205 protein-coding genes, 6 tRNA genes, 3 rRNA genes and 1 other RNA gene (2 of these 215 running past the window's edge) are annotated in these 230686 nt (G+C 50.5%); 97 read left to right on the forward strand and 118 right to left on the reverse strand.

From position 1 onward, the window contains the following. Positions 1 to 1053 carry the 3' portion of a multifunctional CCA addition/repair protein gene (locus tag OH773_RS18350; RefSeq protein WP_270140749.1) on the forward strand. Its footprint begins 195 nt before the window's first position, so the window shows 1053 of its 1248 coding nt (coding positions 196-1248); the start codon falls outside the window, past its left edge; its stop codon occupies positions 1051 to 1053. On the opposite strand, the gene ptsP is transcribed toward OH773_RS18350, so the two are convergent. From ptsP to folB, 7 genes are all read right to left on the reverse strand, one after another. Beyond that, positions 1046 to 3529 (reverse strand): phosphoenolpyruvate--protein phosphotransferase, encoded by a 2484-nt coding sequence (gene ptsP, locus OH773_RS18355; protein ID WP_270140750.1) that lies wholly within the window; start codon positions 3527 to 3529, stop codon positions 1046 to 1048. The two genes, OH773_RS18350 and ptsP, sit on opposite strands and share 8 nt — an antisense overlap. Then, the gene (locus OH773_RS18360; protein WP_270140751.1) at positions 3523 to 6129 is read right to left on the reverse strand and encodes a glycoside hydrolase family 38 C-terminal domain-containing protein; all 2607 of its coding nucleotides are present in this window, start codon (positions 6127 to 6129) and stop codon (positions 3523 to 3525) included. Before OH773_RS18360 ends, ptsP begins: the two co-directional genes overlap by 7 nt. A gap of 136 nt (positions 6130 to 6265) precedes the next feature. Further along, positions 6266 to 7393 carry a PTS fructose transporter subunit IIC gene (locus OH773_RS18365; protein WP_270140752.1) on the reverse strand — a complete coding sequence of 376 codons (1128 nt, stop codon included), beginning with the start codon at positions 7391 to 7393 and terminating at the stop codon, positions 6266 to 6268. Continuing rightward, positions 7386 to 7700 carry a PTS fructose transporter subunit IIB gene (locus OH773_RS18370; protein WP_183273217.1) on the reverse strand — a complete coding sequence of 105 codons (315 nt, stop codon included), beginning with the start codon at positions 7698 to 7700 and terminating at the stop codon, positions 7386 to 7388. Before OH773_RS18370 ends, OH773_RS18365 begins: the two co-directional genes overlap by 8 nt. Further along, positions 7682 to 8182, reverse strand: coding sequence for a hypothetical protein (locus OH773_RS18375; RefSeq protein ID WP_270140753.1), 501 nt, complete (start codon positions 8180 to 8182; stop codon positions 7682 to 7684). Before OH773_RS18375 ends, OH773_RS18370 begins: the two co-directional genes overlap by 19 nt. Positions 8183 to 8330: 148 nt before the next feature. Further along, a complete protein-coding gene (gene bacA, locus OH773_RS18380; RefSeq protein ID WP_270140754.1) occupies positions 8331 to 9155 on the reverse strand; it encodes an undecaprenyl-diphosphate phosphatase in 825 nt (274 codons plus the stop codon). 106 nt (positions 9156 to 9261) lie between these two features. After that, positions 9262 to 9630, reverse strand: coding sequence for a bifunctional dihydroneopterin aldolase/7,8-dihydroneopterin epimerase (gene folB / locus OH773_RS18385; protein WP_270140755.1), 369 nt, complete (start codon positions 9628 to 9630; stop codon positions 9262 to 9264). Between the two features lie 107 nt (positions 9631 to 9737). Between folB and plsY the strand changes: the two genes are divergently transcribed. Continuing rightward, positions 9738 to 10355 carry a glycerol-3-phosphate 1-O-acyltransferase PlsY gene (gene plsY / locus OH773_RS18390; protein ID WP_183273221.1) on the forward strand — a complete coding sequence of 206 codons (618 nt, stop codon included), beginning with the start codon at positions 9738 to 9740 and terminating at the stop codon, positions 10353 to 10355. Positions 10356 to 10388: 33 nt separating this feature from the next. Here plsY and tsaD read toward each other — a convergent pair whose 3' ends face one another. Then, a complete protein-coding gene (gene tsaD, locus OH773_RS18395) occupies positions 10389 to 11402 on the reverse strand; it encodes a tRNA (adenosine(37)-N6)-threonylcarbamoyltransferase complex transferase subunit TsaD (RefSeq protein ID WP_270140757.1) in 1014 nt (337 codons plus the stop codon). A 247-nt stretch (positions 11403 to 11649) separates the two neighbouring features. Here tsaD and rpsU point away from each other — a divergent pair, with 247 nt between their 5' ends. The 3 genes from rpsU (at position 11650) to rpoD (ending at position 15769) form a co-directional block, all read left to right on the forward strand. Next, positions 11650 to 11865 (forward strand): 30S ribosomal protein S21, encoded by a 216-nt coding sequence (rpsU, locus tag OH773_RS18400; RefSeq protein WP_001144069.1) that lies wholly within the window; start codon positions 11650 to 11652, stop codon positions 11863 to 11865. 165 nt (positions 11866 to 12030) lie between these two features. Then, on the forward strand, positions 12031 to 13776 hold the full coding sequence (gene dnaG, locus OH773_RS18405; RefSeq protein WP_270140760.1) for a DNA primase: 1746 nt from the start codon (positions 12031 to 12033) through the stop codon (positions 13774 to 13776). A 154-nt stretch (positions 13777 to 13930) separates the two neighbouring features. Next, a complete protein-coding gene (gene rpoD, locus OH773_RS18410; RefSeq protein ID WP_270140762.1) occupies positions 13931 to 15769 on the forward strand; it encodes an RNA polymerase sigma factor RpoD in 1839 nt (612 codons plus the stop codon). Between the two features lie 49 nt (positions 15770 to 15818). On the opposite strand, the gene mug is transcribed toward rpoD, so the two are convergent. Further along, complete coding sequence (gene mug, locus OH773_RS18415) at positions 15819 to 16307, reverse strand: G/U mismatch-specific DNA glycosylase (RefSeq protein ID WP_270140764.1); 489 nt, start codon at positions 16305 to 16307, stop codon at positions 15819 to 15821. Positions 16308 to 16454: 147 nt separating this feature from the next. Here mug and OH773_RS18420 point away from each other — a divergent pair. Further along, positions 16455 to 16530 (forward strand) — tRNA-Ile (locus OH773_RS18420). A gap of 72 nt (positions 16531 to 16602) precedes the next feature. Here OH773_RS18420 and OH773_RS18425 read toward each other — a convergent pair. Further along, positions 16603 to 17517: a LysR family transcriptional regulator gene (locus OH773_RS18425; RefSeq protein WP_270140766.1), complete on the reverse strand. Its 915-nt coding sequence runs from the start codon at positions 17515 to 17517 to the stop codon at positions 16603 to 16605. Between the two features lie 151 nt (positions 17518 to 17668). Here OH773_RS18425 and speB point away from each other — a divergent pair, with 151 nt between their 5' ends. The 4 genes from speB (at position 17669) to betA (ending at position 23625) form a co-directional block, all read left to right on the forward strand. Beyond that, positions 17669 to 18646, forward strand: coding sequence for an agmatinase (gene speB / locus OH773_RS18430; protein WP_270140768.1), 978 nt, complete (start codon positions 17669 to 17671; stop codon positions 18644 to 18646). 90 nt (positions 18647 to 18736) lie between these two features. Further along, positions 18737 to 20248: an aldehyde dehydrogenase family protein gene (locus OH773_RS18435; protein WP_270140770.1), complete on the forward strand. Its 1512-nt coding sequence runs from the start codon at positions 18737 to 18739 to the stop codon at positions 20246 to 20248. Positions 20249 to 20391: 143 nt separating this feature from the next. Then, on the forward strand, positions 20392 to 21900 hold the full coding sequence (locus tag OH773_RS18440; protein WP_270140772.1) for a purine-cytosine permease family protein: 1509 nt from the start codon (positions 20392 to 20394) through the stop codon (positions 21898 to 21900). Between the two features lie 36 nt (positions 21901 to 21936). Then, positions 21937 to 23625, forward strand: coding sequence for a choline dehydrogenase (gene betA / locus OH773_RS18445; protein WP_270140774.1), 1689 nt, complete (start codon positions 21937 to 21939; stop codon positions 23623 to 23625). A 78-nt stretch (positions 23626 to 23703) separates the two neighbouring features. Here betA and OH773_RS18450 read toward each other — a convergent pair whose 3' ends face one another. The 5 genes from OH773_RS18450 to uxaC (OH773_RS18470) all read right to left on the reverse strand — a co-directional run bounded on the left by OH773_RS18450 (position 23704) and on the right by uxaC (OH773_RS18470) (position 30185). Then, positions 23704 to 25251 carry an MFS transporter gene (locus OH773_RS18450; RefSeq protein WP_270140776.1) on the reverse strand — a complete coding sequence of 516 codons (1548 nt, stop codon included), beginning with the start codon at positions 25249 to 25251 and terminating at the stop codon, positions 23704 to 23706. 173 nt (positions 25252 to 25424) lie between these two features. Beyond that, positions 25425 to 26447, reverse strand: coding sequence for a Gfo/Idh/MocA family protein (locus tag OH773_RS18455; protein ID WP_270140779.1), 1023 nt, complete (start codon positions 26445 to 26447; stop codon positions 25425 to 25427). Positions 26448 to 26460: 13 nt separating this feature from the next. Further along, the gene (locus tag OH773_RS18460; protein WP_270140781.1) at positions 26461 to 27525 is read right to left on the reverse strand and encodes a Gfo/Idh/MocA family protein; all 1065 of its coding nucleotides are present in this window, start codon (positions 27523 to 27525) and stop codon (positions 26461 to 26463) included. Continuing rightward, positions 27525 to 28706 (reverse strand): Gfo/Idh/MocA family protein, encoded by a 1182-nt coding sequence (locus OH773_RS18465; protein ID WP_270140783.1) that lies wholly within the window; start codon positions 28704 to 28706, stop codon positions 27525 to 27527. The genes OH773_RS18460 and OH773_RS18465 overlap by 1 nt, the downstream gene beginning before the upstream one ends. Before the next feature lie 72 nt (positions 28707 to 28778). After that, the gene (gene uxaC / locus OH773_RS18470) at positions 28779 to 30185 is read right to left on the reverse strand and encodes a glucuronate isomerase (RefSeq protein WP_270140785.1); all 1407 of its coding nucleotides are present in this window, start codon (positions 30183 to 30185) and stop codon (positions 28779 to 28781) included. Between the two features lie 320 nt (positions 30186 to 30505). Between uxaC (OH773_RS18470) and uxuA the strand changes: the two genes are divergently transcribed. The 4 genes from uxuA to nepI all read left to right on the forward strand — a co-directional run bounded on the left by uxuA (position 30506) and on the right by nepI (position 35337). Further along, positions 30506 to 31570: a mannonate dehydratase gene (gene uxuA / locus OH773_RS18475; RefSeq protein WP_270140787.1), complete on the forward strand. Its 1065-nt coding sequence runs from the start codon at positions 30506 to 30508 to the stop codon at positions 31568 to 31570. Between the two features lie 105 nt (positions 31571 to 31675). Further along, entirely contained in the window at positions 31676 to 33127 is a 1452-nt protein-coding gene (locus OH773_RS18480; protein WP_270140790.1) for a mannitol dehydrogenase family protein, read from the forward strand. Between the two features lie 209 nt (positions 33128 to 33336). Beyond that, on the forward strand, positions 33337 to 34059 hold the full coding sequence (locus tag OH773_RS18485; protein ID WP_270140792.1) for a DUF2461 domain-containing protein: 723 nt from the start codon (positions 33337 to 33339) through the stop codon (positions 34057 to 34059). A gap of 93 nt (positions 34060 to 34152) precedes the next feature. Continuing rightward, positions 34153 to 35337, forward strand: coding sequence for a purine ribonucleoside efflux pump NepI (gene nepI, locus OH773_RS18490; RefSeq protein WP_270140794.1), 1185 nt, complete (start codon positions 34153 to 34155; stop codon positions 35335 to 35337). A gap of 1 nt (position 35338) precedes the next feature. On the opposite strand, the gene tauD is transcribed toward nepI, so the two are convergent. From tauD to OH773_RS18545, 11 genes are all read right to left on the reverse strand, one after another. Further along, positions 35339 to 36187 (reverse strand): taurine dioxygenase, encoded by an 849-nt coding sequence (gene tauD / locus OH773_RS18495; RefSeq protein WP_270140796.1) that lies wholly within the window; start codon positions 36185 to 36187, stop codon positions 35339 to 35341. Further along, positions 36184 to 37011, reverse strand: a complete 828-nt coding sequence (gene tauC, locus OH773_RS18500) for a taurine ABC transporter permease TauC (protein WP_270140798.1) — start codon at positions 37009 to 37011, stop codon at positions 36184 to 36186. The genes tauD and tauC overlap by 4 nt, the downstream gene beginning before the upstream one ends. Further along, positions 37008 to 37775 carry a taurine ABC transporter ATP-binding subunit gene (gene tauB, locus OH773_RS18505; protein ID WP_270140800.1) on the reverse strand — a complete coding sequence of 256 codons (768 nt, stop codon included), beginning with the start codon at positions 37773 to 37775 and terminating at the stop codon, positions 37008 to 37010. The genes tauC and tauB overlap by 4 nt, the downstream gene beginning before the upstream one ends. A gap of 10 nt (positions 37776 to 37785) precedes the next feature. After that, on the reverse strand, positions 37786 to 38757 hold the full coding sequence (gene tauA / locus OH773_RS18510; protein WP_270140803.1) for a taurine ABC transporter substrate-binding protein: 972 nt from the start codon (positions 38755 to 38757) through the stop codon (positions 37786 to 37788). A 269-nt stretch (positions 38758 to 39026) separates the two neighbouring features. Further along, positions 39027 to 39500: a VOC family protein gene (locus OH773_RS18515; RefSeq protein WP_270140805.1), complete on the reverse strand. Its 474-nt coding sequence runs from the start codon at positions 39498 to 39500 to the stop codon at positions 39027 to 39029. A gap of 131 nt (positions 39501 to 39631) precedes the next feature. Beyond that, positions 39632 to 39747, reverse strand: a 5S ribosomal RNA gene (rrf, locus tag OH773_RS18520). A 110-nt stretch (positions 39748 to 39857) separates the two neighbouring features. Beyond that, positions 39858 to 42766: ribosomal RNA gene (locus OH773_RS18525) — 23S ribosomal RNA — on the reverse strand. A gap of 218 nt (positions 42767 to 42984) precedes the next feature. Then, positions 42985 to 43060 (reverse strand) — tRNA-Glu (locus OH773_RS18530). Between the two features lie 86 nt (positions 43061 to 43146). Further along, positions 43147 to 44686: ribosomal RNA gene (locus OH773_RS18535) — 16S ribosomal RNA — on the reverse strand. Together the 16S, 23S and 5S rRNA genes with 1 tRNA gene alongside form the textbook arrangement of a ribosomal RNA operon. A gap of 1119 nt (positions 44687 to 45805) precedes the next feature. After that, complete coding sequence (locus OH773_RS18540; RefSeq protein WP_270140807.1) at positions 45806 to 46132, reverse strand: helix-turn-helix domain-containing protein; 327 nt, start codon at positions 46130 to 46132, stop codon at positions 45806 to 45808. A gap of 83 nt (positions 46133 to 46215) precedes the next feature. Then, a complete protein-coding gene (locus tag OH773_RS18545) occupies positions 46216 to 46527 on the reverse strand; it encodes a helix-turn-helix domain-containing protein (protein WP_270140809.1) in 312 nt (103 codons plus the stop codon). A 99-nt stretch (positions 46528 to 46626) separates the two neighbouring features. Between OH773_RS18545 and OH773_RS18550 the strand changes: the two genes are divergently transcribed. From OH773_RS18550 to dndE, 5 genes are all read left to right on the forward strand, one after another. Continuing rightward, positions 46627 to 46878: a helix-turn-helix domain-containing protein gene (locus OH773_RS18550; RefSeq protein ID WP_270140811.1), complete on the forward strand. Its 252-nt coding sequence runs from the start codon at positions 46627 to 46629 to the stop codon at positions 46876 to 46878. A 212-nt stretch (positions 46879 to 47090) separates the two neighbouring features. Beyond that, positions 47091 to 48176 carry a DNA sulfur modification protein DndB gene (dndB, locus tag OH773_RS18555; RefSeq protein WP_270140813.1) on the forward strand — a complete coding sequence of 362 codons (1086 nt, stop codon included), beginning with the start codon at positions 47091 to 47093 and terminating at the stop codon, positions 48174 to 48176. Next, a complete protein-coding gene (gene dndC, locus OH773_RS18560; RefSeq protein WP_270140815.1) occupies positions 48173 to 49807 on the forward strand; it encodes a DNA phosphorothioation system sulfurtransferase DndC in 1635 nt (544 codons plus the stop codon). The genes dndB and dndC overlap by 4 nt, the downstream gene beginning before the upstream one ends. Then, positions 49797 to 51797, forward strand: a complete 2001-nt coding sequence (gene dndD / locus OH773_RS18565) for a DNA sulfur modification protein DndD (RefSeq protein WP_270140817.1) — start codon at positions 49797 to 49799, stop codon at positions 51795 to 51797. The genes dndC and dndD overlap by 11 nt, the downstream gene beginning before the upstream one ends. Next, positions 51797 to 52153, forward strand: a complete 357-nt coding sequence (dndE, locus tag OH773_RS18570; RefSeq protein WP_270145948.1) for a DNA sulfur modification protein DndE — start codon at positions 51797 to 51799, stop codon at positions 52151 to 52153. Before dndD ends, dndE begins: the two co-directional genes overlap by 1 nt. A gap of 30 nt (positions 52154 to 52183) precedes the next feature. Here dndE and OH773_RS18575 read toward each other — a convergent pair whose 3' ends face one another. From OH773_RS18575 to OH773_RS18600, 6 genes are all read right to left on the reverse strand, one after another. Further along, on the reverse strand, positions 52184 to 53887 hold the full coding sequence (locus OH773_RS18575) for an AIPR family protein (protein WP_270140819.1): 1704 nt from the start codon (positions 53885 to 53887) through the stop codon (positions 52184 to 52186). Between the two features lie 9 nt (positions 53888 to 53896). Further along, positions 53897 to 58984 (reverse strand): DNA phosphorothioation-dependent restriction protein DptH, encoded by a 5088-nt coding sequence (dptH, locus tag OH773_RS18580; RefSeq protein ID WP_270140821.1) that lies wholly within the window; start codon positions 58982 to 58984, stop codon positions 53897 to 53899. Further along, positions 58965 to 60287: a DNA phosphorothioation-dependent restriction protein DptG gene (gene dptG, locus OH773_RS18585; RefSeq protein WP_270140823.1), complete on the reverse strand. Its 1323-nt coding sequence runs from the start codon at positions 60285 to 60287 to the stop codon at positions 58965 to 58967. Before dptG ends, dptH begins: the two co-directional genes overlap by 20 nt. A gap of 4 nt (positions 60288 to 60291) precedes the next feature. Next, complete coding sequence (gene dptF / locus OH773_RS18590; RefSeq protein ID WP_270145950.1) at positions 60292 to 61941, reverse strand: DNA phosphorothioation-dependent restriction protein DptF; 1650 nt, start codon at positions 61939 to 61941, stop codon at positions 60292 to 60294. A 138-nt stretch (positions 61942 to 62079) separates the two neighbouring features. After that, positions 62080 to 63333: a tyrosine-type recombinase/integrase gene (locus OH773_RS18595; RefSeq protein ID WP_270140825.1), complete on the reverse strand. Its 1254-nt coding sequence runs from the start codon at positions 63331 to 63333 to the stop codon at positions 62080 to 62082. A gap of 186 nt (positions 63334 to 63519) precedes the next feature. Beyond that, a tRNA-Leu gene (locus OH773_RS18600) sits at positions 63520 to 63604 on the reverse strand. 260 nt (positions 63605 to 63864) lie between these two features. On the opposite strand from OH773_RS18600, the gene OH773_RS18605 reads away from it, so the two are divergent. The 3 genes from OH773_RS18605 to sstT all read left to right on the forward strand — a co-directional run bounded on the left by OH773_RS18605 (position 63865) and on the right by sstT (position 67647). Then, positions 63865 to 64863 (forward strand): Gfo/Idh/MocA family protein, encoded by a 999-nt coding sequence (locus OH773_RS18605; RefSeq protein WP_270140827.1) that lies wholly within the window; start codon positions 63865 to 63867, stop codon positions 64861 to 64863. Between the two features lie 277 nt (positions 64864 to 65140). Then, positions 65141 to 66109 carry a TerC family protein gene (locus tag OH773_RS18610; RefSeq protein ID WP_270140829.1) on the forward strand — a complete coding sequence of 323 codons (969 nt, stop codon included), beginning with the start codon at positions 65141 to 65143 and terminating at the stop codon, positions 66107 to 66109. A gap of 293 nt (positions 66110 to 66402) precedes the next feature. Continuing rightward, entirely contained in the window at positions 66403 to 67647 is a 1245-nt protein-coding gene (gene sstT, locus OH773_RS18615; protein WP_270140831.1) for a serine/threonine transporter SstT, read from the forward strand. 35 nt (positions 67648 to 67682) lie between these two features. Here the strand turns inward: sstT and OH773_RS18620 are convergent, their stop codons facing one another. The 3 genes from OH773_RS18620 to uxaC (OH773_RS18630) form a co-directional block, all read right to left on the reverse strand. Beyond that, positions 67683 to 68225 (reverse strand): YgjV family protein, encoded by a 543-nt coding sequence (locus OH773_RS18620; RefSeq protein WP_270140833.1) that lies wholly within the window; start codon positions 68223 to 68225, stop codon positions 67683 to 67685. An 88-nt stretch (positions 68226 to 68313) separates the two neighbouring features. Beyond that, positions 68314 to 69801 (reverse strand): UxaA family hydrolase, encoded by a 1488-nt coding sequence (locus tag OH773_RS18625; protein ID WP_270140835.1) that lies wholly within the window; start codon positions 69799 to 69801, stop codon positions 68314 to 68316. An 18-nt stretch (positions 69802 to 69819) separates the two neighbouring features. Further along, complete coding sequence (uxaC, locus tag OH773_RS18630; protein ID WP_270140837.1) at positions 69820 to 71229, reverse strand: glucuronate isomerase; 1410 nt, start codon at positions 71227 to 71229, stop codon at positions 69820 to 69822. A gap of 491 nt (positions 71230 to 71720) precedes the next feature. Between uxaC (OH773_RS18630) and OH773_RS18635 the strand changes: the two genes are divergently transcribed. The 11 genes from OH773_RS18635 to OH773_RS18685 all read left to right on the forward strand — a co-directional run bounded on the left by OH773_RS18635 (position 71721) and on the right by OH773_RS18685 (position 79117). Then, positions 71721 to 73016 carry an MFS transporter gene (locus OH773_RS18635; protein WP_270140839.1) on the forward strand — a complete coding sequence of 432 codons (1296 nt, stop codon included), beginning with the start codon at positions 71721 to 71723 and terminating at the stop codon, positions 73014 to 73016. 126 nt (positions 73017 to 73142) lie between these two features. Then, complete coding sequence (gene exuR / locus OH773_RS18640; RefSeq protein WP_270140841.1) at positions 73143 to 73919, forward strand: transcriptional regulator ExuR; 777 nt, start codon at positions 73143 to 73145, stop codon at positions 73917 to 73919. A gap of 336 nt (positions 73920 to 74255) precedes the next feature. Then, on the forward strand, positions 74256 to 74918 hold the full coding sequence (gene yqjA / locus OH773_RS18645; protein ID WP_183272654.1) for a DedA family general envelope maintenance protein YqjA: 663 nt from the start codon (positions 74256 to 74258) through the stop codon (positions 74916 to 74918). An 11-nt stretch (positions 74919 to 74929) separates the two neighbouring features. After that, positions 74930 to 75307 (forward strand): EnvZ/OmpR regulon moderator MzrA, encoded by a 378-nt coding sequence (gene mzrA / locus OH773_RS18650; protein ID WP_270140844.1) that lies wholly within the window; start codon positions 74930 to 74932, stop codon positions 75305 to 75307. 168 nt (positions 75308 to 75475) lie between these two features. Next, entirely contained in the window at positions 75476 to 75844 is a 369-nt protein-coding gene (locus tag OH773_RS18655; protein WP_270140846.1) for a DUF1090 domain-containing protein, read from the forward strand. A gap of 49 nt (positions 75845 to 75893) precedes the next feature. After that, entirely contained in the window at positions 75894 to 76199 is a 306-nt protein-coding gene (locus OH773_RS18660; RefSeq protein ID WP_270140849.1) for a DUF883 family protein, read from the forward strand. Positions 76200 to 76201: 2 nt separating this feature from the next. Next, a complete protein-coding gene (locus tag OH773_RS18665) occupies positions 76202 to 76594 on the forward strand; it encodes a phage holin family protein (RefSeq protein ID WP_270140851.1) in 393 nt (130 codons plus the stop codon). Between the two features lie 2 nt (positions 76595 to 76596). Continuing rightward, positions 76597 to 76887: a YqjK-like family protein gene (locus tag OH773_RS18670; RefSeq protein WP_270140853.1), complete on the forward strand. Its 291-nt coding sequence runs from the start codon at positions 76597 to 76599 to the stop codon at positions 76885 to 76887. Positions 76888 to 77180: 293 nt separating this feature from the next. Beyond that, positions 77181 to 77573, forward strand: a complete 393-nt coding sequence (locus OH773_RS18675) for a DoxX family protein (protein ID WP_183272649.1) — start codon at positions 77181 to 77183, stop codon at positions 77571 to 77573. Positions 77574 to 77654: 81 nt separating this feature from the next. After that, positions 77655 to 78647: a glutathione S-transferase family protein gene (locus OH773_RS18680; RefSeq protein WP_270140856.1), complete on the forward strand. Its 993-nt coding sequence runs from the start codon at positions 77655 to 77657 to the stop codon at positions 78645 to 78647. An 86-nt stretch (positions 78648 to 78733) separates the two neighbouring features. Continuing rightward, the gene (locus OH773_RS18685) at positions 78734 to 79117 is read left to right on the forward strand and encodes a DUF805 domain-containing protein (RefSeq protein WP_270140860.1); all 384 of its coding nucleotides are present in this window, start codon (positions 78734 to 78736) and stop codon (positions 79115 to 79117) included. A gap of 47 nt (positions 79118 to 79164) precedes the next feature. Here OH773_RS18685 and OH773_RS18690 read toward each other — a convergent pair whose 3' ends face one another. Continuing rightward, positions 79165 to 80055 carry a LysR family transcriptional regulator gene (locus OH773_RS18690; RefSeq protein WP_183272646.1) on the reverse strand — a complete coding sequence of 297 codons (891 nt, stop codon included), beginning with the start codon at positions 80053 to 80055 and terminating at the stop codon, positions 79165 to 79167. Between the two features lie 106 nt (positions 80056 to 80161). On the opposite strand from OH773_RS18690, the gene OH773_RS18695 reads away from it, so the two are divergent. Continuing rightward, on the forward strand, positions 80162 to 80863 hold the full coding sequence (locus OH773_RS18695; protein WP_270140863.1) for a pirin family protein: 702 nt from the start codon (positions 80162 to 80164) through the stop codon (positions 80861 to 80863). A 33-nt stretch (positions 80864 to 80896) separates the two neighbouring features. Further along, entirely contained in the window at positions 80897 to 81079 is a 183-nt protein-coding gene (locus tag OH773_RS18700; protein ID WP_442865621.1) for a hypothetical protein, read from the forward strand. 12 nt (positions 81080 to 81091) lie between these two features. Here the strand turns inward: OH773_RS18700 and OH773_RS18705 are convergent, their stop codons facing one another. From OH773_RS18705 to OH773_RS18740, 8 genes are all read right to left on the reverse strand, one after another. Next, positions 81092 to 82399, reverse strand: coding sequence for an L-cysteine desulfidase family protein (locus OH773_RS18705; protein ID WP_270140865.1), 1308 nt, complete (start codon positions 82397 to 82399; stop codon positions 81092 to 81094). Positions 82400 to 82444: 45 nt separating this feature from the next. Next, positions 82445 to 83767, reverse strand: coding sequence for a hypothetical protein (locus OH773_RS18710; RefSeq protein ID WP_270140867.1), 1323 nt, complete (start codon positions 83765 to 83767; stop codon positions 82445 to 82447). A gap of 509 nt (positions 83768 to 84276) precedes the next feature. Further along, entirely contained in the window at positions 84277 to 85374 is a 1098-nt protein-coding gene (locus OH773_RS18715) for an AAA family ATPase (protein ID WP_270140870.1), read from the reverse strand. 192 nt (positions 85375 to 85566) lie between these two features. Continuing rightward, positions 85567 to 85945: RNase P RNA component class A (gene rnpB / locus OH773_RS18720), an RNA gene on the reverse strand. 41 nt (positions 85946 to 85986) lie between these two features. Beyond that, entirely contained in the window at positions 85987 to 87132 is a 1146-nt protein-coding gene (gene garK / locus OH773_RS18725; RefSeq protein WP_270140872.1) for a glycerate 2-kinase, read from the reverse strand. A gap of 59 nt (positions 87133 to 87191) precedes the next feature. Then, on the reverse strand, positions 87192 to 88082 hold the full coding sequence (gene garR, locus OH773_RS18730) for a 2-hydroxy-3-oxopropionate reductase (protein WP_270140874.1): 891 nt from the start codon (positions 88080 to 88082) through the stop codon (positions 87192 to 87194). Between the two features lie 34 nt (positions 88083 to 88116). Continuing rightward, a complete protein-coding gene (gene garL / locus OH773_RS18735; protein ID WP_270140876.1) occupies positions 88117 to 88887 on the reverse strand; it encodes a 2-dehydro-3-deoxyglucarate aldolase in 771 nt (256 codons plus the stop codon). A 26-nt stretch (positions 88888 to 88913) separates the two neighbouring features. After that, entirely contained in the window at positions 88914 to 90245 is a 1332-nt protein-coding gene (locus tag OH773_RS18740; RefSeq protein WP_270140878.1) for an MFS transporter, read from the reverse strand. A 425-nt stretch (positions 90246 to 90670) separates the two neighbouring features. On the opposite strand from OH773_RS18740, the gene garD reads away from it, so the two are divergent. Then, entirely contained in the window at positions 90671 to 92242 is a 1572-nt protein-coding gene (garD, locus tag OH773_RS18745) for a galactarate dehydratase (protein WP_270140880.1), read from the forward strand. Between the two features lie 105 nt (positions 92243 to 92347). Here garD and OH773_RS18750 read toward each other — a convergent pair whose 3' ends face one another. After that, entirely contained in the window at positions 92348 to 93277 is a 930-nt protein-coding gene (locus OH773_RS18750) for a LysR family transcriptional regulator (protein WP_270140882.1), read from the reverse strand. Positions 93278 to 93399: 122 nt separating this feature from the next. On the opposite strand from OH773_RS18750, the gene OH773_RS18755 reads away from it, so the two are divergent. Continuing rightward, on the forward strand, positions 93400 to 94794 hold the full coding sequence (locus OH773_RS18755; protein WP_270140885.1) for an MFS transporter: 1395 nt from the start codon (positions 93400 to 93402) through the stop codon (positions 94792 to 94794). Positions 94795 to 94840: 46 nt separating this feature from the next. Here OH773_RS18755 and OH773_RS18760 read toward each other — a convergent pair whose 3' ends face one another. Further along, on the reverse strand, positions 94841 to 95650 hold the full coding sequence (locus OH773_RS18760; RefSeq protein WP_270140887.1) for a DeoR family transcriptional regulator: 810 nt from the start codon (positions 95648 to 95650) through the stop codon (positions 94841 to 94843). Positions 95651 to 95890: 240 nt separating this feature from the next. Here OH773_RS18760 and kbaZ point away from each other — a divergent pair, with 240 nt between their 5' ends. The 8 genes from kbaZ (at position 95891) to kbaY (ending at position 103283) form a co-directional block, all read left to right on the forward strand. Further along, a complete protein-coding gene (gene kbaZ, locus OH773_RS18765) occupies positions 95891 to 97183 on the forward strand; it encodes a tagatose-bisphosphate aldolase subunit KbaZ (protein WP_270140889.1) in 1293 nt (430 codons plus the stop codon). Between the two features lie 26 nt (positions 97184 to 97209). Beyond that, positions 97210 to 97683 (forward strand): PTS N-acetylgalactosamine transporter subunit IIB, encoded by a 474-nt coding sequence (agaV, locus tag OH773_RS18770; protein ID WP_183272632.1) that lies wholly within the window; start codon positions 97210 to 97212, stop codon positions 97681 to 97683. A gap of 10 nt (positions 97684 to 97693) precedes the next feature. Next, positions 97694 to 98476 (forward strand): PTS N-acetylgalactosamine transporter subunit IIC, encoded by a 783-nt coding sequence (gene agaW / locus OH773_RS18775; protein ID WP_183272631.1) that lies wholly within the window; start codon positions 97694 to 97696, stop codon positions 98474 to 98476. Continuing rightward, positions 98466 to 99341, forward strand: coding sequence for a PTS N-acetylgalactosamine transporter subunit IID (agaE, locus tag OH773_RS18780; protein ID WP_270140893.1), 876 nt, complete (start codon positions 98466 to 98468; stop codon positions 99339 to 99341). Before agaW ends, agaE begins: the two co-directional genes overlap by 11 nt. A gap of 29 nt (positions 99342 to 99370) precedes the next feature. Then, positions 99371 to 99805 carry a PTS galactosamine/N-acetylgalactosamine transporter subunit IIA gene (gene agaF / locus OH773_RS18785; RefSeq protein ID WP_183272629.1) on the forward strand — a complete coding sequence of 145 codons (435 nt, stop codon included), beginning with the start codon at positions 99371 to 99373 and terminating at the stop codon, positions 99803 to 99805. Further along, entirely contained in the window at positions 99802 to 100935 is a 1134-nt protein-coding gene (nagA, locus tag OH773_RS18790) for an N-acetylglucosamine-6-phosphate deacetylase (protein ID WP_270140897.1), read from the forward strand. The genes agaF and nagA overlap by 4 nt, the downstream gene beginning before the upstream one ends. 302 nt (positions 100936 to 101237) lie before the next feature. After that, positions 101238 to 102392 (forward strand): SIS domain-containing protein, encoded by a 1155-nt coding sequence (locus OH773_RS18795; protein WP_270140900.1) that lies wholly within the window; start codon positions 101238 to 101240, stop codon positions 102390 to 102392. Positions 102393 to 102404: 12 nt separating this feature from the next. After that, entirely contained in the window at positions 102405 to 103283 is an 879-nt protein-coding gene (gene kbaY / locus OH773_RS18800) for a tagatose-bisphosphate aldolase subunit KbaY (protein WP_270140902.1), read from the forward strand. Between the two features lie 74 nt (positions 103284 to 103357). Here kbaY and OH773_RS18805 read toward each other — a convergent pair whose 3' ends face one another. Beyond that, the gene (locus OH773_RS18805; protein ID WP_270140904.1) at positions 103358 to 104002 is read right to left on the reverse strand and encodes a hypothetical protein; all 645 of its coding nucleotides are present in this window, start codon (positions 104000 to 104002) and stop codon (positions 103358 to 103360) included. A gap of 112 nt (positions 104003 to 104114) precedes the next feature. Beyond that, positions 104115 to 104981, reverse strand: a complete 867-nt coding sequence (gene rsmI / locus OH773_RS18810; protein ID WP_183272623.1) for a 16S rRNA (cytidine(1402)-2'-O)-methyltransferase — start codon at positions 104979 to 104981, stop codon at positions 104115 to 104117. A 62-nt stretch (positions 104982 to 105043) separates the two neighbouring features. Between rsmI and OH773_RS18815 the strand changes: the two genes are divergently transcribed. Genes OH773_RS18815 through dolP form a run of 4 tightly spaced genes read left to right on the forward strand, consistent with a single transcriptional unit; the run spans position 105044 to position 108667 of the window. Further along, the gene (locus tag OH773_RS18815; RefSeq protein WP_270140908.1) at positions 105044 to 107119 is read left to right on the forward strand and encodes a penicillin-binding protein activator; all 2076 of its coding nucleotides are present in this window, start codon (positions 105044 to 105046) and stop codon (positions 107117 to 107119) included. After that, positions 107077 to 107472, forward strand: coding sequence for a YraN family protein (locus OH773_RS18820; protein WP_270140910.1), 396 nt, complete (start codon positions 107077 to 107079; stop codon positions 107470 to 107472). Before OH773_RS18815 ends, OH773_RS18820 begins: the two co-directional genes overlap by 43 nt. A gap of 19 nt (positions 107473 to 107491) precedes the next feature. Next, on the forward strand, positions 107492 to 108082 hold the full coding sequence (gene diaA / locus OH773_RS18825; protein WP_183272620.1) for a DnaA initiator-associating protein DiaA: 591 nt from the start codon (positions 107492 to 107494) through the stop codon (positions 108080 to 108082). Positions 108083 to 108091: 9 nt separating this feature from the next. Further along, complete coding sequence (dolP, locus tag OH773_RS18830; protein ID WP_183272619.1) at positions 108092 to 108667, forward strand: division/outer membrane stress-associated lipid-binding lipoprotein; 576 nt, start codon at positions 108092 to 108094, stop codon at positions 108665 to 108667. Between the two features lie 155 nt (positions 108668 to 108822). Here the strand turns inward: dolP and OH773_RS18835 are convergent, their stop codons facing one another. From OH773_RS18835 to OH773_RS18880, 10 genes are all read right to left on the reverse strand, one after another. Continuing rightward, entirely contained in the window at positions 108823 to 110733 is a 1911-nt protein-coding gene (locus OH773_RS18835; RefSeq protein ID WP_270140913.1) for a BglG family transcription antiterminator, read from the reverse strand. Between the two features lie 48 nt (positions 110734 to 110781). Next, entirely contained in the window at positions 110782 to 111888 is a 1107-nt protein-coding gene (locus OH773_RS18840; protein ID WP_442865622.1) for a lactonase family protein, read from the reverse strand. 81 nt (positions 111889 to 111969) lie between these two features. After that, complete coding sequence (dagF, locus tag OH773_RS18845) at positions 111970 to 112710, reverse strand: 2-dehydro-3-deoxy-phosphogluconate aldolase (RefSeq protein WP_270140915.1); 741 nt, start codon at positions 112708 to 112710, stop codon at positions 111970 to 111972. Next, on the reverse strand, positions 112707 to 113825 hold the full coding sequence (locus tag OH773_RS18850) for a DgaE family pyridoxal phosphate-dependent ammonia lyase (protein WP_270140917.1): 1119 nt from the start codon (positions 113823 to 113825) through the stop codon (positions 112707 to 112709). Before OH773_RS18850 ends, dagF begins: the two co-directional genes overlap by 4 nt. Next, positions 113809 to 114942 carry an amidohydrolase/deacetylase family metallohydrolase gene (locus OH773_RS18855; RefSeq protein ID WP_270140919.1) on the reverse strand — a complete coding sequence of 378 codons (1134 nt, stop codon included), beginning with the start codon at positions 114940 to 114942 and terminating at the stop codon, positions 113809 to 113811. The genes OH773_RS18850 and OH773_RS18855 overlap by 17 nt, the downstream gene beginning before the upstream one ends. A 13-nt stretch (positions 114943 to 114955) precedes the next feature. After that, the gene (locus tag OH773_RS18860; RefSeq protein WP_183272613.1) at positions 114956 to 115597 is read right to left on the reverse strand and encodes a DUF4310 family protein; all 642 of its coding nucleotides are present in this window, start codon (positions 115595 to 115597) and stop codon (positions 114956 to 114958) included. 13 nt (positions 115598 to 115610) lie between these two features. Then, positions 115611 to 116387 carry a DUF4311 domain-containing protein gene (locus tag OH773_RS18865; RefSeq protein WP_270140921.1) on the reverse strand — a complete coding sequence of 259 codons (777 nt, stop codon included), beginning with the start codon at positions 116385 to 116387 and terminating at the stop codon, positions 115611 to 115613. A gap of 24 nt (positions 116388 to 116411) precedes the next feature. After that, on the reverse strand, positions 116412 to 116708 hold the full coding sequence (locus OH773_RS18870) for a DUF4312 family protein (protein ID WP_270145954.1): 297 nt from the start codon (positions 116706 to 116708) through the stop codon (positions 116412 to 116414). 2 nt (positions 116709 to 116710) lie between these two features. Continuing rightward, positions 116711 to 117073, reverse strand: a complete 363-nt coding sequence (locus OH773_RS18875; protein ID WP_270140922.1) for an SFCGS family glycine-rich protein — start codon at positions 117071 to 117073, stop codon at positions 116711 to 116713. Positions 117074 to 117090: 17 nt separating this feature from the next. Next, entirely contained in the window at positions 117091 to 117408 is a 318-nt protein-coding gene (locus OH773_RS18880) for a glycine dehydrogenase (RefSeq protein ID WP_270140923.1), read from the reverse strand. Between the two features lie 1053 nt (positions 117409 to 118461). Here OH773_RS18880 and OH773_RS18885 point away from each other — a divergent pair. The 5 genes from OH773_RS18885 to OH773_RS18900 all read left to right on the forward strand — a co-directional run bounded on the left by OH773_RS18885 (position 118462) and on the right by OH773_RS18900 (position 126104). Then, complete coding sequence (locus tag OH773_RS18885) at positions 118462 to 121770, forward strand: autotransporter outer membrane beta-barrel domain-containing protein (protein WP_270140925.1); 3309 nt, start codon at positions 118462 to 118464, stop codon at positions 121768 to 121770. A gap of 399 nt (positions 121771 to 122169) precedes the next feature. Then, positions 122170 to 124218, forward strand: a complete 2049-nt coding sequence (gene tssI, locus OH773_RS18890; protein WP_442865623.1) for a type VI secretion system tip protein TssI/VgrG — start codon at positions 122170 to 122172, stop codon at positions 124216 to 124218. A gap of 18 nt (positions 124219 to 124236) precedes the next feature. Beyond that, positions 124237 to 124473 (forward strand): hypothetical protein, encoded by a 237-nt coding sequence (locus OH773_RS22465; RefSeq protein WP_442865624.1) that lies wholly within the window; start codon positions 124237 to 124239, stop codon positions 124471 to 124473. Next, entirely contained in the window at positions 124470 to 125189 is a 720-nt protein-coding gene (locus tag OH773_RS18895; RefSeq protein WP_270140927.1) for a hypothetical protein, read from the forward strand. Before OH773_RS22465 ends, OH773_RS18895 begins: the two co-directional genes overlap by 4 nt. A gap of 111 nt (positions 125190 to 125300) precedes the next feature. Continuing rightward, positions 125301 to 126104 carry a hypothetical protein gene (locus OH773_RS18900; protein WP_270140929.1) on the forward strand — a complete coding sequence of 268 codons (804 nt, stop codon included), beginning with the start codon at positions 125301 to 125303 and terminating at the stop codon, positions 126102 to 126104. 123 nt (positions 126105 to 126227) lie between these two features. Here OH773_RS18900 and OH773_RS18905 read toward each other — a convergent pair whose 3' ends face one another. The 3 genes from OH773_RS18905 to pmbA all read right to left on the reverse strand — a co-directional run bounded on the left by OH773_RS18905 (position 126228) and on the right by pmbA (position 128708). Next, positions 126228 to 126812 carry a hypothetical protein gene (locus OH773_RS18905; RefSeq protein WP_270140931.1) on the reverse strand — a complete coding sequence of 195 codons (585 nt, stop codon included), beginning with the start codon at positions 126810 to 126812 and terminating at the stop codon, positions 126228 to 126230. A 63-nt stretch (positions 126813 to 126875) separates the two neighbouring features. Further along, positions 126876 to 127262 (reverse strand): cytochrome b562, encoded by a 387-nt coding sequence (cybC, locus tag OH773_RS18910; protein ID WP_183272595.1) that lies wholly within the window; start codon positions 127260 to 127262, stop codon positions 126876 to 126878. A gap of 93 nt (positions 127263 to 127355) precedes the next feature. Further along, positions 127356 to 128708, reverse strand: a complete 1353-nt coding sequence (gene pmbA / locus OH773_RS18915) for a metalloprotease PmbA (RefSeq protein ID WP_270140934.1) — start codon at positions 128706 to 128708, stop codon at positions 127356 to 127358. Positions 128709 to 128806: 98 nt separating this feature from the next. Between pmbA and yjgA the strand changes: the two genes are divergently transcribed. Further along, the gene (gene yjgA / locus OH773_RS18920; RefSeq protein WP_183272593.1) at positions 128807 to 129358 is read left to right on the forward strand and encodes a ribosome biogenesis factor YjgA; all 552 of its coding nucleotides are present in this window, start codon (positions 128807 to 128809) and stop codon (positions 129356 to 129358) included. A gap of 155 nt (positions 129359 to 129513) precedes the next feature. Here the strand turns inward: yjgA and mpl are convergent, their stop codons facing one another. After that, positions 129514 to 130884: a UDP-N-acetylmuramate:L-alanyl-gamma-D-glutamyl-meso-diaminopimelate ligase gene (mpl, locus tag OH773_RS18925; RefSeq protein ID WP_270140936.1), complete on the reverse strand. Its 1371-nt coding sequence runs from the start codon at positions 130882 to 130884 to the stop codon at positions 129514 to 129516. Positions 130885 to 131059: 175 nt separating this feature from the next. Here mpl and fbp point away from each other — a divergent pair, with 175 nt between their 5' ends. Beyond that, positions 131060 to 132058: a class 1 fructose-bisphosphatase gene (gene fbp / locus OH773_RS18930; RefSeq protein ID WP_183272591.1), complete on the forward strand. Its 999-nt coding sequence runs from the start codon at positions 131060 to 131062 to the stop codon at positions 132056 to 132058. A gap of 101 nt (positions 132059 to 132159) precedes the next feature. Here the strand turns inward: fbp and OH773_RS18935 are convergent, their stop codons facing one another. From OH773_RS18935 to ytfQ, 5 genes are all read right to left on the reverse strand, one after another. Continuing rightward, positions 132160 to 133713 carry a methyl-accepting chemotaxis protein gene (locus OH773_RS18935; RefSeq protein WP_270140938.1) on the reverse strand — a complete coding sequence of 518 codons (1554 nt, stop codon included), beginning with the start codon at positions 133711 to 133713 and terminating at the stop codon, positions 132160 to 132162. Between the two features lie 60 nt (positions 133714 to 133773). Continuing rightward, complete coding sequence (gene yjfF, locus OH773_RS18940; RefSeq protein ID WP_183272589.1) at positions 133774 to 134775, reverse strand: galactofuranose ABC transporter, permease protein YjfF; 1002 nt, start codon at positions 134773 to 134775, stop codon at positions 133774 to 133776. Then, entirely contained in the window at positions 134762 to 135793 is a 1032-nt protein-coding gene (gene ytfT / locus OH773_RS18945) for a galactofuranose ABC transporter, ATP-binding protein YtfT (protein WP_270140941.1), read from the reverse strand. The genes yjfF and ytfT overlap by 14 nt, the downstream gene beginning before the upstream one ends. Before the next feature lie 10 nt (positions 135794 to 135803). After that, the gene (gene ytfR, locus OH773_RS18950) at positions 135804 to 137306 is read right to left on the reverse strand and encodes a galactofuranose ABC transporter, ATP-binding protein YtfR (protein ID WP_270140943.1); all 1503 of its coding nucleotides are present in this window, start codon (positions 137304 to 137306) and stop codon (positions 135804 to 135806) included. Positions 137307 to 137420: 114 nt separating this feature from the next. Then, the gene (gene ytfQ / locus OH773_RS18955; RefSeq protein WP_183272586.1) at positions 137421 to 138377 is read right to left on the reverse strand and encodes a galactofuranose ABC transporter, galactofuranose-binding protein YtfQ; all 957 of its coding nucleotides are present in this window, start codon (positions 138375 to 138377) and stop codon (positions 137421 to 137423) included. A 285-nt stretch (positions 138378 to 138662) separates the two neighbouring features. On the opposite strand from ytfQ, the gene ppa reads away from it, so the two are divergent. Continuing rightward, complete coding sequence (gene ppa, locus OH773_RS18960) at positions 138663 to 139190, forward strand: inorganic diphosphatase (RefSeq protein WP_110510886.1); 528 nt, start codon at positions 138663 to 138665, stop codon at positions 139188 to 139190. A 58-nt stretch (positions 139191 to 139248) separates the two neighbouring features. On the opposite strand, the gene OH773_RS18965 is transcribed toward ppa, so the two are convergent. Genes OH773_RS18965 through tamA form a run of 3 tightly spaced genes read right to left on the reverse strand, consistent with a single transcriptional unit; the run spans position 139249 to position 145102 of the window. After that, entirely contained in the window at positions 139249 to 139593 is a 345-nt protein-coding gene (locus OH773_RS18965) for a gamma-glutamylcyclotransferase family protein (RefSeq protein ID WP_270140947.1), read from the reverse strand. Positions 139594 to 139595: 2 nt separating this feature from the next. After that, a complete protein-coding gene (gene tamB, locus OH773_RS18970; RefSeq protein ID WP_270140949.1) occupies positions 139596 to 143372 on the reverse strand; it encodes an autotransporter assembly complex protein TamB in 3777 nt (1258 codons plus the stop codon). Then, positions 143369 to 145102 (reverse strand): autotransporter assembly complex protein TamA, encoded by a 1734-nt coding sequence (tamA, locus tag OH773_RS18975; RefSeq protein ID WP_270140951.1) that lies wholly within the window; start codon positions 145100 to 145102, stop codon positions 143369 to 143371. The genes tamB and tamA overlap by 4 nt, the downstream gene beginning before the upstream one ends. 225 nt (positions 145103 to 145327) lie before the next feature. Here tamA and msrA point away from each other — a divergent pair, with 225 nt between their 5' ends. The 5 genes from msrA (at position 145328) to OH773_RS19000 (ending at position 152619) form a co-directional block, all read left to right on the forward strand. Beyond that, entirely contained in the window at positions 145328 to 145966 is a 639-nt protein-coding gene (msrA, locus tag OH773_RS18980; RefSeq protein ID WP_270140953.1) for a peptide-methionine (S)-S-oxide reductase MsrA, read from the forward strand. A gap of 768 nt (positions 145967 to 146734) precedes the next feature. Then, positions 146735 to 148699, forward strand: coding sequence for a protease modulator HflK (gene hflK / locus OH773_RS18985; RefSeq protein ID WP_270140955.1), 1965 nt, complete (start codon positions 146735 to 146737; stop codon positions 148697 to 148699). Beyond that, positions 148696 to 149679, forward strand: coding sequence for a protease modulator HflC (gene hflC, locus OH773_RS18990; protein WP_270140957.1), 984 nt, complete (start codon positions 148696 to 148698; stop codon positions 149677 to 149679). Before hflK (OH773_RS18985) ends, hflC (OH773_RS18990) begins: the two co-directional genes overlap by 4 nt. Then, positions 149672 to 150724 carry a protease modulator HflK gene (gene hflK / locus OH773_RS18995; RefSeq protein ID WP_270140959.1) on the forward strand — a complete coding sequence of 351 codons (1053 nt, stop codon included), beginning with the start codon at positions 149672 to 149674 and terminating at the stop codon, positions 150722 to 150724. Before hflC (OH773_RS18990) ends, hflK (OH773_RS18995) begins: the two co-directional genes overlap by 8 nt. Beyond that, positions 150721 to 152619: a heavy metal translocating P-type ATPase gene (locus OH773_RS19000; protein ID WP_270140961.1), complete on the forward strand. Its 1899-nt coding sequence runs from the start codon at positions 150721 to 150723 to the stop codon at positions 152617 to 152619. The genes hflK (OH773_RS18995) and OH773_RS19000 overlap by 4 nt, the downstream gene beginning before the upstream one ends. An 81-nt stretch (positions 152620 to 152700) precedes the next feature. Here OH773_RS19000 and ydfZ read toward each other — a convergent pair whose 3' ends face one another. Continuing rightward, on the reverse strand, positions 152701 to 152904 hold the full coding sequence (ydfZ, locus tag OH773_RS19005) for a putative selenium delivery protein YdfZ (protein WP_139878030.1): 204 nt from the start codon (positions 152902 to 152904) through the stop codon (positions 152701 to 152703). A 246-nt stretch (positions 152905 to 153150) separates the two neighbouring features. On the opposite strand from ydfZ, the gene OH773_RS19010 reads away from it, so the two are divergent. The 3 genes from OH773_RS19010 (at position 153151) to OH773_RS19020 (ending at position 155651) form a co-directional block, all read left to right on the forward strand. Beyond that, entirely contained in the window at positions 153151 to 153633 is a 483-nt protein-coding gene (locus OH773_RS19010) for a glutathione peroxidase (RefSeq protein ID WP_270140963.1), read from the forward strand. Positions 153634 to 153739: 106 nt separating this feature from the next. Next, positions 153740 to 154678, forward strand: coding sequence for a L,D-transpeptidase (ldtA, locus tag OH773_RS19015; protein WP_270140965.1), 939 nt, complete (start codon positions 153740 to 153742; stop codon positions 154676 to 154678). A 118-nt stretch (positions 154679 to 154796) separates the two neighbouring features. Then, a complete protein-coding gene (locus tag OH773_RS19020; protein ID WP_270140967.1) occupies positions 154797 to 155651 on the forward strand; it encodes a 5'-methylthioadenosine/S-adenosylhomocysteine nucleosidase in 855 nt (284 codons plus the stop codon). A 342-nt stretch (positions 155652 to 155993) separates the two neighbouring features. Here OH773_RS19020 and OH773_RS19025 read toward each other — a convergent pair whose 3' ends face one another. Both OH773_RS19025 and OH773_RS19030 read right to left on the reverse strand, forming a co-directional pair. Then, positions 155994 to 156776: a hypothetical protein gene (locus tag OH773_RS19025; RefSeq protein WP_270140969.1), complete on the reverse strand. Its 783-nt coding sequence runs from the start codon at positions 156774 to 156776 to the stop codon at positions 155994 to 155996. Between the two features lie 388 nt (positions 156777 to 157164). Then, a complete protein-coding gene (locus OH773_RS19030) occupies positions 157165 to 157521 on the reverse strand; it encodes a hypothetical protein (protein WP_270140971.1) in 357 nt (118 codons plus the stop codon). A 465-nt stretch (positions 157522 to 157986) separates the two neighbouring features. Between OH773_RS19030 and OH773_RS19035 the strand changes: the two genes are divergently transcribed. Further along, positions 157987 to 159324, forward strand: a complete 1338-nt coding sequence (locus OH773_RS19035) for a hemolysin family protein (RefSeq protein ID WP_270140974.1) — start codon at positions 157987 to 157989, stop codon at positions 159322 to 159324. Between the two features lie 34 nt (positions 159325 to 159358). Here OH773_RS19035 and OH773_RS19040 read toward each other — a convergent pair whose 3' ends face one another. After that, positions 159359 to 160264, reverse strand: coding sequence for a carbamate kinase (locus OH773_RS19040; protein WP_270140976.1), 906 nt, complete (start codon positions 160262 to 160264; stop codon positions 159359 to 159361). A 327-nt stretch (positions 160265 to 160591) separates the two neighbouring features. Here OH773_RS19040 and OH773_RS19045 point away from each other — a divergent pair, with 327 nt between their 5' ends. The 5 genes from OH773_RS19045 to allS are packed head-to-tail and all read left to right on the forward strand — an operon-like array spanning position 160592 to position 166581. Beyond that, the gene (locus tag OH773_RS19045) at positions 160592 to 161815 is read left to right on the forward strand and encodes an MFS transporter (protein WP_270140978.1); all 1224 of its coding nucleotides are present in this window, start codon (positions 160592 to 160594) and stop codon (positions 161813 to 161815) included. A gap of 15 nt (positions 161816 to 161830) precedes the next feature. Then, positions 161831 to 163498, forward strand: a complete 1668-nt coding sequence (gene fdrA, locus OH773_RS19050) for an acyl-CoA synthetase FdrA (RefSeq protein ID WP_270140980.1) — start codon at positions 161831 to 161833, stop codon at positions 163496 to 163498. Positions 163499 to 163511: 13 nt separating this feature from the next. Further along, positions 163512 to 164774: a DUF1116 domain-containing protein gene (locus OH773_RS19055; RefSeq protein WP_270140982.1), complete on the forward strand. Its 1263-nt coding sequence runs from the start codon at positions 163512 to 163514 to the stop codon at positions 164772 to 164774. A 45-nt stretch (positions 164775 to 164819) separates the two neighbouring features. Then, a complete protein-coding gene (locus OH773_RS19060; RefSeq protein WP_270140984.1) occupies positions 164820 to 165638 on the forward strand; it encodes a DUF2877 domain-containing protein in 819 nt (272 codons plus the stop codon). A 4-nt stretch (positions 165639 to 165642) separates the two neighbouring features. Next, the gene (allS, locus tag OH773_RS19065) at positions 165643 to 166581 is read left to right on the forward strand and encodes an HTH-type transcriptional activator AllS (protein ID WP_270140986.1); all 939 of its coding nucleotides are present in this window, start codon (positions 165643 to 165645) and stop codon (positions 166579 to 166581) included. Between the two features lie 190 nt (positions 166582 to 166771). On the opposite strand, the gene OH773_RS19070 is transcribed toward allS, so the two are convergent. Further along, positions 166772 to 166978, reverse strand: a complete 207-nt coding sequence (locus tag OH773_RS19070) for a DUF1107 domain-containing protein (protein WP_121266826.1) — start codon at positions 166976 to 166978, stop codon at positions 166772 to 166774. A gap of 338 nt (positions 166979 to 167316) precedes the next feature. On the opposite strand from OH773_RS19070, the gene OH773_RS19075 reads away from it, so the two are divergent. Continuing rightward, positions 167317 to 167874: a YtfJ family protein gene (locus OH773_RS19075; protein ID WP_270140990.1), complete on the forward strand. Its 558-nt coding sequence runs from the start codon at positions 167317 to 167319 to the stop codon at positions 167872 to 167874. Here the strand turns inward: OH773_RS19075 and cysQ are convergent. After that, positions 167864 to 168604, reverse strand: a complete 741-nt coding sequence (gene cysQ / locus OH773_RS19080) for a 3'(2'),5'-bisphosphate nucleotidase CysQ (protein ID WP_270140992.1) — start codon at positions 168602 to 168604, stop codon at positions 167864 to 167866. The genes OH773_RS19075 and cysQ overlap by 11 nt on opposite strands. Before the next feature lie 202 nt (positions 168605 to 168806). On the opposite strand from cysQ, the gene OH773_RS19085 reads away from it, so the two are divergent. Then, positions 168807 to 170738, forward strand: a complete 1932-nt coding sequence (locus OH773_RS19085; protein WP_270140994.1) for a bifunctional 2',3'-cyclic-nucleotide 2'-phosphodiesterase/3'-nucleotidase — start codon at positions 168807 to 168809, stop codon at positions 170736 to 170738. 4 nt (positions 170739 to 170742) lie between these two features. Here OH773_RS19085 and OH773_RS19090 read toward each other — a convergent pair whose 3' ends face one another. Beyond that, on the reverse strand, positions 170743 to 171138 hold the full coding sequence (locus OH773_RS19090) for a winged helix-turn-helix transcriptional regulator (RefSeq protein WP_442865625.1): 396 nt from the start codon (positions 171136 to 171138) through the stop codon (positions 170743 to 170745). Positions 171139 to 171228: 90 nt separating this feature from the next. Between OH773_RS19090 and OH773_RS19095 the strand changes: the two genes are divergently transcribed. From OH773_RS19095 to ytfE, 4 genes are all read left to right on the forward strand, one after another. After that, a complete protein-coding gene (locus OH773_RS19095) occupies positions 171229 to 172077 on the forward strand; it encodes an SDR family oxidoreductase (RefSeq protein WP_270140996.1) in 849 nt (282 codons plus the stop codon). A 65-nt stretch (positions 172078 to 172142) separates the two neighbouring features. Then, positions 172143 to 172967 carry an AraC family transcriptional regulator gene (locus OH773_RS19100; protein WP_270140998.1) on the forward strand — a complete coding sequence of 275 codons (825 nt, stop codon included), beginning with the start codon at positions 172143 to 172145 and terminating at the stop codon, positions 172965 to 172967. Positions 172968 to 173044: 77 nt separating this feature from the next. Continuing rightward, positions 173045 to 174019, forward strand: coding sequence for a DMT family transporter (locus tag OH773_RS19105; protein WP_270145958.1), 975 nt, complete (start codon positions 173045 to 173047; stop codon positions 174017 to 174019). Positions 174020 to 174103: 84 nt separating this feature from the next. After that, the gene (ytfE, locus tag OH773_RS19110) at positions 174104 to 174766 is read left to right on the forward strand and encodes an iron-sulfur cluster repair protein YtfE (protein WP_270141001.1); all 663 of its coding nucleotides are present in this window, start codon (positions 174104 to 174106) and stop codon (positions 174764 to 174766) included. A 41-nt stretch (positions 174767 to 174807) separates the two neighbouring features. On the opposite strand, the gene cycA is transcribed toward ytfE, so the two are convergent. Both cycA and fklB read right to left on the reverse strand, forming a co-directional pair. Beyond that, the gene (gene cycA, locus OH773_RS19115) at positions 174808 to 176220 is read right to left on the reverse strand and encodes a D-serine/D-alanine/glycine transporter (protein ID WP_270141003.1); all 1413 of its coding nucleotides are present in this window, start codon (positions 176218 to 176220) and stop codon (positions 174808 to 174810) included. 295 nt (positions 176221 to 176515) lie between these two features. Next, the gene (gene fklB, locus OH773_RS19120; RefSeq protein WP_183272561.1) at positions 176516 to 177136 is read right to left on the reverse strand and encodes an FKBP-type peptidyl-prolyl cis-trans isomerase; all 621 of its coding nucleotides are present in this window, start codon (positions 177134 to 177136) and stop codon (positions 176516 to 176518) included. A gap of 261 nt (positions 177137 to 177397) precedes the next feature. Here fklB and OH773_RS19125 point away from each other — a divergent pair, with 261 nt between their 5' ends. After that, on the forward strand, positions 177398 to 178003 hold the full coding sequence (locus OH773_RS19125; RefSeq protein WP_270141006.1) for an OapA family protein: 606 nt from the start codon (positions 177398 to 177400) through the stop codon (positions 178001 to 178003). Between the two features lie 70 nt (positions 178004 to 178073). Here OH773_RS19125 and rplI read toward each other — a convergent pair whose 3' ends face one another. Genes rplI through rpsF form a run of 4 tightly spaced genes read right to left on the reverse strand, consistent with a single transcriptional unit; the run spans position 178074 to position 179519 of the window. Beyond that, a complete protein-coding gene (gene rplI / locus OH773_RS19130; RefSeq protein WP_064515713.1) occupies positions 178074 to 178526 on the reverse strand; it encodes a 50S ribosomal protein L9 in 453 nt (150 codons plus the stop codon). A gap of 41 nt (positions 178527 to 178567) precedes the next feature. Next, positions 178568 to 178795, reverse strand: coding sequence for a 30S ribosomal protein S18 (gene rpsR, locus OH773_RS19135; RefSeq protein ID WP_000135199.1), 228 nt, complete (start codon positions 178793 to 178795; stop codon positions 178568 to 178570). A gap of 4 nt (positions 178796 to 178799) precedes the next feature. After that, complete coding sequence (gene priB / locus OH773_RS19140; protein WP_183272559.1) at positions 178800 to 179117, reverse strand: primosomal replication protein N; 318 nt, start codon at positions 179115 to 179117, stop codon at positions 178800 to 178802. Positions 179118 to 179123: 6 nt separating this feature from the next. Beyond that, on the reverse strand, positions 179124 to 179519 hold the full coding sequence (rpsF, locus tag OH773_RS19145) for a 30S ribosomal protein S6 (RefSeq protein ID WP_183272558.1): 396 nt from the start codon (positions 179517 to 179519) through the stop codon (positions 179124 to 179126). Positions 179520 to 179879: 360 nt separating this feature from the next. Here rpsF and OH773_RS19150 point away from each other — a divergent pair, with 360 nt between their 5' ends. Then, positions 179880 to 180155: a DUF1471 domain-containing protein gene (locus OH773_RS19150; RefSeq protein ID WP_270141010.1), complete on the forward strand. Its 276-nt coding sequence runs from the start codon at positions 179880 to 179882 to the stop codon at positions 180153 to 180155. 234 nt (positions 180156 to 180389) lie between these two features. Here the strand turns inward: OH773_RS19150 and OH773_RS19155 are convergent, their stop codons facing one another. Genes OH773_RS19155 through ulaA form a run of 6 tightly spaced genes read right to left on the reverse strand, consistent with a single transcriptional unit; the run spans position 180390 to position 184798 of the window. Next, positions 180390 to 181076, reverse strand: coding sequence for an L-ribulose-5-phosphate 4-epimerase (locus OH773_RS19155; protein ID WP_270141012.1), 687 nt, complete (start codon positions 181074 to 181076; stop codon positions 180390 to 180392). Continuing rightward, entirely contained in the window at positions 181063 to 181929 is an 867-nt protein-coding gene (locus OH773_RS19160) for an L-ribulose-5-phosphate 3-epimerase (RefSeq protein WP_270141014.1), read from the reverse strand. Before OH773_RS19160 ends, OH773_RS19155 begins: the two co-directional genes overlap by 14 nt. Positions 181930 to 181938: 9 nt before the next feature. Beyond that, on the reverse strand, positions 181939 to 182595 hold the full coding sequence (locus OH773_RS19165; protein ID WP_270141016.1) for a 3-keto-L-gulonate-6-phosphate decarboxylase UlaD: 657 nt from the start codon (positions 182593 to 182595) through the stop codon (positions 181939 to 181941). Positions 182596 to 182605: 10 nt separating this feature from the next. Then, complete coding sequence (ulaC, locus tag OH773_RS19170; RefSeq protein ID WP_270141018.1) at positions 182606 to 183073, reverse strand: PTS ascorbate transporter subunit IIA; 468 nt, start codon at positions 183071 to 183073, stop codon at positions 182606 to 182608. A 9-nt stretch (positions 183074 to 183082) separates the two neighbouring features. Then, positions 183083 to 183388 carry a PTS ascorbate transporter subunit IIB gene (gene ulaB, locus OH773_RS19175; protein ID WP_270141020.1) on the reverse strand — a complete coding sequence of 102 codons (306 nt, stop codon included), beginning with the start codon at positions 183386 to 183388 and terminating at the stop codon, positions 183083 to 183085. Between the two features lie 12 nt (positions 183389 to 183400). Next, complete coding sequence (gene ulaA / locus OH773_RS19180; RefSeq protein ID WP_270141022.1) at positions 183401 to 184798, reverse strand: PTS ascorbate transporter subunit IIC; 1398 nt, start codon at positions 184796 to 184798, stop codon at positions 183401 to 183403. A gap of 381 nt (positions 184799 to 185179) precedes the next feature. Between ulaA and ulaG the strand changes: the two genes are divergently transcribed. Both ulaG and ulaR read left to right on the forward strand, forming a co-directional pair. After that, the gene (ulaG, locus tag OH773_RS19185; protein ID WP_270141024.1) at positions 185180 to 186244 is read left to right on the forward strand and encodes an L-ascorbate 6-phosphate lactonase; all 1065 of its coding nucleotides are present in this window, start codon (positions 185180 to 185182) and stop codon (positions 186242 to 186244) included. A gap of 99 nt (positions 186245 to 186343) precedes the next feature. Further along, positions 186344 to 187099: an HTH-type transcriptional regulator UlaR gene (gene ulaR, locus OH773_RS19190; RefSeq protein WP_270141026.1), complete on the forward strand. Its 756-nt coding sequence runs from the start codon at positions 186344 to 186346 to the stop codon at positions 187097 to 187099. Here the strand turns inward: ulaR and yjfP are convergent, their stop codons facing one another. Continuing rightward, entirely contained in the window at positions 187100 to 187825 is a 726-nt protein-coding gene (yjfP, locus tag OH773_RS19195) for an esterase (protein ID WP_270141028.1), read from the reverse strand. 194 nt (positions 187826 to 188019) lie between these two features. Between yjfP and bsmA the strand changes: the two genes are divergently transcribed. Beyond that, positions 188020 to 188349 carry a biofilm peroxide resistance protein BsmA gene (gene bsmA, locus OH773_RS19200; protein WP_270141030.1) on the forward strand — a complete coding sequence of 110 codons (330 nt, stop codon included), beginning with the start codon at positions 188020 to 188022 and terminating at the stop codon, positions 188347 to 188349. Positions 188350 to 188504: 155 nt separating this feature from the next. Next, a complete protein-coding gene (locus OH773_RS19205; RefSeq protein WP_064540730.1) occupies positions 188505 to 188780 on the forward strand; it encodes a DUF1471 domain-containing protein in 276 nt (91 codons plus the stop codon). Between the two features lie 50 nt (positions 188781 to 188830). Here OH773_RS19205 and OH773_RS19210 read toward each other — a convergent pair whose 3' ends face one another. From OH773_RS19210 to nnr, 15 genes are all read right to left on the reverse strand, one after another. Further along, positions 188831 to 190465, reverse strand: coding sequence for an isovaleryl-CoA dehydrogenase (locus OH773_RS19210; protein ID WP_270141034.1), 1635 nt, complete (start codon positions 190463 to 190465; stop codon positions 188831 to 188833). A gap of 102 nt (positions 190466 to 190567) precedes the next feature. Further along, the gene (gene rlmB / locus OH773_RS19215; protein WP_034492799.1) at positions 190568 to 191299 is read right to left on the reverse strand and encodes a 23S rRNA (guanosine(2251)-2'-O)-methyltransferase RlmB; all 732 of its coding nucleotides are present in this window, start codon (positions 191297 to 191299) and stop codon (positions 190568 to 190570) included. 252 nt (positions 191300 to 191551) lie between these two features. Further along, positions 191552 to 194005 carry a ribonuclease R gene (gene rnr, locus OH773_RS19220; RefSeq protein WP_270141039.1) on the reverse strand — a complete coding sequence of 818 codons (2454 nt, stop codon included), beginning with the start codon at positions 194003 to 194005 and terminating at the stop codon, positions 191552 to 191554. A gap of 39 nt (positions 194006 to 194044) precedes the next feature. Continuing rightward, complete coding sequence (gene nsrR, locus OH773_RS19225; protein ID WP_270141041.1) at positions 194045 to 194470, reverse strand: nitric oxide-sensing transcriptional repressor NsrR; 426 nt, start codon at positions 194468 to 194470, stop codon at positions 194045 to 194047. Positions 194471 to 194633: 163 nt separating this feature from the next. After that, positions 194634 to 195932, reverse strand: coding sequence for an adenylosuccinate synthase (locus OH773_RS19230; protein WP_183272543.1), 1299 nt, complete (start codon positions 195930 to 195932; stop codon positions 194634 to 194636). Between the two features lie 102 nt (positions 195933 to 196034). Continuing rightward, positions 196035 to 196232, reverse strand: coding sequence for a DUF2065 domain-containing protein (locus OH773_RS19235; protein WP_183272542.1), 198 nt, complete (start codon positions 196230 to 196232; stop codon positions 196035 to 196037). A gap of 63 nt (positions 196233 to 196295) precedes the next feature. Continuing rightward, the gene (hflC, locus tag OH773_RS19240; protein ID WP_270141045.1) at positions 196296 to 197300 is read right to left on the reverse strand and encodes a protease modulator HflC; all 1005 of its coding nucleotides are present in this window, start codon (positions 197298 to 197300) and stop codon (positions 196296 to 196298) included. A gap of 2 nt (positions 197301 to 197302) precedes the next feature. Continuing rightward, complete coding sequence (gene hflK, locus OH773_RS19245) at positions 197303 to 198565, reverse strand: FtsH protease activity modulator HflK (protein WP_183272540.1); 1263 nt, start codon at positions 198563 to 198565, stop codon at positions 197303 to 197305. Between the two features lie 74 nt (positions 198566 to 198639). Next, positions 198640 to 199920: a ribosome rescue GTPase HflX gene (hflX, locus tag OH773_RS19250; protein ID WP_183272539.1), complete on the reverse strand. Its 1281-nt coding sequence runs from the start codon at positions 199918 to 199920 to the stop codon at positions 198640 to 198642. A gap of 76 nt (positions 199921 to 199996) precedes the next feature. Continuing rightward, positions 199997 to 200305 (reverse strand): RNA chaperone Hfq, encoded by a 309-nt coding sequence (gene hfq, locus OH773_RS19255; protein WP_034461169.1) that lies wholly within the window; start codon positions 200303 to 200305, stop codon positions 199997 to 199999. Between the two features lie 102 nt (positions 200306 to 200407). Continuing rightward, positions 200408 to 201355, reverse strand: a complete 948-nt coding sequence (gene miaA, locus OH773_RS19260; RefSeq protein ID WP_270141049.1) for a tRNA (adenosine(37)-N6)-dimethylallyltransferase MiaA — start codon at positions 201353 to 201355, stop codon at positions 200408 to 200410. After that, on the reverse strand, positions 201348 to 203243 hold the full coding sequence (gene mutL / locus OH773_RS19265) for a DNA mismatch repair endonuclease MutL (RefSeq protein WP_270141051.1): 1896 nt from the start codon (positions 203241 to 203243) through the stop codon (positions 201348 to 201350). Before mutL ends, miaA begins: the two co-directional genes overlap by 8 nt. A 9-nt stretch (positions 203244 to 203252) precedes the next feature. Next, positions 203253 to 204590, reverse strand: coding sequence for an N-acetylmuramoyl-L-alanine amidase AmiB (gene amiB, locus OH773_RS19270; protein WP_270141053.1), 1338 nt, complete (start codon positions 204588 to 204590; stop codon positions 203253 to 203255). A 13-nt stretch (positions 204591 to 204603) separates the two neighbouring features. Then, positions 204604 to 205065 (reverse strand): tRNA (adenosine(37)-N6)-threonylcarbamoyltransferase complex ATPase subunit type 1 TsaE, encoded by a 462-nt coding sequence (gene tsaE, locus OH773_RS19275; RefSeq protein ID WP_183272535.1) that lies wholly within the window; start codon positions 205063 to 205065, stop codon positions 204604 to 204606. Continuing rightward, entirely contained in the window at positions 205058 to 206584 is a 1527-nt protein-coding gene (gene nnr / locus OH773_RS19280; RefSeq protein ID WP_270141056.1) for a bifunctional ADP-dependent NAD(P)H-hydrate dehydratase/NAD(P)H-hydrate epimerase, read from the reverse strand. The genes tsaE and nnr overlap by 8 nt, the downstream gene beginning before the upstream one ends. On the opposite strand from nnr, the gene queG reads away from it, so the two are divergent. Next, complete coding sequence (gene queG, locus OH773_RS19285; RefSeq protein WP_270141058.1) at positions 206583 to 207722, forward strand: tRNA epoxyqueuosine(34) reductase QueG; 1140 nt, start codon at positions 206583 to 206585, stop codon at positions 207720 to 207722. The two genes, nnr and queG, sit on opposite strands and share 2 nt — an antisense overlap. A 270-nt stretch (positions 207723 to 207992) precedes the next feature. Here queG and OH773_RS19290 read toward each other — a convergent pair. The 4 genes from OH773_RS19290 to orn form a co-directional block, all read right to left on the reverse strand. Continuing rightward, positions 207993 to 208068: transfer RNA gene (locus OH773_RS19290), tRNA-Gly, on the reverse strand. A 37-nt stretch (positions 208069 to 208105) separates the two neighbouring features. Further along, positions 208106 to 208181 (reverse strand) — tRNA-Gly (locus tag OH773_RS19295). 67 nt (positions 208182 to 208248) lie between these two features. Beyond that, positions 208249 to 208324 (reverse strand) — tRNA-Gly (locus tag OH773_RS19300). Positions 208325 to 208496: 172 nt separating this feature from the next. Further along, entirely contained in the window at positions 208497 to 209042 is a 546-nt protein-coding gene (gene orn / locus OH773_RS19305) for an oligoribonuclease (RefSeq protein WP_270141060.1), read from the reverse strand. A gap of 113 nt (positions 209043 to 209155) precedes the next feature. Here orn and rsgA point away from each other — a divergent pair, with 113 nt between their 5' ends. The 3 genes from rsgA to mscM all read left to right on the forward strand — a co-directional run bounded on the left by rsgA (position 209156) and on the right by mscM (position 214777). Continuing rightward, complete coding sequence (gene rsgA / locus OH773_RS19310) at positions 209156 to 210211, forward strand: small ribosomal subunit biogenesis GTPase RsgA (protein WP_270141062.1); 1056 nt, start codon at positions 209156 to 209158, stop codon at positions 210209 to 210211. Between the two features lie 204 nt (positions 210212 to 210415). After that, complete coding sequence (gene asd, locus OH773_RS19315) at positions 210416 to 211381, forward strand: archaetidylserine decarboxylase (protein ID WP_270141064.1); 966 nt, start codon at positions 210416 to 210418, stop codon at positions 211379 to 211381. A gap of 57 nt (positions 211382 to 211438) precedes the next feature. Next, entirely contained in the window at positions 211439 to 214777 is a 3339-nt protein-coding gene (mscM, locus tag OH773_RS19320; protein ID WP_270141066.1) for a miniconductance mechanosensitive channel MscM, read from the forward strand. A 127-nt stretch (positions 214778 to 214904) separates the two neighbouring features. Here the strand turns inward: mscM and epmA are convergent, their stop codons facing one another. Further along, positions 214905 to 215882: an elongation factor P--(R)-beta-lysine ligase gene (epmA, locus tag OH773_RS19325; protein ID WP_270141068.1), complete on the reverse strand. Its 978-nt coding sequence runs from the start codon at positions 215880 to 215882 to the stop codon at positions 214905 to 214907. Between the two features lie 328 nt (positions 215883 to 216210). On the opposite strand from epmA, the gene frdA reads away from it, so the two are divergent. From frdA to OH773_RS19355, 6 genes are all read left to right on the forward strand, one after another. Next, positions 216211 to 218004 carry a fumarate reductase (quinol) flavoprotein subunit gene (frdA, locus tag OH773_RS19330; RefSeq protein ID WP_270141071.1) on the forward strand — a complete coding sequence of 598 codons (1794 nt, stop codon included), beginning with the start codon at positions 216211 to 216213 and terminating at the stop codon, positions 218002 to 218004. 4 nt (positions 218005 to 218008) lie between these two features. After that, positions 218009 to 218734 carry a succinate dehydrogenase/fumarate reductase iron-sulfur subunit gene (locus OH773_RS19335; protein WP_373925643.1) on the forward strand — a complete coding sequence of 242 codons (726 nt, stop codon included), beginning with the start codon at positions 218009 to 218011 and terminating at the stop codon, positions 218732 to 218734. A 10-nt stretch (positions 218735 to 218744) separates the two neighbouring features. Further along, positions 218745 to 219140: a fumarate reductase subunit FrdC gene (gene frdC, locus OH773_RS19340; protein WP_183272525.1), complete on the forward strand. Its 396-nt coding sequence runs from the start codon at positions 218745 to 218747 to the stop codon at positions 219138 to 219140. Positions 219141 to 219149: 9 nt separating this feature from the next. Next, entirely contained in the window at positions 219150 to 219509 is a 360-nt protein-coding gene (frdD, locus tag OH773_RS19345; protein WP_064540797.1) for a fumarate reductase subunit FrdD, read from the forward strand. 89 nt (positions 219510 to 219598) lie between these two features. Then, on the forward strand, positions 219599 to 220750 hold the full coding sequence (ampC, locus tag OH773_RS19350; protein WP_270141076.1) for a CMY2/MIR/ACT/EC family class C beta-lactamase: 1152 nt from the start codon (positions 219599 to 219601) through the stop codon (positions 220748 to 220750). Positions 220751 to 220849: 99 nt separating this feature from the next. Beyond that, positions 220850 to 221383 carry a lipocalin family protein gene (locus OH773_RS19355; RefSeq protein ID WP_270141078.1) on the forward strand — a complete coding sequence of 178 codons (534 nt, stop codon included), beginning with the start codon at positions 220850 to 220852 and terminating at the stop codon, positions 221381 to 221383. Here the strand turns inward: OH773_RS19355 and sugE are convergent. Next, on the reverse strand, positions 221380 to 221697 hold the full coding sequence (gene sugE / locus OH773_RS19360; RefSeq protein ID WP_270141080.1) for a quaternary ammonium compound efflux SMR transporter SugE: 318 nt from the start codon (positions 221695 to 221697) through the stop codon (positions 221380 to 221382). The genes OH773_RS19355 and sugE overlap by 4 nt on opposite strands. A gap of 373 nt (positions 221698 to 222070) precedes the next feature. Between sugE and OH773_RS19365 the strand changes: the two genes are divergently transcribed. Beyond that, entirely contained in the window at positions 222071 to 222586 is a 516-nt protein-coding gene (locus OH773_RS19365) for a helix-turn-helix transcriptional regulator (RefSeq protein WP_270141083.1), read from the forward strand. Positions 222587 to 222633: 47 nt separating this feature from the next. Here OH773_RS19365 and ecnB read toward each other — a convergent pair whose 3' ends face one another. The 3 genes from ecnB to efp all read right to left on the reverse strand — a co-directional run bounded on the left by ecnB (position 222634) and on the right by efp (position 223645). Next, complete coding sequence (ecnB, locus tag OH773_RS19370) at positions 222634 to 222780, reverse strand: lipoprotein toxin entericidin B (protein ID WP_034492730.1); 147 nt, start codon at positions 222778 to 222780, stop codon at positions 222634 to 222636. A gap of 102 nt (positions 222781 to 222882) precedes the next feature. Next, positions 222883 to 223017, reverse strand: coding sequence for an entericidin A/B family lipoprotein (locus OH773_RS19375; RefSeq protein WP_183272520.1), 135 nt, complete (start codon positions 223015 to 223017; stop codon positions 222883 to 222885). Positions 223018 to 223078: 61 nt separating this feature from the next. Continuing rightward, positions 223079 to 223645 (reverse strand): elongation factor P, encoded by a 567-nt coding sequence (gene efp, locus OH773_RS19380; RefSeq protein ID WP_034461125.1) that lies wholly within the window; start codon positions 223643 to 223645, stop codon positions 223079 to 223081. Between the two features lie 40 nt (positions 223646 to 223685). Here efp and epmB point away from each other — a divergent pair, with 40 nt between their 5' ends. Further along, positions 223686 to 224714: an EF-P beta-lysylation protein EpmB gene (gene epmB, locus OH773_RS19385; RefSeq protein WP_270141088.1), complete on the forward strand. Its 1029-nt coding sequence runs from the start codon at positions 223686 to 223688 to the stop codon at positions 224712 to 224714. A 136-nt stretch (positions 224715 to 224850) separates the two neighbouring features. On the opposite strand, the gene OH773_RS19390 is transcribed toward epmB, so the two are convergent. From OH773_RS19390 to OH773_RS19405, 4 genes are all read right to left on the reverse strand, one after another. Continuing rightward, complete coding sequence (locus tag OH773_RS19390) at positions 224851 to 225204, reverse strand: DUF4156 domain-containing protein (protein WP_183272518.1); 354 nt, start codon at positions 225202 to 225204, stop codon at positions 224851 to 224853. Positions 225205 to 225361: 157 nt separating this feature from the next. Then, on the reverse strand, positions 225362 to 227005 hold the full coding sequence (gene groL / locus OH773_RS19395) for a chaperonin GroEL (protein ID WP_183272517.1): 1644 nt from the start codon (positions 227003 to 227005) through the stop codon (positions 225362 to 225364). Between the two features lie 48 nt (positions 227006 to 227053). Beyond that, the gene (locus OH773_RS19400) at positions 227054 to 227347 is read right to left on the reverse strand and encodes a co-chaperone GroES (protein WP_034461121.1); all 294 of its coding nucleotides are present in this window, start codon (positions 227345 to 227347) and stop codon (positions 227054 to 227056) included. Positions 227348 to 227485: 138 nt separating this feature from the next. Next, positions 227486 to 227971, reverse strand: coding sequence for an FxsA family protein (locus tag OH773_RS19405; RefSeq protein ID WP_183272516.1), 486 nt, complete (start codon positions 227969 to 227971; stop codon positions 227486 to 227488). A gap of 352 nt (positions 227972 to 228323) precedes the next feature. Here OH773_RS19405 and aspA point away from each other — a divergent pair, with 352 nt between their 5' ends. Together aspA and OH773_RS19415 are read left to right on the forward strand one after the other, a co-directional pair. Next, positions 228324 to 229760, forward strand: a complete 1437-nt coding sequence (aspA, locus tag OH773_RS19410; protein ID WP_270141091.1) for an aspartate ammonia-lyase — start codon at positions 228324 to 228326, stop codon at positions 229758 to 229760. Positions 229761 to 229872: 112 nt separating this feature from the next. Further along, positions 229873 to 230686, forward strand: partial view of an anaerobic C4-dicarboxylate transporter gene (locus OH773_RS19415; RefSeq protein WP_270141093.1) — the 5' portion only. 488 nt of this gene lie beyond the right edge of the window; the window shows 814 of its 1302 coding nt (coding positions 1-814); the start codon lies at positions 229873 to 229875; its stop codon lies off the right edge, out of view.

Genomic DNA, 230686 nt, shown 5'->3' on the forward strand with positions numbered 1-230686 from the left:
AAATCAGGCCAGGGATATACAGGTTTTACCTGCTATGCCGCGCCTGATGTCACGCTTGAGCAGGACTTGCTGCGCCGCGATTTAACCATCAACGCGATTGCCCAGGACGAACACGGCGAGTTTATCGACCCGTATCATGGGCGTGCTGATATCGAAAAACGGCTGCTGCGCCATGTTTCTCCAGCTTTCAATGAAGACCCGCTGCGTATTTTACGCGTCGCGCGTTTTGCTGCGCGTTACGCCCATCTCAATTTTCAAATTGCTCCTGAAACACTTTCACTGATGACCGCAATGGCGGCCAACGGTGAACTGGCGCATCTCACGCCAGAACGCGTGTGGAAAGAGACAGAAAACGCCCTCACCAGCCGCAATCCTCAAGTTTATTTCGATGTCTTACGCAAATGTGGGGCGCTGGCTGTGCTCTTCCCGGAAATCGACGCACTGTTTGGTGTCCCGGCTCCAGAAAAATGGCACCCGGAAATCGACACTGGTATTCACGTGCTGATGACGCTGTCGATTGCCGCACAGCTTAGCCCGGATGTTGACGTCCGTTTTGCCACGCTCTGTCACGATTTAGGTAAAGGATTGACGCCAAAAGAGTTCTGGCCGCGCCACCATGGACATGGTCCGGCAGGGGTAAAACTGGTTGAGCAATTGTGCCAGCGGATACGTGTGCCAAATGAGATCCGTGACCTTGCCAAACTGGTTGCCGAATACCACGACCTGATTCACACGTTCCCGATTCTACAGCCGAAGACCATCGTCAAATTATTCGACAGTATCGATGCCTGGCGCAAACCGCAGCGCGTTGAACAGGTGGCGTTGACCAGCGAGGCGGATGCTCGCGGGCGTACCGGTTTTGAAGCCAGTGATTATCCTCAGGGCAGACTGCTTCGTGCCGCCTGGGTTGCGGCACAGAGTGTCACCAACAAAGAAGTTATTGATGCTGGATTTAGCGGCCCGGCGATTCGCGATGAGCTAAATCGCCGTCGTATTGCCGCCGTAGAAGCGTGGAAGAAAGCCGCAGGGCTGGTGACACCTCCCGCTAAATAACAGACAAAGAGTGCTTTAACAAAGCTGTGATTGCCGCAGAGTCCGCTAATGTGTGCAGTTGTTCGCGGAACTCGCTGTGCATGAGTTTGCGGGCCAGGCGCGAGAAGATCTTCATGTGATCATCCTGTTCCCGCTCATTGACCGTCAGCATAATGACCAGTTGCACCTCCACGCCTTCTCCCCAACAAAGCGGTGTTGTCAGGCGTAAAAGTGAAATACTGCTATGCAACACATGCGGTGATTTACAGTGTGGAATCGCCACTGAAAAACCCAGGGCGGTAGAGAATACCGCCTCGCGCTCCCAGATAGCTTTTTCCACCCACGCACCCGATATCACCCGCTGCTGCACTTCAAGGTTGTCGGTCAGTAATTTGATGGCCTCCTCTTTGCTGCTCACACTTTTATCCAGTAACAGCAAATCCGCATCCAGAACCGGTTTTTGCATTTGTACTCGCATGAAATGCTCTACATGCGCTGACACGTCTTCACTGCTTTCGCTGAAAATAGTCGTTTCAAGTAACTGCTGGCATTGCTGAATATTCAGTGACATCAGCGCTTCCTTGCATGAAGTGATTGTCCCTGCTGCCATACTCAACTGCGTTAACCCCATGCCCACGAGCAGCGGCAACATTTGCTTATCTGCCGCCATTTCCCCACACAGACTGATAGCCAGCCCTGCCGCCTGCGCACGCTGGGTTATATCGCGCATTAACGCTAAAAACGTCGGGTTACGGTAATCATACAGATGCCGGACATAAGGATTACCACGATCACAGGCGAGGAAATACTGCGCCAGGTCGTTACTGCCGATAGAGACAAAATCGAGGTACTTCGCCGCTTTTTCGAGAAGATAGAGGGTAGATGGCACTTCAACCATGATCCCAAGATGCCATTCGCCGACGAGCACCTCTTCTTGTTGCAAGGTGTCTGCAATCTGATGGAATTGGCGGTGCAACCACTGGATTTCTTCAAGTGTTGCCACCATCGGCACCATGATATTCAGCGGCCCGACTGCGCTCGCTCTAAGTAATGCGCGCACTTGAGTAGTGAAAATATCGTGAAATTGCGGATACATGCGCACTGCCCGATAGCCCAGGAAAGGGTTTTCCTCTTTAGGTAAGTTGAGAAATTCACAGGGTTTATCGCCGCCAATATCCAACGTTCTAATCGTGACTTTTTTCCCCGCAGCACATCGCAATACCTCACTGTATGCCTGATATTGCTCTTCTTCATCGGGAGCCTGACTGCGTTCACAGAACAGCATTTCGGTACGGAACAGTCCGATACCATCGGCCCCCTGAGCAAACACGCCTTGGGCTTCATCCGCCAGCGCAATGTTTGCCAGAACGCTGACGGGAGTTCCATCCGCAGTCAAAACCTGCAGCCCACGCAGCGGCGCACTACGGGCAGAAATCCGCTGCTGTTTTTCGCTTTCCATTCGATACCAGCTTTCCATCGCCGCATTGGGATTTGCCACCAGCACACCGTAACGACTGTCGAGAATCAACATGCTGGCTGTGCGCATCTTCGAGTCGCATTGAGTGACGCCACACAGCAAGGGAATGCCAAACGAGCGCGCAAGAATAACGGTATGTGAAGTTTCTCCGCCCTCGCCCATCACAATGCCTTTTAAATGCGGATTGCGCAGCCGCAGGAACTGCCCCGGCGTCAGCGTTCCGCTACTGATCACAATACTGTCCTGGGTAAGTGATAATTCAGGCTCAGGTGACCAGCCTGATAGATGAGTCGCGATGCTCTGGCAAAGATCGCGTATATCGATAACCCGCTCCCGCAGATACTGACTGCTGCTTTTGAGCAACGGTTCACTTAATGCTTGGGAGGTTAGTGCAACCGCCTGCAATGCGTTGCGTGCCGCGGTATGCGAGAGCAAACATCTTTTAAAGGCGGGATCACTCAACAATTTCAGTTGCGCCGCCAACACCGATGCAGCCCCAGCATCGGCATCACCGAAGTTTTTTTGCGTCAACGTCCAGGCATCTTGCAATTGTTGCTGCTGGTGAACCGCGTCAGATGCAGGTTCGAGGCGGGATAGTTCGAAAAGATCGACCGTATCAATAAGCACCGGAATGCCACGTCCGATCCCCTTACTGACGCCATTACCCCGCACATAATCAGGATTTGCATGCTCAATAAAGACCGGCAACGGCTGAGTACAGCTGCCCGTTGAGTGAGCCAGCGGTTCGTCGCAATCTTCAAATTCATTGCGTATAAACGCGAGCAGAAGATCAAAGGCAGCCTGCTGATCGCGGCCTTCAATCAGAAACTGGCACTGGTCGCCATGAGTGATATCCGCACCAATCATCCCCAGCACACTTTTCGCGTCGGCCTGGGTCTTTTTACTCAAATTGATCAGTGTGATCGATGCGCTAAATGCTTGAGCACGTTGCTCAATTTCACTGGCTGGTCGTGCGTGAATGCCGTTGGGCAAAGTACAGGTAAAGTCGAGTGTTAACATGTTTTCTCGCCTCCAGAATGGATAACGCATGTCGCAGGCGCACACGTCTGCACCCATTCTTGATGGGTTTGCAATGCCGTTTCAGCCAGCGTTACTGCCGTGACCTCGCCGTTTGCCGTGATTTTCCCATGCTCTACAGTCCGTGCTGTCGGGTTCCAGGCTCGAACCACCAGTGCATCACTATGCTGGGCTTTTTTCAGGGTGCTGAAATGCAGCTCAGTATCCCAACTCAATACGCTGAAATGAGGGGGGAAGACTCGTCCATGGGGATTAGTACGAAAGCGTGACCAGCCCGTCTCAAGCCACGCATGAAGGTTGCCGCGTGCGCGTTCAACATCACGCCAGAACGCGCTATCCGCGCCGTTATTCATTGCCAGGAGGCTGAGTTTAAAGTGATGAACGCCCTGAATTTGAGAATCTGGTGATGGCAATACCATTCCTGATGCCCGCCCAGGACGATAAGGCATGTTGGCCTGCCCAAGCCAACCGACACTGCGCAGCAATGTCACCGCCATCACATCCTGCATGTTTTCAGGGATTTGATATTCGCGCAGCCCTTCGGTTAGCACGCACAGGCCACGTTTTTCGTCATACATCATGACCTGACTTTGCATCGGGTAAAGTGCAACCGGCGCTTCGGTCCATTGTTCGTCCTGCCAGACCGCCATTTCTGGAGGCATATTCTGGCGCTCAATCAGACCAAATGGCTGATCGGCAAAGTGAATATGTTGTTGTACGTTGGTCGGCAGCAAAACCTGTAAACGGTGGTCACGAACCGTGTTGTTGACGCTAATTGCTACGTCAAACCAGGTGTCAGAGTGCGCAAGCGTGATGGTCATCGTGATCTCAAGCTCACTATTGGCGCGGCGCGCATTGCGCGCCTCCAGATCCTCAGGCACTGCCATTTGCCAGTTCAATGTCAAACTGCATTGCAGTACTCCTTGCTGTCCCGTCACTGAAGTCAGGAAATCATCACTATTGATAAGCCAGTCATTAAACGGCGGCGAATAGTTGTAGTTGTCCCCCGCATCCCCACCATCCACCAATTGCAAAACATGATGATAGGTCTGTTGGTTACGCTTGTCGGTTAAGGTCAGGATCCCTTGTTTATCCGCTTCCAGCATCAGCCACGGGTTTTCCAGTTTCACCACCGATTCAACCTGCTGATCACACTCCGCGCGGACGCCCTCTTGCAGATACAAGGTTTGATAGCCACACGCCGGGATATCCGCAACCTCCAGCAACAAACGACATTTACGATACCAGGTGGTTTCGGTGCTATTTGACAGCTCCTGCACGATTATCGACATATCCTGGCGGCCTTCTTCGATAATCTGCCAACGGCATTCATTGCCCGCGCTATCGACCACGCGGAAATCTTGCTCAGGTGTGAAAATGGTTAGCTCGACCAGGCCCGCGCTTATATGCGGGCGCGCGTTGAAAATAATGATCTTCTTGCCATCAAGCTGGGCAGTAATTCCCTCAGCCAACATCTTCATATTCAGATCGATAAGCTGGTGCGCCATCTCCAGCCCCGATTCAAGGCGGTTTTTGACCATCGCATTCACGCGATCGGAGTTGCATCCGCCAATGCTGTCATGAGCGTGAGATTTCATCGCTTCGCGCCAGATGTTGTCCACGGCGTATTGTGGATACGGCAGACCCAGACGCCAGTTGACGGCGAGCAACGGTTCCAGATGCTGGCTCAGAGTCTGCTCAAGGCGAGCATTGAGTTGCTTAATGTCGACGCGAGTTGAGAAAATCCCGCGATGGATACGCATGTATTTCGGGCTGAGCAGCTCGCCCTGATAAATCGGCAGAGTCACATTGGTATTTTCCAGCGCCTGGAAAAACTGGCTGAAACTGCTGCGGACAAAACGATATTCATCCTGCTGTTGATTGAGTTGGTCGAGCATCTGCGGAACACGATATTCAAACGGTGACTGGTCATTTCCATTGGGGAGCAGTACGTTCTCGGTGAGCGAAAAACGCGTCTGTTTTTCCAGAATCGGCTGCAGCGCTGTCAAGCCTGCGGATGGTGAATCAGGCAGCCATTTCGCACAGCCATAACCCCAGGGGAGCACGGCGGTTGTCACTTTACTGCCGTCCGCTGCCTGCCAGCTAAATTCACTGAATGGCACGTTGTGTTCGCTCCAGCCGCGCCAGATAACGGCATGGTCGATAGCAAATTGCTGCAAGAACATCGGCAGCTGCGCACTTTGACCAAAAGAATCAGGGACATAACCCACTGGCATAGCGTCACCAAAACGCTGGCAATCCGCCTGTCCGAGCAGCAAGTTGCGGGTTATCGACTCCGCTCCGACCACCAGAAAATCGCTCTGCGTATACCAGGGGCCAATGACAATTCGCCCCTGCTCGATTAACTGCCGCAGACGGGTTTCCTGGTGGGGCGCCACACTTAAATAATCTTCGATTACCACCGTTTGCCCATCAAGTACAAAAGGCCCTAAGGTGTTATCGTCCTCAAGACGCTGCAATAAATCATCCATAAAATAATAGAGCACAGCTTTTGAATCATTCTCAGTGAAATACCACTCGCGATCCCAATGAGTGTGTTGAACCAGATGAACCGTTTTCATATATCGACCTCATCACGACGACCACTTTATATTAAGTAAAATCATCATGGGTTTATTTAAAATGCAGAAAGCCCTGAGACTCACCAGCCCCATTTATATTTGTAACCACTCACTCAATGTGCCATTTAATAAATGGCTAGCGACTCACTTTAAATTTCGGTGCCGCCGCACTCTCTTTTTCTACTTTGTTGCCAGAAAGTGTCGACTGACTGAAAACCAGCAACGACCCCAAAGCCACAATCGCTGAACCCACCGCAATAGATAGAACGTAAACTGGCCAACCATCGACGGCCAACCAACCGTAGAAACCGGAAATCGGCGCATGGTTTACCGCACCTAAGCCCACCGCCATCGCCGCACCTGTTGCAGTACCTACCACGTTGATAATGATGATTTTTGGATTTGCTAAGGCAAAGGGAATCGCCCCTTCAGAAACGCCAATCAAGCCCATTAATGTTGACGCTTTACCCGCTTCTTGCAGAGACTCAGGGAAGCGATGCTTCCAGATAAGTGTGGCGACGCCAAGGCCTATCGGCGGGATAATTATCGCCACTTGCGCCGCAGTATTTGGGTCGTATATGCCCGAAGCCAGCAGCGCCATCGCGGTTGTCACCGCAGCTTTATTTACCGGGCCACCAAGGTCGAAGCCCACCATGCCACCCACAACCGCTGCCAGAATGATTTTGTTAGTACCGGACATCGTCAGCAACCACGCTTCCATGCCGCGATTAAGTGCTGCAAGCGGTGTACCAATAACAAACGCCATGATGATACAAGTCAGCAGCGTCCCACCGACGGGCAGGATGAAAATCGGCCCTGCTGAGGCTAGCGAGCGCGGCAGTTTAATTTTTGCCGTCAGTAAGCGAACCACATAACCCGCAACAAAACCCGCCGCCAGTGCGCCCAGAAACCCTGTCCCCAGGTTACTCGCCAGCAGCCCGCCGACCATCCCTGGCGCAATCCCCGGTTTGTTGGCGATAGCGAAGCTGATGTAACCTGCCACAATCGGCAGCATTAATGACAGCGCCAACCCGCCAAATCCATCGAACTTATGCAGCATTTGCACCACCAGGCTTGCGGCCTGTTCATGACTGGCATCCCAAATGTTATCAATGCCATACATCGAAGCACCAATACGGGCAATCCCCATAATCACCGCTCCGGCGATAACAAAGGGCAGCATGTAGGAGACGCCCGTCATGATGGCGTTTTTCACTTCCGTACCCGTGGAGGATTTCGGCCCGCCACCCTGAAATTTAGCCATGATTGATCTCCTGCTCGATGGCTTCAAAGACGGCTTCACCAAACTTAATCGGGTCTGCCACGCTGCATTCCAGCTTCAGCATGCCATCGAATCGTTCTTTGTTGTTGATGGCAACATCCGCGGCAATGATAACCCCATCAGCACGTGCCAAATCGTCAGCAGTTATTTCGTTTTCCACCCCCATACTTCCCTGGGTTTCGACTTTAATTTCGTGTCCACGACTTTTGCCCGTGATTTCCAGTGCTTCAGCGGCCATAAAGGTATGGGCGACGCCCGTTGGGCATGCAGCTACACAAACGATATACATAGTGGCTTCTCTCTCAGGTCGGATTTGGACAATAAAAAAAGCACAATGGCGATGAAGCGCATTGTGCTTTTTAAGCAATAAAACAACATGTTGGGTAAATCTGAGTTCGCATCTGACTCGCCGCTCAAACGATGGCAAACCAGCAACTGGTGAACACTACGGGTAGCATAACTAAACGCCAGTTCATGGCGATGTTGCGCCACCAGACGAACCTGAACAGCGGTGTCTACGGCGTTGGAAACGTGTGGAATAAGTAGAGGCTTCGATGTGATAAACAGGCTCTGACTTGCGCAGCCCCATAAACGCGACCATCCGCCAGAAATGTCATCTTCGTTATTTTCCTGCGGGCATCCGTCATCCGCACTCAGCGACTGAAGCGAGTTGAAACAGCACAATCCACTCAGCAATGACTTCACGCTGCTGAATTTCCCCAGCAGGCAGTAGAAGCAGTAGCTGATTAATCGGTGGACTATGTCGCGCATATTTCCTCCAGGAATGAACGAATGATAATAGTCATTAACCTGATGAGTGAATGTGATTATTCGCACAATTCCTGGCATTCTAATTAACCCAATAGCGGAAATAAAAAAGCCACTCATTTCGAGTGGCTTTTATTATTAGTGGCTAATATTAGAAGAAAACGAAATACACCACTGCCGCGACCGCAAAACGATAAATTGCGAACGGAATAAAGGAAATGCGTTTGATGATATGTAAGAAAGTTTTAATCGCGACCAGTGCAACAATAAACGCGGTAATAAAACCAACGGCAAACATGGGCAAGTCTGCCATGGTCAGGAAGCCGATGCTCTTATACACATCCAGCACGGTTGCACCCATCATCATTGGCACAGCCAGCAAGAACGAGAACTCAGAGGCGGCGTAACGACTTACGCCCATGAGCATCCCACCTGAAATCGTGGCTCCAGATCGAGAAAAGCCCGGCCACAGTGCCAGACACTGGAAACAGCCAATCGCAAATGCCTGGCGATAAGTCATGTCGTCGACACCCACCGCACGTGGTTCTTTCGGCTTCAACAGCTCTGCGGCAATCAGTAACACACCGCCAACCACCAGCGCATACATCACGTTTATCGGATTAAAGAGTGACTTGATGGTGTCGTGGAAAATCAGCCCCAGAACAACGGCAGGCACCATACCCAGCAGAATATGGATAAGCGTCAAACGTCCTTTGCCTTCCCCTTCATGAGGAAGAGGCTTGCGGCCAAAGTGAATTCCGATAAGCCCAAACAGGCGGCGCCAGAACATCACCACAACAGCTAAGATTGAACCGAGCTGAATAACCACTTCAAATGTTTTCGCCGTGTCACCTTCAAATCCCAGAAGATGGCCGACAATAATCATATGTCCGGTGGACGAGACAGGTAAAAACTCCGTTAACCCCTCAACAACACCCAGAATCGCGGCTATCGCCAGCGAGTGTAGATCGCTCATCAATAAATCCTCTAACCCCTAAAACGAACACAAAAAAAGCGGCGACTGCCGCGAAAAGATGACAGTTATGACCAGGTTACACATATTTGGTTTAACAAATATGAAATTAATTATTCGCTTTCAGATTACTGCCACGCTCAATGATAACCCCAACATTAGTCGCTTGCGCAACAGCACCGGGCTTGCTCACTTTTAAACGCACCCAGGGTGAGTTAAAACGGGCTAATAATAGCTGTGCCACCTCTTCGGCGACGCGTTCTACCAGTGCAAAACGCCCGCCAGAGACATGGTTTATCACCGCTTCGCTGACATCAGCATAACTTAAACAGTCATTAACATCGTCGCTACTGGCGGCCTGGCGGTTATCCCATGCCATTTCGATATCGAATACCAGCTTCTGGGAAATCGTTTGCTCCCAGTCATAAACACCAATTGTTGTGATTACAGTAAGTTGCTCTATAAATACAATATCCATCACGCCCCGCCCGGTTTTTAGTCACGCCAGATACCACTTCTGGCGAAATATGCGTATTATCCACAGATGCAGAGAATACAACGACACTTTCAAAATGGAACAGCGTTATGAGTGCAATCGCGCCTGGCATGATCCTGCTTGCGTATCTTTGCGGCTCAATTTCTAGCGCCATCCTGGTCTGCCGAATCGCCGGTCTTCCTGACCCGCGAGAGAATGGTTCCGGTAATCCAGGTGCGACCAATGTCTTGCGACTTGGCGGTAAAGGTGCAGCCGTAGCGGTACTGATTTTTGATGTTCTCAAAGGAATGCTACCCGTCTGGGCGGCTTACGCACTCGGCGTGACGCCATTCTGGCTAGGGCTTATCGCCATCGCCGCCTGCATTGGTCATATCTGGCCTGTTTTCTTCAATTTCCATGGTGGCAAAGGCGTTGCGACGGCCTTTGGTGCTATTGCCCCTATCGGCTGGGACTTAACCGGCGTCATGGCTGGAACCTGGCTTCTGAGCGTTTTACTGAGCGGCTACTCATCACTGGGTGCGATAATCAGTGCACTGATTGCCCCGTTTTACGTCTGGTGGTTCAGACCGGAATTCACTTTCCCGGTCGCGATGCTTTCCTGTCTGATTTTGATGCGCCATCATGACAACATCCAACGTTTGTGGCGCGGCCAGGAAACAAAAATCTGGAAGAAGCTTCGCAGAAATAAAGATAAAAAAAAGGAGTGATTGCTCACTCCTTCTTAGCTGTTCACTGAGCAATTACGCCGCAGGTAACTCAGCCAACGGCCAGCGTGGGCGCACAGTTACGCTCAACTCCCCAGCGGTTCCCGCTTTTAATCGAATCATACCTGCGTAAGCAATCATCGCACCGTTATCGGTACAGAATTCAGGGCGCGCGTAGAAGACTTCTCCACGACGCTTAGCCATTATCTCAGCCATTCGCGCTCGCAACGTGCGGTTTGCACTCACGCCACCCGCCATCACCAGACGTTTAAAACCGGTTTGATCCAACGCGCGCTTGCACTTAATTGCCAGCGTATCAACAACAGCGTCTTCAAATGCTCGGGCAATATCAGCACGAGTTTGAGGATCAGCATCATTGCCACGAATGGTGTTAGCCGCGAAGGTTTTCAGGCCAGAGAAACTGAAATCAAGGCCGGGACGATCGGTCATCGGACGCGGGAAAGTAAAGCGCCCTTCAGTGCCTTCAGATGCCATTTTTGACAGCATTGGGCCACCAGGATAATCCAGCCCCAACAATTTGGCCGTCTTATCAAAGGCTTCACCTGCGGCGTCATCAATAGACTCACCCAATAGCTCGTACTGCCCAATTCCCGTCACGCTGATAAGTTGTGTGTGACCACCGGAAACCAGCAGCGCCACAAACGGGAACTCTGGCGGGTTTTCTTCCAGCATCGGTGCCAATAAATGCCCTTCCATATGATGAACGGGCACAGCAGGCACATCCCAGGCAAACGCCAACGAGCGGCCAATTGTGGCCCCCACTAACAGGGCACCAACCAGTCCTGGGCCTGCCGTATAGGCGACGCCATCAATATCTTTGGCGGTTAATCCTGCTTCTTTAAGAGCAGCCTGAATCAATGGTACGGTTTTGCGTACATGGTCGCGGGAGGCAAGCTCCGGTACCACACCGCCGTAGTCAGCGTGTAATTTCACCTGACTATACAATTGATTAGCTAATAACCCTTTTTCATCGTCATAAATGGCGATGCCAGTTTCATCACAGGAAGTCTCTATACCCAGTACGCGCATGGCTTTCTCTACCTCAAAGTCTTGCGGCGAAGTTTAAGCCTCTGAGCGCTTATTGTAAAACTCTGCTCACCTATTGCGCGCAGGTGGTGTATAATCCGCACCCCTGGAAGATTCCGGCCTTAAAAGCCAGGTTTCTGGTTGTCCGGTGCTTTACAAAGCAGCAGTAGTTGCAGTAAAATTCCGCACCATTTTGAAATAGCTGACGCCTAAGTCAGCGGCAAACCGAATTTATCAAAGGTGAGAGTTAATGCCGGTAATTAAAGTACGTGAAAACGAGCCATTCGACGTAGCACTGCGTCGCTTCAAGCGTTCTTGTGAGAAAGCAGGTGTTCTGGCGGAAGTTCGTCGTCGTGAGTTCTATGAAAAACCGACTACCGAACGTAAACGCGCTAAAGCTTCTGCTGTGAAACGTCACGCGAAGAAACTGGCTCGCGAAAACGCACGCCGCACTCGTCTGTACTAATTTTCTGGAGGTTCAACCCTCCAAAACAGACCAGTAGTAGTTGTAAAGGCCGTGCTTCCGAAAGGAATGCGCGGCTTATTTTCGTTCATGAACTGACATACTTCTGCTCTTTCATCGCGCTGTTATATCGCAAGACTGAAAGAAAGCGAGTACCAAACGGGGCCTATGGCTGGACGAATTCCACGTGTTTTCATCAATGACTTGCTGGCTCGCACCGACATCATCGATCTGATCGATGCGCGTGTTAAGCTAAAAAAGCAGGGCAAGAACTATCATGCGTGCTGTCCGTTCCATAACGAAAAAACCCCCTCTTTCACCGTAAACGGTGAAAAACAGTTTTACCATTGCTTCGGCTGTGGGGCACATGGCAACGCCATCGATTTTTTAATGAACTATGACAAGCTTGAATTTGTCGAAAGCGTTGAAGAACTGTCGGCAATGCACAATCTTGAAGTGCCTTACGAAGCAGGTAGCGGACCGAGCCAGATTGAACGTCATCAACGGCAAAGTCTGTATCAATTGATGGACGGCCTGAACGCCTTTTATCAGCAATCCTTGACTCAACAATCAGCAGAACCTGCTCGCCAGTATCTGGCACAGCGCGGTTTAAGTACTGAAGTTATTCAGCATTTCGCCATCGGCTATGCCCCTCCCGGCTGGGACAACGTGTTAAAGCGTTTTGGTGGCAATAGCGAAAACCGTCAGGCACTGACGGACGCAGGCATGCTGGTAACGAACGATCAGGGGCGCAGTTACGACCGCTTCCGCGAAAGGGTGATGTTCCCCATCCGCGACAAGCGTGGCCGGGTAATTGGTTTTGGTGGCCGTGTGCTGGGCGATGCCCTGCCAAAGTACCTGAACTCCCCGGAAACCGATATTTTCCATAAAGGCCGCCAGCTCTATGGCCTGTATGAAGCCCAACAGAGCCAGCCTGAACCCTCGCGTTTGCTGGTTGTGGAAGGCTACATGGATGTAGTGGCGTTGGCACAATACGGCATTTCATACGCCGTTGCCTCACTGGGCACCTCAACCACCGCTGACCACATCCAACTGTTGTTCCGGGTTACTGATACCGTTGTCTGTTGTTATGACGGGGATCGCGCAGGACGAGACGCCGCATGGCGCGCGCTGGAAACTGCACTACCTTATATGACAGACGGGCGCCAGTTACGCTTTATGTTCCTGCCTGACGGAGAAGACCCCGACACGCTGGTGCGTAAAGAAGGCAAAGAAGCATTTGAAGCGCGCATGGAACAAGCCCTGCCGCTTTCTACGTTTCTTTTTAACAGCCTGATGCCACAGGTCGATTTAAGTTCTCCTGATGGCCGTGCACGGTTGAGTACCCTTGCATTACCCCTGATTACTCAGGTACCTGGTGAAACTTTACGTATTTATCTGCGCCAAGAACTGGGTAACAAACTGGGCATTCTGGACGATAGCCAGCTTGAAAAGCTGATGCCTAAGCTTGCGGAAAACAGTACACCGCGCCCAGCTCCTCAGCTAAAACGCACAACCATGCGTATACTGATAGGACTACTGGTGCAAAATCCAGAGTTGGCACCGAGTGTGCCACCGCTTAACGGTCTGGAGCAGGCAAAGTTACCAGGGTTGAAACTCTTTATCGACCTGGTGAATACCTGTCTGGCGCAACCGGGTTTAACCACCGGGCAGCTTTTAGAGCTATATCGCGGCACAAATGAAGCCGCCACCCTTGAAAAACTCTCTTCATGGGACGATATAGCAGATAAGGACATTGCAGAAAAAACGTTCAACGATGCACTGGAACATATGTTTGATTCAGTACTGGAGTTGAGGTTTGAAGAATTGATGGCACGTTCCAGAACAACCGGGCTAACGCCTGCAGAACGTGAGGAAGTCCGTGTGATAACAGAATCACGCGCGAAAAAGTAAATATTCGCGGCTTAACTGCCGAACATTAGTCGGGTCAAACCCGAACGCCGCAAGGATGGGCAGCGGCAATAAAATAAGTCAGCCCTCGTTACGTTATTGTTGGCGGTTTCGCCGACCGACACCAACCCTAATACTGAAGTGTGGATACCGTCTTATGGAGCAAAACCCGCAGTCACAGCTTAAACTTCTTGTCCAACGTGGTAAGGAGCAAGGCTATCTGACCTATGCTGAGGTCAATGACCATCTGCCGGAAGATATCGTCGACTCCGATCAGATCGAAGACATCATCCAAATGATCAATGACATGGGCATTCAGGTGATGGAAGAAGCACCTGACGCCGATGACCTGTTGCTTGCTGAAAACTCAAACAACACAGACGAAGATGCGGAAGAAGCTGCCGCTCAAGTACTGTCCAGCGTAGAATCTGAAATCGGGCGTACAACTGACCCGGTTCGCATGTACATGCGTGAAATGGGTACCGTTGAGCTGTTAACCCGTGAGGGTGAAATCGATATCGCTAAGCGTATCGAAGACGGTATCAACCAGGTTCAGTGTTCCGTTGCCGAATATCCGGAAGCGATCACTTATCTGCTTGAACAGTACGACCGTGTTGAAGCAGAAGAAGCACGCCTGTCTGATTTGATCACAGGTTTTGTTGACCCGAACGCAGAAGAAGATCTTGCCCCAACCGCCACTCACATTGGTTCTGAGCTGACCAGCGAAGAAAACAGTGATGATGACGACGAGGAAGAAGATGAAGACGACGCGGACGATGACAACAGCATCGACCCAGAACTCGCTCGTGAGAAATTTGGCGAACTGCGCACGCAGTACGAAAGAACTCGCGATACGATCAAAGCGAAAGGCCGTGCACACGCAGATTCTGCTGCTGAAATTCAGCAACTGTCTGAAGTCTTCAAACAGTTCCGCCTGGTACCGAAGCAATTCGATTACCTGGTAAACAGCATGCGCGTCATGATGGACCGCGTTCGTACGCAAGAACGTCTCATCATGAGAATGTGTGTTGAACAGTGCAAAATGCCGAAGAAAAACTTCATCACACTGTTCACCGGCAACGAAACCAGCGAAACCTGGTTCAATGCCGCCATTGCAATGAACAAGCCATGGTCTGAAAAACTGCATGACGTCGCAGACGACGTGCATCGTAGCTTGCAGAAACTGCAACAAATTGAAGAAGAAACCGGCCTGACCATCGAGCAGGTTAAAGACATCAACCGTCGTATGTCCATCGGTGAAGCGAAAGCTCGTCGTGCGAAGAAAGAGATGGTTGAAGCAAACTTACGTCTGGTTATTTCTATCGCTAAGAAATATACCAACCGCGGTCTGCAGTTCCTGGATTTGATTCAGGAAGGTAACATCGGCCTGATGAAAGCCGTTGATAAGTTTGAATACCGCCGTGGTTATAAGTTCTCAACTTATGCAACCTGGTGGATCCGTCAGGCTATCACTCGCTCCATCGCTGACCAGGCGCGCACCATCCGTATTCCGGTGCATATGATTGAGACGATTAACAAACTCAACCGTATTTCGCGTCAGATGTTGCAAGAGATGGGCCGTGAGCCAACGCCAGAAGAATTGGCTGAACGTATGCTGATGCCGGAAGACAAAATCCGTAAAGTGCTGAAAATCGCTAAAGAACCAATCTCCATGGAAACGCCAATCGGCGACGATGAAGATTCGCATCTGGGTGATTTCATCGAGGATACCACCCTCGAGCTGCCGCTGGATTCTGCCACTTCCGAGAGCCTGCGTAATGCCACGCATGACGTGTTGGCTGGTCTGACTGCTCGTGAAGCAAAAGTTCTGCGTATGCGTTTTGGTATCGACATGAATACCGACCATACGCTGGAAGAAGTGGGTAAACAGTTCGACGTTACCCGCGAACGTATCCGTCAGATCGAAGCGAAGGCACTGCGCAAACTGCGCCACCCAAGCCGTTCTGAAGTTCTGCGTAGCTTCCTGGACGACTAAGTTTTATCAGCATCGACAAGAACCCCGGCTCGCCGGGGTTTTTTTTCATCTATTTCAATGCCAAAAACAGCTCGCGGTAACTCGCAACAAGTTGTTCCAGAGTGGCACGATTCAACCCGCTGGGATTGGGCAAAACCCACACTTCGGTTTCCCCCAACTTCATCTCCTGCCGTCCCCACGGTGGATTTCTCAGCCCAAACGCACTGCTGAACGCTTGTTTCCCTAGAATCGCTAACGCTCGCGGCTGATAACGCAAGACTTTCTCTTTTAGCACTTCCCCACCGTCCCGCAGCTCATCACGCATCAACTCACTGGCCGCTACGGTCGGACGTGCAACCAGAGCCGTAATACCGCAGCCATAGTCCTGTAATTGCTGCCACTGCTCTGGTGCCAACTGATGCTCGGTAAAACCAGCCTGATGGATCACCTTCCAGAAACGATTACTGGCGTTAGCAAAAGGATAACCTTTATGGGATGAGGACAAACCGGGATTGATACCACAAAACACCACCTGCAGGTTGGGTACTAAGAGTTCCATAAGCGTTGTCAGTCTAATAAAGTGATTAACCATGGTTATCGCAAAATCTACCTGCAATTACAACAAACTAGAACTGTGCATAAAAGCATCATATGGTTTTATGGCTGTAGACCTGCATCCCCTGATTACCGTATAATCCTGCGCCACGGCCCCTTAGCTCAGTGGTTAGAGCAGGCGACTCATAATCGCTTGGTCGCTGGTTCAAGTCCAGCAGGGGCCACCAAACATATCAAGGACCTGGATAAGAAATTATCCAGGTCCTTTTTGTTTTGCTTCAATCTGGATAACACACTGCTTATCGGGCTAAGCCGGGACTGCAGTGACTCATCAACGCTTCCATAAATACGCGAAGAACGGCCGGTTGTGTTGCCGTGCGTTTGGTGACTGAAGAGAACGGCCATTTAGAGCCAAATTGTTTCGGCACAATCTGGCGCATCTGACCGGAATCAACCCATTGGCGGGCGTAATGTAATGGAAGGAAACCGATGTACGCCCCGGTCAGGATCAGAATGGCCTGCGCCTCGATATTGTCTACGGTCGCCGCCGCACTTCCTGATTTGAGCAATTGCAGATCGCGTTGTTGCAGAAAGCCACGCGCCACGATTTGACTGTCACGGACCGCTGCGATCAGGTCATCGCCCTCTGCCTGGTTTTTGAATAGCGGATGGTAGCAACTGCAGAACAAACCATCTTCTTCATCGTATACCGGCTTGTAATCCAGGCCTGCCACCTCGAACGGAAAATGTCCTATGGCGACGTGCAACCGTCCATCCAGTACGCGTTCCTCCAACTCAGCAGGCGTACCAATATAGATATCTAACTGCACATCGTGTCCATGCGAGACGAACTGTCGCAAAGTGCGTGACAGTATGCTGCCGCTATCGGTAACGGTGTTGTCGATGACGCCCAGATAAAGCCTGCCAGAGATATGCCGCTTCAGTGATGAGGTATCCATACAAAATGTATCGACTGCCAATAATAACCGTTGTGCTGCCTCGTAAGTCGCCGCGCCATGTTCAGTAAGCCGAAAGCCACTTCGTCCGCGTTCACATAATTTGACCCCTAGCCGTGTTTCAAGGCTGGTCATCTGTTCACTGATCGTGGACTGACTGAGATTCAGGGCGGCCTGAGCGGCCGAAAAGCCCTTGCACTTCACAATTGTCATGAAAATTCTCAGCAGCTTCAGGTCAATATTGTGCAGTTGATTCACTTCTTTTTCCTCTTACGCTTTGCTTCGGAAATGGCGATATGAACATCTGATATTTTCTATTTTTATACTGCGAATTGTTGACCATAGTCATTGTTAAGGCAAATAAACCAGAGCCTGGCCTTGACCAGAAATCCACAGATGGGGAGTGAAAATGGGGAACAATAACTATGAGTCTGGACGATTAAACTTGCCGTTTGTCGGGCATTGTACGTTTGCAAAATCGCCGGTGTGCCTCAACTGGGAAGAGATTGATGCCGACGTGGCAATTCTGGGTGCCCCTAATGATATGGGAACCCAATGGCGTGCAGGTGCTCGCTTTGGACCACGCGGTATTCGCGAGGCATCGACGCTGTTTTCATTTGGTCATGCTGGGGCTTATGACCATGAAGATGATGCGCTCTACCTGACACAAGATCAGGTACGCATGGTCGATGTGGGCGATGCAGACATTGTGCATACCGATATGGTCAGTAGTAACGCCAACATCGAACTAGCAGTACGCAAAATTCTTGATTCCGGTGCCATGCCGGTGGTGTTGGGGGGCGACCATTCTATCCACGCGCCAGTCATCAAGGCGTATGCAGGACGAGGACCGATTCACATCGTTCACTTCGACGCCCACCTCGATTTTGTCGACGAGCGCCACGGTGTTCGCTACGGACACGGCAGCCCGCTACGACGTGCGTCAGAAATGGACCATATCGCTGGCATGACGCAGCTTGGTATCAGGAATGTCTCCTCATCCAACCGCAGCGACTATGACGCCGCCCGTGCAGCAGGTTCAAACATCTTGTCAGTACGTGACGTACGCCGGCTTGGCACCGAGGCTGTGCTGGCGCAGATACCTGAGGGCTGTAACTACTATCTCACCATCGATATAGACGGTTTCGACCCGTCTATCGCGCCAGGCACCGGCACGCCGAGCCACGGTGGTTTCCAGTACTACGAGGTACTGGAAATTATTCAGGCACTGGCCAAACGCAGTGGTGGAAACATTATCGGCATGGATTTGGTCGAAGTGGCCCCTGCGTACGATCCCACCGGTGTGACCTCTATTCTGGCCGCCCAATTGCTGATGAACAGCATTGGTTTCATTTTCTACGAGCGTAAGCAAGCCCTGTCTCGCTGAACATAACCCGGGTGGTTCCGCCACCCACATGACCCTACATCCAAAACCCGGAAGCCAAAATCCGGGTAATAAAAAAGAGAGAATGATCAAATGGATGCAACCGTAAGACACTATCTCAACCAATACGGTATTTCCGAGGCGACACAACGCTTCCTGGCTAAACCGCAGAAGATGTTTATCGGTGGCCAGTGGGTTGATGGAAGCACAGGGGAAGTAAGTGCCGTTATTGAGCCGTCCACACAAGGCACACTAACCTCTGTTCCCCTGGCGAGCACCGCCGATCTCGACCGCGCCGTGGCCGCCGCACGCCACCAGTTCGACCACGGTGAATGGCGTCGCCTGAAGCCGCTGGAACGCGAGCGCCTGATGCACCGCCTGGCTGACCTGATAGAAGCCAACGCTGATGAACTGGCTGAGATCGAATCTATTGATATGGGAAAATCGGTGTCACAGGCACGTGATGTCGATATTCAGGGCACCATCGACACCTTCCGCTATTTCGCAGGCTGGGCTTCTAAGCTGCATGGCCGCACCGTCGAGCCATCCCTGCCTGGCAATTATCTGGCGTATACCCGCAAAGAACCGATTGGTGTCGTTGCCGCGATTGTTCCGTGGAATTTCCCACTGCAAACCATGGCATGGAAACTGGCGGCCGCACTGGCGGTAGGTTGTACTGCGGTGATTAAACCTGCTGAGCTGACATCGTTATCGACGCTGCGTTTTGCTGAATTAGTCCAGGAAGCCGGTATTCCTGACGGCGTGGTCAATATCATTACCGGACACGGCAATGTGATTGGCGCGGCCATGGCCACCCATCCGGGGATCGACAAAGTCACCTTTACCGGCTCCACGCCTGTTGGCCGTAAAGTCGGGCATACAGCCGTTGAGAACATCAAGCGCGTCACCCTGGAACTGGGAGGCAAGTCCCCTGTACTGGTACTGGAAGATGCAGATATTCCTGCTGCAGCTCAGGCTGTCGCCAACGGTGTGTTCTTTAACTCCGGCCAGGTGTGTGATGCCGGTACCCGCGCCTATATTCACCGCAGTATCTATGATCGCTTCCTGACCGCACTTGCCGACTACACCTCGACGCTGAAAGTGGCTCCAGGGCTGGATCGGGAGTGCTTCATCAGTCCGCTGGTTTCGGCCAGACAGAAGGACTCTGTACTGTCCTACATTGATGCTGGCGTGCGCGAAGGTGCAAAACTTTACTATGGTGGCAAGCCTCATAAAGGAGAGGGTTTCTTCGTTGAGCCAACCATCTTTGCTCACTGTCGCAACGATATGCGGATTGTTCAGGAAGAGATCTTTGGCCCGGTGCTGGTAACCGCCCCGTTCGATACCGTCGAGGAAGCCGTTGAGCTCGCCAATGATTCTCCGTTTGGCCTGGCGGCCGCAATTTATTCGAACGACCTCGCCCGTGTACACACGCTGATTCCTCAGCTACGAGCAGGCTCAGTGTATGTCAACGCACACAGCACAATCGACCCGGCACTGCCGTTTGGTGGTTTCAAGGATTCTGGTTTTGGTAAAGATCTGGGTCCTGAGCAGCTCGACTACCTGATGGAAACAAAAACGGTGTGGATCACCCTACCTTCGTAATCCCACTCGCCTGTCACTTCCGAATCAACCCGCAGTTGTTCGGAAGTGACCAGACAACACGCAGCACACTGAACTAACGAGCCGGCCATCGCCTGGCTTAACGAATTCTTATTGCTTCACCCTTATTGCTCATGGGGTACATCATGCAAACAGAATCAACAGCAGTTAAAGGGAGCAGCAACGAGCAAAGCACCATCGAAGGACGCTCAATAGACTTTGTGCCAGAACATGAACGCACTGACAAACTCTCCAGTCAGGGGCCTTTCTGGTTCGTCGGCAACTTTACTTTTTTTACCATGACCATCGGCTTTGTCGGGCCGAGCGTCGGGCTTGATTCAATATGGACCACTGTTGCCGGTACGCTGGGCATCATGTTTGGCACGCTGTTTATGGCCTTCCATGGATCACAAGGACCGCATCTGGGGCTTCCGCAGATGATCCAGTCGCGCGCCCAGTTTGGCTATCGTGGCGTGGTGCTGGTATTGATCGCGACCCTGTTTGTGTTCGCTGGCTTTAATATCGTCAACCTGGTGTTGATGATGCAGGGGCTAAAAACGCTGTTCAGTTGGGATCCGATGCAAGTTGCGTTGGCCGTGACTTTGCCAGCCACGATCCTTGCCATTCTCGGCCACGACTGGATGCACAAAACCTTCAAATGGTCACTGTACCTGTCGCTGCCTTTATATGGTCTGGTCACTCTGGCGGTACTGATGGGCTGGGTTCAGGATGCTCCCGTGCTCGAAAGTGCTGTTCCGGAAACACCGTTAGGCTTCAACTTGACGGGATTTATTGCCCAGTTCGCCGCGGCAGCCAGTTACAACATTGCCTATGCACCGTATGTTTCTGATTATTCTCGCTATCTTCCGAAAAATACCTCGAGCGGCAAGCTGATCACGGCCGTATTTTTGGGTGCATCGCTGTCGGGTGCATGGATGATTTCGGTAGGAGGCTGGCTGGCGTCCCATCTGCACACAACAGATGTGCTGGTGGCCCTTAATGCGGTCGGTGCAGGTTTTTCTCCTCATCTGGGTACCGTGGTGGTGGCCATTACTATCCTGGCCTTCCTGCCCGTTATCGCGATGAACATTTACAGTGCCAAACTCACCGCGATTACCAGTATCGACTCTTTCAGGAAGGTAGAACCGACCGCCAAAGCCCGTATCGTGGCCATCATCTTCGTGGTGTGCTTACAGCTCGGTGTGGCGATGAGCATCTACAACTCAGGCTCTGGCCTGTCAGTGCTCAACATCTATCTGGTCGTGATGCTGTACTTCCTGGTGCCCTGGACTGCGGTCAATCTCACGGACTATTTCTTCGTGCGTAGAGGCCGTTACGCCATCCCACATTTCTTCTTACCACACGGCAACATTTACGGTCGCTGGGGCACCCGAGGGTTGCTCTCCTATCTGGTGGGTTTCATGGCGATGGTCCCGTTCTTCTGCATCTTTGATGGGAGTCGCGAGGTGTTTGTCGGCCCGCTAGCGCAGGCGATGGGCAGTGTGGATCTGGCCTGGCTGGTGGGACTTATCGTTTCAAGCATCGTCTACTACCTGTCATGTCGTTCGCTGAATCTTCATCACGAAGAAGCGGTTATCGCGCATATCGAAATCAATATGCCGGAATACACCACCGGGAATAAAAGGCGCGCCTGAGACGGTTGTCCAGAATAAAAATGGAGCAAGAATATTATGTCTACCAAACAATATGACTACATCATCGTGGGTGCCGGATCGGCAGGTTGTGTGCTGGCAAATCGTCTGACCGAAGACCCGAAGGTCAGCGTGCTGGTGGTCGAGTATGGCGGTAGTGATAAAAGCGTCATCATTCAGATGCCCAGCGCATTCTCGATACCGATGAACACCAAAAAGTACAACTGGCACTATGAAACCGAACCCGAACCACATCTGGATGGCCGCCGCCTGCACTGCCCGCGCGGCAAAGTGCTTGGCGGTTCATCGTCGATCAACGGTCTGGTTTACATTCGTGGCCATGCCTACGACTTCGATGAATGGGAGTCGTTAGGTGCCAAAAACTGGGGCTATCGCAACTGTCTGCCCTATTTCCGCAAAGCGGAAAACTTCAAGTTTGGCGGTGATGACTATCGTGGTTCAGAAGGCCCACTGAGCACCAACAACGGCAATAATATGCAAAACCCACTGTATGGTGCCTGGATTGAAGCCGGTGCACAGGCGGGCTACATCAAAACCGAAGATACCAACGGATACATGCAGGAAGGTTTTGGTGCGATGCATATGACGGTTAAGAATGGTGTGCGCTGGTCAACGGCGAATGCCTATTTACGGCCAGCAATGGAGCGCCCAAATCTGACCGTCGTCACTCATGCGATGACCCGTAAACTGGTGCTCGAAGGCAAGCGTGTAGTGGGCGTTGAGTATGAACAAAATGGGGAAGTACACACCGTACGCTGTACACGAGAGGTGTTGGTGTCTTCTGGCCCTATCGGCTCCCCTCACCTGTTGCAGCGTTCAGGCATCGGCCCTGCCGAAGTATTGCGTAAAGCCGGGATTGAGGTGAAACACGACTTGCCCGGTGTCGGTGAAAACTTGCAGGATCACTCCGAGATTTACATTCAATTCGAATGTAAGGAACCGGTGTCGCTCAATAGCAAAATGGGGCTGTTCTCTAAGGCGCTGATTGGCCTGCGCTGGTTGCTATTCAAAGATGGTTTGGGCGCGAGCAACCATTTTGAAGCCGGTGGATTTATCCGCTCAGGGAAAGGGTTGCGCTGGCCGGATATCCAGTTCCATTTTTTACCTGCGGCGATGCGCTATGACGGTGATAAACCGTTTAAAGGGCACGGTTTTATGGTGCTCACAGGCCCGAATAAGCCCAAAAGCCGGGGTTATGTGCGCGTGCGCTCAGCCGATCCGTATCAACATCCAGAAATCCGTTTTAACTATCTTGAGCGCGAAGAAGACCGCGAAGGCTTCCGCCGTTGTGTGCGCCTGACGCGTGAGATAATAGGCCAGCAAGCGATGGACAGCTTCCGTGGGGTGGAACTGGCCCCCGGCCCTAATGTGAAAACAGACGAAGAAATTGATGCGTTTGTGCGTGCCAACATGGAGAGCACGATGCATCCGTGTGGTTCTTGCAGGATGGGTGAAGACGACCTGTCGGTGGTCGATTCCGAGTTGCGTGTACATGGCCTGCAAGGTGTGCGAGTGATTGATTCATCGGTGTTTCCAACAGAGCCGAACGGCAACCTGAATGCACCGACGATCATGCTGGCAGAACGCGCGGCTGACCTGGTTCGTGGTCGAACGCTGCTGACGCCGTCCGATGCGCAGGTAGGTCTTGCCGATAACTGGGAAATTCAACAACGCACCAGCATCCCTCGTCGCGACGTTGCCGTCTAGTCTGCCTGTTTCGATAATGTTTGGGTTCCCGGTCTTGGTTCTGACCGAGGAACCCAAGGGTATTTCCCAACTTACCGCTTAACGAATGGCTGCCGGTGCAGCCCCATTGAGAGGGTTATCGGTTGGTTTGGTGATCCAGACTTTATCGTAGGCATAACCTGTCAGATCTTTGATCACCTGACGCGTTTCGGTATTACAGTCACACGCCTGTCCGCCCTGTTTCCGACGATCGATCTCTTTGATCAGGACTTCATGGGTGTGTTGAGTCAGTTTGAATTTGAACGTCATCCAGAAGCTGACCGCCAACAGAATCGCCGTCGCAAAGACCATCAGGCCAATAATGGCATCCAGGGCGCTTTCGGGCTGGCTTCCCATGCCTTTGACAAATCCGCTGAACTCCAGCACCACGCCAACGATCATGATGGCCAACGCGACTGTACTTTTGCGCATTAACACCATGACTCCGGCGAAAATGCCTTCCCTACGCTGACGCGTGACCATCTCATCAACATCGGGAATGAAGCTATAGATGTTCCACGGGATGTAGTACAGCCCGGCTCTCGCAAGTCCAAGAACCACAAAGACTGCGGAGAACACCACGGTAGGTACGTTGATGCCGCTCATATAGACGAAGAATAAGAAGGCCAGTACAGCAAAGATACAGCTATAGGAAATACGCAGTGCCCCTGATGGCGTCATATTGAATTTATTCATGAGCATCATAAAGCCGAAAGTACCCGGAATAGAGACAAAGGCGGCGATACTCAATAACCCGGATACCGTGGCCGTATCTTTACTCAACGCGTATACCACAAAGTAGGTGAATACTGAGTTAAAGACATCGAGGGCAGTAAACGAGAATATATAAATAGTAATATGCTGGCGAAATGCTTTTATTTTGAATGAAGACAGGAGATCGATAAGCAGATATTTAAGATGATTCATCAATCCTGATTTTCGGTTAGAATCAGTGGTGTGATGATATTCTTCCTCGACATCTTTTGCTTCCCATGTGCAGGCCCAGGTAATTAATACCGCGATAAAATAAATAACAGCAAAAATGCCCCCGGTGAGAGTATAAGTTAACGCGTTATCTTTACCTGTAAATTGCATGATGATACCAGGCACCGATACCGCGAGGAATCCACCTAACGCTGAGCACATCATACGCACGCCCGCCAGGCGAGTACGTTCATCGAAACGCTTGGTCATTTCCGCAGCCAGCGTCTCCCATGGCACCAGTACCATGGCTGATAACAGCTCAATGGACAGATAGGTGCCAAGGTAGTACCAGTAATTCATGTCGGCAACCCAGACCAATGAATACAGGAACATTAGCGGTGCACCAAGCAATAAGAAGAAACGGCGGCGACCGAATTTTCTGCCAAGCCAGGTATTACCGAAATTATCGGTGATATACCCCATAATCGGACTTAATACTGCGTCAATAACCCTGGCAATGGCAAAAATGGATCCTGCCTCCAGTACGGTCAGACCACAGTAGGTGGTGTAAAAAAAGAGTAACCAGGTGCCGATGACGGCAAATGCGCCGCCACCAAAAAGATCCGTTACGCCGTAGCCAATCGCCACGCCATAACCGACTCTACGTTCAGTTGGTATAGCCATATTTTTATTCTCGTACTTGTAGGGTTTATTGTCTTTTCCATCCAGAAATAATAATGACTCCGTTTAAACCCATGAAGGATTTAAACCGGCCATATTAATTATGACAAGTGGAATAGACTTTTATTTATGGCACACCGAAATGTGCCGTATTTAATTAAAATGGGACAGTGTTATTATTGGGTAAGAGTTATCCATTGTCGTAATTGTGATGATCGATAAATAGTCTCCACAAGCTTTAATGATTGAGCGGCATCATTTATACCGATATAGGGTGCATGGCCGCCGTCACGAATAGCGTCATAAAACTGACGAACGGCTTGAATATGCCCCATTCCCCAATAGCTTTTATTACTTCCATCAGAGGCTTCGTCACTCGTCACCAGCACCCGTTGACTGTCGGTAATACGCCAGAGCGAATTATCCTGCAATTGCCAGCGGCCATGTTCGCAATGGACCTCCAGTTGCAACGGAACATCGCGGGTGTGGTTATTACAGGCATAAAACAGGCCGCGAGCGCCATCGGTAAACTCGAAGGCCGCCATTGCGGTATCTTCGTTATCGATCGTTTTATCCAGCAGTGAACAATCCACTACCCCCTTCAGACGAGACACCCCGCCGCCCAACCATTGCAGCAGATCCAGTGTGTGAATCGCCTGATTGATCAACAAACTGCCACCTTCGGTTGCATACCGGCCACGCCATGCACTGTTGGTATAATACGACGGTGTACGGCACCAGGTGAGCTGAGCGCTAATACTGAGCACACGGCCAAGCGTGCCTACGTCAAGCAATTGACGCAACGCCAGGCTTGTGGGGTTGAGTCGGTTTTGATAACAGACCCCCACCCTCCCGATGGCCCGATTTTCCGCCTGCTTGATCTCTTCCACTTCGCTCATGTTCATAGCGACCGGTTTTTCGCAGAACACCTGTTTTCCTGCCGCTAACGCGGCAAGGATCATCGGTTTATGCAGGTAATGCGGTGTGCAGATATGGACGACATCAATCGCCTCATCGCACAGCATTTGCTGATAGTCCTGGTAAAAATCACAACCGTAAAGTGCAGCCAACGCAGTGCCTTTGTCGCAGTCAATATCCACGACAGCTCGCAATACGACGTTGGGAGTCTGCCGCAGGGCATCAACGTGGCAGATATGGATTGCGCCACAGCCGATAATGGCAGCGTTGAGTGTTCTCATCATGACCTCCGGATCAGCTGGCGTTCGCCATCATTTGCGCCTTAATGCACAATTCAGCAGCTTTGAAGGCCATCTCCTGACTCATGGCGTTCTCGGTGCGATTTAAGCAGTCTTTAATCAGCTCCCCGAAGTAAGGGAATCCAACTTGACCGGCCACTGGGTAACGATGCTCCCCGTCTTTATTCACCAGATAAACCACGTCCTGTTCGCCACGGGTTAAATCGATGTATTTACGAATTTCGATATACCCTTCAGTGCCCAGTAGCGTCAGACGCCCATCACCCCAGGTTGGCAGGCCATCAGGGGTGAACCAGTCGCAGCGGAAATACCCCGTCGCGCCATTTTCCCCAACCAACATAGCCTCGCCGAAATCTTCAAACTCTGGATGCTGCGGGTGATTCACGTTGCGGGCCAGGCTTGCGACAATACGTGCATCTTTGTTGCCGGTATAGAACAGGAACTGTTCAATCTGATGGCTGCCGATATCGCAAAGAATGCCGCCAAAATAGCGTCGCTGATAGAACCAGTCCGGTCGGCCTGTTCCTTCACGGTGCGGCCCGGTGCCCAGCGTCTGGATAACTTTGCCAATGGCCCCCTGCTCGACCAGTTGCCCGGCAAATACCGCACTCTCAACATGCAGACGTTCACTGTAATAAACTGCGAATTTACGCCCGGTTTTCGCCACCATCGCTTTCGCATCGTCCAGTTGCTCAAGAGTGGTGAGAGGGGCTTTATCCGTAAAATAATCCTTGCCCGCTTCCATCACCTTTAGCCCCAACTGGCAGCGCTCGGAAGGGATGCCCGCTCCGGCAATCAGGATCACTTGTGGATCGTTGAGCAAGGTTTCCAGAGACTCCGCCACCTGAACCTGAGGATACTGCTGTACGAATTTCTCTACCTTCGCCGGGTCCTTATCCCACACCCATTTCAGCGTAGCGCCAGCTTCAATCAATCCATTGCACATACCATAGATATGTCCGTGGTCGAGAGCGGCGGCGGCAAAAACAAATTCTCCCGGTTCAACAACCGGCTGAGGTTTGCCTGTCGGCGCGTAATTCATACCATCGTTTCTGTTCATTATTCAGTCTCTGTTTCCAGGTTTTTACCCAACGGGATCGCACCCACTTCACTGAAATTCTCAACGGAAGCGGATTTTTCGTAAAAGTGCGGGGCACGGGCCATCAGACCGCCTGTGCGGTAAAACTCGTCGGTGCTTTCAATTGGCAAAGACACCACCGAGCGGGTGATGGCTGACTTATAAATTGCAGTAATGAGCTCCAGTGAACGCTTGCCCTGTAGGCCATCCACCAGCGGAGGGGTTTGTTGTTCAATGGCGCTTAAGACGTTATCAATCTGGCCTGTGTGCAGCGTCCATTCCAGTTTCGGTGTACTACGAATCAGCGTTTCGAGGTGGGATTCGCAGTCGGTGTTGCGGGTTTCCTTCGGGAAGCCGTTATCCGCAGACTCGCTGGCAAACACTTCCCATGGAGCAGAGATCCGCGCCTTCTCACCCTGAATCACAATCTTCTGATCTTCACCGTGGTGGACTACCGAGGCCGTCAGTTGCGTCAGCGCGCCTGTAGGGTATTTAAAGATGGTGGCGCTGAGATCTTCGACTTCAGCGTTATCGTGAGCAATGTTGGTCATCATCGAAACGACTTCACTCGGGAAACCAAGCATCCACTGGATGGCATCGATATGATGCACCGCGTGATTCAACGTGCAACCGCCCCCCTCTTTTTCCCAGGTGCCGCGCCACCACAAGTCATAATAACTGTGGCCACGCCACCAGAATGAATCGACCTGAGCATGGCAAACTTTCCCGGCAAGACCTGAATCCACTGCCGCTTTTAGTCGCCAGAAGGCATCGGTAAAACGGTTCTGCGCAATGATAGACAGCATTTTACCGCTGGCCTGCTGGGCGGCGATCATCGCATCGCATTCTTCTAACGAGGCAGCCATCGGTTTTTCACATAACACATGCTTGCCAGCGTGCAACGCATTGATACTGATTTCAGCATGGACATAGGGCGGCGTGCAGACATCAACGATATCCACATCAGGCTCGTTTTCCAGCATCTGCTGGTGGCAGCTGTAGACGCGGGCTTCGTTCAGTCCATAGCGCTCTTTTTTCTCTTGTGCTTTCTCCGGATAAATATCGACCAGAGCAACAATCTGACAGCGCTGACCAAACGACAAATATCCCTGAATATGGTTGTGGGAGATATTCCCCGTTCCCACGATAGCAATACGTAACATGTTTTCTCCTTAAACGATAAAATCGAGAAGGGTAATTCTGAATTCGGAATTCACCTTCTCTTTACTCAAAACTTAGAAACCGAAATAACGTCGTGCGTTATCAGCACAAATACCGCGAATCATCTGGGTTAATATTTCCCGGTCTTCCGGGACTTCTCCGTTCTCAACCCAGCTACCGATCAAATCGCAAAGAATTCGTCTGAAATAATCATGTCTGGTGTAGGAAACAAAGCTGCGGGAATCCGTAAGCATGCCGATAAAATTAGATAACAGGCCTTGATCGGCAAGAGTATTAAGCTGGTTAACCATGCCTCGACGGGTATCGTTAAACCACCATCCCGATCCAAATTGCAGAGGAGATTTAATGCCTTCATCACCGCTCTGGAAATTAGCAATCGCCGAGGCAACAATATCGTTGTAGATAGCATTCAGATTATAAATAATCGTTTTAGGCAGATTATTCTTTTCATTCATGGCATTCAGTAAAGCATTAAGACCTGATGCCAAATGAGTTTGATCATGAATAGAATCAAAACCGCTATTAATACCGACGCGGTTAAACATTTTTTTATTATTATTACGAATCGCGCCGAAATGAATTTGCATTGCCCAGTCACGTTGTTTATACATGCCTGATAACGCGATAAATACCATGCTGTCCCAGGCCAGTCTGTCTTCTTCAGACAATCCGTTTCCAGCCAGACGACGGGAGAAGAGTTGCTCTTTTTGCTCGTCGCTGATTTCCAGGTAATGCACTTCCAGAGGTCCATGGTCTGAAATGCGACAACCTACCTGATGGAAATGGTCAACACGCTGCTCCAGGGCGGCGAAGAAATCGCTCAGCGTGGCGATATTTTTGCCCGAAGCTTCCGCCAGACGCTCGATAAACTGACTGAACCGTAGAGCGTCAGTCTCGAAAATGTCGTCGGGGCGGAATGTCGGCAGCACGCGAACCGAAAATTCGGGGTCCTGCTGTAATAACTGATGATAGCGTAAGTCATCCAATGGATTATCCGTGGTACAGATAATTTCAACATTGGAACGGGAAATTAATGCACGAGGTAAAAAATTGTTACTTTTTAATTTTTCATTACATTGAAGCATTATCTCATGCCAGTTATTGGCATTGAGTGGAACGTGAATATCAAAATAGTGAGCTAATTCTAAATGTGTCCAGTGATATAAAGGGTTACCAAAACTAGCGGCGACAGTTAATGCCCAGGCATGGAACTTTTCTTCGGCGCATGCATTACCCGTTATTTTATCTTCACTAATTCCATTGGCACGCATGGCCCGCCATTTATAGTGATCCCCTTCCAGCCACAACTGAGTAATATTCTCGAACGCTTTGTTTTCAAAGATATCTTTGGCTTCAAGGTGACAATGAAAATCAATGATAGGCTGCGTTTTGGCTATCTCTTTATATAACCACTGACCGGGCCTGTTATTAATCATGAAACAATCATTAATCAGTGACATTTGTCACTCCAGGTAAGAAAGTCCAATTCCAAGAATGCACCGACTGAAAAAGAACGTATCAGACAGAGCGCTATTAGTCCGTTATTCATACGTCTTTTGTATCATCGAGCTATACTACCATACAAGCAGTGAAGTATATAATTGTGACTTATCTCAAGATCCCCAAACATACCTCTTACATGATCAGTTAACTGTTCGTTTTTCTCTGCAACCCCGCTTGCTCAAGTGAATATTTCACATTAGGATGCATCACTAAATACTAGTATGGTAAATATAATAGTTATATTTTGTGAATAGATTGATAAGAGGTAGAAAATAAAATGCAAATGACGATGCGCTGGTTTGGACCAGAAGAAGATAAGGTTTCGCTTGAAAATATACGCCAGGTACCCGGCGTTGAAGGCGTTGTGGGCGCGCTTTACGATGTGTCGGTAGGTGACGTTTGGCCGGAAGAAAAAATTAAGGCTCTCGCAGACCAGGTACAACGCACGGGTTTAACTCTTGAAGTCATTGAAAGTGTGAACATTCATGATGACATCAAGATTGGTTTACCGAGTCGTGATCAGTATATCGCCAACTATAAACAAACGATCCGTAACCTTGCCAGGTTCGGAGTGAAAGTGATCTGTTACAACTTCATGCCAGTCTTTGACTGGATGAAAACCGACATGAATTACGTTCTGCCGGATGGATCGCTGACGATGGCGTTTGAAAAAAAAGATATCGATAAAAGTCTGGAAGAGGTGGTCAAGGAGGTCCTTGATAACGCCAATGGCTTTACCCTGCCTGGCTGGGAGCCCGAGCGGCTGGCGAAAGTGCAGGAACTGTTTGCTCTCTATCATGACGTCGACGAGCAGAAATTACGGGATAACCTGGTGTATTTTCTGCGTGAAGTGATCCCTGTATGTGTAGAAGTTGGGGTGAAAATGGCGATCCACCCTGATGATCCACCGTATTCAATCTTCGGCCTGCCACGCATTATTAAAAATTATGCTGACCTGGATTGGCTGTGTAACGCCGTTGATTCAGAAGCAAACGGCATTACGCTGTGCACCGGTTCTATCGCAGAAGATCCCGAGAATAATGTTTACGAAATTCTCAGCGAATTCACGCGTCGCAAGCGCATTCATTTCGCGCACGTGCGCAATATCAAACTGATTCATGACAAAGATTTTTATGAGTCTGCCCATCCTTCGCAATACGGTTCTCTGGACATGTATGAGGTGATGAAAGCCCTGCATGATAATGGCTTTGATGGCTATATTCGCCCGGATCATGGTCGCTTCATCTGGGGAGAAACGGGGCGTCCGGGATACGGCCTTTATGACCGCGCGCTTGGTGCCACCTATCTGATGGGATTGTGGGAAGCGTTGCAAAAGAAATAACCCGTCACGCCATTAAAACCATTCGCAACGAAATGTACCCCGCCTGGGAGATATCTGACCTGGACGGCGGTATTCCGCATGTGAAAGTTAACCCAAGAAGGGATTATGAATAACGATTTAATGAATTCCCAGGCGATTATCCCCAATTACGATCGCCAACGGCTTGTTCCGCGTATTGTTCATCTCGGATTCGGCGCGTTTCATCGGGCGCACCAGGCTGTCTATGCGGATATTCTGGCCCAGGAACATGGCAGTGACTGGGGATACTGCGAGGTAAACCTGGTTGGGGGTGAAAAACAAATTGCCGACCTGAAAAACCAGGACCATCTCTACAGCGTGGCGGAAATGTCTGCCGATGGATGGCAATGTCGCGTGGTCGGTGTTGTAAAGCAGGCTCTGCAGGCGCAAGTGGACGGACTGGAAGCGGTACTCACCGCTATGACGCAACCTGAAGTTGCCATTGTGTCGCTCACCGTCACGGAGAAAGGGTACTGCCATTCGCCGGCAACGGGCACCCTGATGCTGGATCACCCGTTAATTGCTCACGATCTGGCTCACCCCCACCAGCCGCAGTCTGCGCCTGGGGTCATTGTTGAAGCCCTTGCTCGTCGCAAATCCCTCGGTCTGCCTGCCTTTAGCGTAATGTCCTGCGACAATATGCCGGAAAATGGTCATGTGACCCGTAATGTAGTGATTACCCTGGCCAATGCAGTTGATCCAACGCTGGGCGAATGGATCCAATCCCACGTCACATTCCCTTCCACCATGGTGGATCGCATTGTGCCTGCTGTAACACCAGAAACGTTAGCCCTGGTGGCACAACACACGGGGATTGATGATCCGGCAGCGGTGGCCTGCGAACCGTTCCGCCAGTGGGTGATTGAAGACAACTTTGTCGCTGGCCGCCCGGAATGGGAAAAAGCAGGCGCTGAACTGGTTAAGGACGTGCTCCCCTACGAAGAAATGAAGTTGCGCATGCTTAACGGCAGCCACTCCTTCCTCGCTTATCTCGGCTATCTGGCGGGCTACGCGCATATTTCCGACTGCATGATGGATGAAAACTACCGTCTTACCGCTCTGGCGCTGATGCTGGATGAACAGGCACCGACGCTGAATGTGGAAGACGTTGACCTGGCCGCCTATGCAGAGTCGTTAATTGAACGATATACCAACCCCGCGTTGCGCCACCGTACCTGGCAGATAGCCATGGATGGTAGCCAAAAATTGCCACAGCGTTGGCTGGACTCTGTGCGCTGGCACCTGGCGAAAGGCGGCAGTTTCGATTTGCTGGCGTTAGGGATCAGCGGCTGGATGCGTTACGTCGGCGGTATTGATGAGAGTGGACAAAACATCGACGTCAGTGATCCGTTACTGCCCGCCATCCAACAAGCCGTTGAGACGAGCCAGCAAGGTGAATCACGCGTTAAGGCATTGCTTGGTCTGACGGCCATCTTCGGTGAGGATCTGGCAGCAAACCAACGTTTTGTTGAGCAAATAACGCAAACCTATCTTGCACTCTGCAAAGAGGGTGCAAAAGCGACGGTAGCAAAATACTGAGTTTTATTATCTGACCTGCGGCATGCCAATATATTGACGGGTATTCACCCTGATTTATTTGCATAATATTCCCGCAGGGCAGAAGCCCTCGCCGTAAGTAAACAGAATTGATACCCTCTCAAAGCAGGTGTGGGTGAGCTAGCACTGATTTATTAAAGATTAATGCTGCTGGCACCCGCTTAATTGGTACTCATAAGGGTCAATCAATAATGAATGCTCAAACACCGAAAACCCCAACGACTCCTGTATCAACAGGTGGGATATTTAGCGCGGCTAGCCTGCAATTTCTAAAACAACTTGCGCAAAACAACTCCCGCGAGTGGTTCAAAGCCCATCAGGATGAATACGAAAATAGTGTGAGAACGCCAGCTCTACGGTTTATTGAGCAGATGCAACCCAGTATTCTTGCTCTTTCACCTAAGCTCACCGCCGTGCCGAAAAAAGTCGGTGGCAGCCTTATGCGCCCGCAGCGGGATAGTCGTTTCAGCAAAGATAAAACACCTTACAAAACCAATGTCGGCATTCAATTTCGCCATTTTCAGGGCAAAGATGTCCACGCACCGGGGTTATATCTGCATATTGCCGAGGAGGGTTGTTTTATTGCTGCGGGGATCTGGCACCCTGAATCTAAAGCCTTAAATGCTATTCGCAGGTGTATTGACGAAAACCCAAACGCTTATCAAAAGGCATTGCAAGCATTGCAAAGTCAGGGATTTATCATGGATGGCGATAGCTTAAGTCGCCCACCAAAAGGCTACGACAAGACTCATCCTTTGCTACAGGAGTTAAAACGCAAAGACTTTATCGCGGTGAAAAATATCGACTTTGAAGAGCTGTGCAAACCTGGCTCCGTCAATTTCTGTGCCGAACAGTTTCAACATTGCAGCCAACTAATGGCCTACCTGTGCTTTGCTCTGGAACTGGATTTCTAGAACTCGCCGGAACAGTTGCCAAAATGTTAATTACGTCACAAATATGGTGCTACACTACGCGGCTTTATCGCAGAATCGACGCCAGGTGACGAAATGAGTGAGCATATTGAAGGGACAATCGAAGCAAGGGCCAGAACGCGGCCTAACTGGTCAGCGGTATTTGCCGTAGCGTTTTGCGTAGCCTGTCTGATTACCGTGGAGTTTTTACCGGTAAGTTTGCTGACACCACTGGCACAAGAGCTGGGAATTTCTGAAGGGCTTGCTGGACAGTCCGTAACCATCACCGCTTTTGTCGCCATGTTCGCGAGCCTGTTTGTGACCAGTATTATTCGCGCAACCGACAGGCGCTATGTGGTAATCCTGTTTTCTGTGCTTCTCACCCTCTCCTGCCTGCTGGTTTCCTTTGCGAATAGCTTCACCATGTTGTTGATTGGCCGCGCGTGTCTGGGTATCGCGCTGGGCGGATTCTGGGCGATGTCAGCATCCCTGACCATGCGACTGGTTCCGACGAGCAAGGTGCCAAAAGCACTCTCGGTGATCTTTGGCGCAGTCTCAATCGCACTGGTGATTGCTGCCCCGCTCGGCAGTTTTTTAGGCGGTATTATTGGCTGGCGCAACGTGTTTAACGGCGCGGCACTGATGGGTGTTGCCTGCATAATTTGGGTGTGGAAAGCGCTACCCTCGCTTCCTGGCGAATCGACCCAACATAAGCAAAACATGTTCGGCCTGCTTAAACGTCCCGGTGTGCTGGCAGGTATGACGGCGATCTTTATGACATTTGCCGGGCAGTTCGCCTTCTTTACTTACATCCGCCCAGTGTACATGACGCTCGCCGGATTCGACGTTGATGGCCTGACGCTGGTGCTGTTGAGCTTTGGTATCGCCAGTTTTGTCGGGACATCGCTTTCTGCTGTATTCCTCAAGCGTTCGCTGAAACTGGCGCTCACCTGCGCCCCGCTCATATTGGCGCTTAGCGCATTAATACTGGTGTTGTGGGGTTCGGACAAAATTGTCGCCTCAGCCATTGCCATTATCTGGGGCTTCTCGTTCGCGCTAATCCCGGTCGGTTGGTCGACATGGATAACCCGCTCACTAGCGGATCAAGCTGAAAAAGCGGGATCAATTCAGGTTGCGGTGATCCAGTTAGCAAACACCTGCGGCGCCGCCATTGGCGGGTTCGCGCTTGATAATCTCGGCTTGCTTTCACCACTGGTGTTGTCTGGTTGCCTGATGTTGCTGACCGCATTAATGGTGGCGACGAAAGTACGAGTGAAGTGACTCACCCACGCCAGAAAGGTTTATCCCCAAGGATCGTCGCGCGGTGCATGATGCGGCGAGCCGGCAGGTAATCGGCATTCGCATAATGCTGTGTCACGCGGTTATCCCAGATGGCAATATCGTTTTCCTGCCAGCGCCAGCGCACCTGAAACTCCGGTTTTGTCACGTGCGCGAACAAGAAGGAGAGCAGCGCATCACTCTCTTTTTGTGAGATATCGACAATCCGCGTGGTGAATCCTTCATTAACAAACAGCGCCTGTTTGCCGCTCACCGGATGAGTGCGGATAACCGGATGAAGCAGTGGGGGATTTTTAACAACGGCCTCGCGCCAGCGCTGATGTTCTTCCTCACTTCGCAGATGCTTATACTCCGGGAATGACTTCTTAAAATCATGCTCCGCATGAAGACCAGACAGCAAACGCCTGAACGGTTCCGAAAGCGCTTCCAAGGCCGCAATACCGCTGGTCCACAACGTATCGCCACCCGTTTCAGGAATCAGCTTCGCCGCCAGTATTGCCCCAGCGGGCGGCGTTTCAATAAACGTAACATCGGTATGCCAGTTATCGTTATCCGGCGGATTATCGTTGTGCGTATCCAGAACGATTATCTCTTCCACCCCTTCCGCGTGTGGATAAACCGGGTGAATGTGCAGATCGCCAAAGCGCTGCGCCAGTGCACGTTGCTGTGCAGGTGTAATAGGCTGGTCACGCAAGAAGAGCACCTGATGGCGGATCAGCGCATGATAAATCTGCTCAAACTGGTTATCGGTCAATCCTCGGCTCAGCGTCACGCCGCTGACCTGCGCACCAATGTAAGGCCCCAGAGGCGTAATATTCACTTTTTCACTCATTGCCCTTCTCCATGCCATGGGGTTAAACGACGCTGCAAAGCACGCAAACCCAGCTCTAAACAAAATGCGATTACGGCAATCACGCCGATGCCTGCAAGCACCACGTCAGTTGCCAAAAACTCACCTGCAGATTGCACCATGAAACCCAGCCCACGCGTGGCGGCGATAAGCTCAGCGGCAACCAGCGTTGACCAACCCACACCAAGCCCAATGCGAAATCCAGTCAAGATTTCCGGCAGCGCACCTGGCAAAATCACATGCCACACAACCTGGAGGCGTGATGCCCCAAGAGCTTGGGCGGCGCGAATGCGAACCTGTTTTGCACTGCGAACCCCAGCCATGGTCGACATTGCGACAGGGGCGAAAATCGCCAGGTAAATCAGCAAGATTTTCGAGGTTTCACCAATACCGAACCAAATCACCATCAGCGGTAGATAAGCCAGCGGCGGTACCGGGCGATAAAGCTCAATCAGCGGATCGAGAATGCCTCGAACCGTTGGGCTAAGCCCCATGGCGATACCTACCGGAATGCCAATCAATACTGCGGCTAACAGTGCTGTGAGAATACGTAGCAGGCTGGCGGCTAGATGCTGCCAAAGTGTTGCATCCATAAACCCCTGCGGCCCGGCAATGCTAATCAGCTTTACCAATACCTGGCCTGGAGGAGGCAAAAACAGTGGACTGACCCACTGCTGCGCTGCCACCCACCACCACAGCAATACGATTGCCGTGACCGTTGCGATGCTCAGCGTGAGCTGACGTGAGAATGGCCAGTGAAGTGCCAGCCGCTTGCGGCGGGCTTTATCCTGAATAACGATGCTCACAGGAAGCCCTCGCGTTGTTCAAACACCCGGCTCAACACGTACTCGCGTTTAGCAATAAACTCAGGGTCAGATTTGATGCTGCGGCATGGCTCACCTTCGGTAAAACGGCGGCCAAAATCGAGCGGTAATCGCTCCAGTACACGCCCCGGCCCCGGTGACAACAACACCAATTCTGTCGCCAGAAAAACCGCTTCTTCAATGTCATGCGTAATCAACAGCACCTGGCGGCGGCTTTCGTGCCACAACTTTAATAACAGTGCCTGCATTTGTTCACGAGTGAAGGCGTCCAGTGCGCCAAAGGGCTCGTCGAGCAACAAAAGTTGTGGCCGAGTCGCCAGTGCGCGGGCAATTCCGACTCGCTGACGCTGCCCACCGGAAAGCTGCCAGATGGCACGTTTCGCTTTATCTTCCAGACCCACTTTGCGCAGCATATCGAACGCGATTTCCTCACGCGCTGGCTTTGGCTCACCCGCAAGCTGCAGGCCAAACGCGACATTATCCAGCACCGTACGCCACGGCAGCAGCCCTTCATGTTGAAAGACCACGCCGCGCTCAGCGCCCGGTCCCGTCACCGGTTTGCCCGCAAGCGTGATGCTGCCGGTGTGATAAGGAACAAAGCCTGCAATCAGGTTCAACAGCGTGGTTTTCCCGCAGCCGGATGGGCCGAGAACGACCAGCAACTCGCCCTCATCCACGGTCAGATTGATATCGTTGAGAACCGTTTTACCGTCATAATCCACGCTTAAATTCGAAACCTGTAACATGGCTAACCCCTTATTGCGCCAGCGTTTTCACGAAGCGATCGGTGACGAACTGGCTGTAATCCGTCGCAACGGCCGGGACTTTTCCCTGCGCTTTGAGGAACTGTGCAGTATCAACAATCGCTTTGTTCACCGGGCCGCTGAGCTGCTCTGATTGCTGGCTCGCGGTGAGATAGGTATTGCCCTTCACCAGCACCGGAACGTCGCTTTCAGGCACGCCGCTCAAACGGGAGAGCTTGCTGAGGTTGTCCGGTTGTTTAAGCCAAACATCGGGGTTATCGATATAACTTTTCTGTGCCGCCAGGGCACTTTTGGCGAAGGCTTCAACCACTTCCGGATGCGCCTGAGCGAAGTCTTTACGCACGACCCAGACATCCAGCGTCGGAGCGCCCCACTTGCCCACTTGTGCAGAATCTGTCAGCACAGTGCCTTCTTTCTCCAGCTCATTCACCGCTGGCGCCCAGACATAAGCACCATCAATATCGCCACGCTGCCAGGCCGCGATAATTGCTGGAGGCTGAAGGTTAAGAATTTCCACCTGGCCGGGCTTAATGCCCCAGTGTTTCAGAGCCGCCAACAGGCTGTAATGCGTGGTCGAAATAAACGGAACCGCAATACGCTTGCCGATAAGATCCTTCGGACTGGTGATACCTTTCTTCACAACCAGCGCTTCGGAGTTACCCAATTGCGAAGCAAGAAGGAATACTTCGATAGGTACATTCTGGCTTGCAGCCACTGCCAGCGGGCTGGAGCCAATATTGCCAATCTGCACATCGCCCGATGCCAACGCACGCACCACACTCGCGCCGCTGTCGAACTTGCGCCATTCAACTTTTGCGCCGCTCTCTTTGGCAAAAGCATTATCGGCCTGAGCCACTTTGGCCGGTTCAGCAGAAGTTTGGTACGCGACGGTCACATCCACCGCGAAGACCGGCATTGCAATAAGAGCCAGAGCGGCCAGCCAGAGAGAATGTCGTTTTGCCATGATGAGTGCTCCTGTATTGATGATGGGAGCAGTATTTCTAACGGCGACGATTACATAAAAGAATTAAAAATTATCGCTAATGCTTTTATGTTTTTAGATGAATTTTGGGGAAGGATAGCTGGGGAATGGGATATGGATAATGATCAGAAAATCGAAACTTTTAGCGGCCTGTAGGTCTTTGGAGATCCAAAGACCTTGCGTGATCGGCGAGGATCCTCACGTCCAGTCACATTCTTTCCTTTGCGGCAAACACTGGCTCCAAGTACTCGTCAGCCTCGTATCGCGGCTTCGATAGCAGCAACGTCTATTTTCTTCATCGACATCATCGCGCCAAATGCACGCCTGGCGGTGTCACCTCCCGTGGCCAAAGCATCGGTCAGTACACGTGGAGTAATTTGCCAGCTAACTCCCCATTTATCCTTGCACCAGCCGCACTCACTTTCCTGGCCGCCGTTACCGACAATAGCGTTCCAGTAGCGGTCTGTTTCCGCCTGATCGTCGGTGGATATCTGAAAGGAAAAAGCTTCATTATGTTTGAAATGTGGCCCGCCGTTGAGACCGATGCACGACACACCCGCGACGACAAATTCGACAACTATTGTGTCGCCAGCCTTGCCATCCGGATAGTCGCCAGGGGCAGGAATGACGGCTCCAACACTGCTGTCAGGAAAAGTCGCAGCATAGAAACGAGCTGCGGCTTCCGCATCATGATCGTACCAAATACAGATAGTATTCTTAGCCATAAGTTAGCCTGCTCGGCATTACGCCTTTTGTATTTTACCGACCATAAGTATGGTTGATGCAGACGGGTTCGTGTAAATCGCAGACAGTAAAAAGCCCTGTACGTCAGTACAGGGCTTTCCACTTATTTGGAGCCTGGCAGTTCCCTACTCTCGCATGGGGAGACCCCACACTACCATCGGCGCTACGGCGTTTCACTTCTGAGTTCGGCATGGGGTCAGGTGGGACCACCGCGCTACTGCCGCCAGGCATATTCTGTTTTCATCAACCGTCACAGTGTTACCTGTAACCATCGACTTAAAATCTTGGAATTAAGCTGAAAATTGTCTGTCTCTCAACCAAAACACCTTCGGTGTTGTAAGGTTAAGCCTCACGGATCATTAGTACTGGTTAGCTCAACGTATCGCTACGCTTACACACCCAGCCTATCAACGTCGTAGTCTTCAACGTTCCTTCAGGAGACTCAGGGTCTCAGGGAGAATTCATCTCGGGGCAAGTTTCGCGCTTAGATGCTTTCAGCGCTTATCTTTTCCGCATTTAGCTACCGGGCAATGCCATTGGCATGACAACCCGAACACCAGTGATGCGTCCACTCCGGTCCTCTCGTACTAGGAGCAGCCCCCCTCAATTCTCCAGCGCCCACGGCAGATAGGGACCGAACTGTCTCACGACGTTCTAAACCCAGCTCGCGTACCACTTTAAATGGCGAACAGCCATACCCTTGGGACCTACTTCAGCCCCAGGATGTGATGAGCCGACATCGAGGTGCCAAACACCGCCGTCGATATGAACTCTTGGGCGGTATCAGCCTGTTATCCCCGGAGTACCTTTTATCCGTTGAGCGATGGCCCTTCCATTCAGAACCACCGGATCACTAAGACCTGCTTTCGCACCTGCTCGAGCCGTCACTCTCGCAGTCAAGCTAGCTTATGCCTTTGCACTAACCTCACGATGTCCGACCGTGATTAGCTAACCTTCGTGCTCCTCCGTTACGCTTTAGGAGGAGACCGCCCCAGTCAAACTACCCACCAGACACTGTCCGCAACCCGGATCACGGGTCTACGTTAGAACATCAAACATTAAAGGGTGGTATTTCAAGGTTGGCTCCACGCAGACTGGCGTCCACGCTTCAAAGCCTCCCACCTATCCTACACATCAAGGCTCAATGTTCAGTGTCAAGCTATAGTAAAGGTTCACGGGGTCTTTCCGTCTTGCCGCGGGTACACTGCATCTTCACAGCGATTTCAATTTCACTGAGTCTCGGGTGGAGACAGCCTGGCCATCATTACGCCATTCGTGCAGGTCGGAACTTACCCGACAAGGAATTTCGCTACCTTAGGACCGTTATAGTTACGGCCGCCGTTTACCGGGGCTTCGATCAAGAGCTTCTCCTTACGGATAACCCCATCAATTAACCTTCCGGCACCGGGCAGGCGTCACACCGTATACGTCCACTTTCGTGTTTGCACAGTGCTGTGTTTTTAATAAACAGTTGCAGCCAGCTGGTATCTTCGACTGCCTTCAGCTCCATCCGCAAGGGACTTCACCTACCGACAGCGTGCCTTCTCCCGAAGTTACGGCACCATTTTGCCTAGTTTCCTTCACCCGAGTTCTCTCAAGCGCCTTGGTATTCTCTACCTGACCACCTGTGTCGGTTTGGGGTACGATTTGATGTTACCTGATGCTTAGAGGCTTTTCCTGGAAGCAGGGCATTTGTTACTTCAGCACCGTAGTGCCTCGTCATCACACCTCAGCGTTAACAGAAGTCCGGATTTACCTAAACTTCCCGCCTACATGCTTAAACCGGGACAACCGTCGCCCGGCTAACATAGCCTTCTCCGTCCCCCCTTCGCAGTAACACCGAGTACAGGAATATTAACCTGTTTCCCATCGACTACGCCTTTCGGCCTCGCCTTAGGGGTCGACTCACCCTGCCCCGATTAACGTTGGACAGGAACCCTTGGTCTTCCGGCGAGCGGGCTTTTCACCCGCTTTATCGTTACTTATGTCAGCATTCGCACTTCTGATACCTCCACCAGACCTCACAGTCCAGCTTCAACGGCTTACAGAACGCTCCCCTACCCAACAACGCATAAGCGTCGCTGCCGCAGCTTCGGTGCATGGTTTAGCCCCGTTACATCTTCCGCGCAGGCCGACTCGACCAGTGAGCTATTACGCTTTCTTTAAATGATGGCTGCTTCTAAGCCAACATCCTGGCTGTCTGTGCCTTCCCACATCGTTTCCCACTTAACCATGACTTTGGGACCTTAGCTGGCGGTCTGGGTTGTTTCCCTCTTCACGACGGACGTTAGCACCCGCCGTGTGTCTCCCGTGATAACATTCTTCGGTATTCGTAGTTTGCATCGGGTTGGTAAGCCGGGATGGCCCCCTAGCCGAAACAGTGCTCTACCCCCGAAGATGAGTTCACGAGGCGCTACCTAAATAGCTTTCGGGGAGAACCAGCTATCTCCCGGTTTGATTGGCCTTTCACCCCCAGCCACAAGTCATCCGCTAATTTTTCAACATTAGTCGGTTCGGTCCTCCAGTTAGTGTTACCCAACCTTCAACCTGCCCATGGCTAGATCACCGGGTTTCGGGTCTATACCCTGCAACTTAACGCCCAGTTAAGACTCGGTTTCCCTGCGGCTCCCCTATACGGTTAACCTTGCTACAGAATATAAGTCGCTGACCCATTATACAAAAGGTACGCAGTCACCCCATAAAAGAGGCTCCCACTGCTTGTACGTACACGGTTTCAGGTTCTGTTTCACTCCCCTCGCCGGGGTTCTTTTCGCCTTTCCCTCACGGTACTGGTTCACTATCGGTCAGTCAGGAGTATTTAGCCTTGGAGGATGGTCCCCCCATATTCAGACAGGATACCACGTGTCCCGCCCTACTCTTCGAGTTCACAGCAAGTGCATTTTTGTGTACGGGAGTATCACCCTGTACCCTGCGACTTTCCAGACGCTTCCACTAATGCACAAACTGATTCAGACTCTGGGCTGCTCCCCGTTCGCTCGCCGCTACTGGGGGAATCTCGGTTGATTTCTTTTCCTCGGGGTACTTAGATGTTTCAGTTCCCCCGGTTCGCTTCGTTAAGCTATGTATTCACTTAACGATAGTGTGACGAATCACACTGGGTTTCCCCATTCGGAAATCGTCGGTTATAACGGTTCATATCACCTTACCGACGCTTATCGCAGATTAGCACGTCCTTCATCGCCTCTGACTGCCAGGGCATCCACCGTGTACGCTTAGTCGCTTAACCTCACAACCCGAAGATGTCTCGTGAGACACAATCGTGTTGTGAAAATTTGAGAGACTCGAACATATCGTAAACTCATTCCTTATTACGGAGGAATGAGACGACATGTCGTTTCAATTTTCAGCTTGTTCCAGATTTTTAAAGAGCAAATATCTCAAACGTGACTGTTAAGTCAGTTTTGAGATATTGAGGTCGGTGACTTTCACTCACAAACCAGCAAGTGGCGTCCCCTAGGGGATTCGAACCCCTGTTACCGCCGTGAAAGGGCGGTGTCCTGGGCCTCTAGACGAAGGGGACACTGAAGTCTCACTCGCAAGACGCCTTGCTTCTTTACTTTCATCAGACAATCTGTGTGAGCACTACGCAAGTTCGTATCTATTAGGTAAGGAGGTGATCCAACCGCAGGTTCCCCTACGGTTACCTTGTTACGACTTCACCCCAGTCATGAATCACAAAGTGGTAAGCGCCCTCCCGAAGGTTAAGCTACCTACTTCTTTTGCAACCCACTCCCATGGTGTGACGGGCGGTGTGTACAAGGCCCGGGAACGTATTCACCGTAGCATTCTGATCTACGATTACTAGCGATTCCGACTTCACGGAGTCGAGTTGCAGACTCCGATCCGGACTACGACGCACTTTATGAGGTCCGCTTGCTCTCGCGAGGTCGCTTCTCTTTGTATGCGCCATTGTAGCACGTGTGTAGCCCTACTCGTAAGGGCCATGATGACTTGACGTCATCCCCACCTTCCTCCAGTTTATCACTGGCAGTCTCCTTTGAGTTCCCGGCCGAACCGCTGGCAACAAAGGATAAGGGTTGCGCTCGTTGCGGGACTTAACCCAACATTTCACAACACGAGCTGACGACAGCCATGCAGCACCTGTCTCACGGTTCCCGAAGGCACTAAGGCATCTCTGCCGAATTCCGTGGATGTCAAGAGTAGGTAAGGTTCTTCGCGTTGCATCGAATTAAACCACATGCTCCACCGCTTGTGCGGGCCCCCGTCAATTCATTTGAGTTTTAACCTTGCGGCCGTACTCCCCAGGCGGTCGACTTAACGCGTTAGCTCCGGAAGCCACTCCTCAAGGGAACAACCTCCAAGTCGACATCGTTTACGGCGTGGACTACCAGGGTATCTAATCCTGTTTGCTCCCCACGCTTTCGCACCTGAGCGTCAGTCTTTGTCCAGGGGGCCGCCTTCGCCACCGGTATTCCTCCAGATCTCTACGCATTTCACCGCTACACCTGGAATTCTACCCCCCTCTACAAGACTCTAGCTTGCCAGTTTCGAATGCAGTTCCCAGGTTGAGCCCGGGGATTTCACATCCGACTTGACAAACCGCCTGCGTGCGCTTTACGCCCAGTAATTCCGATTAACGCTTGCACCCTCCGTATTACCGCGGCTGCTGGCACGGAGTTAGCCGGTGCTTCTTCTGCGAGTAACGTCAATCGCCAAGGTTATTAACCTTAACGCCTTCCTCCTCGCTGAAAGTACTTTACAACCCGAAGGCCTTCTTCATACACGCGGCATGGCTGCATCAGGCTTGCGCCCATTGTGCAATATTCCCCACTGCTGCCTCCCGTAGGAGTCTGGACCGTGTCTCAGTTCCAGTGTGGCTGGTCATCCTCTCAGACCAGCTAGGGATCGTCGCCTAGGTGAGCCATTACCTCACCTACTAGCTAATCCCATCTGGGCACATCTGATGGCATGAGGCCCGAAGGTCCCCCACTTTGGTCCGAAGACGTTATGCGGTATTAGCTACCGTTTCCAGTAGTTATCCCCCTCCATCAGGCAGTTTCCCAGACATTACTCACCCGTCCGCCGCTCGTCACCCAGGAGCAAGCTCCCTGTGCTACCGCTCGACTTGCATGTGTTAGGCCTGCCGCCAGCGTTCAATCTGAGCCATGATCAAACTCTTCAATTAAAAGCTTGATTTGCTTCAACTCGTGAAGCGGTGCTCAAAAATTAACTTTCGTAATAATTCAACTAAATGAATTACTGCTTGGTCACTCTTCAAGACTTGATATTTTTTTGATACCCGAAGGTATCTGAGATATCAATCCTGCGAGTGCCCACACAGATTGTCTGATAAATTGTTAAAGAGCAGTGAGTTAGGCGCTTTCGCTTGCTAACTCGAGGTGGCGTATATTACGCTTTCCTCTTTCAGAGTCAACCCTTAATTTCAGGATATTTGACTCTCATCGCCGCCGTTACTCTGTGATGTTGTTCACATGTTCCGTGTCGATGGAGGCGCATTATAGGGAGTTATCCTGAGGCTGCAACCCTAAATTTGCACTAATTTTACTGACTGCTGCAATCCCCAGCAAAACCCCGCCTTATACGCAGTTGTGCACAAAGTTATCCACAAAACTGGTCATCTCCCCTTGATAAACACACCATGATGTTAGCAATGCCTACATCAACAGCATGAGAACGTCCCCATGAAAACGCATTTTTCTGAAGACCAACTCATCAGTATCCTCCACGAAACAGGGATCGGTGTTCCTGCACGTGAGATCTACTGGAAGAATGTCATCTCCTGATATTCCTTCTATATATAGAAGGCGAAGAAGATTCACGGCATGGAGAGCAAGACTTTTGATGGCGACGACACTTTGTGGAAATGTATCCGGCCTCTCGCGAGTGAGATGTTGTTACAACCAAGCCACGATGGAATCCACAAGCATCGCTTCCTTATAACCACACTTCGGACGTTCAGCACTACCCGCTTACGGCGATGCCGATTCACAGTTGTGTTATCCGCTCAAACACAACAAACATGTAAAACGCATGCGGATCGGTATACCTATATAAATGCACGCTGCACGATGATGTCTTTGCTGTCCCGTTCGAGGAGATTCAAAGATACTGCGTTACTGGATACAACGTGGCGTCACCAATGTCCTCTTCCGTTCAGGAAAACTCCCCCCCCCCGAAAGTTGGAACAGCATTCAGTTGGGTGAAAATGTGATGGTGGCTGCGGGAATAGGATCTATCTGCAACCAGTAGCAGGAAACATGGTGACGAAGGCGATAGATTCCAACTACCAGGATGACTTTGCTTTTACTTGAGCAAGCAGTTCCGTTTTATCCAGGTCAGATAACTTCATCCAACTTAATGTAAGTTCTGCCAGTTGATCATCTACCATATAGAAGTAAGCAAGTGGGACTTCCAAAGCTGTCGCAAGCTGCTGCGCGATCTCAATGTTGGCCTGATGAACACCCTTTTCATAGCGATTGATGCGCGTGCTCGCAACGAACTCATCTATCCCGGCAAGAATGCCAAGACTCTTTTGTGACAGCCCTTTCGAAAGACGTGCAGCTTTTAGGCGCTGGCAGAAGATATCGGGGTAATTAATAGAAGTTTTCATAGCTACGATAGTCGTAGCTTTATAGCGTAGCAGATACTACGAGTAACGTAGTTTTGTATTAAATAGAGTTGTAACACAGATGGCTAGCGGGCTAGATCTAAAACTTTTTCTTTAATCTGCGAAGATGATCGACTAAAGAGAAAAATCATTTCTGCCAATTGATCATCATCAGCATAGAAATAGGCAAGAGGTACATTTAACACACCAGACAAATACTGAGCCGTTTGTATATCAGCTTCATGAATCCCAAGCTCATACCGATTGATGCGAGCACTCGCAACAAACTCATCTATACCTGCCAAAATCCCAAGGTTTCTTTGCGAAAGACCAGACGCAAGCCGGGAAGCTTTGAGCCTTTTGCAGAAAATTTCACGATAATTTGGTGTTGTTCGCATAACTACGATATTCGTAGTTTTTATTTAGACACAATACTACGAATAACGTAGTATCGGTTTGTAGCAGTTCCATTTACGGGAAAAAGTCAGGAGGGAATCATGACAAACGGTTGGCATCAGGCAGATATCATCGCGGGTTTACGTAAAAAAGGTACTTCCCTAGCGGCGCTTTCAAGAAGTGCTGGATTGAGTTCATCAACACTGGCTAATGCACTTACACGGCCCTGGCCAAAAGGTGAGTTTTTGATTGCTGAGGCACTTGGGGTACATCCAAGTGAAATTTGGCCTGAGCGGTATTTTGATGAAGGTGACAAGTTAATCAATCGAGAAAGATTAATGCGTTCCTATTGAAAAAATGCGTAGAGGCTTCAATTTCCGGAACCTTTTTGATGCAACCAAAGATATTTTTAACGTAAAAGCTGGACATAAACACAGTGATGATTTTTAATTTAGGAGTTTTTTGGAAATCTCTATCGTAAATGCATCATTTTTTACGTTAAAATGGCCGTTATTACGTTATAGATTACGTAAAAACCAAGACGTTTTACATAAAGGAAATTTCAGTGACCAGCTTTGATACAGATTATTGTTACTCATTTCCTGCTGTTCGCGGTATCCAGGCAGGGCGCCCTTTCTATATCGCCACCTGCCCTATGCGGATCATTCCGAAGATTTTCAGTTTCGATGAAAATGAAGTACCACCCGAATTGCGGGCTCAAAGAATATTAAACAAATCTCGCATACCGGAAATGGTTAGATATCTTCTTGAAAATCCAAAAGACTATGTATTTTCTGCATTAACAGCTTCGATAGCAGTCGATGTGCAATTTGATGAATTCCCAGGTTCTAACAACCTAGGAACGCTTCGAGTCCCAATGGAAGCACAGATTCTCATCAATGACGGTCAGCACCGCCGTAAAGCAATTGAAGATGCACTGGAAGAACGTCCTGATCTGGGTCAGGACAACATACCAGTACTGTTTTTTGTTGATGAAGGGCTGAAGCGAAGCCAGCAGATGTTTGCCGATTTGAATAAATACGCGATACGTCCTAGTCCATCCTTATCAGCTCTCTATAACCATCGCGATGCAAGCTCTAATTTGGCTCGCTATTTAGCGATGTCTATTGAACCTTTTGTGGGTCTCACAGAACTCGAGAAATCCAGTATCAGTACACTATCCAATAAATTATTTACGCTAAGCAGTATTAAGCAGTCAACTCGAGCCTTGTTAGGGCAAGATCCTAAAGAAAGTGAACTCGAAGAAATCACACACATTGCGACTCTATACTGGCAAGCAGTATTTAGTGTTATGCCGGATTGGCAGTTGGCAGCCAAAAAAGAGGTTTCCCCTGCACAGTTACGGCAGGATTATGTACACGCCCATGGTATCGGCCTTCAGGCATTAGGCCTTTTGGGTAGAGCTCTGTTGGCAGAACATCCTGACACCTGGCAGCAAAAGATTGCTGAATTAAAAACTTTTGACTGGCGCAAAAGCAACCCAGAATTGATTAAACGGGCAATGCAACACGGTAAACTAAGTAAAACCAATACTGCTATTCAGTTAACATGCAACGCTCTTAAGCGTGCTCTGTCCCTCCCCCTAACTCCTGAAGAACAGGAGCTTGAAGCTCAAATGGTTACCTCATGAGTAAACTAGTCCAGGCCTTTGATTTGGCCGAGTATGAAGATTTTATTAACCAGGAGCAGTTTGCAGGACGCCCCTTATCCGAATATGTTGCTGAAGTTCAGAGAATTTATTGCGCAGATAAACGCCCGTGGGTTATTGGCTACAGCGGTGGCAAAGACTCTTCTGCAGTTATTACGCTGGTGTACCTTGCTTTACTGGGCTTGCCCCCTCAAATGCGTAGCAAAGATGTTTTTTTAGTATCATCTGACACTCTGGTAGAAACGCCAGTAGTTGTTGATCTGATTAAGAAAACCATGTTGCAGATTGAGGCTGGTGCAAAACGCAATGGCTTGCCGATCACCCAGCATGCGGTGATGCCAAAAACCCATGAAACATTCTGGGTTAATTTGCTGGGAAAAGGTTATCCGGCACCTACCCGGAGTTTCCGCTGGTGTACTGAACGAATGAAGATCAATCCGGTAAGCGACTTTATCAAAGATAAAGTCAGCCAGTTTGATGAGGTAATTGTTGTATTGGGTTCGCGAAGCAGCGAAAGCGCTTCTCGTGCTCAAGTGATCGCAAAGCACAAAATTGATGGTTCGCGCCTGGCCCGACATACCACGCTGGCTAATGCCTTTATCTATACCCCTATTGATACCTGGGATGTAGAAGACGTCTGGAAATTGTTACGTGGTGCGTTTCGCTACGCCCCAGATGATATTGATGAGTGGGAAAGCCCGTGGGGTGGTAATAATCGCCCACTCTGGACGCTGTATATGGACTCTTCCGCGCAGGGAGAGTGTCCACTTGTAATCGATGAAAGCACTCCATCTTGCGGGAATTCTCGTTTCGGTTGCTGGACTTGTACTGTCGTAACAAAAGACAAAGCAATGGAAAGCCTGATTAAGAATGGTGAAGAGTGGATGTCCCCTTTGCTGAAATATCGCGATCTGCTGGCATTTACTACCGACCCCGTGAACAAAGATGCGTTCCGCAACTATAAACGCCGTACCGGTAAAGTGAGTTATCAATATGCCAAGGACGGTGAAGAAATCAGTGCAGAACGTAAGCATGTTCCCGGCCCTTACTGGCTCAAATATCGTCAGAAATGGCTTAAAGATTTACTGGAAATTGAGCGAGATTTGAACGCTCAGGGCCATACCATCACGTTAATTACGCAGCCGGAGCTACACGCTATTCGCCAGGAATGGCTGAAAGATCCTAATGAGCCGGACTGGTACGACACTTTGCCAGGTATTTATCGCGACGTTTACGGGAAAGACCTGGACTGGGTTATTGACGACCAGTCACGTTTCAATGCTAGTGATGCGGAACTGCTTGAGCAGATCGCCCAAGGGTTTGAGGTGGTTCCTGAGATGGTTATGAAACTGATTGAGCTTGAGGTTTCTATGGAAGGACTCAGCCGCCGTCAGGGTATCTTCGACAAACTTGGCACCATCTTGAAACAAGACTGGGGCAGTCTCGAAGAGATTAAACAGCAACAAGAGACCTTACAGAAACGGAACGACCGAGATATTCATCAGGAAGAAGTCGCAAAATTGGAAGCCGAACTACAGATGTTGCAGCGCAGAATTGCCGAAGTGAGCGAGCCGACTCTGCTTACCAGTGAGGAAAAAGAACGTGTTAATTAAACAGCTGGTATTGCGTAATTTCCGTGTATTTAATGGTACTCATGTGATTGATTTGGCTCCGAGAAAGCGCCAGAACGATGATAACCCGCGTCCGATCGTTCTTTTCGGTGGGCTTAACGGAGCAGGAAAAACATCAATTCTGTCTGCAATCCGCCTGGCATTGTATGGTCGGTTAGCGTTTGGCCCAGCAACTCAACAACAAGAGTATGTTGAAGAACTCAGCGCATTAATTCACAACGGATCAACAACTGTTGAACGGCCAAGTGAAGCGTCGATTGAACTTGTTTTCACCTATAACAAAGGCGGGCATGAAGCTGAGTTTACCGTCACGCGCACATGGAAAAAAGGGAAAAAGGATCAACTAAACCTACAGCAAGATGGCCAACTCCTTGAAGAACTGGATTATGATCAATGCCAGGGGTTCTTGAATGAATTAATTCCGCATGGAATTGCCGATTTGTTCTTCTTTGATGGTGAAAAAATTGCAGAGCTCGCTGAAGATGACTCTGGAAATATTCTGCGTACAGCCGTACGTCGCTTGTTAGGTTTAGATCTCATCGCGAAACTTCGTAATGATTTGATGATCTTTGTTAAGCGTCAGCAATCCAGCCAACTCGCAGGCTCCCAACAACACAAACTTGCTGAACTTGAAGAACAGGTTAAGCAGTTTGCTTTCCAGACAGAGCAGATTTTAGAAAAAGCTGATTTTGCTAAAATGCGAATTGATTTGCTATCAAAAGAAATCAACCGATATGAAGCACTTCTGAATGCGCAAGGTGGTGCTTTTGCTCAGACAAAAGCACAAGAAAAACAGAAAGTTGATACTCTGTTAAAAGAAAAAGATCGCCTTGAAAAAGCATTGCGCCATGAATGCGATAGCTCGCTACCTTACGCTCTGGCACCTAGGACTCTAGGGCGTTTGCTTGAGCAAATTAGTGCAGAGATACAAATTAAGCAGGCGAACAGTTTTGAAAAGGAATTAACTCAATTTCTTACGCAGCTGAAAAATGATATTTCATTCCGCTCAGGAACTACTGGCAAAATTGCTGCCGAAGCAATTGAAGATAATCTGAAAGATTACCTGGCTGGAAAACCCAAAGGTGAGCTGTTGTTTGACATCTCAGAACGCGAAGCTGGGATGATCCAACAATCTATAGAGCAGGACAGCAAGAAAGCGTGGCAGCGTTTTGATCTTTATCGTAACCAATTGGCTGAAGTTGAAGAGCAGCTTGAGCAAGCCGCGGCAAACATTGCTCGTGCGCCGGAAGATGATCAGCTTATCGATATATTTGAAAAACTTCGGGAGCTTGACCGTAAACGCGAGAGTAAACGGCAGGAGTATCGCTCGCTGTTGGAGGAAGCAAAACAAACTAAGCAGCTGCAACTGGACTGTGCTCGTCAGGTACAAAAAACACACGATCTGGCACGTAATCAACACAACTCCGATAGTGCATTTAATAATGCCCAAGAAACAATCAACCTGCTTGACCGCTATAGTGAACTTTTAACTCAAGCAAGAGTGAAAACGCTGTCAGCGAATTTTGAAGGTGCCTACCGTAAATTAGCTCGTAAAGAAGATTTGCAGCTCAATGCACACATTAACCCTGAAACATTTGATGTGGAATTGGTTGATGAAAAAGGCACAGTGATCAATCGTAAACTACTCTCCGCTGGTGAGAAACAGATCTATGCGATTGCGATTCTTGAAGCGCTCGCAAAAACCTCTGGCCGTGATTTACCGGTAATTATTGATACACCGTTAGGCCGTTTAGACTCTCAGCATAGAGATAAACTGATCAACCACTACTTCCCGTTTGCTAGCCATCAGGTAGTGTTGTTATCTACGGATACAGAAGTGGACGAACGTTATTTTGTAGATCAATTACGAGATGATATATCTCATGCTTATGAGATCGTGTTTAATGCACATACGAAATCTTCCGCACTGAAACCTGGTTATTTCTGGGAATTAACTAAGGAGGCAATTTGATGCTCCCAAATAGAATGCAGCTCAGTCGTCAGACTGAAGAACAACTGAAAAAGTTAAAGGGATATACAGGGATCACTCCCAATGTGGCAGCCCGTTTGGCATTTTTCCGTTCGGTAGAAAGCGAATTTCGTTATTCACCAGAGCGAGACACTAAAAAATTGGACGGTGTTTTAGTACTAGACAAAATTACGTGGTTGGGTGAAACGCTACAACCTACTGAATTAGTACTTAAAATGTTGTATCCACAGATAGAGCCGAAAATGCTAATTAAAGCATGGGCAGCGCATGTTGATGATGGGATTTCTTCATTAAGAAACCATAGAAACATTAATAACTTTATGAATAGCATAAAGTAATATCACCCCATGCTTAGCATGGGGTTACCATTATATATTAAACTCTTTATTAAGGTGTTCTTTGAACTTTAACAACCCCATTTTTCTAATAATAGATGTATTTTCAACTTCAAATGAATTTATGCAATCCTCTAGCTTATTTATAAGCAATGGATATTTTAAAGCCACACCTTTTTCTAACAAATACAAGGTGTAGAAATATTTTATTTGACTTCCTTTGTGCGGTAAGGATTTATATTCCTTTATAATTTCAAAATAATTTTTGATCAACTCTGGAGATTTTTTTAAGTCAAAGCCATTAATGAATAATTCATCATAATCTTTATCGAAAATGTCTTTGATGCTATTGGTTGATTTTTCTGGATATCCATTTATAGACTTAAGAATTTGACCAAAAGTTTCCATTTTAATCATGTACTTGTATTCTTTTTGATCGTCCGGACCTGTATCTCCTGACTTTCTCAAGTACGCAATCCCGTGACCATCAAGATATCTCTCAATATCAATTTGCTCTGTGGACAATGATTTTAAATCTGATGATTTTATGGAGTTTTGACTATTGGTATATTCAGCAATTTTATGAATATCATTTGACCCCGAATCAGGCATAAAAATCCTAATTAAGACTTCTGAATTACAGAGATAATTTGATATGTTATCTTTATTATCTTGATTGAAATTATGAATGGACCTTAATGTTTGCCCACCATTCACAATTTGGAAATCATTAATCTCAAGTTTCATGCTTTTATTTCCAGCTAAATTTAGCGCAGAAATAGATTTAGCAACCATTGTAATGCCATTATTATACATAAAGAATTTAGTTGGGCTATTTTTAATGGTTGTACTTATGTTAGGGTTATATTTTGAGTTTTTTACAAAACCTCTGACATTATCAAATAAAACACTATATTCTAGTCCAACGTCAGCTAAAGGAAGTAAATCCTCAAGGTTGGTTTCTGATCGCAATAAATTATTATTGCATGTCATTCTGACTATTTCATCGCATCTTACTCTTACAATATATGACTTTGCTGATGCTTTGCTATCTTCACTGTAACACATTAACGCATCTTTATTTACAATAATACTGGCATTTATATCTTTTGGTCTTATTGACATAAACTGAGAAATGGTTGGCAGCGCCAAGGGCTCTATCTCAATCTCATAAACAGATGACAAATGCTCCAGCTCTGAATTAGTTTCTTTTACTTCTTGAGCATCATTGCTTACTTGATAAAATTTGACTTCCCACTCATCTTTGGGATTGCAAAATATATCATTTAATTTGATTAACTTACTTTCCAACTTTTTATGATATTTGTTATCTTTAGAACTATCAAAATTAAGGCATAAATTTAAAAATTTAGCAGAAATGAAGTTATCATTTAAGCTTTGAGATTTATCAATATTAAATTTCTCTCTGTATTTGAAATTAAAAAGCTTTACTTGTTTTTTCTCTTCGTTTATATAAACAACATCCATGCCGAAATCATTAACATTCTCTCCAAAAAAGACTTTATTAAAATCCGTATCAATTATAGAGTCTATTATTTCATCTTCATCATAATCAATATCACATACATTTTCCAAAATAAAGAGATAAAAGCCAAAACGTCGTCTTTGAGTTTCTGAAAGATCTTTAGCACCACTAAACCCTGTATTGCCACATAACAACTTGAAATATTTATCTAACTTTGTATTTAAAATAAAAAAATCATTTCTAGTAGCCATCATTTCACCTTAATTTTTATGCAACAATTCCCAAAATGCAACGTCTCGCATTTTCATTACTTTTTTATCCCCATTAACATATAAGCTGAAGTGTTTTTCAAGCTGACGAATCTGCCCCATCAAAGACTCTTGCTCCCCTTTCTCATCGACATTAAAAACAGCCTTAATATCGCCATTTTTAATTTCAGATACACGATGAATCACCCAAGTTAAAATATAGGAAGCGTAATTGTTTTCCCCAGTTTTGAAGTGGGTGATCTCCTGCGTTGAAAGAATAGCCCCTACACCATATTCGCGACCCTCTTTAAGGATCTTACGCAAACTGGAAAAATCCTGGCGCATAAAGTTATCGGCTTCATCGACCAGAATCATTTTGGTAAGCTGACGATAATCGCCTCGAACCATTGGCTTGCCCCGTTTTTGCATCTGCGCGTAAAACAGATCTAACGTGAGCGCGACAACCAGGTTTTGAATTTCAGAAGGATATCCAGCCAATTCAATGACGGTTACACCATCAACCAGATCATACAAGCTGGTCATTTTCTCAGGATTGGTTTCAAAAATCTGGAAACCTGCCAGATTATAGAGCGCCGCATACAGCGAATCTTCGTCAACTTTTTCCTGAGCTAAATAACGTTGCCAAACATCTTCAATGGTCGGTGCAATGCGGCCCCATGTTGAACGATCATGGGGAACGATGCCAGCTAACTCATAACACTCCATGATCAACCCAACCAATTTCATTCGCTGTTTTACGCCAAGGTTGTAGGCTTTACCCATTGTTTCTGCAAATGCCATTGCCGTGTGCCTAGGTAACATAGGCATATCACCGAATAAGGACAATGGATTATAAGGCAGCAAAGATAACTTATATTTATTAGCACCAGTTGCTTCCAGAAATGCATCATCCACATAGTCAGATTTATAGTCGAAAATCAGCAAGCCAATGGGTTTGCCATCAACGTTACAGGACTGATTGCGCATCAGCTGTGTAACCAGAGACTTAGTAAACTGAGTTTTCCCGGTGCCCATCGTGCCAATAATACCAGTGTTGGTATTCATGAACTTAGCGGTGTTAGTCGGTTCCCAGTACAACGGACTCTGTCGTGCTGCATCATGGCCAAACAAAATCTGTAATGGTTTATCACTAACTTCAGGAATTACTACAGGCTCTGCAGACTGCGGTAATTCCAGATCTGAAGTCGCCATAGTAACCGCTGGTGCTGATACTGCAGCTGTCAAATTTGAATTGGTTAATATGGCATCAGACTCCGGCTTTAATAGATATTTTTCCGGTACCCGATAGCGTTCAGCCAACGAAGGTTGATCTCCCTGGGAGATAATTAACGATGGCAGAAGTGAATACGGAATTTCTATCTGTAAAATATTATCTGCGGTTTCTTTGTAAGAAAGCTCGAAGCAGGTTGCGCTGTCAACATGCGCTACAACGAAGCCGTCCGCGTAGTCACTCAACTCTCCCAACTGATAATCGCCCGTTAACCACCATTCGCGTCGTTCAAGTAAAGGAGATAGCTTATCGCTATCTAATACACCATACAGACGTAGTTTCTCGACCTGCATAAGTACCTGGCGAATAAAGAGCGCCCGGTATAGCTGAGAAGACAGCGTTTGTGGCTCAAGAATATCCTGCTGCAAGTAGCGCTTTAGTTCACTAGCCTGCTGGCCTGCATAATTGTAATCAGGCCGCGCACCAGTTTTGACTTCTAGTGGCAATAAATAGAGGCTGTTTTCTTTGAAACCGACAAAGAGGACATCATCGGAGATAGCGCCTTTACGATAACCCTGTAGGTTCCGGGATAAGTCGCTCTCTTTCATTTTTAGCCCGACATTGCCTGACACGCGGATCATTTCTGCTACGGATAATGGGATCCAGCAAATATCGGATTTATCCAGCATGGACTGCACAAATTTGTACGCGCCGATAATGCCGTGCTTCTCTTTGCGCTCCTTTTCGCTGGAACGCAACATTTTCAGCAACCACTCGCCATTAAAGGCATTAAACTCTGCAAGTAAGTGTTGGCTGTCCACAGCTCGTTGCTCAGACTGATTTTCTGTCTGGAGTAGACGCAGGAATAGGTCAACCTGCTTCGTCACTGTCACGGCATCATAACCTGCGCAACTGGTGTACTGATCGGAGTAATGGATAAGTACCACATCTTTCTGATTAGTAAAAAAGTCGAGCGTGACTTTTGGATCGATGATGGTGGTCCAGAGCGCGCTGTTGTAAGAATAATTGAGCAGCTGCTTGAAGCTGCCGCTTACGGCCAAGCCGATCCCCTGTCCATGATATTGGCTGTTGCTCTGACGCGCAGGTTGCCATAGACATCCAATTAAATGGGCGAGACGCAATGCACAGTAAGGTTCGGTATCAACACCACGTAAGCCAAAAGCGGTAAAATATGCATTCCCCTGAGTTTCCGCACCTTCTCCTGCAATCAGTCCATGGCACAATACACCGCTAGATGCATCTTCAATGCGAATTTGGCGGCAATCTACCGGGGCCGTATTAGTGAAAAATGCCAGATGTGCATAAGCAAGATTTTCACTTTCAGACGGCAGGACAAATTTGCTGAATGTTAAGCGGCTACGCAGCAAATCAATCAGCATATCGGCTTCCGCCCGCCATGCACCACTGTTTAGATCGAGGTCGTTTTTTAGCTGTTCATAGCTGCCACTCTCGGCAAAGTGATCGAACATATTTGGCAGTAAATGTTCGTCGTAGCAGTTAACATGAACCGAAATTGCTTGTTCTTTTTCCTGCTTAAAATATTCAACTAACCCCAAAAACAGCTCTTTGGCGGTTCCCTGATTAATGGCATTAATAATTAATGCATTGTTTCCAGCACTCTGGAAGAGCCGAGCGTACGCATCAGTGAATTCATTGAGCTTATCTTTTACCAAACGCTTAACGTAGTCATGGCTGACCTGACGCTGCGGAACAACATCAATCCAGAAGCGGTTTTCCTCCACCGGTTGCAATTGAGCGTATTCATGTTCGCTGTGGTAAACAAACGGCATTAAACCGGACACAACGAGGCGATCCAGGGTAATAGATGGCAGTGTGGCAAACGAAACCGAAGCGTGCTGTTCCAACTCCGAAACGATAGTTTCCGCAAGTTGTAGATGATAGGCCAGCACTAAGGGATGCAGTGGCGATAAGCGCTCATGCGAATCAACGCGACAAATACCCAGGTGCAGAAGACGTTTTTCCTGCGCTGTTAGCGCTCTGCTCATGCTAATTTGCTGTAATGCATGTTCAAAAGTACTAATAATGTGGCTAATCAGTGTTCGGTATTCAGATGACCACGATACCAGGCTAGGTAAAGTGCTGCGGCACTGATAGTAAGCAAATAACTGTTCGTAGGCGCTATGAAGCTCGGGGTGGCTGGCAAGCAATTCATCCAGTTCAAACACGCTATCGCCACTTTCTATACCAAGAAGACGTTGATCAATTAACGAGGCTTCCAATATCAGTAACTGCTGGCGTACACCGACTACTTTATGCTCGGTATTCTCGAGTATAATACGCCCCTTCAGTCGGTTGTAGGTCGCATTCCCCTCTTCTTTGAAGAGCTTATTGAAACGACTCTGGTCGAAAAGCAACGGTAACGTTAACCCTTCTTCAGCACCTGGTCCCTCGATATTAAACGACAGGCGAGAATCACCAGAAACGAGTGCAAACTGAACCAGGTCACTTTGATTCGCCAACGTATCAAAATTCACCAAAGCATATTGCTGGCAGTCAATATCCTCACTCTCGCCATCCAACACGCAAGGCAAGTTGCCCAACTCTGCAATGCGAAGCTCGTTATCTTCCAGTTGTAGCGTGATTTGCCCTTTGCCGGGTTCAACACGGTAGCAGTGTTGAATATCATTCAACCAGAATTGACCTTGCCCGACCAACAATACGCGGAACTTGTACTCTTCAGCAGAATTATTGCGATTGGTCAGCTCCAAGCTGAAGAAGCAAGGTTTCCCGTCAAAAGGCACCGATGCCATAATACGGGAAGTTTTACCTCCTGCCCGACTGGTGCGCCAGAATTGCTCTTTCTTTAGTTGCCGATGGTGAGCAATTTTTATCTGGTTATCCTGAAGATCGTTTCCCTGAAAACTGAACTCCAGCTCAACTTTCGACTGTCCTGGTTGAATCTGAATCAGCAAACTGATATCGCGCTTTCCTGCCTTACTGGCACTTTTCGCCCGTTGCCATACCTCACCGTTTTCAACAGAAACGTTCTCTAGGACAAGCTTTTGTTCGCTGTTCTGCTCTTTTTCTTTCCTGTACTCAGAGAAATCTAGGTCACGCCAATCATCTTTATCAACGAAGTGTTCTTGAACAAATTTTGTACTAAATTCAGTCAGTACATTCTCCAGTTGCCCGCTGTAACGTTCAACGCAGTCTTCTATCTGACGATATAATTTCCGGTTTTCATTCAGCCGGGTACGCAGCTGTTTTTGGCTAAAGTTAAGTAATTCATCATCTTTAAAAAGATGAAGCTCAGAGAAATCCAGATTGCCATCGCCCAGCAGGCGGTACAATGACGAAAAACCAAATACAGTTGCACCTTCATCCAGCACTGTTGCTAGTTGATCATCTAACAAACAACGGGACAATTCTGAACGATTGCTGTCAGTAGTAATGAGCTTTTCCAGCTGACGGCTGAAGGTTTGCGGATACCAAATTGCATCCGGTGCTGCCACGTCTTTAGTACTGTTAATAAGGGTATCGAGCATGCTGTTATGAATGATCAGCAATGCTGTTTGAGCAAAAATTCCGCTGCGCCCTGCAACCTTATCGCGAAGATGAGAAATATAGTTTTCCGTGAATGCCGGTGCTGCTGCACCATGCAGTACCGGAATAAGCTGAACACCATTACAGCAGAGGCAGGAAAGATATTGCCCTGGAGCAATCTCCAGCTGATTTTCATCCGCCAGATCGACAAAAGCCTGCCAGAGTTTTACAGCATTATCAGGATCAGGAGATTTGAACTGGTAACGTTCACCAGGCTGGATGATACCGCTAACCCATTCAATAAAAGTTTCCGCCAGATAGGTTTCATACTGTTTTACGGACATATACGGCATCTCCACTGTCACTCATTCGTTCTACATTTCCCATGCGCTCATAAAACGCTACCAGCGTTTGTGCTGACTGGTTATCCAGATAAAAGCCCCGCTGTTCAAAACCGCTTAACAACTCATGTAATCGGAGTTTGTCATTTTTTCCGACAGTGAGGTTGGTGAGTAACAGCAGGCGATCCTGGTTCAATACCAGCACCTTTCCCGCCCGTCCACGCACTTGAATAAAATCCGTACAAATCTGGCTTTCCAGTTCATTGATATATTTACGGTTCACCGTTGCACGGTCAGATTTTTTACCCTGGAATTGCTCCATGGAAACGGAAATTAACTGCTTGAAAGCATTTTCCAAATTTGTAGCTCGCTCACGGGGCTCGAGACCACGATCCATAATAAACGCTTGTAAATAGGCATTAAGATCATTTAATACCTGAGAAGCAGAACCTGAATCATTCAATGCATCCTGATATATCTGCCATAAAGGGCGTTTTTTTTCCCCTTTTCCCCATTGCAAAACTTCTAATGCGGAAAGAATTGGGAAAAGCTTTTCACTCTGGCTAGCGAATAACTTATATCCATAACGCTTCACTTTTTCCCGTTCGGAACTGGCTTTTTCGCTATCAAGAATGAAAAATAATGATTTACTTTGTGGCTCACCATCCTGCCAGTTGTCTAGATTAAGCGCCAATTGGGCACACCAACTAAAGGCATATAAACGCAGGGTATTGGTCAACTCCTGTAAAAGATACTGCGGATGTTCCGCCAGAAACTCAAGGTCAGATTGAAAACACGTCACCATGTATGGAAGATAGGGTTGTTCTTCGGCGAATGGGCCTATTCCCAGTAACTTTATTTTTTCATTAAGCTTATTCAACATTTGTTGCTCAATGAAATTAAGCTTGTCCTGGATTGGATAATGAAGGCTAAAATCCCCCATTAAATTAGCAAACAGCGTTCCTAAACGTTTATCTGCCGCTGAACCCGCGCTGATTTTTTCACCTGTAAACTGGGCGTGAAACAGTAAAAAAAGCGGGGAAACACGAAAGATATCCTTGCTGGAAAAGTACATCCGCTCAAGCACAGCCCAAAAGGCAGGCTCATCAAGCAGCTCCTGCAAGTGTGCTTTACAGTCATCGCGGAATTGGTCGGGATCGTAAGCCTCAATTTTACGCTTCAGGGCATAGCTGAGCACCAGCCCGGTGACGAACTGCCAGCTAACGTCATTGTTTTTATTGCGTACAGGCAAGTAACTATCTAATTGATTGTTACCAACTTTTAAAGTTGTGGCAATAGGATACATTCCTCTACCCCTCCATACCGCTGATGGTAATCATATCGTCATCCGCCTTAGCTCGATAAACCCGAGCCCCACCATCATAAAATTTTATATCGCTACTCGATTTAGCTTGTTCTGTAATTAACTCAACGAGCTCATCCAGTAGCACTATGGCATTTTTATCGTATTTATTGGGGCGATAGCCATTGTTCAGTTTGTGCAAAAGCTCAAAGAGATTGAGCCCGATGTGAACAGGAGGAAGTGCGTTTTGCCCAACCTTTAAATAGATATCAAAGCCAGTTGGATGAGCCGTATGTTTATTACGGATAGCATCCCAATCAGGTTTCACTTCTACCGGTGCGGTTAATTTAACTCCACCAAACTCCCCCAAGAAAAACTCTTCTTTTTGCATGCTTAATTCCGGTGCTTTGCGGTTTGCATAGCGCTGAATTCCTGCAATAAGATCGGAAGCATAGAAGCGATTAAGTAATTTTTTCTGTTCTGGGTTTGCAGTGTAATTTTTATGCATGTGCCAGATTTCGGAGTAGCGTTCAAATAGAGTTTCATTAAAAAACGCTGAAAATTTACGGTGGTAATCATTCCCCAACGACTCATGCTGTAACAGCCAGAAGAGCCTAATCAATGAGGCTGCATCACCAGACTTAACGTACTTGCGATCAAACTCAATATGCAACGGCTCAAGTGCAGCTAAAAAATCATCCAGCTCGGAGTCAACCAACCCAAGCTCGTAGCGCAAAATGAACTGATCAAGTTCGTAAGTATGTAATCTGGCAGGATCAAAATCAGAAACTTTTTTTATGAGGTCATTTTCTGCAGCAGTGAAAAGGTTATCAAATAGATACCCCGGCCCCATGATTAGATGATGTAAAAAGTCCAGCAACGTTCTAGTCGTAACAAACTGATCTTTTATTAATCGGGCTTTAAAGAGTTGAGTAATTAATACATCCTGTACACCAGGCATACAGAGCAATTTAAAGTTTGCAACTTCTTTTAGATGCGGATTTTTTACTTCTTCATTCCTGAATATAAAATAGAATAAATTTTTATCTTCATTATTGGTTAAATTATTTAGTAGTGACTTAATAAATGATGAATAATTTTTATCTTCATCGAACTGAAATTTAGGATAATGCTCGAAGTCAAAAAAGGAACAGTTAGCCAGTTGAAAAGGACTATTTTCATCCTGCTTCGCAGATAAAAATGAGTCGATGGTTGAACGAATTGGCTGGTGGCGTGCAGCACCTTCTCTGGCGAAATTCGCTAGCATACCGGTATTGATGCCTATCAGAAGAGGGCATGCTCGTTGGTCGTGGCCATCAAATAAATCGTTCAATGCATCAATGGCAGACTGACGAGGAGCGAAACTATGTGTTGCATCAAGGTGAAAGCTAAATTTATGTTGATAACGGGGATCGGACTTACAACGAGTTAAAATTTCAGACTTTCCATCTCCGCTACTACCGCACAAAAAAATAATTTCACCGGGATTCGCTGAATCCAAATAACGTTGCAAATCTTTTTCAATATCTTGTTTTACAAAGAGCAGTACCTTTAACTGATCGAACTCATCCTTTCGTCTATCAATTTCCGTAGAAACGGAAAAAGAAGATGACTTCGCAAGTACATTCAACGCTTGACGTAATGTGATTGCACTCATAACCGCAGGGTCTCTAAGGAAAAATAATAACCATTCTATATAAATGAGTATGCTATCTCCACCGAACATTAAACTACTTCAGTGGAGTAACATAACTCGTAGTGATACCACTCAAGGGGGCAAGCTCCAAGGGGGGTATTAATCATTTATTTTGGCAAAATCAAATGGACTCACCGCCTTCTCCCGGTTAGCATCAAGAAAATCAGCCCACCACTGCAGCATCAATCTGCGCTCATCAAGATGCTCGGCTTTATGAATGTAAGCCGCACGCACAGAGTTACGCTCCATATGGCTCATCTGCCGTTCCACCGCATCCCTCGACCACAATCCCGATTCAATCAGCGAACTACAAGCCATTGTCCTGAAACCATGGCCGCAGACTTCAACCTGTGTGTCATATCCAATAACTCGCAAAGATTTGTTCACCGTGTTCTCACTCATCGGTTTGCGAGGATTGTGATCGCCAATAAAGATCAGTTCATGATCGCCACTGAAAGTCTTAATCTGCTCGAGAATAACCAGAGCCTGTCGGGAAAGCGGCACCAGATGAGGCATACGCATTTTTGAGCCACGCTGCGAGTGCTTTACTCCTTCGATAGCTTCTCGCTCGGCTGGAATCGTCCACATAGATGTTTCAAAATCGATCTCGGACCAACGAGCAAAACGCAGTTCACTTGAGCGGATAAAGACCAAGAGAGTTAGCTCAACAGCAAGGCGAGTCAGTGGCCTGCCTGTATAACTGCCAATGCGCTGAAGCAGTTCGGGAGTACGCTTCAACTCTAGCGCCGGTCGATGCTGTCGGTTACTTGAAGCAACAGCACCCACCATCTCCTGCGCGGGATTATAGTCAAGCAAACCGCTCTGAACGGCATAACGCATTATTGCTGTGGTGCGCTGTTGTAGCCGCGAAGCCACCTCAAGACGTCCAGACATCTCTACGGCCTTAATTGGCGCTAACAGATCTCTCGTTTTAAGTTCAGCAATATTACGTTTGCCTATGGCAGGAAAGAGGTTGTCTTCCAGGCTTTTAAGTACTCGTCGGCTATGTTCTTCCGACCACTTTTTATTTGTGGCGTGCCACTCAACAGCAAGCTCCTCAAAAGTGCGCGCTTCTTCCTGTTCAACCTTATCATTTTTCTTTTTGTCTCCCGGGTCGATACCGTTTGCCAAAAGCTTACGAGCATCATCACGACGCGCTCTGGCATCTGCAAGAGACACATCAGGATATACGCCTAAAGCCAGCATCTTTTGCTTCCCGCCAAAGCGGTACTGCAGACGCCAGTATCTTGAACCATTGGGGTGGACGAGAAGATGCATACCGTTGCCATCGGTCAGTTTGTATTGCTTATCCGTTGGCTTGGCTGTTCTGACCTTGATATCTGTTAACGCCATGCTTATCCCCTCCCTGTTGGTACAAGCATTATCGAACCGTAAATACCATCATCTATACCAACATGTGTTGGTAGATGTACGTTGATGTCGGTTGACCTTGAGAGAATTAATATAGCGAAAAAGGTAGGTAACTGCTGGATTTTAGGCATAAAAAAAGACCTCAGTTGAGGTCTATTTGCATACTGTTGGTGCCGAAGGCCGGACTCGAACCGGCACGTATCTCTACGGTTGATTTTGAATCAACTGCGTCTACCGATTTCGCCACTTCGGCACGAAGAGGTATGCGGAAAACGTTGGGGATTATATCTGTCACACGCCGCTTTGCAAGCCCCATTCTACCTTCTACGTGCTGAGTGCTGAAAAAATCAGCGCATCATCAATCTGTTGTGGATATGAAGTCACAAGAACGGCTGAATTTTCCTAATAACGACATCTATAGATCCTTCAAATCTGCAACTTCCACCACTGGTTTTCCCCTAACATCGTGATAGTCTTTCCAACATAACCCGCCTTCGGAGATAGCACCCGTTTATGATACGCCTCGCTGTTATTGGAACTAACTGGATCACACGTCAGTTCGTTGATGCTGCCCACGAAAGTGGCAAATATAAACTCACCGCGGTCTACTCCCGCTCGTTGGAACAGGCGCAATCCTTCGCCAGCGACTATCCGGTGGAACATCTTTTTACCGATCTTGAGGCGATGGCGAAAAGCGACGCGATAGATGCGGTTTACATCGCCAGCCCGAATTCCCTGCATTCTCCTCAAACGCTGCTGTTTTTAAGCCATAAAAAGCATGTGATTTGTGAGAAGCCACTCGCATCTAATTTACTTGAAGTGGAAAAGGCGATTGCCTGCGCTCGCGAAAACCAGGTGGTGTTGTTCGAGGCATTTAAAACCGCCAGCTTGCCGAACTTTATCGCCCTGCAGCAAGCGTTGCCAAAAGTGGGCAAAATCCGTAAAGCGCTGCTCAGCTATTGCCAGTACTCTTCGCGCTATCAGCGTTATCTGGATGGTGAAAACCCAAATACCTTTAATCCGGCGTTCTCGAACGGCTCGATTATGGATATCGGTTTTTACGTGCTGGCCTCTGCCGCCGCGTTGTGGGGCGAACCTAAATCGATTCATGCAACGGCAAGTCTTCTGGATAGTGGTGTCGATGCTCACGGTTCAGTGCAAATGAATTACGGTGATTTTGACGTGAATCTGCTGCATTCCAAAGTGAGCGATTCCGTAACCCCTAGCGAGATTCAGGGCGAGGCAGGTTCACTGGTTATCGAGAAAATCTCCGAATGCCAGCGAATCACTTTTATACCGCGTGGCGGAAAACCGCAGGATCTGACGCTGCCGCAGCATATCAATACTATGCTTTATGAAGCCGAAGTCTTTGCTCGTTTGGTTGCTGGCAATGAAGTTAATCACCCAGGTCTAGTCACATCGCGCATCACTGCAGCGCTAAGTACAGAAATCCGCGCGCAGACTGGTGTGAAATTCCCGGCGGATGAAGTGTCTGCACATTCACCAGCATGATATACCGGCGTAAAGCTATGTAAACCGAAGGGTGGAATGTTGACGAAATGTGTCAGATATAATAATTTCCCGCCCGCAAAGGGGAGTAACTTCTTCGTCGGTTAATCGTCATTACGGTGTTTAAAAAACAAACACCCGGTTACCGGGCAACATATATATGTCATGTATATATGTTGTAAGTGAGACCTTGCCGGAAGGCGAGATCCCTGTTGCAAGCATTAGCGGCTGGCGTCTTCCGACGTTGGCCGTTTTTGTTTTGTTTGAAGGAAACCCTTTTATGAATAGTGTCGGTACTCCATTACTGTGGGGCAGTTTTGCTGTCGTGGTCCTTATTATGTTGGCCATAGACCTGCTGCTTCAGGGTCGTAAAGGCTCACACACCATGACCATGAAGCAGGCGGCCGCGTGGTCCCTGGTTTGGGTTACGCTTTCGCTGCTGTTTAATGCGGCATTCTGGTGGTATCTCACCGGAACATCTGGCCGTGAAGTCGCAGACGCTCAGGCTCTCGCGTTCCTAACCGGCTATCTGATTGAAAAATCCCTCGCGGTGGATAACGTTTTTGTCTGGCTGATGTTGTTCAGCTATTTCGCCGTGCCTGCCGCTTTGCAGCGCCGCGTGCTGGTTTACGGTGTGCTGGGCGCGATTGTGCTGCGTACCGTGATGATCTTCGCGGGCAGCTGGCTGATTGCCCAGTTTGAATGGCTGCTGTATGTGTTCGGTGCCTTCTTGCTGTTCACCGGTATTAAGATGGCCTTCTCAAAAGAAGATGAAGGCGGCATTGGTGATAAACCGTTGGTGCGCTGGATTCGCGGCCACCTGCGCATGACGGATAAAATCGAAGGCGAAAAATTCTTCACCCGTAAAAATGGTGTGCTGTTCGCAACGCCTTTGCTTCTGGTATTGATTCTGGTTGAACTGAGTGACGTGATTTTCGCAGTCGACAGTATCCCCGCTATCTTCGCGGTAACGACTGACCCGTTCATCGTGCTGACATCAAACCTGTTTGCGATCCTCGGCTTGCGTGCAATGTACTTCCTGCTGGCAGGCGTGGCTGAGCGCTTCACAATGCTGAAGTACGGTTTGGCGATTATCCTGATATTTATCGGCGTGAAGATGATGATTGTCGATTTCTACCATATCCCTATCGCGATTTCGCTGGGTGTGGTCGGTGGAATACTGGCGTTGACCTTAATCATCAACGCTATCGTGAACTACCGTAACGATCAGAAGAAACTGGCGAAGTAATATTATCGACAGACTCCAGCCCCGCTTCGGCGGGGTTTTCTTTTGGTGACGCGCTATTTTTGCAAGTCAATTAGCGAGAGGGTATTAACTGAGCAATTTGTTGCTAATGTCACATATTTGTTAATGCATGGTTATAAAATCTAGCCCACACCGTAATTATCAGTGATTACCACTTACTACCCCGCGACATTTCCTTATACTCCACCAGGCAAACGCATTTATTACATCCGATCGGTAAAGTGCCTCAGAGCACAGATCGGGATGGGACGATATACAACACAGGAAGGGTATTCATGGCTACACAATCTCCAGGTCTTATCAAACGGCTGGCGCAAGGCAGTCTGGTCAAACAAATTCTCATTGGGTTGGTGCTGGGTATCGCGCTGGCGGCAGTTTCAAAACCAGCAGCCGTTGCTGCGGGTTTACTCGGCACATTGTTCGTTGGTGCACTGAAGGCCGTTGCGCCGGTGCTGGTTCTGATGCTGGTCATGGCGTCAATCACCAACCATAAGCACGGTCAGAAAACCAGCATTCGCCCGATTCTGGTCCTCTATCTTCTGGGAACGTTTACCGCTGCATTAACCGCAGTTGTGGTCAGCTTCCTGTTCCCTTCCACACTGCATCTGGTGACTGGCGCAACCGATATCACTCCGCCGTCAGGTATTGTGGAAGTTCTGCGTGACCTGCTCCTGAGCATGGTTGCCAACCCAATTAACGCGCTGCTAAACGCAAACTACATCGGCATTCTGGTGTGGGCTGTCGGTCTGGGCTTCGCGCTGCGTCACGGTAATGAAACCACTAAAAACCTGATTAATGATGTCTCCGATGCGGTGACCTTCATGGTTAAAGTGGTAATTCGTTTTGCCCCAATCGGTATTTTTGGCCTGGTAGCCTCAACACTTGCGACCACCGGCTTTGAAACACTGTGGAGCTATGCGCAGTTGCTGCTGGTGCTGGTAGGTTGCATGTTCGGCGTGGCACTCATCATCAACCCACTACTGGTGTTCGTGAAGATCCGCCGCAACCCTTACCCACTGGTGTTTGCTTGCCTGCGTGAAAGTGGCGTAACGGCCTTCTTCACCCGTAGTTCTGCGGCGAACATTCCCGTAAACATGGCGATGTGTGAAAAGCTGAATCTTGACCGCGATACCTATTCCGTCTCTATCCCGCTGGGCGCAACCATTAACATGGCAGGCGCGGCTATCACCATTACCGTTCTGACGCTGGCTGCGGTTAATACGCTGGGTGTACCGGTAGATTTGCCAACCGCGCTGCTGTTGAGTGTGGTGGCGTCACTGTGTGCTTGCGGGGCGTCGGGTGTGGCGGGTGGTTCTCTACTGCTGATCCCACTGGCTTGCGGCATGTTTGGTATCCCAAATGAGATTGCCATGCAGGTGGTTGCGGTTGGTTTCATCATCGGCGTATTGCAGGATTCTTGCGAAACCGCACTGAACTCCTCAACCGACGTGCTGTTTACTGCGGCGGCTTGCCAGGCAGAAGATGCACGCCTGGCTGATAATAATCCATTACGCGGTTAATGCTTCAAGCTCCCTGCCTTTCAAAGCAGGGAGCTTTACTCCTGCTGTTGCACTTCTTTTTCGACTTTAAACGGATCAATTCCCCGCCTTTGCATTCGCCAGAAGCGAATGATGTTCAAACCATTCATCACCAAAAAACTCCCTTCGATTAACGTGCCGCCAATCGAGCCCAACCAGAAGTTATGCGTTACCCAACAAGCGGTGGAACACCACATCACGCAGCGTGTCGTTAACCCTTTGCAGCGGAATAATGCCCAGGTACTGGCGACCGTCCCGGCAATCGGCAGTAATTCCATCGCATGGTTAAATTTAGCCAACCCTAATCCCAACGTCAGCGCGATGAAAATCCCCATCACCCACAGGCTTCGAGTGCGCAGAGAGATAACGGTTCGCAGCGCATTAAGCTCCGCACTCATGCCCGCCGGACTTGCACCCATCAAAAAGAAGTGAATACCGATAATGGCGCTGTAACCCGCCAGTTGTAGCTTGAAACGCCGTTCATCACGATTGATGAACGTGGTAATGCCAACCACAAAGGCGAGAACGCCGACGCCCTGGGCTACCCAATACGCGGTCATGACTAATCCTTGAGAGTAAAAACGAGGCGAAAAAAAACGGCATTTTAAAAATCAAAATGCCGTTTCATGTTAACACCTGACGGGCTATTTACAACGTGACGCCGCTTTTAAAGATCGCCAACTCGCGGAAATCATTACGTTCGTTACACGTTTTTTTGCCGTTCGCGATATCCACGATGGTGTCGATAAACTCGGTTAGCAAAGTATTCATGTCGCTACCGTGCAGCAGTTTTCCCGCGTCAAAATCAATCCAGTGTGGCTTTTTGGTCGCCAATTCACTGTTGGTCGCGATTTTAACGGTTGGCACAAAGCCGCCGTATGGCGTGCCACGTCCGGTGCTGAACAGCACCATGTGGCAACCCGCGCCGGCAAGGGCACTGGTGGCAACGGCATCGTTACCTGGTGCGCTTAACAGATTCAGGCCAGGCGTTTTCAGACGCTCGCCATAACGCAGGACATCAACAACCTCACTCTCACCGGCTTTTTGCGTGCAGCCGAGGGATTTTTCTTCGAGCGTGGTGATACCGCCAGCTTTGTTCCCTGGTGATGGGTTCTCATAAATAGGCTGGTTGTGTTCGATGAAGTATTGTTTGAAGTCGTTCACCATGGTGACGGTTTTTTCAAACGTGGCTTCGTCGCGGCAATGACTCATCAGAATGCGTTCTGCACCAAACATTTCCGGGACTTCCGTCAGCACTGTCGTGCCGCCGTTCGCCACCATATAGTCTGAGAAACGCCCCAGCATTGGGTTGGCCGTAATCCCGGACAAACCGTCTGAACCACCACATTCGAGGCCGAATTTGAGTTCGCTGATTTTGCCAGGTTCGCGTTTGTCATGGCGCATCACTTCATACAGCTCTTGCAATTGCTCAAGCCCGGCTTCCACTTCGTCGTCTTGCTGCTGGCAAACCATAAAGTGAACGCGAGAAGCATCGTATTCACCCAGCGTTTCGCGGAAGGCACTCACCTGGTTGTTTTCACAACCCAGGCCAATCACCAGCACTGCGCCCGCATTGGGATGATGCACCATGTTTTGCAGCATAGTGCGAGTGTTGATGTGGTCTTCACCCAGTTGTGAGCAACCGAACGGATGGCTGAACAAGAAGACACCGTCGATATCTTCGGCGTCATTATTCTGTTTCAGGAAACGGTTCTGGATCTGACGCGCAATGCCATTTACACAGCCCACGGTTGGCAGGATCCACAACTCATTACGTACACCCACAGATCCGTTGTCGCGGCGATAAACGCTCACTTCGCGGTCTGCGGCCTGGCTTGCCAGAGCTTGGAAATCAGGTTGATAGCGATACTCATCCAAGTCGCTCAGATTCGTACGCGCGTTGTGTGAGTGAATGTGCTCACCGGCCTCAATAGTGGCCAAAGCGTGGCCAATCGGCAAACCGTACTTCACCACATTCTCGCCCTGCGCAAGGGTGCCAAGCGCAAATTTGTGGCCGCGCAGCACCGGCTGGCGCAGGGTAATTTCTGTACCTTCAACGGTAACGACGTCACCTTCAGCCAGGTCCACTAACGCAACAGCGACGTTATCTTGCGTATGGATCTTGATGTATTGCATATCAACCTCAGAGCCTGATTAGTTCAGTTCAATGCCAAAGTAGTCTCGGGCATTGTTAAAGCAGATGTTTTCCACCATTTTGCCCAGCAACTGGATATCAGCTGGCGCTTCGCCCGCTTCAACCCAACGGCCAATCATCTGGCACAGGATGCGGCGGAAATATTCATGGCGGGTATATGACAGGAAGCTACGGCTATCCGTCAGCATACCGACGAAACGACTCAGCAGACCCAATTGCGCCAGCTGCGTCATTTGACGCTCCATGCCATCTTTCTGATCGTTGAACCACCAACCGGAACCAAACTGCATTTTTCCTGGCATCCCTTCGCCCTGGAAGTTGCCGATCATGGTGCCCAGCACTTCGTTATCGCGCGGGTTCAGGCAGTAAAGAATGGTTTTTGGCAGTTCGTTGTTTTCGTTCTGCTTACTGAGCAGGCGAGAAAGTTCTTCAGCCATTGGACGGTCGTTGATGGAGTCAAAGCCCACATCTGGCCCCAGCAGTTTGAACTGACGCAGGTTGTTATTGCGCAGCGCACCAATGTGATACTGCTGAACCCAACCACGACGGGTGTATTCTGCAGCCAGCCACACCAGAACCGCTGTTTTGAACTGGGCAACTTCATGCTCGGTTGGGGCAACACCTGAAAGACGACGAGCCAGAATGCCATCCAGAGTCGCTTCGTCTGCTTCGGCAAACAGCACCACGTCTAATGCGTGGTCAGAAACTTTACAGCCATGTGCTGCGAAGTGATCCAGACGCTTGCTCAGTGCGGTTTGCAGATCGCTGAAACGACGGATGTCGGTATCAGACACTTCGGCCAGCTTGCCCATGTACTCAGCAAAGGTCTCTTGTTCGATATTGAACGCTTTATCCGGGCGCCAGCTTGGCAGCACTTTGGTTTCAAAAGCGTCGAGCGCGATTTGGCGGTGGAAACGCAGGTCGTCGATAGGATCGTCAGTCGTACCGACCATTTTCACATTCATCTGCTTCATGATGCCACGCGCAGAGAAGCTATCCTGGGTCAGTAACTCATTACATTCGTTCCAGATTTCATCAGCAGTGGTTGGGGACAGCAGTTTGCCGGTGATGCCGAACGGACGACGCAGTTCGAGGTGAGTCCAGTGGTAAAGAGGGTTACCGATAGTGTGAGGAACCGTTGCAGCCCAGGCATCGAATTTCTCGCGGTCAGTCGCGTCACCCGTACAAAGACGCTCTTCCACACCGTTTGCACGCATACCGCGCCACTTATAGTGATCGCCTTTTAACCAGATGTCATACAGGTTTTTAAAGCGGTAATCTTCGGCAACTTGCTGTGGTGGTAAGTGGCAGTGATAGTCAAAAATTGGCTGATCGGCTGCAAACTCATGATACAAACGGCGAGCAAATTCGGTATCCAGCAAAAAATCTTCAGTCATAAACTGGGCCATTGTAGGGTTCCTCTGTTCATAGCAGTTCGATGCTTGCGCATAATGCAAATAAAGTTATCACACCAATTTCCAGAGGCCGAGTGGATTTTTGAGGCATTCGTCACAAAAACCACACTTTCATTGTTAATATTCTGTTTAAAAATAACCTATATCCCGCGCCACTTCTGGCCTACAAGGCCCTACTACCTTGGAGTGAGCAGATCGACACTTTTGTGATATCACTCAACTTTTAAAGCTGTATGACAAGTTATCTTTCTGCCGTCGCAATACAAAAGTAATGGAATTACATCAGACGCTGGCTTCACGAACAGCGCATCGCGGTACGGAAACCGAAGTTGCCACTGAGACTTTATTTTTTATGGCAAGGTACGGGGTCGTACCGGGTGACACCCCCGGATATGAACCCTCAAACAGAACACGCGCTCTGGCAGCAATGCCGGACGTGCAACCACACAACGTGCGGTTGTCTATAAGACGGGATGAAATTCAAAATGCGAAAGATTAAAGGCTTGCGCTGGTACATGATTGCCCTGGTTACCATGGGCACCATACTGGGTTATCTGACACGTAATACAATTGCAGCAGCTGCTCCAACCCTGATGGAAGAGCTGCACATTTCCACTCAGCAATATTCCTACATTATCGCAGCCTATTCGGCTGCCTATACCATTATGCAGCCTGTTGCTGGTTACGTGCTGGATGTACTGGGTACTAAAGTTGGCTACGCCTTCTTCGCTGTCGCATGGGCAATTTTCTGTGGTGCAACTGCACTCGCGGGAAGCTGGGGTGGCCTGGCTATCGCGCGTGGTGCCGTTGGTGCTGCTGAAGCCGCCATGATCCCTGCTGGCCTGAAAGCCAGTAGCGAGTGGTTCCCGGCTAAAGAGCGTTCAATCGCAGTGGGTTACTTCAACGTAGGTTCTTCAATCGGCGGCATGATCGCTCCTCCATTAGTGGTATGGGCGATTGTGATGCACAGCTGGCAGATGGCATTCATCATCTCAGGTGTGCTGAGCTTTGCCTGGGCAATGGCATGGTTGGTTTTCTACAAACACCCACGCGACCAGAAAAAACTGTCTGATGAAGAACGTGAGTACATCATTGGCGGTCAGGAAGCTCAACACCAGACCAACAACAGCAAAAAAATGAGCGCCTGGAAAATCGTGCAGAACCGTCAGTTCTGGGGGATTGCTCTGCCACGTTTCCTGGCAGAACCTGCATGGGGTACTTTCAACGCCTGGATCCCATTGTTCATGTTTAAAGTGTACGGCTTTGACCTGAAACACATTGCGATGTTTGCCTGGATGCCAATGCTGTTTGCTGACCTAGGCTGTATCGTCGGCGGCTACCTGCCACCGCTGTTCCAACGCGTATTCGGCGTAAACCTGATTGTTTCTCGCAAAATGGTGGTGACCATGGGTGCAATCCTGATGATTGCTCCAGGTACCATCGGTCTGTTCACCAGCCCGTACGTTGCAATCGCTCTGCTGTGTATTGGTGGCTTTGCGCACCAGTCACTGTCTGGCGCACTGATTACACTCTCTTCTGACGTGTTTGGTCGTAACGAAGTGGCAACAGCGAATGGCCTGACCGGTATGGCAGCCTGGACTGCAAGCACCATGTTTGCTCTGGTGGTCGGTGCGTTGGCAGATACCATTGGCTTCAGCCCACTGTTTGCTGCTCTGGCGGTGTTTGATATCCTCGGCGCGATTGTTATCTGGACCGTGCTGCAAAACAAACCCATCAGTGAGTTAAATGACCAGCAAAAACCGAAGCAAGCGTTAGCTTAATCAACGTTTCAGTTAGCATTAAAAGCCGCCTTTTTGGCGGCTTTTATGTATCTGGAATATGGAGCCTAACTTTGAAAAGTGGTATAACAAATAAGGTTAACCGCAGGATCTTTCCCGGAGCTACAGATGGATATTATGGAACCACGTCGTCTTTATCAGCAATTGGCTGCTGAGCTTAAACAACGCATTGAAAACGGTGTTTATTTGGTGGGTGAAAAACTCCCGGCCGAGCGCTTTATTGCTGAAGAAAAGAACGTCAGCCGCACTGTGGTTCGTGAAGCCATTATCATGCTGGAAGTCGAAGGATACGTCGAAGTACGCAAAGGCTCCGGCATCCATGTCATTGCCAATCAGGCGAAATACACCACGCTTCCAGATGAACAGTTTGAATTCGCCAATTTTGGTCCGTTTGAGCTGCTGCAAGCTCGCCAACTGATTGAGAGCAATATCGCTGAATTTGCGGCGACTCAAGTCACCAAGCAAGATATCGTCAAGCTCATGGAAATTCAGGAAATGGCGCGTAATGAGCACAATTTCAAGGATTCAGAATGGGACCTTCATTTCCACACTCAGGTAGCTCTTGCGTCGCAAAATAGCGCCCTCGCCGCCATCGTGGAAAAAATGTGGAGCCAACGTATCCACAATCCATACTGGAAGAAATTGCATGAGCATATTGATAAGCGCACCGCTGACAACTGGTGTGACGATCACGACCAGATCCTTAAAGCATTGATTCGTAAAGACCCGCATGCCGCTAAACTGGCGATGTGGCAACACCTCGAAAACACCAAGCAAATGTTATTTGATGCGACCAGTGATGACTTCGAATTTAACGCTGATCGCTACTTATTTGCTGATAATCCGGTAATTCATCTCGATACTGCGGCAAACGGACAAAAATAGTTATTTCCCCGCGCGAGGGTAAGCAAACCAACCAATAGTGTCAGCGTTTGTAAATACCCTCGCCAGCACCTCAGCGAGTCATCAAAATCAATCCTCGGCAAAGCACAAATACTGTGACGCCTCACGCAGAGCTTTGTTACAATTAGATGCATTTTCACCGTCGGTGTAAGCTTTATTTTTCACCTACCGGAACACGTTAAAACGGAACTGTAGCCTGTTTGGGTAATAAGCGGTGGGTTGCAATCGGCAACAGCACATTAAAACAACACAAATAATGCCGTGCTTCACCAATCTGACTTTGATCAGCGGTCATAACCGATGTACCAGGAACACTGAATGGAACTTTTCACGCAATTATTGAACGCACTATGGAACCAGGATTTTGAAACGCTCGCCAATCCAGGAATGATTGGCATGCTTTACTTCGTATTATTCATGATTTTATTCCTTGAAAATGGCCTGCTTCCAGCAGCTTTCTTGCCTGGTGACAGTTTGTTGGTTTTGGTCGGTGTCCTGATTGCCAAAGGGGCAATGGGTTTTCCAGAAACCGTCATCCTGTTAACCACCGCCGCAAGCCTCGGATGTTGGCTCAGTTATATTCAAGGGCGCTGGCTAGGAAACACGCGCATAGTGCAGAATTGGCTTTCCCACCTCCCTGCTCACTATCATCAACGCGCGCACAACTTATTCCATAAACATGGCTTGTCTGCGTTACTGATTGGCCGTTTTATTGCTTTTGTTCGTACCCTGCTACCCACTATTGCCGGTTTATCAGGTCTGAATAATGCACGCTTCCAGTTTTTCAACTGGATGAGTGGATTGTTATGGGTTCTGATTTTGACCACGTTGGGATATCTGCTCGGCAAAACGCCTGTATTCCTGAAATATGAAGATGCATTGATGTCCTGCCTGATGCTGTTACCCGTCGTGTTGCTGGTATTCGGCCTGATCGGTTCGTTGATTGTGCTTTGGCGTAAAAAATACGGTAGCCGCAGTTAAGAGGGATAACGATGAAAACACACTTTTTTCGTGGCCTGCGGGCCACGACGCTGATCGGTGTTGTTGCTATCGCCGCCATATTGATATGGTCAGGAATGCAACGCACTGAATCTACATTGGAAATCCGCTCCAGCCAACAAGGTATCAGCATGCCTGATGGCTTTTTTGTCTGGCATCATCTTGATGCCAACGGGATTCGCTTCAAAAGCATTACCCCTGAAAACAATTCTTTATTGATCAAGTTTGAATCAAGTGCGCAAAGTGAAGCCGCAAAAGTCGTGTTGTACAGAACCCTGCCACACGGTTACGTCATCGCCCAACAAGAAGAAGAAGACAACGCCAGTAGCTGGCTGACGCGCGTGCTCAACGAAAATATTCGCATCGGTTAATCTTTTCCTGAAATCCTAATTTGTTAATAGGGATTGGGTTTTTACTCAATTTCTGACTATGCTTGGTCTTACTTATATTGTTAAACCTCACCCTTTTCGCCGTATTTCTGGACTTTATGTGTGCTTAACCTCATGGCTAAACGTACATCACAATGGAAGGTTTTTATCATGAACACTCGTACCGTATTGGCTATCGCTTTGTTATCTATGACCTCTTTAGCGCAAGCAAGCTCGCTATGTAGTGAAAAAGAGCAGGATATCCAGCGTGAAATTGGCTATGCGGAGAAGCATCATAATCAAAGTCGTGTTGATGGGCTTAACAAAGCGTTGAAAGAAGTCCGCGCCAATTGTACCGACAGCAGTTTACGCGCGGCTCATCAGAAGAAAATCAACGAGCAAAAAGCTGAGATCACCGAACGCAAAGCAGACCTTAAAGAAGCTCGAGCAAAAGGCGACGCTGATAAAATTTCTAAGCGTGAACAGAAGCTCTCCGAAGCTGAGCATGAGCTCAAAACTTTACAGGCTCGTGATTACTAAATTCCTTCAATAAAAGTTACCGCCAAACTTCAAAGACCTGGAGAAAATTATGTCAAAAGATACTACATCAGAACACTTGCGCGCTGAGTTGAAATCCCTGGCAGATACCCTGGAAGAAGTGCTGAGTGCATCGACGGACAAGTCTAAATCCGAACTCGAAAGACTGCGTGGTAAAGCGGAAAAAGCATTGAAAGAAAGCCGCGTACGTCTGGGTGATACCAGCGATGTGATTGCTAAACAAACACGTGAAGCGGCTGCCAAAGCTGACGATTATGTCCGTGAAAATCCGTGGACCGGCGTGGGCATTGGTGCGGCGATTGGCGTCGTGCTCGGTGTTTTGCTGACTCGTCGTTAATTATGCCTGAATCCCGTCAAACACAAGGGCCGGGTAAAAGCGTCCTCGGTATAGGCCAACGCCTCGTCACTATCATTGTTGGGATGGTGGAAACGCGCTTACGCCTTGCGGTGGTTGAGCTTGAAGAGGAGAAAGCTCATCTTGTTCAGCTGCTGCTCATGCTCGGGTTAACCATGCTGTTTGCAGCATTCGGGTTAATGAGCCTGGTGGTGCTGGTTTTCTGGGCCGTCGAACCGCAGTACCGTCTGAATGCCATGATCGCAACGACTGTCGTTTTACTGGCACTGGCGTTAATCGGCGGCATCTGGACGCTGCGTAAATCTCGCCAGTCCACGCTGCTTCGTCATACCCGCCGCGAGCTGGAAAATGACCGTGCATTGCTGGAAGATGACTAAACATGAGCAAACGTGAACTTGATCAGCGCAAAGCACTTCTACTCAGCCAGATTCAGCAACAACGGCTGGACTTAAGCGCTGGAAGCCGTAACTGGCTTGAGGCGACTGATGCTTACGACCGCGGCTGGAACACGTTATTAAGCTTGCGTAGTTATGCTTTGATTGCCAGCAGCGTTATGGCTATCTGGACGGTGCGCCACCCAAGTTTTCTGATGCGTTGGGCCAGACGCGGCTTTGGAGCCTGGAGCGCATGGCGCTTGATCCGCAACACAATTCAACAACAGTCACATTAACGTACCTATACCCAACGGATTTCGAGTTGCAGGAAGGCGGCCAACGAGCGAATCCCGATGAGCTTACACAAGTAAGTGATTCGGGTGAACGAGAGCAGCTAACGCGCCTGCAGCTCGAAAGACATGGGTATTCAGTATTATTGAAGAACATCGACAATAATCCTTGCTAACAATCCTTTAACGTCACGTCTATTATCCTCCACATCAACCGCAATCAACGGTAACTGCCGGAAATTGCAAAGACAAACATCGTTGGGCTGATAGCACCCACAAGAGATTCGCTGGAGAGTAAAATGAAAAAATTAGATGATGCAGGTGTACTGTTAGCTCGTGTTCTGATGCCGATTCTGTTCATCGTTGCAGGCTGGGGCAAAATTAATGGTTACGCTGGCACTCAACAATACATGGAAGCGATGGGCGTCCCAGGTTTCTTGTTGCCACTGACTATTCTGCTTGAGTTTGGCGGCGGTCTGGCAATTCTGTTCGGCTTTTTCACTCGTACCACAGCGATTATTACTGCGGTGTTTACCATCCTGACAGCGTTCCTGTTCCACGGTAACTTTGCTGAAGGCATGAACTCCACCATGTTTATGAAAAACTTCACCATCGCCGGTGGTTACCTGTTACTGGCAATCTTCGGGCCGGGCGCATACAGCATCGACCGCCTGCTGAAGAAAAACTGGTAAGGCTCTATACTGAATTGAATAAAAGCGAAGGTTAACCCCTTCGCTTTTTTTGTTTTTAAGGTCTATGAAGAGGTAAGAAACATGGGACAGCTTATTGATGGCGTCTGGCATGATGTCTGGTACGACACCAAATCAACCGGTGGCAACTTCAAACGTTCTGAATCACAGTTTCGCAACTGGCTGACTGCCGATGGCGAACCCGGCCCGAACGGCAAAGGTGGCTTCGCCGCGGAGAAAGATCGTTACCATCTCTATGTTTCCCTCGCCTGTCCGTGGGCGCATCGCACCTTAATCATGCGAGCCTTAAAAGGCCTCGAATCTTTTATCACGGTTTCGGTGGTAAACCCGCTGATGTTGCAGGATGGCTGGACGTTCGATGACGATTTCCCGAACGCGACCGGCGATGGCTTATACCAACACGAATATCTCTATCAACTCTATCTGCAAGCCGACCCAAACTACACTGGCCGCGTCACCGTTCCGGTTTTATGGGATAAGAAAACCCAGACTATCGTCAGTAACGAATCCGCAGAAATTATTCGTATGCTCAATACCGCGTTTGATGCCAAAGGGGCTCGCGCTGGTGATTATTATCCGCCACCGTTACGCAGTAAAATTGATGAGCTGAATACCTGGATTTACGACACGATTAATAACGGCGTGTATAAGGCCGGTTTCGCCACCTCGCAAGAAGCTTATGATGAAGCAGTGACAAAAGTGTTTGAATCACTGGCACGCGTGGAGCAAATCCTGGGGCAGCACCGCTATTTAACCGGCGACCAATTTACTGAAGCCGATATTCGCCTGTGGACAACACTGGTACGTTTCGACCCGGTCTATGTCACTCACTTTAAATGCGATAAACACCGCATTAGCGATTACCTGAATGTGTACGGATTCCTGCGGGATATTTATCAGATGCAGGGCGTTGCAGAAACCGTCGATTTCGCCCATATACGCAATCACTATTACCGTAGCCATAAAACCATTAACCCGACGGGTATTATCTCCATTGGGCCGGCGCAAGATTTAAATGAGCCACATGGTCGCGATGAGCGGTTTAACAAAGGTTGATAAATTTCATTCACGCTATGATTTACGCAAAATTCATTCACGGCTATTCTTGAAATAGATTGATAGAAAATCAAGGCGGGCTACAAATGGATTGGTATTTCAAAGTATTAAGAAATTACGTTGGCTTTAGTGGGCGTGCACGCCGCAAAGAATACTGGATGTTCATCCTTGTAAACCTGGTTCTGACAGGGGTATTGAGCATTCTGGATAAGATGTTAGGCCTGCGTATTGCGGGGGATGAAGGTGCGCTCACCACCATTTACGGTGTGCTCGTCATCTTGCCTTACTGGGCCGTACAGTTCCGGCGCTTGCACGATACCGATCGTTCAGCCTGGTGGCTTTTACTGCTGTTAATTCCGGTAGTCGGTTGGCTGATTATTCTGGTGTTTAACTGCCAGAACGGCACGCCGGGCGAAAACAGGTTTGGGCGTGATCCAAAAGAAATGGATGCACGACTGGTCAGCGAGTAACAAATTGTGGCGGGTGGCGCAGCGCTAACCCGCCCTACAATAATATATTATTTCAATAATTTAGGTATCTCACGCAGGCACCAGGCTTTCGCCTCGCCCATGCTATCGCGTCGCCACGCCATAATAATGTCAATTTCGTTGGTGTACTCAGGGCTCACGACGCGTAAACGCCCTTCGGCAATATCCTGTTCCACGAAGGGATAAGGCATGGTCGCCACACCAAGCCCTGCCAACAGTGCCTGACGCTTATCTTCCATGCTACTCACCGTCAGACGCGGCTGTTTCTCCAGTAATCGCACCGTCAACACTGGGCGTTCACGTGCGGTATCTGCCACTGCAATTCCACGATACTTAACGCGAGTCACTTCCGAAAGCGGTTCCGGTTCGTTATGGATCGGGTGGTCAGGTGCCGCAACATAAACGCTCATCACTTTGTAGAGTTTGCGCGAGTTGATTTCCGAAGATGAACGGAAATGCAGATCGGGGGCAATGACAATATCAGCTTGCCCCTGCTCCAGACGCTCCCAAGAACCCGCCAATACCTCGGTAATAATCGACAACTGGGTATCCGCTTTATCCGCAAGCTTCTCCACCAGGGGATATAATTTAGTCGCCGGCACCAGGGCTTCAGTCACGATAGTCAGATGGGTTTCCCAACCCCGTGCCAGCGCTTCGGCATCGGTAGTCAGTTTGTCAGCCGCTTCGAGCAAAACACGCCCACGCTCCAGCAACATACGCCCGACATTGGTAAATTTAGTGCGATGACCAGACCGGTCAAACAACACAACATCCAATTCTTCTTCAAGCTTCTGCATGGTGTAACTCAGTGCCGACGGCACACGCCCCAGCTCATCAGCAGCAGCGGCGAAACTCCCACGCCTGTCAATTGCATCCATTACCCGCAATGCTTCCAGCGTCAATGCTCTCTCTTTAGCCATGGGGTTCTCATTCAGGAAATTTGAACATACCCAGCAGATTAACTGGCTAACAATGCAGCGTCCAGAGTTTTACCATGGGCATAGTGTAAAAAGAGGTCAAGAAATTATGATTACGCCAAGAACTGCCAAACAATGCGGAAAAGCAGACTATGGATGGCTCCAGGCCCGCTATACCTTTTCATTCGGTCACTATTTCGACCCGAAATTGCTGGGCTATGCTTCGTTGCGCGTACTCAATCAGGAAGTGTTAGCACCAGGCGCGTCATTCCAGCCACGTACCTATCCAAAGGTCGATATTCTTAATTTGATTCTGGAAGGCGAAGCGGAATACCGCGACAGCGAAGGTAACCACGTTCAGGCTAAAGCGGGTGAAGCTCTGCTGCTTTCCACCCAACCAGGGCTTAGCTATAGCGAGCATAATCTCAGTAAAGAAAATTCACTGACACGCATGCAACTGTGGCTTGATGCATGCCCGGAACGTGAAAATGCACTGGTGCAAAAAATCACGCTGGCAAACCAGCCACAGCAATTACTGGCCTCACCTGATGGCAGCCAGGAGAGCCTGCAATTACGCCAGCAGGTGTGGATTCACCAGATTGAACTCGAGAAAGGTCAGCAGTTAAGTTTCCAGTTACATGGCCCACGTGCGTATTTGCAGTCAATTCATGGCACGGTTCATGCGGTGACTTCTACCGAAGAAAAAGAAGGGCTTACCTGTGGTGACGGCGCTTTTATTCGTGATGAGGCTAACATTACGCTGGTTGCAGATACCCCATTGCGCGCATTGCTGATAGATTTACCGGTCTGACCAGTGCCAACGTTAGACCAACAGGAGTTATCAGTGAGCAAAAAACTGGCTACCCGGAAGAGCGCAAAAAAAGCAACGCCATCGCCTGTGGCAGCGGTTGCCATTGTCACGGCAACCGCTGAATCAGAACTCAGTTACGACGAAATGTTGAACGAACTGGAAGCCATTGTTATCGACGCGGATGCACGGTTAGCAGAAGAAGAAGCCAGCTTGTAGCATCCCGTTTTATCAACTGACTTTACTTGCCATGATCGAAATAATCTGACGGTCTGTGTGCTGCATTGACTGGCTTGCCAGTGCACACAGATTGCGGATCGACTGCTCCACATCATTCGCGACAATCCCTTCATTACCCGAGACTGAAGAGTTGTCCAGCGCCATCAACACCGATTTCCAGGCAGAAGCCGCGCTGGTCGACACTTTCATCGCACAACTGTTTGATGCGCCATCGCAAATCATCCCGCTGACATCACCAATCATGTTGCTTATTGCCATTGAGATGCTCTGATAACTCCCATCAATTAACCAGGTTATCCCTGCCGCCGCGCCCATCGCTGCCGTGGTTGCCGCACACAATGCAGATAACGACGGTAGCTGATGGTGAATGTAGATGGCGGTCAAATGGGAAAGCATCAGCGCACGTGCCAACTGCTCGCTATCGCAACCCAAGTGCTCAGCCACCACGACAACAGGCATCGTCGCCGTAATACCCTGATTACCCGAACCTGAATTACTCATTGCAGGAAGACAAGCGCCTCCCATGCGCGCATCAGACGCCGCCGCAGTCCGGATCATAATGTCAGTTAACAGATCCTTAGCCATTAAGCCTCGATCTTGCTGACGCTGGAGTGTCGAACCAATATGCAAACCATATTGCGCCCGCAGTCCTTCCCGTGACAGTTCACCGTTGAGCAACGCCGCATCAAGGATAAAACCAATGTCTTCAAAAGGAACGGCTTGCGCAAATTCAACAAGCTGAGACAGGGTAAATCGCTCCATATGGCATGCTTGCGCATTCTCAGCGGGGTTTGCGGCTCCTTTCGCATCGAACAACACCACGCCATCCTTTTCGATACGAGCCACTCTCGTGTGCGCACCAGAAATAATCACCCTGGCTGACGCATCTGCGGTATAGACAGTCACGCTGGTGTAGAGAATTTCTTCACAAGGTTCCTGAATCGTCACCTTCACTTTGCCACTTGCCAGCAGCAATTTTCCGGCGGCAATGGCCTCTACCGGCGCGCCTTTAAGCACTTCCAAACCGGCATTTGGATCACCACCCAATGCTCCTACCGCAGCGGCAATGGGCAAACCCACCATCCCCGTTCCCGGCACGGTAACGCCCATACCATTTTTCATCAGATTCGGTGAAACTCTGGCCTCAATTCGCGTCACTCTCCCAGCCAAATGTGAGGCTGCCAGTGCGCTTGCCAACGCCAGTGAAACAGGTTCGGTACACCCTACCGCTGGCTTCACATTTTGTTTTACCGCGCGGATTAACTCAGCCCATGCGGGATTCATTTCTGAATTTGCCATTTTTTTAGCCTTAATTCCTGGAACTACAATTCAAAGACCTGCTTATCAGGAGAAAGCGAGGAATGGAGAAATACACAGCAGCAATCCGGTAATAATGATAATCACCAGCGAAGTTCCTTTGTATTTATGCAATGCGGGAACTTTATAAACCAGCCATGCCGGGATTAAACAACCGACCATGCCGAATATTGGGCTGCAAATTGATGTAAAGCTTAAGACAGGTGCATTAAGGACAATTGCACTCCATGCCAACAAAATGGCGAACACCATAATTCCGCGCTGCACCCATTTCTGGTTTATTTTTTCTTCTGGCATTCTGCGACGTAAAATATTAATCACGATACCTTGTGTCGCTTCACGGAAGCCAAGATAAACGCCAAAGAACGCCGTCATGACTGCAAAGATATTTAGCATTACGCTGACGACTGTGACCCACGCCCCCGAGGCTCCATCAATGAATTGGGCAGCAATGGCAAGGGCAGAAATATTCTGCTCATAGGCTTTTACTGCTTCGTCATGTCCCATCGCCAGTGTGAAGGATACGGCATAAAAGAACACCGTTACGAAAAGGATGCCGAACGCGATATTCATGGCGCGCAGTGCTTTAAAACGCGCAACTTCCCGTGATTTTTCCTTCGAGCGATAGGAAATAACCATCGGGCTCAGTGTTTGAATAAACAGAATAGAGGTCAAGGTAAATGGCAGAGTAATAATCGCGTTCTTAATCAACAACCCTGCTGGCGGAAGCGCCCCGGTGTTATACAGGTGCCACAACCCTATCATTGATACCCCAAGTGCCGCGACAACCAACAGTTTTGCCAGCACCATGAAACTTGAGACTTTAAATAACAGCTGTTCACCGCGTGAAGAGATGGCGACCAGGATACAAATCAGTGCCAATCCATAGAATGGATTATCTGATAACAGCCCTTCGGTCACGCCAAAGGTATGCAAATAAGAGGCGCTATCATTCGTGATGGCAGTGGAATAAACAAACATCCAGATGACAAGCATAATAAAATACAGCGCACCTAATAATATGCCCCAGTTTTTACCCAAATAACCACTGATCACACTTGGATAATCTTTGCACTCAGGTGATTCCGCAAGGGTATTAATAAACAGCCGTTGGAACAGATACATTGCTGGATATCCTACTACCGAAGAGAGCAGGAACACCCATAATCCCATTAATCCGACCTGAACGGGTAAAAAGACTATTCCGGCACCAATCGCCATCCCGATACTCATTATTACCCAACCGACATCCGTACTATCAAATTTTGTAGCCGCTTGCCATTCACTTTCTGTCATTCCAGCGCGACCGGATGCTGGAATATTAACCGCAGTAATGCTTCCTGTTTCCATAAAAAGCTCGCTTATATGTGTAGGTTTTAATTGTGATATTTAAATACAGAGTGATCACCAGACATTTTCATTACTGAAATTATTGTTCTGGAGGTGTTATTAGTATTCGAAAAGGATAGCGCGAGCCGTGGAGAAAAAATTTGCTACTCATCGAAGTCAGACTAAGCAAAAGAGTAAATTTTTCTCCATTTAGTGAGAAATATGTGTGTTTCACAAATCATTTATCTGATTTAGTAGAAAAGAGTTATTGGAAAGCAGTACCTTAAAATTTAAGTCGTTGTTTTTGATGATCTTATAAATAACCATGATCTTTGAATGGAATTATGCGACTACAAAAAATGTGAGCTGGAGCAACAAGTTAGGTTAATGCGATGTGACAATTCGGCGCTCAGATCTTGATACACTTCACGCCACAGCAGCACACCAACATTAATCACTGATTATTGTGTCATTAACGTTAAGGATTAGATTTTTCATCTGGCATATTGCCATATCGCTACAGCAAATTATCAGGAAAGTCGGTTAACGCGTGTTTCTCCATTTTCAATCGACAATTGATACAACGTAAACGGCGTATGTCTCTCAATAAGCGTCGCCAGTTCTGGCGAATGGCTGGTTAACCAAATTTGCGTGTAGCGGCTCGCTTCGGCAATCAGACGTGCCAATGCGGGCAACATTTGCGGATGCAGACTGTTTTCCGGTTCATTGAGGGCAATAAAACGCGGTGGCCTTGGGCTGAGTAGCGCGACGGTCAGGCACAGAAAACGTAACGTTCCGTCAGAAAACTCAGCCGACTCCAGTGGGCGATTTATCCCCTGGCGGTGCATCATCATCTGGAAACGCCCGTTACTGTTATCACAGAAGAACGTGCATTCCGGGAAAGCCTCATCCAGCACCGCAAACAATAATTCGCTATCGCCAATTTCCACGATGGTCTGGAAAGCGGCGGCTAAATTCAAACCATCACCAGCCAGGACCGGCGAGCGATATCCTACCTGCGGCAAGCGCAGGCCAGCGCCCTTCGAAATATCGAACTCATGGTAGAAACGCCAATTACGCAGTGTTTCGCGTGCACGGGATACTTCAGGATAGAGGTGCGGTTCACCTAGTTGGCCGAACAACGATTCGTTTTCGTAAAGCGTGGCGGCATGTGTCACCTTCTCCCCCGTCACATCGTTGAGAAAAACAGCCTGATTGCGCCGATGCATGATGGAAGACGAAGGACGGCGGCGAAAACCGCTCAGCCAGATTTGTTCTTCTTTGACGATGGGATCGAGATCGAACATGGTTGGATACGGCAGTTTATCGGGGAAACCGACCTGTAGTTCATACTCAAAATCGTCGGTATCTACCGCAAGCGTCATGCGGCGCGGTGCGCTGGCATACCCTTTGGCGCGATCGCCCGCCCACATCACTTTCTGGATCCCGCCTTCATCCGATAGCCAATGGGATAACTGTCCCATCGCCGCCCCATGGATCAAATGGATAGCTTTATAGATGTTGGATTTACCACAGCCGTTCGGCCCGAAAACCACGTTCAGCCTTTCCAGGTCGATGGAAAGTTTGCGCACTGAGCGGTAGTTGTCGATATACAGGGATTTGATCATGCAGGGTAGTCCGATGATGGGAAGGGAGTTCTATTATGGCAATTGTTCGCCCTCACCCCAACCCTCTCCCTCTGGAGAGGGAGAAAACACGCCAGCTTTCCAGCTCGATCTATCCCCTCTCCCTGAGGGAGAGGGGGATCTTAAAATGCAAAACGCCCTGCTCAGTTCTCACTGTGCAGGGCGTCTATGAATGGTTGAAGCTGACCGATAAGCCGGGTTCTGTCGTGGACAGTCATTCATCTAGGCCAGCAATCGCTCACTGGCTCAAGCAGCCTACCCGGGTTCAGTACGGGCCGTACCTTGTGAACCCCTATTTGGCCTTGCTCCGGGTGGAGTTTACCGTGCCACGAACTGTTACCAGTCGCGCGGTGCGCTCTTACCGCACCCTTTCACCCTTACCTGATCCCACTTGCGTGGGCCATCGGCGGTTTGCTCTCTGTTGCACTGGTCGTGGGTTACCCCCCCAGGCGTTACCTGGCACCCTGCCCTATGGAGCCCGGACTTTCCTCCCCTCCGCCCGTCTCCTTCCGAAGAAGGACGACGACGAAGCGGCGACTGTCTGGTCAGCTTCGGCGCGAAGTATAGAGGGTTTATGTTCCTCTGTCACCTCCGCTAATGAGGGATGTTCATCCCCACCGCCAACGTTGCTGCAATATTGCGCGAGGCACGGTAGATATTATCAAACGCATTTTTCAACGCATCTTCCAGCGTGCCAATACTGTTAAGCACGCTAAACACCGCGTCGATGCCATATTGATGGACTATTGCCACATCGCTGGTCAGCGCCCCCGCAATACCGATTACCGGCTTGCGATATTTTTTTGCCACTGCCGCTACGCCCACAGGGACTTTGCCACGGATGCTCTGGCTGTCCATGCGCCCTTCGCCCGTCACCACCAGAGAGCAATCATGGATATGTTCTTCAAGATGCAAAGCTTCCGTCACAATCTCGACGCCGCTGCGTAACTCTGCGCCAAGGAACGCCATTAGTGCCGCCCCCATCCCGCCTGCCGCACCTGCGCCTTCTGCGTTTTTCACATCGATGTGCAAATCTTTTTTTATCACATTGGCAAAATGCGCGAGGTTGGCGTCTAGCTCAACAATCATCGCTTCATCGGCCCCTTTCTGCGGCCCGAAAATGCGTGATGCGCCATTGTCGCCAATCAATGGGTTAGTCACATCACAGGCAACATTAATCACGCAATCTTCCAGGCGACTGTCCAGATTAGACACATCTATGCTGTTCAGGCTCATTAAACTGCCACCGCCAGGGCTGATTTCTTTGCCCATTGCGTCGCGAAGTTTTGCGCCCAACGCCTGCACCATACCCGCACCGCCGTCGTTGGTTGCGCTACCGCCGATGCCAATAATGATGTTGCGCGCACCGTTATCCAACGCACGTAATATCAGCTCACCAGTGCCGCGCGACGTCGTGATCAGCGGATTACGATTTTCAATCGATACCAGCGCAAGACCACTGGCTTCGGCCATCTCGATAAATGCCGTTTTACCATCGCCTGACATTCCCCAGCATGCCGTAACCGGCTCGCCCAGAGGTCCTGTCACCGTGGTGGTGATTTTCTTACCCTGCGTGGCACTGATCATGGCATCGACCGTACCTTCCCCGCCATCGGCAACCGGGACCGATACATATTCCGCATCAGGAAATATTTCGCGGAAACCTTTTTCAATAGCCTGCGCCACATCAACCGCTGAGAGGCTTTCTTTATAAGAGTCGGGTGCGATTACGATTTTCATAATGAGTCCATGCCAAAAAAGTGCCGAGAAAATCGGGCATCCTGAGATGCCCCTCTCTTTTATTTACTGACTTCTACTTTCGCCAGTTTTTCGTAGTAGCACGCAATCGCACTATGGTCATCGTTGCCATGACCGTCCGCACGCAGCGCTTGCATCATTTCCATGACCGCAGCAGTCAGCGGCAGTTGCGCCCCCACACCGTGGGATGTATCCAGCGCGTTTGCCAAATCTTTAATGTGCAGATCGATTCGGAAACCCGGTTTGAAGTTACGGTCCAGCACCATCGGTGCTTTGGCTTCCAGAACGGTGCTGCCCGCAAGGCCGCCACGAATGGCCTGGAAGACCAATTCAGGATTTACGCCCGCTTTGGTGGCCAGAACCAGAGCTTCAGACATCGCCGCAATGTTCAGCGCCACAATCACCTGGTTTGCCAATTTAGTGACGTTGCCCGCACCGATATCACCGGTATGCACAACGGAACCGGCCATCGCTTTCAGCAGGTCGTAATACTTATCGAAAATGGCTTTATCGCCGCCAACCATCACAGACAGCGTGCCTTCAATCGCTTTTGGCTCGCCACCGCTGACCGGCGCGTCCAGCATGTCGATGCCTTTTGCTTTCAGCGCTTCGCTGATTTCACGGCTCGCCAGTGGTGCAATGGAGCTCATGTCGATAACCACGGTGCCAGGTTTTGCCCCTTCAATGATCCCGTTTTTACCCAGTGCGACTTCTTTAACATGCGGGGAGTTAGGCAGCATGGTGATAATCACATCACACTGCTCAGCAATATCTTTCGGTGTGGCAGCGGTTTCTGCACCTGCGGCGATCACTTCAGCAATCACATCAGCATTACGATCGGCAACCACCAGGGAGTAACCGGCTTTGATGAGGTTTTTACTCATTGGTTTGCCCATGATGCCCAGGCCAATAAATCCAACTTTCAGTGTCATAGCGTTAATCTCTCTCGTTAATTACGGGTGGAAGTTATTTTTTAAACTGGTCGCACAATTTTTGCGTTGCAGAGCGGAACACGCCCAAATCACTGCCTACGGCAACAAACGTTGCACCCATTTCCAGATAGCGGCGGGCATCGGCTTCTACAGGAGCCAGGATGCCAGACGGTTTACCGTGTGCCTTGGCACGAGCAAAAATGTGCGCAATTGCGTGCTGAACGTCTGGATGATTCGCGTTACCAAGGTGGCCAAATGCCGCAGCCAGATCGCTTGGGCCGACAAAGATGCCGTCCACGCCGTTGGTAGCGGCAATGGCATCCACATTGTCTACGCCCTGCTGGCTCTCAATCTGAACCAGGATGGTGATGTTCTTATTGGACTGGGCAAAGTAATCCGGCACGGTGCCAAACATATTGGCGCGATGAGAAACCGAAACCCCACGAATCCCTTCCGGCGGATAACGCGTCGACGCCACGGCTTGTACCGCTTCTTCCACATTTTCCACAAACGGGATCAGGAAGTTATAGAAGCCGATATCCAGCAGGCGCTTGATAATCACCGGCTCGTTCGTTGGAACGCGTACCACCGGTGCGCTGTGGCTGCCTTTCAACGCCATCAGTTGCGGAATAAACGTGGTGATATCGTTTGGCGCATGTTCACCATCCAGCACAATCCAGTCGAATCCGGCCAAACCCAGCACTTCAGTGCTGATGGGGTTTGCTAACGCCGACCAGCAACCGATTTGTGTCTGGTGAGCGGCCAGTGCTGCTTTGAATTTATTTGGGAAAACGTTGTTATTCATGAGTTTTACCTTAATTTTTCAATTGCTTACTTCTGCAATTCCATACGTTTGATGTCACCCACTACGAACAGATAACAAACCATTGCCATCAGCGCCGAGCAGCCAACAAAAATCAGTGCCGCATTAAAGGAGTGAAGCTCAGAAACCAGGTAACCAATCACCAGTGGCGTCACGATAGAAGCCACGTTACCGAATACGTTGAAAACCGCACCGCACAGGCCAACCATCTCTTTTGGTGCGGTATCAGCAATCACCGGCCAACCCAGAGCACCAAAACCTTTGCCGAAGAAGGCGAATGCCATCAGCGCGATAACCAAGGCCGTGTTGTCGGTGTAGTTACAAAGAATGATGGTGGAAGCCAGCAGCATTCCGAGAACAATCGGTATCTTACGAGCAACGGTCAGCGAGTAACCGCGTTTGATTAACGAATCAGAGAATACGCCGCCCAACACACCGCCTGCGAAACCACACAGTGCCGGGATGGAAGCCACCAGGCCCACTTTCAGAATCGACATACCTTTGTCTTGCACCAGGTAAATCGGGAACCACGTCAGGAAGAACCAGGTGATGGTGTTAATGAAGTACTGGCCAAAAAACACGCCCAACATCATACGGTTAGTGAGTAATTGTTTGATGTAGTGCAGTTTTGGGCCCTGAACGACAGCACCGGGTTTTTTGTGGTCCATATCGACCACCGCGCCACCTTTGGTGATGTAATCCAGCTCTTCTTTTGACATCCGCGGGTGGTCAGTCGGGTTATGAATAAACTTCACCCACAGGAAGGTCAGCACAAAGCCAATCCCGCCCATAACCGTAAACACATGCTCCCAGCCCCATGCAAAGGTCAGCCAGCCGAGCAATGGTGAGAAAAGTGCCAGCGAGAAATACTGTGCCGAGTTAAAAATCGCAGACGCTGTACCGCGCTCTTTCGTCGGGAACCAGGCTGCAACAATACGGGCGTTTGCCGGGAAAGAAGGCGCTTCAGAGAAGCCAAGCATAAAACGCATGATGAACATGGAAATGCCTGCGTAAGCCAGCGGTACCATGTCGACAAAGCCCTGCATGAAAGTGAACAGTGACCAGAAGAACAAGCTGTAGGTGTAGACTTTTTTCGAGCCGTAGCGGTCAAGTAGCCAGCCACCAGGGATTTGCATCAGCAGATAAGCCCAACCAAATGCCGAGAAAATATAACCCATTGAGATTGCACTGAGCTGCAATTCTTTAGCAACTTCAGTCCCTGCAATAGAGAGTGTGGCGCGATCCGCATAGTTAATCGTCGTCACAATAAAAATAATCAATAATATTAAGTATCGAGTATGCTTACCTTTTTTTGACTCAACTGCTGTATCCAAAATCATTTTCTACATCCTCTGTTGCGGGGACTTAATTCAAGGATTTTCTATTTATTAAAAGCGCTATTTCACAACTATCTTTTTGAAATAATAGTTTTCGGGATAATAACGCTGACTATAATTAACCTGGTGTTTGTCATTCGCAATTCATCGCAACACAGTATAGCCAGCACAGAACGAATGGACATTAGGCATATGCACAATTAATAACACTTAAAACATCAAATAACTGAACTTACGCACATGTTTGTGGGGTGTATTGCACAATTCCATCGATTACCCTTGTTCATGAGCAAGGCCTCATAATATAAAGTGATCGCCGTCACATTTTTATTTCTCACAGCCTGACATTCTTTATTTAGCTTGTGATGAGATCACGATTATATAATTATTTCATTAACACTCAGTGTTGATCCTGGAGAATAGTGACAATGTCAAATATAGAAATTAAACAACAACCACCCGGGTCATTTTATATAAAGGTCCATGAGACGGATAATGTCGCTATTATTGTTAATGACAATGGTTTAAAAGCAGGAACCCGTTTTCCGGATGGGCTCGAGCTGATTGAACATATTCCACAAGGGCATAAAGCCGCGCTGGTTGATATTCCGGCGCAGGGTGAAATTATTCGCTACGGTGAAGTCATTGGCTACGCGGTGCGTGATATTCCACGCGGCAGCTGGATTGACGAGTCTTTAGTGGAATTGCCAAAAGCGCCACCGCTCCACACTCTGCCATTGGCCACTAAAGTGCCGGAGCCGATGCCACCGCTTGAAGGCTACACGTTTGAAGGTTACCGCAATACCGACGGCAGCGTCGGCACCAAGAACCTGCTTGGCATCACCACCAGCGTACATTGCGTTGCAGGCGTGGTGGATTACGTCATCAAAATTATTGAACGTGATTTGCTGCCGCGCTACCCGAACGTCGACGGAGTTGTCGGTCTGAACCACCTCTACGGTTGCGGCGTGGCTATCAACGCCCCTGCGGCGGTCATCCCCATTCGCACTATCCATAACATCTCTCTGAACCCAAACTTTGGCGGCGAGATTATGGTGATTGGTCTGGGCTGTGAGAAGTTGCAGCCAGAACGCCTTCTGGAAGGCACCGACGACGTTCAATCCATCAACGTGGGCGACGCCAGTATTGTGCGCCTGCAAGACGAACACCACGTCGGTTTTAAATCGATGGTCGACGATATTCTGACTGTGGCAGAGCGCCATTTGGTAAAACTGAACCAGCGCCAACGTGAAACCTGCCCGGCATCTGAGCTGGTTGTCGGTATGCAATGTGGCGGCAGCGATGCGTTCTCAGGCGTCACGGCAAACCCAGCGGTAGGTTACGCCTCTGACTTGCTGGTGCGCTGTGGCGCAACGGTGATGTTCTCTGAAGTCACTGAAGTACGCGACGCCATCCACCTGTTAACGCCACGTGCCATCAACGAAGAAGTGGGCAAACGCCTGCTCGAAGAGATGGCATGGTACGACAACTACCTTGATATGGGGAAAACTGACCGCAGCGCCAACCCATCCCCGGGTAACAAAAAAGGCGGCCTGGCAAACGTGGTGGAAAAAGCGCTCGGCTCCATTGCCAAATCAGGCCAAAGCGCGATTGTTGAAGTGCTTTCCCCAGGGCAACGCCCAACCAAACGCGGCCTGATTTTCGCCGCCACGCCAGCCAGCGATTTCGTTTGCGGTACTCAGCAGGTGGCATCAGGGATTACCGTGCAAGTGTTCACGACCGGTCGTGGAACACCGTATGGCTTGCTGGCCGTTCCGGTCATTAAAATGGCTACCCGCACCGCCCTGGCAAACCGTTGGTATGACTTAATGGATATCAACGCAGGCACCATCGCGACTGGCGAAGCGACGATTGAGGACGTGGGCTGGGAGTTGTTCAAATTTATTCTTGATGTCGCAAGTGGACGCAAGAAAACCTTCTCGGATCAGTGGGGATTACATAATGCACTGGCGGTGTTTAACCCGGCCCCAGTAACCTGATTCGTATTCCCCTTCTCCTGGGGGAGAAGGTTGGGATGAGGGCGTTCCAATGCTATCCCCTCACCCTAACCCTCTCCCTAAAAGGGAGAGGGAATTTGATGGAATCTATCCCGTCACCTTCTCACGGCAAACACTCGACACCAACTGCCGTAACCAGCGATGTGCCGGGTCTGCCTCCGAGCGCGGGTGCCACATCAACGACACTGTAATTTCATGGGTTTTCACAGGTAGCTCAAACACATAAAGCCGGGCCTCCCCTGAATTACCATATAACCCCGGCTGTTTGAGCAAGAAAGTCGCCGGTACCAGCGCCACCAAATCGGACGCCTGAGCCACCGCTATCGCCGCAGGAAACCCTGGCACCATCGCCGCAATTTTGCGTTTCAGGTTTAGTTCAGCTAACAACACATCTACCGGGCCGGTTCCCCGTTCATGGCGCGACACCACAACATGCCCACACGCGGCGTACTTCGCGGCAGTCCTTTCACCGTCCAGCTCAAGCGAATGGCCTTTCCTGACCACGCCAACAAACTTGTCCCGATAAAGTGCCGTTAAACGGATTTCCGGCCCCATTTCCCCGAGCACGCCGATTTCAAGATCAATCACACCTTCACGTAAATACTTCGCGGTTTTCTCAGGTTTTGGCATAAAACGCAGTTGCACTAAAGGCGCGACAGCGGCTACGGCAGCAATCAGTGCAGCGCCGAAAATCTCGATAAACCCAGCGTTAGTCCGCAGCGTAAAGTTGCGTTCAAGCGTGGCGAAATTAAGCGCATCCGTTGAGGGCCGAAGTATCGCACGCGCTTCAAACACTGCATTTTGCGTGCGCTCACGGATTTCCTCAGCATAAGGGGTGAGCACCATATTGCGCCCAGCCCGCACCAGCAAGGGATCGCCAGTCGTTTCGCGAAGACGGCTCAGCGTGCGGCTCATTGCCGAAGCGCTTAACCCCAGGCGACGCGCAGCGCCCACCACGCTTCCTTCAGCAAGAAGCACATCGAGGGCAATAAGTAAGTTCAGATCAGGTTCATTCATAGCCGCATTGTAGTTGAGATATGGCGTTTTATGCAGTTTATTAGTGTAAGCAGTGCGTCTTCCGCCACATCTCTGGCACCGTTATATTTCTGGCATCTCTCCGCGATAAAGAGTTCTGAAAGATGACTTTATTTTCCAGTCAACCTGGCGATGAAGGTTTACCCGGCCTCGAGCGCGCCTTAGCCATGGCCGCTGTTATGACGATGGCTGCCATGGTGGTGTTCGACGGCTCGATGATCACCATCGCGCTGCCACAAATCGCACGCTCGCTTAACGTATCGCCAGGAGCTTCTGTCTGGGTGGCGAACGGTTACCTGCTATCGGCAGCAATGACACTTGCGATCTTTGCCGCACTTTCCAGCCGCCTGGGATTCCGCACCATTTTCACCTTCGGCCTCAGCGTGTTTACGCTGGCTTCCGTGGGCTGCGCACTCTCATTGTCACTGGAGATGTTAATCGCCATGCGCGTATTACAGGGCATTGGCGGAGCCGCCACATTGAGTATTGGCCCGGCAATCTTGCGCTCGGTTTTCCCTAACCGCCTGCTGGGGAGAATACTCGGCCTGAATGCATTGCTGATTGGTGCAAGCACCGCTATTGCGCCGATTCTTGGCGGCGCGATACTCTCGGCGATGAACTGGAAATGGCTGTTTGCGATTAACATTCCGCTGGGCATGATGGCTTTATTCCTTACGCTGCGTGTTGTGCCCAACAACCCCGCTTTAAAACGTGAACCGTTCGATTATGCTGGAGCCTTATTATCGGCAATGGCATTAGGCGCGTTGATTATGGCCGCAGACGCCTTTACCCATCCCGGCAACGGCGACCTGAAAGTGGCGATGGCTTACGCTGCGATTGCTATTCTCACAGGCTTTGCGTTCATTAGGGTTCAGCGACGGGCAATAAAACCTCTGCTACCGCTTAACATCTTTGCTTCTTCACGGTTTTCGCTGGCAGCGCTCACCTCGCTGGCCTCTTTTGTCAGCCAGGGCATTACTTTCATCGCATTACCCTTCCTGTTCCAGAGCGTTTACGGCTATAGCGCACTGATGTCAGCACTGCTTTTCACCCCGTGGCCGATAGGCATAATTCTGGCAGCACCCCATGCCGGGCGCCTGGCCGACCGCTATTCCGCCGCGATAATCTCGACAATCGGACTGGGGGTTTTCGTTATTGGGCTGACGCTTCTGGCGCTACTTCCTGAGCATGCTCAAGCCTGGGATATTTGCCTGCGCAGTTTGGTATGCGGCATCGGTTTTGGTTGCTTTCAAAGCCCAAATAACAGAGAGATGCTGGCCAATGCGTCACGTGAAAACAGCGGATATGCCTCTGGTGTGCTGGCAATCGTGCGCACTTTTGGGCAATGCCTGGGCGCGGCATTGGTCGGGATTTTCATGTCACTTTATGCGCAAAGCAGCTCCGTAGATATCAGCCTGTGGGTGGCGGTCATCGCCACGGTTTTAGCCATCGCGCTGAGCCTGAGTCGCTTGCGGAGTTATAAATTGTCAGAGGTATAGTGGGGAAAAGGCTCGTGTTCCGCTAACACGGGCCTTTCAAAGAAAATTACTCACCCACCAGCACGACTTCAATTCCGCCTTTACGCAGCCCATTCAGACTCTCTTCAGGAATACCCGCATCGGTGATAACCATATGAATGCGATGTGTATCAATGATTTTATGCAGGCTGGAGCGGTTAAATTTTGTGGAGTCCGTTACCACAATAATCCGTTCCACCACTTCACACATCCGGCGGTTAAGTCGCGCTTCATCTTCATTATGGGTGCTGACACCTCGCTCCAGATCGATGGCATCGACCCCAAGGAACAGCATGTCGAAGTGGTAGTTTTGCAGGGATTGGTCAGCCTGATCGCCATAGAACGACAGCGACTGACGGCGCAAATGCCCGCCAGTCATCAGCAATTCGACACCTTCCGCTTCAAGCAACGCGTTCGCCACGTTCATGCCGTTGGTCATGGCAATCACGTCTTTATGATGGCGCAGGTGGCGCGCAATTTCATAAGTGGTGGTGCCTGAGTCCAGAATCACACGATGGCCAGGCTTAATCAGGTCAGCTGCCGCACGCGCAATGCTGCGTTTCAACGAAGTGTTCAGCGAGCTTTTATCCTCAACAGTCGGTTCAACCATCGCCGTACCTGAATCACAAACTAATGCCCCGCCGTAAGCACGTACCGCTATGCCCTGCTTTTCCAGAAAAGCCAGATCGTTACGGATCGTCACCGTCGAAACACCAAAAAATGATGAGAGATCATTAACCTGTACGCTTCCTTGTTGGCGAAGACGTTGGATGATTTGCTCACGCCTTTCACTTGTTCCCGTAACACGCTTGTCCATTGCTGCGTCGGTATTGCTCATAATAGATCCTTTCATAAAACCTTTCGTTTCATTTCACTTTGCCTATTAACACCTTTCTTTTCGCGGAAAGCAAGCCTTTACATCGCGTGCTGCAATCCCTGTCACCTTGTCAAATAGGCTTTCATTATGTTTCTTTTGCGAAACAGATCTCAATTCTATTATCTTTCGTTTTGTTTTTATCGCACGATACACCACTATTAAATGAAACAAATCGAAAGACAAATCGATACGGAGAGGAAAGTGAAACATTTAACCGAGTTTGTGGCCGACCATAAACAGGATTCACGATGTGGCATTTTTGCCGTTTGTTCTGCTCACCCATTGGTTCTCGAAGCGGCAATGCGCCATGCCCGGGAAGCGAATTCACTCTTATTAATAGAAGCGACATCCAACCAGGTTGACCAGTACGGCGGCTACACCGGAATGACACCTGAAGATTTCCGCGGTTTTGCCGAACAGATGGCGGACAAACACCACTTCCCCCGCGAGCAATTAATTCTCGGCGGCGATCACCTAGGTCCAAACCGTTGGCAGGCCCTGCCAGCAGAAGAAGCCATGTGCAATGCCCAAGAGCTGATTCGTTGTTATGTCGCCGCTGGCTTTAAAAAAATCCACCTCGATTGCAGCATGTCTTGTGCTGATGACCCAATTCCTTTAACCGATGACATCGTCGCGATACGTGCAGCAAGGCTTGCAAAAATTGCCGAGCAAACCTGCATTGAGAAAAGTGGCACTTCCGATTTGGTCTATGTCATTGGCACCGAAGTACCGGTTCCCGGTGGCGCTCACGAAACCCTGGCAGAGTTAGCCGTTACCACGCCACATGCGGCAAAAGCCACCCTTGAAGCCCATCGCCATGCATTTGAACGCCAGGGGTTGAGCGACCTGTGGCCGCGCATAATCGGTCTGGTTGTTCAGCCGGGTGTTGAGTTTGATCACACCCAGGTTATTGATTACCAACCGGAGAAATCCCAGACACTCAGCCAGATGATTGAAGACTTTGACACCATGGTGTTCGAAGCGCACTCCACGGATTACCAGACACCGCAGGCATTACAACAGTTGGTTCAGAACCACTTCGCTATTTTGAAAGTTGGCCCCGCGCTGACCTTTGCTTTGCGCGAAACTCTATTTTCACTGGCCGCTATCGAACGTGAATTACGTCCGGCACATAAATGCTCAGGACTGCGGGAAGTGCTTGAGAGTGTGATGCTTGAGCACCCTGAAAACTGGAAACACCATTACCACGGCAGCGACAGCAACCGTCGCCTGGCTCGCGGATATAGCTACTCCGACCGCGTTCGCTACTACTGGCCCGATCATGATATTGACGAAGCGTATTCAAAACTTGTTAGTAATTTGTCTGATGAATCTATTCCTTTGCCGTTAATCAGTCAGTATCTGCCACTTCAATACGCTAAGGTCCGTGAAGGAAAACTCGCGGCAACGCCGCATGAACTGATTATCAACCATATTCAGGATGTGTTGCGCCAGTACCATGCCGCCTGTTTGGGCACTCAACCATCCCATTAACACAATGATAATAAGAGGAAAAAAACATGCCAAACATTGTATTAAGCCGCATTGATGAGCGACTGATCCACGGCCAGGTAGGCGTTCAATGGGTCGGTTTTGCCGGAGCAAACCTCGTCCTCGTTGCCAACGACGAAGTTGCAGAAGATCCGGTACAGCAAAATCTGATGGAGATGGTTCTGGCGGAAGGGATCTCCGTGCGTTTCTGGTCGCTGCAAAAAGTTATCGACAATATTCACCGCGCAGCTGACCGCCAGAAAATCCTGCTGGTTTGCAAAAATCCGGATGACTTTCTGACATTGGTGAAAGGTGACGTGCCTGTCACGCGGATTAATGTCGGCAACATGCACTACGCAGAAGGCAAACAACAAATCGCGAAAACCGTTTCTGTAGATGACCAGGATATTGCCGCTTTTAATGGCCTACAAAAGGCCGGAGTGGAATGTTTTGTTCAGGGTGTGCCGACGGAATCCGCGCAGGATCTCTATAAACTCCTCTGAGGGAATTTCTATGGAAATTAGCTTATTACAGGCATTAGCGTTGGGTATTCTGGCCTTTATAGCAGGTCTGGATATGTTCAACGGCCTGACGCATATGCACCGCCCGGTGGTACTTGGGCCACTGGTTGGCTTGATTCTTGGTGACCTTCATACCGGTATTCTGTGTGGTGGTACCCTGGAGCTGGTGTGGATGGGTCTTGCGCCACTTGCCGGTGCGCAGCCACCTAACGTGATTATCGGTACCATTGTCGGCACCACTTTCGCCATTACCACTGGCGTTAAACCGGAAGTGGCTGTTGGCGTCGCGGTGCCATTCGCTGTTGCCGTACAGATGGGGATTACCTTCCTGTTCTCCATCATGTCTGGCGTGATGGCTCGCTGCGACCGAATGGCAGCTAATGCCGATACCGATGGTATTGAGCGCGTGAACTACCTGGCATTACTGGCGCTCGGCACCTTCTATTTTCTGTGCGCATTCCTGCCCATCTATTTTGGTGCAGAGCATGCGAAAACCGCTATCGACATGCTGCCTGCTCGTCTGATTGACGGCTTGGGTGTCGCGGGTGGAATCATGCCAGCCATCGGTTTTGCCGTGCTGCTGAAAATCATGATGAAGAATGTCTACATCCCATATTTCATTCTCGGCTTTGTGGCTGCCGCCTGGCTGAAACTGCCCGTGTTGGCTATTGCCGCCGCAGCACTGGCGATGGCGTTAATTGATTTCTTACGCAAAGACCCGGCACCACAGCAACCTACACACGTGAAGCAAGAGGAATTTGAAGATGGTATCTAACGATCAGACTCTGCCAGGCGTTAACGTAACAGACACCGCCGCGGTCGAAAAAAACGACAATATCTATGAAGATCAAAGCATCGGCGCAGAATTAACGAAGCAGGATATTAATCGGGTGGCATGGCGTTCCATGCTGTTACAGGCATCATTTAACTATGAGCGTATGCAGGCATCCGGTTGGCTCTACGGTCTATTGCCAGCGCTGAAAAAGATCCATACCAACAAGAACGATCTGGCTCGCGCCATGAAAGGCCACATGGGGTTCTTCAACACCCACCCTTTCCTCGTGACCTTTGTTATCGGCATTATTCTGGCGATGGAGCGCTCAAAGCAAGATGTGAACAGTATCCAGAGCACTAAAATTGCTGTGGGTGCACCGTTGGGCGGAATTGGTGACGCCATGTTCTGGCTGACCTTACTGCCGATTTGCGGCGGTATCGGGGCAAGTCTGGCGCTTCAGGGGTCAATCCTCGGCGCGGTGATTTTTATCGTATTGTTTAACGTCGTGCACCTTGGTTTGCGCTTTGGCCTGGCGCATTACGCCTACCGCATGGGTGTGGCGGCCATCCCACTGATTAAAGCCAACACTCGCAAAGTGGGTCATGCCGCGTCTATTGTGGGGATGACGGTAATTGGTGCGCTGGTTGCCACTTACGTTCGCCTCTCTACCACGCTGGAAATCACGGCGGGTGATGCGGTAGTGAAACTGCAAACTGACGTTATCGACAAGTTAATGCCTGCATTTTTACCGCTGGTTTATACCCTGTGCATGTACGCGTTAGTACGACGTGGATGGAGCCCGCTGCGCCTTATCGGTATCACGGTCGTGCTGGGTGTTGTCGGGAAGTTTGCTCACTTCCTATAAGTGACATCCTGTAAGCGAGAGAAAACAATATGTTAAGTATTATTCTTAGCGGTCACGGTGGCTTTGCCACCGGACTGGAAAAAGCGATGAAACAGATTCTTGGTGAACAAGAGCAACTTATCGCCATAGATTTCCCTGAAACGTCTTCAACCGCACTGCTTACCGCGCAGTTCGAAGAAGCCATCAGCGTATTAGATGAAAGCGAAGGGCTGGTGTTTTTAACCGATTTACTTGGCGGAACCCCGTTCCGCGTGGCTTCAACCCTGGCGCTGGAAAAACCAGGCCGTGAAGTGATCACCGGCATCAACCTACAATTACTGCTGGAAATGGTGCTGGAACGCGACGGGCTGAGCAGCAAAGAGTTCCGTCTTCAGGCACTGGAATGCGGCCACCGAGGGCTAACCAGCCTGGTCGATGAAATGGGACGCTACCGCGAAGCTGAGGCGGTCGAGGAAGGAATATGACCACGCTGCTGCGAGCCAGGCGCGTTCTCACCGAACAAGGCTGGTTAGACAATCATCAGTTACTCATTGATAACGAAACGATTGTTGCTATCGAACCGATTCCTGCTGGAACGATGGCGCGTGATGCGGAACTGCTGTGCCCGGCGTACATAGACATTCATGTGCACGGCGGCGACGGGGTTGATGTGATGGATGACGACCCCGGCGTCCTCGACCGTCTGGCGATGCACAAAGCGCGTGAAGGTGTCGGCGGCTGGTTGCCCACCACTGTCACTGCGCCGCTTGAAGATATTGAACGTGCATTGCGGCGTATCTCGCAACGCTATTATCGCGGCGGACCTGGTGCGAGCGTGCTGGGCAGTTATCTCGAAGGGCCGTACTTCACACCACAGAATAAGGGCGCTCATCCACCCGAGTTATTCCGCGAGCTGAACATTCCGGAACTGGATCGGTTGATAGAGGTATCGCAAAACACGTTGCGCGTCGTGGCGCTGGCGCCTGAAAAGCCCGAAGCGCTGCAGATGATAAAACATCTGAAAAACCGTAACGTTCGCGTGATGCTCGGCCATAGCGCCGCCAGCTATGAACAAACACTTCAGGCATTCGATGCCGGGGCTGAAGGCCTGGTGCATTGCTTTAACGGTATGACCGGTTTGCACCACCGTAATCCGGGTATGGTCGGCGCGGGTTTAACGGATAAACGCGCCTGGCTTGAGCTGATTGCCGACGGGCATCACGTTCATCCTGCAGTCATGAATATAAGTTGTACCTGCGCTAAGTCCCGAATCTTGCTGATAACCGATGCCATGAGTGCAGCCGGAATGCCTGACGGTGAATATTCGATTTGTGGGCACCCGGTCACCATGAGCAATGGGATCGTGCGAACCGAAAGCGGCGGTCTTGCAGGAAGCACCCTTGCGCTTGATGCCGCAGTGCGCAATCTGGTGAATCACGTCGGCGTGCCTGCAGAAGATGCCATCCATATGGCTTCATTGCATCCGGCAAAAATGCTCGGTTTAGACAAAGAGTTAGGTTCGTTAGCCCCAGGTAAACGCGCCAGTTTGATAGCGCTTAATCCACTGCTAGAGCTTCAAAACATCTGGATTAATGGCCAACATCTCCCTTTGTAGTTCTTTCGTTGCTCCTCGTTTTGATCTGTCGCCTGCCGGCGGCAGATCTTTCTTTTCCTTTCGATTAACTTCACGTCAATTATCTATTTATTCATAATTATATTTAAAATCAATTGATTGAATGAAAACGATCATTTTCTGGATCACATTTTTCGTTTTATTGTTTTTCTTACGTTGACCTTTCGTTTTCTTTTCTATAAATTTTATTTAAGCATGAAGTTGAGTAAATGAAACAAAACGAAAGATTGTCCTGTACTGCTTTGTGCTACTTCCGATGATCTTGCACTGCTAAGGACTGAGTTATGAGCGAAACCCAATCTGCCTGTCTTTCCGGCACATCAACCTGGACCGAAAAAGAGATCCGCCAACAGCCGGAAAGCTGGATCCGATCGTTAAAAAATATCGGTAATCAACGTAGCAACATCGATGCATTCCTTGAGCCTTTGCTGCAAAACACCTCTCTAAAAATTATCCTGACGGGTGCAGGAACCTCCGCTTTTATTGGCGATATTATTACGCCGTGGCTGTCACGCCACACCGGGAAAAACTTTGTTGCGGTGCCAACCACCGACCTGGTCACCAACCCGCTAGATTACTTATCCCCGCAGGAACCGACGTTACTGGTCTCTTTTGCACGCTCTGGCAACAGCCCTGAAAGCGTGGCGGCTGTCGATTTAGTCAATCAGGTAATGGAGCACTGCTACCACCTGATCATTACGTGTAACGAAGCCGGTAGCCTGTATCAGAACGCGGCCACCAGTCACAATTCCCTGGCGCTATTGATGCCGCCGGAAACACACGATCGCGGCTTCGCCATGACCAGCAGTATTACCACCATGATGGCCAGCTGCCTTGCGGTGTTTGCCCCTGATGTCATCAACAGCACCTCATTCCAGGATGTGGCGACTCGCTGCGAGCAAATTATTGCCTCACAGGGTGAGTTCAACGAAAGCGTGTTTGGCGACCTGCCGTTTAAGCGTGTTGTTTATCTCGGCAGCGGTGGATTGCAGGGTGTGGCTCGTGAGTCTGCACTAAAAGTACTGGAGCTCACCGCCGGAAAACTGGCCGCGTTTTATGACTCTCCAACCGGATTCCGCCACGGTCCTAAATCACTGGTCAATAAAGAAACGTTAGTCGTGGTGATGGTTTCAAGCCATCCGTATACCCGCCAGTACGATCTCGATTTACTGGCTGAACTGCGTCGCGACCAACAGGCGATGCGCGTCGTGGCTATCAGCGCGTCACCTTGCCCGGAAGTCGAAACAGGGCCGCATATCTGGCTGCCACCTTCCCGTGAGTTTATCGACGTTGAGCAGGCTTTCTGCTTCCTGATGTATGCACAGATTTTCGCGCTAACCGAATCAATCAAAGCAGGCATCACCCCTGATACGCCTTCCGCCAGCGGCACGGTAAACCGTGTTGTGAAAGGTGTGATTATTCATCCGTGGAAAGGCTGAGAGGATCCCAACATGAGTATTATTTCCACTAAATATCTTCTTCAGGATGCGCAGGCCAGAGGCTATGCCGTTCCTGCATTTAATATTCACAACGCGGAAACTATCCAGGCGATTCTGGAAGTCTGCAAAGAGATGCAGTCACCCGTTATCCTGGCAGGCACGCCAGGCACCTTTAAACATATCGCTTTTGAAGAGATCTACGCTTTGTGCGAGGCCTACTCTGAAAGCTACGGCATGCCGCTTGCACTGCATCTGGATCACCATGAATCACTGGCGGATATCAGCCGTAAAGTGAATGCCGGTGTACGCAGCGCGATGATCGACGGCAGCCACTTCCCGCTTGCCGAAAACGTGCGGCTGGTGAAATCCGTAGTCGATTTTTGTCATCGTCATGATTGCAGCGTCGAGGCCGAATTAGGTCGCCTCGGCGGAGTGGAAGACGATATGGATGTGGACGAAGAAAGCGCTTTCCTCACCGATCCGCAAGAAGCGCGTCGCTTTGTAGAACTCACCGGCATCGACAGCCTTGCCGTTGCTATTGGCACCGCGCATGGGCTTTACACTAAACGTCCGAAAATTGATTTCCAACGCCTGGGTGAAATCCGCGAAGTTGTGGATATCCCGCTGGTTCTGCACGGCGCGAGCGATGTACCTGACGAATATGTCAGACGCGCCATCGAACTGGGCGTGTGCAAAGTGAATGTCGCAACTGAGCTAAAAATTGCGTTTGCGGCCGCCGTTAAAAAATGGTTTGGCGATAACCCTGAAGGCAACGATCCCCGCTATTACATGCGTGTCGGGATGGATGCCATGAAAGAAGTGGTACGCAGTAAAGTCACCGTTTGCGGGTCTGCCAATAAATTAATTCCTGAAACTGAAACCTCGCTATAACGCTGCCGGTTACTGGCGAGAAATAATATTTTCATCATTGATAGATAAACAAAAAACCCGCGAAAGCGGGTTTTTTAATTTGAGGCAAGTTTGTCGATTTTTCTCTTATCTTCAGCTATCAACACGACGCCAAAGCGAGTCGTATCAGGATGTTCACTCCAGATTTTTTCTTCTGGAATGCTCGAGCCATCGTAGATAACTTTCGTGCCATCATAGGGATAGAATCTGCCGGAATCGGTGTCCAGAACAAACACAGACAGTTCCTTAGATTCACGCGCAATCTTTTGCCACAAAGCCTTGCCGCCTTGATACTGCGTGTTATCACTCATCAGAATGACCCCGCAGTTAATCACTAGCGCTTCATACAGTCGGGTGGCAAAACCCGCCTCCTGATAACGCCTGTCCACACAGACCCCCTCAACCTGAAGCAGATCCGTTTCTTCCCAAAAACGCTCAACCGAAATGACATTATCGCCAATACTTTTTTGATTGGCTAACTCAAGCATCGCCACCGCGATATGACGAGCGACACCATCAATCTCTTCAATATCAGCTTTAACTATAGCGGCACGTGGCGTCTGTTTATCAAAGATAACCAGAAACCTCTTCCCCGCGAGCGTGATTTCATCAACCACCTGAAAAGAGCGCTCTATCGCCGCAGGGCTATACGACAATGGCATCACGATCATATTCGAGTCCCCACGAATTAACACCGGCATAATTTGCTCATCCTAAGCTAAAAACAGTTTGAGCAAATTAACATCACTTATTTTTAGTTTTCAAACAATACCGATACCCGTAACAACACAATGCGAGGCTTCTCGTAAAACCCTATTTCTCGCTGTTTTCTAACGCATATTTATACAGCGCATTCTTTTTCACACCATGAATTTCGGCGGCCAGTGCAGCGGCTTTCTTCAGCGGTAATTCTGTTTGTAGCAAAGCAAGAGTACGCAGCGCATCGGCTGGCAGCGCATCATCGGTTGGCGCTTTAAAGCCTTCGACAATCAGGACCATTTCACCTTTGCGGCGGTTTTCGTCTTCTTTCACCCATGCCGCCAACTCACCAATTGGCGCGCCGTGAATCGATTCCCAGGTCTTCGTTAGCTCACGAGCCAGCACCACATAGCGTGATTCACCAAGCACCGCGCAGATATCGTCTAAACTATCGAGCAGGCGATGCGTAGACTCGTAAAAGATCAGCGTGCGAGGTTCTTGCTCAATGGCCTTAAGCGCGTCGCGGCGGCCTTTCGATTTAGCAGGCAAGAAACCTTCGTAGCAGAAGCGATCGGAAGGTAAACCGGCAGCACTTAATGCCGCAATAGCGGCACAAGGACCGGGCAGCGGCACGACGCGGATACCCGCTTCGCGGCACGTGCGCACCAGATGGTAACCAGGATCGTTAATTAATGGCGTTCCTGCATCAGAAACTAACGCAATGCTTTGTCCTTCCTGAAGCTTAGCCAGCAAGGTTTCTGATTTTTGTTGCTCGTTATGATCGTGCAATGCGAACAATCGCGCATTAATGGCGAAATGTTGCAGCAGTAATCCTGTATGGCGAGTATCTTCAGCGGCAATCAGGTCAACGCTTTGCAACACGGATAACGCCCGCTGTGTGATATCGCCGAGGTTACCGATGGGTGTCGGAACGATGTAGAGCGTGCTGGCAGAAATAGCCGCCGTTTCGAGTTGTTTCATTGTTTCATCCGTATTGCCGATTTAATATTGAACACTGAGATAAAAATTACACTGGATACAGAATGGTACCGTCTAAATTTATTCGTTCTAAAGCCGGGCGCTGTCTGCCTGTTGTGCTGGCCGCGCTATTTTTTGCCGGCTGTACTACTAAAGCACCAGACCAGTCGAATGCGCATATGCAGGGCGAAGCCACTGCTAATTCGGCGTATTACCTGCAACAAATGCAGCAAAGCACTGATGATAGCAAGACCACCTGGCAATTACTCGCCATTCATGCGCTGTTAAAAGAAGGCAAAACCCAGCAAGCCGTTGATCTCTACAATCAGCTACCGAAAGAGATGGACGAGACGCAACGCCGCGAACAGGCACTGCTGGCAGCCGAAGTGAAAGTCGCCCAGAAAGATTATGCCGATGCCAACGCGCGTCTGAGCAAAATCAATGTTGCTGCGCTTAACAAAAATCAGCAGGCGCGCTATTACCAGGCGGTTATCGACGCAAGCCAGAATCACCCGTCGATTGAACTGCTGCGTGCATATATCGCGCAAGAGCCAATGTTGACCGGCCCTGCGCATCAAAAAAATATTGATGGTACCTGGCAGGCGTTATCGCTGATGACGGCCGAACAGATGAAGTCTCTGGTTATCAATGCCGATGAAAACACACTGCAAGGTTGGCTGGATCTGCAACGCGTCTGGAACGACAACCGTAACGATCCTGAAATGCTCAAAGCCGGAATTAAAGACTGGCAAACGCGCTATCCGCAGAATCCGGGGGCGAAAACACTGCCGACGCAGTTAAGCAATATGCAGAATTACAAACCCGCGTCGACGAACAAAATTGCCCTTTTGCTGCCTTTAAACGGCCAGGCGGCGGTTTTTGGTCGCGCCATTCAGCAGGGTTTTGAAGCGGCGAAAAATATGGGTTCTGCCCCGGTGGCACAAACAACGGCACCCGTGCAACCAGCGGATGCCAATGCGCAACCTGGCGATACCACACAAGCGGCTCTGCCACAGCCAGTCGATCCCAACATGGTGGCAAGCCCGTCAGCCGCCTCGGTTGATGATTTAACCCAACAGCCTGCGGAGACTCCGGTACAGCCAGCTCCAGCGGCGCAACCTGCGCCACAAGTACAGGCAGCAGCGGCAGCCCCAGCGAATCCATCAGCTGAAATCAAAGTCTACGATACCACCACGCAACCACTGGCGCAGATACTGGCTCAAGCCCAGCAAGATGGTGCAACGATAGTCGTCGGCCCATTGCTTAAAAACAATGTTGACCAGTTAGCCACCACGACTTCACCACTGAATATCCTGGCGTTGAACCAGCCGGAAAGCGTGCAGAACCGTGCCAATATCTGCTACTTCGCGCTGTCGCCAGAAGATGAAGCCCGTGATGCAGCAGGCCATATCTGGCGACAAGGCCACCGTGCTCCATTGTTACTGGTACCGCGTAGCACACTGGGCGATCGCGTAACCAAAGCCTTTGCCGATGAATGGCTGAAGCTGGGTGGCGGCACGGTGCTGCAACAGAAATTCGGTTCTATTGCCGAACTCAAACAAGGGATTAACAGCGGTTCAGGTATCGCGTTAAGCGGTACTCCGGTAACGCCAGCCTCCGCTCAACCTGCGGGTGTGACCATCGGCGGGCTGACTATCCCACCACCACCGACTGATGCACAAATTACCGCGGGTACGTCCGGTGGCGTAGACGCCGCTTATATTGTGGCAACGCCGGATGAAGTCGCTCTGATCAAACCGATGATCGCCATGCGTACCGGTAGCCGTAGCTCAGCACAACTGTATGCCAGCTCGCGCAGCTCACAGGGCGTGAACGGTCCAGATTTCCGTCTGGAAATGGACGGTTTGCAGTTCAGTGAAATCCCGATGCTTGCGGGCAACAATCCATCATTGATGCAACAAGCGTTGGGGAGTGTGCATAACGACTACTCACTGGCGCGTCTGTACGCGATGGGTGTGGATGCATGGTCACTGGCAAATCACTTCTCTCAAATCCGCCAGGTTCCTGGTTATCAGGTGAATGGCAACACCGGTACGCTGTCTGCAAATCCAGATTGCGTCATTAACAGGAAGTTAAATTGGCTGCAATTCAGTCGGGGTCAAATCGTTCCAGCCTCCTGACCCGTCAACAAGCTGGCGCGCACTACGAGTTGAGCGCGCGCCGCTTTCTTGAACGCAAAGGACTGCGCTTTATTGCTGCCAATGTTCATGCACGCGGTGGCGAAATCGACCTCATCATGCAACACGATGCCGTTATCGTCTTTGTCGAAGTACGATACCGGCGCTCCGACCTCTTTGGTGGTGCTGCTGCCAGCGTCACGCGCCGCAAACAACAAAAATTGTTACATGTCGCTCAGTATTGGCTAGCACGCACATCAGGAAGTTTTGATACTGTGGATTGCCGTTTCGATGTGTTAGCCTTCACCGGCAATGAAATAGAGTGGTTAACCAACGCGTTCACCGCAGATGTTTAAAGTAACCAGGTAAATAAACGTGCTCGAAAGAATCAAAGTCTGCTTCACGGAAAGTATTCAAACTCAGATTGCCGCCGCTGAAGCGTTGCCAGATGCTATCTCCCGTGCAGCAATGACACTGGTTCAGTCACTGCTCAATGGCAATAAAATTCTGTGCTGCGGCAACGGCACTTCTGCGGCTAACGCCCAGCATTTTGCTGCCAGCATGATCAACCGCTTTGAAACTGAGCGCCCGAGTTTACCTGCCATTGCACTTAATGCCGATAATGTGGTCTTAACCGCGATCGCAAACGATCGTTTACACGAAGAAGTGTACGCTAAACAAGTACGTGCGCTCGGCCATACCGGTGATGTTTTGCTCGCGATTTCGACCCGTGGTAACAGTCGTGATATTGTCAAAGCGGTAGAAGCCGCCGTAACGCGTGACATGACTATCGTTGCATTAACTGGCTATGACGGCGGGGAATTGGCCGGCTTATTAGGGCCGCAGGATGTTGAAATCCGCATCCCTTCTCACCGCAGCGCACGCATTCAGGAAATGCATATGCTGACGGTAAACTGCCTGTGCGATCTGATTGATAATACGTTATTCCCACACCAGGACGTTTAAGGAGTACAAATGAAGGCATTAAAGCCACTTGCAGTCCTTTTTACTGCGTTACTTCTACAAGGTTGTGTTGCTGCCGCAGTAGTGGGTACCGCCGCTGTCGCCACTAAAACCGCGACAGATCCTCGCTCAGTCGGTACTCAGGTTGACGATGGTACTCTGGAATTGCGCGTAAGCAGCGCATTGTCTAAAGACGCACAAATCAAGAAAGACGCACGTATCAACGTCTCGGCTTATCAGGGAAAAGTCCTGCTTGTCGGCCAGGCGCCAAATACTGAACTCGCTTCACGAGCCAAACAAATTGCGTTGGGCGTTGATGGCACCACCGAGGTGTACAACGAAATCCGTATCATGGCACCGATTGGTTTAGGTACGGCGTCGTCAGATACCTGGATTACCACCAAAGTACGCTCGCAATTGCTGGCAAGCGACCAGGTAAAATCGACCAGTGTGAAAGTCACTACCGAGAATAGCGAAGTCTTCTTACTGGGTCTGGTGACAGAGCGGGAAGCTAAAGCTGCGGCAGATATTGCCAGCCGGGTCAGTGACGTAAAACATGTGACGACTGCGTTTACTATTCTGAAGTAATTTTCCCCCTCACCCTAACCCTCTCCCCAGGAGAGGGGACTTAGTCTCCTTCTCCCTCAGATGGCGTTCTTTTCTCCTTCTCCCTCAGGGAAAGGGGATCATCTGACTTCTCCTTCTCCCTCAGGGAGAAGGTCGGGATGAGGGTGGTACTCCCATCAAAACCGACTCAAACAATCCATCGCCACGGCTTTAAACTCTTCAAAATCTTGACTATCACGCAGCCTCGGCATGGCCCTTTCGCGCAGGAAAGTGACAAACAAATCGTAAATCGCCATCGCCTCTTCGTACTCGCTTTTGCTGATTGCCAGCAAGAAGATGACATGCGCCGTATCATCACCCCAACTGATACCCTGAGGTGCAAGCACGGTATAAACCACGGTTTTATTTGCCATCAGCCCCAATGAGTGCGGAAGCGCAATGCCTTCGCCCAGCACGGTGCTGACAATCGCCTCACGCTCCACCACCGACGGATAAAAATCCTCACCGACAAACCCTTCTTGCTCAAGCTGTTGGCATAGCGTGCTGAACAACTCCTGCTGCGACATGGGCTCGTCAATGACGCGGAAATGGCTGGCATCAAAGAATTTTTCCAGCATATAGGGACGCGTGCGATCCACCAGCACCAGCTTGCCTAACTGTTCGAGTTGATACTCGGTCGGGAACGGTGCAACCACCACGGTAGGCTTTGCTTTGTCTGTGACTCTGGCGGTGGAGATAACAAAATCTTCCTCAACGCTGTCGAGCTGTTCATAGTCGCGTAGAGAAATAATACGTCTGACCTCTATCTGCGGATATTTACGCAGCAACATCGCCTGAATCATGCGCACCGTGGAATTCCCGGTATCGCAAACCAGCAACACACGCGGGTTACGTTGATAACCAATGTTGTAGTGGCGCTCCAGGCCGACACCGATATGCAGTACCAGGAAGCCAATTTCGTTTTCACTGATAACAAAAGGCGTGTATTTACCCCAACTCGACACTGCGGCAAGCGTCATGTCGTACGCCATCGGATAGTGCTGTTTGATATTGTCCAGCAGAGGATTGGGGATGTTAATCTGATAACGCACGCGGGTTATCATGGTTTTAATATGCGTCAGTAAATCAGCATGTAACTGCTTATCTGTCAGCAGGTTGTAGTTATAGTTGTTGTTGATGAAACTCAGAATATAGTTCACCAGCGCTTCGTCATCGTCGGCGCTAATGGCGCTCGGGGCCACTTCTTGCACCTGGCGGGAGGCGATGTGCACTTGCAGCCACTGCTCCTCTGCTTCCGAAAGCGGTTTGCCGGCCAGCGCCTGTAACAGTCCGGTGATTTGCCGTGCGGCTTCACGGACCGCTTCATCGACATTGTCGGCACTGAAATCTGGCAGCGGGTAGCCTTCGCTGATACGTCGAACCGCGACAGCACAGTATAAGCGTATAAACTGTTCCCCTTCGTCAGTCAGGCGGATGCGGCAACGTGTGAAACAGTTGTGCAGTTCCGTCGCCAGTTGTTCCGGCACACCAGCATTGAGTGTTTCTTCAGTCAGCAGTGGATTGTCACTGTCTTCTTGCATCAGTTGCCAGAGCAGTTCGGTCAGGCAAGCGCGCACCGACATTTCGCTACCAAACAACTTCATGCCGTGGCGCGGGCGCGTTTCAATGGTCAGATTGTAGCGAGCGAGCCACTCGCGCACTTCGGCCATGTCGCTTTGCAACGTCGCACGGCTAACAAACCACTCTTCCGCCAGATCTTCGAGTTTTAAAGAAAATGCGGAAGTGAGAAAGCGCACCACCAGATAATGCACCCGCTCAGGTGAGCTACGAGGGATACGCAATTGCCGCGAAGGCTGCTGCTGAAGCGCCTGATAGAGCGCCATATCGGTGATATTGAGTTGGTAGCCTGCACCGCGATTCAGAACAAATTGCGCGCCGTGATCAGCCATTAATGCATTTAAAGCCGTGATATCCGTACGCACCGTGCGCGTAGAAACAGCTAAACGCCGCGCCAGTTCATCCTGGGGCAGCGTCTCGTTTTGTAGCATCTCAAACAACTGAGCCAGACGTTGGTTGGGGAATCTCACTGCCGTTTCCTTTCGTTAATCGGGAGGGATTAGCACCCGTTACTGCCACTACTTTATCGGTTGCAGAACCATCTGTGACGGGTTTCCTACCGCACAGTAATCCTCAACAAAAGTCAGTTTTCCACATGTCGCCGCCACACTAAAACGCGTGATGTTGTCGCTGCGCTGATTCATGACGTACAGATACGTTCCTGTAGAATCAAGGGTTAACGTCCTCGGGTAGTCACCGCGCGTCCAGACATCGTCTTGATGAACCAGCTTGCCACTCTCTGAGACAGTAAAATGCCCGATACTGTTATGCAGACGATTAGCGACATACAGCTGCTTCCCGTCCGGGCTTTGCACCAGACCCGATGCGAAGTTAGTGCCTTTGAAGCCTTCGGGCAGAGTAGAAATACTTTCCCCTTCCGTCAATGTCCCTGTGCCTGCATCCAGCTGATAGTGAGTCAGCGTAGAAGCCTCTTCATTGATTAGCCATAAACCATCGCCTTTTGGCGTAAACACAAAATGGCGTGGCCCGGCACCTTTTGAGGAGGCGGCAATAAACGGAGGATCGTTAGGCGTCAGCTTCCCGCTCTCATTATCAAAGCGATATTGATAAATCCTGTCGAGGCCAAGATCGGTGGTGAAGACAAATTTCCCACTGGGATCGGTACGGATCATATGGGCGTGTGGGCCACTATGCCCGCTTACCGCAAAACTGCCTTCTACGGCGGCCTCAGGTTTTTTCGCCCCCGCAGGGCCAGAATCTTGCTTGATATCGGTGGCTTCACCGAGACTACCATCCGCCTGCACCGGCAATACTGCAACGGAACCACTGGTGTAATTCGCCACCAGCAGATAACGCTCGTCAGGGGTCAGAGACAGATAAACCGGCCCCGCACCACCTGATGAAACCTGGTTAAGCTTTTTCAGGCTCCCGCCGTCACCCACACGTAAAGCGGCAACAACGCCCTTTTCCACTTCACTTGCCGCATACAGCGTTTTGCCATCACGAGCGATCGTCAGTTGCGCGGCATTTGGCCATTCACAGACACATGTTTTGTGGCTCAGCGCACCGGTTTTCGCATCAATTTGAAAGCGATAAATCCCTTCGCCATGGGGAGAGTAGGTTCCAACCCAGGCAAACAGAGCAGGATGGTGTGTTACAGACATGGGAGGTTCCTTTAAATCGTGGCTTAAAAGGTGGATGCCGCTAAGGTCATCCACCTTACGATCATTAAGCCGCTTTTGGGATTAGCCTACCAACTTCTTCGTCATTTCCAGCAGCGTACGCACATCTTCCGGGCGGGTGTTACCGCTGGCTTTATCAATAATCGAGCTGTAAATATGCGGAATGATTTTGCTCACGCCCGCGTCCAGAGCAATCCTGAGGATCTCTTCGTAGTTGTCGAGATCGATGCCACCGGTCGGTTCGAGCCAGAAATCGTGTTCCGCACAAGCACGTGCAACCGCTTCAAACTCTTCACGACACTCAAGCCCGCCCATCGGGAAGTATTTGATGGAGCTGCCCCCCATATCTTTCAGCAGCTTAATCGCCGTTTCGACAGGCACAATCCCATCCGGTGCGCCAGAACTCAGCGGGCCGGTGGAGATTTTTACCCAGCCAACTCTGCCGGTTGGCGAAACCAGGCCGTTGACCACGCTTTCGCGTTGCCCAAGCAGCGCTCGCGATGTCGCCACGCCGGTAAACACCTGATTCACATGTTGCGGCTGCACCTGGCGAGAGATTTCACTGACCATGGCGGACTGGTTCGGGTCGCCCGCACCCAGGCCCACGGAAAGGGCATTTTCAATCAACGCCGCATACTCGCGCATATCGGCTACGGCACTGGCAACGTCCGGGTAGTTTTTGGAAAGCACACCGACCAGCACATGACCTTCTGCCGCCTGATAAATCTCTTTCGCGTTCTCTTTCGAGCCCGCCAGCACGTTCAGGCAGACACGGTCACGATAAAAGTTCGGGGTCAATTTCATGCCTGTTTCTCCTTGCTGACCAACGCTTTAATGCAGTGATAGATAATCTCCAGCTGTTGTGGGCTTACGCTGCGCACATCGGCCTCGATAATTCCTTCGTTCGCCTTGTAGCCACGGAAGAAAATCGCGTATTCGCCTTGCTTGAGCGCACTGACTAATTCCACCGTGCTGGTGCCAATCACCGCTTCGTCGAACTTGATTTCAGTCCGGGCGATGTCGCGGCCAGCGGCATCCCACACCACGCGAGCGCTGATGCCATCAAGGGTATTGAGGTTATCGATAAACGGCGTCATTTTTTCCGACATTTGAGCGCCCGTTTCTTTTGCTGCCGTCAAATAGTGCTCGATGGCGCACGTCAGGCCAAGAATGCCTTCTTTGCCGACTTTCATGGCACGGCCAATTCCATTGGTTTGCAACTTCACCCACTCGACATACTGCTCTTTGCCAATTACCAGGCCGCTGGTTGGCCCTTCAATGGCTTTCCCACCGCTGTAAATCACCAGATCCGCACCGGCACGGTAGTAACACTGCAAATCTTCTTCTGCCGCCGCATCAACAATTAATGGCAGGTTATGTTTGCGCGCGACAACGGCTGCCTGCTCAACGCTGAGCATACTTTTCTGAACCGAGTGGTGCGATTTGATATACAAAATGGCGGCAGTGCGCGGGGAAATAGCCGCAGCCAGTTGATCGGCAGAGCATTCGTTGGCGTAACCGGCTTCAACTGGTTTACCACCGCCGAGATAAATCATGGTGCTGACTGGCGCGCCGAAGTTCACGTTGTGGCCTTTTGGCAGCACGATTTCATTGTTTTCAATCGGCGTACCATGCAGGTTTTCAATCAGCCAGGCGTTATCTTTGACTAACACCGCCGCGACAGATTGCGCGATACCCGCAGAAGCGCAAGACACCACGGTCGCCGCTTCAACATCGAGCAATTTTGCGATGTATTCCCCAGTTTTGTTCACCAGGTCTTTCATTTCAAAGTAATGATTCATGCCGGTGGCAACGGCTTCAACCACTTCAGCACGTGGAGTGGAAACGCCCAGCGCCGTCATACGGCCAGATGCGTTAATGACTTGTTTTAAATTGTATTTTTCATAGATTGAAGGCATGTTCTTCTTTTCCTTGTTCGGTAGCAAACCACTTCCCGGCACGAACCGCAGCGAGTGCAACCAGCAGCTGTTCGCCCTGGAGAGTCTGACTTTCTGAGTCGGTAAATACCGTCGGCTGGCGGCGTAAGGCAAAAATAGTTAAGTCGCCATCCAGCCCTACAGACAAACGCCCTTTGTTTGCAAGGCGCAGGTCTTCGGCAGCATGAGCGGTAACACAATCAATAACTTGTGGCACAGACATGCCAATGGACAGGAATTTGGACATCACCATCCCGAGGCTATGCACCGGGCCGTTAATGCGGTTTCGGCAATAAATATCGGAGCTGATGGTGTGCGGCAAAATGCCTTTGCTGATGGCAATTTTCGCCACCTCGAAGCTAAAGCTTGCCGTGCCGTGACCCACATCGAGGCGCACACCCCGCGCAATCGCTTTAGAAATCGAGGCCCGCAGTTCACCCGCAGGCGTCAGAATGCGGTTGGGCTTGCCGTTATAGCAGTGGGTAATAATGTCGCCACTCGTCAGTAAATCGGCAATTTCATCGAGATCGGGCGGGTTATTACCAATATGAACCATCAACGGCAAATCGCCGTTTTCACGCTGGATCTCTTTCGCTCGCTCCAGCGGTTTGATGCCGTTGGCACCCACGACGCTACTGCTCATGCGCGCTTTGATACCGACGATAAAACCTGGGTGCCGTTGCACGGCATCGCGCACGGCAACTTTGTCGATATTCGCCATATCCGACAGTTCGTTTTGCGCGATAAGCCCCACGCGGGAGATGTTCAGCAATGCATAAACGTCCGTCGCGGCTTTGCGCGTCAGCGCGTAAAACTCGTCAATATCGTCGGCACCGGTACTTCCGGCGTCAATAACCGTCGTCACCCCTGTATGAATGCCGATGCTATCGGGTTCATCATGATAAATAGGGGATTTTTGGTAGCAATGAACGTGAGAATCAATCCAGCCCGCGCTGACATAGAACTCGCCGTTCAGTTGCCGCTCTTCATGTGCATCGCCGATAACCTCGCCCAGTGCGGCAATTTTGCCGCCCTTGAGCGCGATGTCGATAACCGTATCGTCCACCAGGCGAGCCTGGCGCAGGATCAAGTCGAACATGGTTTTCTCCTGTCTATAAAGCGATCGGGAAGAATGCCCCAAGGATCATCGCACCCAGAATTGCGCCACCCGTAATCGGTTTGTTCCACAGGTAAAACAGCAGCGAACCAATCAGGGAGCCAATACCAATCGGGATAGAAGCAGTCATCGCGCTCAGGATGATCAACGGCCCAAGGAAGCGACCGGAAGCGTTACCCGCACCCATCATCACGTCAGCGCCGTACGTCGAATCGCTCTGGTTGATAGTGAATTTACGCGCCAGAATGATCAGGTAGCCAATGGCCAGGCCAATCACTAACCCCGTCGCCAGCGATGCCGCGAAGTTCGCCACCGGGAAAATAATACCTGCACCCAGCAGCAACGCCGGAACACCCAGCCCGACACCGGTTTGAATCGCACCACCGATATCCAGGATCCCGACCAGTGAACCTTCGATGATACGGGCAAACAGGAAACTCGCGCCGAACGCTGCCACCGCGCCGTAAACACCGGTATCGATGCCCGCTTTCAGCATGGCCACGAAGGCCACTTCGTTAAATGCGCCGATGCCGTACAGGTAGTACATGTGCGTCCCGGCGAACACGCCGGAAGAAAGCAGGCCAACGAAGATCGGGAACGACCAGTCGGCATACCAAAAACCTTTATTTTGTTCCATGTCGAGGCTCCTGTTATTTGCCGCTGAGCGAGCTGTGGATCAGATCGAGCCAGTTCGGCACGGTCAGATGGAAGGATTCAATCATCTTCATATCGAAGCCACGGAAGAATCCGCTCAGCACAAACAGCGCAACAATCGCAACCATCATCACTTTGGTGACGTGGTTCCAACCGCTCTCTTCCACGCCTTTACCAATCAGGATACCCAGCACCAGGCCCGGAACGGCGTTGCCCATAATCAATTGCGCGCAGCCACCGAAAATCGTGGCCCAGAAGCCTGATTTCTTACCTGCATCAATCGCCGCCAGCCAGAAAATAACCGGCATCACGGTGTTAACCAGCAAGTTAGCAGCAGGAACAAGTACTTTTACCGCCGTGACCTGTAATGCTGCTGGAACAGCAGAAGCGGTGGAATTAAGAAAAGCGACCACAATCATGCCGATGAGACCGCACGCGATAGCCATTTTTTTCGGGTCATGCAGGGTTTGGGCGACGTTGCGGTTTTTCACCATCAACGCGGCAGCACCCCAGTTTGGGATAATGCGGTGGTCAACGTCCTGAGTAAAAGCACCCGCCGCAACGGAAGATGCCCACGCGTTGAAGAAGAAGCCTAATCCGAATGAGAAGTGTGAAGCGGGATCTCCTTCGCAGGAGTTAAGTTCACCTAATGTACGAAAAGCACCCATACCTTGAGTGGTTGGTGCGTGAAACATACGTGCAGCCCCGGCGCCAACACCTACGCCAACGAGCCCCCCGATTATCAGTGATTTTATTAGTATGATTAAGAACATCAGTCTGTCCTTTCTGTGTGATTTTTAAGATGCGATAAAGTCGACTTTGTCCATATTTATGGCGGTAACATTGACGCTAACATCCAACTCCACGCTGAACATTTGCTTTTCGCGCTTGAGAAAGAAGAACAAAAAGGCCTCTTTCTTGACCTGGACTCGCGCCTGAATGACCTGCACATCCTGTGGCTCAATACGCAGTAAAATATGGGGAGACGACTTCATAACCGAGCCCTGAACATGATTCAGGGCGTCAGCAAAGGCTTTGGCTTTCGTATCGCCACGCCCTTTCACTCTCACCGTTTCTGAGAAGTGTTCTTTCATACTCACTTACCGTGCTTCTTGGCCCAGGCCTGAACCAGGCGCTCGCCCAACTCTTCTTTATCCATAAAGCCGAAGCCCAGTACATTGTTGCCTTCATTGATTGCGGTGACGCCTTCTTCCACTGAACGCATGCCGTACTTGGCTTTGTAGCCGTGCTTGGTCTGCGCGGTAATCGCACCCGCACCACCGCTACCGCAGAATGAAATACCAAAGGTGGCATTTTCGGCTTTCATCACGTCGCCCAATTTCATATCAGCGGCAACACCAGGAATAACCACTGCGCGGCCACCCGCTTTTTCAATCCCTGCTGCCACTTTCTGGCCTTTACCCAGGCGGTCGCCAATTACTACGGTAATTTGTTCCATTGTTATCTCCTGATTATTCAAAGATTGTCTTTCGCGACTTCAAAATGCACTGACAACAACCACGCTTCTTCAACCGGTAAATTGCCAAACTGTTCCACCACGGCTTTCGCCATATCCAGCGAGTCAGCAGAGATTTCCTCAAACAGGCTCTCTTCAACTTCTGGCAACGGTTCGCCGGTCAGTGACCGATGCGCCATGGCACGAACATGGGAAGTCAGCATCTGTTCTTGCACCGCATTGGGCGTGATGTTTCTGCTGTTAAGCAGCGTATAGATATACGCCAGCACCCGTTCTGTAAGCTGTGTAACCTCGGTACTCCCGGCTTCATTAACCATTACCGCTCCGCTATTCACACTACGTACCTCTTCGCTATTAGGCTTTTAAGGTATCGGGAGGTGTTAAAGCTTTGTAGCGAGTTGTTTTCCACTTCGAAGTGGAAATCGCGGCTTCAATAGTGATATGTCTCACAAAAAGTGGCCTGTTCATGATAAATCGCCGGTTTAATGTGATTACACTCACGGATTAATGAAGGAATACTCATACATCGCAGTGATATTTTTTGAGCAAAATTGTGATGTGAGGGCTGTTTTTGAGAAAATATTGGAAAGACTTATGGTGGATGAACGTTGAAATGGGGATCAAAGCGGTTCACAACGCGACATTACCGTGAAGGGGTCAATGAGAATCAATTCTCGAGTTTCTGGAAAGTAAAGGATGATTAAATAATCAGCCCGCTTTTATCTGCCTAAATAAACGGCAATAACAATCATATTGTCTATTTCATCGACTGGTTTTTTTAGTTAATTAATCGTACCACACTAAAACTAATGTTATTCAGAATAGTTATTAACAAGGAAATTATAAAATTTTAATTCAACAATTATTGAGAAACATTACTCCAATTGTGTAAATAATACCTTCCACTTATTATCTCGTTATTAATTAACATTCGATAAATATTCCTCGGGAAAGAGAGTGCAAAAACTCGCATAAAACCCTCTACATACCATCGCGACGAAAACTTAAAATAAACATTTATTTTCAATAAGTTAAACAGGCAATCCCATTGAAGTATATTGCTGTTTTTTATGATGATTATTTTAGTAACGCAAACGATAATATATAAAACCCCACTCTGTTTTTATATGTGCAATTTAAAGATTACACTTAGCGGTAAATGATAATCCCCACCCCCACCTCACCCCATCTGCCAGAAATGATATATTAACGGGCAACGCGTTGTATGGAAAACAGACAATCAGCATCATTGAATGCTTGCTTCTGCTCGTCTTCATATAACCAAAGAATGAATTTCTGACTACCAATATTATGGGAATGGATCCCAGATAATTAGTACGATAATAATAGATTCCGAGATAATAAAACGTATGAAATATATTTATAAAGCGGTATCCCGTGAAGGGCTGGGTTTATTTATTGTCGCCTCACTGTGTACCACGGCACATGCAGAAACGGTCAATGACGCGCACAGCGTTGCAGACCTGCCTTCAGACCCCACAGCCTTATATATCGGTAACGGCGGAACCGGCTCTCTCATCATTAAACAAAGTGAGTCCGTCATTTCAGGGCAAGATCCCGCCCATGAATCCGGTTCAGTGCTGGGTTTCAGCGGTGGTGACAAAGGGACGCTGACCATTGATGGTGGCACCTGGTACGACAGCGTCACCTCGTCCAATGTCCCTTCCGGGGGCGGTACCACGGCAGTCGGCGGTGGGGGCGATGGCACGCTGGATATTAAGAACGGCGGTGAAGCATACGCCAAGTTTATTAATATCGGGCAAAACAACAATGGCAACGGCGTCGTTAACGTCGATGGTGCCGATTCTCACTTATTTGTTAATGCGGATCAAAGCTCGGGAATCACCGTCGGAACCAACGGCACCGGGGCGATTAACATCAGCAATGCAGGCAAAGTGACCTCTACATCAGCCTCTTATGTTGGCGATAGCCATGGGGCTAGCGGTTCGGTCAATGTCAGCGGCAGCGGTTCAAACTGGACGATTACCGAGGGTCCAATAAATGTGGGCCGACGCGGCACAGGTGTTATGAACATCACCTCAGGCGGCACGGTCAACAGCGCAGGCGGCGGAATTGCAACTGAAGATGGGTCCGTCGGCCACGCCCTGGTAAGCGGGACTGGCTCCACATGGGATATAGGATCAAAACGCACCCTCACCATCGGCTATACCTCTAAAGATGCCAGCCTCGCTTCCAGTACGGGCACCCTGACGGTTGCCGATGGAGGCCGCCTGGTGGCAGAAAAAGCCATTAATGTCGCGGGTGATGGCAGTACGATTAATATCGGGGCGCAAGCCGGGGAAACGGCTGTTGCACCGGGAACGCTGGAAACAGCCAAAGTTAACTTACTCAACGACACCAACGCCCTGGTCTTTAACCACTCTGACACGTCGGGAAATTATCTGTTCTCGCCCATCGTGACAGGCCTGGGTTCAGTGACAAACTTAAATGGCACCACCGTGCTGACGGGCGCAAACATCTACACCGGTGGAACGACCATCAGCGGTGGCACCCTGCAACTTGGCGATGGTAGTACTGCCGGCTCACTCGTGGGTGATATTGCCAATAACAGCGCGTTTGTTATCAATAATCCTGCAGAAACGACCCTTGGCGGAGTGATTTCCGGGACAGGTACGCTCACTCAGCAAGGCGCGGGCACAACGGCTTTACAATCCACTAATACCTATACTGGCGAAACGGTTGTCAATGCGGGCACATTGCGCACCGACATCGTTGACAGTATTGCCAGCAGTAATGCAGTAAACATCAATGGCGGTGTGTTTGACCTGAACGGGAATAACCAATTTGTGAACCGTCTGGGCGGGACCGGTGGTGAAGTCCAACTTAACGGTGCGATGCTTACCACTAATAATGCCACGGCCGCAGATGATTCCAGCTATGCCGGCGATATTATCGATGGCACAGCCAAAGGCAGCCTGACCAAGACTGGCGACGGTACTCTGACGCTGACGGGCAAAACGGCCTGGACGGGTGACACCCATATCGATGGTGGTGAGTTAGTGCTGGATGGCACAAACGGCGGCGCACAACTGGTCAGTAATATCATTGGCAAAGACAACACGACGTTGTCCCTGCAAAACGGTGCCAACCTGACAGGCTGGATTGACCCAACGGATGTGAACATCGATAAAGCCAGCTCCTGGGACATGACCGCAGATTCGCTGGCCGGTGACGTTAACCTCGCCGGGACAATCCGTTATGCCGCGCCATCCACATTGCCAATGACCAGCGGCCACACGCTGACCGTTAATAACTGGAATGGCCAGGACGGGACATTGGTGATGAACACGGTTCTGGGTGATGACGCTTCGGTAACCGATAAGCTCGTGGTCAACGGCAATACCAGCGGTAATACGTTCATGCAGATCAACAATGCCGGTGGCGGTGGCGCCAGCACCGTTGAAGGGATCCGTGTTGTCGAAGTGAATGGTCTGTCAGACGGGACTTTCGCTAAATCAGGGCGAATTGTTGCCGGGGCTTATGATTACAACCTGGTGAAAAACGGATCCGACTGGTTCCTGACAAACAAGGATACCACCACGCCGATCGAGCCGATTACGCCACCCGATCCTACGGACCCCACTGAACCACCAGTTGACCCAGTCGATCCGATAGTACCGCCAACGCCTGAATCAGATAACCCAGGTGAACCGACCGTTCGTCCTGAATCTGCCAGTTACACGGCAAACCTCGCGGCAGCCAATACCATGTTTATTAACCGACTGCACGACCGTCTGGGTGAAACACAGTATACCGACGCGCTTACCGGTGAGAAAAAAGTCACCAGTCTGTGGTTACGTCAGGTGGGTGGGCATAACCGCTGGAAGGATAGCAGCGGCCAGGTAAGCACCCAAAGCAACCGCTACGTCGTGCAACTGGGCGGCGATCTGGCGCAGTGGAGCAACGACGGTCTGCAACGCTGGCACCTTGGGGCAATGGCCGGTTACGGCAACAACCGCAGCAATAGCCACTCCAATGTCACCGGATATCATTCTGAAGGTTCGGTGGACGGTTACAGCGCAGGTCTTTATGCCACATGGTATGAAAATGACGAAACACACCAGGGCACTTACCTGGACACCTGGGCGCAGTACGGCTGGTTCAACAACCATGTGAAAGGTCAGAACATCCAGGGTGAGTCTTATAAATCAAGCGGCATAACCGCTTCGCTGGAACTGGGCTACACCCACAAACTGGGTGAGTTTATCGGCAGCCAGGGTTCGACAAATGAATGGTTTATCCAGCCACAGGCCCAGGCTATCTGGATGGGTGTTGAGGCAGATGACCACCGTGAAAACAACGGAACCCGCGTCAGTGGCGAGGGTGACGGCAATATCCAGACTCGTCTGGGTGTGCGTACCTACCTGAAAGGACACAGCAAAATTGATGACGGTAAAAACCGCATCTTCCAGCCTTTCGTTGAAGCTAACTGGATCCACAACACCAATGACTTTGGCACACGGATGGACGGTGCAAGCGTTTATCAAAGCGGCGCGCGCAATATCGGGGAGATCAAAACCGGTGTTGAGGGTCAGCTGAATCCAAATCTCAATTTGTGGGGTAATGTGGGTGTTCAGGTGGGCGATAAAGGTTACAGCGATTCGTCCGCTATGGTTGGGGTGAAGTACAGCTTCTAACCACGATCAGTCGACGCGTAGGGTGGATTAGCATGGGCGACGTCCACCCTACAAAACCCGAGTCCGTGATGTGGTCACCGTTTTTGGATACTTTATGGAAAATGTGTAGAGCCAGGCATTCGGGCAATCAATGAAAATAGACGCAGAAATTACCTTCCGTAAGCTCGAAATTTAGATTTGTTCCGCAATAACGGAGACTATTTATCCTATGAATCTGAATGCGCCAGGCATTCAATATTTCTATTAATGAATTGATAAATATTTATTTCGTACCTGCCCCGACCATTTTCCCACAGTATTGACTCCTGTCACAGAACCCATCCCAAAAACGCTTAATGCTTTCCCCCGCATTTCGTGATGCTTTTCTTTCATGCATTTCTCTGTAACAAGGACGGTTTTATGCCTGTAAAAGGATTACGTTTTACCCTCGAGGTTGACGGTCTGGGGCCCGAGAGCTTCGCGGTCGTGAACTTTAGTCTGGCCCAGCATTATTCTCTACCGTTTGTCCTGGAGGTTGATGTTGCCAGCGACGTTTTCCGGCTGACTGCGGAGAGCCTGCTGGAGAAGAACGCCACGCTGACCATCTGGCAGGGGGATACACCACAACGTTATGTCACGGGCGTCATTTCCACCTTCGGCATGAAAGAAAACACCGGCTGGCAGATGCATTATCGTTTTCAGATACAGCCCCCTTTGTGGCGCGCAGGTTTGCGCCAGAACTTCCGTATTTTCCAGCAGCAGGATATTCAGACTATTTCCGCGCTCCTGCTACAGGAAAACGGCATCACCGACTGGCAACCGTATTTTTATGAAGACCATGCCGATCGCGAGTTCTGCGTCCAGTATGTCGAAAGCGACCTGGATTTTTTGTCACGTCTGTGGGCTGAAGAGGGGATTTTCTTCTTCGACAAGCACTCTCCGGACGGTGCGAGCCAGACATTAACGCTGTGTGATGATAAGGCGGGCCTGGCCCGGGCTGAATCCTCCTTCCCGTTTAACCCGAACACCCGCGAAGTCAGCGGTGAGTGTATCAGCGTGTTTCGCTATGAAGCCGGCATCCGCCCCTCATCGGTATTAAGCCGGGACTACACCTTTAAAATACCGGACTGGCCGGGTCTCTATGACCACGATGCCAGACATCTCAACGGCCAGCGTTCGCAATATAAAATCTTTAATTATCCGGGCCGTTATAAAGACGAACAGCACGGCAAAGATTTTACCCGTTATCGGATGGAAGGCCTGCGCAACGGCGCAGAAAAGGCCAGCGGCTCGGCCAATACGCCAAAACTGTGGCCCGGTGTGTGCTTTACGCTGACCAGACATCCACAAGAAAACATGAATCGCAAATGGCAGGTGGTGCGCAGTCTGCTCAGGGGAGAACAACCACAGGCGCTGCACGGCAGCCAGCGAAAAGGTACCACGCTCAGCAACCAGTTTGAGGTGATACCCGCTGACCGCACCTGGCGCTCCACGCCCCTGCCGAAGCCAAAAGTGGATGGCCCACAAAGCGCGGTGGTCACCGGCCCGCCAGGGGAAGAAATTTTCTGCGATGAGTACGGACGTATTCGCGTCAAATTCATCTGGGACCGCTATCACGGCACCACCGAAGACAGCTCCTGCTGGGTACGCGTTTCCCAGGCATGGGCAGGCACCGGATTTGGCAACCTCGCCATTCCCCGCGTTGGCCAGGAAGTGATTGTTGATTTTCTGCATGGCGACCCTGACCAGCCGATTGTGATGGGCCGGGCGTATCATGAAGACAACCGCTCGCCGGGAGATTTGCCGGGCACCAAAACCCAGATGACCATCCGTTCGAAAACCTACAAAGGCAGAGGGTTTAACGAACTGAAATTCGATGACGCAACCGGCAAGGAGCAGGTCTATATCCATGCGCAGAAAAACATGGATACCGAAGTTCTGAACAATCGCACTACCGATGTGAAAGTCGATCACACCGAAACCATCGGCAACAACCAGAAGATCACCGTGGGGCTGGGTCAGACGGTTAGAGTAGGCAAAGAGAATGCCGGTGGGCATGATCAAAAAATTACCGTATCCCACGACCGGAAAGTGAGCGTCGGCAGCGACCAGATACTGAAAGTGACTAACGATCGCACCGTCAGCATCAGCCACGATGATGGACTGTACGTGGCGAATGATCGGAAAGTGACGGTGGAGGGGGATCAGCATCACAAAACGACCGGCAATCACGTCAGTCTGGTGGAAGGGAAATGCAGCCTTGAGGTGAAGGGCGACCTGGCGCAGAAGGTCAGCGGTTCGCTGGGGATAAAAGTTAACGGCGATATCGTGCTGGAAAGCAGCAGTCAGATCAGCCTCAAAGTGAGTGGTTCGTTCGTGGTGATCCATGCCGGTGGCGTCGACATCATGGGGCCAGTGATAAATCTCAATGGTGGAGGGAGTGCGGGGACGCCGGTGGGGACGTTGTAACCAATGGTATTGAGTGCGATGACGGATGATAGTGATGAATCAGAGGGTTATGGCGTAAGGGTTAATTTCACCGAACCTAATGGAACCCCCTACGCATTTAAAAAATATAATGTCAGATTTTCTGATAATACAGAAAAAGAAGGTTTTACCGATGAGCAGGGGCATACCGAATGGTTCACCAAAAAAGATGCAGAGAGCATTGATGTAACGCTTATTAGTAATGATTTTAAGGAAAACTGGGGAACTGAAAAATGAGTGGTCCAACAAAAGCAACTTTATCAAAAGATAAAAAAACTCTCAATCAATGCCTCAAGAATGATTTCAAAATAATGGTTCAGGAAGCGCTTGATGCAATGGGCCGTGTTTTAGATCAGAGGGAGAAGGATCTTAAAGATTGGACACCAGATAAACAGGATGAATTTCATAAAATATTCGGCTCCAGGGGAGAGCGTGAAATCCCTGTCGACCTCCCCCTTAGGGGTGTTTCAGATATACATAATATGACTGCCAGAGAAATTATGCTGGATGGTATAAGAAGACTGCGTGATATAAAGGGACAGTTGACTGTTAATGATTTTATTAATGAGATTGATGGTCCAAAAGCATTCTGCGCAAGAGTATCATCAGGACAGCAAAGCAATTACAAGGTTCACATAGGAATCAATTTTACTGGGCGGTTAAAAAATCATGGCTTTCGATCCTGCATGAGTGTTATGGGGGAAGATTCCCGTGTATCTACACTTTGTCATGAGATGAGTCACTTTGTTAAAAAATTTGCAGAACCAAGTCAGGGCGGCATGGGCACCTCTGACTATGATGAAAACTGTCATAAAAAAAAGCACGAAGATGGTGAAGACAAGTCATCATTTGAACAGCATAAAGATGGCGCTAATAAAATGGTGAAGAAGGAAGATCCGAATGTTTTTGACAATGCTTACAATATTGAACGATATTTTCAAATAAGCGCTTAATATATTATGAAAAACATAACTACACCGACCACTTCATTAACTTTAAAAATGCTCGCAGCATTGCTAAAATTGTACATATCAACAACATCAGTGCTATATTGCAACCAACTAATGGCTAATAATTTAATAACCATTAAGCATGAATTTGGCAAAAGAGGATGGGTCGAAAACCATTACGAAAAGGCCGAAATATACCCCATATCAGATTCACAAGATGAGGATTCATTTTCAGGATATGACAATGCTAAAATTAAATTCAAACGTAAAACATCATTTAATATTTCAATAGAAGAAAAAAACAACAATGCTCTTGCAACAATTAAATTTCATAACAATAGCAATGAATCTTACTTTTTCATAAAGAACCATCTTCCCTATAATTACTTAATGTTACCCAGCCACAGTAAAATCCCGGTATCACCACTCTTTTGTGGGCGAACCTTCGGAGTAACCACAGCTGATATTAGATTATTTTTCTTCGGAAACACTTGTGGTTATCCTGGTGATTTAGGTCGAGATGAATGGCAAGAAATACCTTCAGGTAAAGGCTTTGCGTTTACTACAACACTGAATGATTATATTTACTTTATGCCAGGAAAGAAAAGTTATAATTTCGAATCATCTAATTTTTATATTGTCACCGAAAAATGGTTTACTGAGAAATCTATTAATGAAGAGTTATTTTCTATCTTCACCTCTCCAACAGATATTTGCCAGACAAGGGAAAACCCTCGCTATATCTATAATGAAGATAAAATATGCGAGCCTGATTACACGCCGCGAGCATTAGAATCATTTATGCAACGATTTGATTTCAATGGTAAAAATAAAGATTATAGTTTTGAAATCAGAACCAATGAAGTCAGTGCTGAAATTGATGGGACACATCTGAATTCGTTATATGACAAACTTTGATTAAATACCTTTAAATAAACAATGCACGTGAGTGGAAGGCAGATTAACGAATTGTGGGCTAGCGATCTGAGAAATCCCCTCTTTCCTGAAAACAGAAAGAAGGGATTAAGCACCAGAAAGGAATTACTTCGCAGCTGGATGCGCGGTGATTTGAATTGAATCGGTGTAAGTCACACGCACGCTCTGGTTAACTTTAAGATCTTTCAAGCGAGCCTGAACCTCAGGATCTTCAACCGTAATCACTTTCTCCTGCCCTTTAGGACCGACAAAAGTCACTTCGTTCTTTTTCACATCAATGTGTTTAATTTTGAGCTGAACGTTAACCTGGCGGAAAGCTTCGTGCTCTGGGCTATCTTTGGTCGCTTTTTCCATGCCTTTAGTTGATGAAGCGGTTGGTGCGGCTTTATCAATATTGGTATCAAATGCAACGGCAACGGAGCGGGTCACGGTGGTATCGACTGTGTCACCTGCTTTCAGATTGGCCAGAGTACCTGCTTCTTCAGGAATATTGAGCGAAACTTTATTGCCTTGCTCACCTTCCAGCACCACGACATGATTTTTTTGATCGACTGAAACCACTTTCGCGGAGAAGTGATCGGCCTGAAGATCGCCCGCTACAGGCAGAAGTGTGGCATTTGCAGAGAAAACACTGAACGCAAGCAGCGAAACAGTCGCGGCACCTTTGGCAATGGTACGAATCGGTTTCATAAATCGGATGTCCTTATAAATAATAAAATAACTTATATACCCTTAGGATTGATCAGTATTACCTTAGCGGTACTTCTTATGGTAGGCATTGCGAGTGGTTTTAAAATCTTCTGCTGCCGCCTGTGCTTCTTTCACTTTACCTTCGTTGGCAAGTTTCAGCGCACCATCAATTTGCCCCACCAGCAAATCCAGACCGTGGCGATAGTCTTTCAACTCCGCGCTGTCGGGCGCTTTGTTTTCAAGTTTAGTGGGCGTGCCTTTTTGCGCATCCAGTGCTGCAGTACGCATATTGTTGAGCGAGGTTTTTAGTTCTGCCGCGCTATCGGTGCTCATCACGGTTTTGTAGTTCTCCGCAATCGCGTCCATATCATCGGCGACTTCTTTTGCCATGCTCGTTGCGGAAAATAACACGGTCGATACTGCCAACATTGCAATCAGTTGCTTACGCATTAAATCACCCTTTAAAAATAGTTAGTATTAACCCTAAATAATTCGAGTTGTGGGTAAGTGTAGCCCCCCCCACAACTTGAAGTATGAAGGGTTTTACTGGCCAGCAATTTTCATTTCTGGCAACAACACTGAACCACACTGAATGTTACTGCGCTTCTCAATATCACTGCCTACTGTGACAATTTCTCGCCACATATCTTTTAAGTTTCCGGCGATGGTAATTTCACTCACCGGATACTGGATTTCGCCATTCTCAACCCAGAAACCAGACGCGCCACGCGAATAGTCGCCGGTGATGCCGCTTACGCCCTGGCCCATCAATTCAGTGACCACCAGACCCGTCCCCATCTCTTTTAGCATACCGTCGAAGTCCAGACCGCGTCCTTCGATGCGCCAGTTGTGGATACCCCCCGCATGGCCGGTGCTTTTCAGACCCAGTTTGCGGGCAGAATAGTTGGTCAGCAGCCATTGTTGCAGGATGCCGTCTTTAATAATGTCACGGCGCTCTGTGCGTACCCCTTCACTATCAAATGGCGTGGATGCCAGCCCTTTGAGCAGATGCGGATGCTCTTCAATTGTCAGCCATTCCGGCAGGATTTGCTTACCGAGCGAATCAAGCAGGAAAGTCGATTTACGGTAAACCGCACCGCCCGCAATTGCGCCAACCAAATGTCCAAACAGGCCGGTTGCTACTTCGGCAGCAAAAATAACCGGCGCTTTCATAGTAGACAATTTACGCGGAGACAGGCGCGCTAACGTGCGGCGAGCGCACTCAATGCCAACGGATTCCGGGCTATCCAGGTCTTCCATCGCACGGCCAATGGTGTAGGCGTAATCACGTTCCATTTCGCCGTTAACTTCTGCAATCACACAGCTTGAAAGCGAGTGGCGAGTAGAGCAATAGCTTTGCAGCATGCCGTTACTGTTGCCGAACACTTTAATGCCGTAGTGGCTGTTAAAGCTGCCACCTTCGGTATTGTTGATGCGTTTATCGACGTTCAGTGACGCGTTTTCAGCACGCGCCGCCAGCTCAATAGCGCGGTCTGCATCCATTTCAGTCGGGTGGAAAAGATCTAAATCTGGCGCGTCAAACGCCAGTAGTTCTTTATCGGCCACACCCGCGAACGGATCTGGCGACGTGTAGCGGGCGATATCCAGAGCCGCCTGCACGGTACGCGCCACGGCATCCGGGCTGAGATCGGTGGTGGAGGCACTGCCTTTACGGTTTTGATGATAGACGGTGATGCCTAACGCACCATCGCTGTTAAATTCGACATTTTCCACCTCACCGTATCGCGTACTGACGCTGATACCAGTGGTTTTACTGACGGCCACTTCTGCGCCATCGGACTGAGCGGAAGCTAATTCCAGCGCCTGAGATACCGCTTGTTCCAGAACCTGACGTTGTTGTGCTACTTGCGTGTTTACTTTCATCGCTACTGCCATAATGTAAGGTGAGTGAATTAAGTCTAACAGGAACAGAACAATTTCGCAGTGAACAGGCTTTACTGGTAGAATTAGCCACTTTTTTTAAGGAGCCTAATATGACTAAGCAGCCCGATGACTGGCTCGATGACGTACCAGATAACGAAAATGAAGACGAAGATGATGAGATTATCTGGGTCAGTAAAAGCGAAATTAAACGTGATGCCGAGGAGTTAAAACGCCTGGGTATGGAACTGATGGAGTTGGGCAAGAACGCGCTCGACAAGATCCCTCTTGATGATGATTTGCGTGCCGCGATTGAATTAGCGCAGAAAATCAAAAAAGAAGGCCGTCGCCGTCAGGTTCAGTTGATTGGTAAAATGATGCGTTCGCGTGACATGGATCCTATCCGTCAGGCGCTCGATAAACTGAAAAACCGTCACAACCAACAAGTTGCGCTATTCCATAAATTGGAAGCATTGCGTGATCGTTTGGTTGAAGAAGGTGATGACGCGATGAGTGAAGTGCTAAGACTTTACCCGGATGCCGATCGCCAGCAACTGCGCGTACTGATCCGTAACGCTCAAAAAGAGAAGGCAGCCAACAAGCCGCCAAAATCTTACCGCCAGATTTTCTCTTATCTGCGCGAGCTGGCCGAAGCCCAGGCCTAACACCCACCCTCATCCCGGCCTTCTCCCTCAGGGAGAAGGAGAAAACCAGACCCAGGCTATCCCCTCGCCCTCAGGGAGAAGGAGAAAACCAGGCACCAGGTTATCCCCTCTCCCTCAGGGAGAGGGTTAGGGTGAGGGTTGTTTCTCTCAACGTATTACTGGTTCTCAGCTTTCTTCACCAGTGCATCCAGCAATTTCTGATGAATACCACCGAAACCACCGTTACTCATCACCAGAATATGGTCACCTGGTTGCGCGGTTTTCATCACCAACTCCACCAGCGTGTCGACATCCGCACTCCAGTGTGCAGGCTGAATACAGGCTTCGGCCACTTCCACCACCTGCCACGGAATATGCGGCGGCTGAAGTAAAAAGACTTCATCTGCACGGCCTAAAGACGGGGCGAGATCGTCTTTGCTCAGGCCCATTTTCATGGTGTTAGAACGCGGTTCAAGCACGGCCAGAATACGTGCGGTTCCGCCCACTTTGCCACGCAGCGCAGCAAGCGTTGCCAGAATCGCCGTTGGATGGTGAGCAAAATCGTCATACACCGTTACGCCGTTCGCTTCACCGCGCAATTCAAGGCGGCGACGAGCATTCACGAAGCTGTCCAACGCTTTCGCTGCATCAGCAGGCGTCACACCCACATGACGCGCAGCGGCAATCGCCATCAGCCCGTTATGCATGTTGTGTTCGCCCACCAGCTGCCAGTGCACTTCACCGACGCGTTCGCCATCCAGATACACTTCCCAGTGAGAAGCATCCGGATTGAGTTTCTTCGCCTGCCAGTGACCTTGTTCGCCCACCAGCTCTTGCTCACTCCAGCAACCCATCGCCAGCGTTTGCTTAATATTGGCGTCGTTTTCAGGCCAGATGATTTTCCCCTGCCCCGGTACGATACGCACCAGATGGTGGAACTGTTTCTGAATCGCTTTCAGGTCGTCAAAAATGTCTGCGTGATCGAACTCAAGATTATTGAGGATCAACGTGCGCGGGCAGTAATGCACGAATTTGGAACGCTTGTCGAAGAACGCACAGTCGTATTCATCGGCTTCAATCACGAAGAATGAGCTTTCACCCAGACGCGCAGAAACGTCGAAATTACCCGGTACTCCGCCAATCACGAAACCCGGTTTGTAGCCGCAGGCTTCCAAAATCCAGGTCGCCATTCCTGCCGTCGTCGTTTTGCCGTGCGTTCCCGCAACCGCAATCACCCAACGGTCACGTAGCACGAAGTCGTGCAACCACTGCGGGCCTGACATGTAAGGGATGTTTTTCTCGAGCACCGCTTCAACACAAGGATTACCGCGCGTCATGGCGTTGCCAATGATCACTAAATCCGGTTGCGGATCGAGCTGGCTTGCGTCGTAACCTTGAATTAATTCAATACCCTGCTCTTCAAGCAGGGTGCTCATCGGTGGGTATACGTTGGCATCCGAGCCAGTCACTTCATGACCGAGTGAACGAGCCAGCATTGCCAGGCCGCCCATGAATGTGCCGCAAATACCCAAAATATGAATGCGCATAAATCTATCCTTTCATCATTTGGCGCACATTCTAACCGCATGTTGGGTGCTGGCAAATCGCATTTAAGTTAATTCCGTATTTTGCTGGCGCGATTCACCTGTACGCTACTATTTGAATCTTTGTTAGGATTGTTGCAATCGTTTTACTCAACTGACTGACTGCAGGGAAAGTGTTATGAAAACGTTAGGTGAATTTATTGTCGAAAAGCAGCACGAGTTCTCGCACGCTACCGGTGAACTGACTGCATTGCTGTCGGCAATAAAGCTCGGCGCAAAAATCATCCACCGCGACATCAACAAAGCGGGTCTGGTGGATATTTTAGGTGCCAGCGGAGCTGAAAACATCCAGGGCGAAGTGCAGCAAAAACTTGACCTGTTCGCAAATGAAAAACTGAAAGCAGCACTGAAAGCCCGAGGGATTGTGGCGGGTGTTGCTTCCGAAGAAGAAGATGACATTGTTGTTTTCGAAGGCGCGGAACATGCCAAGTACGTGGTGCTGATGGACCCACTTGATGGCTCCTCAAACATCGACGTCAACGTGTCAGTGGGTACGATTTTCTCTATCTATCGCCGTATTACTCCGGTCGGTACGCCAGTCACCGAAGCCGATTTCCTCCAGCCGGGTAACAAGCAAGTGGCGGCAGGTTATGTGGTTTACGGCTCTTCAACCATGTTGGTTTATACCACCGGTTGTGGCGTGCATGCCTTCACTTACGATCCGTCACTGGGCGTGTTCTGCCTGTGCCAGGAACGTATGCGCTTCCCGGACAAAGGAAACACCTACTCCATCAACGAAGGGAACTACATCCGTTTCCCGACAGGGGTGAAGAAATACATTAAGTTCTGTCAGGAAGAAGACGCCAACACGCAGCGCCCTTATACCTCGCGCTACATCGGCTCTCTGGTGGCAGACTTCCACCGTAACCTGCTCAAAGGCGGGATTTATCTCTATCCAAGCACCGCAAGCCACCCGGAAGGGAAACTGCGTTTGCTGTATGAAGGTAATCCGATGGCATTCCTGGCTGAACAAGCGGGCGGTAAAGCGAGTGACGGTAAAGAACGTATTCTGGATATCATCCCAGAAACCCTGCACCAGCGCCGTCCGTTCTTTGTGGGTAATGAGCATATGGTTGATGATGTAGAACGTTTTATTCGTGAGTTCCCGGACGCTTAAGGCTCCCGCCCTCACCCCGCCCTCTCCCCCAGGGAGAGGGCGAAAACTGTACCGTTCCCTCTCCTGGGGGAGAGGGTTGGGGTGAGGATGGTTTTAAACCATTAACACCTAAACGTCGCCATTGCCGCCACAAGCTGCTGCGACTGCTCCTCCAGCGAACGAGTTGCCGCTGTTGATTCCTGAACCAACGCCGCATTCTGCTGCGCCGCTTCATCCATCTGGCTAACCGCGATATTCACCTGCTCAATACCGTGGCTTTGTTCATTTGACGCACTGGCAATTTCACGGACCAATCGGGTCATGCGCATCACTTCTTCCGCAATCTCATCCATGGTTTCACCCGCTTGCTGCGCCAGTTCGCGACCTTCCCCCACATGATTTTGCGAGTCAGAAATAAGCGAACGGATCTCTTTTGCTGCATCAGCGCTGCGGCTAGCCAACGTGCGAACTTCACCCGCCACCACCGCGAACCCACGCCCTTGCTCACCTGCGCGTGCCGCTTCCACCGAAGCATTCAGCGCCAGAATATTGGTCTGGAAGGCGATACCATCAATCACGCTCAGGATGTCTGCGATACGGCCTGAGCTACTGGAGATATCCTGCATTTTTTCAATGACGTAGCACACCATTTCGCTGCCGCGATCGGCGATCTCAGAAACGTCTTTTGCTAACTTGTGCGCCTGCTCGGCGTTATCGGCATTCTGTTTCACCGTCGCGGTTATCTGCTCCATGCTGGCGGCTGTTTGTTCGAGCGACGTTGCGGTTGATTCAGTTCGCTGAGAAAGATTGAGGTTACCCGCGGCCAACTCCCGGCTGCCGGTATCAATTTGCGAGCTGGCGTCACGCACACGGCTGACCGACTCCATCAAGGAATCACGCATCACGGTAATCGCCGCCGCCAGACGACCAAACTCGTTATTCCCCGCCGCGGGCAGTTGCTGGGTTAAATCGCCTTTGGCGACAAACTCCAATTGTTCAATCGACTGGTTAAGCGGTTTAAGCAGCAGATGACGCAGTGCCAACCACACCAGCACGATAATCCCAGCGGTGAGCAATGCAGCAATAATGATAAGCGTCAGGACGATAGTTTTGTGCCGTTGCACCGCTTCAACTTCGCTGTTGCCGCGCTGCTCGCCCCACTGTTTGAAAATATCGACATCCGTATCAAACTTCTGCGACAACGGAATCAGGGTGTGTTCGAGCAAATCGTAGTAATCATCGGGGTTCTGTTTGCCAAGAGCGGCCAGCATCGGGTTGATGCCTTTTGCGAGGTACTCCGCATAGCTTTGCGATAAGTTCTGAACCAGACGATTGCCTTCTTCGTCACCCACGCCGCTGTCGATGAACGCTTTTAACTGCTGCTGCGCGGCGTTCACATCGCTGGTGACGTAGTCAGTGGATTTGGTTGCATCTTCCAGCAAACCAATTTCCATCTGCCTGACCGCCTGCCCTGCGCCATTGCGCGCACGCAGCAAAGAAACATAGCCATCAGACAAGCGCACCATCTGCTCGCCCTGTAAGCGGTTGATTTTTTCCAGTGAGGCTGAGCTTTGTTGCAGGGCATAAATGCCCATGCCGCTGACAAATAACAAAAGGAAGGTCATGACTGCCAGTAACGTCAGCAGCCCCGTGCGAATAGACAAATTTCTCAACATGCTCTTTTCCCGGTGGCAGTACGATTGATTAGTTATCGACCGCCCTCAGAAAATATTTAGTTAGCTTTGCCCTGGTCGAACATTAATCCGCTTCACCGGCGAGCTTTGGCGGTTTTCCCACAGCACCGTCAGGCCGCGTTGTAGAGCAATGAAAATGAACAGCAAAATGCCGATGGCGATTTTCGTCCACCAGGAGCTGAGCGTACCGTCAAAGTTGATATACGTCTGAATCAGCCCCTGAATCGCCACACCAAACAGCGTACCGAGAACGGTTCCGACGCCGCCGCTTAACAACGTGCCGCCAATCACCACCGAGGCAATCGCATCCAGTTCCACACCCATTCCTGCCAGCGCGTAACCCGCTGAGGTATAGAGTGAAAAAACAATTCCCGCGAGAGTGGCAAGGCCGGTCGAAAGCATATAAATGCGGACGGTGGTGCTGCGCGTTGAAATCCCCATCAGGTTTGCCGACGTGGCATTGCCGCCAATGGCGTACACCTGATTGCCAAAACGAGTACGGTGCGCAAGGAAAATGCCAATGACGACGACGGCTAACATCAGCAAGCCCATGGCGCTCAAACGCCCGCCGCCGGGAATACGCCAGGCGAGGTTTGAAAGGGTGTCGTAAATCGGGTGATCAATGGGAATCGACTCTTCCGACACCAGGTAACTGACGCCGCGCAGGAAGAACATTCCGGCGAGTGTAATGATAAAGGCTGGAATTTTCAGCCCATCAATCAGTAGCCCCATAAATGCGCCAAATGCACAGCCCATCACCAGGACCAACGGGAAAGCGACTAACGGCGATAATCCCCAGAAGCCAATCGCTTTCGCGAGGAATACGCCGGTAAAAGCGATCACCGAACCGACCGAAAGATCGATGCCGCCGGACAGAATCACAAAGGTCATGCCGACAGCAATAATTCCGAGAAACGCGTTATCGGTCAAAATGTTGCAAATCACCCGCGTGGACGCAAAACCGGGGAATTGCGTCAGACAGTACAGATACCCCAGCACAAACACCGCCAGGGTAATCATCAACGGTAAGTTACGTTTGATCATGGCGACGGAGTCCTTTGAGCAGAGCAATAAAACGTGGTGACTGAACGATCAGCACGCACATCACCACCACGGCTTTCACCACCTGGTTAAGCTCAGGTGGGAAGCCAGAAAGCAGAATGCCGGTGTTCATCCCCTGAATAATCAGCGCGCCAATCACGGAGAGCGCAATGTTAAAACGCCCGCCCATCAGCGAACCGCCGCCGATGACCACCGCCAAAATCGCGTCCAGCTCCAGCCACAGCCCGGCGTTATTGGCATCGGCTCCACGAATATCGGCGGCAACAATAATCCCGGCAATCGCCGCACACAGGCCGCTAAGCATATAAGTGAGCATCACGACCGTGCGCGTATTCACACCGGCATTTTTGGCAGCACGAATGTTGATCCCGACAGATTCGATGAACAATCCCAGTGCCGTTTTGCGAGTAAACAGCCAGAAAATCAGCAGCGTTGCCAGTACGATGATCACCGGCGTCGGGAAGAAGAACAGCGAACCGCTGCCGAGATACGAAAGGTTGGGAGAGTTGAAGGTGACGATCTGCCCAGCGGTGATCAACTGCGCGACCCCGCGTCCGGCGACCATCAGGATAAGCGTGGCAACAAACGGCTGAATCTTGAGGATCGCCACCAGGATCCCGTTCCACAGGCCCGCCAGCACACCCACGCCCAGCGAAGCCAAAATCACCACCGTCAGGCTGTGCCCATCAACGGTCAACGTCGCCGCCGTCGCACCGGCAATCGCCATCACCGCGCCAACGGAAAGATCGATACCGCCGGTTGCGATCACCAGCGTCATGCCGATGGCCAATAATGCGACCGGGGCCGCACGGTTAAGAATGTCTATCGGGCTGCCAAATAGCCGCCCGTTTTGCACCACGATGTCGAAAAAATGGTTGGCGACCAGGCTATCAACCAACAGGACCAGCACCAGCGCCACCAACTGCGGAATGCCTGGCGGCCAGCGGAAACTCCGCTTTGGCTTATCGACATCCGCCTGCGGCAATGAACGAGGCATCACGTTTTACTCCTTATGCCGCAATGGCATTCATAATTGCCGATACAGAAAGCTCAGCCAGTGGGATCTCCGCCACCTGCTGCCTGTCGCGCATGATGATCACCCTATCCGCATAACCCACCAGTTCTTCGAGTTCAGACGAGATCACCAGCAGCGCCAGGCCATCGGCACAGAGCGTTTCGATCAAGCGGATAATTTCGGCGTGCGCGCCAACGTCGATCCCGCGCGTAGGTTCGTCGAGGATCAGGAATTGGGGTTTAGTCAGCAACCAGCGCGACAGCAGGACTTTTTGTTGATTGCCGCCAGAGAGAAATTCAATCGGCTGATCGGGGCTCGGCGTGCGGATCCCCAGTTGGCGGATAAACCGTTCGGCTATCTGATACTGCTCACGTTTCGGGATCGGTCGCAACCAGCCGCGCTGGGCCTGCAAGGCGAGGATAATATTTTCGCGCACCGAGGCGGCGGCAATGATCCCATCGGTTTTCCGATCCTCCGGGCAGAATCCGATCCCCAGTGACGAGGCTTTATGCGGCGAGCGCAACGACTGCGGTTTGCCTTTGATCCACGCATTGCCGCTGTCTGCGGGCTTGATCCCAAATATCACTTCAGCAGTTTCGGTACGGCCCGATCCCAGCAGCCCGGCAAGACCGACGATCTCACCTGGGCGAACGTCGAGATCAAACGGGTTGATCACCCCTTTCTTACCGAAATCTTTAAACGCGGCGACCGGTTTATCGCTCAGCAATGTGCGGCCTGCGCGGTTCAGGGCGTTCGTTTCCAGCTCGCGCCCCAGCATCATTTTGACCAGTTCGATCTGCGGCAGATCGGCCGTTGTTCGCGTGCCAACGAACGCGCCGTTGCGCAGAACGGTGATCCTGTCAGTGACTTCATAAACTTGATCGAGGAAGTGCGTGACGAAGATCAGGCTCACCCCCTGATCGCGCAACTGGCGCATCAGGGTAAAAAGCATTTCGACCTCTTTGGTATCGAGGCTGGCGGTCGGTTCGTCGAGGATCAACACTTTGGCCGACAGATCAATGGCCCGGCAAATCGCCACAATCTGCTGCATCGCTACCGAATAGCGGTTCAGTGGTTCGGCGACATCCAGTGAAAAACCGTAGGATTCCATCAGACGGGTGGCGCGCTTTTCCATCTCTTTGCGTTGTAAAAAACCGAAGCGACGGGGTTCGCGGCCAATAAACAGATTGTCTGCCACCGACATGTTCGGCAGCAGGTTAACTTCCTGATACACCGTACCGATGCCAAGCTGCTGGGCATGAGCGGTGTTTTTCGGTGAAATCAGTTCACCTTCGAGATAAATATTGCCGCTATCGCGTTGGTAAACGCCGGTAAGGGCTTTGATAAGCGTAGATTTTCCCGCGCCATTTTCGCCCAATAACGCCATGATTTCGCCGCGTTTAAGGCTGAAATCGACTTTGTCGAGCGCTTTGACCCCTGGGAAATATTTCGATAAGCCTTCCGTGCGCAGAATTTCCTGGTTGTTGTTTGTGTTCATGACAGCCCCTCACCCCGGCCCTCTCCCTGAGGGAGAGGGGGAAAAGCAAAATCAAAACCCGCTCGATCTGTCCCCTCTCCTGGGGGAGAGGGTTAGGGTGAGGGGTAAATCAACTTAGTAACCCATCGATTTCTTCTTCTCGAGCTCTTCTTTCGCCGTATCCGGGAGGTACAGCGTGGACTTGGTGATAGTCACTTTTTCCGGCATGGTGCCGTCTTTCTTGAACTTCTCGAGTGCGTCAAACGCCGGGCCTGCCATGTTTGGCGTCAGCTCAACACTTGCGTTCGCTTCACCATCAATCATCGCTTTGTAGATATCTGGCACACCGTCGATGGAGCCGGTCAGGATATCTTTGCCCGGTTTCAGCCCCGCTTCTTTAATGGCCTGAATCGCACCGATCACCATGTCATCGTTATGGGCGTAAACCATGCAGATGTTTTTGCCGTTGTTCTCAGCTTTGATAAAGCTTTCCATGACTTCTTTACCTTTACTGCGGGTAAAGTCGCCGGACTGGGAACGAATGATTTTCACGTTGGACGCTTTGGAGATAGCGTCGGCAAAACCTTTCTTACGGTCGATGGCCACACTCGCACCCACGGTGCCTTGCAGTTCAACCACGTTACACGGCTTGCCGTTGAGCTCTTTGAGCAGCCACTCACCAATCAACTGGCCTTCCAGTACGTTGTTGGCGGTCACCACCGTCATGTACAGCGACTTATCTTTGACGTCGATATTACGGTCGAGCAGGAATACCGGGATTTTTGCCTCTTTTGCTTCTTGTAATACAGGCTCCCAACCCGTGGCGACGATTGGCGCGATGAAGATAGCGTCAACGCCCTGAGCGATAAACGAACGTACCGCTTTAATCTGGTTTTCTTGTTTTTGTTGACCGTCAGCGATTTTCAGCGTGATGCCACGTTTCTGAGCTTCGCTCTTCGCCACTGACGTTTCTGCTGCACGCCAGCCGGATTCAGATCCTACCTGCGAAAATCCGACGGTTAACGGAGCAGCAATCGCCATAGACGACATAGCTGCGGAGACAGCTGAGACCAAAAGTAAGCGCTTCCACATAGGTACATCCTCGTAGGGTTATTGTTGGTTAATACCTAGCCTTCGGGAAAAACTATAGACGACGTATGCGTTAACAGAATGAGTTACATCACAATTCAAACAAGTCATCTACATGCTTGTAACCGCTTACAAAATTTTATAAAGAATACGGCTATGTTTATGGATAAACGCGTTGTCGGAGGACGGTGAAACCAGGGAACAGACTAAGAAAAGAGGAAAAGACATTCTGTGCCATTCCGCTATAATACCGGGCACTTGAATGACACCAGTTTAAAGGAAAAAGACATGAGCTTACTCAACGTCCCTGCGGGCAAAGATCTGCCAGAAGACATCTACGTTGTTATCGAAATCCCAGCAAACGCTGACCCTATCAAATATGAAATTGATAAAGACACCGGCGCGCTGTTCGTTGACCGTTTCATGTCCACCGCAATGTTCTATCCGTGCAACTACGGTTACATCAACCACACCCTGTCTTTAGACGGTGACCCGGTTGACGTTCTGGTCCCAACTCCGTACCCACTGCAACCAGGTTCAGTGATTCGCTGCCGTCCAGTTGGCGTGCTGAAAATGACCGATGAAGCAGGCGAAGATGCCAAGCTGGTTGCGGTTCCGCACACCAAACTGAGCAAAGAATACGATCACATTAAAGATGTGAACGACCTGCCAGAACTGCTGAAAGCGCAGATCTCCCACTTCTTCGAGCAGTACAAAGCTCTCGAAAAAGGCAAATGGGTTAAAGTTGAAGGCTGGGACAATGCAGAAGCGGCTAAAGCTGAAATCATTGCTTCCTTCGAGCGCGCTAAGAAGTAATTCTTACGTTGCTGAATGCATGTGAAAACACCGCCAACTGGCGGTGTTTTTTTATGAACTAATACTTCTCTTTATCTAACCAGTTCCCGCTTTCGATGCGGGTTAGCCCGTCGACTGGCCGCTGGTAGACATACATCCACGCACTGCCATAGGGGGTCTGAATCAGTTGGCGTTTATATTCGCCGCCTTTGGTGCGCAACGCATCCAATTCAGAAAGAGTCGAAGCATCGATGCGATACACTTCACCTACGACCACGCCTTCACCCGGAACGACGCCCGGATAATGGCCAAGGCTGTATAAAGCGTAATTTTCGACATGATGCTCCCCAAGCCACTGGGCGTTGGTCATCCAGTGACTATTACCTTGCTTGCGTCGTAAACTGCCGTAAACAAATATTCGCATTGCTAAAACTCGAACTGATAAAGCAGATCAAGTGCCTGGTCGATACCAGACACCGCTTCCAGATACAGCTTAGGCATCAGGCGATAGCGCAGTGTTAGTGTCGCCAACGAGTCAAAAATACCCACGCCATATTTTACCTGGAGACCTGGCAGTACATAGCCACTGACCACCACCTGGGAAGAGTCCCCCACCCCTGCAGTGTCCAGCGCCAGGTTGCTTACGCCAAACGTCTCGCCGATTTTACCCACAACCTGGCCACTTTGTGCAACCCCTAAGCCAACAAGCATTGAGGTCATGGCGTTACCATCGTCCCCAGAAGTGTCTAAACCTTGCCCGCGAAGCAGGTAGGACAAGGCTTCTTGCTGTGGCATCGCCGGATCAGAAAATATTTCAGCTTTTGGCTCATCGGCCGTTCCTGTGACACGAACACCGGCAATAACGTCGTCTTCCGTCGCATCTGGATTACGAATTGCCTCGATGTTGAGTAACGGTTGGTCCGGTGGACCCGAGAACAACAGTATACCTTTACGAACGATCAGATCCTGTCCGTAAGCGTGGAATCGCCCTTCTGGAATGTTGATCTGCCCGTTAAGACCCAGTCCCTGCTTATCCTGAACCATTTTCAAATCGCCGTTCAAACGCGCTTTCAAACCAAACGCATCCAGACGCACGTTATCGCCGACGTGGATAACCAGATTACTGTTGATCGGTATCCCCGCACTTTGCGGTTTAATTGGCTTCAGGTTTTTATCCAGCATCACTTCGTCACTGGATACGCCGACCGAGCTTTCAGGCACGTCATGCACCACGATACGCGCCCACGGAATATCGACGCGGCCATCCAGCGTGAACAGACTCGGCGTCGCCACAAACTCAATATCAGGTGAAACGTCGAGGCGCACCATCGGTGGCACCGTAATGCGCACCTTATTGCCTTTCGCCGCCACACGCGCTCGCCAGTTATCGATTTGCGTCCAGTCCGCATCACCACTCAGAGCAATATCCCCTTGTTTGGTGCGCACCGTACCGGCAAGCGTTGAGTTCATGCCGTTAAAGTTCATGGCAATCTGGCTTGGCTGCATATCAAACGGCATAAAGTTACCATCAACATCGATGCCGTTAAGTTGCATTTGCCCAAACAGTTGCGGCCGCTCTGCGTTACCCGACAGGCGTAAGTTAGCGTTGAGCTTCCCGGCGGCTTTTTCCCCGCGTGAGAAAATTGAGTTAGCGATAGCCAAATCGAAGTTACGCATATTCACATTGCCGCCCAGATTACGACGGCCTTGAGGATCGGTAATCTGGACCTGGCCGTCGAACTGACCGTTTTGCGCGACGCGAATCAACCAGCCAAGTTGCGCCTGGTTATTCTTCAGTTGCGCATTCAGATTCAACGTATCAAACGCCACGCGCAGTGGGCTGTCGTTGACCATCTGAGTCACTTTCACCCCGCTACCTTGCAGCGTGACAGTACCTTGCGGCAGCCCCTTAGATTCACTATCCCAGCTCACATCCGCGCGACCCGTGAAAGTGCCCACGGCTTGGGTATCTGGTGGCATAAACGGCTTAATCATCGCGAGATCAAAGCGATTGAGATTGACCACCGCACGCCCTTTCGCGCCAGCATCAATCGCTTGTGGCACACAAAGCTCGGCATTCGGGTTGGTCCAACAATGTGGGCCGATATTAATCTTCTGCTCTTTATTGCGGTAATCAAGTGCCAGAGCGCGATTGAGCGACCACGGGCCAACCGGCGTTTCAAAGCGCGTATTGCTGAGATTGCCGCGCCAGCGTTCTTCTGCCCGGTCAAAACTCCCGCTCAAATCCAGTTGCCCGGACACCGGCTCGCCCTGAATACGCAATTGCAACTGATGCTGCTTTTCAGAACCTTTTGCCGCGAGGGTCACCAGGTTGATGGTGACGCCCGGTTGGGCAATTTGCTCAACGCGCAGATCCAGATTCCCGGAGATCTGATCGGTAGATTTCACATCCCCTTTCAGCAAAACGCGTGCAATGGACAGCTCTTGCCAGCGCAGATTATTCGCCGTGACATCCGCCAGTAATTGCGGCGCTTTCACGTCGCCACGCACTTTGATAAGACCTTTTGCCGTACCGCCAAGTCCGGGTAACGCGTTGTCCAGGCTCGGGGCGTCAATGTGGGCATCCAGCTCCAAATCTTTCGCACCCAGCTCGCCTTTAATATCTGCGCTGTTGCGCCCCAGCTCGACTTGCACACCGGGGATTTTCCACTGCATGTAGCTGTTACCGCTGAGTTTTCCGGCAACATTCACTTTGTTATTTTTGACATTACCCGCAAGCTTCAGCTCCGACACGTCCACCTGCCAGGTGCCGCCGTACAAACTGCCGCTGGTTTTCACCAGGCCATCAAGCTTCGCAGGCCATTCCGGGAATTCCTTCGCCGTGTTGATGCCGTCGAGTGTCAACTCACCGCGCCAGCTAATCGCTTTGCTCCAGTCGAGAACCGCTTTCAGGTCGGTGTTGCCCTGCAATGCGCTCACCCGTAGCTTGTCGAGGTTAAGCTGTTGCTCATTGCCTTTAGCATCAAGCGTAATGACGGCTGGCGGGAGTTGTTCGCCTTTCACTGCCGTACGCAATGACAGCGTATAGTCGGTCATCTTTCCGCTAAATTTCAGTTTCAGATTGTCTGCCTGGAACTCTTTTTTCCCGGTAAACGGCCAGTAAAGCTGTTTGCTCACCACTTCCAGATTAAGCGGCAAACCGGCCTCGGCAAGCTGGGTATGTGCGGTGAGTTCCATGTCGACTGGGCCTGAAAGATTCATGCCGACTTTCAGCACGTCTCGCAGTTCCCCGCCAATCTTCATCTTCACCTTTTCGCCTTTCACCGGATCGATATTGAGCGTGGTGTTTAAGGTGAGATCCACCGGCCATTTATCACGCAGCTCCGCGCTACCCGTGGCGTTGACCAGACCCTGGTTGGAATCGACGTCCAGCGCATCCAGTTTCAGTAAACCGTCGATGCTGCTGACCTTAAGCAGCAGTTTGCTAACCAGCAAATCGGTATCACCGGTGAGGCGCAACTGCGAACCACGAAACTCCTGAATATTCAGGTTTAGCGGCAGGTGCACATCGGTCATTTCTGGTAAAACAGGCTTTTGAAACAGCTGTTTGAGCGTTTCGCCCAGCGGTAATTCTTCCGGCTGTGGATTCTGGATCTTCGGCTCGACCACCTCTTCTTTGGCAACTTTGGCCACCTTCGGCAGCGCGATCAGTAACCCTTCAAGGTTAGTCGGCGTCACCGTCAGGTTGCGTTCTTGCCAGTTCAGGCCTGAAGTAAATTCCATTACCGAAACGGTGGTGCTATCAATCTTGATGTTGACGTTGTTGAGCGCCACACGGCTCAGCGTGATGGGATACGGCGTGGTGAGATTTAACGGACCAGTGTCTTCTTCCTGCACCGGTGCCGACGGCGGCATTTTTTTGGTGTCGACCACGACATCGATATCTTTGAGCGAGAGATTATTCACGCACAAACTGCTGTCGCGCAGGCAACCGAGTTTTACCGCAAGATTAATTTCACCGGCGGTCACATTGACCCCCGGCTGTTGGTATCGCAAACCTTTGATACTCAGGTTGCGCCACCCGCCGGTTACGCTCGTGATATCCAGCCCCGGCACCCAACGGTTGGCGGCATTAAATAAGACGTGCAGCCCGCTCGTCGTGCCCACCAGGAAACCGACTGCACCGATCAGCAACACCACAAAAAACAACACCGCGAGGCTTATCTTCTTCCAACGACTCATAGTTCAGGCCCCAAACCGATGTAAAACTGTAAACCGTGCTCATCTTTATCAGCCACAGGAACGGCAAGATCGAGCTTTATTGGCCCGACCGGCGACTGCCAGCGCACACCTACACCCGCGCCAGTTTTAAAGTTGCTCTGTTTGAAATCATTGACCGCTTCGCCCGAGTCAACAAACACGGCTCCCCACCATTTACCCGTCACGTTGTACTGGTATTCCAGTGAGCCGGTGATCATTTTGGATGCACCCGTCAGTTCGCCTTTGTCGTTTTCCGGTGAGACAGATTTATAGGAGTAACCACGAATACTGCGGTCGCCACCGGCGAAGAAACGCAAATCTGGTGGCACTTTGTCGAAGTCGTTGGTTTCAATCCAGCCCACATTGCCGCGCACCACGAAACGGTGTTTTTCCTGCAACGTTCGGATCCAGACTTGTTGTGCCTGAATAACGGCAAAGTCGACATCTGACCCCCACATGGTGTCGGAAACATCAACCGAGTAGCGTTGCGAATCCCCCCAGGTCGGCATCAAACCCCCACGCGAACGGGTACGGTTGAGGCTCAGACCCGGATAAAGCAGCATCGTGGTGTTGGTGACGTCTGCCTGAGTAAAGTGGTCGAGACTCCAGCGCAGGTTGATGGCATGTTGCCAGCCGCTGGATAAATCCCAGTATCGGGAGACTGCCAGCGTGCTGGAGTCGGATTTGGTATCGTTCAAGTCGGTCGCTTTAAAGCCACCCTGCACCAGATAGTATTGTTCTAGCGGGTTTTTAAGCAGCGGCACTTTGTAGCTGAAATCAACAATCTGTTCGGGTGCTGACAGACTGATGCTGCTGGTCAGGCTGTGGCCGTAAGAGTTCATCCACGGTTTTTTCCACGACGCTTTTAGGCGCGGCCCAACGTCAGTGGAATACCCCACACCCGTTTCAATGGTATTTTCTGTTCTCGGTGAAACAACGCCCGTTAATGGCAACACCTTGGTTTTGCGAGATTTATCAAAATCCGGCGCCACAACGACCGAATTAAACCAGCCCGTTGCCGATAAGCGGCGGTTTAACTCTGCCAAATCACTCGACTGGTAATAATCACCCGTCTTAAAAGGCACCAGATTTTGCAGATAATCTTCATTAATTTGTGAGCCTTCGAAGGTCACTGCGCCAAAACGGTATCGCTCACCGCTGTTGTAATCGATGTCCCAGAACGCCTGGTGACGCTCAAGGGAAACGCCGAGTTGGCTTTTGAGGAATTCACTGTCGAAATAGCCCTTTCGCAGCGCGATGCCGGAAAGATCTTTTTTGAAGCTGTCGTAATCGTGGTGATTAAGAACAGTGCCGATCTTCGGGCGTTCGCCCAATAACGCGATGTAGTCTTTATCATCACGCGCGCCGCCGCGCAGGATAACCTCGGTGCCGCCAATCAGCACAGGCGGGCCTGGATCGACTTTGGCGATTAAAACCTGGCGCCCTTTGGCCGGTGGTGGCCGCAGGTCGAATTCAATGGTTGGCTCATAATAGCCGAGCGCTTTCAAACCATTACGGATGGCATCGTCCACGCGCGCGCGGAAACGCCTGTCCGGCGTGACCTCATCCCCCTGGATGGTCGAAAGTTGGGCGCGTACGTTTTTTTGTAGCTCGCCGCTTAGCCCATCAACCTGTAAACGTACGTTGGCAGCTCCCGCCCACGTGCTTACCAGGCACAAACAGGCCGAGCAAAAAATACGGATTTGTGGCACGTTTTCTCCTGAATATCCTTGTTCCCACCCCTGGAAGGAAACGTTATGCCGCCCTTAGGCTTAACAAAACCCCAACAATTGGGGTTGAAAAATGCACAATAACCCAAATATTTCTTATATGTAATGTAGTTTTATAATGCGTGGTTATTGTCTGCAATATCACGCTTCGTTACAACCGCTCGACGGTTGTTGTTAAATTTTGCCGAAATCGGGAGAGCATGACTGATGAAATTATTTGAGAAAACCCATCCCGTGACCCAGTCAGAAGCGTTGCCTGGTCGCAACACCCCGATGCCGATCGCCACGTTGCATGCGGTAAACGAACACTCAATGACAAATGTACCAGATGGGATGGAAACTGCTTATTTTGCGATGGGTTGTTTCTGGGGCGTTGAACGTCTGTTCTGGCGGATGCCAGGGGTTTACAGCACCGCCGCAGGTTACGCTGGCGGCTTTACACCCAATCCGACCTACCGCGAAGTGTGCAGTGGCATGACCGGGCACACCGAAGCGGTACGTGTGGTTTACGATCCGCAAGTGGTGAGTTACGAACAATTGCTGCATGTGTTCTGGGAAAATCACGATCCGGCTCAGGGCATGCGCCAGGGCGGTGATGTCGGCACGCAATATCGTTCCGCGATTTATCCGCTGACGCCAGAGCAAGATAGCGCCGCACGCGCCAGCTTCGAACGCTTCCAGGACGCGATGGCTCTCGCCGGAGATGACCGTAAAGTGACAACGGAAATCGCCAATGCGGGTCCGTTTTATTATGCCGAAGACGACCACCAGCAATATCTGCATAAAAATCCGTATGGGTATTGCGGCATTGGTGGCATTGGCGTTTGTTTGCCGCCGCAAGCTTAAGAACTTTATTTATCAGGCAGAGATAGCACTTTGCCAGTATCGGAAAGGTTCCGTTCACCCGAGGTCTTTCGATATATGCAATCACCGAACCGGTGAACGTCATAGGGGAGCCGCCGTCGCTCCCCTATGGACCCCGACTCCCGGCCAATAAATCGCCGCAAGCGGTAAACCTCCATTTTTCCTCATTTTTAGAGTCGGTTGCGATTCGTTCCCGACGATCACAACCTCTCGCCGTTCCCGACGGCGAGACCCTAAAAATGAGGAAAAATGGAGGCGATTTAAGCCGGGCTCAACTCCCTCGCTTCCACTCCGCATTACAGCATGTACATTCTATCGCTTTAGATTTTCAGCAAAAAAAGGGCCGCATTGTCAGCCTGAACTTGCCGCGTCCCCCTTGTTCCCGGCTTAAATCGCCCCAGTTTTCCCCCTTCAGTCAGGGTTGAGCTGCCGGGAGCAGCGAAAGAGAGCGATCGTCGGGAACGAATCGCGAACGACCCTGAATGATGAGGGAAAACTGGGGTTTACCGCGTTAGCGGCGATTTATTGGCCGGGCGCCGAGGTCGCCAGGAGGATGGCGTAATCCTCCTGGCACGTTCACCGTTAGCAATAGTTACAGAGATAATCAGCCGCACGGGTGAACGGAAAATCTGCGAAGCTTACAGATCTTAACTTGGCAGGATTGTACAAACGGTTACCCGCGCTTCGTTTACGGGCAAATGAGGGCTGTGATATGTTATATGGTAACAATTATACCTCAATAATGATCCCATGCAGCCCTCCCAACTTTCTGAATCAGCGGAGACTTCACCGCTAACCACTCAGGCTCGTTACGCTTTAGCCCCCGCTCAGGCCATGCTAACCGCAAGATTAGTCTTTGGCTTAAGCGCCGTGATTTTCCTGATGATGGTGTTGGCGCTCATCGCCAGTATTTTCGAGCCCTCCTCCCGCTGGCCTGCATTGTTAACCAGCAATGGCGCTGCCCTGATTTTGCTTGCCGTCTCTTTATTTAATGCGCAGCGAATTTGCCAGTGGCGGGCGGCGAAGTTCTCGCCACAGCCACAACCTGAAGCCGCAGACGAAACCGAAATACCGCCGACGATTTACCAACGGCTTTGGGCGCTTATTCCCATCAACGTCAGCCGCATCAATGCGTTACTCAAGAGTGATGGCGTTTGGCTTGGGTTGATGGCGCTGTTTGCCCTGTTTGTCGCGCAGGCGGGAATATCTGCACATTACCTTGCGCTCGATGAGGGGAACCTGCGCTGGGTTGCAACCGGATTCCTTGCGGCAGCGATGTTTGCCACGTTGGTGGCTGAACGCCATCTGGCCGCCACTGCTGGCGAAGCCTGGCCTGAAGCAAAATTGATTGCGCCGCTACTACGCCTGACTCTGGCGGTGCAATTTCTCTCTTTGCCAACACTCATTTTCCCTACAGCCAATATCCCATTGCTGGTCAATCTCCCGGCCATTCTGGTTATTCTGGTCGCGCTTGAACTCCTGCTACGTGGCCTGCTTTCACTGTTCGTACCGCCAAATGAAGAAGGGTGCGAGCCACTCTTCCTCGCCCGAAGCCAACTGGCCGCGCAGCTGGTATGGCCCCCGCGCCCGTTGCTGTTTTTGCAGCATGAATTACATCAACACTTCGGCATCGATTTACGCCAACTCTGGGCGTTTACGGTACTGCGACGTGCTTTTATACCGGTGCTGTCGGTGATGGTGATTTGCGGTTGGCTGTTAACCGGACTGCAGCAAGTTTCTACCACCCAGCGTGGGATTTATGAACGCTTTGGTAAGCCCGTGAAAGTGCTGTCATCCGGCCTGCATTACGGGCTGCCGTGGCCGTTCGGACAAGTGATACTCACGGAAAATGGTCAGGTCCACGAATTAGCCGCCGGGGAAGAGCCCGATAGTACAACTGAACCTTTGGCAAGTGCGGAAGGCGGAGCGCCGCAAAGTGCCGACCGCCTGTGGGATGCTATCCATAGTTTTGATAAAGCACAGATTATTGCCAGCCAAAGCGGTAGCCAACAGAGTCTGCAAATCATTAATAGCGATGTGCGGTTTATGTGGCGCATTGGCATGAGCGACAACGCCGCGCTGGCCGCGACGTATCACAGCACCAACCTTCAGGAATTAATTCGCACCACGGCCAACCAGGTGTTGGTGCACCAGTTTTCCTCTCAAACGCTCGAACAGTTATTGGGTGAACAACGCAACGCCTTAGCTAACCAGATTAAACACGCGGTGCAGCAAAAGCTCGATAGCCTGCATTCAGGCGTCGAACTGCTCTCAACCGTGGTCGAAGCCATCCATCCTCCGGCAGGTGCTGCGGATGCTTTCCACGGTGTTCAGGCGGCGCAAATCTCCGCCCTGGCGCTGATTTCCCGTGAGCGCGGACATGCGGCTGAACTGGCTGCCAGCGCCCAAACCACCGCGACCACCCGCCAGAATCAGGCACAAATGAATGCCACGGACGTGACCAGCAAAGCGCAGTCTACGGCGGTGCGTTTCGCCGCACAAAAACAGGCGGTCGCGCAGTCGGGGCAGGTGTTTATTGATGAGTTATGGTACAGCCAGCTGCATCAGACCCTCGGCCACAGCCCATTGCTGATTATTGACCACCGCATTGGCGCAGGCTCGCCACCGACTATCGACCTGCGTGAATTTCCCTCATTAAACGAAGCCGCACGGCGCGATGCGTCTGCTAAACCGACACAGGAGTCCTCCCGTTGAGCCATTCACATCATCATGGTTGCGGTTGCCAACATAGCCACCCTTCTGATTCCGCCACGCCAAAGAAAGGAGCAGGAAAACGCATTGCGGGCGCGGGATTGTTGGTTGTGTTACTGATTGCTGCGGCAAGCCTTGTGCAGGTGCGCTCTGGCGAATCGCTGATCATCACCCGTTTTGGTAATCCGGTTCGTGTGTTGCTTGATCCTGGCATTGCCTGGCGATTACCCGCGCCTTTTGAAATGTCGACCGCCGTGGATTTGCGGCTGCGCACCACCTCAAGCGGGTTGCAGGATGTGGGCACGCGCGATGGCCTGCGGATTATTGTGCAGTCGTTTGCCGTCTGGCAGGTGGATAACACGCCAGAACATGTGCAGCGTTTTATGCGTGCGGTGCAAAACCAGCCGGACGAAGCAGCGCGGCAAATCCGTGCCTATTTAGGTTCGGCACTGGAAACCACCGCCAGCGGATTTACCCTGTCGCAGCTGGTGAATACTGACAGCCAACAGGTGCAATTGAACCAGTTTGAATCCCACTTGCAGGCGCAAATCAGCCAGCCGCTGTTAGAAAGCTACGGCATTCGCTTGGTGCAAGTGGGCACAGAACGCCTGACGCTACCAGCGGTGACGCTCAATGCAACGGTCGATAGAATGCGGGCCGAACGCGAAACCATTGCCACCGAACGCACCGCTGAAGGCAAACGGGCGGCGGCAGAAATCCGCTCAGCGGCTGAACGTGACGCACGTATTGTTGAAGCGCAGGCGCAAGTTCAGGCCGCTGGCATCGAAGCACAGTCTCAGGCACAGGCGGCAGAAATATATGGCAAAGCCTACGCCAGTTCACCGGAGCTTTATCGCCTGTTACGCCAGCTTGATGCACTCAGTGGCGTGGTGAATTCCAGCACTCGTCTGGTATTGCGCACCGACGCCGCACCGTTCCGCCTGCTAGTTGAAGGACCGAAGCTGGATAAAACTCATGAGTGATATTCAGACCAACAAACCTGCTGGCCCGTGGACACAGTCGATACGCCTCGCTTTTTACGCGCTGTACGGGTTAACGCTGCTGGCCGCTGCGTCGTGGTTGTTCTCTAACATTCGCCAGATCCCCGCCGACAGCCGCGCGGTGGTGCTGCATTTTGGCGCGGAGCAGCGCGTGGCCGAGCCGGGCTTGTTGTTAACCTGGCCGAAACCCATTGACGAGGTGGTGATGGTCCCCGCCCCCGATCGCGTTATTGAACATCACGTTACGGCGCTCCTGCGTTCGGCTGACGCACAGCATGCGGATGCTCGCGGCGATAGCAGCAGCGATGCGCTGGCTGGTTCAGGCTATCTGCTCACGGGTGATACGGCGGTGGTGCAACTGGATATCAGCGTGTTTTATCGCGTCATCACGCCTTTGGATTATGTATTGCAGGGCGAACACGTGATCCCGGCGCTCGACCGCCTGGTTCAGCGCGCAGCCATAGCCGTGTGTGCATCAAGGGATCTGGATACCATTCTGGTCGCACGTCCGGAAATGGTCAGCAGCGATTTGAATGTTGCCCAACAACGCGAACGCCTGCGGGCCGATGTGCAGCACGACATCGAACAGAATCTGCAACGCCTGACGCAATCGGGCAGTTCGCTGGGTATCACCCTTGAGCGCGTGACGGTGCAATCCACGCTGCCCACGCCTACCGTCACCGCCTTCAATGCGGTGTTAACCGCCAGCCAGCAGGCATCACAAGCTATTGCTACCGCGAACACCGATGCCTCTTTGATTCGGCAAAAATCCACGCAGCTTGCCGATCAGTTACGCCAGACCGCACAAGCGCAGGCGCGAGAAAACATGGCGAAAGCCCAGTCCGATACGGCGATGGTGAATCAACTGGCCAGCCGTCCAAACGACCCTGATTTATTAGCGCGAGTGTACCGCGAACGCATTGCGGCGATTCTGGCGCAGGCCGCATCCGTCATCACTGTCTCACCGAAAGATGATGCAAACCTGATCTTGCAAGCGGCCGGACAAAAGGAACCTTCGAAACCATGAGCACCCATTCAGTGAATCCCGGCGGTGCGCTGTCGCATCAAGAACAGCGGCAAATCACCCGCCAGCTCATCCTGGCGTTGACCGCTGGCGGCACGCTCATTTTGGGTTTGCTGTGGCGCGGCCTGGCACCCGATCAACTTGCCGTGGCCGATATCATATTGGGTTGCGCTTCGTTAATGGTCGGCATCCCGGTATTGCGCCACGCCTTTTACAGCCTGCGTTACCCCAGTTTGCACGGCATTACCGATCAACTGGTGGCGCTGGCACTGATTGGTTCGTGGGCAATCGGAGATTTGCTTACCGCCGCGTTGTTACCGCTGATTATGATCGCCGGCCACATCCTCGAAGAACGCAGCGTGATTGGCTCGCAAGAAGCCATTGAATCATTGAGCAAACTGACCCGCAGCCGGGCGAGACGCTTCGATGCAAACGGCAATCTGCATGAAGTCGATAATCAGGAACTGGTGGCGGGCGATATTGTGGAAGTGCGTGCAGGTGACAGATTGCCTGCCGACGGGCGCGTGCTGGAAGGCCAAGCCAGCCTCGACACCGCGCCGATAACCGGCGAATCCATTCCACAGGAAGTAAAACCCGGCATGAACGTATACGGTGGAGCGATAAATCTTGATGGCCGGTTACGCATCGAAGTCACTCACACGGGCGAAACATCAACGTTGGGTCGTGTCGTGGCATTAATGCAAAGCGCCGAGCAGGCCAGCCCGCCGATCACCCGTTTACTGGAACGCCACGCGGCGCGATATCTGCTACTGGTGTTACTGATTGCAGCCAGTACCTGGTTTTTAACGCAAAACACGCAGGCGATGTTAGCGGTATTGGTTGCTGCCTGCCCGTGTGCGCTGGTGCTTTCCGCACCCGCAACCTCCATTGCTGGCCTGACCGTCGCGGCGCGTCACGGTATTTTGATTCGCGGTGCGGCATTCCTCGAAGAGTTAGCCGAATTGAATGCGGTCATTATCGATAAGACCGGCACGCTCACGCACGGCAAACTGCAATTGCATGCGCTGCTCCCACAAGCAGGCGAATCGCCAGAAGCACTCTCTGCGCTGGCGGCAAGCCTGGGCGCAACCAGTAACCATCCCGTCAGTTGCGCGCTGGTGAATATCGCGCCGCAAAGTGCCTGGCCTGCGCTTGAAAATGTGTATGAACATCAGGGCCTGGGCGTCTCGGCAACCACGGTGGCAGGTGAGGCATTTCTCGGCAGGCATGAGCTTTTAAAAACCCAGGTTGTCGATTTACCCCAGGAGCCACAGCATGACGGGCCGATTGTTGGCCTGGTGCTGGCAGGCCGTTTTCGTGGCTGGATTTTACTGGCCGATAGCTTACGTAATGAGGCCGCCTGCGCCATGAAAGAGTTGCGTGAATTAGGGCTGAATCAGCAGTTATTACTGACCGGTGACCGCCAGGCTGTGGCAGAACGCATCGCGAAAAACGTCGGCATCAACAACGTTATCGCTGGTGCGTTGCCTGCGGATAAATTGCAGCAAGTCAGCGCACATATCGACAACGGTTTTCGGCCCATGGTGGTCGGTGATGGCATCAACGATTCACTGGCGCTAAAAGCGGGCGTCGTCGGCGTAGCAATGGGCGCAGGCGGCTCAGATATCGCGATGGCATCAGCAGATATCGTATTGATTGGCGGTGATTTACGCCGCCTGGGAACCTGCGTACGATTAAGCCGTCTGTGCCGCCGCACTTTACAGATAAACGTGATGATTGGCCTGGGCTGGACGCTGGTGATTGTTGCCGCTGCGGCGTTTGGCTGGCTGGGTGCGTCCGGTGCGGTGATTGCGGCTGTTCTGCATAATATGAGTACACTGCTGGTACTGGGTAATGCAGGACGGTTGTTAAGGTTTGAGGAGAAGTTAAGCGGCTAAGTCATCCATCAAAAAGGCCACCTGTTTGGTGGCCTTAAACAATGGGTTTTCAGGTTATCTTATTTGGCTCGATATGCCCTATCAGTGAAGTTCAAGTCTAACCAACTCCATCGGGCAGAAGACACCTTCACAACCTTCGATTTCAACACATTCAGAACGACGAATTTGTTCGGCTGATTTACCTTCGCCGTGAATGGTTTTAATGACACCAGTCAGACCCTTATTGAACACCATAACCCGGCTGCCAGTTGAGATAGCGTTACGGTAGCAATCATAGGTCAACATCATCATTCCTCCTTTATTTGATGTATCCAGATGAGATGATTTAGCGGCAAATAAATAGCTCTTGAACGGTAAAAATGTTTTGAGCTAAGTCAAAATTTTATAAATTTCAGAGGCTCAAGAAAAGACCTAAGTCGATCAGCTGAACAACGTGTTTTAACCACTCGCTCACAGCAGCCCGATGATGGATTTATGGCTGGTTTCGTGCCAATGTCGTCATCAAACTGGTTCTGCTCTAAGGATCCCAACATGACCCCTTTTCATCAACTGACTGCTACCAGCCTGCGTGGCCAGCTCATCTCAATGGCCGACTACGCAGGTAAACTGGTTCTGGTGGTGAATACCGCCAGCCATTGTGGCTTCACGCCGCAATACACGGGCCTTGAAGCGCTCTACAAGAAGTACGCCGCCCAGGGGCTGGTGGTGCTTGGTTTCCCCTGCAACCAGTTCGGAAAGCAGGAACCCGGCGACGCCGACGAAATCGCGCAGACCTGTCACATCAACTACGGTGTGAGCTTCCCGATGTTCGAGAAAGTGGAAGTCAACGGTGCGGGTACGCACCCAGTGTTTGGTTACCTGAAAGAAGAGTTGCCCGGCGTACTGGGTGGGCGGATCAAGTGGAACTTCACTAAATTCCTTATCGGGCGCGACGGCAAACCGATCAAGCGTTTTGCACCCTTCACCACCCCAGAGAAAATGGAAGCCGCAATCCTTGCTGCACTTAAAATCTAAGTGTTCCTGTTTTTCGAGCCATCCCCCCTATTTCTTAGACTTTCCTCATAAATTCGCTCCGGCGGGTTATATTTAAATTATCTCAATCATGTTCGAGAACAGGGAAATGATGATTCGTTTAACCTCGCTGGCCTTCGTGCTTGCCGCCGTGACTCACAGCGCACTGGCGGTGACCTATCCTCTGCCACCGGAAGGGAGTCGCCTGGTCGGTAAATCGTTTGTTATCACCGTACCGGAGGGCAATACCCAACCTCTGGAGTATTTTGCTGCACAGTACGATCAGGGGTTCAGCAATATGACCGAGGCCAACCCCGGCGTGGATGTGTTCCTGCCGCGCGCCGGAACGCCGCTGACCATTCCTCAACAACTGATTTTGCCGGATACCGCACGTCAGGGCATTGTGATAAACACCGCTGAGATGCGCCTGTATTACTACCCGGAAGGGAGCAACACGGTGCAGGTTCTGCCGATTGGTATCGGTCAGGCGGGGCGGGAAACGCCGCGTAACTGGGTGACTCATGTGGAACGTAAGCAGGAGGCCCCGGCCTGGACGCCAACGGCGAACACCCGTAAAGAGTACGCCCGCGAGGGTAAAACCCTGCCAGCATTCGTGCCGCCGGGGGAAGATAACCCGATGGGGCTGTATGCCATTTACATCGGCAAGCTGTACGCCATTCACGGGACCAACGCCAACTTTGGCATCGGCCTGCGGGTGAGTCAGGGCTGTATCCGCCTGAGGAAAGACGATATCAAATACCTGTTCGATAACGTGCCGGTCGGCACACGCGTGCAGTTTATCGATCAGCCGGTGAAAACCACCCTCGAGCCAGACGGGCAGCGCTGGCTTGAAGTACACGAGCCGCTGTCGCGTAACCGTGCCGAGTTTGAATCTGACCGGAAAGTCCCGCTGCCAATGACCACGCAACTGCGTAATGCCACCGAAGGGGCGGGCGTGGATGCAAGCGTAGTCAGCGCTACGCTGACGCGTCGTTCCGGGATGCCGGTGATGATTAACACGGGTTCGATAAAAGCCGGGCAGTTCTAAAACTCGCGGGAGCGAGAACGGCGAACAAACGCGCAACCGATTCATTAATCCAGAAAAAGCGTACCTTCAGCGCCACGCATTGGTTAAAGTAATCGTTTGCGTATAAAGGAATAGCCCGATGATCATCAAAAAAACATGTCTGCTGGCGCTGTCAGCGTGTTGCCTGGTACTGCCTTCCCTGAGTTTTGCCCAGCCGTCACCAAAAGGCCCGATTGTGGTTCAGGGCGCAATGCCAATCGAAGCCGAACATTTTGCTCAACGCCTGGATAACCCGAAGCAACAGCAGATTGGCGGCTGGCGTTTCTGGAGCGGCACAGTGGACGGTTATCCCGTGGTGGTTTCTGAGACATTGAAGGGCATGTCAAACGCCGCTGCGGCCACAGCGATTGCCGCCACCCAGTTTCATCCTGTTGCAATCATTAACCAGGGCACGGCAGGCGGCCACGACCCGGCGTTGAACGTGTATGACATCGTGCTGGGCAAATACTCCGTCAACCTGGGTGCGTTCAAAACTCCGCACAAACTGAAAGGTGAAGGCAGCGATTCCGTGCAGTGGAAACCGATGGATCTGTTGGCCTCTAAAGGCAGTGCCGGTGAAGATAAAACCCCGCACACCATCCGTAAATTCCCGGGTGACGCCCAGTTACTTGCGGTTGCGGACAGCGTTAAAAGCACCTACACCCGAGGTAAAGTGGTGGATGGCGTGATTGGTTCGGCGGATATCTGGGACAGCGAACTGGACAGAATCAGCCATTTCCACACGACCTATCAAACCTCTGCGGAGGAGATGGAAACCGCGTCAGCCGCGCAAACCGCAGCGGCATTTTCGATCCCGTTCGTCGGGATCCGCGTGTTATCCAATAACATCACCAACGATGGCAAATACGATCCGCAAACCGGCCTGGCCTGTCAGGACTATGTGTATCAGGTAGTGAAGGCGTACGTTGCTAAACTGGATGCGGATAAAAAGTAAGACGGTAAATTGACTCGCGCCAGGATTGTCATGATCCTGGCGATTTCTGTCAGGGTGAGGAGGTAGAATCTAATCAAAGCTGACAGTCCGGTTTGAGCGAGGAGTGGACCTTGGATTACCGCATGTTATCTAAATGTAACTGATTATTTTTAATGGGATACTTACAAGTGCAGTTAGCATACATCTTGCAAAGAGGATCAACTGTCAGCAGTGTTCATATAGTTGCCCGCTGGAGATAGCATGCCCATAAGTACGCTTTGCTGGTAATAACCCTGTATTTATATACAGCGTGCTGTGGGCGTAAATTTATCAACTTAAATCGTTTACCTAGTAAATTTTTGGTCAGCGGTTTTGTGTATTAATTTTATTCTGAACCATGGGCTTATTTAAGACTAATGCTATATTAAGATTATCTTGTACTTTAAAAAGAGCGTATTCATCGTAAACAGTATGATAACCATAAGATATTAAAAAATTCTCAAAGAACTCTTCTGACATATCTGGGAACATATTATATTTAAATGGTGTAGATCCTGATATAAAACCATGTTTATCAATAATTACATCATTAACTTTATCGTTAATACGATAGGTGAATATAAACCCCATCTTGCTAGTCAATACGATATTGTTAAAAATCTGCACCCTTTTATACAAGCGATTATCAAAATTTTTTAATGTAAGTGAGCTCTCTACATCACAATCGATAACCTCTCCAGACTTCGTAATCACAGAAAAAGATAGTCGTTCAAAAACATCAATCGAAACAGGGCCGTTCTGATCATAAATATCGCTATATTTAGGGACGTCAATCAATTTAGCATCATAGCCTTTCAAAACGAGAGGGTCCTCAAACTTTATTAATTCAATACTACCTTTACTACCAATCTTCATATTTACTGAAGATATGATAATTGAATTATCTCTTTTATTTGAAATAACAAAGTTCGTGACATGTGAATCATACAATTTTCCACTGCTAATACTATACGAAACACATATTTTCTTTGTTACCTTTTGGTATCCAAAGTAAATAGTAAAGCCTGTTGCAATTACAGTCAGCAGCTTTATATCAAAAATAGAATACAGCCACACAAGTCCATCGATAACATTTTGGTTTATCATCCCACATCCATTTTTCATCAATGTTATTAACATCCCTCATTATAAAGGGATTGTCAATTAAGCCGCTATATCTGCCGAAAGACAGAACTCAGGTAAATTAGTACTCACCAGCGCTTCAGTGAACAGCTGTGGCACGCATTGTAGCAACGCACAACCGGCTTGTCTTTCGCATACTTCTGTAAGTATCCTGCCAAGGCGGACTCGGCACTTTAGATATCTAACCTAACATGTCGTAATGTCCAAGATGTCCGCATTTGACACAGAGAGGCCTGTCAGATTATTTTTAGCTCTGCGTTGTGCCAGTGCCAGTTCGATCTCATATATCTAAGTCATGCAAATTAATATATCAAATAGCAGCCCTATACGGGCTGCCAGCTCATTTTCACTTCTATGCCTGATTTGAACTATCCGCTTTTCGCTCAAGTCGATGTAATACCGGAATCAGCGAGCTAATTACCGCAATCCCATGCCCCGCCTGGCAAAGCGTTTCCTGCGAAAAATCCACCACATTATGTTCCGCAAAAGTAATAAATGATTTACCAATAAAACGCAGCGCGTGACAAAGACCTGCAATGCTTTCTTCGCAATGGCTGGCAAGCTCTAAAGTTTCCTCGCTCGTCAAAGCATCAAGGTTAATTGCGGACATCGTGTGAGCCATATCGGAATAGAGAACATCCGTATCGGCGAGATGTGGAAACGTGTGGTCGGCAGAGTGTGCTGCTGTGTTACTATTAGCGTCAGCCATAGCATTATCCTAAGTAATGGTTGTGGTTAGACGCCCTGAATGTGTTCGAGCACATCGGGGCGTTGTCATTTCCGTCATGTGATAGTAATGTGTCATCACACATAGCTACCATACTCCACATGTAATTTAGGTGTCAACACACATGAATGAAAGAAGAGGAAATCCTCCATTCCAGTTTCGGTTAGATCCCGAACTACGTAAGGCAATGGAAGAAGCACAACGCCAGGATGGTGATGAGTCTCTGGCAGCATGGATTAAACGAATCATCAGGAAAGAACTAAAATCCAGAGCGGTTAAATAACCATCACGCCACCAAATTATCCCCTCTGGCAGCTTTACACACCCTTACGCTATACTACCCGTTGATATTGCTGGTCCAACCTTCACGGACCGGTAGTCAACACGTTTTAACCCATGGATTTTCAACTTTTCCTTCCGAGGCTCTGGCTCCAAGCCGGATAAACTATGTTAAACAGTATTTTACTAATACTTCTTCTTATCTCCGTCAGTGCGTTCTTCTCTATTTCGGAGATCTCGCTGGCAGCATCCCGTAAAATTAAACTCAAGCTTTTAGCTGATGAGGGTAACGTTAACGCGCAACGCGTGCTGACAATGCAGGAAAGTCCTGGCATGTTCTTTACCGTGGTGCAGATTGGTCTGAACGCGGTGGCAATTCTCGGCGGTATCGTCGGCGACGCGGCATTCTCCCCTGCGTTTAAAGTCCTTCTGGAGCGTTTTTTCTCACCAGAGATGGCTGACCAACTGAGCTTTATGCTCTCTTTCACCCTGGTCACCAGCTTGTTCATTTTGTTTGCAGACCTCACTCCGAAACGCATCGGTATGATTTCGCCTGAATCTGTTGCTTTGCGAATCATCAACCCGATGCGCTTCTGTCTGTTTGTCTTCCGTCCATTGGTGTGGATTTTTAACGGGCTGGCGAACGTCATTTTCCGTATTTTCAAACTGCCAATGGTGCGTAATGACGACATCACATCTGATGATGTGTATGCCGTTTTTGAAGCAGGCGCGCTGGCGGGTGTGTTGCGTAAGCAAGAGCATGAGCTGATCGAGAACGTGTTTGAGCTGGAATCGCGTACCGTGCCGTCGTCTATGACGTCACGCGAAAACATCATTTGGTTTGATTTGCATACCGATGAGCAGAGTCTGAAGAATAAAATCGCCGAGCATCCTCACTCCAAGTTCCTGGTGTGTAATGGCGATATCGACCATATCGTTGGCTATGTTGATTCAAAAGAGCTGCTGAACCGCGTGTTGGGCAACCAAAGCCTGGCGCTCAACAGTGGTGTGCATCTGCGTAATGCGCTGATTGTGCCGGATACCCTGACCCTTTCTGAAGCACTGGAAAGCTTCAAAACGGCCGGTGAAGACTTTGCGGTTATCATGAACGAGTACGCGCTGGTGGTGGGTATCATTACGCTCAACGACGTAATGACAACACTGATGGGTGACCTGGTTGGCCAGGGCATGGAGGAGCAGATTGTTGCTCGTGATGAAAACTCCTGGCTGGTTGAAGGCGGCACACCGATTGATGACGTCATGCGCGTATTGGATATTGACGAGTTCCCGCAGTCTGGAAATTACGAAACCATCGGCGGCTTCATGATGTTTATGCTGCGCAAAATCCCGAAGCGTACTGATTCGGTGAAGTTCTCGGGCTATAAGTTCGAGGTGGTGGATATTGATAACTACCGTATCGACCAGTTGCTGGTCACGCGTATCGATAATAAGCCAGCTCCGCTGACGCCAAAACAGCCGGATGCGGAAGAGCAGACCACCGCATAATAATGACGCCGCCCTCAATAAGGGCGGTGTTTTTTTACAGATGTACCCGCGTGCCTTTCAGCCCTGCCAGAATAGCTGGCGCATCTTTCAAAGCCCCAATCCACGCCACATTCCCCGTCTGCTCTACAAAATCGATCACCGCTTCGGCTTTTGGCCCCATTGCGCCATCGGGTGCGGCGAATGGACGCAGTTCATGCGGCGTGACGTCCAGCAGCGCTTTTGCCTGCGGCGTGCCCCAGTCCTGATACACCGCGTCAGCATCGGTGAGGATCATCAGATGTTCTGCGTTTAACTCCACTGCGAGGCGTGATGCCGTCAGGTCTTTGTCGATCACCGCTTCCACGCCGCAATATCCCTCAGACACCTTCACAACCGGCATCCCACCGCCACCTGCGCATACCACGACATGATCCAGCTCCAACAGCGCGTTGATACCGTGTAAATCCAAAACGCGTTGTGGACGTGGTGAGGCGACCACACGCCGCACATATTCCCCATCTTGCTTCAGTTCCCAGCCATATTTCTCACGCAGATTTGCCTCTTGGTCAGGCTGATAAACCGGGCCAATATACTTGCCTGGTACGCTGAATGCAGGATCGTCTCCATGCACTTCAATACGTGTCAGCAGCGTGCTAACCGGTGGCATAGTCGGGATCTGGCCGAGTTTCTGGGCAATCATATAACCCACCATGCCCTGGGTTTCTGCCACCAGAATATCCAGCGGATAAGCGGGGGCCACATCACAGGCCAGATTTTGTAACGCAAGCAGGCCTACCTGCGGACCGTTGCCGTGCACAATCACCACCCGATAATCTTTACTCAGCGTTGCCACCACATCTGCCACTAAGCCAATATTTTTATATTGGTTTTCAGCCGACAAAACTTCGCCACGCTGCAATAACGCATTACCACCTAAAGCAATCACCAGTGTTTTTTTCATTTCATCCTCAGCCATTCATTTGTTAATGGCCAATAACATAATCTGGTCACCGCAATAAAATGTGATACGGATGGCAGAGGAGATATAGATAAATATATTTTGAGAGAGACAGGAAAAACTGACACATATTATTTAAATAAACTTAACAACGTTATTCTTTAAAGATTTTTAATAATAAATTCAGCACTCGACAGAAAATTATGACAATCAACCAACTGTGACTTTGCTCAAAAGAAAGCCAGCTAAACGCCGCTAAGGTAGCCGCATCCACTCAGTCTCCTGGCTGAGAGCATCCTGACTAGAAGCATAATATTCAAGGATAATAATATGTCTGATTCCGCGGCAACAGCAGTAGAAACACAAAAGAGAGGTATCCCCGCGTGGTGGGTTACCATATTTCTTTTCTGGCTCGGTTGGATATTTATGTATGCCGACCGCACGATATTAAATCCCGTGATGGGGGAATTACAAAAAGAGTTTGGGTTAAGTGGTACCCAGCTTGGCGTTCTGAACTCGGTGTTTTATTTTTCCTACGCTTTATTACAAGTTCCGGCAGGGATCCTTGGGGATAAAATAGGGAAGAAAAAAATCCTCGTTCCTGGTTTTCTTTTATTTGGCGTGTTTACTGCCGTCACCGGTTGGGCCAAAACCTGGACCACCTTGCTCTTTGCCCGCGTAGTCACAGGCGCAGGAGAAGGCACGTATTATGGCCCTCAGTACGGCCTCTCATCAGAACAAATCCCTAAAAAATTCCGTTCATTAGGCAGTGCCATCATTAACAGCGGCATGGCATTCGGTATCGCACTGGGCCTGATGAGTTCGAGCTGGCTGGTTTACGATCAGGGTCATAGCTGGCGGATGCCGTTCTACGCCATGGCGGTGCCTTCAATTCTGGTCGGGCTGTGCATTTGGTTCTTCGTTAAAGAGAAAAAACGCAGCGCCGTAACAGCTGACGGTCAGGCTATTAAGAAGGGCAAATTCAGCGATCTGCTGAAAAACCGTAACCTGCTGCTGACTTATCTGATGGTGTTCTGCAGCTTGTTTGGCTTCTTCGTCATCCTCACCTGGTTGCCCTACTACCTGCAAAGCGAACGCGGCATCGCGGGCAGCGAAACCGGTTTTATCTCCTCGCTTGTGGCGTGGATCTCCATCCCTGGCGCGCTGATCTTCTCCTCCGTGTCTGACCGCCTCGGCAAACGTAAACCTCTGATCCTGATCCTCGTCCCGTTAGCCATCATCAGCATGCTGTCGATTATCTGGATGCCGACCATGACGGGCGTTGTGGTTGCACTGTGCGTTTATGGCCTGGTCGGCAAGCTGGCGCTGGACCCAGTATTAGTCGCCCTTGTCGCCGACAGCGTCGATGAAAACAACTACAGCACCGCCTTCGGTCTGTTCAACTTCATCGGCATGAGTTCATCCATTCTTGCCCCGATTATTGCGGGTGCCGCACGCGATGTGACCGGCAGCCTCGCATCCAGTTTCTATGTTTCTGCCGCCCTGCTGGCTATCGGCATGGTTGGCATTCTGTTCCTGAAAGAAAAGAAATAACCAGAGGTCATCACCATGATTTATGCGTTTGTTAAAAAAGGGAGTTTTCAGGACTCGGTGAGCCTGATGATCATCTCGCGCAAGCTGAGTGAGTCTGCCGATGTCGACGAGGTGTCGGTCATGATGGGCACCCCAGCCAACAAATCCCTGCTGGAAGCGACAGGGTTCTGGCACCCTGACTTTGCTGCCGCGACCCCCAATGACATTTGTGCGGCTGTCCGCACGCACGTTGAAAATCCGGACATTGTCGAACTGATGCGTAAACAGCTTGATGTCGAGCTGACGGCGATTGCCCAGGCTGCAAGCTGCGGGCAACGCCTTCCGAAAGCCCGCCGTTGGCAGAGTGCGTGCGATAAATTGCCTGATGCGAATCTACTGCTGGTTTCTGTGGCCGGTGAGTACGCGGCAGGGGTTGCCGAGCAGGGTTTACGCAGCGGCAAAAACGTCATGATGTTTTCCGATAACGTGCCGGTCGCGGACGAAATCGCACTCAAGCAACTGGCTCGTGAAAAGGGTCTGATCGTGATGGGACCCGACTGCGGGACGGCGATGATTGCAGGAGCGCCGCTGGCTTTCGCTAACGTTCTGCCAAAAGGCAATATCGGCATTATTGGTGCATCCGGAACGGGCATTCAGGAGCTGGCGTCGCAAATCGCGCTGCACGGTCAGGGTGTCAGCCATGCCATCGGCTTGGGTGGCCGTGATTTAAGCGCAGATATTGGTGGGATCAGCGCCCTTAGCGCCCTGGAAATGCTGGCGGCAGATGAGCAAAGCAAAGTGCTGGCATTTGTCTCTAAGCCCCCTGCTCCTGCGGTGCGCCAGAAGGTGATTGCGGCGATGCAGACTATCGCCAAACCGGTCGTAGCGCTGTTTCTTGGGGCAAAAATCGAACAACGCCACGAGGGTAACGTCTGGCTGGCCTCAACGCTTGCCGAAGCCGCACAACTGGCGGTCAGGCTGGCAAGCGTGAGTGAAGTGGCGCAAAACCAACCGGATGTTGCCGGAAGCAAAATCTCTGGCCTGTATGCGGGCGGGACGCTCGCCGCTGAAGCCGCGATGCTGCTGGCCGAGCAACTTGGGGCCGAAACCGACGCGCATCATCACAACGGCATCATGCTTAACACAGGTGGTCATCTGATCATCGACCTTGGGGACGATGTTTATACCCTGGGCCGTCCGCATCCCATGATTGACCCAACCACCCGTTCAATCGAAATAGAAAAGCTCATCAAACAGAGCGATGTCGGCGTGCTGTTGCTGGATGTGGTACTGGGTTTCGGCGCCTGTAGCGACCCCGCTGGGGCGGTCGTCGACGCCGTCAATAAAGTGCGCTGCGCCCGTGGCGCTGGGCGTCCTTTGGTAGTTATCGCCACGCTGACCGGTACCGAAAAAGATCCGCAGTGCCGCTCCGAACAGGCCGATGCTCTACTTAATGCCGACATAGTGGTGATGAATACGCTGGAGGAGGCGCTGCTACTGGCGAGCCATCTCATCACGCGTCAACCCGCCCCGTCGCCTCTGCCACGCCCTGCTCTTTTGGATGGCGCAAAAGTTATCAACATCGGTTTACGCAGCTTTGCCGTGGATTTGCAAAGCACCGGTATTCCGGTTGTTCAGTATCAATGGGCACCCGTTGCCGGTGGCAACGCGCATCTTGCCAGTCTGTTAAAACAATTAAATTAAAAGAGGTTCGGTTATGTATTCTTCTATTTCTGAAGCCAACGCGGCAATCATCGAACGTATTAAAGCGGCTCGCCCGCACTGGACGGGCGTTCGCCTGGCACACCTTGCCATTCCTGAACTGGCGCAGGGCAAAAAACTGCTTCACGCGGGTCCACCGATTGCCTGGGCAGATATGACTGGCCCGATGCGCGGCGCCTGCCTCGGAGCCACGCTGTTTGAAGGTTGGGCGAGCAGCGAAGAAGAGGCCGAGGCGATGCTCGCTCGTGGCGAAATCGAGTTTATCCCTTGCCACCACGTCAGCGCCGTCGGCCCAATGGGCGGCATCACTTCCGCGCATATGCCTGTGCTGGAAGTCAAAAATGCCGTTCACGGCAACCACGCCTGCTGCAACCTCAACGAAGGTATTGGCAAAGTGATGCGCTTCGGTGCCTACGGTGAAGACGTGCAAAAGCGCCTGCGCTGGATGCGCGACACTCTCGCCCCAGTTTTGCAGGAAGCGCTTTCCCGTATTGATAACGGAATCGATCTGACCGCATTAATGGCACAGGCCATTACCATGGGCGATGAATTCCACCAGCGAAACATCGCATCTTCCGCGCTGTTAATGCGTACTCTGGCACCGTTTATCGTGCAACTGGATCGTCCTAAAGATCAGTTGGCAGAAGTGATGCAGTTCCTGAGCGTCACCGACCAGTTCTTCCTTAATCTGGCAATGGCCTACAGCAAGGCGGTGATGGATGCCGGCGCGCAAATCAAAGCAGGCTCAATTGTCACGGCGATGACGCGCAACGGGCGTGATTTCGGGATCCGCGTCAGTGGCCTGGGCGACCGCTGGTTTACCGCTCCGGTGAACACGCCGCAGGGTCTGTTCTTTACCGGTTATAGCCAGGACGATGCCAACCCGGACATCGGCGACAGCGCAATTACCGAAACGCTGGGCATTGGCGGTGCAGCAATGATTGCGGCACCTGGCGTGACGCGTTTTGTCGGGGCTGGCGGCATGGAAGCCGCGCTAGAAACCTCGGAAGAGATGACGGAAATTTATCTCGACCATAATCCGCTGCTGCAAATCCCAAGCTGGAACTTCAAGGGCGCGTGCATGGGCCTTGATATCCGCCGCGTGGTGGAAACCGGTATTACACCACTGATTAATACCGGGATTGCTCACCGCGAGGCAGGAGTGGGTCAGGTTGGCGCGGGAACCGTGCGTGCACCTTTGCCATGCTTCGAAAAAGCGCTCGAAGCGCTGGCTCAGGCCCACCATATCACCGCATAAGTGTTATCCATTGGGGTGGCGATGGTCACCCCTGAGAGACTGGCTATGCTTTTATCCATTCAGGCCCTCGCCCGCAGCAACGCCCCTTTGCTTCAGGGTGCTGAGTATCGGCTGAACAGCCGCTTTAGCCAGGCCATCAACCTGACCGATTCACAGGGGAAATTGCTGACGTTGCACCGCTTCGGAAAAGGCTGTAGTCCCACCGGATGGGTTTTCCGCACTAACGATTTTGAAAAACTGACCGAAAGGCTCAATGCCACAAGTTTGCTGTGTGTGGAAGGAGAACGTCTGGTTGGCGGTGGCCTGGACCTCTGCGCCCGAAGAACGTTAGATCTCTCGACCTCGTGTTACGAACAACTCTCTCTACCCGACCTCCGTTTTTGTACTGTGCAGACCGGCCTTGTCGGCCCGATTAACGAAGCGTACCAGCGCATGGACCATCCCCATCTCATCACCCTGCGTGAAGGAATAGCGCTTTGGCAGGCAGGCGGTAAACCTGACTGGAGCAACCTGATTGGCTTAGGCCCCGGCCTGACGCCTTCCGGGGACGATATGCTGACGGGTGCGATGGCCGCGCTTTTCTGTCATGGACATTTACATTCATTGCCGACTTTTTCCCGCTTTTTACCCCCCTTCGATCAGCTTCTTTTGATGACAACATCCGTAAGCTGCACTTTCCTGAACAATGCTGTACAAGGGCGATTTTCAACACCTTTGTTGCGCCTGCTACGAAGCCTTGCTACCGGACGCGACAGCCGTTCTGCCATAAAACATTTGCTTGCGCATGGGCATACCTCAGGCGCAGATACGCTCATCGGCTTTGTGACCGCTTTGCGTTGGATGAAAGAGACTGAAGAAGGGTAAGCCTATGCTGGATCATGAAACGATTCGTACTTTTATTAAGGTGGCAGAAACAGAGAGCTTTTCCCAGGCCGCCGCTGTACTGCACAAGACGCCCGCCGCGATAAGCTACCGGATTAAAACGCTCGAAGAACATGTCGGTACACAGCTGTTTATGCGCACCACGCGAACCGTCAACCTGACGCTTGCGGGTCGACATTTGCTGGAGCACTGTCGGCAATGGCTAAGCTGGGTGGATGCCATGCCAAATGAGCTGCAGCAGATCAATGCGGGTGTCGAGACGCAGGTGAATATTGTGGTCAACAACCTGCTCTATCAGCCACATGTGGCGGCAACGTTCCTGGCCTGGCTGCATCAACGTTTTCCTTTCACCCAATTTCAGCTCTCTCGTCAGGTTTATATGGGGGTCTGGGATGCTCTGTTGTACGACGACTTCCACCTGGCTATCGGCGTGACGGGATCTGAATCGCTGTCGAACAATATCGCTTTGCATACGCTGGGGGAAATCTCATGGTTGTTTGTCATCGCACCTAATCACCCGCTTGCGCTGAATGAAGAAAAGGTCATCAGCGAAGACAGGCTGCGTCGCTACCCCGCTATTAATATCGACGATACGTCGCGCACACTGACGCGCCGCGTCGCCTGGTTGCTGCCTGGGCAAAAAGAGATAAAAGTGCCCGATGTGAGCACCAAGCTGGAGTGTCATCTAAAGGGATTAGGGATTGGTTTTTTACCGGCAAACATTTGCCAGCCGTGGATTGATAGCGGGCAGCTCATCACCCGGCAGGTTGAACGCGCTCGCCAGCCATCGCAGCTTTCGCTGGCCTGGAAATCTGCCGGTTCGGGTAAAGCGATACGGGAAATTGTGACGCGTTTTCAGCATCACGATGAGGCGATACGAGGCTTTCTTGAGAATATTGACCGGCCTGCAGGCTATATTCCTTAGGCCAGATTCCGTTGACTAAAAACACTAACGGCACCCTCGGGTGCCGTTTTTTATACTTCAATTTAATACCCTAAATAATTCGAGTTGCAGGAAGGTGGCGAAGTCCACGAATCTCCAGGAGCATAATCCCTTATGTGACTGGAGTGAGAGGGCGAGCCAACGCACCTGCGGCTTGAAGTATGACGGGTATTTACGCCATTTCCGCCTGCATACGCAGTACCTGGCGGTTTACTTCAGACATAACAGATAGATGCTGCTTATCTTTCACTTTTGGAATAAGAATTTTACCCTTATCAAATTCAAAAGCGCCAACGTCCTTGATGTACAACCGTCCACGGAACAGGATTTTCACGTACTTCGCCACCTGAAGCGGGTTGTACCGTTGGAAAATTTTCATTCTTTTTTTCTCCTGCAGTGTTAACGCCCCTGCGGTTCCACATTTGGTCCGACAAAACGAGGCGAAAAATTTGGTGCCTGGAAACTATAGTCCATATGCAAATCGACACCTAGTTTGCACAATCTTATTTACGGTATTATTACAAAATCTCAGAATTATCTTTTCAAATGTAAACAAATCTTAGTTTAAGCCTTCAAAAAACAGGGATATGTGCGGCACCCCGCAAACTGGCATTAGAGTTGCGGGACAGAAAGCTATTCAGCACATATGCTTAAAACGTCACGACGAGTGGTCGGATCACCTGCGATTTTTAGTACATAAAAAGATAAGGAGTCATCATGTCCCTACGCACAACCCTTGCGCTTGCCTTGCTGCTGTTGCCCCTTGCGGCATCGGCACATAATTTCGAGAAAAATCAGCGAGTCTCACCTATTGGTATTACGGATAAAGGTGAGTTGATGCTCGACAATGATAAGTTTAGCTACAAAAACTGGAATAGTGCGCAGTTGGTGGGAAAAGTGCGAGTGGTGCAACATATTGCCGGGCGCTCTAGTGCGAAAGAGAAAAATGCCGGGCTGATTGAAGCGATTAAGGCGGCAAAATTCCCGCATGACCGCTATCAAACCACCACGATTGTGAACACTGATGATGCCATCGTCGGTACTGGGATGTTTGTTCGCAGTAGCCTCGAGAACAATAAGACGCAGTACCCATGGTCGCAATTTATTGTCGATAGCACCGGTGTGGCGCAAAAAAACTGGCAACTGGAAACGGGCAGTTCAGCGATTGTGGTGCTGGATAAAGAAGGGCGTGTGCAGTTTGCGAAAGATGGCGCATTGACGCAGCAAGAAGTGCAGCAGGTCATGAGCCTGCTGCGCGAACTGCTTAGTAAATAGAGACCCGGAAACCTGGGTTTAAGAATGACTCTCGCGGGGTGTAGTCGAGAGACTTACCCTGCCAGTCATGAACGTGCGCGCCTGCTGCTGATGCAACTGCGTGGCCTGCTGCGGTGTCCCAGATGTTGGTTGGCCCGAAACGCGGATAAAGCTGCGCCTGCCCTTCAGCCACCAGACAGAACTTCAACGATGAACCGATAGACGTTGTCTGATGTTCACCCAATTGATGAAGATACTCTTTGAGTTCGTCATCGCCGTGCGATCGGCTAATGACCACCAACGGCGGGCGGGCATCGCGCACATGGATTTGGTTACGTGTGCCATTTTCCTCTTTCCAGGCTTTACCTTCAGCCGCGCTATACATCACGTTTAGCACTGGCGCATACACCACGCCCAACACCGCTTTCCCATGCTCAATCAGGGCGATATTGACGGTGAATTCCCCGTTACGTTTCAGGAACTCTTTCGTACCATCCAAAGGATCCACCAGCCAGTAACGTTGCCAGTGTTGGCGCGTTTCCCACGTCTGCGGATCTTCCTCTGAAAGCACGGGTATATCTGGGGTGAGCGCTTGCAGCCCTTTCAGGATAATGGTGTGAGCCGCAATATCGGCCGCAGTCACGGGTGAGTCATCCAGTTTTTTCGTCGCCTCCAGCGGTTTCACACCCTGGTAAACATCCATAATGGCGGCTCCCGCCTCGCGCGCCAGTTGGCAAATTTTTTCTAGCATTCTGCACCTCATGTTGTGTTTCACACGCTGCATCGCGCGAATAACCTGTTGTTTTATTTATATCTCATTGCACCTGGTTGCGCTATCTGTGAAGCGATTCCGGTTTAACGATTCTCATTTCTGGCACACTTCACATTTTTGTAAGCAACAACGTTTATATACATAGTCTTTTGTGGCCTATCTCGAGAAAAGGACCTTTATCATGATTAAGTTTAGTGCAACGGTTGTTGCCATGCTGGTTACTACCAGCGTTCATGCGGCAACAGTTGACCTGCGTATCCTGGAAACGACCGATCTTCACAGCAATATGATGGATTTCGATTACTACAAAGACACACCAACAGAGAAATTCGGGCTGGTGCGTACCGCGAGTCTTATTAATGCCGCTCGGGGAGAGACAGTAAACAGCGTTCTGGTTGATAACGGAGACCTGATTCAGGGCAGCCCACTTGGCGATTACATGGCGGCAAAGGGCATGAAAAAAGGCGATATCCACCCAGTCTATAAGGCGCTGAATACGCTGGATTACGCGGTGGGTAACTTAGGCAATCACGAGTTTAACTATGGCCTTGATTACCTGCATATGGCACTGTCTGGCGCAAAATTCCCGTATGTGAATGCCAACGTTATTGACGCCAAAACCAATAAGCCGCTGTTCACGCCTTACGTGATTAAAGAAACTGCCGTGAAAGATAAAGACGGCAAAGCACAGACGCTGCGCATCGGCTATATCGGTTTTGTTCCACCACAAATTATGACGTGGGATAAAACCAATCTGGAAGGCAAGGTCACGGTTAAAGATATTACCGAAACAGCCCGCCAATATGTGCCAGAGATGCGTAAGCAAGGTGCTGATTTGGTGGTGGTTGTCGCCCACTCTGGCCTGTCGAGTGACCCCTATCACGCTATGGCAGAAAACTCGGTTTATTACCTCAGCGAAGTTCCGGGCGTTGATGCCATTCTGTTTGGCCACGCGCACGCCGTTTTCCCAGGTAAAGATTTTGCCAATATCAAAGGTGTCGATCTTGAGAAGGGCACGCTCAACGGTATTCCTGCGGTCATGCCAGGCATGTGGGGCGACCATCTCGGCGTGGTTGATTTGGTGCTGAATAACGACAGCGGCGCGTGGAAAGTCACCAGCAGCAAAGCGGAAGCGCGCCCGATTTACGACAGTGTGGCGAAGAAAGCATTGGTGCCTGAAGATGCAAAACTTGCCCAAGTGCTCAAACACGATCACGACGCTACACGTGAGTTCGTCAGCAAACCCATCGGAAAATCATCCGACAATATGTACAGCTATCTGGCGCTGGTGCAGGACGACCCAACCGTACAGGTGGTGAATAACGCCCAAACGGCTTACGTTGAAAAATACATTCAGGGCGACCCGGATCTGGCTAATCTGCCGGTGCTTTCTGCCGCAGCACCATTCAAAGTCGGTGGACGTAAGAACGATCCAGCCAGTTTTGTCGAAGTGGAAAAAGGCCAGTTAACCTTCCGCAACGCAGCTGATTTGTACCTTTATCCAAACACTCTGGTGGTGGTGAAAGCCAGTGGTAAAGATGTCAAAGAGTGGCTGGAGTGTTCTGCCGGGCAGTTTAATCAGATTGATGTGAACAACACTAAGCCGCAGTCGCTGATTAACTGGGACGGTTTCCGTACCTATAATTTCGATGTCATCGACGGCGTGGATTACCAGATTGATGTGTCGCAACCGGCTCGCTACGACGGCGAATGCCAGATGGTAAATCCGAAAGCTGAGCGAATCAAAGGGCTGACGTTTAAAGGTAAACCCATCGACCCGAATGCGACCTTCCTGGTAGCGACCAATAACTATCGTGCTTACGGTGGTAAATTTGCCGGTACGGGCGATAGTCATATCGCGTTCGCCTCCCCGGATGAAAACCGCTCGGTGCTGGCAAACTGGATCACTGCGAGCAAAGAGATCCACCCTGCTGCCGATAACAACTGGCGCCTGGCTCCAATTCATAGCAAGCAGCCATTAGATATTCGCTTTGAAACCTCTCCGGGGGAAAAAGCGGCGGCGTTTATCAAAGATAAAGGCCAGTATCCAATGAAAAACGTCGCTACCGATGACATCGGTTTTGCGATTTATCAGTTGGATTTGAGTAAATAATTTATCAGGCGTCCCGTTCGCTTCGGGACGCCATCACTTTCGGCAAATTCCCTTCTATCCAGTCGGCAAGCTCAGCCACTTTTTCGCTCACCTCATAACCCATCGGCGTCAGACTGTATTCCACATGCGGCGGTACAACGGGGTACGATTTTCGATTCACAAAACCGTCCGCCTCCAGCCATTGCAGCGTTTGCGCGAGCATTTTTTCACTCACACCGCCCATTTTGCGGCGCAGGTCGCTAAAGCGATGCGTCCCGCCCTGCAACGCCACCAGAATCAACACACCCCAGCGGCTGGTGACGTGCTTAAGCACGTCTCGCGATGGGCACTGTTCAGCGAACAAATTGCCGTTACGCATTTGCTCAGTTAACGACGGCGTACGGGATTCAATTTCACTCATTCATACTTACCTTTTTGTGCGTACTTACTAAAAGTTAGTGCTGGTGATAGTGTGGCACAACTTAACCAGAACCCCCACAGGAGATTTACCATGATCGCAATTACCGGTGCTTCCGGCCAACTGGGCCAACTCGTTGTTGAAGAATTATTGAATACCGTAGCGGCTGACCAACTGGTGGCTATTGTGCGTAACCCATCAAAAATAAAACCGTTTGCTGAACGTGGCGTTCAGGTTCGTGCGGCCAGTTACGAAGATAAAGCCGCGCTGGTGCAGGCTCTGGCGGGCGTTGAAAAACTGCTGCTGATCTCTTCAAGCGAAGTGGGCCAACGTGCAGTTCAACATCGCAACGTAATCGAAGCCGCGAAAGAGGCGGGCGTGAAACTGATTGCTTACACCAGCCTGCTGCATGCGGATTCATCCCCATTGGGCCTGGCAGATGAACATATTGCGACAGAGAAAATGCTCAACGAGTCGGGCATTCCATTTGTGCTGCTGCGCAACGGTTGGTACACCGAAAACTATCTCGCCAGCGTACCGCCAGCGCTGCAACACGGCGCGTTTATTGGTAGCGCCGGGAATGGGAAAATTGCATCGGCAACCCGCGCGGATTACGCAGCGGCCGCGGCCAAAGTGATGACGTTGGAAAATCAAGGCGGGAAAGTTTACGAACTGGCGGGCGACCATGGCTGGACACTGTCCGAACTCACCGCAGAACTGACAAAACTTAGCGGCAAAACCGTGGTGTATCAGAACCTGCCAGAAGCTGATTTTAAAGCAGCATTGCTGGGTGCAGGCTTGCCGGAAGGGTTAGCGGCGCTGTTAGCAAACTCCGATGTCGGGGCGTCTAAAGGTGGCCTGTTTGATGACAGCCACCAGCTCAGCGCACTGATCGGCCGCCCAACCACCACGCTTGAAGAAAGCCTTCGCGCTGCACTGTAATTGTTAACTTTCCGTTAAACCAGGACATCCCTATACTACTGGGATGTCCGAGAGGAGAGTGAAACGTGCAAGGTGTTCCTGAGCAGTTCCACGATAAGAAAGACAGCGCCCAATTTCGGCATTTGCCGCAGTTGCCCGGCGTTGAGCTATATCATGCTCATATTTCGCGTTACGCTTTTGAGCCTCACACCCACGAAGCGTTTGGTATTGGGACCGTGACGTGGGGTGCTGAGCGTTTTCGCTATCGTGGCGTCCAGCATGTCGCCGCCACCGACTCTTTAGTGTTAATGAATCCTGACGAACTCCACACAGGAGAAGCAGCAACCGAAGACGGCTGGCAGTACCGCATGATTTACCTCGAGCCGGAAATTCTTGAGGCCGTGACGGGTTCACGCAACTGGTCGTTTAGCGAAGTGGTCAATCACGATCCACTGCGCGCGGGGCACATTTCACACCTGATTAATGGGCTATGGCGCGAGAGTGATTCGCTGGCGCAGCAAGGCCTGCTACTCAATCTCATCGAAACGTTTCAACCGTACGCACGGCATCTCCCATCTGGCTCGCCAGGTTCGCCGCATCGTTTTGAGCAAATCCGGGATTATCTTCACGATAACTATATGCATCCGGTGACGCTCGACGAACTTGCCGCTGTCGTTTCGCTGAGTCCATACCACTTTCAACGCATGTTTAAAGCGCATTTCCACGTTTCGCCGCATCAGATGTTGATGGCGATTCGTCTGTGGCGTGCAAAACAGTTTCTAACGAGCGGTATGCCTGCCGCGCAAGTGGCGGCGGCCAGCGGGTTAACGGACCAGGCCCACCTTACACGCGCCTTTTCCCAGCGCTACGGCATCACACCCGTGCGTTACCAAAAACAGGTCACCCGTTAAATATACCGCAAGCTGGTACAATATTTTTCCCCACACCACATCTACACTTTCTGCAAAGCATTAATTGGATGAAGAAAATGTTAACTGGTGTGCTGTACGCCCTGCTTGCGGGGTTAATGTGGGGGCTGATTTTCGTCGGGCCACTGATTGTTCCTGACTACCCAGCCGCGATGCAATCAACCGGACGTTATCTGGCGTTGGGATTCATTGCTCTGCCTTTGGCCTGGTTTGGACGCCAACGCCTGCGCCAGTTGTGCCGCGAGGATTGGTTCACGGCGCTTAAACTCTCCACCGTCGGTAATCTCATTTATTACGTGTGCCTGGCCAGTGCGATTCAGCGCACCGGAGCCCCGATATCCACCATGATTATCGGCACACTGCCTGTTGTCATTCCGGTGTTTGCCAACCTGCTTTACAGCAAACGCGATGGAAAACTCCCGTGGCACCGCCTGGCACCCGCGCTGGTAATTATCGCGCTGGGGCTAGTGATGGTGAATACCGCTGAATTGCGCAGTGGAGAGCTTGAATTTAGCTGGTGGCGCTATACCAGTGGTATTGGGCTGGCATTTATTTCCGTGATTTGCTGGGCCTGGTATGCGCTGCGAAATGCGCGTTGGTTACGTGAAAATCCGGATAAAAACCCACTGATGTGGGCGACGGCGCAAGGGCTTTCTATATTGCCGTTCTCGTTCCTCGGATACATCGCGGTCTGCCTGTGGATGTCACGTACACACAGCGATTTTACTCTCCCCTTTGGGCCGCGTCCGGAGGTCTTTTTAACCCTTATGTTAGCCATTGCCCTGTTTTGTTCCTGGCTGGGCGCACTTTGCTGGAACATTGCCAGTCAACGTCTGCCGACGGTTATCGTCGGCCCGCTAATCGTCTTCGAAACGCTGGCGGGACTGGCTTACACCTTTATGTTGCGCGGAAGCTGGCCACCATTATTGACGCTGCTGGGCATTGTTTGTCTGGTAGCCGGTGTGGTGATGGCCGTGATGACGAAGCCACAGAAAAACACGCTCGCAGAGGTGGTGATAACAACGGATAAATAGCACCTTACCTCGAAATAGTCATAGCGCCGACTTAAAGATGCATTTAATATGCATCTTATATTATCGACAACGAGGTATCTTCTCATGGCATTCCGCGACCAACCTTTAGGTGAACTGGCTTTAACTATCCCACGCGCTTCTGCGCTGTTCCGTAAATTGGATCTCGATTTCTGCTGCGGCGGGAAGCAGACGCTTGAGCGTGCGGCTACCCGTAAAGAGTTGGATCTGGAAGCGATTGAAACAGAGCTGGCAAAACTCGCTGAAGAGCCTGTCGAGAAAGAGTGGCGCGCAGCGCCGCTGGCCGAAATCATCGACCACATCATCGTGCGTTACCACGACCGCCACCGTGAACAATTACCGGAACTGATTCTTCAGGCGACAAAAGTTGAGCGCGTACACGCCGATAAACCGAATGTGCCGAAGGGTCTGGCGAAATACCTCACCATGCTGCATCAGGAATTGAGCAGCCATATGATGAAAGAAGAACAAATCCTTTTCCCGATGATCAAACAAGGGATGGGTTCACAGGCCAACGGCCCGATTAGCGTGATGGAAAGCGAGCATGACGACGCAGGTGAATTGCTGGAAGTGATCAAGCACACCACCAATAACGTGACGCCACCGCCAGAAGCCTGCACCACATGGAAAGCGATGTATAACGGAATTAATGAGCTGATTGATGACCTGATGAACCATATCAGTCTTGAGAATAACGTGCTGTTTCCACGCGCGTTAGCCGGGGAATAGTTGTTTTTCCCCTTCTCCTGTGGGAGAAGGGGAAATAAACGTTACTTACGCATTGCCGCAATACGTTTCTTGCCGATAAACATCCAGCACACACCCAACAATACAAACCACAATGGCGTCACCATCAGCGCCTGGCGGGTATCTTGTTCCAGCGTCAGCAAAACAATCACAAACACGAAGAACGCCATACATACCCAGCACATAAATTTACCGAGCGGCATTTTGTAGATGGATTTCTGATGCAATTCTGGACGCTGTTTGCGGTACACCAGGTACGAGCACAGAATAATCGTCCAGACAAACATGAACAGAATCGCCGACACGGTAGTGATCATCGTGAAAGCGGTAATCACGTCCGGATTAACATAAAGCATCACCACGCCGCCCAACAGGCAGATACAGGAGAAGGTTAAACCCTTCGCCGGAACTGCATTCTTAGACAGTTTGCCAAACGCTTTTGGCGCAGCGCCGTCTTGTGCCAGGCCGAACAACATACGGCTGGTCGAGAACACACCGCTGTTTGCAGAAGAAGCTGCAGAAGTCAGCACCACAAAGTTGATGATACTCGCGGCAGCAGGCAGACCCACCAGCACGAACAATTCAACGAACGGGCTCTTATCCGCCACCACTGAACGCCATGGCGTCACCGACATAATCACGACCAACGCGAAAACGTAGAACATAATGATACGAATCGGAATCGAGTTGATGGCGCGCGGCAACGATTTTTCCGGGTCTTTCGTTTCGGCGGCCGTCGTCCCCACAAGCTCAACACCTACAAATGCAAACACGGCTATCTGGAAGCCCGCGAAGAAACCGCTAAGGCCTTTCGGGAACCAGCCGCCATCATTCCACAGGTTGTTGAGAGAGGCTTCAACACCTGACGGCGAATGGAAGTTCGTCAAAATCATCACCAGGCCGATAACAATCAAACCGACGATGGCGACAATTTTGATCATCGCAAACCAGAACTCCATCTCACCAAACATCTTCACGGTGGCAAGGTTCAGGCTTAACAGCACCACGATGACGGCAAGCGATGCCACCCAGTCCGAAAGACCAGGGAACCAGAATTGCGCGTAGGAGGTTATCGCCACTACGTCGGCCATACCAGTGACTACCCAGCAGAACCAGTACGTCCAGCCGGTAAAATATCCCGCCCAGGGGCCAAGTAAATCCGCTGCGAAATCACTGAACGACTTGTATTCGAGGTTCGATAGCAGCAGTTCACCCATTGCTCGCATCACGAAGAACAGCATGAAGCCGATTATCATGTAAACAAAGATGATGGATGGTCCTGCGAGGCTAATCGTCTTACCCGAGCCCATGAACAGGCCGGTTCCGATTGCGCCACCAATGGCAATAAGCTGGATGTGACGGTTAGTTAAATTACGCCGTAGCGACTGTTCAGCCGGAGCTTCAGCTACGTCAGCTACTTTTATCTGATCTACCATGTTGTGTTTTTCCTGTACCTGTCTGTGTTGTGTTCAGGCTCTTCTGGCCTTTATAAAAATTCTGGAGAAGTGATGTTGTTCCGGGGAACGCAAAGATAGTAGGTAAATATTTAGGGGATGAATACTAATAGCGAAGATTATTGTTAATTTATTGTTTGAAATGAGTGTGAAATCGCTTTCATAACGAGAAACACTTCACAAAAACACCCGGAATTAAGGCGCAAGCCAGATTAAATCACGCTAATTTTGTTAACAGACAAATAAAAACCCCGCCGTAGCGGGGTCATTTGAACGCTTACAGAATTTCCAGCAGTTCAACTTCAAAAACCAGAGTGCTGTACGGAGGAATGGACGCGCCTGCGCCACGCTCACCATAAGCCAGGTTGTGAGGAATAGTCAGTTCCCACTTTGAGCCAACTGGCATCAGAGTCAGTGCTTCAATCCAACCTGCAATAACGCCGCTTACCGGGAATTCAGCAGGTTCGCCACGTTGTACGGAGCTGTCGAACACAGTGCCATCAATCAATTTACCGGTGTAATGCACGCGAACGTGATCTTTACGGGCCGGAATTGGGCCGGTGCCTTGGGTCAGAACGCGGAATTGCAGACCAGACTCGGTGCTGCTCACGCCTTCTTTGCTGCTGTTTTCTTGCAGGTATTTCTGACCTTCAACAGCCATTTCTTTCTGGCGTTCCTGGCGAACGGCATCAGCACGCTCGTGGACTTCACGCAGTGCGCGATGAACCACGTCAACAGGAACTGCCGGAGCATTCCCTTCCAGCGCATCACGCAGACCAGCGACCAGCGCTTCTGGCAGCAGACCTTGCAGACCAGATTCACTGAGTTGTTGACCTACCTGTAAACCAATACCGTAACTTGCTTGCGCTTCGACGCTGTCAAAAGAAGGGGTCGTCATGGGTTTTCCTTTCATGTGTTTAAAAGCAAGCCCGCAGCATAGCAGCGTCAATCTATCGGGTAAAATGCAAAAACGGCAAAGGTGACAAATGCAGGTGAAACAGGAACAATGGTTTGAATGAGCGCTAAATGGCGGTTACGTGTTCGAGACAGCTGACAGGTAGAACGTCACATAAACCGGGATTGTTCAATGCATCAAATAGTTAGCGTTCTATAATGGAAAGGGTAAATTACAGAGCATATTGTGTGAATATGAGGAGTGTTGCTGATGCGATTCGCTGTTAAACCTTGGCTTGCGCGGATTTGGCACGCACCCGATCACATCCGCCTGATGGACCCCCTGCCGGTTCTGCATCGCCGTGGCATTATTATTGCGGCACTGGTCGTCGTGGTTGGTTTCCTGTGGCCAACGCCTGATGAGCCACTCCGTCCAGTCACGCGTGATGCGCAGCTATCTATTGAATCACAATCCCCCATGCATGCCGAACTGGTCAATCCGCCGGTAAATACGGCGCCTGCCACGCCTGTCGAACCTTCACGCGTTGAAGAACAGCCGCAGGCTGATACGCAAGCTCCGGTTCCTCATGCCAATAACGATATTGACCAGCAATGGCGTTCATACCGTGTTGAGTCCGGGCAAACCATGGCGCAGCTCTTCCGCGATCATAATTTACCGCCAGCTGATGTTTATTCGATGGCACAGGTCGAAGGTAGCAATAAACCGCTAAGTACTTTGCAAACCGGACAGATGGTGCAGATTCGCCAGAATGCCAATGGCGTGGTGACGGGACTCACAATCGATATCGGGAACGATCAGCAGGTGCTGTTTACGCGCCAGCCAGATGGCAGCTTTATTCGCGCTCGTTGATTTTTTTAGTCCCTCAGAAATGCAAAACGCCGGCACGAGGCCGGCGTTTTAACGTGTACCTTAGCGAAAATTACGCTTCAGCAACTACGTTTACGATCAGTTTAGCGAATACTTCGCTGTGAACCTGGAAGTCCACTTCGTGCTCACCAGCGGTACGCAGAACGCCGTTCGGTAAACGAACTTCGCTCTTAGCCACTTCAACGCCAGCTGCAGTTACAGCGTCAGCGATGTCGCGAGTACCGATGGAACCGAACAGTTTACCTTCGTCGCCAGCTTTAGACGCGATAGTAACAGTTTCGAGTGCGTTGATCTTCGCAGCGCGAGCTTCAGCAGCAGCCAGAACGTCAGCTAATTTAGCTTCCAGTTCTGCACGGCGTGCTTCGAAGAATTCAACGTTTTTCTTGGTAGCAGGAACAGCTTTGCCCTGTGGTACCAGGAAGTTACGAGCATAACCCGCTTTAACGTTAACCTGATCACCCAGGCTACCCAGGTTTGCTACTTTATCAAGCAGAATAACTTGCATTACCTTATCCTCTCAAAGTCGTATTAATGGACCGTGACCGATTACTGATGACGATCAGTGTACGGCAGCAGGGACAGGTAGCGAGCGCGTTTGATAGCGCGAGCCAGCTGACGCTGATATTTTGCACGGGTACCGGTGATACGGCTTGGGACAATCTTACCGCTTTCGGTGATGTAGTTTTTCAGCGTTGCGATATCTTTATAATCGATCTCTTGAACGCCTTCCGCTGTGAAACGGCAGAACTTGCGACGACGGAAATAACGTGCCATATGGCTAGTCTCCAGTATCTATCAATTCAATCTGCTCGGCATGCAATACCACTTTGTTCAGACCATTTTTTGCCTGATGGCAACTAATGAAACCGTGAACCGTGAGTACCGTGCCGACCGTTATACTTTGAGTAATGGCTGAGTGTGCGTGCCCGCTAATAATAACTGGCATACGGCACCACGCCTGCCGACCTAAGCCGGCTTCCTCTTGCACAGAACGGTGCTCAAGCACGAACTGGCAATGAGGAATTCCTGACGGGCTGACCTTGCGAAGGGGCGTCTTGCACACTGTGCCAGACAACACCAGGCGGTTGGCCGTCATGGGAAATTACTCTTCAGAATCCCCAGCATCTGCATCATCAGCAGTTTCGCTAGCGAAATCATCGCGACGATCACGACGTTCGTCTTTAGCTTTAACCATTGGAGATGCTTCAGTTACCGCGTTTTTAACGCGCATAACCATGCTACGGATAACGGCGTCGTTGAAGCGGAAGTTAGTTTCCAGCTCATCGATCACTTCCTGCGGAGCTTCAACGTTCAGCAGAACGTAGTGTGCTTTGTGCAGTTTGTTGATCGGGTAAGCCAGTTGACGGCGGCCCCAGTCTTCCAGACGGTGGATCGTACCTTCTGCTGCAGTGATTGCACCAGTGTAACGTTCGATCATACCCGGAACCTGTTCGCTCTGGTCAGGATGGACCATAAAAACGATTTCGTAATGACGCATCGAATTGCTCCTTACGGATTATTCAGCCTCCTGTCAGGGTCAGCCGCGGCCCATGGAAGCAAGGAACGTGTTTATAAAGGCGGCTGAAAAATTGACGCGTAATCATACAAGCGCAGCCCAATAAACTCAAGGCCACAGAGAAATTAATTCTTTTGCATGAAGGATAAAAGTTGAACCGCGTACTAACCCGGTGAAATCTATAACTTTGACGTGGATCACTTAAAATTTTTGACCAATACCATCAGAAATGGTCGCTTTTTATTCAACATTGAGGGTTTACACTTATTGTCATAGGCCGCCACTATTCATTAACAGGAGCGACGACCACAGCTGACACATTAAGTTGTCGTGGAGCGGATTATGAAAACTATCGCTTATGCCTTTGTAGCGGCACTCATGCTTAGCTCAAATGCAACAGCCGCGATCAAGATTGATGGTCGTCAGGCACAAAATATGGATGATGTAATGAGCTTAGGTGTGATTTATATCAATCATAATTTTGCTACCGAGCAAGAGGCCGAAGTCGCGATTAATAACGACGCGGACCAACACGGAGCAAAGTACTACCACACAATACTGATGAGAGAACCGGGCAGTAACGGCAATATGCGCGTTAGCGCAGACATCTATCGGTAATTGAATGCAATGAGGTAATGAAGTAACGCGTTAACACCAGGAATACCACAACGACATAGAAAGCCAACGTTTGACTTGCCCCCGTTAATCGGGGGCTTTTTTATACCCGTCATAATTCAAATTGCATGTGCGTTGGCTACGCTCGCTCACCCCAGTCACTTACTTGAGTAAGCTCCTGAGGATTTGCTCACTTGCCGCCTTCCTGCAACTCGAATTATTTTGGGTATATATTTATTAGTGCTGTCCATAATAGGCATTCGGGCCATGCTTACGCTGGAAATGCTTGTTCATCAGATAAGCGTCAATAGGCTGCAAATGCGGATTAATACCACGAGCAATCCATGCCATCCGCGCCACTTCTTCCATAACTACCGCGTTATGCACTGCATCCTCAGCGTTTTTTCCCCACGCAAACGGACCATGTTGGTAAACCACGATCCCCGGCGTATGCAACGGATTGCTATTACCAAGCGTTTCGATAATCACTTTACCAGTATTCAGCTCGTATTCGCCCTGCACTTCTTCGATAGTTAAAGCGCGGGAACAACGAATATCCCCAAAAAAGTAGTCGGCATGTGTCGTACCAAGCGCCGGAATACTTAACCCAGCCTGAGCCCAGGCAGTAGCATGCGTTGAATGGGTATGCACTATCCCACCCAGTTCGGGATAACGTTGATACAGGGCAAGATGCGTTGCCGTATCGGAAGAAGGACGATACGCCCCTTCAAGCACAGTGCCGTTCATGTCCACAACGACCATATCGCTGGCAGACATTTGTTCGTACGCCACACCGCTCGGCTTAATCACAATACACTGGCGTTCACGGTCAATCGCGCTGACGTTACCCCACGTGAAAGTGACCAGACCATGGCGCGGAAGCGCCATATTGGCTTCAAACACCTGCTGCTTAAGCTGCTGCATGATCAACCTCCAGCAGCCCTGCGCTTGCCATACGAGCTAGTACCCAGTCACGAGCCGCAGTCACTTCAGCAATCGGGTCAGCCGCGGCTTCGCTCCACATCTCAATTAAATACGGTCCACAGTAACCACTGCGTTTTAGTGTTTCGAAACAGCGTTCAAACTCCACCACACCGCTTCCAAATGGCACATTCTTAAATACCCCTGGACGAGTATCTTTTACATGTACGGCAACGATATGCCCACGCCCTGCTTCCAGCTCCATCTGCACGTCATTATCCCATGCGGATAAATTGCCAATATCTGGGTAGAGCTGGAACCACGGATTATTGAGATAATGTGCATAGCCCATCGCCTTACTGATCGAGTTCATCAGTGGATAATCCATGATCTCCATCGCCAGCGTGACTTGTGCACGGCTAGCCATTTCCACAGCGGCAGTTAAACCTTCGCGAAAGCGACGACGCGTTTCGTCATTCGCTTGTTGATAATAGACATCATATCCCGCCAGTTGAATCACGCGGATACCCACATCCTGCGCAAACTCAATGGCTTTACGCATAATTTCCAGCCCATGATTTCGCACAGAATCATCTTCGCTACCCAATGGAAAACGACGGTGCGCACTCAGGCACATTGAAGGGACGCGAACGCCTGTGTCCGCAACAGCCTGGACCAATGCCAAGCGCTGTTCACGGCTCCAGTCAAGACGCGCCAGGCGCTCGTCAGTCTCATCAATCGACATCTCGACAAAATCGAACGCCAGGCGAGCGGCGAGCGCCAGTTTTATCTGCCAGCAATCCCCAGCGGGCAGTGCTTTTTCATAAATGCCTAGCGGGACCTGTTTATGCAACATAATGGTTCCTTATCCCCACAGTTGGGCGATGGAACGTTTAAACTGGCGAGCAGCCTCTACAGGGTCTGCCGCATCACGAATACTGCGCCCGGCAATAAACACATGAATAGGGATGCCTTTAAACAATGGCAAGTCTTCGAGTGCCAGGCCGCCCGTTACAGTGACTTTGAAGCCCATATCAGAAAGGCGTTTAATAGCGGTGATGTCCGCTTCACTCCATGCGACCCCCGCAGCCTGCGCATCACGGCTTCGGTGATAAACCACCTGTTCAATACCCGCCTCACGCCATTCTTGCGCCTGTTCCCATGTCCAGAAACCGGTCAATTCAATTTGCACATCGCCTTTAAATTCGCGGGCGACTTCCAACGCACCTTTGGTGGTGTTGATATCTGCACAACAAATGACGGTGACCCAATCTGCATTCGCTTCAAAACACATACGCGAGAGGATTTTCCCGGCATCGGCAATTTTGGCATCAGCCAACACGATCTTATGCGGGTAAAGGGCTTTGAGATCGCGTATCGCTCGCACACCTTCGCCTACACAAAGAATCGTACCCACTTCAATAATGTCGACTTCTTCGGCAATCAAGCGCGTTGTTTTATAAGCATCTGACATTGTCTGGTTATCCAGTGCGACCTGTAACATCGGTAAAGATTGAGACATACCAAGCTCCTTATACTGCCGCGGCCGTAGCGCGGTCGATTAAGTCCAAAACTTCCTGCTCACTACGGCAGGCACGTAAACGGTCAAAATTGTCTTCGTCTTCGAACAAATTGACGATCTGCATGATGCCCACCTCCTGATGGGTGGTGGCATCAACGGCAGCCATGGTGATTAGAATATCCACCGGGTCGTTATCTTCGTGGTTAAACACCAGCGGCGTTTTTAAGGTCACCAGGGAGAATCCCGTACTTTTCACGCCCTCTTCCGGGCGGCCATGTGGCATGGCAAGCCCCGGTGCAATCACGAAGTAAGGGCCAAATTGTGCGACACCGTCGAGAATCGCCTGGTAATAACGCGGTTCAACAACGCCCGCGTCCACCAGCAAATCAACGCCAATTCTGACGGCTTCCTGCCAGGTATCCGCTTCGGCCTGCAAGCGGACAGAATGGTTTTGGGCTAGTGAGTCACGCAGTTTCATTGGCTTTCCTCACTTAATGTCCTGTGGGAAATGAGCGCGAATGACGTCCATTAACTTTGGGCCAAAATCGGCGGCAGAAAGCATGTTGCGAACCCCGACGACATACTTGTTGCCCGACACGTTGATTTCGCCAGCAACATGAGTAGAAGCGATAATGATATCGGCACCACTCAGTTCACTTTTGTACTCACCAACGGCACAACTATTGACGCTATGGTCCACCCCTTCTTGCGTCAGGAACTGATCCACTTTCATTTTCATAATCATGGAACTGCCTTGCCCACAGCCACAAACAGCGAGAATGCGTACGGTCATAATCTCAATTCCTTATTTAGCTGATGATTCTGTCAGTTGTTTTTCAGCATCTTCTTCCTGACGCAAACTACGCCCGGCAAAGAACATGTAAATCAGTGCAATAACGATAACGACACCCATAAACCACAGGCCAAACGTAAGCCCTTGCATCAATGGTGGAGCCAAAATTGACCAGTCAGCCATTCCCATCCAGGCGCTAAGCCCGGTAAGTTTGATAGCCCAAACGCAGCCGAAGATTTCAATCATGCCCATCACCAGACAGATTTTTAGCGCCGCGCGCCAGCCGCCGAAGTGGTTGGCAAACACGCCAATCGTGGCATTAGAGAAGAACATAGGAATGAAGCCTGGGATGATCATGATGGAGGAGCCAAGAACAATCAGAATACCCACGGCGATAAGCTGACCTATCGTTCCCCAGATAAAGCCCCACACCACGGCATTCGGTGCAAAGCTGTATATCGCTGCGCAGTCGATGGCGAGTACTGCGCCGGGGATGAGCCGTTGTGAAATACCATTGAAAGCTTCTGACAGTTCCGCAACGAACATGCGGACACCTTGTACGATGATGAAAATCGCAACGGCGAACTGGAAACCGGTTTGCAGGATGTAGATGGTCCAGTGAGTTTTACCGGCCATCGCTTGCACGACATCAATCCCGAATGAACAAAGAATCACGCCGAAGAAGAGTGTCATCACTATCGCGGTTGAGACGATGTTGTCATGGAAAATGTTCAGCCAACCAGGCAGGTTGAGATCTTCAACACTTTCCTCTTTTTTGCCGAGATACGGGGCAATTTTGTAGGCAATCCACGATGCGAATTGTTGCTGATGACCAATGGAGAATCCGCTATTTTCAGTAATAGCTTGGGTGGGTTTGAACATCATATTGGAGGTGATTCCCCAATACAGCGATACCAGAATGGCGGTACATATGATCGTCGTCCACATTGAGTAGCCGAGGATAAAGAAGAACACCGCAATCAACCCGGCTTGCTGGAACATGATGTGCCCAGTCAGCATGATGGTGCGAATCCCTGTTACTCGCCGCAGCAGTACATAGCCAATATTGAGCGCCAGTGCCAGTAAAACGGCGTATCCCACCCAACTATAGGCATCTCCCATTCTTTCGATGGTTGCCATCATTGATGCGTAGGTATCCGAAATTGCGCCGTTGATCCCGTAGACCTCTGACATTTTTGCCACCACGGGCTTAAAGGTGCCGGTCAAAATCCCGGAACCCGCCTGTAGCAACATAAAACCGATGATTGTTTTGATCGTTCCTTTGATGATGACATTCGCACTTTTACGCAACAGCACATAGCCCAGACAAGTGACAATCCCCAGCAATAAAGGGGCATTGGTCATTACCTGATTAAAGAAAATAGTAAAGGCGCTGTAGAGGGTCTCCATAAAGCTCTCCGTTGGGTAGTCGCTCCCTGCTTCCGGTCAGAAAACAGGCGGATGTTGTGTTCGCACTCACTCTATTCATCAAATATAATCACAACAAGATTGAATTTGATTATTTGTGAGATGCGCCGCAAATTATTATCCATAGTCAACATGTGGCTAATAATCATCAGAATAAAAAACAATTAATTATTTAAATATCAATAAATTAAATGTTTAACACAACAACCAGCCATGCAAAACCCAGCAAGAAAACACCTAAAAACCTGACATGCAGCACATAAAAATGACTTCTCAACGATGAGTTTTAATGTCAGTATCAATCACATCGAGTCAAATTATGATTATTTTTGATTAAAACTGCATTAAATGAGGAGAGACTGAATGAGCAAAGTGGCAACCATTACTCGTGAATCCTGGATACTAAACACCTTCCCGGAATGGGGTAGTTGGCTAAATGAAGAGATTGAGCAGGAAGTGGTCGCTCCAGGCACCTTTGCTATGTGGTGGTTGGGCTGTACCGGTATTTGGTTGAAATCACAGGGAGAAGCCAACATCTGTGTCGATTTCTGGTGTGGTACAGGTAAACAAAGCCACGGTAACCCGCTGATGAAAACGGGTCATCAGATGCAACGCATGGCTGGCGTAAAGAAATTACAGCCGAATCTGCGAACCACCCCGTTTGTGCTCGATCCTTTTGCCATTCGCAGTATTGATGCGGTACTTGCCACTCATGATCACAACGATCATATCGATGTGAACGTTGCAGCGGCAGTGATGCAAAACTGTGCCTCTGATGTGCCATTTATCGGGCCGCAAACTTGTGTTGATATCTGGGTTGGCTGGGGTGTACCGCGTGAGCGCTGCATCGTGGTGAAACCAGGTGATATCGTAAAAGTGAAAGATATTGAAATTCATGCACTTGACGCATTCGATCGCACTGCGCTGATCACGCTCCCTGCGGAAGAAAAAGCGGCTGGCGTGCTGCCGGATGGTATGGACGAACGGGCGGTGAACTACCTGTTTAAAACGCCGGGCGGCTCGCTGTATCACAGCGGTGACTCTCATTATTCCAATTACTACGCCAAACATGGTAACGACCATCAGATTGACGTTGCACTGGGTTCGTATGGTGAAAACCCGCGCGGCATTACAGACAAAATGACCAGTTCAGACATCCTACGCATGGCTGAATCTTTGAACACCAAAGTGGTGATCCCCTTCCATCATGATATTTGGTCTAACTTCCAGGCTGATCCACAAGAGATCCGCGTGCTGTGGGAGATGAAGAAAGATCGTCTGAAATATGGCTTTAAGCCATTTATCTGGCAAGTGGGTGGCAAATTTACCTGGCCATTAGATAAAGATCAGTTTGAATACCACTATCCACGCGGGTTTGAGGACTGCTTTACGATCGAACCAGATTTACCATTTAAATCCTTCCTCTAATGTTAAGCCGGGTAAACCCCGGCTTTTTCAGTTTACTCATAGGTATTTCAACCTATTTCAAATATCATCTTTAAAAATCATTATTCATCGGAAAGACGCATGACTGAAGCACAACGCCACCAGATACTGCTCGAACTGCTACAGCAAACAGGGTTTGTTACTGTCGAGCAAGTGATGGAACGTCTCGCCATTTCGCCAGCAACCGCACGGCGCGATATCAATAAATTGGATGAAAATGGCAGGCTAAAAAAAGTCCGTAACGGTGCTGAAGCTATCAGCCAACAGCGCCCACGCTGGACGCCAATGAACATTCATCTGGCGCAAAATCATGATGAGAAAAGCCGCATTGCCAGTGCTGCTTCAGCGTTGGTAAAACCAGGAGAAAGCGTCGTTATTAACTGTGGCTCAACGGCTTTTCTGCTTGGGCAGCAAATTTGTGGGAAGCCGGTACAGATCATTACTAACTACCTGCCACTGGCAAATTATCTGATTGATCAAGAACATGAAAGCGTTGTGATCATGGGTGGCCAATACAATAAAAGTCACTCCATTACGCTTGGCCCGCAGGATAACGAAACTTCCCTCTACGCGGGACACTGGATGTTTACTAGCGGAAAAGGGCTAACAGCAGAAGGCCTTTATAAAACAGATATGCTGACTGCCATGGCTGAACAGAAAATGTTGGGGGTGGTGGGTAAACTGGCGGTACTGGTCGACAGCACAAAGGTTGGTCAGCGTGCGGGAATGCTATTTAGCCGGGCAGAACAAATTGATTTGGTCATTACCGGCAAACAAGCAAACCCTGAAGTCATTAAAAAGCTTGAAGAACAGGGTGTGCAGGTCATCCTGGTTTAGTCATAAGTTTTGGCTAAAGAAACGACTGGTTGCCTCGAGCGCGGAGGGAGTAATACGATGCCTGACGCCCGGTTCGCGTAAACAGGTCATTTGTTTATCCAGCCCCTTCTCAATCAATGCCTGTTGCAAGCGCCATGTTTCGGCCGCCGGTACCACATCATCTTCCTCGCCGTGCCACAACATCAGTGGCCGGTTACCGAGACTTTCCAGTTGGTGGCTAATGTCATAGCCCGCGAGTGCGTTAAGCGATTCAGGTTCTTCTACTCTCGGCGGGAAGAGTGTTTTCCCAAGCGACATGAAATATCCAGAGCCCATCAGGCATGCCACACAGCGCACTTGTGGGTAACGCGCCATAATTCCAAGAGCGGTCATTCCTCCCATCGAAGCCCCGCCCACGGCGACACGGTTTTCATCGATGGGATAACGCTCGCAAAGTGCCTGGTGAAGCAATGAAAACTCATCAATGTTTTGTTTGAGAATCGACCAGAATTGATAAAGGCGTGCCGTGTCATCACCATCGAAGCGGGAACCATGCTGTTCGGCATCGGGCATAATCACGCGCATGCCGGCCTGAGCGAGTGCTACAGCAAAGTAGCTGTACACCAGTTTGGATGAAGTAAAACCATGATAGAAAAAAACCACCGGCAGCGTGTTCTCTTTTTTTCCGGCAGGCACCGCATGCAGAACTTCGATACCGCCTAGCTGTTCAGTGTACATTTCTATCATTGGAATCGCTCCGTATCATTGTGCGCATTCCTTTGTAAGCCAGCGTTCGCTGCATGGCAAGCCAAAGGCTTACAGAGATTATTATTCACTATGCGATCTGCTTAGCGATTTTCATTCGAAAGTGATTAAAAAGCGCGGGGAAGCTAACAGAATGGGAACATTCCCTCTTCCCAGAAAAAAACCGGGGCTACAATATGGCTATTAAGAGACGAGAAACGATCATGCGACTGCTATCAGCTTTGCTACTTGCGGCAACACTCAGCGCCTGTAGCGTGTTAGAGGGTACACCACAACCCGCACCGCCGGTAACCGGAAGTCCCCAGGAAATTCAGCGTTCGCAAACGCAGGGATTAACCAAAATAGGGACAGTATCAGCACTCGAACGCGGCTCTCCAATGGACTCAGAGCGGGTGATAAAAGAGAAAGCTGCTGCTGCGAAAGCGGATTACTACCAAATCGTGTTAAACGATGAGACGGTGATCCCGGGACAATGGTATGCCCAGGCAATTTTGTTCCGCAAGTAATGTAGCGCTGTGTTTACTTTATTAAGATTTACATAGCTTTGCGCCAACTGATCGTTTGTTATGCACAATGAGCTTCAGCCCATGGACAGGCCAGGAGTTCACCTAACGCGAAGGAATGCCCTACTGATTTAGGGTAAGTATTAAAGGAGCTCACTATGAAACGATCGCTGGCCTTAACGTCATTACTGCTGTCCGTGGGGCTAATCACTACGTCGGCGCAATCGGCAGAGGATGTTGCCGCAGATTGTGTGACGGGCTTGAACGAAATCGGCATGATTTCAGTTAATGGTATCGCCGGTACCGTACAAGATGTGGAAAAAGTTATTGCCTTAAAAGCTGATGAGCATGGTGCGTCGTACTATCGCATCGTTAAAATGCAGGAAAACCAGCTTGCCGAAGGTTGGCGTGTCCAAGCCATTATTTATGCGTAAATAAGCCAGCGACCATTTAACTCAACTGTATGGCGCTGGCTTTTATATTTCTATCCTGTACGCCCCGTCGCCCGCAACAGCACATCCGTCAATACTTGATTCGGTAATACACTTTCCCCTCGCGAATCCAGCATCATACGACACCATGCCTCGCCCAAAGGCGGAGAGAGATGTTGTAAGACTTGCGCCCCCGTTGCCAGTAGTGCCAGCTGTCGTGTGAGCTCCCTGCCCCATTCCTCTTGTGGTTTATGCAAACGCTGCTGTAATTGCCGCCAGCTACGATCGAAGTGCCGGTTCTGCCCCTTCACCTCATCAAATTCAGCATGCAACATTTCCATCGAACCCGGTTGTTTAGCAAGAACACGCAGTACATCCAGGCTCATGATATTCCCAGAACCTTCCCAAATACTGTTCACCGGCATTTCTCGATAGATGCGCGGCAGTTCGCTGTCTTCGCAATAGCCGATGCCACCGAGCACCTCCATCGCCTCCGCAACAAACGGGATACCTGATTTACAGACGCTAAATTTGGCGGCTGGGGTAAAAAGGCGGCTATATGCCAGTTCATGCGGGTTCCCTGGTGATTCCCAGGCGCGAGCCAGACGGAACAGAAACGCCGTTTGGCCTTCAAGTTGTAAAGCCATACGCCCAAGCACCTGGCGCATAATCGGCAAGTCGATCAGCGTTTTGCCGAATGCTTGTCGTTGGTGGGCGTGATACAACGCAACCGAAAGAGCACGGCGCATCAGGCCATGACTGCCCAACGCGCAATCAAAGCGCGTATAACCGCCCATTTGCAGAATCGAGCGAATCCCCTCGCCTTCTTCGCCGATAAGCCATGCTGTTGCATCGAAAAATTCAGCTTCACTGCTGGCATTTGAGCGATTACCGAGTTTATCTTTCAGGCGCTCAAAGCGAACCTGATTGCGTTGCCCATCGGGCAAAAAGCGCGGCAGGAAAAAGCAGGATAGCCCGCCTTTCGCCTGAGCAAGTACCAAATGTGCGTCGCTTTGCGGAACGGAGAAAAACCATTTATGGCCCACCAGGCGATACATTTCACCTGCGCCACGTTTGTCGATAGCTTCAGCTCGCGTGGTGTTGCTGAGTACATCCGAGCCACCCTGTTTTTCGGTCATGCCCATGCCGATCAGCAGGCCACGTTTTTGGGCTCCCGGTGAAAGATGCGCATCATAGCGATCGCTAAGCAGAGGTTTCAGCCACGACTGAAACTCCTTAGGTAGATGCTTTTGCAGCAACGGGATTGCACCAAAAGTCATGGTTATCGGACATAACGTGCCCGCTTCCACTTGTGCGTGCTGAACAAAACGCGCGGCACGGGCAACAAATGAACCCTGACGAGCATCTTCCTGCCACGGCAAATTGTGCACTCGATTGGCACACAATCCCTGCATCAGCAAATGCCAGGCCGGATAAAAACGTACATCATCGAGTCGTTCGCCGCTGGAGTCGTAACGCAGTAATTCGGGAGGATTGGTGTTTGCCAACCGCCCGAGCTCCAGTGATTCAGCCGAGCCAAGCTGCTGACCGATACTCGCCAGAAGCTCAACATCCCAACCCGCACCTTCACGGGCAACAGCTTCGGTTAACGAAATATCAGAAAGAAAAAGATTACTGTTATTGAGGGGTATCGGTTGGTTAAAAACGGTATGAGTTTGCCAGCGCATCGTGTTCCCTCCATTTATGGCAATGCCATTAGTATGGACGGTGACAGCAGTTATGCATGGAGGAGGATCACAAAGCGGGGTGCGAGCGCACCCCACAGGGAATTAACTGCGTTGACGCACAGCTTCGAACAGGCAAATACCGGTGGCAACAGAAACGTTCAATGAAGAAACCGTCCCGGCCATTGGGATACTGATCAGCTCATCACAATGCTCACGCGTCAGGCGACGCATGCCTTCACCTTCAGCACCCATCACCAGTGCCATTGGGCCAGTCATTTTGCTCTGGAATAAAGTGTGGTCAGCTTCGCCCGCTGTACCGACGATCCAGACGTTCGATTCCTGCAATAAACGCATAGTTCGAGCCAGGTTGGTCACACTGATAAGCGGAACGTGCTCTGCGGCACCGCAGGCCACTTTCTTGGCAGTCGCGTTCAACTGGGCAGATCTATCTTTCGGAACGATAACCGCATGCACGCCAGCGGCATCTGCGCTACGCAGGCAGGCACCGAGGTTGTGGGGATCGGTAACGCCATCCAGAATGAGCAGGAACGGGGTATCGATACTGGCAAGCAGGTCCGGAATATCATTTTCCTGATACTGACGACCCGGTTTCACACGAGCAATAATGCCCTGGTGCACCGCGCCTTCAGATTTTTCATCTAGCCATTGGCGGTTTGCCATTTGCACCGGCACACCCTGAGCTTCCAGCGCATGAATTAAAGGCATCAGACGTTTGTCTTCGCGGCCTTTAAGAATAAAGACTTCCCGAAAACGCTGGGGGGCGTTATCAAGTAGCGCCTGGACGGCGTGGATGCCGTAAATCATTTCACTCATTGATGTCACTCGTTTCAGCCGCTGATGCGACTGTGTTTAATGCTGATATGGTTGCCCTCACCCCAGCCCTCTCCCGCAGGAGAGGGAGAAAACCGATCCAGTTCCCCTTCCCTCAGCAGAGGGAGAAAACCGATCCAGTTCCCTCTCCCTCAGGAGAGGCAGAAAACCGATCCGGTTCCCTCTCCCTCAGGAGAGGGAGAAAACCGATCCGATTCCCTCTCCCTCAGGGAGAGGGCCAGGGTGAGGGTGGTGTTAGCTTGGTTGCTTTTTCGCTGCACGCTTAGCTTTAGTCGCTGCGGCTATTTTACGGGTTTTATCAGACGGAGTTTTTGCTTTCTTCTCCTTCTTCTCGTTCTTGTCAGCTTTCGTTTTCTTCGGTTTGGCAGGTCCTTTCTCTTTACGGAAAGCACTGTCTGGCTCGAAGTTTACGCGTTTACCACCCTGACGACGTTTTGGCCCGTTGCCGTTAGCACCTTTTTTAGCTTTGTCTTTTTCCGTTTTACCGGCACCACGTGGCACACGAGTACTGGAGATCAAAGCAAAATCAATCTTGCGTTCATCCATGTGGACGGCTTCAACACGCACTTCTACGCGATCACCCAGACGATATGTCTGACCACCAGACTCGCCAATCAGGCGCTGCCCAATTTGGTCGAAACGGTAGTAGTCGTTATCCAGAGACGAAACATGTACCAGACCATCAATGAACAGGTCCGTCAGACGTACAAAGAAGCCGAAACCGGTAACGCTTGCGATGATCCCGGTAAAGGTCTGGCCGACTTGATCCTGCATAAAGTCACATTTCAGCCAGTCAGAAACATCACGAGTGGCTTCATCGGCGCGACGTTCTGCCATGGAACAGTGCTGACCAAGTTGCAGCATCTCTTCCATGTCATAGTGCCAGCCGCCCGACTCGGTGCTATTGCCTTTGTGCCCCTGCTCTTTTGCCAGCAGATATTTAATCGCACGGTGCAGCAGCAAGTCCGGATAACGACGAATCGGCGAAGTAAAGTGCGCATAAGATTGCAAAGCCAGGCCGAAGTGACCACGGTTTTCTGGGTCATAAACCGCCTGTTTCATGGAGCGCAGCAACATCGTTTGCAGCATTTCATGATCCGGACGATCGGCAATCGAATTCAGCAGCTCGGCGTAATCGCGTGGTTCTGGTTTCTGCCCGCCAGGCAGTTCCAGGCCAAGTTCAGCCAGCACAGAGCGGAACGCTGTAATGGCGTCGTTGCTTGGGCGGTCGTGATCGCGGAAAAGTGACGGTTCGTTATGTTTTTCAACAAAGCGAGCCGCCGCAATGTTCGCAAGGATCATGCACTCTTCGATAAGTTTGTGCGCATCGTTACGAACGGTTTGTTCAACGCGTTCAATACGACGTTCAGCGTTGAAGATAAACTTCGCTTCTTCGCTTTCAAAAGAGATGCCACCGCGTTCGGCGCGGGAAACATCCAGCACTTTATACAGGTTATGCAGTTCTTCGATGTGTTTGACCAGCGGCGCATACTGCTCACGCAGTTCCTGGTCGCCCTGCAACATATGCCACACTTTGGTGTAGGTCAGACGCGCATGGGAGCTCATTACCGCTTCGTAGAATTTCGAACCTGTCAGGCGGCCCGTCGAGGAGATGGTCATTTCGCAGACCATGCACAGACGATCAACCTGTGGGTTCAGTGAGCACAAACCGTTGGACAGCACTTCCGGCAGCATCGGGATAACTTGCGACGGGAAGTAAACAGAGGTACCACGATTGCGCGCTTCGTTGTCCAGCGCTGTAGGTGGGCGCACGTAGTAACTTACGTCAGCAATCGCCACCCATAAACGCCAGCCACCGCCGCGTTTTTTCTCGCAGAACACGGCGTCATCGAAGTCACGCGCATCTTCACCATCAATGGTGACGAGTGGCAGGTCACGCAGATCCACGCGGCCCACTTTGGCTTCTTCCGGCACTTCTTCTTTAAGTTTTGCAACCTGTGCTTCAACTTCTGGCGGCCAGACGTAAGGGATTTCATGAGTACGCAGCGCCATATCGACGGCCATGCCAGTACCCATGTTGTCGCCCAGTACTTCAACGATTTTACCAATCGCTTTGGTGCGGCGAGTTGGGCGCTGGGTGAGTTCAACCACCACGACAAAGCCCATGCGCGCGCCCATCAATTCTTCTGGCGGGATAAGAACGTCGAAGCTCAAACGGCTGTCGTCCGGCACCACAAAACCAATGCCCGCATCGGTAAAGTAGCGGCCAACGATTTGCCCGGTTCTTGGCTCAAGCACGCGCACAATACGCGCTTCACGGCGACCTTTACGATCGGCCCCTAGCGGTTGCGCCAGCACGATGTCACCATGCATACACATTTTCATCTGTTCAGATGAAAGATAAAGATCGTCTTTACGACCTTCTACACGCAGGAAGCCGAAACCATCGCGATGGCCAATAACTTTGCCTTTTAGCAAATCAAGACGTTCTGGCAGGGCGTAACACTGGCGACGGGTAAAGACCAACTGACCATCGCGTTCCATGGCACGCAGACGGCGGCGCAACGCTTCTAGTTGCTCTTCACCGGTAATATTGAGTTCTTCAGCCAGTTCGTCACGATTGGCTGGTTTTTCACGTTTGGAGAGATGGGCGAGAATAAACTCCCGGCTTGGGATCGGGTTTTCGTATTTTTCGGCTTCTCGTTCCTGAAAAGGATCTTTTGACATTGCGGTTCCTCCGTTGTCATCTGCTGAGGAAATCGTAATTTATTCCACCAGCAATAATTTGTAGAGCGGTTGGTTTTGGTCCACCAAATCGGCCAGCGTGTGCTTATCCAGCTCTAATAAAAAGCTTTGCACCGCCTGGGCCAGTGCCTGTTTCAGGCGACATGCGGGGGTAATATGACAAAACTCACTGCTACAGTTCACCAAAGAAAGCGGTTCCAGCTCGCGCACCACATCGCCGACACGGATTGATTCCGCCGGTTTGCCGAGGCGAATGCCACCGTTTTTGCCGCGCACTGCCGTCACATAGCCTGCACGACTCAGTTGATTGATGATTTTCACCATATGATTACGCGACACGCCGTACACCTCTGTAACCTCAGAAATGCTAGTCATCTTACCTTCTGGCAAAGACGCCATATAAATCAAAGCACGTAAACCGTAATCAGTAAAACTCGTTAACTGCACATCAACCTCTTAGGTGGGAGGGGAAACGCTTATCGCCATTGTGGCAATATATTGATGATAAACCAGCCATATGTTTGACGGCTAATTTATTTGACTGGGGAAGGCAAAAAAGCGGTGAGAGGTAAAGCAGAACGGGGTGTGATGGCCACACCCCGTATCATAATTATGCGTCGAACGGATCCCGCAGAATCATGGTTTCAGAACGATCTGGGCCAGTAGAAATAATATCTACCGGAACTTCAGTCAGTTCTTCAATACGTTTGATGTAGTCCAGCGCTGCCTGAGGCAAACCACTACGCTCTTTCACACCAAAGGTGGTTTCAGACCAACCTGGCATCGTTTCGTAGATTGGCTCGATGCCTTCCCAGTCGTCCGCAGCCATTGGGGTGGTGGTCACTTCGCGACCATCTGGCAGGCGGTAACCGATACAGAGTTTAACTTCTTTCAAGCCGTCCAGTACGTCCAGCTTGGTCAGGCAGAAACCTGACAGGGAGTTGATCTGCACTGCGCGACGCACAGCAACGATGTCCAGCCAACCGGTACGACGGCGACGACCCGTTGTTGCACCGTACTCGTTACCTTGTTTGCACAGGAACTCGCCGATGTCATCAAACAGTTCAGTTGGGAACGGACCTGCACCAACGCGAGTAGAATACGCCTTAATAATACCCAGAACGTAATCAACATAACGTGGACCAATACCGGAACCTGTTGCTACGCCACCCGCGGTGGTGTTGGAAGAGGTTACGTACGGATAGGTACCGTGATCGATGTCCAGCAATGTGCCTTGAGCACCTTCGAACATGATGAAGTCGCCGCGCTTACGTGCCTGATCCAGCAGATCGGACACATCAACTACCATGCTGGTCAGAATGTCAGCAACTGCCATGACATCGTCCAGGACTTTCTGGTAATCAACCGCTTCAACTTTATAGAAGTTAACCAGTTGGAAGTTATGGTATTCCAGAACTTCTTTCAGTTTGTCTGCAAAGGTGGCTTTGTCGAACAAGTCGCCAACGCGCAGGCCACGACGGGCCACTTTGTCTTCGTATGCAGGACCGATACCACGACCGGTAGTCCCGATTGCTTTAGCACCACGAGCTTTTTCACGAGCCACATCCAGCGCTACGTGATAATCAAGGATAAGTGGGCATGCTTCAGATAACAGCAGGCGCTCACGTACCGGAATCCCACGGTCTTCCAGCTCTTTCATCTCTTTCATCAGTGCAGCAGGAGACAGCACAACGCCATTACCGATGATGCTGGTAACGTTATCACGCAGAATACCTGATGGAATAAGATGAAGAACGGTTTTTTCACCGTTGATTACGAGAGTATGGCCTGCGTTGTGACCGCCCTGGTAGCGCACAACATATTTAGCCCGTTCAGTCAGAAGATCTACGATCTTTCCTTTACCTTCGTCACCCCATTGGGTGCCCAGTACGACGACGTTGTTACCCATTTTTCAAAATCACCGTTTGCTTAAAAAAGGATTCTACCATCGGTTTCCATGATGATCAGCCCTTTTAGTCCACAAAATGACAATCAGTATCCTGAATGATATTCAGCCACTCATACGACTCAACATATAGTAGATAACGACTCCCGCAACCACTAGTCCACCACCAAAACGGCGCAACGTGTTGTCGGGAAGCTGAGTTAAAGCGGCAATCATTCGGCGCCACATACGCGGATAAAGCACTGGCCCGAGTCCTTCGAGCACTAAAACTAACGCTAATGCCATCCAGATAGTCGAATTCATATTTCCCTCAAACACCAATAAAAAAAGAGCCGGTTAGACCGGCTCTTGTATCACTCGCGAAGATTAACGTGAACTGTTCGCTGGTGTTTTCATGTAACGGAAGAAATCGCTATCCGGGCTTAACACCATCACGTCCTGGCCAGACTGGAAGCTTGATTCGTAAGCACGCAGACTACGAATAAAGGCATAGAAGTCTGGATCCTGGCTGAATGCGTCAGCAAACAGTTTGGCAGCTTCAGCATCACCTTCACCACGGCTAATACGGCCCTGACGCTCAGCTTCTGCCAAAGTACGAGTGACCTCGTAGTCGGCAGTAGCACGCAGCTTCTCAGCTTCTTCCTGACCTTGTGAACGGTGACGACGAGCAACAGCTTCACGCTCTGCACGCATACGGTTGTAGATGGCTTCAGAAACTTCTGCTGGCAGGTTGATCTGCTTAATACGCACATCGACCACTTCGATACCCAGCGCCGCCATACTGTTCGGGTTCACCACTGGCACTTTACCATTGGTTTCCTTGGTCACACGTGCAGCAGCCGAGGCAATGGCATCGTCCGCAGCCGGTGTTGACACTTCATCGTCAGCACCCGCAGTACCAGAGTTCAGTGCATCACGTACATCCAGAGTCAGACGGCCACGAGAATCAGTCACGATGTCTTTCACATCAAGACGACCAATTTCAGAACGCAGACGATCACTGAATTTACGTTTTAACAGCACTTCTGCCTGAGAAACATCACCACCACCGGTTGCTAGGTAGTAACGGCTGAAATCGCTGATACGCCATTTGATATAAGAATCAACGATCAGGTCTTTTTTCTCTTTGGTAACAAAACGATCGGCCTGGTTGTCCATGGTCTGAATACGCGCATCAAGCGTTTTTACCGACTCGATAAACGGTACTTTGAAATGCAGACCTGGCTCATAGACCACGGGTTTGTTTTCATCGTCACGCAACACTTTACCGAAGCGTAACGTAATCCCGCGCTCGCCTTCCTGTACCACGAAGACCGAGGTAAACAGCACTACCAGCACGATGATAATTAAAGCAATGACTGACTTACGCATCGTTATTCACTCCCTACGCGCTGGTTATCAGTGCGCTGTGCATCGGCACGGCGCTGATCCATGATATCGCCCCGACTTGATGAGGACTGTGTGCTGGCGCTACCGCTGCTAGAGCTGGATGCCGGCGGCAGGCGTAACAAGTTGTTTGCCGCACTGGTGTCACTCTTTGCTGCAGGTTGTGAGCCACCTTTCAGCATCTGATCCAGAGGCAGAACCATCAGGTTACCACCTTTGTCGTTAACCAGAACTTTACGGGTATGGCTAAGCACTTTTTCCATGGTTTCGATATACAGACGCTCACGGGTAATTTCCGGTGCGGCTTTATATTCCGGCAACATCTTGGCAAAGCGAGCAACTTCACCCTGCGCTTCTAACACGGTCTGTGTTTTATAAGCACGAGCTTCTTCAAGAATACGTTGCGCCTGACCATTAGCACGTGGCTGAACTTCGTTGGTATAGGCTTCTGCTTCACGGATATATTGCTGTTCGTTTTCACGTGCGGAAATCGCATCATCAAACGCAGCTTTCACCTCTTCCGGCGGGCGAGCAGCCTGGAAGTTGACGTCCAGCAAGGTGATACCCATGTTGTATGGACGAATGGTTTCTTCCAGCTCGCGCTGAGTATCATTACGAATGATGGTACGACCCTCGGTGAGGATCTTATCCATGGTGTATTTACCAATTACACCACGCAGTGCGCTGTCGGTAGCCTGTCGCAGGCTGTCGTCTGCGCTGGTTACGCTGTACAGATAGTTGCGTGGATCGGTCACACGGTACTGGACGTTCATTTCGACACGAACCACGTTCTCATCGGACGTCAGCATCACACCAGAAGCCGCCAATTCGCGGACTGCTTCAACGTTGACTGCTGTGACTTTGTCAATAAAGGTCGGTTTCCAGTTCAGGCCCGGCTCAACCAAATGGCTGAATTGACCAAAACGCGTCACAACACCACGTTCAGCTTCTTTAATGGTATAGAACCCAGTTGCAGCCCAAATCACCACGGCTACAGCAGCAACGATGCCGACCATACGGCCACCGACGTGAGGACGCGGAAGTTGTGAAGAACCACCACCGGTACCACCACCACCGCTTTTACCGCCACCGAGGCCGCCGAGTTTTTTGCTTAATTTCCGGAAGATATCATCCAGATCAGGAGGCCCCTGATCCCGCCCTCCTTTCTTCTCCCCAGAGTCGCCGCCAGGTTTGCTGCTTCCCCACGGGTCGCGGTCCTGTCCGTTATTACCGGGCTGATTCCACGCCATGTTTATGCTCCATATTTGTTGTGCGGTGATATCCCCCGAAGGGGAAAAAGTCTTCAGGACATTCCCTTGACTGGCTAGACAATATAGTCAGCGAGTGCCGGTTCTTGTTTACAGAGGCGACGCCAGTCAACAATAGGCATACGAATTTGTAAGCCAACACTGCCGTCCTCCTCCATCCACTCTTTTTCTATTGCCTGAAGCTGATAAAAACGGCTTCGCAGTCGCCCAGCCTGGGGGGGCAAGCACAACGTATGTTGTGCAATTTCACCAGATAAACGCTCAGTCAAAGCCTGGAAAAGCAGTGGAACGCCGTCACCGGTCTGGGCAGAAAGCCAGACCCGTATCGGCATATTTTCATCATCTCGGTCGATACGCGGAACAAAGTCATCCAACATATCTATTTTATTCATCACTAGCAGCGTAGGAATTTCATTGGCCTCAATCTCTTCGAGAACGGTATCAACCGCGGCTATGTTTTCCTGGATCCTGAGGTCACTTGCATCAATGACATGTAATAACAATGTCGCCTGACGCGTTTCCTGCAAGGTCGCTTTAAAGGCAGCCACTAAGTCATGTGGCAGATGACGAATAAAACCTACTGTATCTGCCAGAATGGTTTCGCCAACATCCACCACGTCAATACGACGCAATGTTGGATCCAGAGTGGCAAATAACTGATCTGCGGCATACACGTCTGCCGCTGTTATTTGGTTAAACAGGGTGGATTTACCGGCGTTGGTGTAGCCCACCAGAGAAACGGTTGGAACGTCAGCCTTGGCACGCGATCTTCGCCCTTGTTCACGCTGTTTTTCGACTCGTTCTAAGCGACCAAGGATCTGCATTATCCGATTGCGCAGCAAGCGGCGGTCGGTTTCGAGCTGAGTTTCCCCAGGACCTCGTGAACCTATCCCCCCTCCCTGACGCTCAAGGTGGGTCCAGCCGCGCACAAGGCGAGTTGCCATATGACGTAACTGAGCCAGTTCAACCTGCAACTTACCTTCATGGGTACGTGCACGTTGGGCAAAAATATCTAATATCAGGCCGGTTCTGTCGACGACACGACATTCACACAGCGCTTCGAGGTTACGCTCCTGAGCTGGAGACAACGCATGATCAAACAAAATGACCGATGCCCCAGTGGCTTTCACTGCATCGGCAATTTCACTTGCCTTACCTTCACCAACAAAATACTTCGGGTGAGGAGCTTTACGGCTACCAGTAACGACTTCTAACGCTTCGACTCCAGCTGAAGAGACCAGGGATTCAAACTCATCCAGATCTTCTTTATTTTTGTCTTGCGTAAAATAGATGTGTACCAGCACCGCCTGCTCACCGGCATCATAACGGTCAAACAAGCGTATAACCTCTTAAAAAAGACCAGCGGGGAACCCAGCATCCCTGGTTCCCCGGCTTGGAAAAACAACGTTAGCCTTATTCGGCGTCTTCGTTGTCTTGTTGTGGCGCAGAACCTTGCGCACTTCCACCATGGTGGTAGCTGCCAGAACCGCTAGTACCGGTGTTATTGCTGTGATGAGATACCGGACGAGACGGAACAACAGTTGAAATCGCGTGCTTATAGACCATCTGGCTAACCGTGTTTTTCAACAGGATCACAAACTGATCAAAAGACTCAATCTGACCTTGCAGCTTAATACCATTCACCAAATAAATAGAAACTGGAACACGTTCGCGACGCAGTGCGTTCAAGAACGGATCTTGTAATGATTGCCCCTTAGCCATTCTATCTTTTCCTTATATGCTTGTTGTTTGTAACTCAAGAACCCTGAGGCTCTGAAAAACTGCGTAAGATACTGCGCACCATAACGATTCAATTGTACACATTCATTGATGCTTCGCACTAACTACCTGTACTACTTCGTTGTAAGACTGAGACGGATTATCACTGTCTAACCAGTGAACCCCTTCCCAACCTCGCAACCAGGTCATCTGTCGCTTAGCCAATTGTCTCGTCGCGCAAATACCACGATAAACCATTTCATCATGTGAAATTTCACCCGCCAGATAAGACCACATCTGCCGGTAACCCACACAACGAATGGAAGGCATGTCCGTATGCAAATCACCACGGGCAAAAAGAGCCCGCACTTCAGCTTCAAATCCCGAAGCTAACATCTGATGAAAACGCTGCTCAATTCTTTGATGGAGCAGTTCACGGCTCGCCGGGGCGATGGCGAACTGATGCACCTGGTAAGGCAGAGCTTCTCCTGACGTTTGTGTCAGTTCCGTTAAAGTTTTACCCGAAATGAAAAAAACTTCCAGTGCGCGGGAAAGCCTTTGTGGATCATTTGGATGAATACGTGCTGCGGCTACCGGATCAACCAGTGCCAGCTCACGATGCAACGCATCCCATCCTTGCTCTGCCGCCTGTTTTTCTATCCGCTCCCTAACTTGTGGATCGGCGGATGGCAACGGCGATAAACCTTCTAACAATGCCTTGAAGTAGAGCATCGTTCCCCCTACTAACAAGGGGATACGTCCGCTCGCGGTAATTTCCGCCATTTCAGCCAGCGCATCACGCCGGAAATCTGCGGCGGAATAAGACAGTGCCGGATCGAGAATATCCATTAACCGATGCGGAGCCTGGGCTTGTTCATCTGCCGTTGGCTTCGCTGTACCAATGTCCATCCCTTGATAGATAAGGGCCGAATCGACGCTTATCAACTCTACCGGCAACGTTTTACGCAAATTAATGGCTAACGCTGTCTTACCTGAGGCCGTCGGCCCCATCAGAAAAATTGCCTGTGGCAGGTTTTGCTTAACTTCAGTCATGTTTCAGGGCGTTCATCGCCAATTGTAAATCAACAGGTTGTAACAAACCGCCAGGTGGTGATTTCACCAGCTGCGGACAAAGGCGCTCCACATCAGCGAGCAGGGCAATAGCCTGCGCCTGGTTCCATTGCTCATGAGAGCCGTCCATTTGACGAGCAAACCATTGAGCAATCTGTGTTGCGTTAACCTCTGTCTGTTGCGCCAGGTATCCTGGCAGTTCGTGAATCAAGATTTGTAAATTTTGTTTACGCAAAGGTAAAGGTACCGTGCGAATTGTTATTTGACGCGACTCCACAACAAATTCGATGCCCATTTCCAGCAAAAGCGGCTGATTTTTCACCAAAACGTCCTGCTCTTCTTTGGTGACTTTTAAACGAACAGGGATCAGTAATGGTTGAGCTCGCGCACCTTCACTACCAGGTACGAGCTGTGCCATTCTCAACCAGCGTGCAGCGACGCTCAGTGAGAGCAGCATCAATTTGCCATCGCGTTCCAATAGTGCGACATCCGGTGCAAGAACCGTCAGCACGCGGCCAAAACTCTGCGCATGTGCATCTAACACGTCGAATACATCAGGCTCAGCAACACGATTTTCCACCGCAGGTGCAGGCGTATTCAGTAATTCGCGGTACAACGCACCTTCTTTCTTTTGAAAACCCGGTGCCGCATGGGGCCACAACGGTGCACTTTTATTCGCGCTACCGCTACTGTCCCCAGTGAAATTTTGCCCAGAACTGCGTGGTGCAGTTTCACGATATGACGCTTCGCGATGTGCCGTCGCAGGGGTCGGCGTCGCAAATTGATTACGCCCCGACGCCACGCGGTTTTCGGGTTCCCAACGCGGCTGCGGATCTTCAGCTGACTCTTCCAGCGGCAGACGATTTTCGCTCTGCTGCTGTAAGACGCTCAGCACTCCCTGGTAGATAAAATCATGCACCAGGCGCGACTGATGAAAACGAACTTCATGCTTAGCCGGATGCACATTCACATCCACTTGATGGGGGTCAATTTCAAGATATAGCACAAACGCGGGTTGCTGAAGGGCACCAAGTTTATCTTCACAGGCCTGGCGAATCGCATGGTTGATCAGGCGATCGCGCATCATACGTCCGTTCACATAGCAGTATTGGATTTCAGCTAGTGCAGGCGTCGTCGCTGACGGTTCAGCCACCCAGCCTCGCAACGCCAAATCGCCATGCTGCCATTCGATGGCCAACGCGTGTTCGAGGAACGCGGTGCCACAAATCGCCCCAAGGCGTCGCTCACGTGGTGCGCCTTCCGCGACTGCACGATATTGGCGTATCACTTTGCCGTTATGCGTTAGATTGATCGATACATCAAACCGCGCCAGCGCAATACGTCTGACGATCTCATCAATGTGGTTAAATTCGGTTTTCTCGGTTCGCATAAATTTGCGACGTGCTGGCGTGTTGTAGAACAGGTCCAGCACCTCGAGCGTTGTTCCAACCGGATGCGCGGCGGGTTTCACCGTCACATCTTGCTCGCGCCCTTCGGCATAGGCCTGCCACGCCTCGCTTTGTTCAGCGGTTCGTGACGTTAACGTTAACCGTGCAACCGAGCTAATACTCGCTAACGCTTCGCCACGAAAACCGAGACTAATAATGGCCTCAAGGTCATCAAGTGTGGCGATTTTACTGGTGGCATGACGAGCCAGCGCCAGTGCCAGCTCGTCTTTTTTAATACCGCAACCATTGTCACGGATGCGAATAAGCTTGGCGCCACCGCGTTCGATATCAATATCAATCCGCGTCGCGCCTGCATCAAGACTGTTCTCAACCAACTCTTTCACCACCGACGCGGGGCGCTCTACCACTTCGCCAGCAGCAATCTGGTTGGCAAGTTGCGGCGGCAAAACCTGAATCGGCATGAAATATCCTTATTGAGTAATCGCGACCTGATCAATACCCACGCCAGAGCGTGCGGTCTGAGAAGATTCAGGGGCAGATTGTAACGGATGCGTCTGGAAATAATCCCTTAACCCTTGATAAATAGCCTGGGCAATTTTTTGCTGATAGTCATCGCTATCCAGCAGGCGCTCTTCCGAGTTATTACTGATAAAGCCGGTTTCCACCAGCACAGAAGGAATATCAGGGGAACGCAATACCCCGAGGCTCGCATGTTCAGGACGACGTTTATGTAACGATCCTACTCGCTGCATCTGCGACAGAACTTTGGTTGCCACATCATACCCGACACGCTGCGAATGGCCGAATTGCAAATCCAGTACCGCCTGGCTGAGATAAGGGTCAGCCTGGCTGTTGGCCAGTACGTCACCCGCACCGCCGAGTAGCTCAGATTGTTTTTCGTGTTGCTCGAGCCAACCCGCCATTTCGCTATTCGCACGCCGATTTGATAGCACCCAGACTGAAGCCCCGGTTGCATCACGATTAGGTGCGGCATCAGCATGAATCGAAACCAGAATATTGGCGTTCTGCTTACGAGCGACATCCGAGCGCCCCATTACCGAAATGAAATAGTCTCCGTCGCGGGTCAGCACGCCTTTAAACATAGGGTCGTCATTAAGCAGTGAGCGAAGTTTACGCGCAATCGAGATGGTGACGTTTTTCTCTTTGGTGCCACCTGGCCCAATTGCGCCTGGATCTTGACCACCATGCCCGGCATCAATAGCGACGACGACAGCATCGGATTGGGTGCTGACACGCTTCGTGTGTTCTGTACGTGCGGGGTGCATCGCAGTATTCGAACTTATTGCGCCAGTAACGGTTTGTGAATTAAAGGGATTTTTTGCTGGTTCCGTTGAGCGGGTAACCGCTGGCACTTCAACGCGTTTGGCCACGACTGGCGGCGGAGGTGGCGGTGGAGGAACATCAGCATTGATGGTGAACACTACCGTGTAATTAGCACCATTTTGCTGTTTCACGGCGCGCGTTTTGCCCGCCTCGGTGAGATCAACAACAAGACGCAGGGAATCGCTATCTTTCGGTTGCCCCGAACGGATGCTTTTCACCAGGTTATTGCCACTGAATAGCAATGGCAGACCTTTGATCACGCCGGTTTGTTTGATGTCCAGAGCAACGCTTTTCTTATCATCCTGAGAAAATGCATATTCAGGGTCGCCAATAAAACTGAAAGTGATTCTGGCCTGAGAATCACCGTTTGATACCTGAATATCTGCCAAATTTGCGGCACTGACCTGTGAAGTCAACACCAGTAAACACACAGCCATCAACCAACTTTTTACGCGATAGATCATCCCGTCATCCTTGTTATTTGGCTAACCGCGCCAGTAACGACTCACCAGATGAGGAAACTGCTTTCAGACACGCTTCGCGCCCGTCAGCCTGGTAACTTAGGTGGATTTCGACATCCGGTTCTGGAAGCACACCCTGACCTTTTTGCGGCCACTCCACCAGACTGATAGCGTCATTAGTGAAATAGTCACGAATTCCCATAAACTCGAGTTCTTCTGGATCGGCAAGTCGGTAAAGATCAAAGTGATACACCATTAATTCGCCGAGCGTGTAAGGCTCCACCAATGTATATGTTGGGCTTTTAACGTTCCCTTTATGGCCTAGCGCTTGCACAAAACCGCGGCTGAATGTGGTTTTCCCCGCGCCCAGGTCACCATACAAATGAATGACGGTAGCACCGACACAGGCTTTAGCCAGACAGGCGCCTAACGCTAATGTCGCGTCTTCATCAGGTAATGCGATAACTCGATTAATCATTTTCTTTGCTATTCAAATCCGGGTTAACAAAAGGGTACAGCATCGTTAATAAGTCGCTTGCTAACATGCCACGAGTACCGTAGCGATGGGCCAACATGTCAGCTGCGGCTCCATGAGCAACGCATCCAGCGCAAGCTGCATCATACGGGGTTAGCTTCTGTGCCAGCAATGCTCCGATAATTCCGGATAGCACATCCCCCATTCCACCGCTGCCCATGCCAGCATTGCCCACATCAATGATTGCGCATTCACCGTGTTGGCTGGCAACAACCGTACCGGCACCTTTTAAGACCACAATTCCGCCATAACGTTTTACCAGACGGTCAGCTGAAAGTAAGCGGTCACTCTCAATTTGAGATATTGGGCAATTTAATAACCGGGCAGCTTCGCCAGGATGCGGCGTAATCACGCGATTCTGACGTTTATCGGGATTGATTGCCAGAAGGTTCAACGCATCGGCATCCCAGAGCATCGGTTTGCGGCTGTTCTCTACTTTTTGCAGGGCTTTTTTTCCCCATTCTTGCAGCCCTAAACCGGGCCCAATTATCACAACATCAGCCCATTCAAGGCATTCATCCAATGAATGTGGTGTGAGCTCCAGGACCATTAATTCAGGTCGAGCGGTCAGTAAAGGGGCTATGTTCTCAGAGCGAGTCAGCACCTTGACCAAGCCTGCTCCTGCACGCAATGCGGCTTCACCGGTCATGCGAATCGCTCCCGCAGTGCCGTGATCGCCACCAATAATCACCAGGCGCCCGTTACTACCTTTGTGCGATGTCGGTTTTCTTGGGTGCAGCCAGCCGGATAATTGTGCGCTATCCACGCGAGATATTGGCGCGGTCTGCCCTATCAACCACTCTTCAAGACCGAGCGCATTGAAATGCAGCGTTCCCACGACATCACGCGCTTTTCCCGTCAGTAAACCGGGTTTGAGGGCAATAAACGTAAGGGTATGAGACGCGTGTATTACCGCACCGGGTGTTTCGCCTGTTTCTGCAAGCAAACCGGAAGGAATATCAAGCGCTATGACGGGCGCTGAACACTGATTACACTTTTCGATAAGCTGTGCGGCAGCTTCGCGCGGAGCGCTATTCAGACCGATTCCCATCATGCCATCAATCACAAGGTCGATATCATCAGCCCAGAGATATTCCGCTGTATGTATGACGCCCGCGGCATTCAGCCAGGCTTCCCGTGCAGTGGCGGCTTCTTCTGGCAATAATTTATCACTGTCCAGCGCCAACAATGTCACACGGAGCCCGGCAGCCTGAGCAAGGCGAGCCACCACGTATCCATCACCACCGTTATTCCCATACCCGCATACCACTAGCCAATGTTGACTCTGAGGATAGAGCTCGCGAGCCAGATTAAACGCCGCCGCACCCGCTCGCTGCATCAATTCATACAGTGTTAATCCTAAGTCATCTGCTGCCTGCTTTTCCGCTGTACGTAGCCAGTCTGCTGACCAGACTGAGTGTGGTATACTTTTAGCGGTTATTTTTAGGCTCAGGTCCGTCATGTCACAGCCCCTCGATCTCAATCAATTAGCGCAAAATATTAAACAGTGGGGAATCGAACTCGGCTTCCAGCAAGTGGGGATATCCGATACCGATCTCACCGCCAGTGAGCCCGCGCTTCAGTTGTGGCTGGATAAACAATACCACGGCGAGATGGACTGGATGGCTCGTCACGGCATGATGCGTGCCCGGCCTCACGAATTGCTCCCCGGCACATTACGTGTGATTAGCGTGAGGATGAACTATCTTCCCGCTAATGCTGCGTTTGCATCGACGCTCAAAAACCCCAAAATCGGCTATATCAGCCGTTATGCCCTGGGACGCGACTACCACAAACTTCTGCGTAATCGGCTCAAAAAACTGGGTGAAATGATCCAGTCACACTGTTCCACGCTGAATTTTAGACCTTTTGTGGATTCAGCGCCGCTTCTTGAGCGCCCTCTGGCTGAAAAGGCCGGTTTGGGTTGGACAGGTAAGCACTCACTTATCCTCAATCAAGAAGCAGGCTCGTTCTTTTTCCTGGGTGAATTGTTGGTCGACATTCCTCTTCCTGTTGATGAAGCCATCGAGGAAAAGTGCGGGCGCTGCGTGGCCTGCATGACAATTTGCCCTACCGGCGCAATTGTTGAGCCTTACACCGTGGACGCCAGGCGTTGTATCTCTTACCTGACCATTGAACTGGAAGGGGCAATTCCTGAAGAGTTCAGACCGTTAATAGGTAACCGCATCTATGGTTGTGACGATTGCCAGCTGATTTGCCCGTGGAACCGTTTTTCGCAATTAACCGTAGAAGACGATTTTAGCCCGCGCCGCGCGTTGCATGCACCGCCACTCATTGAACTATTTGGCTGGAGTGAAGATTACTTCCTCCGCGTGACGGAAGGTTCAGCGATTCGACGGATTGGACATTTGCGCTGGCTGCGAAATATTGCTGTGGCGATGGGCAATGCCCCCTGGGATGAAACAATTTTGGAAGCGTTACAACAGCGAAAAGGTGAGCACCCACTTCTTGATGAACACATTGACTGGGCGATTGCGCAACAATTAACCAAGCGAAGCGCGGATGCTACGGAAGTCCAGCTACCGCAAAAACAGCGCCTGGTCCGCGTCATTGAAAAGGGGTTAAAACGTGATGCGTGACATGTCCACAGGATGTGAATAAAAATTAGAACACCTTATGGCGTAAAAAGAAAAAAAACGTCAAGCGATAGAGTTAACATTTCTAAATATTTAAAACATGATAAAAATCAATAGATTAAAATAATCATGTAAAAGTTAAGAAATAATTAGCAATCTAAGAGAAAGGAAGCGAGCTGTGGATAACTCTGTTTACAACAATTTATCAGGAACGTAAAAACCACCACCGACGCTGCTTAGCGTTGTGGATAATTTGTACTGGAGATAAGAATTTGGAGCGGGAAACGAGACTCGAACTCGCGACCCCGACCTTGGCAAGGTCGTGCTCTACCAACTGAGCTATTCCCGCTTGGGTGGTGCTGGCTTTTAAAAGCCAAATCAAATTTTGGAGCGGGAAACGAGACTCGAACTCGCGACCCCGACCTTGGCAAGGTCGTGCTCTACCAACTGAGCTATTCCCGCATATTCTTCGTCTTTTAAGCTGATGCTTAAAAGCCATCGAATTTGGTGGTACTGCTGTAATCAAATTTGGAGCGGGAAACGAGACTCGAACTCGCGACCCCGACCTTGGCAAGGTCGTGCTCTACCAACTGAGCTATTCCCGCTCTGTGTAACGCTGCAAATTCTGCATCGGTACGGGAGGCGCATTATACGAGAAATCGTTTTAGTCGCAAGCCCCTCAAACCACTTTTTTCAAAAATTATGTTCAAGTGATGATTAAACCAACAAGATGATTACTTTATCAACGAAGGAGGCATTTTGCCTCCTTCATAAGCTTTAAAGCTTAATAAAATTCTCACGGTAGAATGCTAACTCTGCCACTGACTCGCGAATATCGTCCATTGCCTGATGAGTACCCTGCTTTTTGAAATCAGCCAAAATTTCAGGTTTCCAACGACGAGCCAGCTCTTTAAGCGTGCTGACATCCAGATAACGGTAGTGGAAGTACGCTTCCAGCTCAGGCATGTACTTAAACAGGAAACGGCGATCCTGGCCGATGCTATTACCACAAATTGGTGAGCTATTTGCCGGAACCCACTGTTTCAGGAACTCAAGCGTTGCCAGTTCCGCCGCACGGTCATCCATTGTGCTGGATTTAACACGCTCAACCAGGCCGCTGCCGGTATGGGTACGCACATTCCAGTCATCCATCAGCGCCAACTGTTCATCAGACTGATGAACCGCGATAGTTGGCCCTTCGGCGAGGATATTCAAATTGGCATCAGTAACCAGAGTGGCAATTTCAATTATGCGATCCCGTTCGGGGTCCAGGCCGGTCATTTCTAAATCAATCCAAATGAGATTGTTTTCATTTCCACTCATGCTATTTTCCACCCTTCTTGTGCGTAGCCCACCTTTGTCGATGGGTTAATTCGTATAAAATAGTGTGTATCATAGAGGTTTTGCCCATCACGGGCGACCAGGAGCCAGTAAGATTGAGCAAAAATAAACTCTCCAAAGGACAGCAGCGCCGGGTTAGTGCAAACCACCAGCGTCGGCTTAAACAGACTGTGGAGAAAGCCGATCCTGACGACTCTCAGTTTGGCGAGCCGCGCGATGGTCGCGTAATCAGCCGCTTCGGCCAACATGCCGATGTTGAATCTCCCGGTGGTGATATTCACCGCTGCAATATTCGTCGTACCATCCGTTCGCTGGTAACCGGCGATAACGTGGTCTGGCGTCCAGCGAAAGAAGCTGCGACAGGCGTCACCATCAAAGGCATCGTTGATGCAGTACACGAACGCAAAACTGTTCTGACACGCCCTGATTTCTATGACGGCGTAAAACCGATTGCCGCCAACATCGACCAAATCATCGTTGTTTCCGCAATCTTGCCTGAGCTGTCACTGAATATTATTGACCGTTATCTGGTCGCGTGCGAAACCCTCGACGTTGAACCGTTGCTGGTGCTGAACAAAACCGATCTGCTCGACGAAGAAGGCCTGAAGTTCGTCAACGAACAAATGGATATCTACCGCAAAATCGGTTACCGCGTACTGATGGTTTCCAGCCACAAAGTAGAAGGCTTGAAAGAGTTGGAAGAAGCGCTGATCGGGCGCGTCAGTATTTTTGCCGGGCAATCGGGCGTGGGTAAATCCAGCCTGCTGAATAACCTGCTTGGTTTTAAAGAAGTCCAGATTCTGGTCAATGACGTTTCTGACAACTCAGGTTTGGGTCAGCACACCACGACCGCTTCGCGTCTGTATCATTTCCCAGGCGGCGGCGATGTCATCGACTCCCCAGGCGTGCGTGAATTTGGCTTGTGGCACTTAGAGCCGGACCAGGTGACCCATGGATTCACTGAATTCCATGACTATTTAGGCCGTTGCAAATACCGTGACTGCAGCCACACCAACGACCCAGGCTGCGCACTGCGCGAGGCCGTGGAACGTGGGGAAATAGCCGAAACGCGTTTCGAAAACTACCATCGCATACTGGAAAGCATGTCCGAGGTAAAATCGCGTAAAACCTTTTCCGATACTGACCGCTGACAATTAAGCTGGGCATCGCTAGAATCGCGCTCCATTTTTCTTTTTGTGTACGCATATATCTCTATGCCCAATGTATTTCGAGTTGCAGGAAGGCGGCAAGAGAACGAGGCCCGATGAGCTTACATAAGTAAGTGATTCGGGTGAGCGAACGTAGCCAACACGCCTGCGGCTTGAAAGACGACGGGCATTAGCCAGGAGGCTATCTTGTTAGACAAATTTAAACTTTCACTCCAATACATTCTGCCTAAACTTTGGCTAACTCGCCTGGCAGGCTGGGGTGCAAGCAAACGAGCTGGCTGGTTGACCAAACTGGTTATCGACCTGTTCGTTAAATACTACAAAGTCGACATGAAGGAAGCACAGAAGCCGGACACCGCCAGCTATCGCACCTTCAATGAATTCTTCGTACGCCCGCTGCGTGACGATGTTCGTCCTGTGAATACCGACCCGAATGTGCTGGTGATGCCAGCAGACGGCGTTATCAGCCAGTTAGGTCCAATCGAAGAAGACAAAATCTTGCAGGCAAAAGGCCACAACTACAGCCTTGAAGCCCTGCTGGCGGGTAATTACTTAATGGCAGATTTGTTCCGTAACGGCAGCTTCGTTACGACGTATCTGTCACCTCGCGACTACCACCGCGTTCACATGCCGTGTAACGGTATTTTGCGCGAAATGATTTACGTGCCGGGCGACCTGTTCTCCGTGAACCATTTAACGGCGCAAAACGTACCGAATCTGTTTGCTCGTAACGAGCGCGTTATCTGCCTGTTCGACACCGAGTTTGGCCCGATGGCGCAGATTCTGGTGGGTGCCACCATTGTTGGCAGCATCGAAACCGTTTGGGCTGGGACGATCACTCCACCACGTGAAGGCGTGATTAAACGTTGGACATGGCCTGCGGGTGAAAGCGAAGGTTCTGTGGCCCTGTTAAAAGGCCAGGAAATGGGTCGCTTTAAACTGGGTTCGACGGTCATTAACTTGTTCGCCCCAGGTAAAGTGAATCTGGTCGAGCAGTTACAAAACCTGTCAGCCACGAAGATTGGTGAGCCGCTGGCTATTTCCACCGAATTCAGAAACGAACCAGAAGTGCCGGTGAGCGAAATCTCTGAAGTAGAAATTGCAGCGGAAACGGAAACCAGCCCACCACCAGAAAACAAGCCAGACGTTTAACTCGTTATCCTCAGCCCTCACAACGAGGGCTGTTTCACCTATAGGAACCGACGTGCCGTGCGCCTGATAATCACATTTCTGATCGGTTTGTGCCTTAGCTCACCGCTGTACGCCGCAACGGCCCCTGACGCCAAGCAAATCTCCCAGGAACTTGAACAAGCTAAGTCTGCAAAAGACAAACCTGGTAACGCTGAAATCGTGGAAGCGCTTCAGGCTGCCCTCAATTCGCTTGATGAACGCAAAGTCTCCCTGGAACGAGCCACTCAATATCAGCAAGTCATAGATAATTTCCCAAAGCTCTCTGACACCTTACGCCGACAGATCAACAACCTGAGCGATGAACCGCAAAAAGTGCCGGAAGGCTTGTCGACCGATGCGCTGAATCAGGAAATCCTGCAAGTAAGTAGCCAGTTGTTGGATAAAAGCCGCCTTGCGCAGCAAGAGCAGGAACGTACTCGCGAAATCACTGATTCGCTCAGCCAACTCCCGCAGCAGCAAACCGATGCACGCCGTCAGTTAAACGACGTTGAACGCCGGATTGGAACCCTGCCAGCCACCAGCACACCGTTAGCACAGGCGCAAAGTTTCTCTTTGCAGGCCGAATCTGTGCGCCTGAAAGCGCTAGTCGATGAACTGGAGCTGGCGCAACTGTCAGCCAGTAACCGCCAGGAACTCGCGCGCCTGAGGGCCGAACTGGCCCAAAAACAGAGCACACAGTTGGATGCTTATCTTCAGGCATTGCGTAATCAACTCAATAACCAGCGTCAGCGTGAAGCTGAAAAAGCCCTGGAAAGTACCGAATTGCTGGCAGAAAGCAGCGCAAACCTGCCCGCAGATATTGTTGAGCAGTTTAAAAATAACCGCGAATTGTCCCAGGCGCTGAACCAACAGGCTCAACGAATGGATTTGGTCGCGTCTCAACAGCGCCAGGCATCCAGCCAGACGTTGCAAGTTCGTCAGGCACTGAACACGCTACGCGAGCAGTCACAATGGCTTGGCGTTTCGAACGTTCTCGGTGAAGCATTACGTGCGCAGGTCGCTCGTTTGCCTGAAATGCCAAAACCCCAGCAGGTGGATACCGAGCTCGGCCAATTGCGCGTTCAACGCCTGCATTACGAAGACCTGCTAAACAAGCAGCAGCAATTACGCCAGATTCGGCAAGCAGATGGCAAAGAACTCACCAGCGAGCAAAATCGTATTCTGGAAGCGCAACTGCGTACCCAGCGCGAATTGCTCAATTCTCTGCTGCAAGGCGGCGATAACCTGATTCTCGAACTGACTAAACTGAAAGTGGCGAACAGCCAGCTTGAAGATGCGTTAAAAGAGGTGAATGAGGCGACCCACCGTTACCTGTTCTGGACCTCAGACGTCAGCCCGATAGGTATCACCTGGCCGGTTGAGATTGTGCAGGATTTGCGCCGTCTGGTGTCGATGGATACGTTCAGCCAACTCGGCAGCGCGACCATCATGATGCTCACCAGCAAGGAAACTCTGCTGCCGTTGTTCGGCGCATTAATCCTGGTGGGCTTCAGTATCAGCTCGCGCCGCCATTTCACGGCCTTCCTTGAACGCTCCAGTGCAAAGGTTGGTAAGGTCACTCAGGATCATTTCAGCTTAACGTTGCGGACGGTGTTCTGGTCAATTCTTGTGGCGCTGCCTTTGCCGGTGCTGTGGGCAACACTAGGGTTCGGGCTGCAAGCCGGCTGGCCGTACCCTCTCGCGGTGGCAATAGGTGATGGCGTGACAGCGACAGTTCCGCTGCTGTGGGCTGTGATGATTTGTGCGACGTTCGCCCGTCCGAATGGTTTGTTCATTGTGCATTTTGGCTGGCCACAGCACCGCGTGGCTCGCGCTATGCGCTACTACATGTTGAGTATCTGTCTGATAGTGCCGTTGATTATGGCATCGATCATGTTTGATAAACTTAACGACAGGGAGTTCTCAGACTCGCTTGGACGGCTTTGCTTTATTTTAATTTGCGGCGCGATGGCGCTCGTCACTCTAAGCCTGAAACGCGCCGGTATTCCGCTGTATCTGGATAAACAAGGCAATAGCGAAAACATTGCCAACACAATGTTGTGGAACCTGCTACTTGCGGCTCCATTACTTGCCATTCTGGCAGCGGCTGTCGGCTACCTGGCCACTGCGCAAGCGTTGCTCGCAAGGCTAGAAACATCCGTCGCCATCTGGTTCCTGTTGCTGGTTGTTTACCATATCTTCCGCCGTTGGATGCTTATCCAGCGCCGCCGTCTGGCATTTGATCGAGCCAAACATCGCCGTGCGGAAATCCTTGCTCAACGTGCCCGTGGCGAAGAAGAACCCGCACATGCCCACAGCACTGAAGGTTCGGCGGAAGCCATCGAGGAGCCGGAAATCGATCTGGATACCATCAGCGTACAATCCTTGCGTCTGGTGCGCTCGATTCTGATGTTGATTGCGCTGTTGTCGGTCATTGTATTGTGGTCAGAAATACACTCCGCCTTCGGCTTCCTTGAGAACATCACGTTGTGGGATGTGACCTCAACGGTACAAGGTGTGGAAAGCCTTGAGCCGATTACACTCGGCGCCGTGCTGATTGCTATTCTGGTGCTGATTATCACCATGCAGCTGGTTCGTAATCTGCCTGCGCTGCTCGAGCTTGCGCTGTTGCAGCATCTGGATTTAGCACCGGGCACAGGTTACGCCATTACCACCGTGACCAAATACCTGCTGTTGCTGGTCGGGACGTTGGTTGGCTTCTCAATGATTGGTATTGAGTGGTCGAAGTTGCAGTGGCTCGTCGCCGCTCTGGGTGTGGGTTTAGGTTTTGGTTTGCAGGAGATTTTCGCCAACTTTATCTCTGGCCTGATCATCCTGTTTGAAAAGCCGATTCGTATTGGCGATACCGTGACCATCCGCGATCTCACCGGTAGCGTCACCAAGATCAACACCCGAGCAACCACGATCAGTGACTGGGACCGCAAAGAGATAATCGTCCCTAACAAGGCTTTTATCACCGAGCAGTTCATCAACTGGTCACTGTCGGATTCGGTTACTCGTGTGGTGTTAACGGTCCCGGCACCTTCCGATGCTAACAGCGAAGAGGTAACGAAGGTGCTGTTGCAAGCGGCAGAGCGTTGTTCACTGGTGATTGATAACCCTGCGCCAGAAGCATTCCTGGTGGATTTACAGGCCGGTATTCAAATCTTTGAACTGCGTATTTACGCCGCAGAGATGAACCACCGAATGCCGCTGCGTCACGAGATTCATCAGCTGATTCTGCAAGGGTTCCGCGAACACGGTATCGAACTGCCGTTCCCTCCATTCCAGATGCGTCTGGATAGTTTGGGCGGGCAACGTAGTAGTAAGACGCTGACATCGTCAGGTAAAGCAGGCAGAACGCCGGGTAGTTTGTAAACGTTCCCCCTCATCCCGGCCTTCTCCCCAGGGAGAAGGAGAAAACCGTTCATCCTCTCTCTCAGGGAAGAAGGGGAATACTGTAAATCCCCTCTCCCTCAGGGAGAGGGCCAGGGTGAGGGTTGTTCTACGCCCGGTCTACCGGGAACGCCAACACATCAGCCAACCTTTCAGCCTTCAACGCCAGCATAATCAAACGATCCACACCTAATGCCACGCCTGAACAATCCGGTAATCCGGCTTTCAGCGCTTCCAGCAAATTCACATCTATTGGCTGTTGCGGTAAACCGCGAGCGGCACGTTTACGGTTATCCTGCTCGAAACGTTGTTGCTGTTCACGCGCGTCCGTTAATTCGTGGAAACCATTCGCCAGTTCAATACCTCGGAAATAAACCTCAAAGCGCTCGGCAACGCGGTGATCTTCGGTGCTGATCTGCGCCAGTGCGGCCTGGCTTGCCGGGAAGTGGTAGACAAACGTCGGCTTGTCTTTACCAATGTGTGGCTCTACACCCATGCTGAAAAGCAGTTGCAGCAAGGTGTCGCGGTCTTCTTCCTGATCGGCAATATTGCTCAAATCAAGTTTCGCTGCCGCTTCGCGCAGCTGGTTTTTGTCCGCAGAAAGCGGATCAATTTCCAGGTGACGCTGGAACGCTTGCTGATAAGAGAGAGTTTCAGCGGCATCAGTTTCCAGAACCAGTTGCAGCAAATCATCAACTTCGTTCATCAGACGATACATATCGTAGTGCGGGCGATACCACTCCAGCATAGTGAACTCTGGATTATGGTGACGTCCCATCTCTTCGTTACGGAAGCTGCGGCACAGCTGGAATACCGGGCCAATGCCCGCCGCCAGCAGGCGTTTCATGTGATATTCCGGGCTGGTCATCATGTACAAATTGACGCCCTGAGAGTGGCCTGGGCCAACAAAACGGGTTTCAAACGGGAACAGATTGATGTCAGTTACCGTAGCCTGGCTCATGCAGGGTGTTTCCACCTCCAGTACACCGCGGTCGGCAAAAAAACGCCGAATAACCGCCATGATCGCGGCGCGTTTCAACAGGTTGGGGATGGATGCGCTCGGCTGCCAGGTGGCCGTTTCGCTCATGAGGGAGTCTCCGTATTCAAACAAGGCGGAGAAGTCTACTCGCAACGCATTAGCGAGACAAATTTTGCGCAGTAATTTTTCATCGCCAGCCGCGCCGATCTGGCAGTACTAATTTGAATTTCGTGACGTAACCCATCACCAAAATTAATTAATTGCTGCACTGAACAGCAAAAAAATCGAACACGTCAAATTTCCATAGTAAGGCTACGGCTATAATCCGCTACCTACAAAGGAGCAGGGATACCCTTTCGCTATAGCTAGCGCCATATCGGTGAACTACCTTTGGTTAAATCAGCTAGGCGGAATAACTAAAATCTGGAGGAATGTCGTGCAAACCTTTCAAGCCGATCTCGCCATAATAGGCGCTGGCGGAGCGGGCTTACGAGCAGCCATTGCGGCAGCACAAGCCAATCCACAAGCCAAAATTGCTCTGATCTCCAAAGTCTACCCAATGCGTAGCCACACCGTGGCCGCCGAAGGGGGTTCTGCCGCCGTTGCGCAGGATCACGACAGCTTTGAATATCATTTTAATGACACCGTTGCCGGTGGAGACTGGTTGTGCGAGCAGGACGTGGTCGACTACTTCGTCCACCACTGCCCAACTGAAATGACACAGCTTGAGCAATGGGGTTGTCCGTGGAGTCGTCGTCCGGACGGTTCAGTCAACGTGCGTCGCTTTGGGGGCATGAAGATTGAGCGTACCTGGTTTGCCGCGGATAAAACCGGCTTCCACATGCTCCACACCCTGTTCCAGACCTCATTACAGTTCCCGCAAATCCAACGTTTTGACGAGCATTTCGTACTCGATATTCTGGTTGATGACGGGGCCGCGCGTGGCCTGGTCGCAATGAATATGATGGAAGGTACGCTGGTGCAGATCCGCGCGAATGCCGTGGTGATGGCAACCGGCGGTGCGGGTCGTGTTTACCGCTACAACACCAACGGCGGCATCGTAACCGGCGATGGTATGGGGATGGCGTTGAGCCACGGCGTACCGCTACGTGATATGGAATTCGTGCAATATCACCCAACCGGCCTGCCAGGTTCCGGCATTCTGATGACGGAAGGCTGCCGTGGTGAAGGCGGTATTCTGGTCAACAAAGATGGCTATCGCTATCTGCAAGATTACGGCATGGGGCCTGAAACTCCACTGGGCGAGCCAAAAAACAAATACATGGAACTCGGTCCGCGTGACAAAGTTTCTCAGGCTTTCTGGCACGAATGGCGCGCTGGCCGTACCGTTCCAACGCCACGTGGCGATGTGGTTTATCTCGACCTGCGTCACCTGGGTGAGAAAAAACTCCTCGAACGCCTGCCATTCATCTGCGAGCTGTCCAAAGCCTATGTCGGCGTAGATCCGGTAAAAGAGCCGATTCCGGTTCGTCCTACCGCGCACTACACCATGGGCGGTATCGAAACGGATAGCCAATGTGAAAGCCGTATCAAAGGGCTGTTTGCCGTTGGCGAATGCTCTTCAGTTGGCTTGCACGGGGCAAACCGTCTGGGTTCTAACTCCCTTGCTGAGCTGGTTGTATTTGGCCGTATGGCGGGTGAAAGTGCGATGCGACGTGCGAACGAAGCGCAACCTGCCAATGATGCTGCGCTGAATGCACAAGCCGCTGACGTAGAAACGCGTCTGAAGAAGTTGGTTAATCAGGAAGGTACTGAAAACTGGTCGAAGATCCGCGATGAAATGGGTCTGTCGATGGAAGAAGGTTGCGGTATTTATCGCACTCCAGAACTGATGCAGAAAACTATCGATAAGCTGGCTGAGCTGCAAGAGCGCTTCAAACGCGTGCGCATCACTGACACCTCCAGCGTGTTTAATACCGATTTGCTCTACACCATCGAGTTGGGCCACGGCCTGAATGTGGCGGAATGTATGGCGCACTCGGCGATGGCACGTAAAGAGTCTCGTGGGGCACACCAGCGCTTAGACGAAGGTTGTACCGAGCGTGATGACGTGAATTTCCTGAAACATACTCTCGCATTCCGTGACGCAAATGGAACCACGCGCCTGGAATACAGCGATGTGAAAATCACGACTTTGCCGCCGGCTAAACGCGTCTACGGTGCGGAAGCGGAAGCGGCCGATAAGAAGAAGGAGACGTCGAATGGCTGATGCGATGAAAACTCTGAAGATTGAAATTGTGCGCTACAACCCGGAAACGGATAGCAAGCCGCACAGCGAAATGTATGAAGTGCCTTATGACGAGCAAACCTCGTTGCTTGATGCGCTGGGCTATATCAAAGACAATTTGGCGCCAGACCTGACCTACCGCTGGTCATGCCGTATGGCTATCTGCGGCTCTTGCGGCATGATGGTCAACCGTGTGCCTAAACTGGCCTGTAAAACCTTCCTGCGTGAATACACACAGGGCATGAAAGTCGAAGCGCTGGGCAACTTCCCTATCGAGCGCGATTTGGTGGTCGACATGACCCACTTTATCGAAAGCCTGGAAGCCATTAAGCCGTACATCATTGGCAATCCGCGCACGCCAGATCAGGGGCCAAACACCCAGACGCCAGCACAGATGGCGAAATACCATCAGTTCTCCGGCTGCATCAACTGTGGCCTGTGCTACGCGGCTTGCCCTCAGTTTGGTTTGAATCCTGAGTTCATTGGCCCGGCGGCCATTACGCTTGCTCATCGTTACAACCTGGATAACCGCGACCATGGCAAGAAAGAGCGTATGGCGCAGTTAAACGGCCAGAACGGCGTCTGGAGCTGTACTTTCGTGGGCTACTGCTCCGAAGTTTGCCCGAAACACGTCGATCCGGCAGCGGCCATCCAGCAGGGTAAAGTCGAAAGTTCGAAAGACTTTTTGATTGCCACCCTGAAACCACGCTAAGGAGTGCGAAATGACTACGAAACGTAAGCCATATGTACGGACGATGACTCCGACCTGGTGGCAAAAGCTGGGCTTCTACCGTTTTTATATGATTCGCGAAGGCACAGCCGTGCCGACCGTCTGGTTCAGTATTCTGCTTATCTGCGGTCTGTTTTCACTGAAAAGCGGCCCTGAAAGCTGGGCGGGATTTGTCAGTTTTCTGCAAAACCCGATTGTGGTTATCCTCAATCTGATCACCTTAGCGGCTGCTTTACTGCATACCAAAACATGGTTTGAACTGGCACCGAAGGCCGCCAATATCATCATTAAAGATGAGAAAATGGGACCAGAGCCGGTGATTAAAGGATTGTGGGCGGTGACGGCTGTCGCCACTGTCGTCATTCTGTTTGTTGCACTGTTCTGGTAAGGGGACGTCATGATTAATCCAAATCCAAAACGCTCCGACGAGCCGGTATTCTGGGGTCTGTTTGGCGCAGGCGGTATGTGGGGCGCGATCATCGCACCCGTCATCGTGTTGCTGGTTGGCATTATGTTGCCGCTGGGTCTGTTCCCAGGCGATGCGCTGGGATATGAGCGTGTGCTGGCATTTTCTCAAAGTCTGATCGGTCGCTTGTTCATCTTCCTGATGATTGTTCTGCCGCTGTGGTGTGGGCTACACCGTATTCACCATGCGATGCACGACCTGAAAATTCACGTGCCATCTGGCAAGTGGGTGTTCTACGGTCTTGCGGCGATCTTGACCGTTGTGACCTTTATCGGTGTAATTACTCTCTAATTACGCGGATTGTTAAAAAGGCCTGCCATTGTGCAGGCCTTTTTATTTGTAACAGCCGAACTAAAGTGTCACTTTATGGAGGAACACCAATGATAAAAAAAACGCTTTGCTGCATGTTGATGCTCACGGCCTCTTACCCTGCTTTTGCCGCCCAGAAAACCCTCACCGAAAAGCAGCTTGCTCAAACCGTCGATAGCGTTATCACTCCATTGCTCAAAGAACAGAGTATTCCGGGTATGGCGGTCGCCGTTATTTATCAGGGGACACCGCATTACTTCACTTACGGCCAGGCGGACATCAGCAAAAACTTACCCGTAACGAAAGAGACATTGTTTGAACTCGGCTCGGTCAGTAAGACCTTTACCGGCGTTCTTGGTGGCGATATTGTCGCTCGCGGTGAAATTAAGCTCAGCGACCCGGTTACGAAGTACTGGCCTGCATTAACCGGTAAACAATGGAAAGAGATAAATCTGCTGCAACTTGCCACCTACACCGCAGGTGGATTGCCGTTGCAGGTGCCTGATGACGTCACCAACCAGACGTCCCTGCTCCACTTTTATCAGAACTGGCAACCGCAATGGGCTCCGGGCTCGACTCGTGTGTATGCCAACGCCAGCATTGGCCTTTTCGGCGCGCTGTCAGTGAAACCATCAGGGATGAGCTTTGAAGACGCGATGTCCAAACGTGTATTCCAGCCGCTGAACCTTTCACATACCTGGATAACCGTGCCCGCCTCTGAACAAAGTAAATATGCCTGGGGCTACCGTAACGGCAAAGCCGTACACGTTTCGCCAGGTATGCTGGATGCTGAAGCCTATGGTGTGAAATCGACGATTGAAGACATGGCAAGTTGGGTGCAGGCCAATATGAAGCCTGAACAAATCGGCGACAAAACGTTACAGCAAGGTATTGAACTGGCACAAACGCGCTACTGGAAAATTGGCAGCATGTATCAGGGAATAGGTTGGGAGATGCACAACTTCCCGGTGGATGCCAAAACTCTGATTAATGGTAGCGACAATAAAGTGGCACTCGCCCCGCAAAAAGCAGTAGCCATCGAACCACCCGCACCTGTTGTTAAGGCATCCTGGGTCCACAAAACAGGGTCAACCGGAGGGTTTGGTACTTATGTGGCATTTATCCCCGAGCAACAACTCGGCATTGTGATGCTGGCAAATAAAAGCTACCCCAACACCGAGCGCGTAAAAGCAGGATACGCAATCCTCGAAGCATTGCAGTAATACAGACGGGCCTGCATAGCAGGCCTTTTTATTTCCAGCCTCTCCCCGCATTTTCCCCACCACAATCTACACTTAGCAAAAACAGATAAGGATTCTTCTATGCGCATCTGGCCGATTATCACCACCCTTGCAGTTGCGTTTCTCGTCGTCTCCTGTAGCACCCCTACTCCACCACCAGGCACCACGGTGGTGAATAATTTTGATGCTAAGCGGTATCTCGGCAAGTGGTATGAAATTGCCAGACTTGACCACAAATTTGAAAGCGGACTGGAGCAAGTGACAGCCACGTACAGCGCCATGGATGATGGCGGTATTCGGGTGATAAATAGAGGTTTTAACCCAGACAGGCAGATGTGGCAGCAAAGCATTGGCAAAGCTTATTTCACGGGTGACCCAAGCCGTGCGGCACTCAAAGTTTCATTCTTTGGGCCGTTTTACGGTGGTTACAACGTGATTTCGATAGATAAAGATTACCAACACGCACTGGTGTGCGGGCCGGATAAGGATTATCTGTGGATATTGTCACGCACGCCAACCATCAGCCCTGAGGTGAAACAGCAAATGCTGAAGATCGCCACACAGCAGGGCTTCCCGGTAGAAAAACTTCTGTGGATTAAACAGCCGAGCTCTTAATGCGTGCTGATTTTCAGGCCAATAATCCCGAGGACAATCAGCGCCAGGCTCGCAATGCGGGCCAGGCTTGCTGATTCGCCTAACAGCAAGATACCCGTCGTCGCGGCACCCACAGCGCCAATACCTGTCCAGATAGCGTATGCCGTGCCGGTCGGCAAGGTTTTCATCGACCATGACAGCAACACGATGCTGACAATCATCGCCGCCACCGTGATAACACTAGGCCACAAGCGGGTAAAACCGTGGGTATACTTCAGGCCGACAGCCCAGACAACTTCTAATAAACCCGCAATAACAAGAATCAACCAGGCCATATACAGCTCCAGCAATGGGGCCGTCCCCGGAAATCAAGAAGCGCTTAAAGGTCGTCCCCTAAGGCTGGTGAGGCGATGATTCTAGCAACCCATCACGCGCAGAAAAACCAAAATGACACTTTGCTGTCAACAAACCAGTAACGTTTAGTTGCCACATGTGAGGGCACACTGACGCTAAGCCAAGAATTGACTGCTAATTAACCCGTAAATCCACAATTCATTTCAGTAGTTTTCTTCATATTATAATGTTTTCTCGAACATTCAGAAAAGGCTGTAATAGTGAGTCACGCGAACGGTAAGTATGCATAAGATATTGTTAGTGGACCGTTGTCATTATAGTCGACAAGGTTTTAAAAGCTGGCTGAGCAACAATATGACATTCTCTATTGTTGAGACGGACAATTTGCTTTTAGCTCGCGAAAAAATAATACAATGGCGGCCAAATCTTGTTATTGCCGATTTTACTAGCTTCGCCAACTCATTACATAATATCCAGCAACTCTCATCTATTTATTCAGCCTGTGGAAAATCTATTCGCCTAATGATATTTAATAGTATTCGACACGAGAAGATTGAAGAATACTGCTTATCACAAGGCTCGCATTCTATATTCAGTAAATCACTGCCGTTACCTGAACTTTGTGCGGCTATTCAGACACAGCTTAGCTCCCGCCCTCCGTTTTACTCTAAGCGGCAGTATACCTCTCCCTTGCTCACGCTACGGGAAGAACGGATATTAAAATTATGGACCGATGAGGCCAACAATGATTTTATTGCCAGCATGATGGGAATTAGCACTAAAACGGTATATACCTACAAACGAAATATCCGAATGAAACTCGGGATAAACAATCGATTTTCATTGTTCATAGAACAGCATCAGCAATAATGAATTAACAACGGTACGGAATGAATACCGTACCGTCCGCTAATATATTAATTCTGTGCTTTTGTTGCTGCACCAGAAATCGCTTGACCACCATCTTGAATATCTTCACCCATGCCTTTAGTCGTATTACATGCAGTCAATAATGACGAAAGCACTATGAGAGAAAAAAACGCTGCAATAGTTTTCTTAATCATGACCGTATCCTTTTTTGACGATTTTGTTTGTGTATAGCAGTTAAAGCATAGTCAAAAAATGGCAGGCTGACGGAAAAAGCAGATTTTTAGGAGTGTTGGAAATTATTTGTTTGCTGCGCGCTCAATGGCGCCGCCAAGGTGTTTCAGGTCTTCGCCAAAGCCGCGGGTGGCGTTACAGCCCGTCAGAATCGTGGTTAGCAACGTGATGAAAAGTAAATGTTTAATTAAACGGCTCATCTTCCCTGCCTTTAGCAATCGGCGGTGATGCGTCAAACGCCCCACCGCCAACCATCACGTATTACTTAACGCGAGAAACGTATTCGCCAGAGCGAGTGTCAACTTTGATGACTTCGCCAGTCTGAACGAACAAAGGTACTTTAACCACAGCACCAGTAGACAGTGTTGCAGGCTTACCGCCGGTACCAGCAGTATCACCTTTCAGACCTGGATCCGTTTCAACGATTTCCAGCTCTACGAAGTTTGGTGGCTGTACAGCGATTGGACGGCCGTTCCACAGGGTCACGATACACTCGGCCTGATCCAGCATCCACTTAGCGTTGTCACCAATCGCTTTCTCATCAGCTGCCAGCTGCTCGAAGGTTTCGTTATTCATGAAGTGGTAGAACTCACCGTCGTTGTACAGGTAAGTCAGGTTCATATCGATAACGTCTGCGCCTTCAGCGGAGTCGGTAGATTTGAAAGTCTTCTCAACGCGGGTGCCTGTCAGCAGGCGGCGCATTTTAACGCGAGCAAAGGCCTGGCCTTTACCTGGTTTCACGAATTCACTGGATTCGACTGCGTAAGGTTCGCCTTCGAACATGATTTTAAGACCGGCACGAAAATCGTTGCTAGAATAAGTCGCCATAAGGCCCTCTGAAATTGTTAATTGGTAGCTTAGCCAAAAAATGGCACACATTGTAACCCTAAATCCCCCCCGCAGAGAAGATTGGTTAACGCAACTTGCCGATGTTATAACCGATCCTGATGAACTGCTGCATATTTTAGAGCTGGACGCCGACAAAGAGTTGTTGGCGGGACGTGATGCACGTCGACTTTTTGCCCTGCGTGTGCCACGAGCGTTTGTCGCGCACATGGAAAAAGGCAACCCAAATGACCCATTGCTGCGCCAGGTTCTGACCGCCAGGGAGGAATTTATTGCCGCCCCCGGCTTTAGTACCGATCCCCTCGAAGAGCAGCATAGTGTGGTTCCAGGTCTGTTGCACAAATACCACAACCGAGCGCTGTTGCTGGTTAAAGGTGGCTGTGCCGTCAACTGCCGTTATTGCTTCCGTCGCCATTTCCCGTACTCCGAAAATCAGGGCAACAAACGTAACTGGCAGGCTGCCATTAACTACATCAGCGAGCACCCGGAACTGGATGAAATTATCTTCTCTGGTGGCGACCCGCTGATGGCGAAGGATCACGAGCTCGACTGGTTGATCACCGAAATCGAAGCTATCCCGCATATCAAGCGCCTGCGTATTCATAGCCGCTTGCCGATTGTTATCCCGGCTCGTATCACTGAAACGCTGGTTACACGCATTGCTCGCTCCCGGTTGCAGGTTATTTTGGTTAACCATATCAACCATGCCAATGAGATTGGGGATGAATTTAGAACCAGCATGAGTCATTTACGCAAGGCTGGTGTGACGCTACTCAACCAAAGCGTGTTACTGCGCGACGTGAACGACAATGCGCAGACCCTCGCGGAGTTAAGCAATGCGCTGTTTGATTCCGGCGTTATGCCTTACTACCTGCACGTGCTGGATAAAGTACAAGGCGCGGCACACTTTATAGTGAGTGACGACGAAGCAAGATTGATTATGCGTGAACTGCTGACGTTGGTTTCAGGCTATATGGTGCCGAAGCTGGCACGTGAAATTGGCGGAGAACCGAGTAAAACACCGTTGGATTTGCAGCTACGGCAGAATTGATTCGGCCCTCACCCTAACCCTCTCCCACAGGAGAGGGAATTGCACGACTCCCCCTCGACGACATAAGAGAGAATTGTACGGTTTTCTCCCTCGCCCTCAGGGAGAGGGTCGGGGTGAGGGTTGTTTTACACAAAAATCAGTTCGGGCACTTATAAACCTGGCCGGTCATTTTGCTCGCAGTTGGCGCAAAGCTCGACAGCAAGTTTTGAGTCGGGCTGCTCACGCCATACAGCACGTTACCGCCCATTGCCGCAGCGTTATTACGCAGAGCATTTGCTGCGCCACGCATAGAACCGCCTTCATCGCCATGCTGCCCAGACAACCAGTTGCTTTGTTCACCGGTAGCGGTGCCTAACAATTGGCAGTTACTGGCCGGTTTTTCTTCAACAAAACGAACGCTCTGCCCGGCGGTACTCAGATCATTGCTGGTACTGCACCCTGCCAGCAGCAATGCTGCCACAGCCATTCCTGCTGAAACTTTTATGCGCATGTTGTTCCCCGTAATCAATGCCGTATTCAGTGTAGTGGGCCATTGTCGCCCCGGTATGACCTTATACCAGACTGCGACCAAAAAGAAAAAACCCTCAGACATTTCTGTCTGAGGGTTTTCTTAACACGGTGCTTTTAGCACACGAGTGTCAGGGCAATTACATCATGCCGCCCATGCCACCCATACCGCCCATACCTGCGCCACCTAAATCAGGAGCGTCAGATTTTGGCAGGTCGGTAACCATGCACTCTGTGGTAATCATCAGGCCAGCTACAGACGCTGCGTACTGCAGAGCAGAACGAGTCACTTTAGTTGGATCCAAGATACCCATGTCGATCATGTTGCCGTATTCTTCAGTTGCTGCGTTGTAACCGTAGTTACCGTCGCCCGCTTTCACGTTGTTAGCAACAACAGATGGCTCTTCACCGCAGTTCAGAACGATCTGACGCAGTGGAGACTCCATTGCGCGCAGCGCAACTTTGATACCCACGTTCTGGTCTTCGTTCTGGCCACGCAGTTCAGACAGTTTGCTTGCTACGCGAATCAGCGCAACACCACCACCGGCAACCACACCTTCTTCAACCGCAGCACGGGTAGCGTGCAGGGCATCTTCAACGCGTGCTTTCTTCTCTTTCATTTCAACTTCGGTAGCTGCACCGACTTTGATTACCGCAACGCCGCCAGCCAGTTTCGCTACGCGCTCTTGCAGTTTTTCACGGTCGTAATCAGAAGTTGCTTCTTCAATTTGCTGACGAATCTGGGATACACGACCCTGGATTGCCGCTTCTTCACCGGTACCATCGATGATGGTAGTGGTGTCTTTATTGATAACGATACGTTTAGCAGTACCCAGGTCTTCCAGGGTTGCTTTTTCCAGCTCCATACCGATCTCTTCAGAGATTACGGTACCGCCAGTCAGGGTCGCGATGTCTTGCAGCATGGCTTTACGACGGTCACCGAAGCCAGGTGCTTTAACAGCAGCCACTTTCACGATGCCACGCATGGTGTTAACCACCAGAGTTGCCAGCGCTTCGCCTTCAACATCTTCAGCGATGATCAGCAGTGGTTTGCCCGCTTTCGCAACGGCTTCCAGAACTGGCAGCATTTCACGAATGTTGGAGATTTTCTTGTCAGCCAGCAGGATGAATGGGCTTTCCAGTTCGATAGAACCGGTTTCTGGCTTGTTGATGAAGTAAGGAGACAGGTAGCCACGGTCGAACTGCATACCTTCAACGACATCCAGTTCGTCTTGCAGGCCAGTGCCTTCTTCAACGGTGATAACGCCTTCTTTGCCTACTTTCTCCATCGCTTCAGCGATCAGAGTACCCACGGTTTCGTCGGAGTTAGCAGAGATAGTACCAACCTGAGCAATGGCTTTAGAGTCAGAGCAAGGAACAGACAGTGCTTTCAACTCTTCAACAGCGGCGATAACAGCTTTATCGATACCGCGTTTCAGGTCCATTGGGTTCATGCCTGCAGCAACAGCTTTCAGGCCTTCAGTGATGATGGACTGAGCCAGTACGGTTGCAGTGGTAGTACCGTCACCTGCAGCATCGTTCGCTTTAGAGGCAACTTCTTTAACCATCTGCGCACCCATGTTCTCGAACTTGTCTTCCAGTTCGATTTCACGCGCTACAGAAACACCATCTTTAGTGATAGTCGGTGCACCGAAAGATTTATCCAGAACAACGTTACGGCCTTTAGGACCGAGGGTAACTTTCACTGCATCTGCCAGTACGTTAACGCCACGCAGCATTTTCACACGAGCGTCATTACCGAATTTTACGTCTTTAGCTGCCATTCTTAACTTTCCTTAAATTCGTTTATGTTCGTTCAGTTTTTGCGCGGATTACGCTTCAACAATTGCCAGGATGTCGCTTTCTGCCATGATCAACACTTCTTCATTGTCGATCTTCTCAGACTTAACACCGTAGCCATCGTTGAAAATTACGATGTCGCCGACTTTTACGTCCAGCGGTTGTACGTTACCGTTTTCCAGGATGCGGCCTTTACCGACAGCGATGATTTCGCCACGAGTTGATTTACCAGCTGCACTGCCAGTCAGAACGATGCCGCCTGCAGATTTAGATTCAACTTCTTTACGTTTGACGATGACACGGTCATGTAATGGACGAATGCTCATGTGATAGCTCTCCTTTGAGAAAGTCAGTATCAATTGTTTAGGTAACGCCGGTCCAAAATGGGTTATCGGCTGGTGACCTGAGAGATGGGGATGCGCTTTCCCCCCTTCAAGGGGGAAAACAAAAAAATTTTCGATTTTTTAGCGATTGTGACGATCATCATTCTCGTGGTCGTCGAGCTGTTTCGGCGCATCATCTTTACGCTGATACTCACCGTCAAACGTCGAACCACCGCCAGTGCCCGCGCTAAAGCCACCACCTGGCATGCGTGAAAAACGCAAATGCGGCATCAGCTTCAGGGTGAGATGTTTTTGTACCGGTGGTAGTAACAGCAATAAACCGAGGAAGTCGGTGAAGAAACCAGGCAGCAGCAACAGCAAACCTGCAATGATCAACGAAACGCTTTTGATCATCTCTGCCGCTGGACTTTCACCCGCCGCCATTTTCTGCTGCATCAGCATGAAATTCTTAAAACCCTGGTTGCGAACCAGTGACATACCAATAACCGAGGTGAATATCACCAGCACCAGCGTCAGGAAAACCCCCATCACGTGGGCAACCTGAATAAATAACGAGATCTCTATGTAAACATAGAGAAAAATGGCAATTAACGGTATCCAGCGCACCGTACACTCCTGTAGTTGGGAAAGACTGTAGCAAGCGCCATCAAGCCCTTGCGTCAAATAGTTTGGCCATTAAGCGTAGTCAAAGAGATGGCGGCGCTATAGTCAAAAATCAATCTACGCGCTGCATTATTTTTTTGGAAATTTTCAACAATTGATCGGCATCACATATTAATAATTGTTATGTAAGATGACGTTTAATAAGTGATCCAGATTACTGCATTTATCTATCATCAGCATATCATCACGGCGTAGAGACCGAATATGGACATAATCGTCGGTCTATTCATCGCACGACCAAAGATCCTGTGCGTGCTGTGATCAACCAATGGCAGCTTTAATTAAGAAGGTTCACATGTTAAATAACATTCGTATCGAAGAAGACTTGTTGGGTACCAGGGAAGTGCCAGCGGATGCCTATTACGGTATTCATACTCTGAGAGCGATTGAAAACTTCTACATAAGCAACAGCAAAATCAGTGACATACCTGAATTTGTACGTGGCATGGTGATGGTTAAGAAAGCAGCGGCAATGGCGAACAAGGAATTACAAACCATTCCGAAAAGCATCGCAAACACCATTATCCAGGCTTGTGATGAAGTTCTTAATAACGGCAAATGCATGGACCAATTCCCTGTGGACGTTTACCAGGGCGGTGCCGGTACCTCCGTTAACATGAATACCAACGAAGTGCTCGCCAACATTGGGCTTGAGCTGATGGGCCACCAGAAAGGTGAGTACCAGTACCTGAATCCGAACGATCATGTAAACAAATGCCAGTCCACCAACGATGCATACCCAACCGGTTTCCGCATCGCGGTGTACGCTTCAATTGTGAAACTGGTTGATGCTATCAACCAGTTAGGTGATGGCTTCCAGCGCAAAGCGGTTGAGTTTGAAAACGTCCTGAAAATGGGCCGTACTCAGTTGCAAGACGCGGTCCCAATGACATTGGGTCAGGAATTCCATGCCTTCAACGTTCTGTTGAACGAAGAAACACGCAACCTGCTGCGCACCGCAGAGCTGTTGCTGGAAGTAAACCTCGGCGCTACCGCTATCGGTACCCGCCTGAACACGCCTGAAGGTTATCAGCAACTGGCTGTGCAGAAACTGGCAGAAGTCAGCAATCTGGCATGTGTTCCGGCTGAAGACCTGATTGAAGCCACCTCCGACTGTGGCGCGTACGTGATGGTTCACAGCACGCTGAAACGTCTGGCGGTGAAATTGTCGAAGATCTGTAATGACCTTCGTCTGCTCTCCTCCGGCCCACGCGCGGGTCTGAACGAAATCAACCTGCCAGAACTGCAAGCGGGTTCATCTATTATGCCTGCCAAAGTTAACCCGGTAATTCCAGAAGTGGTTAACCAGGTTTGCTTTAAAGTTATTGGTAACGACATCACCGTCACCATGGCTTCCGAAGCAGGTCAGTTGCAGTTGAACGTCATGGAACCAGTCATTGGCCAGGCGATGTTTGAGTCTATCCACATTCTGACTAACGCTTGCTACAATCTGCTGGAAAAATGCGTCGACGGCATTACCGCGAACAAAGAAGTGTGCGAAAGCTACGTCTACAATTCGATTGGTATTGTCACGTATCTGAACCCGTTCATTGGCCACCACAATGGCGATATCGTCGGGAAAATTTGTGCGGAGACCGGCAAAAGCGTGCGTGAAGTCGTGCTGGAGCGCGGCCTGCTCACCGAAGCCGAGCTGGATGATATTTTCTCCATCAACAACCTGATGCATCCAGTTTATAAAGCGAAGCGTTATACCGATGAAAATGAACAGTAATCTTTACGGTAGTTAACAAAAGGCACGTCCAATGGACGTGCCTTTTTCATTTCTACTTTAAACAAAAACACAACATATAATTATCATATAAGCAAACACCAGGAAGGGAATTATGTTTGGAGCAGAACTTGTTATCGTGCTTTTGGCGATATATCTCGGAGCCCGACTCGGCGGCATAGGCATTGGCTTTGCTGGCGGTTTTGGCGTTCTGGTTTTAACCCTTGTTTTTCAGGTTAAACCCGGGGCAATTCCGTTCGACGTTATTGAAATCATCATGGCAGTTATTGCCGCGATTGCCGCCATGCAGGTGGCTGGGGGAATGGACTACCTGGTAAGCCTTGCAGAAAAACTTTTGCGTCGCCACCCTAAATACATCACCTTCCTCGCCCCGCTGGTCACCTGGTTTATGACCATCCTGGCGGGAACAGGCCACACTGCCTTTTCTACGCTTCCGGTGATTACTGAAGTCGCGAAAGAGCAAGGGATTCGCCCATCGCGCCCACTGTCCATCGCGGTTGTCGCGTCGCAAATTGCGATCACGGCGTCTCCGATTTCCGCAGCCGTGGTGTTCTTCTCGGGTATCCTTGAGCCAATGGGCATCAGTTACCTGACGCTGCTGGGCATCTGTATTCCTGTGACGCTCGTTGCGGTAATGCTAACGGCGATTGTTTGTAACTTCCTTGGTTGCGAACTGAAAGACGACCCGGTGTACCAGGAACGTCTTGCTAAAGGTGAGGTGAAACTGCGTGGAACTAGCGTGTTTAATCTGAAGCCACACGCCAAACGCTCGGTTCTCCTGTTCCTTATCGGTATTGTCGCGGTGATGTTCTACGCCACCGCCATCAGCGATACCGTTGGCCTGATTAAAAACCCAATTCTGCCGCGTAACGAAGCGATTGTGGTGTTCATGCTGACCATCGCTACGC

Source organism: Buttiauxella sp. WJP83, from assembly GCF_027594725.1.
Classification (GTDB): domain Bacteria; phylum Pseudomonadota; class Gammaproteobacteria; order Enterobacterales; family Enterobacteriaceae; genus Buttiauxella; species Buttiauxella selenatireducens.

Bases quoted from the DNA above. Each gene is read 5' to 3' on its own strand.
- ptsP (WP_270140750.1), bottom strand. From the start codon at position 3,529: ATGTTAACACTCGACTTTACCTGTACTTTGCCCAACGGCATTCACGCA.
- OH773_RS18360 (WP_270140751.1), bottom strand. From the start codon at position 6,129: ATGAAAACGGTTCATCTGGTTCAACACACTCATTGGGATCGCGAGTGG.
- OH773_RS18365 (WP_270140752.1), bottom strand. From the start codon at position 7,393: ATGGCTAAATTTCAGGGTGGCGGGCCGAAATCCTCCACGGGTACGGAA.
- OH773_RS18370 (WP_183273217.1), bottom strand. From the start codon at position 7,700: ATGTATATCGTTTGTGTAGCTGCATGCCCAACGGGCGTCGCCCATACC.
- OH773_RS18375 (WP_270140753.1), bottom strand. From the start codon at position 8,182: ATGCGCGACATAGTCCACCGATTAATCAGCTACTGCTTCTACTGCCTG.
- bacA (WP_270140754.1), bottom strand. From the start codon at position 9,155: ATGAGCGATCTACACTCGCTGGCGATAGCCGCGATTCTGGGTGTTGTT.
- folB (WP_270140755.1), bottom strand. From the start codon at position 9,630: ATGGATATTGTATTTATAGAGCAACTTACTGTAATCACAACAATTGGT.
- plsY (WP_183273221.1), top strand. From the start codon at position 9,738: ATGAGTGCAATCGCGCCTGGCATGATCCTGCTTGCGTATCTTTGCGGC.
- tsaD (WP_270140757.1), bottom strand. From the start codon at position 11,402: ATGCGCGTACTGGGTATAGAGACTTCCTGTGATGAAACTGGCATCGCC.
- rpsU (WP_001144069.1), top strand. From the start codon at position 11,650: ATGCCGGTAATTAAAGTACGTGAAAACGAGCCATTCGACGTAGCACTG.
- dnaG (WP_270140760.1), top strand. From the start codon at position 12,031: ATGGCTGGACGAATTCCACGTGTTTTCATCAATGACTTGCTGGCTCGC.
- rpoD (WP_270140762.1), top strand. From the start codon at position 13,931: ATGGAGCAAAACCCGCAGTCACAGCTTAAACTTCTTGTCCAACGTGGT.
- mug (WP_270140764.1), bottom strand. From the start codon at position 16,307: ATGGAACTCTTAGTACCCAACCTGCAGGTGGTGTTTTGTGGTATCAAT.
- speB (WP_270140768.1), top strand. From the start codon at position 17,669: ATGGGGAACAATAACTATGAGTCTGGACGATTAAACTTGCCGTTTGTC.
- OH773_RS18435 (WP_270140770.1), top strand. From the start codon at position 18,737: ATGGATGCAACCGTAAGACACTATCTCAACCAATACGGTATTTCCGAG.
- OH773_RS18440 (WP_270140772.1), top strand. From the start codon at position 20,392: ATGCAAACAGAATCAACAGCAGTTAAAGGGAGCAGCAACGAGCAAAGC.
- betA (WP_270140774.1), top strand. From the start codon at position 21,937: ATGTCTACCAAACAATATGACTACATCATCGTGGGTGCCGGATCGGCA.
- OH773_RS18450 (WP_270140776.1), bottom strand. From the start codon at position 25,251: ATGGCTATACCAACTGAACGTAGAGTCGGTTATGGCGTGGCGATTGGC.
- OH773_RS18455 (WP_270140779.1), bottom strand. From the start codon at position 26,447: ATGAGAACACTCAACGCTGCCATTATCGGCTGTGGCGCAATCCATATC.
- OH773_RS18460 (WP_270140781.1), bottom strand. From the start codon at position 27,525: ATGAACAGAAACGATGGTATGAATTACGCGCCGACAGGCAAACCTCAG.
- OH773_RS18465 (WP_270140783.1), bottom strand. From the start codon at position 28,706: ATGTTACGTATTGCTATCGTGGGAACGGGGAATATCTCCCACAACCAT.
- uxaC (WP_270140785.1), bottom strand. From the start codon at position 30,185: ATGTCACTGATTAATGATTGTTTCATGATTAATAACAGGCCCGGTCAG.
- uxuA (WP_270140787.1), top strand. From the start codon at position 30,506: ATGCAAATGACGATGCGCTGGTTTGGACCAGAAGAAGATAAGGTTTCG.
- OH773_RS18480 (WP_270140790.1), top strand. From the start codon at position 31,676: ATGAATAACGATTTAATGAATTCCCAGGCGATTATCCCCAATTACGAT.
- OH773_RS18485 (WP_270140792.1), top strand. From the start codon at position 33,337: ATGAATGCTCAAACACCGAAAACCCCAACGACTCCTGTATCAACAGGT.
- nepI (WP_270140794.1), top strand. From the start codon at position 34,153: ATGAGTGAGCATATTGAAGGGACAATCGAAGCAAGGGCCAGAACGCGG.
- tauD (WP_270140796.1), bottom strand. From the start codon at position 36,187: ATGAGTGAAAAAGTGAATATTACGCCTCTGGGGCCTTACATTGGTGCG.
- tauB (WP_270140800.1), bottom strand. From the start codon at position 37,775: ATGTTACAGGTTTCGAATTTAAGCGTGGATTATGACGGTAAAACGGTT.
- tauA (WP_270140803.1), bottom strand. From the start codon at position 38,757: ATGGCAAAACGACATTCTCTCTGGCTGGCCGCTCTGGCTCTTATTGCA.
- OH773_RS18515 (WP_270140805.1), bottom strand. From the start codon at position 39,500: ATGGCTAAGAATACTATCTGTATTTGGTACGATCATGATGCGGAAGCC.
- OH773_RS18540 (WP_270140807.1), bottom strand. From the start codon at position 46,132: ATGAAAACTTCTATTAATTACCCCGATATCTTCTGCCAGCGCCTAAAA.
- OH773_RS18545 (WP_270140809.1), bottom strand. From the start codon at position 46,527: ATGCGAACAACACCAAATTATCGTGAAATTTTCTGCAAAAGGCTCAAA.
- OH773_RS18550 (WP_270140811.1), top strand. From the start codon at position 46,627: ATGACAAACGGTTGGCATCAGGCAGATATCATCGCGGGTTTACGTAAA.
- dndC (WP_270140815.1), top strand. From the start codon at position 48,173: ATGAGTAAACTAGTCCAGGCCTTTGATTTGGCCGAGTATGAAGATTTT.
- dndE (WP_270145948.1), top strand. From the start codon at position 51,797: ATGCTCCCAAATAGAATGCAGCTCAGTCGTCAGACTGAAGAACAACTG.
- OH773_RS18575 (WP_270140819.1), bottom strand. From the start codon at position 53,887: ATGGCTACTAGAAATGATTTTTTTATTTTAAATACAAAGTTAGATAAA.
- dptH (WP_270140821.1), bottom strand. From the start codon at position 58,984: ATGTCCGTAAAACAGTATGAAACCTATCTGGCGGAAACTTTTATTGAA.
- dptG (WP_270140823.1), bottom strand. From the start codon at position 60,287: ATGTATCCTATTGCCACAACTTTAAAAGTTGGTAACAATCAATTAGAT.
- dptF (WP_270145950.1), bottom strand. From the start codon at position 61,941: ATGAGTGCAATCACATTACGTCAAGCGTTGAATGTACTTGCGAAGTCA.
- OH773_RS18595 (WP_270140825.1), bottom strand. From the start codon at position 63,333: ATGGCGTTAACAGATATCAAGGTCAGAACAGCCAAGCCAACGGATAAG.
- OH773_RS18605 (WP_270140827.1), top strand. From the start codon at position 63,865: ATGATACGCCTCGCTGTTATTGGAACTAACTGGATCACACGTCAGTTC.
- OH773_RS18610 (WP_270140829.1), top strand. From the start codon at position 65,141: ATGAATAGTGTCGGTACTCCATTACTGTGGGGCAGTTTTGCTGTCGTG.
- sstT (WP_270140831.1), top strand. From the start codon at position 66,403: ATGGCTACACAATCTCCAGGTCTTATCAAACGGCTGGCGCAAGGCAGT.
- OH773_RS18620 (WP_270140833.1), bottom strand. From the start codon at position 68,225: ATGACCGCGTATTGGGTAGCCCAGGGCGTCGGCGTTCTCGCCTTTGTG.
- OH773_RS18625 (WP_270140835.1), bottom strand. From the start codon at position 69,801: ATGCAATACATCAAGATCCATACGCAAGATAACGTCGCTGTTGCGTTA.
- uxaC (WP_270140837.1), bottom strand. From the start codon at position 71,229: ATGGCCCAGTTTATGACTGAAGATTTTTTGCTGGATACCGAATTTGCT.
- OH773_RS18635 (WP_270140839.1), top strand. From the start codon at position 71,721: ATGCGAAAGATTAAAGGCTTGCGCTGGTACATGATTGCCCTGGTTACC.
- exuR (WP_270140841.1), top strand. From the start codon at position 73,143: ATGGATATTATGGAACCACGTCGTCTTTATCAGCAATTGGCTGCTGAG.
- yqjA (WP_183272654.1), top strand. From the start codon at position 74,256: ATGGAACTTTTCACGCAATTATTGAACGCACTATGGAACCAGGATTTT.
- mzrA (WP_270140844.1), top strand. From the start codon at position 74,930: ATGAAAACACACTTTTTTCGTGGCCTGCGGGCCACGACGCTGATCGGT.
- OH773_RS18655 (WP_270140846.1), top strand. From the start codon at position 75,476: ATGAACACTCGTACCGTATTGGCTATCGCTTTGTTATCTATGACCTCT.
- OH773_RS18660 (WP_270140849.1), top strand. From the start codon at position 75,894: ATGTCAAAAGATACTACATCAGAACACTTGCGCGCTGAGTTGAAATCC.
- OH773_RS18665 (WP_270140851.1), top strand. From the start codon at position 76,202: ATGCCTGAATCCCGTCAAACACAAGGGCCGGGTAAAAGCGTCCTCGGT.
- OH773_RS18670 (WP_270140853.1), top strand. From the start codon at position 76,597: ATGAGCAAACGTGAACTTGATCAGCGCAAAGCACTTCTACTCAGCCAG.
- OH773_RS18675 (WP_183272649.1), top strand. From the start codon at position 77,181: ATGAAAAAATTAGATGATGCAGGTGTACTGTTAGCTCGTGTTCTGATG.
- OH773_RS18680 (WP_270140856.1), top strand. From the start codon at position 77,655: ATGGGACAGCTTATTGATGGCGTCTGGCATGATGTCTGGTACGACACC.
- OH773_RS18685 (WP_270140860.1), top strand. From the start codon at position 78,734: ATGGATTGGTATTTCAAAGTATTAAGAAATTACGTTGGCTTTAGTGGG.
- OH773_RS18690 (WP_183272646.1), bottom strand. From the start codon at position 80,055: ATGGCTAAAGAGAGAGCATTGACGCTGGAAGCATTGCGGGTAATGGAT.
- OH773_RS18695 (WP_270140863.1), top strand. From the start codon at position 80,162: ATGATTACGCCAAGAACTGCCAAACAATGCGGAAAAGCAGACTATGGA.
- OH773_RS18705 (WP_270140865.1), bottom strand. From the start codon at position 82,399: ATGGCAAATTCAGAAATGAATCCCGCATGGGCTGAGTTAATCCGCGCG.
- OH773_RS18710 (WP_270140867.1), bottom strand. From the start codon at position 83,767: ATGGAAACAGGAAGCATTACTGCGGTTAATATTCCAGCATCCGGTCGC.
- OH773_RS18715 (WP_270140870.1), bottom strand. From the start codon at position 85,374: ATGATCAAATCCCTGTATATCGACAACTACCGCTCAGTGCGCAAACTT.
- garK (WP_270140872.1), bottom strand. From the start codon at position 87,132: ATGAAAATCGTAATCGCACCCGACTCTTATAAAGAAAGCCTCTCAGCG.
- garR (WP_270140874.1), bottom strand. From the start codon at position 88,082: ATGACACTGAAAGTTGGATTTATTGGCCTGGGCATCATGGGCAAACCA.
- garL (WP_270140876.1), bottom strand. From the start codon at position 88,887: ATGAATAACAACGTTTTCCCAAATAAATTCAAAGCAGCACTGGCCGCT.
- OH773_RS18740 (WP_270140878.1), bottom strand. From the start codon at position 90,245: ATGATTTTGGATACAGCAGTTGAGTCAAAAAAAGGTAAGCATACTCGA.
- garD (WP_270140880.1), top strand. From the start codon at position 90,671: ATGTCAAATATAGAAATTAAACAACAACCACCCGGGTCATTTTATATA.
- OH773_RS18750 (WP_270140882.1), bottom strand. From the start codon at position 93,277: ATGAATGAACCTGATCTGAACTTACTTATTGCCCTCGATGTGCTTCTT.
- OH773_RS18755 (WP_270140885.1), top strand. From the start codon at position 93,400: ATGACTTTATTTTCCAGTCAACCTGGCGATGAAGGTTTACCCGGCCTC.
- OH773_RS18760 (WP_270140887.1), bottom strand. From the start codon at position 95,650: ATGAGCAATACCGACGCAGCAATGGACAAGCGTGTTACGGGAACAAGT.
- agaV (WP_183272632.1), top strand. From the start codon at position 97,210: ATGCCAAACATTGTATTAAGCCGCATTGATGAGCGACTGATCCACGGC.
- agaW (WP_183272631.1), top strand. From the start codon at position 97,694: ATGGAAATTAGCTTATTACAGGCATTAGCGTTGGGTATTCTGGCCTTT.
- agaE (WP_270140893.1), top strand. From the start codon at position 98,466: ATGGTATCTAACGATCAGACTCTGCCAGGCGTTAACGTAACAGACACC.
- agaF (WP_183272629.1), top strand. From the start codon at position 99,371: ATGTTAAGTATTATTCTTAGCGGTCACGGTGGCTTTGCCACCGGACTG.
- nagA (WP_270140897.1), top strand. From the start codon at position 99,802: ATGACCACGCTGCTGCGAGCCAGGCGCGTTCTCACCGAACAAGGCTGG.
- OH773_RS18795 (WP_270140900.1), top strand. From the start codon at position 101,238: ATGAGCGAAACCCAATCTGCCTGTCTTTCCGGCACATCAACCTGGACC.
- kbaY (WP_270140902.1), top strand. From the start codon at position 102,405: ATGAGTATTATTTCCACTAAATATCTTCTTCAGGATGCGCAGGCCAGA.
- OH773_RS18805 (WP_270140904.1), bottom strand. From the start codon at position 104,002: ATGCCGGTGTTAATTCGTGGGGACTCGAATATGATCGTGATGCCATTG.
- rsmI (WP_183272623.1), bottom strand. From the start codon at position 104,981: ATGAAACAACTCGAAACGGCGGCTATTTCTGCCAGCACGCTCTACATC.
- OH773_RS18815 (WP_270140908.1), top strand. From the start codon at position 105,044: ATGGTACCGTCTAAATTTATTCGTTCTAAAGCCGGGCGCTGTCTGCCT.
- dolP (WP_183272619.1), top strand. From the start codon at position 108,092: ATGAAGGCATTAAAGCCACTTGCAGTCCTTTTTACTGCGTTACTTCTA.
- OH773_RS18840 (WP_442865622.1), bottom strand. From the start codon at position 111,888: ATGTCTGTAACACACCATCCTGCTCTGTTTGCCTGGGTTGGAACCTAC.
- dagF (WP_270140915.1), bottom strand. From the start codon at position 112,710: ATGAAATTGACCCCGAACTTTTATCGTGACCGTGTCTGCCTGAACGTG.
- OH773_RS18850 (WP_270140917.1), bottom strand. From the start codon at position 113,825: ATGCCTTCAATCTATGAAAAATACAATTTAAAACAAGTCATTAACGCA.
- OH773_RS18855 (WP_270140919.1), bottom strand. From the start codon at position 114,942: ATGTTCGACTTGATCCTGCGCCAGGCTCGCCTGGTGGACGATACGGTT.
- OH773_RS18860 (WP_183272613.1), bottom strand. From the start codon at position 115,597: ATGGAACAAAATAAAGGTTTTTGGTATGCCGACTGGTCGTTCCCGATC.
- OH773_RS18865 (WP_270140921.1), bottom strand. From the start codon at position 116,387: ATGTTCTTAATCATACTAATAAAATCACTGATAATCGGGGGGCTCGTT.
- OH773_RS18870 (WP_270145954.1), bottom strand. From the start codon at position 116,708: ATGAAAGAACACTTCTCAGAAACGGTGAGAGTGAAAGGGCGTGGCGAT.
- OH773_RS18875 (WP_270140922.1), bottom strand. From the start codon at position 117,073: ATGGAACAAATTACCGTAGTAATTGGCGACCGCCTGGGTAAAGGCCAG.
- OH773_RS18880 (WP_270140923.1), bottom strand. From the start codon at position 117,408: ATGGTTAATGAAGCCGGGAGTACCGAGGTTACACAGCTTACAGAACGG.
- OH773_RS18885 (WP_270140925.1), top strand. From the start codon at position 118,462: ATGAAATATATTTATAAAGCGGTATCCCGTGAAGGGCTGGGTTTATTT.
- tssI (WP_442865623.1), top strand. From the start codon at position 122,170: ATGCCTGTAAAAGGATTACGTTTTACCCTCGAGGTTGACGGTCTGGGG.
- OH773_RS22465 (WP_442865624.1), top strand. From the start codon at position 124,237: ATGACGGATGATAGTGATGAATCAGAGGGTTATGGCGTAAGGGTTAAT.
- OH773_RS18895 (WP_270140927.1), top strand. From the start codon at position 124,470: ATGAGTGGTCCAACAAAAGCAACTTTATCAAAAGATAAAAAAACTCTC.
- OH773_RS18900 (WP_270140929.1), top strand. From the start codon at position 125,301: ATGGCTAATAATTTAATAACCATTAAGCATGAATTTGGCAAAAGAGGA.
- OH773_RS18905 (WP_270140931.1), bottom strand. From the start codon at position 126,812: ATGAAACCGATTCGTACCATTGCCAAAGGTGCCGCGACTGTTTCGCTG.
- cybC (WP_183272595.1), bottom strand. From the start codon at position 127,262: ATGCGTAAGCAACTGATTGCAATGTTGGCAGTATCGACCGTGTTATTT.
- pmbA (WP_270140934.1), bottom strand. From the start codon at position 128,708: ATGGCAGTAGCGATGAAAGTAAACACGCAAGTAGCACAACAACGTCAG.
- yjgA (WP_183272593.1), top strand. From the start codon at position 128,807: ATGACTAAGCAGCCCGATGACTGGCTCGATGACGTACCAGATAACGAA.
- mpl (WP_270140936.1), bottom strand. From the start codon at position 130,884: ATGCGCATTCATATTTTGGGTATTTGCGGCACATTCATGGGCGGCCTG.
- fbp (WP_183272591.1), top strand. From the start codon at position 131,060: ATGAAAACGTTAGGTGAATTTATTGTCGAAAAGCAGCACGAGTTCTCG.
- OH773_RS18935 (WP_270140938.1), bottom strand. From the start codon at position 133,713: ATGTTGAGAAATTTGTCTATTCGCACGGGGCTGCTGACGTTACTGGCA.
- yjfF (WP_183272589.1), bottom strand. From the start codon at position 134,775: ATGATCAAACGTAACTTACCGTTGATGATTACCCTGGCGGTGTTTGTG.
- ytfR (WP_270140943.1), bottom strand. From the start codon at position 137,306: ATGAACACAAACAACAACCAGGAAATTCTGCGCACGGAAGGCTTATCG.
- ytfQ (WP_183272586.1), bottom strand. From the start codon at position 138,377: ATGTGGAAGCGCTTACTTTTGGTCTCAGCTGTCTCCGCAGCTATGTCG.
- ppa (WP_110510886.1), top strand. From the start codon at position 138,663: ATGAGCTTACTCAACGTCCCTGCGGGCAAAGATCTGCCAGAAGACATC.
- OH773_RS18965 (WP_270140947.1), bottom strand. From the start codon at position 139,593: ATGCGAATATTTGTTTACGGCAGTTTACGACGCAAGCAAGGTAATAGT.
- tamB (WP_270140949.1), bottom strand. From the start codon at position 143,372: ATGAGTCGTTGGAAGAAGATAAGCCTCGCGGTGTTGTTTTTTGTGGTG.
- msrA (WP_270140953.1), top strand. From the start codon at position 145,328: ATGAAATTATTTGAGAAAACCCATCCCGTGACCCAGTCAGAAGCGTTG.
- hflK (WP_270140955.1), top strand. From the start codon at position 146,735: ATGCAGCCCTCCCAACTTTCTGAATCAGCGGAGACTTCACCGCTAACC.
- hflK (WP_270140959.1), top strand. From the start codon at position 149,672: ATGAGTGATATTCAGACCAACAAACCTGCTGGCCCGTGGACACAGTCG.
- OH773_RS19000 (WP_270140961.1), top strand. From the start codon at position 150,721: ATGAGCACCCATTCAGTGAATCCCGGCGGTGCGCTGTCGCATCAAGAA.
- ydfZ (WP_139878030.1), bottom strand. From the start codon at position 152,904: ATGTTGACCTATGATTGCTACCGTAACGCTATCTCAACTGGCAGCCGG.
- OH773_RS19010 (WP_270140963.1), top strand. From the start codon at position 153,151: ATGACCCCTTTTCATCAACTGACTGCTACCAGCCTGCGTGGCCAGCTC.
- ldtA (WP_270140965.1), top strand. From the start codon at position 153,740: ATGATGATTCGTTTAACCTCGCTGGCCTTCGTGCTTGCCGCCGTGACT.
- OH773_RS19020 (WP_270140967.1), top strand. From the start codon at position 154,797: ATGATCATCAAAAAAACATGTCTGCTGGCGCTGTCAGCGTGTTGCCTG.
- OH773_RS19025 (WP_270140969.1), bottom strand. From the start codon at position 156,776: ATGATAAACCAAAATGTTATCGATGGACTTGTGTGGCTGTATTCTATT.
- OH773_RS19030 (WP_270140971.1), bottom strand. From the start codon at position 157,521: ATGGCTGACGCTAATAGTAACACAGCAGCACACTCTGCCGACCACACG.
- OH773_RS19035 (WP_270140974.1), top strand. From the start codon at position 157,987: ATGTTAAACAGTATTTTACTAATACTTCTTCTTATCTCCGTCAGTGCG.
- OH773_RS19040 (WP_270140976.1), bottom strand. From the start codon at position 160,264: ATGAAAAAAACACTGGTGATTGCTTTAGGTGGTAATGCGTTATTGCAG.
- OH773_RS19045 (WP_270140978.1), top strand. From the start codon at position 160,592: ATGTCTGATTCCGCGGCAACAGCAGTAGAAACACAAAAGAGAGGTATC.
- fdrA (WP_270140980.1), top strand. From the start codon at position 161,831: ATGATTTATGCGTTTGTTAAAAAAGGGAGTTTTCAGGACTCGGTGAGC.
- OH773_RS19055 (WP_270140982.1), top strand. From the start codon at position 163,512: ATGTATTCTTCTATTTCTGAAGCCAACGCGGCAATCATCGAACGTATT.
- OH773_RS19060 (WP_270140984.1), top strand. From the start codon at position 164,820: ATGCTTTTATCCATTCAGGCCCTCGCCCGCAGCAACGCCCCTTTGCTT.
- allS (WP_270140986.1), top strand. From the start codon at position 165,643: ATGCTGGATCATGAAACGATTCGTACTTTTATTAAGGTGGCAGAAACA.
- OH773_RS19070 (WP_121266826.1), bottom strand. From the start codon at position 166,978: ATGAAAATTTTCCAACGGTACAACCCGCTTCAGGTGGCGAAGTACGTG.
- OH773_RS19075 (WP_270140990.1), top strand. From the start codon at position 167,317: ATGTCCCTACGCACAACCCTTGCGCTTGCCTTGCTGCTGTTGCCCCTT.
- cysQ (WP_270140992.1), bottom strand. From the start codon at position 168,604: ATGCTAGAAAAAATTTGCCAACTGGCGCGCGAGGCGGGAGCCGCCATT.
- OH773_RS19085 (WP_270140994.1), top strand. From the start codon at position 168,807: ATGATTAAGTTTAGTGCAACGGTTGTTGCCATGCTGGTTACTACCAGC.
- OH773_RS19090 (WP_442865625.1), bottom strand. From the start codon at position 171,138: ATGAGTGAAATTGAATCCCGTACGCCGTCGTTAACTGAGCAAATGCGT.
- OH773_RS19095 (WP_270140996.1), top strand. From the start codon at position 171,229: ATGATCGCAATTACCGGTGCTTCCGGCCAACTGGGCCAACTCGTTGTT.
- OH773_RS19105 (WP_270145958.1), top strand. From the start codon at position 173,045: ATGTTAACTGGTGTGCTGTACGCCCTGCTTGCGGGGTTAATGTGGGGG.
- ytfE (WP_270141001.1), top strand. From the start codon at position 174,104: ATGGCATTCCGCGACCAACCTTTAGGTGAACTGGCTTTAACTATCCCA.
- cycA (WP_270141003.1), bottom strand. From the start codon at position 176,220: ATGGTAGATCAGATAAAAGTAGCTGACGTAGCTGAAGCTCCGGCTGAA.
- fklB (WP_183272561.1), bottom strand. From the start codon at position 177,136: ATGACGACCCCTTCTTTTGACAGCGTCGAAGCGCAAGCAAGTTACGGT.
- rplI (WP_064515713.1), bottom strand. From the start codon at position 178,526: ATGCAAGTTATTCTGCTTGATAAAGTAGCAAACCTGGGTAGCCTGGGT.
- rpsR (WP_000135199.1), bottom strand. From the start codon at position 178,795: ATGGCACGTTATTTCCGTCGTCGCAAGTTCTGCCGTTTCACAGCGGAA.
- priB (WP_183272559.1), bottom strand. From the start codon at position 179,117: ATGACGGCCAACCGCCTGGTGTTGTCTGGCACAGTGTGCAAGACGCCC.
- rpsF (WP_183272558.1), bottom strand. From the start codon at position 179,519: ATGCGTCATTACGAAATCGTTTTTATGGTCCATCCTGACCAGAGCGAA.
- OH773_RS19150 (WP_270141010.1), top strand. From the start codon at position 179,880: ATGAAAACTATCGCTTATGCCTTTGTAGCGGCACTCATGCTTAGCTCA.
- OH773_RS19155 (WP_270141012.1), bottom strand. From the start codon at position 181,076: ATGCAGCAGCTTAAGCAGCAGGTGTTTGAAGCCAATATGGCGCTTCCG.
- OH773_RS19160 (WP_270141014.1), bottom strand. From the start codon at position 181,929: ATGTTGCATAAACAGGTCCCGCTAGGCATTTATGAAAAAGCACTGCCC.
- OH773_RS19165 (WP_270141016.1), bottom strand. From the start codon at position 182,595: ATGTCTCAATCTTTACCGATGTTACAGGTCGCACTGGATAACCAGACA.
- ulaC (WP_270141018.1), bottom strand. From the start codon at position 183,073: ATGAAACTGCGTGACTCACTAGCCCAAAACCATTCTGTCCGCTTGCAG.
- ulaB (WP_270141020.1), bottom strand. From the start codon at position 183,388: ATGACCGTACGCATTCTCGCTGTTTGTGGCTGTGGGCAAGGCAGTTCC.
- ulaA (WP_270141022.1), bottom strand. From the start codon at position 184,798: ATGGAGACCCTCTACAGCGCCTTTACTATTTTCTTTAATCAGGTAATG.
- ulaG (WP_270141024.1), top strand. From the start codon at position 185,180: ATGAGCAAAGTGGCAACCATTACTCGTGAATCCTGGATACTAAACACC.
- ulaR (WP_270141026.1), top strand. From the start codon at position 186,344: ATGACTGAAGCACAACGCCACCAGATACTGCTCGAACTGCTACAGCAA.
- yjfP (WP_270141028.1), bottom strand. From the start codon at position 187,825: ATGATAGAAATGTACACTGAACAGCTAGGCGGTATCGAAGTTCTGCAT.
- bsmA (WP_270141030.1), top strand. From the start codon at position 188,020: ATGGCTATTAAGAGACGAGAAACGATCATGCGACTGCTATCAGCTTTG.
- OH773_RS19205 (WP_064540730.1), top strand. From the start codon at position 188,505: ATGAAACGATCGCTGGCCTTAACGTCATTACTGCTGTCCGTGGGGCTA.
- OH773_RS19210 (WP_270141034.1), bottom strand. From the start codon at position 190,465: ATGCGCTGGCAAACTCATACCGTTTTTAACCAACCGATACCCCTCAAT.
- rlmB (WP_034492799.1), bottom strand. From the start codon at position 191,299: ATGAGTGAAATGATTTACGGCATCCACGCCGTCCAGGCGCTACTTGAT.
- rnr (WP_270141039.1), bottom strand. From the start codon at position 194,005: ATGTCAAAAGATCCTTTTCAGGAACGAGAAGCCGAAAAATACGAAAAC.
- OH773_RS19230 (WP_183272543.1), bottom strand. From the start codon at position 195,932: ATGGGTAACAACGTCGTCGTACTGGGCACCCAATGGGGTGACGAAGGT.
- OH773_RS19235 (WP_183272542.1), bottom strand. From the start codon at position 196,232: ATGAATTCGACTATCTGGATGGCATTAGCGTTAGTTTTAGTGCTCGAA.
- hflC (WP_270141045.1), bottom strand. From the start codon at position 197,300: ATGCGTAAGTCAGTCATTGCTTTAATTATCATCGTGCTGGTAGTGCTG.
- hflK (WP_183272540.1), bottom strand. From the start codon at position 198,565: ATGGCGTGGAATCAGCCCGGTAATAACGGACAGGACCGCGACCCGTGG.
- hfq (WP_034461169.1), bottom strand. From the start codon at position 200,305: ATGGCTAAGGGGCAATCATTACAAGATCCGTTCTTGAACGCACTGCGT.
- miaA (WP_270141049.1), bottom strand. From the start codon at position 201,355: ATGACTGAAGTTAAGCAAAACCTGCCACAGGCAATTTTTCTGATGGGG.
- mutL (WP_270141051.1), bottom strand. From the start codon at position 203,243: ATGCCGATTCAGGTTTTGCCGCCGCAACTTGCCAACCAGATTGCTGCT.
- amiB (WP_270141053.1), bottom strand. From the start codon at position 204,590: ATGATCTATCGCGTAAAAAGTTGGTTGATGGCTGTGTGTTTACTGGTG.
- tsaE (WP_183272535.1), bottom strand. From the start codon at position 205,065: ATGATTAATCGAGTTATCGCATTACCTGATGAAGACGCGACATTAGCG.
- queG (WP_270141058.1), top strand. From the start codon at position 206,583: ATGTCACAGCCCCTCGATCTCAATCAATTAGCGCAAAATATTAAACAG.
- nnr (WP_270141056.1), bottom strand. From the start codon at position 206,584: ATGACGGACCTGAGCCTAAAAATAACCGCTAAAAGTATACCACACTCA.
- orn (WP_270141060.1), bottom strand. From the start codon at position 209,042: ATGAGTGGAAATGAAAACAATCTCATTTGGATTGATTTAGAAATGACC.
- epmA (WP_270141068.1), bottom strand. From the start codon at position 215,882: ATGAGCGAAACGGCCACCTGGCAGCCGAGCGCATCCATCCCCAACCTG.
- OH773_RS19335 (WP_373925643.1), top strand. From the start codon at position 218,009: ATGAAAACTCTGAAGATTGAAATTGTGCGCTACAACCCGGAAACGGAT.
- frdC (WP_183272525.1), top strand. From the start codon at position 218,745: ATGACTACGAAACGTAAGCCATATGTACGGACGATGACTCCGACCTGG.
- frdD (WP_064540797.1), top strand. From the start codon at position 219,150: ATGATTAATCCAAATCCAAAACGCTCCGACGAGCCGGTATTCTGGGGT.
- ampC (WP_270141076.1), top strand. From the start codon at position 219,599: ATGATAAAAAAAACGCTTTGCTGCATGTTGATGCTCACGGCCTCTTAC.
- OH773_RS19355 (WP_270141078.1), top strand. From the start codon at position 220,850: ATGCGCATCTGGCCGATTATCACCACCCTTGCAGTTGCGTTTCTCGTC.
- sugE (WP_270141080.1), bottom strand. From the start codon at position 221,697: ATGGCCTGGTTGATTCTTGTTATTGCGGGTTTATTAGAAGTTGTCTGG.
- OH773_RS19365 (WP_270141083.1), top strand. From the start codon at position 222,071: ATGACATTCTCTATTGTTGAGACGGACAATTTGCTTTTAGCTCGCGAA.
- ecnB (WP_034492730.1), bottom strand. From the start codon at position 222,780: ATGATTAAGAAAACTATTGCAGCGTTTTTTTCTCTCATAGTGCTTTCG.
- OH773_RS19375 (WP_183272520.1), bottom strand. From the start codon at position 223,017: ATGAGCCGTTTAATTAAACATTTACTTTTCATCACGTTGCTAACCACG.
- efp (WP_034461125.1), bottom strand. From the start codon at position 223,645: ATGGCGACTTATTCTAGCAACGATTTTCGTGCCGGTCTTAAAATCATG.
- epmB (WP_270141088.1), top strand. From the start codon at position 223,686: ATGGCACACATTGTAACCCTAAATCCCCCCCGCAGAGAAGATTGGTTA.
- OH773_RS19390 (WP_183272518.1), bottom strand. From the start codon at position 225,204: ATGCGCATAAAAGTTTCAGCAGGAATGGCTGTGGCAGCATTGCTGCTG.
- groL (WP_183272517.1), bottom strand. From the start codon at position 227,005: ATGGCAGCTAAAGACGTAAAATTCGGTAATGACGCTCGTGTGAAAATG.
- OH773_RS19400 (WP_034461121.1), bottom strand. From the start codon at position 227,347: ATGAGCATTCGTCCATTACATGACCGTGTCATCGTCAAACGTAAAGAA.
- aspA (WP_270141091.1), top strand. From the start codon at position 228,324: ATGTTAAATAACATTCGTATCGAAGAAGACTTGTTGGGTACCAGGGAA.